At 44.1% G+C, this 230,686-nt stretch carries 198 protein-coding genes, 1 tRNA gene, 1 pseudogene and 1 riboswitch (2 of these 201 running past the window's edge); of the genes and pseudogenes, 101 read left to right on the top strand and 99 right to left on the bottom strand.

What is annotated here, in order from left to right:
* The 9 genes from ACVW2L_RS17705 to ACVW2L_RS17665 all read left to right on the top strand — a co-directional run.
* Positions 1 to 503, top strand: partial view of a hypothetical protein gene (locus ACVW2L_RS17705; protein ID WP_457129283.1) — the end only. It extends 709 nt beyond the left edge of the window; 503 of the gene's 1,212 nt are visible here — the last part of the coding sequence; the start codon falls outside the window, past its left edge; its stop codon occupies positions 501 to 503.
* 3 nt (positions 504 to 506) lie between these two features.
* Positions 507 to 1,019 carry a hypothetical protein gene (locus tag ACVW2L_RS17700; RefSeq protein ID WP_457129282.1) on the top strand — a complete coding sequence of 171 codons (513 nt, stop codon included), beginning with the start codon at positions 507 to 509 and terminating at the stop codon, positions 1,017 to 1,019.
* A gap of 260 nt (positions 1,020 to 1,279) precedes the next feature.
* Positions 1,280 to 2,038 carry a hypothetical protein gene (locus ACVW2L_RS17695; protein WP_457129281.1) on the top strand — a complete coding sequence of 253 codons (759 nt, stop codon included), beginning with the start codon at positions 1,280 to 1,282 and terminating at the stop codon, positions 2,036 to 2,038.
* Between the two features lie 13 nt (positions 2,039 to 2,051).
* Positions 2,052 to 3,050: a hypothetical protein gene (locus tag ACVW2L_RS17690; protein WP_457129280.1), complete on the top strand. Its 999-nt coding sequence runs from the start codon at positions 2,052 to 2,054 to the stop codon at positions 3,048 to 3,050.
* A 66-nt stretch (positions 3,051 to 3,116) separates the two neighbouring features.
* The gene (locus ACVW2L_RS17685) at positions 3,117 to 4,049 is read left to right on the top strand and encodes a hypothetical protein (protein WP_457129279.1); all 933 of its coding nucleotides are present in this window, start codon (positions 3,117 to 3,119) and stop codon (positions 4,047 to 4,049) included.
* Between the two features lie 13 nt (positions 4,050 to 4,062).
* Positions 4,063 to 7,818 (top strand): PKD domain-containing protein, encoded by a 3,756-nt coding sequence (locus ACVW2L_RS17680; RefSeq protein WP_457129278.1) that lies wholly within the window; start codon positions 4,063 to 4,065, stop codon positions 7,816 to 7,818.
* Positions 7,811 to 11,512, top strand: a complete 3,702-nt coding sequence (locus tag ACVW2L_RS17675) for a DUF6443 domain-containing protein (RefSeq protein WP_457129277.1) — start codon at positions 7,811 to 7,813, stop codon at positions 11,510 to 11,512. Before ACVW2L_RS17680 ends, ACVW2L_RS17675 begins: the two co-directional genes overlap by 8 nt.
* 21 nt (positions 11,513 to 11,533) lie before the next feature.
* Positions 11,534 to 11,842, top strand: coding sequence for a hypothetical protein (locus ACVW2L_RS17670; RefSeq protein ID WP_457129276.1), 309 nt, complete (start codon positions 11,534 to 11,536; stop codon positions 11,840 to 11,842).
* Between the two features lie 594 nt (positions 11,843 to 12,436).
* A complete protein-coding gene (locus ACVW2L_RS17665) occupies positions 12,437 to 12,775 on the top strand; it encodes a hypothetical protein (RefSeq protein WP_457129275.1) in 339 nt (112 codons plus the stop codon).
* A gap of 245 nt (positions 12,776 to 13,020) precedes the next feature.
* Here the strand turns inward: ACVW2L_RS17665 and ACVW2L_RS17660 are convergent, their stop codons facing one another.
* Positions 13,021 to 13,407, bottom strand: coding sequence for a helix-turn-helix domain-containing protein (locus ACVW2L_RS17660; RefSeq protein ID WP_457130212.1), 387 nt, complete (start codon positions 13,405 to 13,407; stop codon positions 13,021 to 13,023).
* Between the two features lie 56 nt (positions 13,408 to 13,463).
* Here ACVW2L_RS17660 and ACVW2L_RS17655 point away from each other — a divergent pair.
* The 3 genes and pseudogenes from ACVW2L_RS17655 to ACVW2L_RS17645 form a co-directional block, all read left to right on the top strand.
* Positions 13,464 to 13,952, top strand: a pseudogene (locus ACVW2L_RS17655) (magnesium chelatase subunit ChlI family protein); the annotation flags it as partial.
* Between the two features lie 248 nt (positions 13,953 to 14,200).
* Positions 14,201 to 15,115, top strand: a complete 915-nt coding sequence (locus ACVW2L_RS17650) for a glycosyltransferase family 2 protein (protein ID WP_457129274.1) — start codon at positions 14,201 to 14,203, stop codon at positions 15,113 to 15,115.
* A 193-nt stretch (positions 15,116 to 15,308) separates the two neighbouring features.
* Positions 15,309 to 15,644: a hypothetical protein gene (locus tag ACVW2L_RS17645; protein WP_457129273.1), complete on the top strand. Its 336-nt coding sequence runs from the start codon at positions 15,309 to 15,311 to the stop codon at positions 15,642 to 15,644.
* Positions 15,645 to 15,907: 263 nt separating this feature from the next.
* Here the strand turns inward: ACVW2L_RS17645 and ACVW2L_RS17640 are convergent, their stop codons facing one another.
* Together ACVW2L_RS17640 and ACVW2L_RS17635 are read right to left on the bottom strand one after the other, a co-directional pair.
* Positions 15,908 to 16,150, bottom strand: a complete 243-nt coding sequence (locus ACVW2L_RS17640; protein ID WP_457129272.1) for an acyl carrier protein — start codon at positions 16,148 to 16,150, stop codon at positions 15,908 to 15,910.
* A gap of 6 nt (positions 16,151 to 16,156) precedes the next feature.
* Positions 16,157 to 17,878 carry an HAD-IIIC family phosphatase gene (locus tag ACVW2L_RS17635; protein WP_457129271.1) on the bottom strand — a complete coding sequence of 574 codons (1,722 nt, stop codon included), beginning with the start codon at positions 17,876 to 17,878 and terminating at the stop codon, positions 16,157 to 16,159.
* A gap of 561 nt (positions 17,879 to 18,439) precedes the next feature.
* Between ACVW2L_RS17635 and ACVW2L_RS17630 the strand changes: the two genes are divergently transcribed.
* The 7 genes from ACVW2L_RS17630 (at position 18,440) to ACVW2L_RS17600 (ending at position 29,827) form a co-directional block, all read left to right on the top strand.
* Positions 18,440 to 19,549 (top strand): MBOAT family O-acyltransferase, encoded by a 1,110-nt coding sequence (locus ACVW2L_RS17630; protein WP_457129270.1) that lies wholly within the window; start codon positions 18,440 to 18,442, stop codon positions 19,547 to 19,549.
* A 5-nt stretch (positions 19,550 to 19,554) separates the two neighbouring features.
* Complete coding sequence (locus ACVW2L_RS17625; protein WP_457129269.1) at positions 19,555 to 20,484, top strand: hypothetical protein; 930 nt, start codon at positions 19,555 to 19,557, stop codon at positions 20,482 to 20,484.
* Between the two features lie 307 nt (positions 20,485 to 20,791).
* Positions 20,792 to 21,679 carry a bestrophin family protein gene (locus ACVW2L_RS17620; protein ID WP_457129268.1) on the top strand — a complete coding sequence of 296 codons (888 nt, stop codon included), beginning with the start codon at positions 20,792 to 20,794 and terminating at the stop codon, positions 21,677 to 21,679.
* 84 nt (positions 21,680 to 21,763) lie between these two features.
* Positions 21,764 to 22,780: a hypothetical protein gene (locus ACVW2L_RS17615; RefSeq protein WP_457129267.1), complete on the top strand. Its 1,017-nt coding sequence runs from the start codon at positions 21,764 to 21,766 to the stop codon at positions 22,778 to 22,780.
* A gap of 1,046 nt (positions 22,781 to 23,826) precedes the next feature.
* Positions 23,827 to 26,643 carry a carbamoyl-phosphate synthase large subunit gene (carB, locus tag ACVW2L_RS17610; RefSeq protein ID WP_457129266.1) on the top strand — a complete coding sequence of 939 codons (2,817 nt, stop codon included), beginning with the start codon at positions 23,827 to 23,829 and terminating at the stop codon, positions 26,641 to 26,643.
* Positions 26,644 to 26,734: 91 nt separating this feature from the next.
* Entirely contained in the window at positions 26,735 to 27,145 is a 411-nt protein-coding gene (locus tag ACVW2L_RS17605; RefSeq protein ID WP_457130211.1) for a BrxA/BrxB family bacilliredoxin, read from the top strand.
* 192 nt (positions 27,146 to 27,337) lie between these two features.
* Entirely contained in the window at positions 27,338 to 29,827 is a 2,490-nt protein-coding gene (locus ACVW2L_RS17600; RefSeq protein ID WP_457129265.1) for a M1 family aminopeptidase, read from the top strand.
* 433 nt (positions 29,828 to 30,260) lie between these two features.
* Here ACVW2L_RS17600 and ACVW2L_RS17595 read toward each other — a convergent pair whose 3' ends face one another.
* From ACVW2L_RS17595 to ACVW2L_RS17560, 8 genes are all read right to left on the bottom strand, one after another.
* The gene (locus tag ACVW2L_RS17595; RefSeq protein ID WP_457129264.1) at positions 30,261 to 31,355 is read right to left on the bottom strand and encodes a hypothetical protein; all 1,095 of its coding nucleotides are present in this window, start codon (positions 31,353 to 31,355) and stop codon (positions 30,261 to 30,263) included.
* 1 nt (position 31,356) lies between these two features.
* On the bottom strand, positions 31,357 to 32,271 hold the full coding sequence (locus ACVW2L_RS17590) for a hypothetical protein (RefSeq protein ID WP_457129263.1): 915 nt from the start codon (positions 32,269 to 32,271) through the stop codon (positions 31,357 to 31,359).
* 4 nt (positions 32,272 to 32,275) lie between these two features.
* Entirely contained in the window at positions 32,276 to 32,956 is a 681-nt protein-coding gene (locus tag ACVW2L_RS17585; RefSeq protein ID WP_457129262.1) for a hypothetical protein, read from the bottom strand.
* A gap of 120 nt (positions 32,957 to 33,076) precedes the next feature.
* On the bottom strand, positions 33,077 to 34,891 hold the full coding sequence (locus tag ACVW2L_RS17580; protein WP_457129261.1) for a restriction endonuclease subunit S: 1,815 nt from the start codon (positions 34,889 to 34,891) through the stop codon (positions 33,077 to 33,079).
* Positions 34,881 to 36,476: an N-6 DNA methylase gene (locus ACVW2L_RS17575; RefSeq protein ID WP_457129260.1), complete on the bottom strand. Its 1,596-nt coding sequence runs from the start codon at positions 36,474 to 36,476 to the stop codon at positions 34,881 to 34,883. The genes ACVW2L_RS17580 and ACVW2L_RS17575 overlap by 11 nt, the downstream gene beginning before the upstream one ends.
* Before the next feature lie 7 nt (positions 36,477 to 36,483).
* A complete protein-coding gene (hsdR, locus tag ACVW2L_RS17570; RefSeq protein WP_457129259.1) occupies positions 36,484 to 38,367 on the bottom strand; it encodes an EcoAI/FtnUII family type I restriction enzme subunit R in 1,884 nt (627 codons plus the stop codon).
* Positions 38,297 to 38,887 (bottom strand): type I restriction endonuclease, encoded by a 591-nt coding sequence (locus ACVW2L_RS17565; RefSeq protein ID WP_457129258.1) that lies wholly within the window; start codon positions 38,885 to 38,887, stop codon positions 38,297 to 38,299. Before ACVW2L_RS17565 ends, hsdR begins: the two co-directional genes overlap by 71 nt.
* 431 nt (positions 38,888 to 39,318) lie before the next feature.
* Entirely contained in the window at positions 39,319 to 40,788 is a 1,470-nt protein-coding gene (locus ACVW2L_RS17560) for a HEPN domain-containing protein (protein WP_457129257.1), read from the bottom strand.
* Positions 40,789 to 40,927: 139 nt separating this feature from the next.
* On the opposite strand from ACVW2L_RS17560, the gene ACVW2L_RS17555 reads away from it, so the two are divergent.
* A complete protein-coding gene (locus ACVW2L_RS17555; protein ID WP_457129256.1) occupies positions 40,928 to 41,323 on the top strand; it encodes a helix-turn-helix domain-containing protein in 396 nt (131 codons plus the stop codon).
* Between the two features lie 334 nt (positions 41,324 to 41,657).
* Here ACVW2L_RS17555 and ACVW2L_RS17550 read toward each other — a convergent pair whose 3' ends face one another.
* The 4 genes from ACVW2L_RS17550 to ACVW2L_RS17535 form a co-directional block, all read right to left on the bottom strand.
* Positions 41,658 to 43,334, bottom strand: coding sequence for an RNA-binding domain-containing protein (locus tag ACVW2L_RS17550; RefSeq protein ID WP_457129255.1), 1,677 nt, complete (start codon positions 43,332 to 43,334; stop codon positions 41,658 to 41,660).
* Between the two features lie 121 nt (positions 43,335 to 43,455).
* Positions 43,456 to 44,643 carry a relaxase/mobilization nuclease domain-containing protein gene (locus ACVW2L_RS17545; RefSeq protein ID WP_457129254.1) on the bottom strand — a complete coding sequence of 396 codons (1,188 nt, stop codon included), beginning with the start codon at positions 44,641 to 44,643 and terminating at the stop codon, positions 43,456 to 43,458.
* Complete coding sequence (locus ACVW2L_RS17540) at positions 44,640 to 44,975, bottom strand: plasmid mobilization protein (protein ID WP_457129253.1); 336 nt, start codon at positions 44,973 to 44,975, stop codon at positions 44,640 to 44,642. The genes ACVW2L_RS17545 and ACVW2L_RS17540 overlap by 4 nt, the downstream gene beginning before the upstream one ends.
* A gap of 104 nt (positions 44,976 to 45,079) precedes the next feature.
* A complete protein-coding gene (locus tag ACVW2L_RS17535) occupies positions 45,080 to 45,370 on the bottom strand; it encodes a helix-turn-helix domain-containing protein (RefSeq protein ID WP_457129252.1) in 291 nt (96 codons plus the stop codon).
* 623 nt (positions 45,371 to 45,993) lie between these two features.
* Between ACVW2L_RS17535 and ACVW2L_RS17530 the strand changes: the two genes are divergently transcribed.
* From ACVW2L_RS17530 to ACVW2L_RS17495, 8 genes are all read left to right on the top strand, one after another.
* Positions 45,994 to 47,721, top strand: a complete 1,728-nt coding sequence (locus tag ACVW2L_RS17530; protein WP_457129251.1) for a carbamoyltransferase family protein — start codon at positions 45,994 to 45,996, stop codon at positions 47,719 to 47,721.
* The gene (locus ACVW2L_RS17525; RefSeq protein ID WP_457129250.1) at positions 47,718 to 49,133 is read left to right on the top strand and encodes an amidohydrolase family protein; all 1,416 of its coding nucleotides are present in this window, start codon (positions 47,718 to 47,720) and stop codon (positions 49,131 to 49,133) included. Before ACVW2L_RS17530 ends, ACVW2L_RS17525 begins: the two co-directional genes overlap by 4 nt.
* 5 nt (positions 49,134 to 49,138) lie before the next feature.
* A complete protein-coding gene (locus tag ACVW2L_RS17520; RefSeq protein ID WP_457129249.1) occupies positions 49,139 to 50,671 on the top strand; it encodes an ABC transporter ATP-binding protein in 1,533 nt (510 codons plus the stop codon).
* A complete protein-coding gene (locus ACVW2L_RS17515) occupies positions 50,649 to 51,680 on the top strand; it encodes an ABC transporter permease (RefSeq protein ID WP_457129248.1) in 1,032 nt (343 codons plus the stop codon). Before ACVW2L_RS17520 ends, ACVW2L_RS17515 begins: the two co-directional genes overlap by 23 nt.
* A gap of 10 nt (positions 51,681 to 51,690) precedes the next feature.
* The gene (locus ACVW2L_RS17510) at positions 51,691 to 52,617 is read left to right on the top strand and encodes an ABC transporter permease (protein WP_457129247.1); all 927 of its coding nucleotides are present in this window, start codon (positions 51,691 to 51,693) and stop codon (positions 52,615 to 52,617) included.
* A gap of 64 nt (positions 52,618 to 52,681) precedes the next feature.
* Positions 52,682 to 53,788, top strand: a complete 1,107-nt coding sequence (locus tag ACVW2L_RS17505; RefSeq protein ID WP_457129246.1) for a BMP family ABC transporter substrate-binding protein — start codon at positions 52,682 to 52,684, stop codon at positions 53,786 to 53,788.
* Between the two features lie 2 nt (positions 53,789 to 53,790).
* On the top strand, positions 53,791 to 57,243 hold the full coding sequence (locus tag ACVW2L_RS17500) for a hypothetical protein (protein ID WP_457129245.1): 3,453 nt from the start codon (positions 53,791 to 53,793) through the stop codon (positions 57,241 to 57,243).
* Positions 57,244 to 57,255: 12 nt separating this feature from the next.
* A complete protein-coding gene (locus ACVW2L_RS17495) occupies positions 57,256 to 57,879 on the top strand; it encodes a hypothetical protein (RefSeq protein ID WP_457129244.1) in 624 nt (207 codons plus the stop codon).
* A gap of 77 nt (positions 57,880 to 57,956) precedes the next feature.
* Here the strand turns inward: ACVW2L_RS17495 and ACVW2L_RS17490 are convergent, their stop codons facing one another.
* Genes ACVW2L_RS17490 through ACVW2L_RS17465 form a run of 6 tightly spaced genes read right to left on the bottom strand, consistent with a single transcriptional unit; the run spans position 57,957 to position 64,316 of the window.
* Positions 57,957 to 58,760 (bottom strand): hypothetical protein, encoded by an 804-nt coding sequence (locus tag ACVW2L_RS17490; RefSeq protein ID WP_457129243.1) that lies wholly within the window; start codon positions 58,758 to 58,760, stop codon positions 57,957 to 57,959.
* A gap of 13 nt (positions 58,761 to 58,773) precedes the next feature.
* A complete protein-coding gene (locus ACVW2L_RS17485; protein ID WP_457129242.1) occupies positions 58,774 to 59,949 on the bottom strand; it encodes a hypothetical protein in 1,176 nt (391 codons plus the stop codon).
* A gap of 43 nt (positions 59,950 to 59,992) precedes the next feature.
* Positions 59,993 to 61,075: a hypothetical protein gene (locus ACVW2L_RS17480; RefSeq protein WP_457129241.1), complete on the bottom strand. Its 1,083-nt coding sequence runs from the start codon at positions 61,073 to 61,075 to the stop codon at positions 59,993 to 59,995.
* Positions 61,076 to 61,082: 7 nt separating this feature from the next.
* Complete coding sequence (locus tag ACVW2L_RS17475; protein WP_457129240.1) at positions 61,083 to 61,508, bottom strand: HD domain-containing protein; 426 nt, start codon at positions 61,506 to 61,508, stop codon at positions 61,083 to 61,085.
* Complete coding sequence (locus ACVW2L_RS17470; protein ID WP_457129239.1) at positions 61,508 to 63,895, bottom strand: hypothetical protein; 2,388 nt, start codon at positions 63,893 to 63,895, stop codon at positions 61,508 to 61,510. Before ACVW2L_RS17470 ends, ACVW2L_RS17475 begins: the two co-directional genes overlap by 1 nt.
* 7 nt (positions 63,896 to 63,902) lie before the next feature.
* A complete protein-coding gene (locus ACVW2L_RS17465) occupies positions 63,903 to 64,316 on the bottom strand; it encodes a hypothetical protein (protein WP_457129238.1) in 414 nt (137 codons plus the stop codon).
* A 610-nt stretch (positions 64,317 to 64,926) separates the two neighbouring features.
* Between ACVW2L_RS17465 and ACVW2L_RS17460 the strand changes: the two genes are divergently transcribed.
* Positions 64,927 to 65,163, top strand: a complete 237-nt coding sequence (locus tag ACVW2L_RS17460; protein ID WP_457129237.1) for a hypothetical protein — start codon at positions 64,927 to 64,929, stop codon at positions 65,161 to 65,163.
* A gap of 307 nt (positions 65,164 to 65,470) precedes the next feature.
* A complete protein-coding gene (locus ACVW2L_RS17455; protein WP_457129236.1) occupies positions 65,471 to 65,902 on the top strand; it encodes a hypothetical protein in 432 nt (143 codons plus the stop codon).
* On the opposite strand, the gene ACVW2L_RS17450 is transcribed toward ACVW2L_RS17455, so the two are convergent.
* Entirely contained in the window at positions 65,899 to 72,759 is a 6,861-nt protein-coding gene (locus ACVW2L_RS17450; protein ID WP_457129235.1) for an AAA domain-containing protein, read from the bottom strand. The two genes, ACVW2L_RS17455 and ACVW2L_RS17450, sit on opposite strands and share 4 nt — an antisense overlap.
* Before the next feature lie 137 nt (positions 72,760 to 72,896).
* On the opposite strand from ACVW2L_RS17450, the gene ACVW2L_RS17445 reads away from it, so the two are divergent.
* Both ACVW2L_RS17445 and ACVW2L_RS17440 read left to right on the top strand, forming a co-directional pair.
* Complete coding sequence (locus tag ACVW2L_RS17445; protein ID WP_457129234.1) at positions 72,897 to 76,667, top strand: ATP-dependent DNA helicase; 3,771 nt, start codon at positions 72,897 to 72,899, stop codon at positions 76,665 to 76,667.
* A gap of 18 nt (positions 76,668 to 76,685) precedes the next feature.
* Positions 76,686 to 77,711 carry a phospholipase D-like domain-containing protein gene (locus ACVW2L_RS17440; protein WP_457129233.1) on the top strand — a complete coding sequence of 342 codons (1,026 nt, stop codon included), beginning with the start codon at positions 76,686 to 76,688 and terminating at the stop codon, positions 77,709 to 77,711.
* 304 nt (positions 77,712 to 78,015) lie between these two features.
* Here ACVW2L_RS17440 and ACVW2L_RS17435 read toward each other — a convergent pair whose 3' ends face one another.
* The 3 genes from ACVW2L_RS17435 to ACVW2L_RS17425 all read right to left on the bottom strand — a co-directional run bounded on the left by ACVW2L_RS17435 (position 78,016) and on the right by ACVW2L_RS17425 (position 80,039).
* A complete protein-coding gene (locus tag ACVW2L_RS17435) occupies positions 78,016 to 79,266 on the bottom strand; it encodes a site-specific integrase (RefSeq protein ID WP_457129232.1) in 1,251 nt (416 codons plus the stop codon).
* 261 nt (positions 79,267 to 79,527) lie between these two features.
* Positions 79,528 to 79,601 (bottom strand) — tRNA-Asp (locus tag ACVW2L_RS17430).
* 195 nt (positions 79,602 to 79,796) lie between these two features.
* A complete protein-coding gene (locus ACVW2L_RS17425) occupies positions 79,797 to 80,039 on the bottom strand; it encodes a helix-turn-helix domain-containing protein (protein ID WP_457129231.1) in 243 nt (80 codons plus the stop codon).
* 360 nt (positions 80,040 to 80,399) lie between these two features.
* On the opposite strand from ACVW2L_RS17425, the gene ACVW2L_RS17420 reads away from it, so the two are divergent.
* Together ACVW2L_RS17420 and ACVW2L_RS17415 are read left to right on the top strand one after the other, a co-directional pair.
* Positions 80,400 to 81,539, top strand: a complete 1,140-nt coding sequence (locus ACVW2L_RS17420) for an acyl-CoA dehydrogenase (RefSeq protein WP_457129230.1) — start codon at positions 80,400 to 80,402, stop codon at positions 81,537 to 81,539.
* 41 nt (positions 81,540 to 81,580) lie between these two features.
* A complete protein-coding gene (locus tag ACVW2L_RS17415; protein ID WP_457129229.1) occupies positions 81,581 to 82,807 on the top strand; it encodes a TlpA disulfide reductase family protein in 1,227 nt (408 codons plus the stop codon).
* A gap of 62 nt (positions 82,808 to 82,869) precedes the next feature.
* On the opposite strand, the gene ACVW2L_RS17410 is transcribed toward ACVW2L_RS17415, so the two are convergent.
* Together ACVW2L_RS17410 and pepT are read right to left on the bottom strand one after the other, a co-directional pair.
* The gene (locus ACVW2L_RS17410; RefSeq protein ID WP_457129228.1) at positions 82,870 to 84,798 is read right to left on the bottom strand and encodes a YfbK domain-containing protein; all 1,929 of its coding nucleotides are present in this window, start codon (positions 84,796 to 84,798) and stop codon (positions 82,870 to 82,872) included.
* A gap of 90 nt (positions 84,799 to 84,888) precedes the next feature.
* Positions 84,889 to 86,142 (bottom strand): peptidase T, encoded by a 1,254-nt coding sequence (pepT, locus tag ACVW2L_RS17405; RefSeq protein ID WP_457129227.1) that lies wholly within the window; start codon positions 86,140 to 86,142, stop codon positions 84,889 to 84,891.
* A 58-nt stretch (positions 86,143 to 86,200) separates the two neighbouring features.
* Here pepT and ACVW2L_RS17400 point away from each other — a divergent pair, with 58 nt between their 5' ends.
* The 3 genes from ACVW2L_RS17400 to ACVW2L_RS17390 are packed head-to-tail and all read left to right on the top strand — an operon-like array spanning position 86,201 to position 87,912.
* Positions 86,201 to 86,893 carry a hypothetical protein gene (locus tag ACVW2L_RS17400; protein ID WP_457129226.1) on the top strand — a complete coding sequence of 231 codons (693 nt, stop codon included), beginning with the start codon at positions 86,201 to 86,203 and terminating at the stop codon, positions 86,891 to 86,893.
* Between the two features lie 16 nt (positions 86,894 to 86,909).
* Positions 86,910 to 87,263, top strand: a complete 354-nt coding sequence (locus ACVW2L_RS17395) for an MmcQ/YjbR family DNA-binding protein (protein WP_457129225.1) — start codon at positions 86,910 to 86,912, stop codon at positions 87,261 to 87,263.
* Between the two features lie 13 nt (positions 87,264 to 87,276).
* The gene (locus tag ACVW2L_RS17390) at positions 87,277 to 87,912 is read left to right on the top strand and encodes a rhomboid family intramembrane serine protease (protein WP_457129224.1); all 636 of its coding nucleotides are present in this window, start codon (positions 87,277 to 87,279) and stop codon (positions 87,910 to 87,912) included.
* Here the strand turns inward: ACVW2L_RS17390 and ACVW2L_RS17385 are convergent.
* The 3 genes from ACVW2L_RS17385 to ACVW2L_RS17375 are packed head-to-tail and all read right to left on the bottom strand — an operon-like array spanning position 87,878 to position 89,615.
* Positions 87,878 to 88,867: a hypothetical protein gene (locus tag ACVW2L_RS17385; protein ID WP_457129223.1), complete on the bottom strand. Its 990-nt coding sequence runs from the start codon at positions 88,865 to 88,867 to the stop codon at positions 87,878 to 87,880. The two genes, ACVW2L_RS17390 and ACVW2L_RS17385, sit on opposite strands and share 35 nt — an antisense overlap.
* A gap of 45 nt (positions 88,868 to 88,912) precedes the next feature.
* Positions 88,913 to 89,182 carry a DUF2752 domain-containing protein gene (locus ACVW2L_RS17380; protein ID WP_457129222.1) on the bottom strand — a complete coding sequence of 90 codons (270 nt, stop codon included), beginning with the start codon at positions 89,180 to 89,182 and terminating at the stop codon, positions 88,913 to 88,915.
* 25 nt (positions 89,183 to 89,207) lie between these two features.
* Positions 89,208 to 89,615 (bottom strand): DUF4199 domain-containing protein, encoded by a 408-nt coding sequence (locus ACVW2L_RS17375; RefSeq protein WP_457129221.1) that lies wholly within the window; start codon positions 89,613 to 89,615, stop codon positions 89,208 to 89,210.
* Positions 89,616 to 89,774: 159 nt separating this feature from the next.
* Between ACVW2L_RS17375 and mfd the strand changes: the two genes are divergently transcribed.
* Positions 89,775 to 93,128, top strand: coding sequence for a transcription-repair coupling factor (mfd, locus tag ACVW2L_RS17370; protein WP_457129220.1), 3,354 nt, complete (start codon positions 89,775 to 89,777; stop codon positions 93,126 to 93,128).
* 5 nt (positions 93,129 to 93,133) lie between these two features.
* Here the strand turns inward: mfd and ACVW2L_RS17365 are convergent, their stop codons facing one another.
* Positions 93,134 to 93,679: a pyridoxamine 5'-phosphate oxidase family protein gene (locus tag ACVW2L_RS17365; RefSeq protein WP_457129219.1), complete on the bottom strand. Its 546-nt coding sequence runs from the start codon at positions 93,677 to 93,679 to the stop codon at positions 93,134 to 93,136.
* 171 nt (positions 93,680 to 93,850) lie between these two features.
* On the opposite strand from ACVW2L_RS17365, the gene ACVW2L_RS17360 reads away from it, so the two are divergent.
* Complete coding sequence (locus tag ACVW2L_RS17360; protein ID WP_457129218.1) at positions 93,851 to 95,080, top strand: MFS transporter; 1,230 nt, start codon at positions 93,851 to 93,853, stop codon at positions 95,078 to 95,080.
* 18 nt (positions 95,081 to 95,098) lie between these two features.
* Here ACVW2L_RS17360 and ACVW2L_RS17355 read toward each other — a convergent pair whose 3' ends face one another.
* The 6 genes from ACVW2L_RS17355 to ACVW2L_RS17330 form a co-directional block, all read right to left on the bottom strand.
* Positions 95,099 to 95,443 (bottom strand): hypothetical protein, encoded by a 345-nt coding sequence (locus tag ACVW2L_RS17355; RefSeq protein WP_457129217.1) that lies wholly within the window; start codon positions 95,441 to 95,443, stop codon positions 95,099 to 95,101.
* Between the two features lie 128 nt (positions 95,444 to 95,571).
* Entirely contained in the window at positions 95,572 to 96,879 is a 1,308-nt protein-coding gene (locus tag ACVW2L_RS17350; protein ID WP_457129216.1) for an endo-1,4-beta-xylanase, read from the bottom strand.
* A 162-nt stretch (positions 96,880 to 97,041) separates the two neighbouring features.
* Positions 97,042 to 98,343: a voltage-gated chloride channel family protein gene (locus ACVW2L_RS17345; RefSeq protein ID WP_457129215.1), complete on the bottom strand. Its 1,302-nt coding sequence runs from the start codon at positions 98,341 to 98,343 to the stop codon at positions 97,042 to 97,044.
* Between the two features lie 52 nt (positions 98,344 to 98,395).
* A riboswitch (Fluoride riboswitch) is annotated at positions 98,396 to 98,461 on the bottom strand.
* Between the two features lie 10 nt (positions 98,462 to 98,471).
* The gene (locus tag ACVW2L_RS17340) at positions 98,472 to 99,290 is read right to left on the bottom strand and encodes an N-acetylmuramoyl-L-alanine amidase family protein (protein WP_457129214.1); all 819 of its coding nucleotides are present in this window, start codon (positions 99,288 to 99,290) and stop codon (positions 98,472 to 98,474) included.
* A 51-nt stretch (positions 99,291 to 99,341) separates the two neighbouring features.
* Positions 99,342 to 99,773: a Fur family transcriptional regulator gene (locus tag ACVW2L_RS17335; protein ID WP_457129213.1), complete on the bottom strand. Its 432-nt coding sequence runs from the start codon at positions 99,771 to 99,773 to the stop codon at positions 99,342 to 99,344.
* 65 nt (positions 99,774 to 99,838) lie between these two features.
* The gene (locus tag ACVW2L_RS17330) at positions 99,839 to 100,234 is read right to left on the bottom strand and encodes a MerC domain-containing protein (protein ID WP_457129212.1); all 396 of its coding nucleotides are present in this window, start codon (positions 100,232 to 100,234) and stop codon (positions 99,839 to 99,841) included.
* A gap of 224 nt (positions 100,235 to 100,458) precedes the next feature.
* On the opposite strand from ACVW2L_RS17330, the gene ACVW2L_RS17325 reads away from it, so the two are divergent.
* Positions 100,459 to 100,866: a response regulator gene (locus ACVW2L_RS17325; protein WP_457129211.1), complete on the top strand. Its 408-nt coding sequence runs from the start codon at positions 100,459 to 100,461 to the stop codon at positions 100,864 to 100,866.
* Between the two features lie 3 nt (positions 100,867 to 100,869).
* Here the strand turns inward: ACVW2L_RS17325 and rsmA are convergent, their stop codons facing one another.
* On the bottom strand, positions 100,870 to 101,649 hold the full coding sequence (gene rsmA, locus ACVW2L_RS17320) for a 16S rRNA (adenine(1518)-N(6)/adenine(1519)-N(6))-dimethyltransferase RsmA (protein WP_457129210.1): 780 nt from the start codon (positions 101,647 to 101,649) through the stop codon (positions 100,870 to 100,872).
* Between the two features lie 63 nt (positions 101,650 to 101,712).
* On the opposite strand from rsmA, the gene pdxA reads away from it, so the two are divergent.
* The 3 genes from pdxA (at position 101,713) to ACVW2L_RS17305 (ending at position 104,595) form a co-directional block, all read left to right on the top strand.
* Positions 101,713 to 102,768 carry a 4-hydroxythreonine-4-phosphate dehydrogenase PdxA gene (gene pdxA / locus ACVW2L_RS17315; RefSeq protein WP_457129209.1) on the top strand — a complete coding sequence of 352 codons (1,056 nt, stop codon included), beginning with the start codon at positions 101,713 to 101,715 and terminating at the stop codon, positions 102,766 to 102,768.
* A 112-nt stretch (positions 102,769 to 102,880) separates the two neighbouring features.
* The gene (locus ACVW2L_RS17310) at positions 102,881 to 103,309 is read left to right on the top strand and encodes a CBS domain-containing protein (protein ID WP_457129208.1); all 429 of its coding nucleotides are present in this window, start codon (positions 102,881 to 102,883) and stop codon (positions 103,307 to 103,309) included.
* 53 nt (positions 103,310 to 103,362) lie between these two features.
* Positions 103,363 to 104,595 carry a DEAD/DEAH box helicase gene (locus ACVW2L_RS17305; RefSeq protein WP_457129207.1) on the top strand — a complete coding sequence of 411 codons (1,233 nt, stop codon included), beginning with the start codon at positions 103,363 to 103,365 and terminating at the stop codon, positions 104,593 to 104,595.
* A 183-nt stretch (positions 104,596 to 104,778) separates the two neighbouring features.
* Here ACVW2L_RS17305 and ACVW2L_RS17300 read toward each other — a convergent pair whose 3' ends face one another.
* From ACVW2L_RS17300 to epsC, 3 genes are all read right to left on the bottom strand, one after another.
* Entirely contained in the window at positions 104,779 to 106,233 is a 1,455-nt protein-coding gene (locus ACVW2L_RS17300) for an IS1182 family transposase (RefSeq protein WP_457128019.1), read from the bottom strand.
* A gap of 512 nt (positions 106,234 to 106,745) precedes the next feature.
* The gene (cysM, locus tag ACVW2L_RS17295) at positions 106,746 to 107,618 is read right to left on the bottom strand and encodes a cysteine synthase CysM (RefSeq protein ID WP_457129206.1); all 873 of its coding nucleotides are present in this window, start codon (positions 107,616 to 107,618) and stop codon (positions 106,746 to 106,748) included.
* A gap of 1 nt (position 107,619) precedes the next feature.
* Complete coding sequence (gene epsC, locus ACVW2L_RS17290; RefSeq protein ID WP_457129205.1) at positions 107,620 to 108,435, bottom strand: serine O-acetyltransferase EpsC; 816 nt, start codon at positions 108,433 to 108,435, stop codon at positions 107,620 to 107,622.
* Between the two features lie 163 nt (positions 108,436 to 108,598).
* Here epsC and ACVW2L_RS17285 point away from each other — a divergent pair, with 163 nt between their 5' ends.
* From ACVW2L_RS17285 to ACVW2L_RS17265, 5 genes are all read left to right on the top strand, one after another.
* Entirely contained in the window at positions 108,599 to 109,231 is a 633-nt protein-coding gene (locus ACVW2L_RS17285; RefSeq protein ID WP_457129204.1) for a hypothetical protein, read from the top strand.
* Positions 109,228 to 109,536 (top strand): winged helix-turn-helix domain-containing protein, encoded by a 309-nt coding sequence (locus tag ACVW2L_RS17280; protein WP_457129203.1) that lies wholly within the window; start codon positions 109,228 to 109,230, stop codon positions 109,534 to 109,536. The genes ACVW2L_RS17285 and ACVW2L_RS17280 overlap by 4 nt, the downstream gene beginning before the upstream one ends.
* A gap of 192 nt (positions 109,537 to 109,728) precedes the next feature.
* Positions 109,729 to 110,010, top strand: a complete 282-nt coding sequence (locus ACVW2L_RS17275) for a hypothetical protein (protein WP_457129202.1) — start codon at positions 109,729 to 109,731, stop codon at positions 110,008 to 110,010.
* 13 nt (positions 110,011 to 110,023) lie between these two features.
* Positions 110,024 to 111,379, top strand: coding sequence for a cell envelope integrity protein CreD (gene creD / locus ACVW2L_RS17270; protein ID WP_457129201.1), 1,356 nt, complete (start codon positions 110,024 to 110,026; stop codon positions 111,377 to 111,379).
* 639 nt (positions 111,380 to 112,018) lie between these two features.
* Positions 112,019 to 113,329 (top strand): UDP-N-acetylmuramoyl-tripeptide--D-alanyl-D-alanine ligase, encoded by a 1,311-nt coding sequence (locus ACVW2L_RS17265; RefSeq protein WP_457129200.1) that lies wholly within the window; start codon positions 112,019 to 112,021, stop codon positions 113,327 to 113,329.
* On the opposite strand, the gene ACVW2L_RS17260 is transcribed toward ACVW2L_RS17265, so the two are convergent.
* On the bottom strand, positions 113,330 to 115,819 hold the full coding sequence (locus ACVW2L_RS17260; protein ID WP_457129199.1) for a DUF5686 and carboxypeptidase regulatory-like domain-containing protein: 2,490 nt from the start codon (positions 115,817 to 115,819) through the stop codon (positions 113,330 to 113,332).
* A gap of 123 nt (positions 115,820 to 115,942) precedes the next feature.
* Between ACVW2L_RS17260 and kbl the strand changes: the two genes are divergently transcribed.
* The 10 genes from kbl to ACVW2L_RS17210 all read left to right on the top strand — a co-directional run bounded on the left by kbl (position 115,943) and on the right by ACVW2L_RS17210 (position 126,215).
* Positions 115,943 to 117,133, top strand: coding sequence for a glycine C-acetyltransferase (gene kbl / locus ACVW2L_RS17255; RefSeq protein ID WP_457129198.1), 1,191 nt, complete (start codon positions 115,943 to 115,945; stop codon positions 117,131 to 117,133).
* Positions 117,134 to 117,176: 43 nt separating this feature from the next.
* Positions 117,177 to 117,437, top strand: coding sequence for a DUF6364 family protein (locus ACVW2L_RS17250; RefSeq protein ID WP_457129197.1), 261 nt, complete (start codon positions 117,177 to 117,179; stop codon positions 117,435 to 117,437).
* Positions 117,434 to 117,844 (top strand): type II toxin-antitoxin system VapC family toxin, encoded by a 411-nt coding sequence (locus ACVW2L_RS17245; RefSeq protein WP_457129196.1) that lies wholly within the window; start codon positions 117,434 to 117,436, stop codon positions 117,842 to 117,844. Before ACVW2L_RS17250 ends, ACVW2L_RS17245 begins: the two co-directional genes overlap by 4 nt.
* Complete coding sequence (gene pheS, locus ACVW2L_RS17240) at positions 117,844 to 118,878, top strand: phenylalanine--tRNA ligase subunit alpha (RefSeq protein WP_457129195.1); 1,035 nt, start codon at positions 117,844 to 117,846, stop codon at positions 118,876 to 118,878. The genes ACVW2L_RS17245 and pheS overlap by 1 nt, the downstream gene beginning before the upstream one ends.
* Complete coding sequence (locus ACVW2L_RS17235) at positions 118,879 to 119,295, top strand: hypothetical protein (protein WP_457129194.1); 417 nt, start codon at positions 118,879 to 118,881, stop codon at positions 119,293 to 119,295.
* Between the two features lie 6 nt (positions 119,296 to 119,301).
* Complete coding sequence (locus ACVW2L_RS17230) at positions 119,302 to 119,883, top strand: TetR/AcrR family transcriptional regulator (protein WP_457129193.1); 582 nt, start codon at positions 119,302 to 119,304, stop codon at positions 119,881 to 119,883.
* 279 nt (positions 119,884 to 120,162) lie between these two features.
* Entirely contained in the window at positions 120,163 to 120,549 is a 387-nt protein-coding gene (locus ACVW2L_RS17225; RefSeq protein ID WP_457129192.1) for a BlaI/MecI/CopY family transcriptional regulator, read from the top strand.
* Positions 120,550 to 120,568: 19 nt separating this feature from the next.
* On the top strand, positions 120,569 to 122,197 hold the full coding sequence (locus ACVW2L_RS17220) for a M56 family metallopeptidase (RefSeq protein ID WP_457129191.1): 1,629 nt from the start codon (positions 120,569 to 120,571) through the stop codon (positions 122,195 to 122,197).
* A 121-nt stretch (positions 122,198 to 122,318) separates the two neighbouring features.
* A complete protein-coding gene (locus ACVW2L_RS17215) occupies positions 122,319 to 123,308 on the top strand; it encodes a GLPGLI family protein (protein ID WP_457129190.1) in 990 nt (329 codons plus the stop codon).
* 264 nt (positions 123,309 to 123,572) lie between these two features.
* Positions 123,573 to 126,215 carry a carboxypeptidase-like regulatory domain-containing protein gene (locus ACVW2L_RS17210; protein WP_457129189.1) on the top strand — a complete coding sequence of 881 codons (2,643 nt, stop codon included), beginning with the start codon at positions 123,573 to 123,575 and terminating at the stop codon, positions 126,213 to 126,215.
* A 361-nt stretch (positions 126,216 to 126,576) separates the two neighbouring features.
* On the opposite strand, the gene polA is transcribed toward ACVW2L_RS17210, so the two are convergent.
* Positions 126,577 to 129,393, bottom strand: a complete 2,817-nt coding sequence (gene polA, locus ACVW2L_RS17205) for a DNA polymerase I (RefSeq protein WP_457129188.1) — start codon at positions 129,391 to 129,393, stop codon at positions 126,577 to 126,579.
* 119 nt (positions 129,394 to 129,512) lie between these two features.
* On the bottom strand, positions 129,513 to 130,070 hold the full coding sequence (locus tag ACVW2L_RS17200) for a DNA-3-methyladenine glycosylase I (RefSeq protein WP_457129187.1): 558 nt from the start codon (positions 130,068 to 130,070) through the stop codon (positions 129,513 to 129,515).
* Between the two features lie 158 nt (positions 130,071 to 130,228).
* Between ACVW2L_RS17200 and ACVW2L_RS17195 the strand changes: the two genes are divergently transcribed.
* Positions 130,229 to 131,167 carry a LysR substrate-binding domain-containing protein gene (locus ACVW2L_RS17195; RefSeq protein WP_457129186.1) on the top strand — a complete coding sequence of 313 codons (939 nt, stop codon included), beginning with the start codon at positions 130,229 to 130,231 and terminating at the stop codon, positions 131,165 to 131,167.
* Positions 131,168 to 131,265: 98 nt separating this feature from the next.
* On the opposite strand, the gene ACVW2L_RS17190 is transcribed toward ACVW2L_RS17195, so the two are convergent.
* Together ACVW2L_RS17190 and ACVW2L_RS17185 are read right to left on the bottom strand one after the other, a co-directional pair.
* A complete protein-coding gene (locus ACVW2L_RS17190) occupies positions 131,266 to 132,621 on the bottom strand; it encodes a hypothetical protein (protein ID WP_457129185.1) in 1,356 nt (451 codons plus the stop codon).
* A gap of 80 nt (positions 132,622 to 132,701) precedes the next feature.
* Positions 132,702 to 133,064, bottom strand: coding sequence for an HYC_CC_PP family protein (locus ACVW2L_RS17185; protein ID WP_457129184.1), 363 nt, complete (start codon positions 133,062 to 133,064; stop codon positions 132,702 to 132,704).
* Here ACVW2L_RS17185 and ACVW2L_RS17180 point away from each other — a divergent pair.
* Complete coding sequence (locus ACVW2L_RS17180; protein ID WP_457129183.1) at positions 133,063 to 133,185, top strand: hypothetical protein; 123 nt, start codon at positions 133,063 to 133,065, stop codon at positions 133,183 to 133,185. The two genes, ACVW2L_RS17185 and ACVW2L_RS17180, sit on opposite strands and share 2 nt — an antisense overlap.
* A 4-nt stretch (positions 133,186 to 133,189) precedes the next feature.
* Here the strand turns inward: ACVW2L_RS17180 and ACVW2L_RS17175 are convergent, their stop codons facing one another.
* The 5 genes from ACVW2L_RS17175 to ACVW2L_RS17155 form a co-directional block, all read right to left on the bottom strand.
* Entirely contained in the window at positions 133,190 to 133,867 is a 678-nt protein-coding gene (locus tag ACVW2L_RS17175; RefSeq protein ID WP_457129182.1) for an OmpA family protein, read from the bottom strand.
* A gap of 224 nt (positions 133,868 to 134,091) precedes the next feature.
* Positions 134,092 to 134,496, bottom strand: coding sequence for a response regulator (locus ACVW2L_RS17170; RefSeq protein ID WP_457129181.1), 405 nt, complete (start codon positions 134,494 to 134,496; stop codon positions 134,092 to 134,094).
* A 155-nt stretch (positions 134,497 to 134,651) separates the two neighbouring features.
* Positions 134,652 to 135,329, bottom strand: a complete 678-nt coding sequence (locus tag ACVW2L_RS17165; protein WP_457129180.1) for a metal-dependent hydrolase — start codon at positions 135,327 to 135,329, stop codon at positions 134,652 to 134,654.
* Between the two features lie 98 nt (positions 135,330 to 135,427).
* Positions 135,428 to 135,733: a YbaB/EbfC family nucleoid-associated protein gene (locus ACVW2L_RS17160; RefSeq protein WP_457129179.1), complete on the bottom strand. Its 306-nt coding sequence runs from the start codon at positions 135,731 to 135,733 to the stop codon at positions 135,428 to 135,430.
* Positions 135,734 to 135,892: 159 nt separating this feature from the next.
* A complete protein-coding gene (locus ACVW2L_RS17155; RefSeq protein ID WP_457129178.1) occupies positions 135,893 to 137,092 on the bottom strand; it encodes a serine hydrolase domain-containing protein in 1,200 nt (399 codons plus the stop codon).
* A 118-nt stretch (positions 137,093 to 137,210) separates the two neighbouring features.
* Here ACVW2L_RS17155 and ACVW2L_RS17150 point away from each other — a divergent pair, with 118 nt between their 5' ends.
* The 4 genes from ACVW2L_RS17150 (at position 137,211) to ACVW2L_RS17135 (ending at position 142,164) form a co-directional block, all read left to right on the top strand.
* The gene (locus ACVW2L_RS17150; protein WP_457129177.1) at positions 137,211 to 138,227 is read left to right on the top strand and encodes a tetratricopeptide repeat protein; all 1,017 of its coding nucleotides are present in this window, start codon (positions 137,211 to 137,213) and stop codon (positions 138,225 to 138,227) included.
* An 85-nt stretch (positions 138,228 to 138,312) separates the two neighbouring features.
* On the top strand, positions 138,313 to 138,897 hold the full coding sequence (locus ACVW2L_RS17145) for an IPT/TIG domain-containing protein (RefSeq protein WP_457129176.1): 585 nt from the start codon (positions 138,313 to 138,315) through the stop codon (positions 138,895 to 138,897).
* A complete protein-coding gene (locus ACVW2L_RS17140; RefSeq protein WP_457129175.1) occupies positions 138,875 to 141,271 on the top strand; it encodes an FG-GAP-like repeat-containing protein in 2,397 nt (798 codons plus the stop codon). The genes ACVW2L_RS17145 and ACVW2L_RS17140 overlap by 23 nt, the downstream gene beginning before the upstream one ends.
* Positions 141,272 to 141,381: 110 nt before the next feature.
* Positions 141,382 to 142,164, top strand: coding sequence for a cupin domain-containing protein (locus ACVW2L_RS17135; RefSeq protein WP_457129174.1), 783 nt, complete (start codon positions 141,382 to 141,384; stop codon positions 142,162 to 142,164).
* A 26-nt stretch (positions 142,165 to 142,190) separates the two neighbouring features.
* Here the strand turns inward: ACVW2L_RS17135 and ACVW2L_RS17130 are convergent, their stop codons facing one another.
* Positions 142,191 to 142,556, bottom strand: a complete 366-nt coding sequence (locus tag ACVW2L_RS17130; RefSeq protein WP_457129173.1) for a response regulator — start codon at positions 142,554 to 142,556, stop codon at positions 142,191 to 142,193.
* Between the two features lie 93 nt (positions 142,557 to 142,649).
* Here ACVW2L_RS17130 and ACVW2L_RS17125 point away from each other — a divergent pair, with 93 nt between their 5' ends.
* The 4 genes from ACVW2L_RS17125 (at position 142,650) to ACVW2L_RS17110 (ending at position 147,932) form a co-directional block, all read left to right on the top strand.
* The gene (locus ACVW2L_RS17125; RefSeq protein WP_457129172.1) at positions 142,650 to 143,261 is read left to right on the top strand and encodes a SprT-like domain-containing protein; all 612 of its coding nucleotides are present in this window, start codon (positions 142,650 to 142,652) and stop codon (positions 143,259 to 143,261) included.
* Positions 143,262 to 143,268: 7 nt separating this feature from the next.
* Positions 143,269 to 144,393: an alpha/beta hydrolase fold domain-containing protein gene (locus ACVW2L_RS17120; protein WP_457129171.1), complete on the top strand. Its 1,125-nt coding sequence runs from the start codon at positions 143,269 to 143,271 to the stop codon at positions 144,391 to 144,393.
* Positions 144,394 to 144,476: 83 nt separating this feature from the next.
* Positions 144,477 to 145,277 (top strand): M90 family metallopeptidase, encoded by an 801-nt coding sequence (locus ACVW2L_RS17115; protein ID WP_457129170.1) that lies wholly within the window; start codon positions 144,477 to 144,479, stop codon positions 145,275 to 145,277.
* 441 nt (positions 145,278 to 145,718) lie between these two features.
* Positions 145,719 to 147,932 carry a transglycosylase domain-containing protein gene (locus tag ACVW2L_RS17110; protein WP_457129169.1) on the top strand — a complete coding sequence of 738 codons (2,214 nt, stop codon included), beginning with the start codon at positions 145,719 to 145,721 and terminating at the stop codon, positions 147,930 to 147,932.
* A gap of 5 nt (positions 147,933 to 147,937) precedes the next feature.
* On the opposite strand, the gene feoB is transcribed toward ACVW2L_RS17110, so the two are convergent.
* The 13 genes from feoB to ACVW2L_RS17045 form a co-directional block, all read right to left on the bottom strand.
* Positions 147,938 to 150,052: a ferrous iron transport protein B gene (gene feoB, locus ACVW2L_RS17105; RefSeq protein ID WP_457129168.1), complete on the bottom strand. Its 2,115-nt coding sequence runs from the start codon at positions 150,050 to 150,052 to the stop codon at positions 147,938 to 147,940.
* Positions 150,053 to 150,274, bottom strand: a complete 222-nt coding sequence (locus ACVW2L_RS17100; protein WP_457129167.1) for a FeoA family protein — start codon at positions 150,272 to 150,274, stop codon at positions 150,053 to 150,055.
* Between the two features lie 459 nt (positions 150,275 to 150,733).
* Positions 150,734 to 151,465, bottom strand: coding sequence for a 6-phosphogluconolactonase (pgl, locus tag ACVW2L_RS17095; RefSeq protein WP_457129166.1), 732 nt, complete (start codon positions 151,463 to 151,465; stop codon positions 150,734 to 150,736).
* A 110-nt stretch (positions 151,466 to 151,575) separates the two neighbouring features.
* Positions 151,576 to 153,102: a glucose-6-phosphate dehydrogenase gene (zwf, locus tag ACVW2L_RS17090; protein WP_457129165.1), complete on the bottom strand. Its 1,527-nt coding sequence runs from the start codon at positions 153,100 to 153,102 to the stop codon at positions 151,576 to 151,578.
* Between the two features lie 32 nt (positions 153,103 to 153,134).
* A complete protein-coding gene (gndA, locus tag ACVW2L_RS17085; RefSeq protein WP_457129164.1) occupies positions 153,135 to 154,556 on the bottom strand; it encodes an NADP-dependent phosphogluconate dehydrogenase in 1,422 nt (473 codons plus the stop codon).
* 3 nt (positions 154,557 to 154,559) lie between these two features.
* The gene (locus ACVW2L_RS17080) at positions 154,560 to 155,183 is read right to left on the bottom strand and encodes an HAD family hydrolase (RefSeq protein WP_457129163.1); all 624 of its coding nucleotides are present in this window, start codon (positions 155,181 to 155,183) and stop codon (positions 154,560 to 154,562) included.
* A 12-nt stretch (positions 155,184 to 155,195) separates the two neighbouring features.
* Entirely contained in the window at positions 155,196 to 156,287 is a 1,092-nt protein-coding gene (gene tal, locus ACVW2L_RS17075; RefSeq protein WP_457129162.1) for a transaldolase, read from the bottom strand.
* 101 nt (positions 156,288 to 156,388) lie between these two features.
* A complete protein-coding gene (gene rpiA, locus ACVW2L_RS17070) occupies positions 156,389 to 157,087 on the bottom strand; it encodes a ribose 5-phosphate isomerase A (RefSeq protein WP_457129161.1) in 699 nt (232 codons plus the stop codon).
* Positions 157,088 to 157,162: 75 nt separating this feature from the next.
* Positions 157,163 to 159,160, bottom strand: a complete 1,998-nt coding sequence (gene tkt, locus ACVW2L_RS17065) for a transketolase (protein ID WP_457129160.1) — start codon at positions 159,158 to 159,160, stop codon at positions 157,163 to 157,165.
* A gap of 31 nt (positions 159,161 to 159,191) precedes the next feature.
* Positions 159,192 to 159,926 carry an ROK family protein gene (locus tag ACVW2L_RS17060; RefSeq protein WP_457129159.1) on the bottom strand — a complete coding sequence of 245 codons (735 nt, stop codon included), beginning with the start codon at positions 159,924 to 159,926 and terminating at the stop codon, positions 159,192 to 159,194.
* A 311-nt stretch (positions 159,927 to 160,237) separates the two neighbouring features.
* Positions 160,238 to 162,556 carry a PAS domain S-box protein gene (locus ACVW2L_RS17055; RefSeq protein ID WP_457129158.1) on the bottom strand — a complete coding sequence of 773 codons (2,319 nt, stop codon included), beginning with the start codon at positions 162,554 to 162,556 and terminating at the stop codon, positions 160,238 to 160,240.
* A 204-nt stretch (positions 162,557 to 162,760) separates the two neighbouring features.
* Entirely contained in the window at positions 162,761 to 163,432 is a 672-nt protein-coding gene (locus ACVW2L_RS17050; protein ID WP_457129157.1) for a response regulator, read from the bottom strand.
* Positions 163,433 to 163,612: 180 nt separating this feature from the next.
* Complete coding sequence (locus ACVW2L_RS17045) at positions 163,613 to 164,137, bottom strand: hypothetical protein (RefSeq protein WP_457129156.1); 525 nt, start codon at positions 164,135 to 164,137, stop codon at positions 163,613 to 163,615.
* Between the two features lie 242 nt (positions 164,138 to 164,379).
* Between ACVW2L_RS17045 and ACVW2L_RS17040 the strand changes: the two genes are divergently transcribed.
* Both ACVW2L_RS17040 and ACVW2L_RS17035 read left to right on the top strand, forming a co-directional pair.
* Positions 164,380 to 166,314: a tetratricopeptide repeat-containing sensor histidine kinase gene (locus ACVW2L_RS17040; RefSeq protein WP_457129155.1), complete on the top strand. Its 1,935-nt coding sequence runs from the start codon at positions 164,380 to 164,382 to the stop codon at positions 166,312 to 166,314.
* Between the two features lie 85 nt (positions 166,315 to 166,399).
* A complete protein-coding gene (locus ACVW2L_RS17035) occupies positions 166,400 to 168,382 on the top strand; it encodes a tetratricopeptide repeat-containing sensor histidine kinase (protein ID WP_457129154.1) in 1,983 nt (660 codons plus the stop codon).
* Between the two features lie 3 nt (positions 168,383 to 168,385).
* Here ACVW2L_RS17035 and ACVW2L_RS17030 read toward each other — a convergent pair whose 3' ends face one another.
* The 9 genes from ACVW2L_RS17030 to ACVW2L_RS16990 all read right to left on the bottom strand — a co-directional run bounded on the left by ACVW2L_RS17030 (position 168,386) and on the right by ACVW2L_RS16990 (position 176,358).
* Entirely contained in the window at positions 168,386 to 169,735 is a 1,350-nt protein-coding gene (locus tag ACVW2L_RS17030; protein ID WP_457129153.1) for an alkaline phosphatase family protein, read from the bottom strand.
* A 9-nt stretch (positions 169,736 to 169,744) separates the two neighbouring features.
* A complete protein-coding gene (eboE, locus tag ACVW2L_RS17025; protein ID WP_457129152.1) occupies positions 169,745 to 170,950 on the bottom strand; it encodes a metabolite traffic protein EboE in 1,206 nt (401 codons plus the stop codon).
* A 69-nt stretch (positions 170,951 to 171,019) separates the two neighbouring features.
* Entirely contained in the window at positions 171,020 to 172,186 is a 1,167-nt protein-coding gene (locus tag ACVW2L_RS17020; protein ID WP_457129151.1) for a 3-dehydroquinate synthase, read from the bottom strand.
* An 82-nt stretch (positions 172,187 to 172,268) separates the two neighbouring features.
* Positions 172,269 to 173,174, bottom strand: coding sequence for a UbiA-like protein EboC (gene eboC, locus ACVW2L_RS17015; protein ID WP_457129150.1), 906 nt, complete (start codon positions 173,172 to 173,174; stop codon positions 172,269 to 172,271).
* A gap of 3 nt (positions 173,175 to 173,177) precedes the next feature.
* Positions 173,178 to 174,167, bottom strand: a complete 990-nt coding sequence (locus ACVW2L_RS17010) for a TatD family hydrolase (RefSeq protein ID WP_457129149.1) — start codon at positions 174,165 to 174,167, stop codon at positions 173,178 to 173,180.
* 20 nt (positions 174,168 to 174,187) lie between these two features.
* Positions 174,188 to 175,045: an EboA domain-containing protein gene (locus ACVW2L_RS17005; RefSeq protein WP_457129148.1), complete on the bottom strand. Its 858-nt coding sequence runs from the start codon at positions 175,043 to 175,045 to the stop codon at positions 174,188 to 174,190.
* A 6-nt stretch (positions 175,046 to 175,051) separates the two neighbouring features.
* Positions 175,052 to 175,438, bottom strand: a complete 387-nt coding sequence (locus tag ACVW2L_RS17000) for a transmembrane 220 family protein (RefSeq protein ID WP_457129147.1) — start codon at positions 175,436 to 175,438, stop codon at positions 175,052 to 175,054.
* Positions 175,439 to 175,594: 156 nt separating this feature from the next.
* Entirely contained in the window at positions 175,595 to 176,131 is a 537-nt protein-coding gene (gene hpt, locus ACVW2L_RS16995; protein ID WP_457129146.1) for a hypoxanthine phosphoribosyltransferase, read from the bottom strand.
* Positions 176,132 to 176,151: 20 nt separating this feature from the next.
* Positions 176,152 to 176,358: a hypothetical protein gene (locus ACVW2L_RS16990; RefSeq protein WP_457129145.1), complete on the bottom strand. Its 207-nt coding sequence runs from the start codon at positions 176,356 to 176,358 to the stop codon at positions 176,152 to 176,154.
* A 56-nt stretch (positions 176,359 to 176,414) separates the two neighbouring features.
* Here ACVW2L_RS16990 and ACVW2L_RS16985 point away from each other — a divergent pair, with 56 nt between their 5' ends.
* Together ACVW2L_RS16985 and def are read left to right on the top strand one after the other, a co-directional pair.
* Positions 176,415 to 177,698 carry a M16 family metallopeptidase gene (locus ACVW2L_RS16985; protein WP_457129144.1) on the top strand — a complete coding sequence of 428 codons (1,284 nt, stop codon included), beginning with the start codon at positions 176,415 to 176,417 and terminating at the stop codon, positions 177,696 to 177,698.
* Positions 177,699 to 177,741: 43 nt separating this feature from the next.
* The gene (gene def, locus ACVW2L_RS16980) at positions 177,742 to 178,314 is read left to right on the top strand and encodes a peptide deformylase (protein ID WP_457129143.1); all 573 of its coding nucleotides are present in this window, start codon (positions 177,742 to 177,744) and stop codon (positions 178,312 to 178,314) included.
* Here def and ACVW2L_RS16975 read toward each other — a convergent pair whose 3' ends face one another.
* The 6 genes from ACVW2L_RS16975 to ACVW2L_RS16950 all read right to left on the bottom strand — a co-directional run bounded on the left by ACVW2L_RS16975 (position 178,315) and on the right by ACVW2L_RS16950 (position 182,754).
* Positions 178,315 to 178,941, bottom strand: coding sequence for a hypothetical protein (locus ACVW2L_RS16975; protein WP_457129142.1), 627 nt, complete (start codon positions 178,939 to 178,941; stop codon positions 178,315 to 178,317). It abuts the gene before it with no gap.
* Between the two features lie 97 nt (positions 178,942 to 179,038).
* Entirely contained in the window at positions 179,039 to 179,317 is a 279-nt protein-coding gene (locus ACVW2L_RS16970) for a NifU family protein (RefSeq protein ID WP_457129141.1), read from the bottom strand.
* Positions 179,318 to 179,341: 24 nt separating this feature from the next.
* Entirely contained in the window at positions 179,342 to 180,433 is a 1,092-nt protein-coding gene (locus ACVW2L_RS16965) for an Mrp/NBP35 family ATP-binding protein (protein WP_457129140.1), read from the bottom strand.
* A gap of 336 nt (positions 180,434 to 180,769) precedes the next feature.
* The gene (locus ACVW2L_RS16960) at positions 180,770 to 181,351 is read right to left on the bottom strand and encodes a fasciclin domain-containing protein (protein ID WP_457129139.1); all 582 of its coding nucleotides are present in this window, start codon (positions 181,349 to 181,351) and stop codon (positions 180,770 to 180,772) included.
* 433 nt (positions 181,352 to 181,784) lie between these two features.
* Entirely contained in the window at positions 181,785 to 182,279 is a 495-nt protein-coding gene (locus tag ACVW2L_RS16955) for a hypothetical protein (protein WP_457129138.1), read from the bottom strand.
* Positions 182,269 to 182,754: an RNA polymerase sigma factor gene (locus ACVW2L_RS16950; protein WP_457129137.1), complete on the bottom strand. Its 486-nt coding sequence runs from the start codon at positions 182,752 to 182,754 to the stop codon at positions 182,269 to 182,271. The genes ACVW2L_RS16955 and ACVW2L_RS16950 overlap by 11 nt, the downstream gene beginning before the upstream one ends.
* Positions 182,755 to 182,909: 155 nt before the next feature.
* Between ACVW2L_RS16950 and ACVW2L_RS16945 the strand changes: the two genes are divergently transcribed.
* The 3 genes from ACVW2L_RS16945 (at position 182,910) to ACVW2L_RS16935 (ending at position 186,388) form a co-directional block, all read left to right on the top strand.
* Positions 182,910 to 183,158, top strand: a complete 249-nt coding sequence (locus ACVW2L_RS16945) for a DUF4342 domain-containing protein (RefSeq protein WP_457129136.1) — start codon at positions 182,910 to 182,912, stop codon at positions 183,156 to 183,158.
* A gap of 94 nt (positions 183,159 to 183,252) precedes the next feature.
* On the top strand, positions 183,253 to 185,592 hold the full coding sequence (locus tag ACVW2L_RS16940; RefSeq protein WP_457129135.1) for a TonB-dependent receptor: 2,340 nt from the start codon (positions 183,253 to 183,255) through the stop codon (positions 185,590 to 185,592).
* Between the two features lies 1 nt (position 185,593).
* Positions 185,594 to 186,388: a DUF4249 domain-containing protein gene (locus ACVW2L_RS16935; protein WP_457129134.1), complete on the top strand. Its 795-nt coding sequence runs from the start codon at positions 185,594 to 185,596 to the stop codon at positions 186,386 to 186,388.
* 79 nt (positions 186,389 to 186,467) lie between these two features.
* On the opposite strand, the gene recA is transcribed toward ACVW2L_RS16935, so the two are convergent.
* Positions 186,468 to 187,478 carry a recombinase RecA gene (gene recA, locus ACVW2L_RS16930; RefSeq protein WP_457129133.1) on the bottom strand — a complete coding sequence of 337 codons (1,011 nt, stop codon included), beginning with the start codon at positions 187,476 to 187,478 and terminating at the stop codon, positions 186,468 to 186,470.
* A gap of 193 nt (positions 187,479 to 187,671) precedes the next feature.
* Here recA and ACVW2L_RS16925 point away from each other — a divergent pair, with 193 nt between their 5' ends.
* From ACVW2L_RS16925 to ACVW2L_RS16915, 3 genes are read left to right on the top strand one after another with little or no spacing between them, the layout of a single operon-like run.
* Complete coding sequence (locus ACVW2L_RS16925; protein WP_457129132.1) at positions 187,672 to 187,974, top strand: ArsR/SmtB family transcription factor; 303 nt, start codon at positions 187,672 to 187,674, stop codon at positions 187,972 to 187,974.
* Between the two features lie 18 nt (positions 187,975 to 187,992).
* Positions 187,993 to 188,199, top strand: a complete 207-nt coding sequence (locus tag ACVW2L_RS16920; protein ID WP_457129131.1) for an SRPBCC family protein — start codon at positions 187,993 to 187,995, stop codon at positions 188,197 to 188,199.
* Entirely contained in the window at positions 188,157 to 188,483 is a 327-nt protein-coding gene (locus ACVW2L_RS16915) for an SRPBCC family protein (protein ID WP_457129130.1), read from the top strand. Before ACVW2L_RS16920 ends, ACVW2L_RS16915 begins: the two co-directional genes overlap by 43 nt.
* Before the next feature lie 75 nt (positions 188,484 to 188,558).
* Here the strand turns inward: ACVW2L_RS16915 and ACVW2L_RS16910 are convergent, their stop codons facing one another.
* Positions 188,559 to 190,139, bottom strand: a complete 1,581-nt coding sequence (locus tag ACVW2L_RS16910) for a glycoside hydrolase family 43 protein (protein WP_457129129.1) — start codon at positions 190,137 to 190,139, stop codon at positions 188,559 to 188,561.
* A 101-nt stretch (positions 190,140 to 190,240) separates the two neighbouring features.
* Entirely contained in the window at positions 190,241 to 190,576 is a 336-nt protein-coding gene (locus tag ACVW2L_RS16905; RefSeq protein WP_457129128.1) for an L-rhamnose mutarotase, read from the bottom strand.
* 166 nt (positions 190,577 to 190,742) lie between these two features.
* On the opposite strand from ACVW2L_RS16905, the gene ACVW2L_RS16900 reads away from it, so the two are divergent.
* The 3 genes from ACVW2L_RS16900 to ACVW2L_RS16890 all read left to right on the top strand — a co-directional run bounded on the left by ACVW2L_RS16900 (position 190,743) and on the right by ACVW2L_RS16890 (position 196,544).
* Positions 190,743 to 192,896 carry an alpha-L-arabinofuranosidase C-terminal domain-containing protein gene (locus tag ACVW2L_RS16900; RefSeq protein ID WP_457129127.1) on the top strand — a complete coding sequence of 718 codons (2,154 nt, stop codon included), beginning with the start codon at positions 190,743 to 190,745 and terminating at the stop codon, positions 192,894 to 192,896.
* A gap of 164 nt (positions 192,897 to 193,060) precedes the next feature.
* Positions 193,061 to 195,433 (top strand): beta-L-arabinofuranosidase domain-containing protein, encoded by a 2,373-nt coding sequence (locus tag ACVW2L_RS16895; RefSeq protein WP_457129126.1) that lies wholly within the window; start codon positions 193,061 to 193,063, stop codon positions 195,431 to 195,433.
* 97 nt (positions 195,434 to 195,530) lie between these two features.
* Complete coding sequence (locus ACVW2L_RS16890) at positions 195,531 to 196,544, top strand: dipeptide epimerase (RefSeq protein WP_457129125.1); 1,014 nt, start codon at positions 195,531 to 195,533, stop codon at positions 196,542 to 196,544.
* On the opposite strand, the gene ACVW2L_RS16885 is transcribed toward ACVW2L_RS16890, so the two are convergent.
* From ACVW2L_RS16885 to ACVW2L_RS16870, 4 genes are all read right to left on the bottom strand, one after another.
* Positions 196,537 to 196,986: a 3-oxoacyl-ACP synthase gene (locus tag ACVW2L_RS16885; protein WP_457129124.1), complete on the bottom strand. Its 450-nt coding sequence runs from the start codon at positions 196,984 to 196,986 to the stop codon at positions 196,537 to 196,539. The two genes, ACVW2L_RS16890 and ACVW2L_RS16885, sit on opposite strands and share 8 nt — an antisense overlap.
* Positions 196,987 to 197,769, bottom strand: coding sequence for a molybdopterin-dependent oxidoreductase (locus tag ACVW2L_RS16880; protein WP_457129123.1), 783 nt, complete (start codon positions 197,767 to 197,769; stop codon positions 196,987 to 196,989). It lies immediately after the preceding gene.
* Positions 197,750 to 198,451: a cytochrome b/b6 domain-containing protein gene (locus tag ACVW2L_RS16875; protein ID WP_457129122.1), complete on the bottom strand. Its 702-nt coding sequence runs from the start codon at positions 198,449 to 198,451 to the stop codon at positions 197,750 to 197,752. Before ACVW2L_RS16875 ends, ACVW2L_RS16880 begins: the two co-directional genes overlap by 20 nt.
* A 69-nt stretch (positions 198,452 to 198,520) precedes the next feature.
* Positions 198,521 to 199,282 (bottom strand): DUF1223 domain-containing protein, encoded by a 762-nt coding sequence (locus ACVW2L_RS16870; RefSeq protein ID WP_457129121.1) that lies wholly within the window; start codon positions 199,280 to 199,282, stop codon positions 198,521 to 198,523.
* A 262-nt stretch (positions 199,283 to 199,544) separates the two neighbouring features.
* Between ACVW2L_RS16870 and ACVW2L_RS16865 the strand changes: the two genes are divergently transcribed.
* Positions 199,545 to 200,927, top strand: coding sequence for a hypothetical protein (locus ACVW2L_RS16865; protein ID WP_457129120.1), 1,383 nt, complete (start codon positions 199,545 to 199,547; stop codon positions 200,925 to 200,927).
* A gap of 39 nt (positions 200,928 to 200,966) precedes the next feature.
* Here ACVW2L_RS16865 and radA read toward each other — a convergent pair whose 3' ends face one another.
* Positions 200,967 to 202,433 carry a DNA repair protein RadA gene (gene radA / locus ACVW2L_RS16860; protein WP_457129119.1) on the bottom strand — a complete coding sequence of 489 codons (1,467 nt, stop codon included), beginning with the start codon at positions 202,431 to 202,433 and terminating at the stop codon, positions 200,967 to 200,969.
* 166 nt (positions 202,434 to 202,599) lie between these two features.
* Here radA and ACVW2L_RS16855 point away from each other — a divergent pair, with 166 nt between their 5' ends.
* The gene (locus tag ACVW2L_RS16855) at positions 202,600 to 204,540 is read left to right on the top strand and encodes an SMP-30/gluconolactonase/LRE family protein (protein WP_457129118.1); all 1,941 of its coding nucleotides are present in this window, start codon (positions 202,600 to 202,602) and stop codon (positions 204,538 to 204,540) included.
* Between the two features lie 376 nt (positions 204,541 to 204,916).
* On the opposite strand, the gene ACVW2L_RS16850 is transcribed toward ACVW2L_RS16855, so the two are convergent.
* The 4 genes from ACVW2L_RS16850 to ACVW2L_RS16835 all read right to left on the bottom strand — a co-directional run bounded on the left by ACVW2L_RS16850 (position 204,917) and on the right by ACVW2L_RS16835 (position 210,629).
* Complete coding sequence (locus ACVW2L_RS16850; RefSeq protein ID WP_457129117.1) at positions 204,917 to 206,323, bottom strand: sialate O-acetylesterase; 1,407 nt, start codon at positions 206,321 to 206,323, stop codon at positions 204,917 to 204,919.
* Between the two features lie 164 nt (positions 206,324 to 206,487).
* Positions 206,488 to 207,411 (bottom strand): RraA family protein, encoded by a 924-nt coding sequence (locus ACVW2L_RS16845; RefSeq protein WP_457129116.1) that lies wholly within the window; start codon positions 207,409 to 207,411, stop codon positions 206,488 to 206,490.
* A gap of 24 nt (positions 207,412 to 207,435) precedes the next feature.
* Positions 207,436 to 209,082 carry a hypothetical protein gene (locus ACVW2L_RS16840; protein WP_457129115.1) on the bottom strand — a complete coding sequence of 549 codons (1,647 nt, stop codon included), beginning with the start codon at positions 209,080 to 209,082 and terminating at the stop codon, positions 207,436 to 207,438.
* 152 nt (positions 209,083 to 209,234) lie between these two features.
* A complete protein-coding gene (locus ACVW2L_RS16835; RefSeq protein ID WP_457129114.1) occupies positions 209,235 to 210,629 on the bottom strand; it encodes a cupin domain-containing protein in 1,395 nt (464 codons plus the stop codon).
* Positions 210,630 to 210,991: 362 nt separating this feature from the next.
* Here ACVW2L_RS16835 and ACVW2L_RS16830 point away from each other — a divergent pair, with 362 nt between their 5' ends.
* Entirely contained in the window at positions 210,992 to 211,549 is a 558-nt protein-coding gene (locus tag ACVW2L_RS16830) for a helix-turn-helix domain-containing protein (RefSeq protein ID WP_457129113.1), read from the top strand.
* Here the strand turns inward: ACVW2L_RS16830 and ACVW2L_RS16825 are convergent.
* From ACVW2L_RS16825 to ACVW2L_RS16810, 4 genes are all read right to left on the bottom strand, one after another.
* Positions 211,524 to 212,837: an MFS transporter gene (locus tag ACVW2L_RS16825; protein WP_457129112.1), complete on the bottom strand. Its 1,314-nt coding sequence runs from the start codon at positions 212,835 to 212,837 to the stop codon at positions 211,524 to 211,526. The genes ACVW2L_RS16830 and ACVW2L_RS16825 overlap by 26 nt on opposite strands.
* Before the next feature lie 117 nt (positions 212,838 to 212,954).
* Positions 212,955 to 213,968, bottom strand: a complete 1,014-nt coding sequence (gene araD1 / locus ACVW2L_RS16820; RefSeq protein ID WP_457129111.1) for an AraD1 family protein — start codon at positions 213,966 to 213,968, stop codon at positions 212,955 to 212,957.
* A 9-nt stretch (positions 213,969 to 213,977) separates the two neighbouring features.
* On the bottom strand, positions 213,978 to 214,754 hold the full coding sequence (locus ACVW2L_RS16815) for an SDR family NAD(P)-dependent oxidoreductase (protein ID WP_457129110.1): 777 nt from the start codon (positions 214,752 to 214,754) through the stop codon (positions 213,978 to 213,980).
* Positions 214,755 to 215,924, bottom strand: coding sequence for an enolase C-terminal domain-like protein (locus ACVW2L_RS16810; RefSeq protein WP_457129109.1), 1,170 nt, complete (start codon positions 215,922 to 215,924; stop codon positions 214,755 to 214,757).
* A 321-nt stretch (positions 215,925 to 216,245) separates the two neighbouring features.
* Here ACVW2L_RS16810 and ACVW2L_RS16805 point away from each other — a divergent pair, with 321 nt between their 5' ends.
* The 6 genes from ACVW2L_RS16805 to ACVW2L_RS16780 all read left to right on the top strand — a co-directional run bounded on the left by ACVW2L_RS16805 (position 216,246) and on the right by ACVW2L_RS16780 (position 220,638).
* Positions 216,246 to 216,608 (top strand): TM2 domain-containing protein, encoded by a 363-nt coding sequence (locus ACVW2L_RS16805; protein WP_457129108.1) that lies wholly within the window; start codon positions 216,246 to 216,248, stop codon positions 216,606 to 216,608.
* A 301-nt stretch (positions 216,609 to 216,909) separates the two neighbouring features.
* Positions 216,910 to 218,007, top strand: a complete 1,098-nt coding sequence (locus ACVW2L_RS16800; protein ID WP_457129107.1) for a Nif3-like dinuclear metal center hexameric protein — start codon at positions 216,910 to 216,912, stop codon at positions 218,005 to 218,007.
* Positions 218,007 to 218,756, top strand: a complete 750-nt coding sequence (locus tag ACVW2L_RS16795) for a zinc ribbon domain-containing protein (protein WP_457129106.1) — start codon at positions 218,007 to 218,009, stop codon at positions 218,754 to 218,756. The genes ACVW2L_RS16800 and ACVW2L_RS16795 overlap by 1 nt, the downstream gene beginning before the upstream one ends.
* A 134-nt stretch (positions 218,757 to 218,890) precedes the next feature.
* Positions 218,891 to 219,370, top strand: coding sequence for a GNAT family N-acetyltransferase (locus ACVW2L_RS16790; protein WP_457129105.1), 480 nt, complete (start codon positions 218,891 to 218,893; stop codon positions 219,368 to 219,370).
* A 242-nt stretch (positions 219,371 to 219,612) separates the two neighbouring features.
* Positions 219,613 to 220,086, top strand: coding sequence for a ribonuclease H-like YkuK family protein (locus tag ACVW2L_RS16785; protein WP_457129104.1), 474 nt, complete (start codon positions 219,613 to 219,615; stop codon positions 220,084 to 220,086).
* Positions 220,087 to 220,158: 72 nt separating this feature from the next.
* Entirely contained in the window at positions 220,159 to 220,638 is a 480-nt protein-coding gene (locus tag ACVW2L_RS16780; protein ID WP_457129103.1) for an SRPBCC family protein, read from the top strand.
* A gap of 6 nt (positions 220,639 to 220,644) precedes the next feature.
* Here the strand turns inward: ACVW2L_RS16780 and ACVW2L_RS16775 are convergent, their stop codons facing one another.
* The 3 genes from ACVW2L_RS16775 to ACVW2L_RS16765 all read right to left on the bottom strand — a co-directional run bounded on the left by ACVW2L_RS16775 (position 220,645) and on the right by ACVW2L_RS16765 (position 222,540).
* Entirely contained in the window at positions 220,645 to 220,977 is a 333-nt protein-coding gene (locus ACVW2L_RS16775) for an MGMT family protein (protein ID WP_457129102.1), read from the bottom strand.
* 3 nt (positions 220,978 to 220,980) lie between these two features.
* The gene (trmB, locus tag ACVW2L_RS16770) at positions 220,981 to 221,631 is read right to left on the bottom strand and encodes a tRNA (guanosine(46)-N7)-methyltransferase TrmB (protein ID WP_457129101.1); all 651 of its coding nucleotides are present in this window, start codon (positions 221,629 to 221,631) and stop codon (positions 220,981 to 220,983) included.
* A 99-nt stretch (positions 221,632 to 221,730) separates the two neighbouring features.
* Positions 221,731 to 222,540, bottom strand: coding sequence for an SDR family oxidoreductase (locus ACVW2L_RS16765; RefSeq protein WP_457129100.1), 810 nt, complete (start codon positions 222,538 to 222,540; stop codon positions 221,731 to 221,733).
* A gap of 243 nt (positions 222,541 to 222,783) precedes the next feature.
* Between ACVW2L_RS16765 and ACVW2L_RS16760 the strand changes: the two genes are divergently transcribed.
* From ACVW2L_RS16760 to lepB, 11 genes are all read left to right on the top strand, one after another.
* Positions 222,784 to 223,584 carry a shikimate dehydrogenase family protein gene (locus tag ACVW2L_RS16760; RefSeq protein ID WP_457129099.1) on the top strand — a complete coding sequence of 267 codons (801 nt, stop codon included), beginning with the start codon at positions 222,784 to 222,786 and terminating at the stop codon, positions 223,582 to 223,584.
* Positions 223,557 to 224,177, top strand: a complete 621-nt coding sequence (gene gldD, locus ACVW2L_RS16755) for a gliding motility lipoprotein GldD (RefSeq protein ID WP_457129098.1) — start codon at positions 223,557 to 223,559, stop codon at positions 224,175 to 224,177. Before ACVW2L_RS16760 ends, gldD begins: the two co-directional genes overlap by 28 nt.
* A 179-nt stretch (positions 224,178 to 224,356) precedes the next feature.
* A complete protein-coding gene (locus ACVW2L_RS16750) occupies positions 224,357 to 224,995 on the top strand; it encodes an MBL fold metallo-hydrolase (RefSeq protein ID WP_457129097.1) in 639 nt (212 codons plus the stop codon).
* A 112-nt stretch (positions 224,996 to 225,107) separates the two neighbouring features.
* Positions 225,108 to 226,322 (top strand): FtsX-like permease family protein, encoded by a 1,215-nt coding sequence (locus ACVW2L_RS16745; RefSeq protein ID WP_457129096.1) that lies wholly within the window; start codon positions 225,108 to 225,110, stop codon positions 226,320 to 226,322.
* Between the two features lie 61 nt (positions 226,323 to 226,383).
* The gene (locus ACVW2L_RS16740; RefSeq protein ID WP_457129095.1) at positions 226,384 to 226,713 is read left to right on the top strand and encodes a hypothetical protein; all 330 of its coding nucleotides are present in this window, start codon (positions 226,384 to 226,386) and stop codon (positions 226,711 to 226,713) included.
* A 90-nt stretch (positions 226,714 to 226,803) separates the two neighbouring features.
* Positions 226,804 to 227,175, top strand: coding sequence for a 30S ribosome-binding factor RbfA (rbfA, locus tag ACVW2L_RS16735; protein WP_457129094.1), 372 nt, complete (start codon positions 226,804 to 226,806; stop codon positions 227,173 to 227,175).
* 3 nt (positions 227,176 to 227,178) lie between these two features.
* Positions 227,179 to 227,853: an SGNH/GDSL hydrolase family protein gene (locus ACVW2L_RS16730; RefSeq protein WP_457129093.1), complete on the top strand. Its 675-nt coding sequence runs from the start codon at positions 227,179 to 227,181 to the stop codon at positions 227,851 to 227,853.
* 81 nt (positions 227,854 to 227,934) lie between these two features.
* On the top strand, positions 227,935 to 228,279 hold the full coding sequence (locus tag ACVW2L_RS16725; protein ID WP_457129092.1) for a hypothetical protein: 345 nt from the start codon (positions 227,935 to 227,937) through the stop codon (positions 228,277 to 228,279).
* The gene (locus tag ACVW2L_RS16720; RefSeq protein ID WP_457129091.1) at positions 228,276 to 228,977 is read left to right on the top strand and encodes a peptidylprolyl isomerase; all 702 of its coding nucleotides are present in this window, start codon (positions 228,276 to 228,278) and stop codon (positions 228,975 to 228,977) included. The genes ACVW2L_RS16725 and ACVW2L_RS16720 overlap by 4 nt, the downstream gene beginning before the upstream one ends.
* 121 nt (positions 228,978 to 229,098) lie before the next feature.
* Positions 229,099 to 229,866 carry an exodeoxyribonuclease III gene (locus tag ACVW2L_RS16715; protein ID WP_457129090.1) on the top strand — a complete coding sequence of 256 codons (768 nt, stop codon included), beginning with the start codon at positions 229,099 to 229,101 and terminating at the stop codon, positions 229,864 to 229,866.
* 189 nt (positions 229,867 to 230,055) lie between these two features.
* A protein-coding gene (gene lepB / locus ACVW2L_RS16710; protein ID WP_457129089.1) for a signal peptidase I crosses the window boundary here: on the top strand, positions 230,056 to 230,686 show its 5' portion. The gene runs 476 nt beyond the window's last position; 631 of the gene's 1,107 nt are visible here — the first part of the coding sequence; it begins with the start codon at positions 230,056 to 230,058; its stop codon lies off the right edge, out of view.

The raw sequence follows: 230,686 nt of genomic DNA, 5'->3' as shown, positions 1-230,686 counted from the left end.
AAAAACTTAGGGTAAAGGGTTTTGTTTTTTTAGTGGTGTTTTTCCTGTTATTATTATTCAACTTCATCGCGTTTTCCTGGCTGACTGCCGCAAACAACCGACTCTCCGACCAGATAAGTGTATATGCAAGAAACGTTAACGACATAGAGGGAATCTCAGACCAGGTAAAGACAAAGGAAGCATTGTTGACGACGCTGGGATGGAACGGCGGGCCAGGCAAAGCTGCATACGTCGATCAGCTCGCTTCACTGCTGCCGGATGACATTCGATTACTTGAAATGAGTATCGATCCCGTGGATGAAGCCGCGGCACGAACCCAAAGAGCTCTGATATTCGCTGACGGAAAGATCAAACTCGCAGGTAGTTCCGAGAACATACTGCCGGTGAACGAATGGATAGCCCGCATCAAAACGCTGAAATGGGTAAAGTCCACACAAATGGAGAGCTATGTTTACAACGGCGAGTTGGGCTCGGGACAGTTTACGATAATCCTAACGTATTAAGGTATGCTGAAACGAATCCAGATTAGAAAAGAGCACTTGTTTGTTGCAGGCGTGGTTTTGTTACTGCTGATTGGCTATCAATTGGACTTTAAGAAAACCATCGAAGCGTGGCAAATCAATAGAAAAATGAAAGAGCAGCAGGCTTTAGGAGCTGACCTGAGCTACCAGCCAGGATATTTAAAAAGAAAAAACGCTAATTTAGACAACGAGATTTCCCGGTACCGGGCGGATACCGCTGCCTTTCGCAACAGCAGCATTGGCACGATCAGCATCATCGCGGAAAAGCAGGGCGTTAAGCTAAGCGGGGTGCCCGTTCAGGACGCTTCCTTTAACACGGAAAAAGTCATCGTTCAAAAACTGACCTTCGAGGGCGATTTTTTTGCGATCACCAAAACTTTGAATGACCTGCAAAAAACCAAAGACATCGGCGTTATACGTAGTGTCACCTACCATACAAGCCGAATGGCAGGGGAGAAGCTGATTGCAGACTTGTATTTGGAGATCTTGAGAGAGTAGTTTGATTTTTTTGTTCACGATGAAAAACATCGGTTGATGGAAAATTCCGATAAATGGCGACGTTAAGTATTTTCAAAAGGTTTTGCATTATAAAAAAAATGTTTTTACATTAGGTCATCTCTGTTATTAGAGCCTATACCGTATCACGATAGCGGAGACTGTGTCTTTGCTTCCAGTCCGTCATATTGATCGGACGGTTACCGGCCAGTCAGAGTTCGCTCGCAGCGACTTGCTTGCTAACTAACTTCTATCATATCACAATGAAAAAAACCTATCTAAGTCTATTCGCGCTTTTTGCAGCGCTGCAATTATCTTATGCACAGTGGACGACTGGAACCAACATCTACAATACTAATACCGGCAATGTTGGAATCGGAACAGCGAGTCCTGTCAATAAACTCGATGTCCAGGGAGGCAATGGGAGCGTTTACAATAATGGAACAGTAACCAATTTTTTAGTAGGGTCAGCTGCTTATGGAAAAACATCTATATTTCTAGTCACTTCAGCTGACGCCGGTGGATATGGCATCTTGCAGTCGATTGACAAAAGCGGAATAAATTGGGGAAACACGATTATCAACCCTCAAGGAGGCGACGTAGGCATAGGCACAGACAACCCTAAGGGTTACAAGCTCGCAGTAAATGGGAGTGCCATAGCGACCTCTATTAAAGTGATGCTCAATGCCAACTGGCCCGACTTCGTGTTTCTAAAAGACTACAAGCTTCCAACGCTGACAGAACTAAAAACCTACGTAGACAAGAACCAGCATTTGCCGGACATGCCTTCGGCAGATGAAGTGCATGCCAAAGGCCTCGACCTTGGCGAGATGAACAGGCTGCTGCTGAAGAAGGTGGAAGAGCTAACTTTATATTTAATTGAAAATGATGCCAGGTATAAGGAAAAAAATAAAACAGTAGAGTCACTTCAAGTTCAGTCAGAACAGCAAAGCAAAGAAATTCTTGAATTAAAAGAACAAATAAGCAAGTTATCAAAAAATATAGCTCTTACTACCCCTTAATCTTATCAAAAACATGAAAGCCTTCATCCTATCATTTTTAACTGTTATAGTAATTGTAAACACTGCCAGCGCCCAATGGATACAAAGCGGAACGTCGGGTAATTATTATCTCAATTCTGGAAGTGTAAGCATTGGAACAAACTATACCAACTCAGCCAACAAACTGGTAGTTGTTGGTTCTGGATTAGTGCAAAACATTACCAATGGAGTGGATCAAGACATAAATTTCACGCTAACAGCGCCGGGAGCCTCGGACCGATTTTCTCTAATAAGCTCATCCACATCGTCTAGTTTAGCATTGGGGACAGCAGGTTCAGAGAAGATGAGAATTACTAGTAGTGGTTACATCGGAATCGGCACATCCAATCCTCAATCTCCTTTAACCATAAAAAATAATAATTATGGGATAAGTTTAACACCTGGAGGCGGAACATATTACGGGGGGATTGCCTTAAATCGAGAGGTTCAAACGGGAACAATATTCAACAGTGCAGGCAGTGCCTTTCAGATCAACAACGGTGGACCCGACAATAACCTCCACTTTCAGGTTTATAGTGGATCCGGAGCCTGGATCACTGGAAACGCGCTTGTTATTTCCGGTACAGATGGCAGTGTTGGCATCAATACCGCATCGATACCTACAGGTTATAAGTTCGCCGTCGATGGGGCCGCTATTGCCACGTCAGTGACGGTAAAGCTTAGCGCCAACTGGCCCGACTTTGTGTTCCTGAAAAACTACAAGCTGCCGACACTGAACGAAGTAAAGACCTACATCGACAAGAACCAGCACCTGCCCGACATGCCATCCGCTGATGAGATACACAAAAACGGCCTCGATCTGGGTGAGATGAACAGCCTGCTGCTGAAGAAGGTGGAGGAACTGACGTTGTATTTGATCGACCAGAAAACCGAAATAGATCGATTAAGATCTGAACATGTAGATAGCGCAAAAATGCGAGAGCGAATAGCAGCCATAGAAGCAAAACTGACATTATTATCGAATAAACAATAATCCGTTAAACCCTAATACATCACAATGAAAAAACCTTTTCTGACGTTAATCGCGCTTTCTGCTGCATTGCAATTTTCTTATGCTCAATGGACAACTTCAGGGAGCAATATTTATAACTCTAATACCGGCAATGTAGGAATTGGAAACACAAATCCACAGGCTATCTTTTCTGTTAAAGGAAGCACACTTCCCGGCAATATTTGGTCTGGTTACGCGTCTTCTTTACAAGTGGGAGAGTTATTGATTCAAGACTATACTGCCGTACCCCAGGTTGGAATTAGTCAAAACAGTTACTTTGACGGAACCTCAACCAAGTATATTTTAAATGGATATTCTACTACGTTGGGTATGGGATCTAACGGAGGTATTGAGTTTGCAGTTTATAACAGCGGTACGAGCGGAACTTCGGTCTCTGGAACGGGTATAGCTATGAAAATAGCTAACAACGGGAATGTGGGCATAGGTACAACAAGCCCGACAGCAAAGCTGGATGTCAAAGGAAGTATCGTATTCGGTAATGTAAACTCTAATGGAAGATTAAGTGATGAAACAGGTTACGCATCTGTTGTTGGTGGAGTAGGTGCGGGAATTAAATTCTACACTAATGACGGTATATCTCAACCGCTAACTCTTAGTAGCACAGGAAATGTCGGGATCGGCGCAACCCCTATAAATGAATATAAACTTGCCGTCAATGGCGCAGCCATCGCCACTTCTATGAAAGTGAAATTACAAGCCAACTGGCCAGACTTTGTATTCCTGAAAGATTACAAGCTCCCAACGCTGACAGAAGTAAAAACCTATATAGACAAGAACCAGCACCTACCGGATATGCCTTCGGCAGACGAAGTACACGCAAGCGGTCTTGACCTGGGTGAGATGAATCGGCTGCTGCTGAAGAAGGTGGAGGAATTGACATTGTACCTGATCGAAAAAGACAAGCAACTGAAGGAACAAAACGAGCGGATAAACAAACTGGAAAAAAGTGGTCAGAATTAAAAGTATTTGTCAAATGAAAAGAAAACTGTTAATGCTGTGCGTGACCATAGGCTTCGCGCATGCCTCTGCTCAGCGCGTACCGGTATCAGTAGACCGGGCCACGGGTACCATCAACGTAGCGATACCCATATTGAATGCCGGGAGCGGAAGTATATCTGTCCCGATTGTCATGGGATACAGTTCCAGGGGTATACAGATTGAAAATAGGCCAAGCCGAACAAGCCAGGCCACCCCTACAGGTTGGGGATGGGCGCTTCAGGCGGGCGGGCAGATATCGCGCAACGTGCGCGGGTTGCCTGACGATGTCAAGAAGAATGCAGGCGGAGCGCCAATGCTGGGGTGGATCTATAGCGCCAACGGAGCCAAGATCAACAGTTTTACCATTGTCAATGACAACAACCCATCCGTATGCACCGACGAGCAGGCCGATCTTACCTATATCAACAGCAACTTCAATAACTATAACGACACTGAGCCTGATATTTTCAGCATCAACGTTCCCGGGTTGTCTTGCCAGTTCGTCTTCGACAAGGACAGCATAATGAGGACGCTTTCTTACCAGGACATCAGGATAATGAAAACCACCGACCCCGCGTCGGGGCTGATAACCAGCTTCATCGTAACCAATGACAAGGGCGTTAAGTACTATTTTTCTGAAACCACAACGGCAACCAAGCGCACAAAGTTCCTTTACCCCGCCGACAACGGGGCCGCTTTCCCGGTAGATAACCTGAAATATTTTAAGACCCAGTTTTATCAGTATGCGGGACTGATTACCTACAATGACGCATGGCTGCTGACCAACATAATTGACCCCAATGGCAACCAGGTGCAGCTTACCTACAACAGCATCGGCAGCTCGGGAGGCGAAAAGTGGCAGCAGTTGGACGAAAGTCCAGGTGACGATAGCGGGGTGACCGACCTGAGCGAATATACTCTGATGTACCTGATAGAAGAAAGCAAGCAAAGTAAGCACCTGGCAACGATTGTAGCCAACGGCGACACATATACTTTTAACTATTCGATACCTAATGCCTATGAAAACGACGCCCTGGTTAATATAAACGCAAAGGGAGTTAATTACAATTTCTATTATGGAGATTTTGCTCCTGACCCGATGAAGGCGGTAACCAGCGCTACTTTCCTGCGAAGTATAACCACGGACCAGCCTAACTCGCCATTAAACTATTACTTTTCGTATGTAGACCAGACGGGCACTGTCACGACACCGTTTATTACCAGTGCAACTGCGGCTGACCCCTGGGGTTACTATATGGGGAACAGTCACAGTACATTGGAGACCGGAGCTGTCAGTACAACGAACGTAATGGTCGGCATGCTGAAACAGATCCTATACTACGACAGCGGCACGACCGAAATGGAATATGAGTCAAACAGCTATTACAATGCGGGCAGCACCGTATACGGGGGCGGAGCAAGGGTTAAGAAAATAACAGACTATGACGGCATAAATTCGGCTAACAACATCGTACGCAACTACAGCTACCTGAATCCGTCAAGTCAGTCAAGCGGAGTTCCGCTGGCCCTTCCCAAGTTTTCCCATGATACGCCTGCCGGGGAGGTGTTTGCAGGCTACGACCTGGCGAGGGACGACTTTGATGAGACGATCATGTACACCCACGTGAAGGAAAGCCAGACAGGAAAGGGAAGCATTTTATATGAGTATAATGTACCTGGGGGTGCTTTTGACAGTTCTGTTCCATTGTCTGACTGGACGCCAACCGTTTCCTATTCGGCTACTCCAGGTTGTACCGTAAGCAGGGGATCAGTGAGCAACGGTGCCTTTAAGTATCCGTTTGCGCCCAATCCCAATTATAACTTTGAACGGGGACTGTTGAAAAAAGAGACGGTCTACAATGAAGGCGGCACCAAAGTGGCCGAGACCTCCTACACTTACCAACGGTCGTCGTCGCCCTTGGTGATACAGGCGCTTAGGCTGGATGACAACGATTATGTAAAGGTATATTCCAAGTATAATATTTATGCCGGCACCAGCAACCTCATTACTCAAATCGACAAAAAGGTCTTTGATCCCTCGTCCACGACAGTCGGTAAACTTGACGTGTCAAAGCTATACTACACCGGGAGTACGCATAAGAACGTCACGGTACGGGAGGATACCAACAGCGACGGTACGATAACCAAGACCTATACGACCTATACAAAGGACTATAACTCGTCTACGCAGAATACCGCGACGTATTCATTGGTAACCAAGAACATCAACATACCGGTAGAGACCTATACTCAGGTTCTCGCACCCGGCGGAGGTTCCTATAAGACGACCAGTGCGCAATTTATCGATTTCGGGTTATACAACACTGCCATTTCCCTGCAAACGCTTCATATGCCACGTTCCATTCTAAAACTCGTTGCTGCCGACGGCATCACGGGTTTCGTCCCCACGGTCACCACGAATGCCTCTTCGCCGGATTCACACTATATAACCACGACAAACACCATCGATTACGGCAAAAGCGGCAACATCAAGAGCTCAATCGGCATGGACAGAACGCCGCAGGCGCTTATAGCGGACCAGTTGACGCAGCTGCCGCTGGCGGCATTCGGCAATGCAGGCATAACCGAGGTAGCCTACAATAACATCGAAGATGACGCCAATAACCCGGAAGCGTTTACCAAAACCGGCAGTTACACAACCGTGACTGACCGCTCCGGCCGCAGCGCCCTGCAATTTACGAGCACGGGAACGTTTTCAAAGTCGTTGACCAAAAGATCACTGGTCAAAAACTACATATTTGCTGCCTGGATAAAAAATTCGTCTTCAGCAGGCTCATTTACCGTTAGCGCGGCCGGGTCGGCCACGCAAACTGTTGCGCTGAACTATGCAACGGGAGCTTCCTGGAAATATTACGAAGTAAAAATACCCGTGTCCGGCCTTACGGACAACTTTACGATCAGCTTTACAGCGGGAAGTGCCATAGCAATTGACGATATATTGGTTTATCCAGATATATCGGCGGCAAATAGCTATTGTTATGACGCAGTTACCCATCAAACCCTAAGCGAAACTAATACCAGCGGGATAAGCACCTATTACGATAAGGACAAATTTGGGCGCGTCAACCTGATTTACGACCAGGACAAGAACATCACGTATAAGAAAGCACGAAATTACGTATTTAACTACCCCGCATCCGCCATACCGCCTGCAATATTCAATCTAGGCGGTATAAGCGACAACTTTTCATTTTATCCTGGAATTGCCTATTCTTTTAATCCGGTTAATTCATACAGCATTTTTTCCGGCGTTTCCTACAGCTGGAATTTCGGAGACGGCGGCACTGCTACGACCTCAAACCCCGCGCATGCCTACAGTACAGCGGGTTCTTATAACGTAACGCTTACCGTAACCGTCGCCGGTCTGGGTTCGCAAACCTATACGACGCAAGTGGAGATCATAACACCTCCCCCTCCTCCTGTTACCATGGCCGCCTTGTATTTTATCAACAACACCTCCGCGAGCGGGCTGACTAAAATGGAATTCAGGCAGGGTTCGACACTTAAGTATACGGTTTTGTCTACCGCTGTCGGCTTCACGCAGATACTGCCCGGCGCTTATTCAGTTAAGGTGTTTTGCTACGGCGAGGATACCGACATATGCATTTCCACATTGACCGACAGCAGCGAGGCGGATGCCAAAAGCTGGATCCACAGCAACCAGTACACCTTTGCCGTAGACATTGCGGATAATTTTACGCTCACCTTAAACGCCGGAGCCTGTGAATAAGCTAAATAAGATTATCCCGTCCGCATCAAGGATGCATCCGGCATTAGTAACCGTCTTATCGCTGTTGTTCACGTCGCCCTTGTTCGGTCAGACGCGCAGTTACGAGCAGGAGGACCTCATTAAAATATCCGGCGTTACGACGTCCGTTCAGGCCGACGCGCTTAACCAGGCCGAGAAGCAATCGGCCAGGGTGTATTTCGACGGTCTGGGAAGGCCGGTACAGTCCGTGGGGCTACAAGCCAGTCCAAATGGGAAAGACATTATTAAGCCCGTCGCCTACGATGCCTCCGGCATGCAAACCATCAATTACCTGCCATACGCCGCGATGTCGGACAACGCGGCTTATCAAAGCAGCGCGATACCTGCCCAAGCCGCTTTTTATCAGGTGACTACGGACAAGGTGGCGGACAACACCGCGCCGTACAGCGAACGGGTGTTTGAGAACAGCCCCCTTTCGCGATTGCTGAAGGAGGGGATGACGGGCGCCGGGTTTCAGCCCAGCGGATCAGGAACCCAGCATTACAAGACCGTAAGCTACCGCAGCAGCGCAACGGCGGATTACGTGCTGGTCTGGAGCAGTACAGGAACGACCAGTCCCACGTATTACAGCGCCAATTCGCTGTCCGTAGTGGATGCCACCGACGAACAGGGCATTCGGACGATGGTTTTCACGGACATGCATGGCCGCACGGTGCTTAAGCGCCAGGTTAACACAAGTGCCTATCTGGATACGTACTACGTTTATAATGCGGCTGGGCTGGTAAGCTATGTAATACCGCCCAAGGCCACCAAACTGATGATCGACGGCAGTAATTACTCACTGAGTCAGTCAGGCGTGAACAAACTGATATTTAAGTATGGTTATGATGTGCAAGGTCGCATGGTTGAGAAAACCGTACCCTCTGCGGAAGTTGCCTATATAATTTATGATCCCCTGAGTCGCCCGGTGCTGCTACAGGATGCGAATATGCGCGTCGGCAACAAGTGGAACTATATAAAATACGATCAATGGGGTCGCGCGATCTCACAAGGTATTTACACCGATGCTACGCGTACAAACCGTACTGACATGCAGACCTATGTAAGCGGATTAAGCGGCTATAATTCTACCTGGGGCGAGGAACGGAACAGCACCTCGGGTACCGGGTATTATACGAACAGTGTTTTTCCTACAAGCGGCATCGAGCCGCTCGCCTACAGCTATTACGATGATTATGACCTCGACGGCAACGGTTCGGCCGACTACAGCTACCAGAGCCAGAGCCTTACCGGCGAAGGTACAGCTACGGATAAGACCCGCGGGCTGCCTACCATGTTGCGAAAGCGCACCGTAGGCGCCGGTTTTGCCGACATATGGCTAATTAACATAACCTTTTACGACGGCAAGTTGCGGCCCATCCAGACGCGGAGTAACAACCAGCTCAACAGTACGGTGGCAGACGTAAGCACCAAAGTATTGGACTTTACCGGCAAGGCCCTCATTACGAAGGTCGCAAAGGCCACGTCCGCCACGACCACTGTCAAGACGGCGTTCAGTTACGACAGCATGGACAGGCTGACGGCGCTGGATCAGACCTACAACGCGGGTACGGCAACCAGGATAGCGGGATACGAGTACAACGAGATAGGGCAACTGGTAAAGCGCAACCTGCACGACCTGAGCGGTGGAGCGGGGATAGCTACGGACATTACGCTGGGGACTGCCGAGTCGGTTGCCGCAAGCACTACGAAATCGGTAACTGCCACTAACAGTATCACCATAACGCCTGATTTCAGTACCGGACTGAACGCGGAGTTTTCCGCAACGGTAACAGGAACGCCCTGGCTACAGGCGGTCGACTACCGCTACAACATCCGGGGGCAGCTCCTGAGCATCAATAACAGCACGCTTACCAGCGACGGGGTAAAGAACGACGATACCAACGACGTTTTCGGCATGGAGCTGAGCTATGACGAGGCGGTAAGCGGTTTGGGCAATACGGCGAGCTTCAACGGGCAGCTGACGGCGGCACGGTGGATGAGCGTCAATGCTTCCGGCGCCAAGAGCGTTGAGCGCAGCAACAAGTACACGTACGACCAGCTTAACCGCATAGCGGCTTCTTCGTATCAGGACAAGGTCAGCGGCAGCTGGAACAGCAGCGGGGCGTATGACGAAAAGGATATATTGTATGATGTAAACGGGAATATAACCGCATTAAAAAGGAATGCCCTGATAGGCAGTACGGTTACCGCCGTGGACAATTTAACGTACACGTATGATTCCGCTAATCCTAACCGCTTAAAGAATATGGCCGACGGAAGCGGAAGCAATTATACGAGCTATGGCTTCAGGAACCTTACCGCAAGCACGGCGGATTATGTGTACGACGACAACGGCAATATTACTACCGACCCTTACAAGGGACTCACGGAAGAATACAACGTGCTTAACCGGGTGCAAAAGATAACCGTAACGACAGCCAGCGGCAGGTACATCAATTACACGTATGATGCTATGGGTGTGTTAATAAGAAAGCAGCAATATAACAGCAGCACACTGCAAAAGACCACGGATTATGTCGACGGCTTTGTATACGAGGACAACGGGCTTGCTTATTTTGCCATGCCGGAAGGCCGGGTGCGCAACGTGGGCGGCACGCTGAAGGCGGAGTACGTGATTACCGATAACCAGGGTAACGCCAGGGTAAGCTTTGAGAACAACAGCGGCACGGCGAAGGTGGTGCAGGAAAACAGCTACTATGCTTTTGGGCTTATCATGCCTAACAGCCCGGTGAGTACGCCTACCTCGCCTAACAGGAACCTGTACAATGGTGGCAGCGAGTGGCAGAATGATTATGCCGATCTGCCTGATTATTATCAAACTTTTTACCGAAATTACGATGCCGCTTTGGGAAGGTGGACGGGGGTGGATCCGATGGCCGAAATGGCGGAATCGTTAACCGGGTACAATTACTCTGATAATAATCCCGCTATGTTTAATGATCCCATGGGCGACATGACATTAGCGCAATTGCAAAGGAACCTAATATTTTTATTGGGTACTGATCACGGAGGGAGGTTTCGAGGGGATAATCCAAATCAGTTGTTTGCTTACGATAGTGAAGAAGCAGCCAAGAGGTTCAGCGACCCAGGGAATTGGTATAGGTACTGGTCACAAACAGTTAATTCTTATACAAACAGTGAAGGTATTCAAGAGTTTGAGGTAAAAGCGACGCCACACAAAGCCAATCAGGGCGGCGGCGGCGCAACTGTTTATGTCGAAACCGACGGAATGTTCGGTCATACATATATAGAGGTAAATAACGCAGTATTTTCTTTCGGCAGATATGCAGGTGGATCTTCACCACCATTAGGTATCATGGATCCAGTAGGTCCAGGTGTTTTACAAAAAGGCACTCACCAGTTAGCGGTAGATAAAATGAAAAAATCTCCAACGTTAATTTATCAATTTCCTCTGGCTGATGCAAATAAGATCTTTGGTTACTTAAACGGAATCTATAATAGTGGAACACCGAATACTGGAAAGAACGGCGGTATGGTTACTGGAATGACCTATACTTTGCTTGGCCCGAATTGTACAACATTAGTTATTGGAGCATTGCAAGTCGGTGGAGTGAATATTCCTAATCTTGTTTCGCCATCACAGTTTAGAGAATGGGAAGGAAATCAAAACTTATTTATGCCTGCTCATTAATATAAAAAAGGAACAAATGATATGAAGATTTTAACGGTTTTAAAAATTGGCATTATAGTAATACCAATCATATTAATTGTACTGTTTTTCGCTTTAGTAAATGGATCTTCAATCTATAAAGATCAAGTACAAACGTCGGAAGTGATAGTTAAGTTAAAAAAAGGAATAACAACCCAGGAAAGGTTACTTGAATTGAAACAAATTCACGAACTGGACTTAAAAATAAGTAATGAAATGCTTATTGTAAAATGGCTTATCGTCATTTTTATAATTGCTTTAGTTATTGATGCTTGGCTTTACGTAAGATGGAGTTCCTCTGTAAAATCTTAATAAAAAAGCAATACTTATAAACAAAACCAGCCCGGCCACACCAGCCGGGCTTTTTGCTTTAAGAGCTATCGGTATATACATCTATCTGCCAATCTATTAATGCGTTTGTTTTTTATGCTGCAAGTTGTGTTTTTGTAGCACAAAAACTTACTTGCCCACTAGCAACGTGTACGCAAGAACAGAGACATACTGACTAAAGGTCTTACCTGGCAAGATGTAAAGTTCACCCTGCTCCGCATACAAAGCTTATTCAATCGACAACCAAAAACAACGCACTAATAGACTTTAATAACAATACTAAAAACCGACTTAAAGGATGGCTTTGAGGTGTCAATTAATTACCGTCGAAGGTAATAGCAAGATGTACATTTGTGCCACAAATGATCTTGCTAACCTGTCGGTAGAAAACGCTTTTTGGCGTTTAGCAAGATAAACGATTTGGAGATCACTAGATCCGCAAGGTGAACCAACATGGGCTGGTACTGAAGGGGGTGTGGGAATTAAATCACCATTTGCGATAGGTGGTTCAGTCGGACAAAGTAATACCGTCACAGTACCACAATTTATTCAGATATTATCAAAACACTTAAATCCATGAGAGAATATCAAAAAGTGAATAAGAAATATGCAATTCTCGTTTTTATTGTCTTTGTTATCGTGTGTATCCTTATGTTGGTTGATACAATCATACGTGTTCGTGAAGGAGCTCGTAAATATCTAAACATGGATTTTGCTGGCACAGTTGACCGAGTTGAATATGACATTAAGCAATTTCCGACTATTACGTTAAAAGGAAAAATCTACTATATAGGTAGTGGTTATAATACGGATCATCAGATAGAGATAGGAGACTCATTAATTAAAAAGAAAGGGTCTATGGTTTACAAATTGATAAAACATAATACAGGGAGTGTTATACTATTTAAACGTTAATGCCAGGCGCGCATTTAAGAACTATTCTCTGCCCTTGTTGGCGTTCGCCCTCGGCCGTTGTTGTGTCTTGTGACCAACAACTTAAGCGCGGGGGCGTGAATCAATGTTTGACGGAATACGATATCGATATTGTGATAAACTCCAATATTGCTAAGACGTTTGCAAGGCTTTCAAGTCCTCCAAAAAGTTCGACATTTCGCGCCTTCCCTCTAAGGAAGGCGCTAAAGTAACGCTTAAAATGCCTTTCATTTCGAGAGGCATTGCTGTAATAACTTAGCAAGTATTTGCTTGTGGCAATTGGCGGATATTCTGTTTTTACCTTGCCAGCCTATCACCGTGGTCGCGTCGACGGGGAACTCCTTGGCCATCCGCCCATAATTCCATCCGTTTGCATTGCGGACAAATTCAATTTGCCCAGACACTGTTGTTAGATCTTTCTCAAACGGATAGTAACCAAGAAAGGCAATTATCGCTGGGTAAAGCCGTATCTGCGGAGCGCTCCGGCCGTTTTCCCATCCCGTTATACTGTCCTCGGTTACGCCAATCCTTTCGGCAACCTCGCTTTGAGACAAGCGAAGATGAAGCCGTCTTCGCAAAACATGCTCTCCCAGGGTTTGCGGATTTTCCGGCATTTTCTTTTTGTACGGCATTTTCGCTACCTTGGTGAATGCAAGCGTATTTCGCACCACCATGCCCTTGCGGATATTATAACCACCCCGAGAAGGATTGCATTTGCCCGCCGGGGATGGTGCAGAAATATTTGAGCAAGATCTCTGGTCCACTGCTGGACAGGATAGATTTACACGTTGAGGTTACCCCTGTAAACTTTAATGAGTTGGCGTCAGATCGGTTGGCAGAAAAGAGCGAGTTGATCCGCGAACGCGTAATAAAAGCGAGAGAGATACAAACGGAGCGATTTGGCAACCGGCCCGATCTACATGCGAACGCCCAGATGAGCCCCCAAATGGTGCGCGACCTCTGCAAAATTAACGAAGCCGGACAAAACCTGTTAAAACGCGCTATGGAAAAACTGGGCCTGAGCGCCCGGGCGTACGACCGTATACTAAAAGTGGCCCGCACCATTGCCGATTTGGCCGGTAGTGAAGAGATAAAATTAGAGCATTTAGCAGAGGCGATACATTTTAGAAGTTTAGATAGAGAGGGTTGGGCGGGGTAATCGAGACGGAGTCTCGAGACATAGTAGTCCGTAGTTGAAAACTACGGACAGCGAGTTGTCTATTATTTGGCACAATGGTTTGTTTTTAAAAAAATAGCTTTTTCAGTTGACTCCCGTTCGTTGCCTTCTTTATGAGTTTGAAATTGCGATTTTAAGTCCTATACATTTCTCCATCCAGCAAAAAGCCGTACATTTATATCTGCAATGTAACGTCTATAGCAAATTTCTAATAATAAAATCGTTAAGCTATGTCCTTAAAAATTTCTGTAATTATACCTACTTATCACAGGCCAGATTATTTACTGGAAACGCTACAGTCGGTTTTTTCACAAACGCTTTTACCTGATGAGATTTTAATAGGCGATGACTCGAAGAATAATTTAACGAAGCTACTTATTAACAGTTTGCTTAAGGACAGCCCGGTGCCGATAAGATACTTTCATCACAACCCTTCGTTGAAGGAAGTAGCCAATGTGGATTTTTTGTTTGCGCATGCTACTGGCGAACTGGCTTTGTTACTGCATGACGACGATCCCATTTATCCGCATTGCCTGGAGGTATTAAAAAAACCATTTGGCCTATACCCCGAAATAACCGCGAGTTTTGGCCTTCAAAGGATGATTGACGAAAAGGGAGCCCTAACGGCCAATCCGGAAGCCGTTAACGAAGATTATTTCAGAACAGCCCAAAGGGCCGGCTTGGTTGACGGTCTTTTTGCCGGTACTGTAAGCATGTTTCCTAACAACGCCTACCTGATAAAGAGAGATATTGCATTGTCTCTGGGATATTCAGACAGCGGACGAGCCGGAAAAGCGGTAGACTTTTATTTCGGTTTCCGCCTTGGCAAATTAGGAAATCCGTTTTATTTTGTTAATGAGTATACAGCCAAATGCAGGGTATTACCAGATTCGCAATCAAGGACCAATGACGCAGACAACGATTATAGAAGCGTGAGGATCTTGCTGGAAGATTGCGATGACATTGCGGCAATCCCCGAACTTGACAATATAATAAGGAGCAGGATTCCCAGGGCCATTACTACCGCCGCCAAGATCAAAGATAGGAAAAACGCCATTAAATGGCTTACATCGACCTACTACCGAAGCCGTCTATTAACTCCACGGGGAATTAAAAGAATATTGCAGGTTTTAAACCCTTTTTGATAAAGCGGTTTCAGTTTTATTCTTTTTGATGAATCTATCATCAAACTACGGTGATGGTGGCGACATCCCCAACGAGTAGAAATTGCTTACTTTAGCACATATACGGACCCAAGCGGAGAGGCCATATTTGGATTTCTAGTCCCCGTCATTGGGAAGTTTTTAACCGGTGTTGTAACTGGCGCGGTATTAGGAGGTGCTGGCTATACCGTTAGCGCTCAGCCCCGGAGGTTTTAAAAATTGGAACTCGGGTCAGTTTTGGAAAGCTGTAGGTATCGGAGCCATATCTGGAGCGGCCACGGGGGGTATTGGAAACGCCTTTGGACCTGTGCAGCAAGTTAAACGCATTTCACAGCTAACTCTCCTGACTTATAAGTTACTTTGCTTTGTTCCACTTAAAAAATTTACGCCCTTGTTGGTGTTCAGTTCGTTAGCCGTTGTTGGTATTTATGACCAACACCTTGTGCGTTGGAAAAAGTGGATTTGCTTTCACCAGCACCCGCTTCCGCCTTTGTTGTTGTTCGGCGTGTAGGCCGTTGTTGCGTCTTATGACCAACAACTTGTGCGCAGGGAAAGCGTATCGTAATACGTGAATTCTTTTTTAACACGTTTTCTACCCGTTTACCTGATATCAACTCAATATTGGTCCCATCTGCGAGGGTTAACAATACCAAAGAGGCATTTTGCTGCTCATCAAAAACGGTACGGCTGTTAGTAACAACTCGATGTGTTTTTGAGATATTTTTTTATTTCCTCTCTATTTCGCGGCCAGCAACACAACGAGGCGACGCCTTATTAGCTCAATTTAGCGGCAACGTCATCAACAATGCCTGCTACATTTTTCCAGGTTTGGATCTCTTGGGTATTAAAACGAATTTTAAATTTTTTCTCTATAGCAACCACCAGTTGAATGTGGTTTAAAGAATCCCATTCTTCTACGTCGCTTGCTGTAGTATCACTTGTTAAAACTACATCTTCATTATCTAATACGTCTTTAGCAATATCATTTATTATAGCGAGTATTTGAGATTTTTCCATAGCCAGTTATTTTTTTTTTATAAAAGAGGGTTTTTCCTTATATGACTTTACGTTTATAAACCAGTAATCGTTAATTTGCTCGAAGCCCAGTCCCTGGTAATGATCTCTAACCAGTTGGTTTTTAGCTGTCGGAATATACTCTCCTTTTATATAAGAATAGCCGGCCTGCCTGGCAAACGAGACGATGGTGTTCAAGGCAAAGTTTTCCATCCCCCGCTTTAGTACCCGACAACTCATTGCCCAATTTTCAATAAAAAGGATTTCCGGGCTTTCGTGCTTAAGCACAATAAAGCTGATCAAGCCATTATCTCCGAACCGGTCTTCCAGCGTAAAAGCGTATGAAAAAATGCCAGGCTGGTTGCTCAATGCTTCGATATCACTTTCAGTGTACCGTATTGTTCTTAAGTTAAACTGGTTAGAGCGCTGCGAAAGCTGCGCAACCCGCGGCGCGTAAAATTTATTGAACTCATGCATCTCCGCAAGCATGTTAAGACTTTTTAAATAGTCATTTTCGTTAGTATAAAAAGCCTGCGTACTATTGCGAAGCGCTTCTTTTTGATACTGTTCGGTGCGTTTGGTGTCCTCTTGCGAAACGGATACCGTTTCAAACAGATTTAACGTATATAAATATTCCAAATATTCTGCCGGATCTTCAGGGAGTTCAGGGACAGCAATAGCCGGAATATTTTCTTTTACCATGTTGCGCTCAAAGGGATTGTCATCCAGGAATACCATCGAATCGAACCCAATATTAAGAATACTTTGTATTTGACGTATGTTATCGACCTTGTTGTTCCAATTTATTTTAAAAACAGCAATATCGTCTAAATGGAGTACCATATCCGGATGCTTTTCAAAAACCTCTTTGGCAATGGTTTCGGTGTTTTTACTGCAAACGGCTAAAATCACACCCCTGTTCTTTAGTTTCTTTATCCAGTACTGAAACTCCGTAAACGCTTTTCCTAAGCCCAGGCCCCCTAACTGAATGTTTTCTATACCGTCGTCACCAATAATTCCGCCCCATAAAGTGTTGTCGAGATCCAGTATCAGGCATTTTTTAAAGTTGGAATTTAAGGTACTCAATATGGCTACCGTTCGAGCAGCGACAAGCGGGAGGGCGCCTACGCTGAACACCATTTCGGCGCTGACGTAAGCTGACGCATGAAACATCATAGCCTTACCCAACTGATTTTGGATACTTGAAATATCACATAAATAAAAGTCAGGGTTTGCTCCGGCATAAACCATCAGTCGGTAATTAAGCTTCCGTATTTGAAACAAAAAAGATTGCTCAGTTTTATTTGCGTAATTGCCAAACACGCTATCGTCTATTTCGAGATAGTTGTAAAATATAACTTTCGTTATTCCGGCAGCGGTTATGGCATTATACAGGCGATCAATCCCGTTCAATTGCTCATCAGCAATGCTGCTGTATGCAGCCGGCTCGAGCTTATTGTATTTTCCTAATAATTTGTGGGATGATTGGAAAATAATAACTATGTCTGGCTTAAAAGCATATAATTCAGATGTTGAATCAAAAACCTGGTGGTCAATTTGGCCGAAGTCTGACTCCCAAATTTGCAAATCAAGCCCTTCATCATACCCCGTACCCCGTAGCGCTACGTTTAACAATTGGGTAGCCGAATCTCCTAACAACGCTATTTTGATATGCTTTAGATGATCGAAGCTTTTTTTTAGATTTTTTTTTAGTTCGGTAAGGGATTTCATAAGCCTATTCAGCTTGTTAATTCGATTTTATATAATGTATAACACCAATCGTAGGGCCGTTTCGTCGACTTAATGAAAAGTATAAAGTGCTGCTCAAAAATAAACAAACCGATGCAATATTTACACGTATGGAATATTATAAGTTAATATAGATATTTATTCCATTTGATTATCTTAGCGGAAATGTAATCAATTACATAATATTTGAAATGCTGTTTAATTCTACTGATTTTGTACTTTTCTACATTGTAGTAACGTCTTTATATTTTATCCTCCCCCACAAAGTTCGATGGTTCTTACTGCTTATCGCCAGTTGCTATTTTTATATGGCTTTTGTGCCTATTTATATTTTGATACTAGGCTTTACTATAGTTGTAGATTATTTTGCAGGCATCTATATCGAAAGAGCTGAAGGGGTACAACGAAAATTATTACTTACGATAAGCCTCGTGGCCAATATAGGAATACTTGTGGTTTTTAAAATATTTCAATTTTTTAAATGAAAACATTAGCGAGCTGACGAATTACTTTAAATACCAGAACCCTATACCATTTCTTCACATGTTACTTCCCATCGGCCTGTCGTTTCATACGTTTCAGGCCATGAGCTACACTATTGAAGTTTATAGAGGAAATCAAAAAGCTGAAAAGCACTTTGGCATTTATAGCTTATATGTAATGTTTTATCCGCAGCTGGTTGCCGGTCCCATAGAGCGCCCCCAAAATATGCTGCATCAGTTTTATGAAAAGCATCAGTTTAACTACGAAGACATGACTGCCGGAATACGTCAAATGGCTTGGGGATTATTTAAGAAAGCGGTGATTGCAGATAGACTAAGTATCGTCGTAAATACCGTTTATGCCGACCCCGGTAGTCATAACTCGTTGGAATTATTATTGGCCGTGCTCTTTTTTGCGTTTCAAATTTACTGCGATTTTTCGGGCTACTCAGATATTGCGCTTGGCACCGCCCGGACAATGGGATTTAAGCTAATGACCAATTTTAACAACCCATTCGTCAGTACCAAGGTTACTGAGTTTTGGCGCAGGTGGCATATCTCTTTATCAACCTGGTTTAACGATTATCTTTTTTCGCCAATTGTAATTGCACGTCGCGACTGGGGAAAGGCTGGTGTGGCGTTTGCTGTATTTATCACATTTTTTATAAGCGGCTTATGGCATGGAGCCGGTTGGTCATTTATATTTTGGGGAGTTTTAAACGGAGCGGGTCTGATTTACGAGTTTTTGACAAGTAAGTTTCGCAAGAGTTTAGCCAAAAGAGTGCCGCGAAACTTTTATAGGAGCTTGAGCATGGGCCTGACCTTCTCTTTTATGTGTTTTACATGGATTTTTTTTCGCTCCCCTACTTTACATGTGTCCGGCTTGGTGATTAAAGGCATTGCAAGCGGCATTCTTGCTATTTTCCAAGGCACCGCTGCTCATCAATGGAAATTGGGATTTATCGGAATGAATCTTTCGACGCTAATGCTAAGCTTCTTGTTAATAATCGGGTTGATGGTTATAGAGCGGTTCCAGGAGCGTTTTAATCTTTTGCACAAATTCCTCAACGCCCGCGCCTATATTAGATGGCCGGTATATTTGGGATTTATTTACGTGATAATGGCGTTTGGTGTTTTTGAGAAGAGCCAATTTATATATTTTCAATTTTAGTGGCGATGCGGTTTTTTACAAGGCTTTTAATTGTATTAATTTGGATTGCGGGTTTATCCATCATAGCCATATGGATGCCATCTACCACGGCAGTAAAATATAGCCTGCTTGGAGAAAAGCCCTATAAAGATTCCTTGCTGAAAAACACGCCCTCCCCTCGCTTAGTTTTCATAGGAGGTTCTGTCCTAAGCTTTGGTCTTGACAGTAGGATGATTAAAAATGCTTTGCATGTTAACCCTGTTAATACAGGTCTCGAGGCTACGTTTGGCTTAAAATACTTACTCAGAAATGCCGCAAGGTATCTTAAAGCGGGAGACATAGTGGTGGTGTGTATAGAATATCACCAATACTATAACAGATTTATAGATGGGCAATACGAGTTGCTTCCTATAGTTTTCGATTTTTCGCCAGATACCCGTCAGCTACTGGATGCCCGTCAGTATCGTAGCCTGCTTACCTATATGCCGTCTTATCTGGCTTCAAAGCTCAATCCGTTATTTTATTTGGCCCGGGTGGATACAAATTATGTTGGGGTTTACAACAAGAAGGCATTTAATAGTTATGGTGATGTGTCCTTACATTGGACGTTGCCTTCTGAACAGTTTACTCCTTACGGTGAGATCGAGGGTGATATGGATGATGAAATTTTTGCCGAAGTTAAAAAATTTGAGGCGGCGGTTAAACAAAAAAAAGCTACGTTATTGATCACTTACCCTGCGTATCAAAAAACAGCCTTTGCTGCTTCTGCTGCTAAAATTAATGTTATTCCCTTTAAATTAAACGAACATGGATTTAATGTTATCGGGTCGCCCGAAAACTACTTGTTTCCCGATAGTATGATGTTTAACACATCTTATCATCTTAATAGAAAGGGTGTGACCAGATGGACTCATCAGATGATAAATAATCTAACAATAGCTTTAAAGCAAAAATAACCGCACGGGCGTTGCCGTAGGAATTATTAAATCGATTTGGCTTCTCACATTGGCACAAAATTCACCTTGGTCTACAAGAGGTTGTAAACAATATAATACGCAGGTCTTATAGCTGATTTTACTGACGAATAAGTTGTTCCGCTAAAAAACACAAGAAATTAATTATCAACCTGTTAATTAAACAGGCGTTCCGGTGTGTTCCGCTTGTTCCGCAACAACGCCTGCCGCGCCGTCTCTAATAGAATTCTAACCACACAAAAACCACAAGCCTTTGTTTAACGGCAGTATTTAACTACCTTGTTACTGTATGCTATTAAAGAAAAACATATCAATAAGCTACTTTATAAAGCTGATTAAATGGGACGTGCTGGCCATTTTGCTATACGCAAGTTTAGTAGGTGCACTAGACCATTTTTTGTTTTTTAAAGATATCACCATTCCGCTTGGCCTATCGGCGCTTATAGGTACGCTGTTATCGCTGTTGCTTGCGTTCCGTACCTCTCAATCATATGAGCGATGGTGGGAGGCCCGCATAGTTTGGGGGGCAATAGTGAATGATAGCCGTACGTTTATTCGCCAATTAGTGCACTTTTTGCCCAATGACGATAAAAAAGCCGAATACATAAAAGAGTTTGCCACGCGGCAATCCATTTGGTGTTATACCCTTGCAGATAGCTTAAGAAAAATGCCGCTATCAGGAAAAGTTACCGAGTACTTTACGCAACATGCTTACGAGAGCTACAACCGCCCCAATTTTTTGCTTACCAAACATGCTGAGCACCTGGCGGAGCTTGACCAACATTATCAGCTTAACGTAAATGTACAAGTGCAGTTAGATACCAGCATTGCCAAGCTTACCGACCACATGGGAAAATGTGAACGGATAAAGAATACCGTATTCCCAAGGTCGTATAGCGTGCTGATCCACTTTTTGATCTACGTGTTAATGACGGTGCTGCCATTTGGCTTAGATGATAACCACCCTGTTGTAGAGGCGGTGTTGGCTACAGTGGTGCCCGTTTTGTTCATCGCTATTGAGCGTACCGCTATATTGATGCAAGACCCTTTTGAAAACAGGCCAACAGATACCCCTATGACCACACTCTCTGCCACCATCGAAAGAAATTTGATGGAGATGGCTAATGCCGAGGCAACTCCGCAGCAGCCGGAAGTTGGGACTTATTACATCATGTAAACACTAGCTTCAGTTTCTGTAACCGAGGCTCCTCCTCAATAATTCCCCCCTTTTTCCTATCTTTGCCAAAAACAGCGACATACAATGACTGAGACAGATAATTTAATACCAACCATAGTAGCTAACGTGCGCGATGCACAAAACGAGACTTTTCTTTATAAAGAGCTTTTTGCTGATACAAGCGCAGCTGTAAAAAGCAATCAATTTTTGTTTTTTATAAAGCCTGAGATCACTGTTAAAAACGATAGCATAAAATTAGACGAGATATTGAAGCTGACCTTCGCTAAGATAGAAGAGTTTGGTTTTTCTATACATGATGTAAAGATCCTGACAGCCAAATATCTTGATCAATTTAACATCATCGCGCAACACTACGGTGTTATTAACCAGATAGCATCAAGCGCGGTTGCCAACATGAGCGAAGGCGCCAAAGAAAAGTTTCAGGAGATCTTTGGCAAAGCTGTAACCGAAGCCCAGGTTTTAGGCGGATTGGAGTTTTTGCAAAAATATCCTGATTTCAATGCCAACACGCTTGACTATTTATGCCAGAACATTGGCAGTAAAAAACTGGCGGGCGGAACATACGTTGTTGAAGTTAAGCTTGATGACGAAGTTGTTTATGTTATAAATGGCTTCCACGGGCGCCAGTTACAGCAATTTACAGATGCGGGCAAAAGCATAATTGTGATGTCTTTATCAAGCGATACAGATTGGAGCAATGCCAGAAGCAACTTTATTGGCGCTACTGATCCTACAAAGGCTAACGCGGGTAGTTTAAGAAGGACATTTTTGGATAATAAAGAGAGCTTAGGCTTACCCGATGTTTCGCAAGGCGCTAATGGTGTGCATTTATCGGCTGGTCCGGTGGAGGCACTTGTTGAGCTGCAGCGTTACAACTCCAACTTTTCAACCGGCGAAGCGAAAACTTTCACCGACTTTAGTTTTGGCAAACAGCTTGCAGACGCATTTAGCGCAGATGCTGTTCAAAACATTGTTAAAAATACCAATGTTGATGTAAACGGAAAATCAACTTCGGTATTTGATTTGACAGAAGAGAAAAACAGCAGCGAAGCGTTGGCTATGCTGAAAGAGGTGTTTTAACAACCAATTACTATATATAGAAAAGGCAATGCAACCGAAAGTTGCGTTGCCTTTTCTATTAATGTATTTTCTAAAACATTATCCCCATCTTTAAAGATAGAAACCAGCCCTATGTGTTAATCTATGAAGGCGAAACAGATACTAAAACAGGAGTTACAGGTCGCTTTTTCAAAACATGCACAACCTGTTTGGTTTAGAATAATAAAGTACGTTTTAATTTTAGGTGCGGTTGTCTTTTTTAGCAGAGACACTCTTTTTTGGCCGGTTTTTATACTGTTAGCCGTTTTGAGCGTGTTATTGCATTTTTGGTACCGATACAAAACTCATGGCTGGACAAAAAAGTATGGTATGTGGAAACCTGTTAAAAACGATACCTACACTAAAAACGAAGAAACATTTTAATCTTTAGTGCAATACTGATTGCCTAATTTGAAACTATAACCGACTTAGGCCTAAAGCAGAGTTTCCATTCACAAGCCATTTCATGTTATGAAGAAGAGTGATATTAAAAAAAGGCAATCGTAAAAGGCGGCAAGTTTTTTGGGTACGGGCATCGGATGGGTAATTTGATCCATGCTGCAAATCGTGTAACTCAAAAAAGGGAATTGGCATTGAAAAGATTTTTTAATAATAAACGTCCTGGAGAGATTGTCATCCTAATGTTATAAACAAAATTGAGGCTTATCTTGAAAATAATAAAACGCAGTTTTTAGAAGGTTGTTAGATGAGAGATTAATGCCGGCATTGAACAATTCGAGCAGATTCAAACCAAAATTTCCGAACTTATGAAATCAGGAGATGAGCCGGCCAAAATAATTCGCGACAAATTAAAAGCTAAGACTCAGTGAATCTCTATCCACTAACTCTTCTCCCGCTCCTTTCGCATTAATGTAAAAAATAAATCCTCGATACCTCATTTTTTCTATCTTTGCATCCCGACGCTGGAGTCGGGAATTTCCTGCCTCAGCGCATAGAATTAGTTAATAGTTGATGGTTAATAGTTCATAGCAGCTAATATTCATCAGCCGTAGCCACAAAAAAAGACTATGCCAAAAGACAACTCCATTAAATCAATCCTCATTATCGGTTCGGGTCCTATTATTATTGGCCAGGCCTGCGAGTTTGATTATGCCGGTTCGCAAGCAGCGTTATCGCTAAAAGACGAAGGTATCACGGTTTCCATCATCAACAGTAACCCGGCAACCATCATGACCGATAAGGTTATTGCAGATCATGTTTACCTGTTGCCGCTTGAGCCCGCAAGTATTGAAAAGATATTGCAGGAACAGCAAATTGATGCCGTATTGCCCACCATGGGTGGCCAAACCGCGCTTAACCTTTGCATTGCCTGTGCAGAGCAAGGCATTTGGGAGAAATATAACACCAAAATAGTTGGTGTTGACTTAGCCGCGATAGAAAAGACAGAGAACCGCGAAGCCTTCCGCCAGCTGATGGTTGATATTGGCGTAGGGGTAGCTACCTCAAAAATTGCCAACTCATTTTTAGAGGGTAAAGAAGCCGCGCAGGAAATTGGTTTCCCGCTGGTTATACGCCCAAGCTACACCTTAGGTGGTAAAGGCGCAGGCTTTGTACATAAAAAAGAAGATTTTGACGCCGCTTTAAGCAGAGGCTTACAGGCATCACCTACGCACGAGGTGTTAGTGGAGCAGGCTGTTTTGGGCTGGAAGGAGTATGAACTGGAACTGTTGCGCGACAGTAATGATAATGTTATCATCATCTGCTCGATTGAAAACTTTGACCCGATGGGTATCCACACCGGCGACTCGATAACCGTGGCCCCGGCCATGACATTGAGCGACCGCTGCTACCAGGAAATGCGTAACCAGGCCATCAAAATGATGCGCGCCATAGGCAATTTTGCAGGTGGTTGTAATGTGCAGTTCTCTGTTAACCCGGCTGATGAAGCTATTATTGCTATCGAGATCAACCCACGGGTATCCCGCTCATCAGCATTGGCATCAAAAGCAACCGGTTACCCAATTGCTAAAATTGCTGCCAAACTTGCCATAGGTTATAACCTTGACGAAATAGAAAATCAGATCACCAAAACAACTTCGGCCTACTTTGAGCCAACGCTTGATTACGTGATCGTAAAGATCCCACGCTGGAACTTTGACAAATTTAAAGGCGCTAACCGCGAGTTAGGTCTGCAAATGAAATCTGTTGGCGAGGTAATGGGTATTGGCCGCAGCTTTATTGAGGCTTTACAGAAAGCCTGTCAGAGTTTGGAGATTGGTCGCGCCGGTTTGGGTGCCGATGGTCGCCAGAGCCGCAACCTGGAAGAAATAATGCACAGCCTTGAGCACCCAAGCTGGGACAGGCTGTTTCATATATACGACGCGTTAAGTTTAGGCGTACCAATTGAATCGGTACGTAAAGCTACCAAGATAGACCGCTGGTTCCTGAACCAGATAATGGAAGTGGTGCAGATGGAGAACGAACTGCGCCGTTACTCATTAAATACGATCCCACACGACTTCCTGTACACGCTTAAGCAAAAAGGGTTTTCAGACCAGCAAATTGCTTACGTGTTGCACAACACTACCGAGGAAGATGTTTACCAGCGCCGCAAGGAGTTGGGTATACGCCGCGTGTACAAAATGGTTGATACCTGCGCTGCGGAGTTCCCGGCGAAAACACCGTACTACTACTCTACTTACGAGGGCGAGAATGAATCTATCGTATCTGATAAGAAAAAAATAATTGTATTAGGCTCTGGTCCTAACCGCATAGGGCAGGGTATTGAGTTTGATTACAGCTGCGTGCACGGGTTATTGGCGGCAAAAGAGTCGGGCTTTGAAGCCATCATGGTTAACTGTAACCCTGAGACGGTATCAACCGACTTTAACATGGCCGATAAGCTATACTTTGAGCCTGTTTTCTGGGAGCATGTGCGCGAGATAATTGATCTGGAAAGACCTTATGGTGTAATAGTTCAGTTAGGGGGCCAAACCGCCCTGAAAATGGCCGAAAAAATGCACGAGCATGGCATAAAGATCATCGGGACTTCATTCAACGATATGGATATAGCCGAGGACCGTGGCCGTTTCTCTGATCTGCTAAAAGAGCTGGAGATCCCATATCCTAAATATGGTGTTGCTGAAAGCGCTGAAGAAGCAATTGAGGTTGCACACCATGTAGGTTACCCGGTATTGGTGCGCCCAAGTTATGTATTAGGCGGCCAGGGCATGAGCATTGTTATTAATGATGAGGACCTGGAGAAAGCGGTGGTAAGCTTGTTGAAAAACCTGCCAGGCAACCGTGTACTGATAGATCACTTCCTTGATCGTGCATCAGAAGCTGAATCAGATTCTATATGCGACGGCGAAGATGTACACATCATCGGTTTAATGGAACATATTGAACCTGCGGGTATCCACTCCGGCGACTCGTATTCTGTACTTCCGCCTTTTGATCTTTCTGAAGATGTGATCAAAAAGATGGAGGAATATACCATCAAAATTGCAAAAGCGTTAAACGTGTGCGGCTTGCTTAACATACAATTTGCTATAAAGAATGACAGTGTGTACGTGATAGAGGCTAATCCCCGTGCATCGCGCACGGTACCGTTTATAGCCAAAGCTTATGACGTGCCTTACATTAACATTGCCGCTAAGGTTATGCTGGGTGTGGCTAAACTGAAAGACTTTACCATTGAGCGCAAACTTTGGGGTTATGCTATTAAAGAGCCAGTGTTCTCTTTTGATAAATTCCCTGAAGTGGAGAAACAATTAGGCCCGGAAATGAAGTCGACAGGCGAAGCGATCCGCTTTATACCCAACCTGCAGGACCCCTATTTCAGGCAGTTATATAAAGAAAAATCAAGATACCTGAGCAAGTAATGATTGTCAGCAGGGTGTTAATATTCACTTAGTTAAATCAAACCTGCCTACCATTTGTTTATTTTTGTAGAAATATTTTAAAAAGATTATGATGTATCCGGAATATTTGGTTGCCCCCATGCGGGAAGAGTTAACCAAAGTTGGTTTTGAAGAGTTAAAGGATGCTGCAGCTGTTACCAGCGCCGTTGAAAGCGAAGGTACCGTATTTGTAGTAGTTAATTCTGTATGTGGTTGCGCTGCTGCCAATGCCCGCCCTGCTGCGCGTATAGCATCGCAAAACGCTAAGCATCCTGATAAGTTGGTAACAGTTTTTGCTGGTATGGAGAAAGAAGCGGTTGACAAAGCGCGCGCTTATATGTTGCCTTACCCGCCATCATCGCCTGCTATGGCTTTGTTTAAAGATGGCAAACTGGTTCATATTATTGAACGCTACCAAATTGAGGGCCGCCCTGCGCAAATGATAGCAGACAACCTGATAAACGCGTTTGAGCAATATTGCTAAGTATAGCGTTTAACCTTAAAAGGTAAATAATATAAAACCGGTGTGATTTTCATTCCGGTTTTTTTATTAAAAAACACCATGCGGATAGTTTTGTGACTGTAATGTGTAACATTTCAACTAATTAACTGTCTTATTTATTAAAGTATTTAACAGAAAAAACGTTAATTCGCTCATTAACTGATCAATTGCTACATGAAAAAAACCATTTTTCCCGGTTTATTAACCGGTGTTGTTGTTGTTAGCGCCCTGTTGCAACCTGCAATAGCGCAACAAGCCAAACCAGAGGAGGCTGCGTCTACGGTTTATCGCGCAACCAATCCCCGCGTAAACGACCTTATCCACACCAAGCTTGATGTTCGCTTTGATTATAAAAAGCGTTATATGTATGGTAAAGAATGGGTTACCTTGAAGCCACATTTTTACCCAACCGATACCTTAAGGCTTGATGCTAAAGGAATGGATATTAAAACTTTGGCTGTTGTAAAAGACGGTAAGAACATCCCCCTAAAATACAAATATGACAGTCTTACACTGGCTATTAACTTAGATAAGGTTTACGGCAACAATGAAAAATATACCATTTATATTGATTACACCGCAAAACCCGAGGAGCTCAAAGTAAAAGGGAGCGCCGCCATAAGCGATGCCAAGGGCCTTTACTTTATTAACCCGGACGGTACCGAGAAAGATAAGCCTACACAAATATGGACCCAAGGCGAAACCGAAAGTTCATCGGCCTGGTTCCCGACAATTGAAAGCGGATCGCAAAAAACTACCGACGAGATCAATATGACCGTTCCGGCTAAGTATGTTACGCTATCAAACGGCAAACTTACAGCGCAAAAAGCAAATGCCGACGGCACCCGTACAGATACCTGGAAAATGGATCTGCCGCACGCCCCTTACTTGTTTATGATGGCTGTTGGCGATTTTAAAGTATACCACGACAAATGGCGCGATAAACCTGTAGATTATTATCTGGAGGCTAAATATGCGCCTTATGCAAAAGACATTTTTGGCTTAACGCCAGAAATGCTGGAGTTTTATTCAAAAACGCTGGGTGTTGATTATCCGTGGAACAAATACGCACAGATTGTTGTGCGCGACTATGTAAGCGGTGCCATGGAGAACACTACGGCTACATTGCATGGGTCATACGTTCAGGCAACTAAGCGCGAACTTCTGGACACTTACTATGGCCAGGGCCCAAGCACCATAGCGCATGAGTTGTTTCACCAGTGGTTTGGCGACTATGTAACTGCCGAAAGCTGGAGCAACCTTACTGTGAATGAATCTTTCGCTGATTTTAGCGAAACTTTATGGGCAGAGCATAAGTACGGCAAAGATGAGGGCGCTGCGCATATTTATCAGGATATGATGACTTACCTGCGTTCGCCGGGTGCTAACACCAAACACCTTGTGCGTTTTAATTATGACGACAAGGAAGATATGTTTGACCAGGTAACCTACCAAAAAGGTGGTCGTATTTTATACATGTTGCGTAATTACCTGGGCAACGACGCATTTTACAAAGGCCTTAACATCTATCTTAAAACCAATGCTTTTAAATCTGGCGAAGCACATCAGTTAAGATTAGCGTTGGAAGAAGCCAGTGGTTTAGATCTGAACTGGTTTTTTAACCAATGGTATTTCGGTGCCGGCCACCCGAAACTAAGTATCAGCTACAAATGGGATGATGCTAAAAAAACACAAACTGTTTACCTGGCGCAAACCCAAGTCGGCGATGCCTTTATCTTGCCTATGGCTGTTGATATCTACGCCGGTGGTAAAGTTACCCGTCAAAAAGTTTGGATGCGCAGCAAAGCTGATACTTTAACCTTTGCATCGGCAATCAAACCTGATCTGGTAAATGTTGATGGTGACAAAGTTTTGTTAGCCGAAAAAAAAGATGCGAAAACGTTAGACGAGTTTGCGTTCCAGTACGCAAATGCGCCATTATTTCTTGACCGCCTGGAAGCCATACAGGCCGCCGTACCGGCACAAGGCGAAAAAGTAGCACAAGGCATATTAATTGCCGCGCTAAAAGACAAATATTATGCCTTGCGTAGCGCAGCTATTACAGCGTTAAACATGACGAATGATAATGTACGTAACGCGGCACAACCAATATTGACCAATATTGCGCAAACAGATCCAAATACTTTGACTCGTGCCGCAGCCATTACCGTTTTAGGTAAACTTAAAGCATCGGGCATGATGAATATATTTAAGGATGCGTTAAAGAGCGAATCGTATGCTGTTCAGGGTGCGGCCTTAAATGCAATTGCACTGTTAGATGCCCCACAAGGGCTTGCATTAGCCAAAGACTTTGAAAAAGATAACAAAGGAGCCCTTACTACTGCTGTTTTGAGTGTGTATTCTGCCAATGGCAGCGACGCAGAGTGGCCATTTGTTTACGATCAGTACAAAGAAGTAGGCGCGCAAACTAAATACAACCTGGCGCGTGCCGTAGCTACAATGGCAGGTAAAGTAAACAATCCTGTTTATGCCCAACAAGCCATCAGCGAGCTTAAAGCCTTTGGTTTAAAATATAAATCGCAGGGCATAGCGCCAAATATTTTAACGGTATTGGAGAGCTTAAAAGCCGCCCGTGCGCAAAAAAATGATGCAGCATCAGTTGCCGCAGCCGATGAGGCAATTAAAGCGATTAATGCGGCCTAAATAAAGCCAACTAATAGAAGAAAGGGACACTGGCGACAAGCGAGTGTCCCTTTTCTTGTTATAAGCCCATTGCTGTGCGATTGTGTCTTACATGGTTTTGAGTCCATAGGGTAGAGGGAGTTCTTATCGGACCGGTTGAATGATTTTATATAATAGGAACCGCCGCTTTTGCATTTATTAAATGCAAAGGGACATAAAAAATAAAAGCCTCCAGAATTTCTGAAGGCTTTAGCGGAATGGACGGGACTCGAACCATTCAGTTATAATGTTAAATATCAATGTCTTATAACTTCAAAAATCAATTAGTCACCGAATAGGTCACCGAATACCTTGAGTAATTTTGAGTTGTTTTAAAGAACAGTTAGTTAAAACAAAGGTAAAAAATCAAGGCTATTAAGCAAATTTAGCTGGATAATATTATTCTATTTAACGCCTATTTTGCCTTAAGTTTTGGCATTTTATCGTAGATCAATTTTGCATTATTCCAAAAACTTGACCGGAGTAACCGATTAGCACTAGCACTTATAGGGGTTGGTTCGCGACGTGGTGGAACGCCGATATGCTCTTCATAAGAAACAATACCTACCTCAAATACTTTTGGTTTTCCTTTAAACTCAGCTTTCATTTGAATAAAGACGGGCTCGGTTTTATGTTGAAACTCATAGGTCATCGCGGTAAACTGATAACCATTATCTACTGACTGTTTAACAAAAGTATTTTCCCTTAGATTCTTTCCTTGTAATATCGCTTGCGTAATGCCGGTTAGTTCCGCGGCTTGCGTTACTTCTTGTACGTCGGCCTCCGTTTCATTATTATCTAGTCTTTCAGAGTCATCGTTTCCTCTTTTAAGTGTAAGATGTTTCGTATCAAGAAAAAGCCAGTTAGCGTCCATTCCGGTCTTTGCTAATGCATCAAAAAACAATATAGTTTGTTCAGTATTCAAAAGTGCATGTTCAATCAATTCGATTGTGCTGTCAGAAGATATTGTCTTAGCGATAAGATTTTTCAATTCTTTAACATCAGTGGAACGGCTAGCATCTACTTCTATTTGCCAGAGCCCATCACTCTTTTTATTCATGTAAAACTCAAACGCGCTAGTTTCATCCTGCAAAAATTGCATTCGACCCGCTTTCGGTTTCAGATACTCAATTTTACCTCGATATGAAAGCTCTTCGCCCTCCTTACTTACCTTGTGCAATTGGGTTGCTTGTTGACCCATTTCAAATCTCCCGCCTTCCCTAGCGATTTCATAGATTTCCTTTAAATTAAAATCTTTCTGTTTTGAACGCACTAAAAATCCGCTTAATGTATGACTGGCTTTATTGTGATAAGCTTCAAGTCTAATTTTCTCTAAATCTGCATCATCATAAAATAAATTCGCTAAGTCGCTTGCCAGCTGTTGTTGAGAGCCGTTGGTAATAAATACGCCCCGCCTCTGTGCAAAATCATTCAAAAAGCTTCGGTTTGTAATACTTCCAAGCACTTCCTGTATCTCATACGTCGAAGGATATTTGTAATCGTTTGCCATGTTAATCTAATCGTAAAAAAGCAGGTAAGTCATTAAATATTTCCATTTCAACCAGTTTAAATGTGATTCCTTCAAACTCTTGAATTACTGTAGATTTTATTTTCCGAAAATCAGTATCCCTTTCATATGTATAAATAGTGAGAGGTTTTGCTTTGTCGATATACCCAAAACTTTGCAAAGCATTCTTTAAGCGACGAAAAGCATTTATACTCAAACTACCAAAGTAAAAGACGATTTTATGTTCCGTACCATCAGACGTTCTAGATTCTGCTAAAATAAATTTGGAATATATATAATCAAGTGATAGAACGTCACTACGGTCCGCTGGGTTATTAAACCTGTCAGAAGATGGGTAGTAAAATTTAATCCTATGTTTATTACTTGGCTCAAATGACTCACAGGAATGCACTAGGGATGCTATCCGAAGAATATCATCATTGTTTAGTACATAAATTTTGTTAGAACCTTCGCCTCGTGTATGGCCTGATATTTTAATATTAGATAATGTATCATAAAAAGATTTTCGGAACGTCGGGTAATGCTCTAAATCATGGAACCACATCACAATTACACCTGTTCTTAAACTTGCTGATGCAAAAGATGGATAGGTTTCGTGGAATTTTTCACTATTTCTAGTTTTGTTTAATTTGCGATCTAATGTCTTGATCCAAAGTTCCAGGTTATCTTTTTTGAAGCTGGTGGTAGCATAACGCTTGGCCTCAACAAAAACTCCTTGAACATTACTAGCCCGCCTAACATCTTCAAATTGAAACATTCTGTCAATACCCTGACGTTTCCCGTCTTCATTTACCACGTCAATATTGGCATCGCCAACTTGTTTCCAATTAAGTTTAGTTAAGAGTACTGCGGCTTCATCATTCCACTGGTCCCCGTTTACTCCTTCATCTTCAGGCATATTATTATTTGAATAAGGTTTGTTTAAAAAAGTTGAAATGCGCTCCAAAATTATCCTCGGTACTATGAAATTTTACCGCGCCGTTATTAGCCACCTGGAGTTCAAAGTGATGATTTTCATCAATATGAATATTCAGTATAGCTTTGCAAACATCTGTTTTATAATTACTAACAAGCTTTTCAGCAACTAAATCGTCAATCACATGCCCTATGAGTTTTCCACTAATGCCATTTTCATAAACAAAGTTTTCGATTGATATGTATTGAAAGTTTACTGGTATTTTTTTTTCGATGAGTTTGGTATAAATATAAAAAGGAGACAAGTTGGCGTAGCCAAGCTCGTATAAAAACCCCAGGGAATTTCTTAAGGAAGAGCGAAGTTGGGTTAAGTGATTTGCGGGTCCAAACACGCTAAGAATTTGATAGTCAAAATCGACTTCAAAAGAAATTTCCGAAAAAAGCATAATTTGTTTCTTAATCATCGCTTTAGATACGAAATCAAATTCATAAATATATGTCGTATTTCTTTTGATAAGCACCGCAGAGATCAAATCATCGTAAACCTCAATGCTTTCGAATCCAAAGCCACTATCATCACTATAAGGTGCTTTTTCTAAGGCTAATTTAAGGTTAGCAATAGAATTTTCGCCTGGAATTTTAAAAGTGTTGAGAATGATACTTTTCATGTGACGCCGTTAGGTTAATAAAACTACTAATAATAAATCACCTAAGTATTATTTGCAGCTATATTTAACAAATTAAATAAGTCATAATAAATCGGAATTATAAACGGGATGATTAATTTATTAATTACATAAGCGGCCCATTAAATCATTAGAATTTATTAACTCTATCGCTTTTTTCACATCAATTAAATTGAATTTGTCAGCCTTTGTGCCATAAGTACCCTGTTTGATTTTCCAGTCTTTCAGTCCCCGATAAATTTTTTCGAGATCTGAAGTTTGTAAATCGTGGATCAATTTAGCGACAGTATTAAGTAATTCAATTTTATCGGTTTCTTTATTTATAAAGGGTGTTGTATAAATATCCAATAGCCGGTTTATGGAATCCACGAAGTTCTTATTATCCTTAGCCGTAATAGCATCCAATACTTGCTTTTTATAGGAAAGAGAGATAGTAAACACCTCACTACCTTTGACACGCTTCTTAACTAAAAAGGGATTATTTTTTAAAGTATCCCTGAGTTTGACAGAATATGTACCATAATGATAGTTAACAAAATCGTATTTATTATTTAAAGCGGGATAAAAAGCTTCTACATTGTAAACCGTTTTCTGTATTCCTACTTCGCCGTAACTGACACCTAACCTGCTTTCTATCAACGCTACAATCATAGCTAATTCTAAATCGCCACTTTCAGTATCTTCAATATGTAAAAGTGCTAAGTCATTTTCCCGTTCCAGTATATGTTGTTCCTTCCTTGTAGAATAATCATAATTTGCTAACAAATTTCCAGTAAATACTTGGTCTAACAAACTAGGAAGTAAATCTGTTAATTCTTGTTCAGCTTGTATGTAATAATTTATAATTGCATCGGTTTGGTTAATTAAATTTACAAATTCATTTTGCAAATTCATTGATGGCATGGGAATCTCTATCTGCATGAGTAATTTAGTATTCAATGTCCTTGTCCGAGCTACCGTACCTGGAGAAGCGGCACTCAATTTTTGAACACCTTCAAAAGTGCGGAAGTAATAATAGAGAAACTCGGGTACAACCATGTCCAAGTTAGGTCGGCAAGTTAAGTAACGATGTGATCCTACCCACCCATCATATTTTTTGGGGATTAACCCTACTGCACCCTCCCATCCATTTGTATTACTGAAAAGTATATCACCCTCATTCATCCTGAAAATTGTTTGCCAAGTAAGTTCAGACCCTTTAAAACTAGGATTTTCAAACAATCCTCTACCAAAGCTTCTAACACCAATTCTGGAGTACGTTTTTTCTGGATTAATTTCAATAGGCCTTCTGCAAATTGGAGCGGCCTCTTTCATTGTTACAAATCGCGAACCTTTTATTAAGTCTGTGTACTTACTGAAAAGCAAGTTATTAATGTCTTTGGTTTGTTCTTTCCTTAGATTTATTATTTCGTCGATTCGAGCCTTTATAGCCTCAAATTTTGAAACTATACGTTCTTGCTCGGCCAATGGCGGTAGAGGGATTTCCAAGTTTAGAAGATTTGATGGGTTTAATGTTCTTCGTCTACTGCCCATGCCTACTCCGACTTCAAAAAGTTTATTCCAAATCTTTTTTTGTTGGAGGAAATAACTTACAAATAATGTATTTGCAAGGTTTTCTTTTACAAGAAATGTCGGAAATTGTGATGAAACATATTTTCCTTCAAACTTCTTAGAACAAAGTGAAATAGCACCTTCCCAACCAAATAGTTGGCTTAATACTATATGGTTAGCTTTGAGTTTGTAAAAAGATTTATAGCTGGTATTCATTCCAAGCAAATCTTCTTTTATAAATAACCCTTTCCCATAACTGTAAACACCAATCATTGAATATACTTTATCAATTTGAACTGGTTCTAAACTTTCTTTATCATGAAAGGCAATGTCTCCAATTTTCTTTATTTGCCAATTACTTCTCATTCACAGATTGCTTGATGGTGTTTTCAATCTCTTGCATTAATGCCATTATTTTTTTTTCTTTAGCAACGATCGCACTTATTAACAAACTTGGTTCTGCATATTCCAATTCACCTTTTCTATGAGGATTTTTTATATCAAGGTTGACGTTAATTGATTTCGTTCTATCGTCAACTTTGACAATATCTTCGATTTTTACCTTCCAAGCGTTATCATTTTCATTTCGTTGACCCCACCATTTTTTTATTTCATCAAACTCCTCAAATTGTATCGGTTTAGTTTTACTGTACTTTTTTCTGTCAGTTGGCGGTAACAACTCGTAATACCAAATTTGATTAGTGGGAGCACCTTGTTGGAAAAACAAAATATTGCATGGAATATCTGTATAGGGAGCAAAAATCCCTTCGCCCAATCTTACTATTGTATGCAAATCAAAATCCTCAACTAATTGCTTTTTTACTCTCGCCGCTATTCCCTCCGCAAATAAAATTCCATGCGGCACGACGATTGCAGCGCGACCACCTTCCTGGGTAGGTTTTTTCCGTTTCAATTTCCGCATGATAAGCTGCAAAAAAAGCAATGCTGTCTCACTTGTTTTTTTATCATCCGGGAAATTATTCAATATTCCTTTTTCCTCTTCACCTCCAAATGGAGGATTTGCCAACACAATATCTACTCGTTCTTTATCACCGATATCTTTTAGCGGGAAGCGTAAACTGTTACCACTGTCGATTTTAGGATAATTGAGCCCATGAAGTAAAAGGTTCATTTGTGAAAGTAGATAGGGTAGCGGTTTTGCTTCGCCACCCATGATTGATTGATCTTGCAATACCTTCTTCAGTTCGACAGTCTTCGCCTGTCTCTTTAAATGTTCGAATGCCTCAACTAAGAATCCCCCTGTTCCACAAGCAGGGTCTAATACAACTTCCCCAATTATGGGATTAAGCATTTCTACCATAAAACGGACGACAGGACGCGGCGTATAAAATTCTCCCGCATCCCCACTTGCATCCCTCATTTCTTTTAGAATACTTTCATAAAGGTGTGAAAGGGAGTTAAGCTCTTCATTACTTGTAAAATGGATTTCGTCGATTTTATTTACAATGTCACGGAGTAAATAACCGTTTATCATACGATTGGTTACTCCTTTAAATACAGTAGCTATTACATCTTTACGTTCCGCCCCCGTTTCGCTTTGCAATCCGCGTAAATAATAAAACAACCCTATCCTTTGGCTTCCGTCCGGTAATTTTACTTTCTCATTGCTCACAAAGGTTAACAAATCGTCCCCGGTCAAATTCTTGTCTTTAGCCCAGTCTCTCCATCGGTAAGGGTGTTCAATAGCTGAGTGGTATTTTTTTCCTTCAAGTTGCGCGTTTATTTCTTGTAGATTTTCGTTGTCATCCAGAAATTTTAAAAACATAATCCAGGTTAACATAGGTAGCCGGTCACCATCGCCGTTCATCCCTTTGTCTTTCCGCATTATGTTTCTACAAGTTTTTATAATTCCGCTCAGTCGCTGCGCAGGAGTATCAATTACAATAGGTTTCGATTCTTTTTTTTGCTCTTTTTCTTTATTCTTTACCATTTATATGTCATGCCGCGTCGGCGTATAGTAGCGTTTGTAATGCCGTTATTGCTTTTTTGAATTCGTCAACTCCACCGAATTCATTTACTATTTCAATTGGATTTCCTTGCTGTGCAATAGGCTCAACAGAGATGATATCTGGTGTAATTTGATTCAAACCATAGTCTACGTACTTCTCTAAAATCAAATTCAATATTTCTTTTGCTTTCTCAGTGTAATGTTCGAAGAAATCCGCTTTGTTTTTCTTTAGAAGATCTGCTCTTTGCTTTCTTGTCAATGGCTTCAAATCAAATGCCACCATACAAAGTATGTCGAACGGATCTTTGTCCTGTTGTTTGGTTATTTCCATTAATTGATCAATAGAAATTCCATTATTTTCTAACTCGCTTAAAATTAGTTGTCGCTGTTCCAAATCGTTCCACTTGCTCCGAAAATCGTACATTGACGAAAACATTGTGGTGATGTGTTCTTTGGCATATTGCGTGAACTGTACTGTTCTTAATCTGCCGTTTGAGTCTAAGATTTGAACTGTTTCTGCAACAATTGAAACTGTGCCTTCACTTAAATAATATTTCCTTCTCCGTTCTCCAACCGTTCCCTCTGGCGGTAGCACATCTGTGTCGCCTTCATCTTCCCATTCTTCCGTTTCTTCTGTCGGAGGATCTGGTATCCATTCATCATGATCAATAACATTGCCATCTTCGTCAATTTCTTCTTCAGTAATTAATGGAGGTTCGCCATCAAAATCAGGATCAGCGAAATTTCGGGTAGCACTTCCAGTATAATCTAATATTGTAAAAAACAGCTTTTCTTTATCTTCTCTTACACGCGTGCCGCGCCCTACAATTTGTTTAAACTCGGTCATTGAATTAATTGTTCTGAAAATCACAATGTTTTTGCACGTTGGTACATCAACCCCGGTGCTCATCAGTCTCGAAGTTGTCACAACTACTGGAATCGATTCATCAATATCCATAAACCTACTTAAATGGCCTTTTCCTATATCTCCTTCCTCTGAAACAATACGCACGACATAATCAGGATATTGCCGCACTATGTCTGTATTTAAGTTATTTATTTCTCTACGAAAGTGATCAGCGTGTTCTTGATTCACACAAAAAACTATGGTTTTGTCAAACCGGCCATATTTCACCATAAAGTTTTGAAAGTGCTTAACTACAGCCTTTGTTCTTGGTAAAAAAGATAGCGTATTTTCAAAATCCGGTGTGGTATATATACCATCAGGAATCAATTCGCCATTATCATCTAATTGACCATCTTCAGGTCTAAATCCGGTGGCATCCGTTTCAGTAACTATTCGATGGACCAGGTAAGGGGCTAGAAATCCGTCTTCAATACCTTGCCTGAGGCTGTAGATATACAATGGATTTCCAAAATATGCATAGGTATCTATGTTATCATCCCTAAGAGGAGTAGCTGTCAAACCCACTTGGACGGATGTATTGAAATAATTTAAAATCATACGCCAGTTGCTCTCATCGGATGAACTACCTCTGTGGCACTCATCAATAACAATCAGGTCAAAAAAATCTCTTGGTAATTTTCGAAATGCCCCGGGCCGATTACTATCTTCAGCTAAAGATTGGTAAGTTGAAAAATATATTTCCCTACTGCTTGGTAATCCTTCTTCTGGAACTAAACATCTTGCGTTACCAAATACAGAGAAATCTTTAGCGTGAGGGTCGGTCACCAAAATACTGCGATCTGCCAGAAATAATACTTTCGGTCGTCGGTATTCTCCTTTTGTATTCCACCGATTATTCCAAAGCTTATAAATTATTTGAAATGCGACAGTTGTCTTACCAGTTCCAGTAGCCAAAGTTAATAATACTCTTTTTCTTCCTTTTAAAATTACTTTTACCGCTGGCATTAACCGCATTTCTTTGATAATATCTTAATTCCTTTCCAATCGTTGCATAAAATGGCTTTAAAAAAGTTTCCTTGATTTCTGCATCAATATTATCTTTTTCACTTAATCTTGCCCAAAGTTCTTCGGGTTGAGGAAACCGGTCGATTTTTTGTTCGATTCCGGTAAGAAAATCGAATTCCAAAATATCTGTGCCGTTAGTAGAATAGGCAAATTTCAATCCTAATATTTCAGCGTATTCTTTAGCCTGTTGCATACCATCAGATGCAGACTTATATTTCTTTTTAGCTTCAATTATTGCGATGGGGAAATTTTGGGAGTAACGCAGAAGATAGTCAAATCGTTTAGCTTTTTTTCTTCTAGCTTTTCGACCGATAACAATTATCTTACCATCTGTAAATGTTCTTTGCTCCAGAATCAACTCGTCTGTCCACAGACTTTCATACAATTTTGGCAATACTTCTTTTCTGCAAGTATCTGCCTCACTGTCATTAGCATTGAATTGGATGATAGGTTCGTTCATTTACGGGTTTGATCACTGTAAAAGTAACATATTAATCTATTATTGCTGCGCTGGCAAAATGACGCCATTGCTGTTTAGGTTAAGAAATGATTTAATTGATAAAAAAGGAAAAGAGGAGTTCGCCGTAAAACCTAAACACACCAACCCATTGCATCGCTTAAACAACCGGCAGCAGCAAGCAGGAAAACTGTCAAGGGCGCTGCTACCGTTAAAATATCATTAATTGCAGCGTTCATATACCCTTGACAGTTTTCCTGCGGTGCTAATTTTGTGATGGCGGTGCGGTGGTCTGGTGAAATAAGGAAAAAAGGCAATCTGTAGTGAGCGGGAGCGAGCATCAGTTTGCCTGTGCGGGCAGGGGGGCTGTCGGTGTAATGCAACCCGGAGCGATAGCGCGTGGTGAAATGCAACCGTCTGCCTCCCTGCAAGGGCTAAACTTTCAGTGTCTCCATTGCTTGTTTATAAATCTCTTCAGCTATAATGAACAGCTTACACACCTTATCCGATAGCGCCTTTACAACCTCCTTGTCCGCATTAAAATCATCTTTATATCTACCGGCGGAGTAACCGGTTTGTAAAAACTCAAAAAGCTGAATACCTTCAACCGAACCTAAATCGAATACAGTTTTAAAATCGTCTGTAAAGATCAATGTTATCCTTAATTGCCTGGCCAGATTATGGATAGCAAGCCTGTAACCTAAATTTACCCTGATGATGGCACTTAAAGTACTCTCTACTGCCTGGTGCATCAGAAATAACGCCAGATTATAGTTGCCGTCATCATAACAGTTTAAAGAAGTATCTAAGAAATCCTTTGCCTGTTTCCCCCAACGATTCCAGATCGTTTCAGCCTGTGTCTTGACCAACAGATTATCGATGTGTTTTAAATCAGGCAAAACAAGATTCTCCGATTGATAGGCTATTTTGTTCCTTGCCAGTGCATTCATAAAGAAGCGGTTTCCCTCATTAAGCGCGCGCATAAATGCATCCGACTTATGCACGATCGCACAAACGTTTATAAACGGTTTGCAGATCTGTTCTACCTTATCAACAATACTATGTTCAGGCGTTTTGTCTTTCTCCTCAGTAATGATCAGCAGGTAATAAGTAGCAGGAGAAGGATGCGTTCCTAAATGCACAATCATTAAAACGGATCTTACTTCTGAAAGTATGAGTTCCTTCAATTGGTTCAAGCCGTGTTTTTCCTCCGGCGTAATCATTTCATTAAATGCGCAGTTAACCCGGATTAATGAGAGGCTATTCGGAAACCTTTTTACCTCAGCAGTAATTTGTGGCTCGTCGTCATCCTTCTTTTTAATTACCGGCTCAATTTCACGCTGCCGGATAATCCATACCGCTTCATACAACTTTTGCATATTCTCATAGAAATAAATAACGTCGCTTACATCCAACGACTCATCAACGGCATCCTTCGACAAACCAGTTTCCAACCACTCGTAAAGAAAATCACGGTATTGATCTACAGAGTAAACCTTAAAGAAATTACCAATGGCGAGATAGGGATTAATACGCTCTACCGAGGATAGGTATACGGGATAATGAAGCCATTCCCTTTCTTCCTGCTGCAACTGCTCATCAAAGTTGATATGAATTGCATCTGCAATTTTCTTAGTTTTCTTGGTCTGACTTAACACATATACCGCTTCCACGAGACGGGCATTCAACTGATGCGTGTACAGCAGGCTCGCCGGATTATCCCGATCGCCTTTGTAATAACCCTCTTGTATTACACACTTCCGCCATTCCAGTAGAGCCTCCTGATGCCCCGGCAGCCAGTCCGAATGAAAGAAATCACGAATCACGGTTAAAGGATCATTGATCTCATCCTGATCAAGATATTTTGGATAGAAGTTCTGTGTATCTAATTGCTTTTGTTCCATCACTATCGCATTGTAACCGGCCTGCATTAACCGGCAACACAAAAGAATAGCGAGACAGCCCAGTACCGAACCACAGCGATTTGTACTTTACAATAATGCGGTTGTTTTGTACATTTACAATAATTGATACATTTACGCCATGGCAGAAACTTTACACATTGGAAGAAAGATTAGCAAGATACGTGAGCTTCGTGGTATGAAGCAGGAAGCTTTGGCAGCGGAACTTGGCATCAGTCAACAAGCTATTTCCAAGATAGAGCAAAGCGCAGATGTAGAAGAGGTTGCTTTAAGTAAAATTGCAACGGTGTTGGGTATTACTAGTGAGGCAATAAGGAGCTTTACGGAAGAATCCATTTTTAATTACTTTAACACATTTAATGATAATAGCGGTGCAGGTGCCTGGAGCACAAGCAGCACTTTTAATTTCAACCCAATTGATAAATTGGTGGAAGTATTTGAAGAGAATAAAAAGCTTTACGAGCAGTTATTAGCGAGCGAACGAGAAAAAATAGAGATTCTTAAGAATTCCAAATAGTTTAGGCTCTTCAGGGGCTTTTCTTTTATAATTTAGATCAGCATAGTTCAAGTATTAGAAATGCGTTTGCATTTCTAAGTTGCTAGATTTATAGAAATGTACATTTCTATAAATCTAGCAATCTATTTTTCTAGGTTGCTACATCTATTTCCAGATTGTTAAGTTATTACAGACAATAGAACATAAACTGATCCTTTAAATCCTCCTGCTCCTGTAAATAAGTCTAATAGTTATTATTCTAATAAGCCTCCCTATTAGAGCCGTTTTCTTCCTTCTAGTGCTTTAAAGGCTATTTCTTCTAATACTGTTTCTAATATCCCTCTAATTAATAATGTTAATTAACATCATTAATTAGAACCCATATCGGCCTGGAATCAGTTCCAGTATTCTTGATCAAACCTTTTTGACGCATACCAGCAATGATATTATTAATTCTAATCTTTTTCTGCTCATCGCTATATAGATCAGATAGTCTATTCCATAATATTTCGTTGATATCTGAGCGGCCTAAAGATCCATGATCCTCCAAGCCCTTAATTATCCAATCAAAGTATTGCTTAGTTTCAAATGCTTTATGTTTAGTGTAGATTGCTTTTTGCCCTGTAGTTTGAGCTATTTGAGCTGAGATATAATAGTGCGGCTTCTTACCTTCTATGAGGCCTTTATTTTTAAGTAGCTTTGCTTCAACCTCCGTAAGAGACCTGTGCTTCTGTACTTTATCTAACAAGACAATTTCGTCTAAGCTGAGTTTCGGATTTTTAGCTAAGACGCGTGCAAATTCAATATCTAAAACTTTTCCTATTAAAGTCGCTTTTACCTGCCATCTGGAAACGTCATAGTCGGGAAGTGGGAAGAAGCGCTCCTTTTGTAAACGAAACATTCTTTTGATCCCGCTTCCTACTGTGTCAATCATATTTAAATTAACCATGGCCTGGGCTAAGAAATTATTGCGGTAATACCCGGGAGGGACATCGCTTTCTATCACACTTTCTATGGAACCAGGTAAGAATTCTCCTAGATTTGTGAAGGTTAAGTGAGCATCCTCGGTTTCTATGACATTTATTCTGCCAGCCATTGAATAGTCCTGATGGGCAATACAATTATTCAAAGCTTCACGAATATTAAAAGGATCATATTGTTCTACTTCATCCGGGAATAGTGTCCCATCTTTAATATATCGATATTTTAAATTCCTGATTTTATGGTACACTTGATTGACAGTTAAAAGTAAGGGGCATGTGAAGTGTTCATAATCCCGCTCTACATTATCTTTATCCTTAAGAACCCACGTAATCCGACTGGTTGCCGGTGCGATGAAATGCTCGGATTCTGATCTTCCCAAAAGTAAAATCGTTGTCCTTGTTATCTTGCCTTTAATAGTCAGTTTAGCTTTGTTTAAAAAGGTAACATCGTCCCAACCATCAAGTTCTACAGCAAGCCTCGGATTTTTAACTCTAAACGTTTCTCGCGCCATTTTGATCGCCTGCTCGTCAAGGTCGTCTATTGTTGCAGCGTCACAAATACCAGCACTCCAATCAATATGCTGAATCTGTTTTCTAATCCGTTCAATCTCTTCCAAATTTAAAGGAGACAATTCCTCGCCATCGCGACCATAATAATGCCCCTCCCAAGCTATAGGTATGCCCTGGGGCGCTGCTGGTATCTGAAACATAACGATCCTTCCATCGGGCAGATCAAGTTCATGTATCTCTATGAAAGTAATGCGATTTGTAGTTTTGTTAGCGATCTCGCCTTTAAGACTATCCAAATGAGCACGGTTTTCATGGCGATATTTACTCGCTACAATATTCCTAGATTTGTTTTCAATCCCGAAAACTAGCCAGGCATAAGGTTTGCCTTGTAGGTTAGCTTCATTACTTAAAGCTGAAAAGTATTTACCGATCTTTTCAAATGGAAAGTCATTTTTCGCTTCTTTAAATTCAACAACTTCGGTTTCAGCAGGAAGACTTCTTAGTTTATCAAGAATATGTTTTAATTCTTTTTGGGTCATGGATTTCCGTTACTATAGCTTTAAAGCCAATCACTTTAAAGCAAATATAACTTAATAGCGGTTATTCTAGATGATGTTAAACACATCGGAGACATTAAGTATTGGTTAAAGAAAATTGCTTTTAACCCGGCCTTAACCCCCTTCTTTTCTTTCTCTTGCGCTTGAACTGGTTCAATGCAGCTTGATCCATATCACCAGCATCGTGATCAGTGCCGAGCAAATGCCCGATAAAATCGCGATCAGGTAAACCCTGATGATCCATCGGCTGCCGACCTGCTGATTGGCCCTGTAGATCTGATCCGCGCTGTCCACTATTCTTTGTATCTGAAAAGCCAGGTTGGTTGCGGCGCTGTCTATCATTTCCAGTCTTCTGCTGGTACTTTCGATTTGCGTTTCCGATCTGATCCTGTAGGTTTCCATCGCCCTGCTGTACATTCTTTCTATTTCCGGTAGCAACTTTTGTATCTGCGTCAGTTCCGGCTGATTGTCCGGCTCTAGCTGACTGCTGTTCTCTTGTCCTAGCATTTGCCTGGTGAATTGCTGTGCGATCTCTTTCTTGTTCATAACTGATAGCATTTTTAATGGCCTGCCATTTATAGGCATTACCTAAATGAGCACCCTTGAACTGCATGCCTTCGTATCCATAAGATATGCCGCTTACAAAGCCGGTGCTGGCCTGGTTAAACAATACGTTAATGCCCTGTGCTTCTAAAGCCTGAATAAACTGTACTGCATCCGGCTTTTGACTCAGCACATTTTTTATAATGATCTGTAACTTCATTTTAACGGATGGTTCATCCGTGCGCTTCATCATTTCCAGTTCATTCTTGGTCATAGCTCTTTCCTTTGCCTGCCTGCTGGAAATGACCTCGGTCAACCCATGCTGCTTTTCCAGCTTCCTTAGCACTTGCTCACTGCGGTGATAGTCCTTACTGTCAGAGACCACTTTGCCGTCGTAGCCGATCCGGTTGACCAGTATATGCAAATGTGGATGATCCGCATCAAAGTGCCGGAAGATCGCATACTGGTGCTGATCAAATCCCATATTGTTCAAATATTCATTTGCAAGCATGTTCATTTGTTCATCGCCGAGGTTTTCGTTTGGTGGAAAGTTCAGAGAGGTATGATAAAAGTATTTTTGCAGGTTTGGCCTTAACATTCTGACCAACGCCACTTCTTGCATGATAGAATGCTCGTTGCCCGATGTAAACGACATATCGAGAATCTTAGCCACACCCTGATTGATCTTTTGCAGGTTGTATCGCAATGCTCCCCTGAAACCTTTTCCTTTGACCTGGTCCGCTGTCATTTCAATAAACAGTTAAGAATATCCTTTTGCGTTTTCAGCAGTGCAAGTAGGATGGTCGTAAGTGCGGGTGAAATTTTTCCGGCATGTACCAGTTTCACTGCTTGGTTTAGATTAACACCGATCTTATGAAGCTCCTGGTATAGTTCCGCATTAACAGGTGATAGTTTAATAACAGGGAACCTGCCGCTAAAAGCTTTCTGCCTGATCCAGTTCGCCGGTGTTACCGCAACTGCCTTGGCATAATTGCAAACGATCTCGTTCTCTTCTTTTGTCAAACGAATATTGACCTGTATGATCCTTTTATCTTCTTCCTGCAGAGCCGGTCTTCCCATGGTCTTTGATTTTAAACGGAGTGCAAAATCATGTTGATCTCCGAAGGAGCAAGCCGTTTAAGCGTAGCGAAAACATGGCTTGCTCCTATCTGGCGAACACATACTTATTTACTGAAACTAATACGCTTGCTCTTAACTTCTCCCCTTAGAACTTTCATAATATCCTCGTAACTGTAATAAAGGATTCCGCCAATTTTTGTAAAAGGAATAGTACCATTGTCCCGTAAAGTTTGCAGTGTATTGTTGGAGATCTTGAGCAGGTTCTTGACCTGGTAGCTCTTTAAAAACTTCCTTGGCTCTTCTGCTGAACCGCCGCTTATTAATGCTTTCATCTGATTTAAAAGTTGTTCACCGAATTCCTTTAAATCTTCCTTGGTGATAATTTCTGCTGCCATAATTTTAAACTTTATTAGTTTCTTACTTTTATTGAAAATCCTAAATGATTAAATCATAGATCAAAAATGATGATCTCAATCGAATTGAAATCACCACTTCAACCAACGTGGGGTGATTTTATACAAAAATCGGTCAAGGGAACTGAAAACTACTCTGAGTTTATCCGAGTCGGACGGTATGTGTAAACCAAATTAGTTAGTGGTAGACGGTGCTTTTTAAAGAATGGGCGCTCTCGATACTTTTCTCAAAACGGATTATGACTACAGAGCAATTAATCGATAAAGCTGTATAAGCGCCTTTCAACAGTTAACCGAATCGCTTGAGAGTATATGGGGGATACAGCGTGATCTATTCCTGCAAACGACTGAACAGCTCCGCTTGCCGTCTGCGGTTTCAATAGGACTTTCCGGCAGAAACTGCTCTTTTGAATACTTGACATACCATGTATCCCCGAGCGCCATTCCTTCCGGCGTGATCGTCCCTTCGCGCTGTTTGTGAATGAATCCTGCGCTTTTTGACTTATATATTGATTTTTACGGGAAGGTATTTTATAAATTTTACTAACGCTTGCTAACTATCTTTTACCTTTAAGGAGTGGGTGAAAATATAACAGCGCATACGAATGAATAAAAATAAATACGTGTTAGGCCTGAACGCTGCTTATCATGAAAGCTCAGCTTGCCTGTTCAAGGACGGAGAAATGATCGCTTTTATTGAGGAGGAGCGCTTGAACCGAGTCAAACATGCCAAGGAATCTATGGTTGACAATTCTGACCAACTGCCGCAGCAAGCGATCGCTTACTGTCTGCAAAAAGCAGGGATCAGCTTAAATAAGGTAGACCATATTGCTTATTCCCTGAACCCGGAAAAAAGACTCCGGGAAAATATGGTGCATCACCATCCTTACGAAGTCAGCGCCGACGATTTTGGTTCTGCTGAAGGCGAGCGTTTATTTTACGAACATAACCTGCTGGTCGAGGAAAAACTGCGGTCCGATGGATTCAAAGGCGATTTTCATTATTTGAACCACCATGACTGCCATGCGGCAGGCGCATTTTTCCTCTCGGGTTTCGATACCGCTGCCATCCTGGTCATAGACGGGATTGCGGAGTTTGAATCCACCACCATTTATACCGCCGATAAGGGCCATCTGAAAGCTTTGAAAAGCATTTCCTACCCGAATTCCCTGGGGTTTTTATGGGAGAAGATCTCTAAATACCTGGGGTTCTCCGAATATGATGTGGCCAAGGTCATGGGCTTATCGGCCTACGGACAGGCGGCAGTTTACAAGAAACGTTTCCGCAAACTGGTCAATGTCAAAGAAGACGGCAGCTTTGGGATCGATGACAGCATCATTCAGTTCCGCAGTGAAAACTATACCGGGTTGGAGCAGCTGTTTGAAGCCCCAAAAAGGATGCAGGGGATCAGTGCGGTCGGACCAAAGCATCAGGATTATGCGGATATCGCTGCTTCGCTGCAGGAGGTCACAGAAGAGATCCTGCTCAAGCTTTGTAAAAATATCCGGGAAGTGACGCGGCAGAAAAACCTGTGCCTTAGCGGTGGGGTCGCCTTGAACTGCGTGGCCAACTCCAAGCTCATTTACGAGAATATTTTTAAAAATATTTTTGTGCAGCCGCAGGCACACGATGCCGGCACCGCGATCGGCGCGGCTTGTTACCTGCTTAATTATACGTTACTGGAGCGGAAAATCGTTTTCCCCTCGCGTGTCTTTTTCGGGCCGGTCTATACAGATGAACTGATCTACCAGGAGCTGGGGCGCTCGAACCTGAAATTCAAACGGGTAAAAGACATCGAACGAATGGTCGCAGAGCTGATCGCGGATGGTAACCTGGTCGCCCTGTTCCAGGGAGATATGGAATCCGGCCCCCGGGCGCTGGGGCGGCGCAGTATCCTGGGCGACCCCAGGAACAGCGAGCTGCATGATGTGATCAACCGTCAGGTCAAATACCGCGAGCAGTTCCGTCCGCTTTGCCCAAGCATCCTGGCAGAATATGCGCATGAATGGTTCGACATGAATGACGAAATACCCGATGCGACCCGGTATATGCTCGCCGCTATGACGATCCTGCCCGGAAAACGGGGCAGCATCCCTGCCGTGGTGCATGTGAACAACACCGCCCGGATACAAGTTGTCGAAAAAGAAAGCTCGCCGGAGTTTTGGAAAGTGCTCCAAGAATTCCGGAAACTGACGAACGTCCCTGTGCTGATCAATACATCCTTCAATATCCAGGAGCCGATCGTTTGTTCACCGGCCGATGCGATCGCTACTTTTTCCCGGTCAAAGCTCAATTTTTTGGCCATTGGTAATTTTATATGTGAAAGAAGATGAAAATACTGATCAAAGACGCGGATTTTTTAGTGACCGGCAATGCCGCCGGAGATATTTTTCAGCGATGCTCGCTGCTGATCGAGAATAACGAGATCCTGGAATGCCCGACTTCGGTCACAGAAGCAGACCTGATTATTGATGCCCGGGGTAAGCTGGTCTTTCCGGGTTTGATCAATACGCACCATCACTTTTTTCAGACTGCTTTTCGTTTCGTTCCTGAAATGCAATCTGCGCCGCTGGACAAATGGGTGGGCATCTTATGCCAATACGCACTGAATTTTAATGCCGAAGACTGGTATAACAGTGCCATGTGCTCGCTGGCGGAGCTGGCCCTGTCAGGCTGCACAACGACCTCCGATCACTGTTACTTGATACCAAATGACAACGATCGGTTTTTTGACGAAGAGATCAGGGCCGCGGCGGCGATCGGTATGCGCTTTCACCCGGTCAGGGGCAGCATGTCTTTGGAAGCATCCGCTGGTAATGTTTTTCCGGCCAGCGTCTGTCAGCCCTTAACTCACGTGCTGTCAGAGATCCAGCGTCTGAGCGACGCCTATCATGACCCTTCGTTCGGCTCCATGTGCCGGATCGCGGCCGGACCCTGCTTCCCGGTATTCCCGGTGTCTTCCAGTCAGGAAGAAATGCAGCAGGTCGCCGCCCTTTGCCGCAAGAACGGTTTGCGTTTCCATACCCACGCGGCGGAAGAGATCACCGAGTACGATTATACCCTGGCCAGGCACGGTTTAAGCCCGATCGCCTATTTAGATAGCATTGGCTGCCTGGGCGAAGACGTCTGGCTGGCGCACTGCAATTTCCTGACACCGGAGGATATGGCGATCCTGAAAAAGACCGGCACGTCGGTTTCTTCCTGCCCTTCGGCCAACTCGCGGGGTGCCGGCATTTCCCGGGTGACCGAATACCTGGATGCAGGCATACCCGTGAGCGTTGGCGTTGACGGCGCAGCCGGCAATGATACTTCGAATATCCTGTCAGAACTGCGGATGTTGCGCACTTTGCAAGGGGCCAGGGAAGGGGTATTAGCCTCCTACCTGATTAATCATCCCGAACTAAGGCCTTCCTTCGATTCGGATCTCAAAGATATTTCCTACCTGGAGATCGGCCGGCTCTTGGAGGTCGCGACCATGCATGGAGCCAGGGCGTTGGGACGGGCCGCCGAGATCGGCAGCATCGAACCCGGAAAATTAGCGGATATCGTCATTTTTGACGACGATGTCCTGAGCCATGCCGGCGCGGTCAACCGCACCGGGGCCGTTTTTTCCTGTACGCCCTTGCGCGCCTGGTATACTATCGTCAACGGAAAAGTGATCGTGGAAGAAGGACAACTGGTAACCGCCGACGAACGACAGCTAATCAGCGAACAGCGCAAGACCATCAAACGTGTGATACAATAACGACCATGATCGAGTTCGAGCACATATCCAAAACTTACGGCAGCCTCCGGGCTAACGATGATATTTCCTGCTCCGTCGGCCGCGGCAAGATCCATGCGTTCTTAGGGGAAAATGGTGCGGGAAAATCGACCCTGGTCAAGATACTGGCTGGCTACGAAATGCCTGACGGCGGCCGGTTAAAACTGGACGGGCAAACCGTTCATTTCCGTTCACCTGCCGATGCGAAGAAGCGGGGCATTGGTATGGTCCATCAACAATTCTCGCTGATCCCTAAATTAAAGATCTGGCAGAACCTGGTGATCGGCGACAGTAGGCTTTCCCTTTTCTTCTCTGAAAAAAAAATAAAACGGCAAGTGAATACATTGCTGAAAGAGATCGGCCTCGAGCTGGACCTGGACCGGCTGGCCGGCGACCTGAATCCGGCTGACCGCCAGATCGCCGAGATCGTTAAGCTGCTTTGGGGAGAACATGATATCCTGATCATGGATGAGCCATTATCCCAACTTTCCTTCCTGGAAGGCGAAAGGATACTCGAGCTGATCGCCGGGATCGTCCGGATCAAACAGAAAACCGTTATTCTCATCAGTCATAATATTTCCGAAATATTAGCCTACGCGGATCAGGTCACCGTGCTGAAAAAAGGAAAAGTGGTGGCCACTGTTGCCGCTCAAGGGTCTGATGAGCGCGAACTGGCCGGTTTAATGTTAGGGCGTGAGCAGCAGACGAAGGTGCCTGCGGAACAGCGGTCGGTCCTTAAAGAAGAGCCGCTCGTCTCACTCAGGGGCGTCACGACGATCCAGCGTGGCGGGTCAAGTGATATTGCGCTGCGGGGTATCGATCTGGATATCCTGCCTGGCGAGATACTCGGCATCGCCGGTGTCAACAACAACGGACAAGAGACCTTGCTCAAATTACTAAACGGGAATATCGGGTCTTTCAGCGGGCAGCTTGCCATCAATGGCGTAACACTGTCTAATGGTGATATCAGGGAAAAGCTAAGGGTCGGTTATATACCGGCGGAAGCCTTACGCGAGGGATGTGTCCCGGGAATGTCTGTTCGCGAAAACCTTTTTTTTAAACAGATCGGCGCAGGTGTTTTTGACCAGGGGCTGCGGCTGAACCATGCCTCCATACGAATAGCGGCTGATGATATGATCGGTCGTTTTGATATCCAGCCAGCTGATAACCTCCTTTTGGCCGGGCAACTTTCGGGCGGTAACCTGCAGAAATTGATCATTGCGCGGGAAACCGGCGCAAATTATCAATTACTCCTGGCCGCTAACCCATTGTCCGGGCTGGACCTGGGATTTTCCGGCAAGCTGCTGGCCATGTTCGTTACCCATCGCAATGAAGGCCGGACCATCCTGTTCCAATCCAATAATATTACGCAGCTTTTTGAAATTTGCGACCGGATAGCCGTCTTCAACCGGGGACTTTTATCCGGCGTATTGACCAAGTCGGATTACAACCTGGATAAAATGGCCTTATTGATGACCGGTTTAAATACAATACACCATGAAAACATTAATGATCGGTAAAAACCGCCTATTGTACCAGATCGCCGCGGCACTGCTGATCAGTCTGCTCCTTTCCGGGGTATTCCTTCTGACCGTGGCCAAGAACCCATTGCAGGTATTCGGCGGGATCTTTTCCGGTGCCTTTGGTTCGGCTTTCGGCTGGAACGAAACCCTCATCGTTGCCTGTCCGATCATGCTCTGTGCTTTGAGTGTTTCTGTCGCGCAGCGGATCGGCCTGCTATCCATTGGCGCCGAAGGACAGCTTTACTTCGGGGCGCTGGGGGCCACCCTGATGCTGCAGTTATTGGGGTTCAATGACTATTCGACCTGGCTGCTTTTACCATTAACCCTATTAGCGGCAGTCCTTTCCGGCGCTTTTTTATCCGGTATCCCCGGCTATCTCAAAGGATGGATCGGTGTCAACGAGACACTGACTACGCTGCTGTTAAATTTTATAGCGGTGCTCCTGGTACAATACTTTATCAACAACGGCCTTAAAGATGCCAGCACTTTCAACTGGCCCCAATCCCGCGCTTTACCCCTCCATGCGGAGATCCCGCATTTCGGCAACAGCCGACTGCATTTTGGCGTATTCGCCGCCCCGGTGATCGCTGTTCTGTTATGGTTCTTCTACGACCACACCAAATGGGGCCTGATGAGTAAGGTCATCGGCCAGAACGCGGATCTTGCCTCCAGCTACCATTTGCGGCGGTCTAAATATATCCTGATGCTCATGCTAGCCTCGGGGGCGATCGCCGGGCTCGCCGGTTTTATCCAGCTTTCGGCCATTGAAGGCCGCTTACGTTTCCCGATCTCCCTGGACTATGGCTATACCGGCTTTCTGGTTTCCTGGCTGGCAGATCATAGGCCGCTGCTGATCATTCCGGTGGCCATTCTTTTGGCCGGGCTGATCACCGGCAGCGACAATGTGCAGATCATGAATAACCTGCCATTTGCTTTCACTAAAATATTACAGGGGACTTTGTTCATTACTTTTTTAATTGTCCGTTTTTCAAAAGCCAACAACTAATGCCGCAACTATGGATATCCTGATCAGCATTCTCGCCGGCGCGGTCAGCGCAGCAACCCCGGTACTGTTCGTCGTACTGGGTGAGATCATCACCGAAAGATCGGGGATCATCAACCTGGGAATAGAAGGGACGATGCTTTCTGCTGCCCTGGTCAGCGTAGCCGTTTCCTATTATACCGGATCGCCGTTCCTGGCGATCATTTGCGCCATGCTGGCGGGCGGGGCATTTGGCGCCCTGCACGCTTTGGGCGCGGTACGTTTTAACGTGAACCAGATCGCACTTGGCCTGGCAGTTACGATCTTGGGGACTGGTCTGTCAGCCTATTTCGGGATCGGTTTTGTCGGTAAAAAAATAACCTCAATCGGCACGCTGCCGCTACCCTACCTCAGTAAGCTGCCTTTTATCGGCCCCGTGCTGTTCAGTCAGAATATCTTTGTTTATGCTTCGATGCTGCTGGTACCCCTGACCGGATTGTTTTTCAGCAAAACCCGCTGGGGACTGGAAGTGACCGCCAGCGGCGACGACCCTGCCGCGGCCCTGAAGAGCGGCGTTCCGGTCTCACGGATCAGGACCTGCTGCACGATCATCGGCGCAGCCATCGGTAGTCTTGGGGGCGCCTATATCGCGCTGGTCTATACGCAAGGCTGGATAGAAAACATGACCCAGGGTCGCGGCCTGATCGGCATCGGCCTGGTGATCTTTTCTTTTTGGTCCCCCTGGCGTGCTTACCCCGCCGTATTGCTCTATGGGATCGTGATCTCCCTCCAGTTGTATTTGCAGGCCGCAGGGATAGGGGTTTCTCCTTTTATCCTGGAAATGTGCCAGTACATCGTGATCATTCTGGCACTTTCGCTGGCGACCTACCGGTTGAGGGGCAGCCACGGCCGTATGCCGCAATATTTGGGCAAACCTTTCCTTGCGGCGCGAAAGCTGTAAAATTCCTAACACCTCCTAACTAAACAGATTCATTAAAGCAATAAAAACATTAAAACATAAAATCATGAAAACTTTTAAATTTTCCTACTGGGCAATGGCGCTGCTTGCGCTCGTGCTGGTATCCTGCGGCCCAAGCGGTCAGAAAAAGAATACAGCGGACGATAAAAAACTGAAAGTAGCGTTTATCACAGTCGGGCCCGCCAATGACTGGGGATACAATTACTCCCACAATGAAGGCCGCCTGTATATGGAGAAAACGGCGCCTGATCTGGTACAGACCACGATCGTAGAAAAGGTACCCGAGAGCGCCGAAGTAGAAAGGGTGATGGAACGTTTGATCGCCGATGGCAATAAACTGATCTTCCCCACCTCTTATGGCTATCTGGAACCGGCCCTGCGCGTTGCCGCCAAGCATCCGGATGTGGTCTTTATGCACTGCGGCGGATTCAAGAATTCAACCAACCTGGGCACTTATTTTGCCTATATACACGAACCGATGTACTTATCGGGTATCGCTGCCGGCAAAATGACCAAGACCAATATTCTTGGTTTTGTAGCCTCTTTCCCTATACCACAGGTACTCCGGAATATCAATGCTTTTACACTTGGCGCCAGATCGGTCAATCCGAAAGCGACCGTGCACGTGATCTGGACCAGCAGCTGGTCTGACCCGGCCATCGAAGCCGAATCGACCAAGAAACTGATCGCCGCCGGTGCGGATGTATTATCGATGCACGAAGACAGCCCGATCACCGTCGTGCAGACCGCAGAAAAAGCCGGTGTGATGTCGGTAGGGTACCATGCTGACGTGAGTAGTTTTGCACCTAATGGCTGGATCACCGGCGCCAGATGGAACTGGGGCAAACTTTACTTGGATATCGCCAAAGCCGTGGCTAACGGCACCTGGAAAACTTCACAGATCAGGACCGGGATCGCCAGCGGCTATGTGGATCTGTCGGCTTTCGGCAAAAATGTACCTAAGAATGTTCAGGATGAGGTGCTGGCCGCCAAACAACAAATGATCGCTGGCAAGCTGGCCGTTTTCCAGGCCCCGCTCAAGGACAGGGGAGGTAATATCCGTCTAAAACCGGGTCAGGAAGTAACCTTTGCGTGGATGGAAAGCATGAACTATTTCGTTGACGGTGTTGTAGGCTCTATCCCCAGCAAATAATCATGAAAGACGTCCGGAAGCATTTCGATCTGATGAATATGGTCCTGGAATACCGCCTGCTGCATAAAGCGCGGAACGGAATGAAAGCACTTAAAATCCTCAAACAAAATACGGAAGAGGCGTTTGAGATTTTCCAAAAGGAAGTGGGGCTTTTTCAGTTTTATATCTATTCTTCGGAATTAAGCCCGGACGGATCTTTTTATGTCGCTCCCTGGCTGGTGGGAGAAAACAACAATAAAAGTTTGGTACCATACGAGGACAATGATATTCTTAAACTCATTTGGTATAAGGATGCGGTCAACGGTGAATCTGACCCAAATGCCGAAAAACATATTGAACACTTCAAAAATATCCGGGACAAAACCGTAGAACCCGAATTTGCGCGCATTTTTGCCAAATTATTTGACAAGACTGTACAGTTGAAAGACATTCCCTTGTCAATCGAAGAAGCGAAAAACTGCTTCATGCTGGTCGCCGATGGAGAGCTGTCATTATTTTCCCTTTTATATTTGCTTTGTCCGGACCTGGATGGGCAAAGCAAATTTAAATGGAAGTCAGCCGATGAACTTTTCGGACTATTAGGGTTTAATCGTAAGCAGGGCCATTCTATCAAAGCTGAACCTTTCTGGACTTTTATACAGAACAGGCCAAAAAAGAACTTTCCTGAGTTTAGTGAACGGTATGACCGGATGCTCGCCTGGATCCGCGAAGAGAGCGATAAAAACCATCCGGCGCTCCGGCCTTTGATGCGCTGTCCGGGTGAGGAAGACAGATCACTAGGTGATTTGTTGTCTTTTGTAACCGCTTCTGACAAGTTTAGGGGAAAACAGCGTCCGGAAGGTATTATCCAGGTCTTAAGTGAAGAATTAAGCAAATGGAGTTTTAAGAATGAGAAAGATAACTGGGTCCCACTACTGAGCAACAGAAAAGCGCTTCAGAATATGGGATACATCCGATTTCATATAGAAGGAGAAATGCACCTCAGACAGGGTGAAAGCTTATGCCGGAGTTTCTTTGCCGCCCCACTGATGTATATTGAAAGTGAGGAAGATAAAACGCAGTATGCAACATTCGTCGTGGGGACAATCCAAGACCTTTACGACCTTCGCCAGCCCAAACATGTCGCTAGCGTCAAATCACTCAAACTGCTTATTAACGAGGTAGCCCGTTTGAAAATGGATGCTAATTTTGTGAGCGGTATTTCCCATAAAACAAGACAGGTAAAAAAAGCACTGGAGGAGCTTAAGGTCCATGCCAGCAAAAACTGTGAGACCAAGATCCTGTCCCGCAACTTCTCACATCATATCGGCAGCCATGTCATGGTTAACGTTTCCGTTGAACAGATCCGCCGGCGCTACCGCGAATTGTGCTTCAGCGAGATCAGTTTTGGTCAACTGGACATCCTAAAGAGCCGGCTGGATATTTATATCACCGAAAGGAATGAGTTCTTATGCGACCCGGACAGTGCGCTCCGGCCCATGCTGTTCTATACCCAAACGGTGATTCCCTTTATCGAAAATGTGCTGATCCAGGATAACCTGTGCCGAAGCGAGGGCTTGGGCTATACATCCGCCGGCGGCTGCGATATCCAGATCGACGTTTTGGTCAATGGGCAACCTGTCAGCGCCAGTTTCGGAGATTACGCCTATCCCGGACCGCTGCCCTATAACGGAACCTTCGCAGCTGGTGGCGATAAAGCCGCAGCAGCCACAGTTCACGGCCGGGATGCCTTGGTCGCCTTGCCCAACACCCATATTATTTTTTCGATCCTCGAAAACTTTATCCGCAATACCGCCAAACATCAAAAAGCGAAGTTCAAGCGTCGGGCCGATGCGGCGGATAAGGACAGCGGGTTCGTGGATCAGTTGCGGGTAGAACTGCGCCTGGACGACCTCGACCAGGACAGTTTCCAACTTAGTATTTCTGATAATGTATCGTTCGTTGATCCTTCTTTCCTTGATAAACAAAAATGTGAGATCATGGATGCCAACAATGAGATCGCACAAAAGGACCTGGGCATCATTGATTTTAAGATCTGCGCAGGGCTGCTCAATAAAAAGCCTTTCCGCGAGGTCGACCGCGAGTTGTTCGAGATCAAGCGAGGGCACGACGGCAAACTGTCTTATACGTTCCGCATCTTGAAACCTAAAGATATTTGCCTGATCGGTTATCCGCCGGACCCCACTGCGGGGTCATTTACCTATTATCCGGATGCAGGAACTTTTTACCGCAGTGTAAAGTCGGCGGTACCTTACCAGTTCTGTCTCATCAAAGAGCGCGAACTGCCGCTTTTGCTTCAATATGATCAATATACGGACTGGTTACCTTCCCGTATCCTGGTGGAGCGGAGCAGCCTTAATACGATAACCTATTGGAATGACCGGCTATACCCGCGTAAATTTTTAATGGCCGGCCCTATTAAACAAGCGATAGCTCCGGACGCGCTGCTGGTTTTTTGCTGGCAGGAATGGCTGGGCCGCTGGCAGGTCGGGCGGGACCAGCCGACCGAAGTGGTAGTTTACAGCGAGGAGAAGGTCCCGGCGCTGGCCGAAGCTCATTTTGAGTCGCCGGTAGTGAGTTTTCAATATGGCTACGGCTGTGATGACGAAGGAAATACGAAAGAGATCCGCTCCGTCACTGACGGGTATCCAAAAGTGTTTTATGACCACCATGGCGGCGGACTCTCGAATGCTGACCTGCCCCGTGACCGTTCGTTTATCGGCCCCAGCGCATACATCCCTTTCGGAAAAAATTCGCTTGACCTACCGTTGATCCGTCACACGCGTCCGAAACCATTTTGGACCCTACCTTACCAATTAGCGGAAGCCGGCCTGGCGCGTTTACTCATCATTGATGAACGCATTCTGGATATCGCAGCGGAAAAATTCGAACGAAGTAAGACCTACCCGCTAGCTGCGATCGGGAAATTCTGGTATGGCCGTTACACCGAAGGCTTGACAGAATTCGACGACGAACGGACTACTGTACACAATATTGACAGCTACTGGGCCTCTAACATCGCGGTGACCACACACCTAAATGGGTTGCCCATCAAAGAAGACCTGCTGACGGCTCCCGACGACCATTGGGTGAAGATCGATATCGGCGAAGACAGTTGCACAACGACGCTGAATTTTGACTTACTATTGGAAAAACCATGTACACTGGGTGATGTGACAGAGATCGGTTCGATGCCCTACGACGCGGTAGTGATTCACCGGACGTTCCTAAACCAGGAATCCCTCGATCAATACTGGCCTGGTCAAAGTTCAGAGGATGTATTACGCCGGCTGAACCGCGTTTTTCCTTTCGTCTTCATTACCTCCGGCGGAGGTGATGTGATCACCTATGAAGGAAACTTCAAATTCATCTCTTTTAACCATATTCTGCATTGCCTGACGAGCCCCGAAAATATAGGTAAACAGACCCTTATCAATAATTTATTCACGATTTGATCCTGATCCATTATGTCAAAAGTATTTTTCCTTCCCAAAGCCGAAGAGTTGAAAGGTCTGGAGATCACGAAACCTTCCAGTACCTATACTGATATATTTATTCTGGACCCGAGCCTGGTCGTGCAGCCACGCTGGGAATTAGATAAACCGGCCAGCGCAGCCAATATCACGCGGCAGATTCAAGGCCTGGCAGAGGGCGACGAAGCTTTGTTTTTGTTGTATCATGTCGGCAACAGCGCATCGCTGGATGTGCAGCTGCGCGCGTTAGCGCCAAGTTTGTTCAGTCGCCGTTATTCTGCTCACAGCAGTGGTAAGGCTAATTATACCAAAATCATTGCTACCATCAAAGACATCCATTTTGCAAGTTTACCCTTTACACCCGAAGCCTTGATCCGGGAGTTTTTTTTGGACCGTGATGTTGTAGCCAAACAGGCGTTATTGCAACAATGCCAACTACCGGCAGGCATTCCGGACACGCTACCGGATAGTTTGAGGACGGCCGAAGAGGCTGAGCGTTATCAAACCGCATTTGATAAATTTAAAGTAGCCTGGGGCGGGCGGTCGGAAGATTGTGTCTTTCAGCCGGAATTTATTGCCGCACAAAAAGAATTGCGGGTCGCTTTGTTAGGTGCCTGATAACTTCCTTTTCAGAAATAAAAAGAGCCGCCGGGTTTTGATCCGGCGGCTCTTTTTGTTGGCTTACAGCTTTTGCTTTAAGGTTTACTGACCGGCAGTGCCATCATTTCATCCAGCTTGGCAGGCGAAGCCGAACTATAATCATAAAGGTTGATCTGGTTCTTTTCAAAATACTTCGTCCAAAAAGTTCTGACCAGCTTAAAATGTTCCGGGTCGGCACCGTTCTGTTCACCGGTCAATACCAGCGCGGTGGTGCGATCCATCTTCAACGGGATGGTCTTTTCGAGGCAGGATGATAAGTTAGCCACATTGAAGGCTTTATCACCAGGTTCCATTTTCAGTTCCGGACCCCAGTTCATCATATCGCTGAAGAAAACGAGGTAATTATCATCGCCCTTTTTTAGCTTCCCTTTTAGTACATCTAGCGCGCCCAGGATATCGGTACCGTGCATCGTCCCGCGGCGGCTCGCAATGGCATCGGCCATGCTTTTATCTAGTTGCCGGCTAAGCGTATCCGCATACAGGCGTAAGTTCTTTTGCGTTACTTCATCCTCCTCGGTCGGGCTGACATCATCGGGCACAAAGCTTTTTTTGGACAGGTCAGCGCTCAGGATATCGGATGCGTTGGTGACCGAAGCCTTGTCGATCGGGATAATGATCAGTTTATCCGTTGGCTGCAAAGCCGGCAGGATGTGTTTTTGGATGGTTTGCCTGTAGAAATCCAGGCGCTCGGCTGCCGTACTGCCGTCCGAAAAATCGATCAGGCAGATCACGTTGCGCCCGGCCGGTGTGGTTCTCGCTGCACCCCATTTACAGGCGCCGAGGAAGCACGCAGCGCTCACTATGAGCGCCAGCATACTATAGGTTGTTGTTTTTTTCATATCTTTTTTATGTTTAATCAGTAAGGATTCCACCATCACTGCTGGTGGCATTTTTTTGTTCGAAAGCCTCGATGTCAGCAACCTTGGCTTGAAGGTCGTAGATCGTTTCCTGCAGGCCTTTGTCCATTTGTATACCATATTCAAATAACTCGTGGCGCGTAGCGGCTACCGCCAGGTATTTTTGATATGTGGGTTCGCTTAGCTGTTGCATATCAAGCTCCCCATTAGCGATCTTTGCTTCCAGTTCGGCATATAAAGCTTCCCTGTCCTGGTCAACCTCGGTCTCAAAAACCCTTTGCAGGTCTTTGATCAGGCCCCAGTAGCTTTCGATCAGCAGGTCCATCCGGTCCAGGCATTTTTTCAGCATGGTCTTGATCTGACTGTTGTATTTCTTCCGTTCTTTCTGCTGACGCTTCCAGTTGCTGAACACCTTAATCTTTTCCGATTTTTCACCGATCTCCTTCTCCAGCAGGGCCATCACGATGGCTACGCCAAAAGTGATCAGAATGGAAAATAACAGGAAGGCGATGTGTATCATGTTAACCGTTTCCCCGCCGTTTTTAGAGTGTGGTTCCAGGAACGTTGCGCGCAGGTAACCGGTAGCCAGGTTGGCGATAATAAAGATAACGATCATGATCAGTGCCAATTGGTAGTTACGGCGGAATGGTTTTAGCTTAAGCGGATCCACCTCTTCGGTTTCCGAAATTGTTTTGGCTTCAAAATACGCCCACAGGTACTTGAAGGCGAAATGCAGCATCGCCACAAAGATGGCGGCGAAGAAAAAGCCCACCGCAAACTCGATTCCAGGGTATTGTTGCAGCATATCTTTCGACAACAGGATCTTTTTGATCATCGAGTAGAGGAAAGTCTCGAACAGCAGCATCAGCACCAGCGCCCCGGCATAAGCCAGTTTGTTTTGTTTATATTTGACGATTTCGTTCTGGGTGAACGGCGGCTGCTTCATGGCTACCGGACGTCCGAAGATATCCAGGTATTGATCATGCATTTTTTGTTTAGCATCCTTTAGTTTGATCCTTACCCAGATACCGGGTAATTTCGCGGTGATGGTGCCAAAGCTGTTTTTAATTGCTTCTCTGCACTCTTCCTGAAAGCTTTCAGTCAGGTTCCGCATTTTGAATGGCAGCTTGCCATATCGACCTTTATAGATCCAAGATTTTACGAACCACATATATTTAAAAATTTTAAGTTTCTACTTATGTGGTTCCGGATAGTTAGGATCTGTTAGGAGTTTGTGGCCCGGTATAACGCAGGCAAAGGGTGTTGATCTGCTTTTCGATCTCTTCCAGTGTGACAGCGGCTGATTTGAAATCCCGGTTGAGTTGCTCCTGAATTTCTTCGGCCAACACACCCGTAGGGTGCTCCTTATAACCCAGTTTATGGTAGATCTTACTCCAGGAATGCGCGAAGATCGTTTTGACCTGAACCTCGAAGCTTAAGCCCATTAAGGGCTGGTATTCGGCTAGCCCGGCCCGTTTAGCCGGATTCAGCATCAAGTCCAAGTGCGCAGCCCGGTAGCCGGCTTCGGTATCCTTGTAATCAACAAATATCTCAGGGCGCCCATTCGCGTCGATAAAGTCGTCGGTTTGCCGGAGCAAGGCCACAGCTTTGTCCATATCTTCGGAATTGTAGGCCACGATCCGTAAGCCAGCCAAGTCATTAAAGCGCTGGTAGGCGTCAGTGATCGGGCCTTCTTCCGCTTCCTTTTTCAGAATCTTATTATAAAAGCTGTCGAATGTTTTTACCCGGCTTTCAAAAAGGGGGCTAAACATCAAATGTTTCTCCAGGTTGTTAGCCAGGATCAGCTCAGCGGTATAGATCACCTGCTTATAGGCCGCCGCTTTAGCCGTAAACGATTCTTTGAGGTTCCGGTAACGGCCGAGTTCTCGATTCTGAACGTACTGGTCAACAGCTGCTTTGAGGATATGGAACAAGGAAACCGTATCCAGCCGGTCTTTGATGATGTAACTGAATGCCCCCAGGCGTAAACCTTCGGCCGCCTTTGCCAGTTCTTCTTCGCTGGAACCGACCGTCAACAGGATCACGGGCAAATGGGGGTCCGCTGCTTTTATCTTTTTTAATGCATCCAGACCTTCGTACCCGCCCTTGGAGAAGCTCAAGCCCAATAATACAGCAACGACATTTTCCGGCTGCATCGCCAAATGCTTGAGACCCTCACTGACATCGGCAAAAGGAACGGGCGTAAAGCCCTGTTCGCGGCTGAATTGGCCGAATTCAAATACATAACGACCGTAATTTTTGTCCATTAGCAGGATCGTCTTTTTTTCAGCTTCCATCACTTGGTCAACTTTTTAAAAATTCGTAAGCATCCTTATATTTTTTTGTCCTCACTTCATCCCGCGGGCTAGGGCCCCCCGGCAGACGGGACAAATCCATATTGTCTTCCAGATCGGCCAGTTTCACTCGGGTGGCCAGCTGGTCTTGTTTGATCGCCGAGATATAATCCTGATAGCTTTGCCCTTGTGGCCGGGTTAGCCGTTCCACCGCGCGGCAAACCGCTGCAGGGAAACCGGCTGCCACCAGCCCGGCTAACGTTTGCTCACTATCCTCCAGCACGTCGTGCAGCAGGGCTACCATTTTCTCTTCTTCGGTTCGTACCTTATTCATCACTCGTAGCGGGTGTTGGATATAATCCCTGCCCGCCTTATCTAATTGGCCAGCGTGCGCCTTTTGCGCGATCTCCAGAGCCTTTGCCAGTAATTCGTCCATCAGTAATCCATCACTTTTTTCTTTTTAGGTTCGCCGCTGCTCAATACGATCATCGGATCCGAGCGTTCATGCCTTTGATGGAACAAAACCCGTTCAAAGAATAGTTTTTTATTATCCTCGTTCATCGCCAGCCTACGGTCCAGCAAATCGATATAAGCCATAAAGGCGCTGCTGTATAGCGGGCGCAGCGGCGGCGGCAAATCCCTTTCATGGATTTCTTTACCTGATGCGATGAGCTTAAATAAAGCTTCAAATTCCGGCTGGCTGTGCTTGGCTTCTTTGTTCTTGGCGGCCGTGTGCGGAGCGTTGACTGAATTAAAATACTGGCATAGCGCGTACAGGTAAGGCCCCGGGTTCTTCAAGAGGGCTTTCCGCAGTTCTTCGGTGACGCGAGTCACCGTCTTGGCCAGCAACTCTTTCACTTTTTTATCGCTTTTAACCAACTGCAGCAAAACCCAGTAGGTTTCCTTGAGCCCGCCCGGCGTTTTAATATCCGGCAAGCCATCGTGACTGAAAATGATCTCCTGACGGTTGTTATCATTGTTTTTCTTACCCTTGTAAATAAACCCCAGCTTAAAACCTTGGGCGGCGATCTGGTCAAACAGCAGAGGCGTGCTGATGATCAACTCTTTAAGCAGAGCTGCACATCTGGTGATCGCAGGCAGAATGGCCCGTACATCGCGGATGATCCCCAGCCCCATCTCATAATGCAGGAAATAGCGTTCTTCAATAGTAATATTGAAAGGGAAATCTTCGAGTTTTAGCCCCAGGTTCGTATTGGTGATCCCCCGGTAGAATTCTGATTCTGGCGTATATTTTTTTCCGGCCAATAGCTCAGCGATCTGACGGATGGTTTCGCCGCTGTCCCATCCTGGCCCGCGCGGGGTTTTGTTAACAGCGTACAGCCAGAGGGCTACCCGCCGGGCGACCATGTAATCCTGGAAACGGCGAAAATAGGCATCTTCATTTTTTTTAAATTTGATCAGCGGACTTCTGACATGGTTGATGGGCTCGATCTCGAGTTCTTGGCCAGCATCGATCTGTTCCTGCAAATAATCACAAATGTCTTTGGCGGTAAAGGCCGTTTGACGCTCCATTTCTTCATAGGCCTTGTGCTTCCGGTACAATTTGTAAGCATCGAACAAGATCGTTTGGGAGGGCGATGTGCCAGTCGGAAGCAGGGACGCGGCCTCGTAGTTCTCTTCGGCCAGTTCAATAATCTCATCGCAAAACAGTTCGATTTGGTCATCCGTTAGGTAATCCTTTTTGGATTTGATCACGGTGCGCACGTTGAAGTGAAGAAAACTGTTCATCAGGAATTTGCGCTTCATATTGGAGAAGGCCACCAGTCTGACCAAATGGTCCGTGGCTGCAATTTCTTTCAGGAACTGATAGCCCTGGATTTTCTGGTGCCTGGTGACTGTCCCAAAAGGCTCGCTCAGGCGATAATCTGCGATCACCACCATCGGCTTTTGGCTACTGGTCATACTTTCCAGAAAATCGCGCATGGCATCTTTCGCGTTGGCCGAACAAAGCACCCTGATACCGCGTCCGCTCAGTTGCTGGATGATCTTATGCCCTGCATCGATCTCATCATCCAAAAAGATCACTGTCCAGGGATAGTCGGTAGCAGCGCGACCTGACCTTGGGGAAGAACCTTCCTCGGTCCGGTTCTGATCCAGCAGCCCCTCCGCCGTTTCAGCAATACTGTCAATCAGTTCGCCCATGTTTTTAGTCATGATATCTTCTGATTTTAACTTCCATTCCATGAGTTTGCGGGAGGGGTCGGCTGAAAACATAGCGTGTATTTTCACGATGGCTTGCTCCAGTTCACTCTCGACCATTTTTTTATTCGCTTCCGTCAAAGTCACCACACGGTATTTGTCCAGAGCATGCAGCAAATGCTCCAGTGCCCCCTCCTTGTCGCAATAAAAGCTTTTGATATCACTGAGCTCCATCGGAGATAATTTTTTGAGGCGCCGGCCGTCCCGGAACGCGTCTACTACCGCGCTTTCTATGATAGCAGGCGCCGCCGGCAGCTGCAATAGGTCGTGTCCTACTGCCAATACGATCTCTCGGTCAGGACTGCTGACGATCCGCGCCACATCAAAATATGACAGGAACATCACTGGGAGATCCATTTCTTTTTCACTACGCAAGGCTTGAATCATTTTGATACCAGAGAAATCAAGGCTCGTGACCGTATCACCGCTCAGTGACCAATTCAGTTCGCAAAAGACCACGATATGGCTGTACTGATGAAAATTATCCTTGATCGCATTCAGCTGATCCGCGTCACAGATCAGTTCGGCATTGAGCGCTGTGGCGAGCTTTTCGCCGTAATCCGTGTTATCCCATAACAACAGACCTTTTATTTGATTTTCCATTTGGTCGTTATTTTTCGGCTGATGGGTCCTGCGAATTATTTGCTTTGGCACGCTGGACACTTACCTGTTTCCGATAGGCCTCCACGAAGCCTTTAGGGTTCTTGATATATAACAGCCTGTACGTATGATCACCTGTTCCCGTGACCACGATAGTCCCAAACCCAAGTGTCCGGCCAATTAAATATTGTTTCATCTCTACTTTTTTTACTTGTAGTAGATAGATCTCCAGATAGTGTTCCGGTATGGTACGCTGGGCGATGATTTTGTGAGTAGTCACTAAAAAACTGTCATGCAGCTGACGCCACACCGGAATAATAAATCCGGAAACCAGGCCTTTCGGACTGAAATAATGCGCCCAGTGATACCCGGTCTGGTAAACAATCGCTTCGTCTTCTTCCACCAATAGTATTTTTTTTGCCATAACTCAAAAATTATTAATAGGGGTGTACCATTATGCCGGGCTGTAGTTATAAAGCGTTAGGAAAACTGGTGTATTCTTCCTTCTTTCTAACTGGCAGCCGGTTGATCGTGTATTTATTATTGTTCCGGAAATGAGCTTTTATTTTTAATGCGGATTGGTCTCAGTGTTTAGCGGGGGCGAATCAGCAAAGACATTGGAAAATAGCTGGTTGACATTGTGATAAAAGAGCATTCAGGTTTGGTTGCAAATAACATAATAATATGCTAATTAGCAAATTATGTAAATATTATTTGATGATACGGCCTCATTATCTGGATAATAGCCAAATTTCCGATCGGTTAAATAATATTTATCTTCAAACGCATTACACGGTTAACCGTGCCGTCATCGTATAAAACGATATTTTCGATCACTTCCTTCAGCGCGATCATCCAGGCGCCGCCAATTTTCCACCGTCAATGCATGCACCGAAACTAATTATTTTCTACTGATTTGATCACCACCGCCTGGAAATCGTGCCAAATGCCTACCAATTGCGAATGACGCAGGCGATATGCCCAAATCGCAAGTTGTTTTGCAGGGACATATCCTGCGTAGTTATTTTGAATAAATGCAGCTAAGCCGGGAAGAATTATACAACGCAGTCTGGGGCAAACCCATTTCGCACCTGGCCGAAGCGTGGGGCGTCAAAGGCTGGGATATCAAACGCTGGTGCTGGGACCGGGGTATTCCCATGCCCGAACAAGGGCACTGGGCGAGGCCTAAACACGGTAAATCAGTAGAACAGCCGCCATTGCCCCCAAAGGAAGAATCAGAACAAACGGCTACTGAAGCAAACAGCCGGTAGGTATTCGAACCGGCACCCGTTTTTGCGGGAGAAACAGAACTTTCCTTTGGCGTGCCCGACCGGCTGATCCATCCGGACAAACTGATCACAGACGCAGGAAAGGGTCTGGCCAAAGAACGCTGGGACCAAATGCGGCGCTCGGATGACGACCAGTTCCCGATCAGGGTAATGGCTGCTAACGTCGGACGGGCTTTACGCATTGTGGATACGCTGTTCAAATGCTGGCGGCGCAGAGGGTACCGTGTCGAAATCCGGGACCGCTTTGCTTTTGTTTATTTACGGGAGGTCCGCCAGCGGGTACACCTCTATGAGATCTGCAAGACTTTGCCCAAAGCCAACGAAAAACGAAGTTCGTCAACTAAAGCCTACCGGACGCCTCGCTTTCCGGATGGACTGGTGGGGCGGCCGGGAGTGGAAAGACAGCAAGCGCCCGTTGGAAGAGCAGATACTGGATATCCTTAACCATATGGAACTGTCCGCCCGCCAACTGGAGCGGGAGCGCGCCAAACCCGACCGTGTAATACCGGCCATGATTAATGAAGAAGCTGAAACAGCCGCGGCTCCGCCCGATGGTGACTTTGAACAACTATTGGCCGACGCACAACGCTGGAAACAGTTAAAAGTATTGGATGAATACCTGGCCGCCCTGTTCGCCTCAGCTGAACACTCGCCCGAATTCTTGAGCTGGTTCCAAACAATACGCCAGCAGCGTCTGAATGCGGACCCGCTGCAGCCTTAGGCCCAGTGGATATCGATCGCTTGCTCGTTCCAGCGGATAGCATAGCGCGCGCCGGGTTTGCCGTACACATTGACTTGCTGGTGCTGATCGGTGATACTGCTGCCCTCAAAGAATTTGGCTTTGCCCATCAGCTGCGCCTCTACATCGGACGCCTTTAATATAGCGACCTGATCCTGTTCTTCCAGGCGGCTGACCAGGTCCATGACACTGTTCCTCGCCCGGGCGTCCAGTAAACTGGCGCCCTGCAGGTCTTCCGGCAACAGCAGGACCAGGTAGTCTTCGGCACGGCTGATGGCGACATTGATGATAAACTGTTTCTTGAAGAAACGGCTGTACGCGGCACCGTAGGTGCTGGGGTTGAAGACCGCGAAGACGAGCTCCGATTCATCGCCCTGGAAGCCGTGTACCGTATCGATAGTGACCAGGTCGTCGGCCGGGCCAACGCGATGATCTTCAGCCATCGCGTTGATCAGGTCTGCCTGTGCCCGGTAAGGCGTCACAACGCCGATTTTCCAGGGTTCGGCCTGGGTATCTTTCTTGAAACGCAGCAACAGCTCATTCACCAGCAGGGCGCTATACACATGAACCGGACTTTCGTTCAGCGTCCGGGGATAATAGATCGGGTGGTCTCCCGTTGTGGGGTAACGTATGATCGTCAGCGGCTTAAAACCAAGCTGCGCGAAGAAAGACGGAAGCGGGCGAGAGTGGGCGGTCTTATGCGGGTTGAGCCCCAGCGCCCGGCCATGCAATAACAGGTCCTTGTAGGAAAAACGGCTGAACAGTTTGCCAATGGCGGCAACGCTGCGGTATTGTGTTTTCAGGTTCTCTACCTGTCCTGCATATCTGGGCATTTGAATTTGCTGATCGGCTTCCAGGAAAGATCTCAGGCTGACCATGGAATAAATATTCTCTTCCTTGACATCGCGCTGCTCTTCCGGCAGGTTCTGGTCCGGGATATCGAAGATCGGCGGGATCTGCAGCGGGTCACCCCCAATGATGAATTCCGTGCTTTGTGCCGGATCGCTGGCCCTGTAGCGGCGGTGGAGCATGGGATAAACAATGGCTGGCAGCATGATCATCGAGGCCTCATCAAAAATAATGGTCTGCCAGTCGACATCCGCCAGGGCGATCGTTTCCTCATCATGCCGGCCGGGGTGCGATCGCACCTGGTCATAAAAAAAGCGGTGCACTGTCGTGACCAGCACCTGGCCACCCGCCCGGTCAAGATCGAAATTACCGGCGTCACGTGCCAGGTTATGATCGATGATCTCGGTATCCGGGGCGTTACCATAGCGTACCAGCCAGGAAAGCGTCAGGTCCGAAGGCAGACTTTGCTTGAGGATGCGTTTGACGATGACATTGGCCGCTTTATTGGTCGGGGTCAGCACCAAGATACGGGCATGGGGCGCCACGCGCATGCGCTCCAGTATCTTCTCCGCGATATTGGTGGTTTTACCCGTCCCCGGCGGCCCGAAAATGAAGCGGACATGATCCGTCATTTCCCTGGCCACGTTATACTCCGGCGGCAAGTCGAGGCGGTGAAAGCAGCGGTAGAGCTGCTGGCTTAAACCCGAAGGGCGTGAAAAGGAGATAACGGCCTGGAAAACATCGACCAACGGGATATCCGTCAAATCGGCCGGCTCGGCCGGCAGTACATAGACCCGCTGCCCTTCCTTCATGACTGCTTTTACGGGCAGTTCGCTTACCTGGGCGGCCCCTTGCGGATCAATATAGTGCAGCAACACCCGGTAGTCGCTGAAATACTCTAAACTGGGGGACAGGTTTTCTGTCGGGCTGATCAGGACCAGTATCCTATGGTCAGCCGGGTTCAATTCCGCTTTCCGAAAGCTGACTGAGCCCTGCGCGTTCTTATTGGCCGGGCTGGACAGTAGCATGATCTCGATCAGCTTCAGGAACCAGTCCAGGCTATAGCGCTCAGCCGCCAGGAATTCGTCCTTCATTTTTTTCCTTTCTGCTTCCTGTTCCAGTTTCCGTTTTAACAGTTCCCACTCTTGTTTGAATCCCGGATTGCTCTGGATACGCTGCAAATAATCCTGCAGTTGCTCATCGTACTTTTCAAAAAGCCGCAGCAGCGCCTCCATTGCCGCGTTCGGGAACAGGCCGAGTGACTGCAGCTGGGTAACGACCGTCCGGTCGGGCTGCGCCACATTGACCAGCGCGGTGTGCGCGTCCAGCACTTCGGCATCACCGAGGCCATAACGGTATACGATCTGCCCGTTCGCTTTGAGGGTTCTCGGGATCGGCTGTTCGTAGCCGATGACCGTCAGTTCGGGATAGCTCTTTTTCCAATCCTGATAAAAGGCGCGTTCCCATTCCTTCTGGGGCACCTGCTCATCAATGTTACCTGCCGATAGGCCGACCGTTTCGATTTCACCGGGATAACTCGTGCACCACGATGCATCAAAGCAGCTTTGCAGCGCGATCTCCCTGCTAAGGGCAACCGCCAGGTCCGAAGGATCAAACCCAATGGCAGCCAGGCCTTCCAGCTGCGCATCGCTGAGCCAATAGATCGGCTTGGCCAGGGTCAGCCGTAATTGTCCCGGCAGCCCGCTAAAAGCCAGCAGGGGCAACTCGGTTAACGCCGTTTCCCGGGAGGATAAGCCGGCGATCAGCTTGGTCAGTAGTTCGCGGCGCGGATCTGGCAAGCTGAAGGTTACCTCCCGCCGATGGAGGAACAGGACCGTTCGGAGCAGCAGGGCTACCGTTTGTTCTCCTGTGGCAGCCGCGGGCTGTTCCCCGGCGCCGGCTAAAAAGGAACGCAGGGCGACGATCGGCGAATCGCTGAAAGAAACACCCAGCGCGGAAAGGAATTTTTGTCCGGGGACACCCGCTGTTTCCAGCCATTGCCCGATGGCCGGGGCCAATGCCTCACCTGCATATGCCCAGTCAGGGTCCGCTACGGTCTCTGCAGGCTCAAAGCCGATCAGCGGCGCCCAACCTTGAACAGCGCTCAATTTGACCGGAGCTTCGGGGGCGGCCTGAAATAATGCATAACAAAAATCAAAAAAAACAGCCTGCCCTGCAGCCGGAATATGGTCGGCACCGGGCGCTGTCAGGCGCTCGCCCTTAAGGTAAGGGGAATGCAGTACCTGGATCTTCCCGTCTGGCGAGAAATGATCGCCCGGTTTCATTTTGAGTTGCTGTGCCAAACCGGCATAGCATGGGGCTAGCTGGAGTTCCGGGCTGAGCACCGGACAAGTGTTCTCCGGCAGGTAAAAAACGCCTCCCGCTATTTCGTGCGGACCGGCGCAGGTCTCCACGATAAAATCACCCGGCTCATAAACCGAAAGAAGCAAGAAGGCCAGCTGGTCAGGGCGCTCCAGCGGCCGATCTTGATAGTTTTCCGTCAAATGATCATAAATATATTCATGGTCGGTGGAAGCTTCCAGTCCCAGACATTCGGTCAGTACTGATCGTTCGGCGACCGCGGCCTCAGTAAGCCGCTCGACCAGCAGCCCGGCAACCCTGGTCGCCCGCGATTGGTCGTTGAGGATGATCTGTGAAAGGGAAAGCTGGTACTCGGTCTCACCGCGCAACAGGGTGACCGCGTCGTTTCCGGTGAACTGGGCATCCTTCCAATAGAGGGTTTCATTTTCCCACCGGGCGGCGATCTTTTCCCGAATCAGCGCGATACGTTCAGCTGAAACAGTAAACGTTTGCAAAACGAGCGTCAGGAAACGCAAAGGCGCCGAATCCGCCCGCAGCGGCTGGTCCAGATCGAACAATTGTAGCGGAACGCCCTCCAAAACTTTTTTCCTGGTCTCGCCGCCGGCCTGTGATACCAGCGCAAGCAAAGCCGAAAGCTGCTCATCATCCGTGAGCGTGCACCTTTCAGCCAGTTCCTCGATCAGTTCGTCCTTCTTGAGGTCTACCAGCTCACCGAAACTGTGCAAAACGACCGGCAGCAGACGGAAGGCTGCCTGGTGATGGACCTGTAGGTAGGCCTGGACGGCTTTGTCCTGGGTCAGCGCCTGTGAGACGCCTGTGGTTTCCGGGTAGATCATTAAGGCCCCGCCCGCTTCACCGATCGTAAGTTGATCGAACACCTCGCGGTTCTCCGACGCGCAAAGTTTGAGCAGGCCCGTGGCCGCCGCAATGGACACTTCGGTCAGCGGCTTTTCGACATTTAGTTCCAGTTCACCGGCGCTTAGCTTAAAGGGCGCCGCTTCATAAAAAGGCAATAGCCCGTAAAGTGGCAGACTGGCGATGCCCAGTTCCGGGGCAAGGCTGCTGAAAGCTGAATACTGCCCTTCGGTCAACTGGGCGAGTTCGGCGCAGTAGTAATAGGCTTCGCCAGCTGGCAGCAGGCCCTCCGGTGTATAAACGACCGTAATTTCGGCCAAACCAGGTGCCAACGGGGTCCTGGCATAGATCTGTTTTACGGCGGTGTAGATCGCCGGGATATCCGCAGGCCGCAAACCGGGCTGCGTGAGAATAGCCGTAAAAGCCGGCTGGATGATCTGCGCATAAACTTCAGTCTCCCGGCACAAATAGTCATCAAGTTCTTTAAAGTATTCCTGCCCGGCGATACACCAGCCTTTCAGCCAGGTATGTTCTGCAGCTTTGATCATGCTGCTCAAGGCCAGTATTTGACCGTTCGTATTGGAAAACAAGGTCAGGCGGCGGAAACGCGCGACGCGTTCTTCCGGTGAACGCGAACCGATCTTGAGCGTGGCCTCGAAAATGGCTCTTTTCTCCCCGGGTGCAAAACCGGCAGCCGCAAAACGGGGGTTCAGTAAAGTCACCAGTTCATCAAATGAATTGAAATACTGCACCAGGCGCGCGGTTGTTTGAATGTATTTAAACAGGTTCGGGTAATCACTCAAAGAAAAGTCCGTGGTATAAAAACCCGCCTTAAGCAGATAAGGTCCCAGGTCGTCGATCCGGTTAAAAAGGATAAGGTAGCGCTCATCTTCTTCCGCTGCTGCCAGACTCAGCGTCTGCCCATTGCTGAAAGGCCAGATCGCCAGTTTGGCGATATTGGCGCGGATATTTTTTTCCTCGCTGACCAAAGCTATAGCCGCCTCCAATTCTTCAAAAATAAGTTTGATCCCGGCGGGTTCGGCCAGCAGCCAGCGATTGATGTGTTCGGCGGAGCCAGCCTCGTCCAGGATATCCAGAATGGTCACTTGTTTCAGTAATAACTTTTGCCGCGCCATGAATGCGAGTGACTGTGCCTGTTCGTCATCCCAGTAAAACCAGTGGATATGACCGCCCAGCCAGTTCAGGGTATCGACCGGCAAAGCGGTGCCCTTCATCCGTACGTTTTTGTGATCGCCTGCAATGGTGAAGCCATGTTCGTCAAATGACCTGACGGGTACCTGGTTGCAGATCAGCTGGAACAATGGCTCCCACAGCGGTTCATTCACCCAAACCCGTTCAGGATTATCGCTTTTGTCCGATAACAACAGCGTAGCATAAACTTTGAGGAAGCGGGCGCGAAGCGCTTCGTCAGTACTTTCGGACCACAACTTCATCCGCTGGGTGAGCCGGGCGGCGAACCGGCTGAACAAACGTTCATTGATCCCGACGCCTTCAGTGCCGGCGTTTCCCTTTTGTAAGTAGGTGCGGGAACTCGATTTATAAAAAGCATTGGAATGCAGAATAAAGCAAAGCCGGTGCTTTTCTTCGCTCAAAGGAAAGAACAGGTAGAAATTAGGCGCGTTTTTGAAGGTTTCAACTGACGCTTCATGGTCGGTAAAACCCATGAGGATCTCGATATCGGCATCTTTTCTGATCTCCGAGGATTCCCCATCGTTGATCTCTTCTTTGCCGAAACGGATAAAATGGAAGTCCGCCGAACCCTTTTCAAAAATGAAAGGCTCGAAATCCAGGTCGATCGGCTTCAATAACGTTTGGTTCAGGTTAACTTCTTTCAACCCCGAATGGCCAAGTGTCAACTGGGCCGTACGGTTCAAAATGGTCATCGAAAACCGGACACCTTCTTCGAGGTTGACCTCTTCCAGCGAACCCTGCTTTCCTTGTCCCAGTTTGAGAAAAAACAAGGAGCCGTGTTCAAAATCCGTTTCAAAATAGCTGCGGTATTTTTGGATCCAGCGGCCCATAACAGCCAGTTCATCCCTGCTGAAGGAATTGCCGGTCTCCTGGTAACGGTAATCCCGGATCAGCTCCGGCACCGTATCATTTTCCGGCTGACAGGGAAAATTGGTGATCAGTATCTTGAACAGCCAGGGTTCGGTACCCAGCACCTTGGCCTTCTTTTTTTTATTTTCAATATAGACCTGGTATTGCTGGCTGGTCGGTTCCACTTCTGGCTGCACGGTGAACAGCAGCGGTTCGGCCTGCTGCCAGCTAAACAGGATGGGGCCGTAATTATTGTTCAGCAGTTCGTCCAGTCCGTTTTCCTTACCGACGAGGCGGTGGGCCAGCTTGAAACCGATGCCGAACTTCCCGATGGTATAATTGTCGGCAGCCTTGGTCGATACGCCGATATTCAGGATCGATTGCACCGCGTCGGCATCGAACATATTCCCATTATTGGCCACCAGCAAATATGAATTGCCGTCCAACTCATCCTTTCCCCAGAAAAGACCGAAGCGGGTGCTCAGGGCATCGACCGCATTTTGCATGAATTCGTAGACCGCCTGCCCGTCCTTAGCCATATCCAGGAAGCCCTGTAAAAAGCCCCGGACGCCATCATTATCCTGGTAACCATCTTTCAGGCCATGGTAAATATTAAAAAAACCATATTCGAATTCGCCCTCACGCACCTCGTGACTGACGCCGATAAAATGTTCGTTCCTGCTGGGAATATCCATTTCGGCGATGTCTTTTTTGATGAGCTGCCGAAACTGGCGCATGTCTTTTATCTTCATAAGGTGATAAGCGGGTTTTGTGCTACGAGTTTACAAAAAAATAACGGCCCTGCCGTCCGGGGATAAAGCTTTTCGTATTATTTTGTTTATCAAGTATTAAATAAATACATTAGCTACCGATCACTATACCTGACCACATGCACATTCCCACCCAACACCTTTCCGTAAGAGTAGCCTGGCATGATGCCGGTTGGAACGGAAAGGTCTGCTGCAGCCCGCGTGAGAACGGCTCCTGCATGTTCCTGCCCCGTATCCAGGCCGCTAAAGACCCTGCTCTGGAAGAATCGCTTGCCTCGAGGTGGATGCACGAACTGAGCGAACAGCAGCAGCCACCTTGTATCGCCGAAAAAGCGACCTTCATGTCGCCGCATGATGTCTACCGAAAGGTGAAGCACCCCTATGCCTCCAATCCCAAGAACCAAAAATATTACGGACATTACCGTGAAACCACCCTGCGGTATCCAGGGTACAGCTTTGCTGTCATCCCCTATGGGTGGATGCAGAAAGATGCCGACAGCAACCAGTCGGACCGGGCGGAAGAATACCAGCTCGGCTATGATGCCAGGAAAGAACCCGAATTAGGGTTCCGAAATACCTGGGTCCAACAGATCGATAACCAGCAGGCCCTGCTCGACGCCTTTATAGATCCCATCAGGCCCGAACATTCGCTGGTCTTCATATACGCCAAGAATATTCCATTGGTAGAATCTACAGAACGCATTTTGATCGGCGTTGGCCGGGTGACCAAGACTGGCGCACTCACTGAATATGACTACAACCCGGAACTGCCGGTCGCGTTCCGCAGCACACTTTGGGAACGGCCTGTTTACCATTCGATCAGGCAAGACTTCGCAGACGGCTTTCTGCTGCCTTATCATGATCTGCTCACATTAGCAGCTCAGGACGAATCGATCAACCTACAGGATTATATCGCCTTTGCGCCAGCCTTTCAGGAATTTTCGTATGGCTCGGAATGGGTTTCAAACGACACCGCCATCGAAGCCCTGCTGATCCTGCATGACCGGCTCAAGAAGCTTGGAGGATTGCTGGCCGGTAAAGATTATAGCGATCAGTTAGGCTGGATCGATCATCAAATATCGGTCTTATGGGAGATGCGTGGCCCTTTCCCCGGTATCGGGCCGGTATTAAGCGGACTGAAGATCCCGGCGGGCAACATGGTCGCGCGCGAACTCGACCGATTGATCCGGAACGACCAGGGCGAAGTCATCACCAATCCATGGGACTACGTGTACCGGCTATACGGCGGCGACCAGTCTTTTTTGCCAAACAATCTTAAATTCCCGATGAGCGGTACGCTGAAGGCGACCTGGGAAAATTATAGCGATGACGAAAAGGCCTTCCTCGAATTGCTGAGCCGCATGAGCCTGGATAACGAGCAGGTCAGGCAAGTCATTGATCTTTCCGAACAACAACAGTTGGAATACCTGGTCAATCCCTATGCTTTATACGAACAACATCGCCTAATTCGCCTGCAATTCCCGGCCAGCACGATCGACAAAGCACTGTTCCTGCACCCGGTGGTCAGCGAAAGGTTCCCATTGCCAGAAAAGACAGCGATCGGCGACCCGCTGGACGAGCGGCGGATCCGGGCTTTTTGCGTGCAGGTACTGGAACAGGCAGCTGCCGGCGGAAATACCTTGCTGACCGACAGCCAGCTGGTGACCGCATTGGATGGACTCCCGCTCGCCCCACTTTGCGATCCTGGAACGAGGAACTTGCTGGCTATCGAAGATTTTTTACAGGCAGAGCTCGGGCGGCAAGTGTTGGATGAGCAATCAGGGCTGAATTACTATAAACTCGTCCGCTATGCAAAGATGAAGGAGAAGATCAAAACATTTGTTCAAAAGCGCCTGCAACGCCCCATCTCCAGCATCCCGGAGACAAACTGGCGGGCGGTCATCGATGATAAATTCGGGGCTATCGACCCTGCTCTACCGGATTGGTTCCGGCAGCGGGATAGTCAGGCAAGGGATGAAAAGGCCGCCGCCCTGGCCTTGATGTCCACCAACCGGGTGGCGGTGCTGCTGGGCCCGGCCGGAACAGGGAAGACCACGCTGATCGATATCTTATGTGCCCAGCCGTTCATTGCCGGCGGTACGATACTCAAACTTGCGCCAACGGGCAAAGCCAGGGTAAAAATGGGCAAAGATGCCCAAACAGTAGCCCAGTACCTCATTAGGGCCAAGCGTTACCAACCGGAAACCGGTCAGTATATGCTTAATCCAGACGGCCCGGTCCGTAGCGCCAAGACGGTCATTATTGATGAGGCCTCCATGCTGACGGAGGACCAGCTGGCAGCAGTGATCGACAGCCTGACCGGTGTGGAACGCTTGATCCTGATCGGCGATTACCGGCAACTCCCGCCTATCGGCGCGGGAAGGCCCTTCGCGGACCTTATCAATTACCTGCAGCAGCAAAAAAAGGGGATCGCATCCTTGAAAGTACTCTTCCGTCAATCCGCAAAACAGGATATACCGGCGGAAGAACCAGACCGCCTGGATGTCAGGCTAAGCAAATGGTTCAGCGACGACCCGATCAAGAAAGAGGAGATCAATATTTTCGGAGAGATCGCCGCTGACGAAGGGAAGAACTGGGGGCATATTGAGTTCATGGAATGGTATAATGTGCGTCAGCTGGAGGAGATGCTGGTTTCAGCGACCAACAGAGAGATCAGCCAGTTGCTTCCCAGAATAGACTTGGCAGCGACCGGCGATCCGATGAAAGATTTTAACCTTTCCTTAGGTGCCCGCGCTTATTATGAGGGCAATTCCTGGTTAAGTTTCGACATCCCCTCGGCGCCGCTAATCGAAAGCTGGCAGATCCTCTCGCCGACCCGCACCTCGGGCTATGGCACCAAGGTGCTGAACCAGGGTATCCAGAAAACTTACCGGGCGACCGCGATCGCTAATTCCATCCAGCCGCCAAAATATAAAAAACGGAAGATGCCCCGCCCGGTCGGAAACGATAAATTAGTATACGGAGATAAGCTTATCAATATCCAGAATACACGCTGGGACAAACCCTGGAACTATACCTATAACCCCGAGCGCTTGTCCGACGAATCCCTGCTCAAGTACATGGCCAACGGGGAGATCGGCCTGCACGTTGGATTTTACGGCGAATGGAACCAGGAAAAGCCGCGCCCTATCCGGGTGGCCTTCGCTTCACAACCCGGCTACGCCTATCAGTTCAAAGAAGCCGACTTCCAGGAAGATGGCGACCTGCAGTTCGAGCTTGCCTATGCCATCACAGTCCACAAATCCCAGGGCAGCGGCTTCAATACGGTTATTTTTGTCATACCATCCGCCTGTCCCACGCTCAGCCGGGAACTTTTCTATACCGCCCTTACCCGTCAGGAAGACCGCATTTTGATTTTGCATCAGGGCAAATTCAGCGATTATGAAAAATATTCGCGTGGCGAATACTCTGAAACCGCACGCCGCCTGACCGATCTTTTCTCGGAACCGCAACTTAAGCTGGTCAATAAAAAATTCTATGACGCCAACTATGTCCAGGTGTGTGCCAAAGGAGAATTTATGATCTCCAAGTCAGAAGTGATCATTGCCGATCAGTTGCATTTCCAGCATATCCCTTACGCTTACGAAGCACCAATCAGCGATGACAAAGGTATCGTGATCCATCCTGATTTTACCATAGAAGATGCGGCCAGCGGTATCGTTTATTACTGGGAGCACCTGGGTTTGATGACCAAGGATGATTACCGGAGCAAATGGAAAAGAAAGCAGGAATGGTACACTCGCAACGGGATCATTGAAAACACTTTGGATCCGGATGCGGACAAACAGCTGATCATCACGCGGGATAAACCGGACGGTGGTATTGATGCGCAGGAGATACGGCTGCTGATCGAAAAGTTATTCATCTAAGCTAGACCATTTGAACCCATGAGCCGCCAACTGACAGCACATTTTGAAGGGATAGAGCCTATTTTGCTGGAACAGATCGATAACGCAGAACGATCCATCCATATCGTCATGGCCTGGCTAACCAGCCAGGCCGTCAAAAATGCGTTGCTTTTGGCAAAACGGGATGACCCCGCTATGCACATCGAGATCGTGGTGGATGACAATGAGATCAACGATCACTATTTTTTTAATTACCGCCAGGAATTCGAAAATGCCGGCATAGCGCTGCGTCAAAAATGTGACCAGCGTTTCCTACACCGCAAATTCATGGTCATTGACGGATCAATTACTGTGTTAGGCTCTTATAATTATACCCGGAAAGCCAAATATAATGCAGAGAACATTTCCGTCATTGAAGACCAGCATTTCAGTAGCGTACACCTGCGCATTTTCAGGGCGCTTACTGAGCCGTCCTACCGGGATGAAAATGTTAGCCTTTTATTTGAACACCCGGAATTTGCGCAAAGACTGCTGTCGGCATATTATCCTTTTTCCCGTAAGCAGTACCGGAAATACCGCTCAAAAATAATACTGGGAGATTGCTTCACGCATTTCAACGGCTATTATGATGAAGTCGCCTACCAGCCAGGCTTTATTTTCAACCCCAGCTGTCGTTTGGATAGAAAGCTCCGCCCATCGGAGTTTGACCTGCCGGTCACCAAACGCACCTTAAGAAACTGGACCCATGGCCGCAACGCTACACATATCATCGACAGCTATCGGGAATATCCAGACCAATGGCACGAGATCAATGATGCACTGAGCGAGGTTAAACCGAACCTGAAAAGACAATTCAAGACTGCGATTAGCAGTACGCGCACCTACGAACAATTGAAAGAACTTATTAAAGGGGATATCGACATTATTAAAGAAGACCGCTTGTGGTATGATAACTTCCAACCTTTTCTAAATGAGCAGGTAATTGAAGGACTTTTTGTCAAATTTCCTAGCGTTTCGACTAGTTACGATTGTGATGAATTGCCACGACTATTATTATCGAAGTAATTCTCATGCATATTCAAATTTGAAGATCTGTCTGTATTTGCTGACCATTTCTTCACTGACCGCTACTTTTCGGGCACGTAGGCGCAAGCCATTCCCGTCGAGGTAAAGGTCAATTTGCCGGTCAGGCGGATAAAGCCGTGGTCGGTGAACCGCCCCCAGAAGATGGTCGTTCGCTTTTCGTTGTTCGGTTTTCAACCATACGTTTGTCGATTTGTTAGTACATTCTAACTCTTTCGTCGTCAACCGGGCATAAGGTGCTGTTCTTCGCGTTATTATACTCGACTGAATATCAGTTATACTTTATTCATTTAAGTTCTCCTTCCTCCAATGCTTTTTGTTCTTTCAGTCTGTTTTTTAAGGCGGTCATGTCACGGTTTACCTTCCTGTCTTTAGTTCTGGCATAGATCTGAGTTGTGGTGAGCTTTGTATGCCCCAGCATTTTGCTGACAGATTCCAGCGGCACATCGTTATCCAGTGTTACAGTTGTCGCAAAAGTGTGTCTTGCAATGTGTGTCGTCAGATTTTTGTCGATGCCAGCGAGGTCTGCAATTTCTTTTAAATAGGCATTCATCTTTTGGTTGCTTTTAACTGGCAATAGTTTGTTCTCTACGTCACGGCACAGATGGCCGTCATACTTATTTAGGATCTCAATTGCTTGGGGCATAAGTGGGACATTGGCTTCAATCTCAGTTTTTGTGCGGGTGGTCTTTATCCATAGGACTTTATCTTTACCGCTTACAATATTTTGTGGTGTTAATTTTTCTACATCGACAAACGCATATCCTGTAAAGCAGCAGAAAAGAAAGGTGTCTCTGACCTCATCCAGCCGCTTTATTTTAAATTCATGCGAGGCTAATAATTCTATTTCCTCCCATTCAAGGACCTCCCGGTTAACTTTCCGGTAAGTGCATTTGAAAGCATTAAAAGGGTTGTGAATTAACCATTTGTTATTTACCGCCAGGTTGATGATCTTTTTTAAGTTTTTAATATAGCGCATGGCGGTATTATGCTCAATTGCGCACTCCGTTTTCAGATACATTTCAAAGCCCCAGACAAAGGCGAAGTCTATCTGGTCGAGATACACATCGTCTTTTTGGAACCTATGTTTTATAAAGCCGGAAACGCGACTCCTAACTGTATTGTACTTTGTCAGCGTTGCCTTTACAAAGTCTTTTCCTACAAGTTTTGCCAGGTCTGCATTGTGCTGATCGAAAACCTCCAGCAGCATTTTTCTGTCCGGCTCCTCACCTGAATACTGCAACTTGATTTTTTCAGCCGTAATAAACTCGTCATTTCGCTTTAAGAATTTAAAAGCTTTGTCGATTTCATCCAGTGTATCATTGATATCAGCATTGATCCGCCTGGCTTCAGGGCTTGTCCCTTTGAGAAAGCCGGTTTGGGCATCCCATTTTGCGGGATGCACCCTTCTTTTAAGCGAAATTTCCGCACGTTTTCCTAAATAAGTAATCCTTGCATACAGCGGTACCAAGCCTGCGGCATCTGTTTTCCGTTTGTCAGCCCAGATAAGAACTGAGAACCTTTGGGTTGTTTTCATAACACATTAATTTTTAAGTTACTTAATCGCATTAACTTTGAGTTCAAATGAGCTGTTTTAAGCTCAAAAACATCAATATAAGTACTTTAAAATCAACTCATTACAAGCTAATTCGGTGACTAAATTAGCGAATCAAAACAGGTCACCGAATAGGTCACCGAATGAGTCATAAATGGTGGTATGAAATGAGCGGGATTGACATAAAAAAACCGCTTAAATCATTGATTTAAGCGGTTATAAACGGTTTTGATACCTTTTTAGCGGAATGGACGGGACTCGAACCCGCGACCCCATGCGTGACAGGCATGTATTCTAACCAGCTGAACTACCACTCCGTTGGGGTTGCAAATATACCCTTCATTTTTTATTACACAAGGTATTTTTTAAAAAAAGTTAAATCAGCCATTATTACACCGATGGCGTACCATCAATAGCACTGATTTTAAAGATTTTATTAAGATGTGTTTGTTGTATAAAAAAGACAACACGTGTATAAAATAACAGACTTGTGTGCAGAATTTAAGACTGTGCTAATAAATGCCCCTGAAAAAACCAGCTAACGAAACGTCAAAATAATAGCATACTTTTCTGAGCGTTTCTATACGTATGTCAATTTTGCCAGACTCTAAACGCGCTATATTTATATTTGTGTCGGCATAAAACTTCTCTTGTGTAACCTGGTTTTGCCTCCTTAGTCGTTTTATTTGAAGCGAAACTTTGCGCTTAAAAGCCTCGTCAGAACTATTAATATACTCAAAATCAGTTAACAACATAGGTTTCGGTTTTTATCTGTGTACGAAAAATAAAATTAAAGGTTTAGTAGCTATGTGGAGTAAATTAGTTTTAAACACAGTGCTTTATTTTTTTCAAATATGACGTATAAGTCAGGGAGCCAAGCGTATTATGGCTCCACTTTTGTTGTTAGGAAAAACGGCCCTGCAATACATCTATGAAAAACAACAATGCATCTGCCAAAATTATTTTTGAATTCTCAGACGCCCAGGCTGAGGTTTTTTGTTCTTTGTTTTGGGTTTAATCAATAGTTTAAATTAATTAGGGGAAAGGGAGCTTCAAAAGAGCTCTCTTTTTTTTTGCATAAATTTAGGGTGTATCTTTATTAAAAGCATGGCGATATGAATTTTGAATTAACCGAAGAACAACTATTGATACAGCAAACCGCCCGAAGCTTTGCCCAAAAAGAGCTTAAACCTGGCGTAATTGAGCGCGACGAGCTACAAAAGTTTCCGGCAGAACAGATTGAGAAACTGGGCGAATTGGGGTTTTTAGGCATGATGGTTTCGCCCGAGTATGGCGGCGGCGGAATGGACACCTTATCGTATGTGCTGGCCATGGAGGAGTTTTCAAAGATAGACGCTTCCGCATCGGTGATTGTTTCGGTTAATAACTCATTAGTATGTTACGGGCTGGAGAAATATGGCAGCGAGGAACAGAAGCAAAAGTATTTGGTTTCCTTGGCCAGCGGCAAACAAATAGGCGCCTTTTGCCTTTCAGAGCCTGAAGCTGGCTCTGATGCCACTTCGCAACGAACTGTGGCTGTCGATATGGGTGATCACTACCTGCTGAACGGCGTTAAAAATTGGATCACCAACGGCAACTCGGCTACCACTTATATTGTTTTAGCCCAGACCTATGCAGAAAAAGGCCATCATGGCATAAACGCGCTGATAGTTGAAAAAGGAATGGAGGGCTTCACCGTTGGCGCAAAGGAAAACAAGATGGGCATTCGCGGGTCAGACACCCACTCGCTACATTTTACCGACGTAAAAGTGCCTAAGCAGAACCGCATAGGCGACGATGGCTTTGGCTTTACCTTAGCTATGAAATTGTTGGAGGGAGGGCGTATTGGCATTGCAGCACAGGCGCTGGGCATAGCGGCAGGTGCGCTTGAACTGGCATTAAATTACTCAAAAGAGCGCAAAGCCTTTGGCAAAACATTGGCCGATATGCAGGCTATACAGTTTAAGTTGGCCGATATGGAAACCGAGATTGAGGCGGCCCGAATGCTTTGCTATAAAGCAGCCTGGCTAAAGGATAACGGACAGCCCTATGGCCATGCCAGCGCCATGGCCAAGCTTTTCGCATCGAATATAGCCATGAAAACTACTATTGAAGCTGTGCAGATTCACGGCGGATACGGGTATGTAAAAGATTACCATGTTGAACGATTGATGCGTGATGCCAAGGTAACGCAGATATACGAGGGGACGTCAGAAATTCAACGCATTGTCATATCGCGCGATATACTTAAGTAGCACTGCGTTTTTAATTAACTTTGGTAAGATAATTTTTTAGAATGAGGATATTCAGATTTTTACCGGCTTTATTAGTAGCTGTTTTTATTTTGTCGGGCTGTTCAAAGCCGGACCTTAAGACCGGTGTTTGGCGGGGTGCTTTAAAAACCGCGAGTGGAAACGAAATACCTTTTAATTTTGAAATTACTGATACCGCAGGTAAAAAGTTAATGACCATTTTTAACGGCACCGAACGCTTTAAAGTGACGGATATAAGCGTTAGCGGTGATAGTGTTGCTATTAAAATGCCGTTGTTCGAATCAGAGTTTAAATTAAAGCTCACTGAAGGCGCACTTACCGGAAAATGGATTAAACACCTGGCCGATAGCGACGCTGTTGTAGACTTTAACGCCTTTTATGGCAGTAACTGGCGTTTTAAAACCGACCGTAAGCCTGCAGCCAATATCTCCGGACGCTGGGCGGTTGCCTTTGGCGACGGCGAGGAAAAAGATTTTGCCGTTGGCGAGTTTAAGCAGGACGATGCAAAGCTTACCGGTACATTTTTAACTACAACAGGTGATTATCGCTTTTTAGAGGGCGTAGTAAGCGGCGATAGTTTATACCTGTCTTGCTTTGATGGCGGACACGCTTATTTATTTAACGCTAAAATTAAGGGGGATAGCATAACCGCCGGTAAGTTTTATTCGGGCCGTACGGGTACTGATGTTTGGACGGCGGTAAAAGACGCTAACGCAAAATTACCCGATGCATACTCGCTTACAGCATTAAAACCAGGCTTTAAAAAACTGGCCTTTACATTTACCGATCTGAGCGGAAAGAAGGTTTCGCTGGCCGATGAGCGGTTTAAAAACAAAGTTGTTATTGTACAGATAATGGGATCATGGTGCCCTAACTGCATGGACGAAACCGCCTACCTGGTAAACTACTATAAAAAATATCAGCCCAAAGGCGTAGAAATAGTTGGCCTGGCCTACGAGCGAACCACTAATTTCGAGCGATCTAAAAAAGCCCTGCAACAGCTTGTAAATCGCTTTAATATCCCTTATCCTGTATTAATAACCGGTTACACGCCTGCGCGTGGCGAAGCCGCTAAAAGCCTGCCCATGCTTGATAAAGTGCTTGGTTTTCCTACAACCATCATTATTGATAAAAAAGGTGATGTGCGTAAAATACACACAGGCTTTAGCGGTCCTGGTACCGGCGACCATTATATTGAATTTATAACTGAGTTTGAAAAGCTTACAAACGATCTGTTAGCCGAAAAGTAAAACTCAAACCCCTCTCCATTGCAGAGAGGGGTTTGAGTTTTGCAGGTTTAGGTGGTTTAGTCTTATTTTTCGGCGGCAAGGGTATTGCTTTTGGCCATGTCGCGCGTGCTTTCGGCAAGGCGTATAAATTCTGCGCGATAGCCTTGTTCGTCTTTTCCTTTTGCGCCCCGGGCTAACGCTATCACTTGGTTAAAGTTGGAGCTTTGTTTAAATTGCGAGTTACACAGCAGTAGGCCATACTCCGCAACGGCGGCGGCAAACCGCATATCTTCTGATGAATTGTCCAGATCAGCGGTTTTGTTTTCAACCACAATTGATTCCATTTTGCTCACATCAGAATTTGGGTCCTTGTAGCGAAACTTAACCGTCATCAATTCTTCCGATGCGTTTTTATTAGCTTTTTTGGGCTCATTTTGATATTTCAACGGATCAACGCTGCCGGCAAACGCGTCATCTTTTATCCCAACAGGAATAATCTCGTACAAGGCCGTAACATTATGGCCCACGCCCATATCGCCGCCTAATTTGGCGTCATTATTAAAATCCTCTTTAGCTAATAGTCTGTCCTCGTATCCTAATAAACGGTAGGCTTGTACTTTGGTTGGGTTAAACTCCACTTGTAGCTTTACGTCTTTGGCTACAGTAAATAGTGTTCCGCCAAACTCGGTTACCATAGAGCGGGTAGCCTCGGTAATATTGTCAATATAGGCGTAGTTACCATGGCCCTTATCGGCTAACAGTTCCATTTTGCTGTCTTTATAGTTACCCATGCCGAAACCTAAAATAGATATGCTAACACCGCTTTGGCGCTCCTGTTCAATCAGTTCCTCCATATCACCATCGCTTGACAGGCCCACATTAAAATCGCCATCGGTAGCCATTACAATACGGTTATTACCTCCTTTTTTGAAGTTTTGCCTTGCAATTTTATAGGCTAACTTAATACCGGCACCTCCCGCAGTACTTCCACCGGCACCTAACTGGTCAATAGCGTCTTTAATCTTTTGTTTCTCATCACCAGGGGTTGATGGTAGCACCAGGCCGGCGGCACCCGCGTAAACTACCATTGCAACATGGTCAATCGGGCGTAATTGATCTACCAGCATTTTCAAAGATGTTTTTACCAGTGGCAACTTATTGGGCGAGTCCATCGACCCGGAAACATCTATCAGAAATACCAGGTTGCTGGGAGGTAATTTGGCATTATCAACCCTTTTAGCTTTCAGACCAATGCGCACCAATTGATGTTTTTCGTTCCATGGAGCAGTAGCAACTTCTGCTCGGATGGCTACAGGTTTACCGGCGCTTGGTGCGGGCAGATCATATTTAAAGTAATTTATCATCTCCTCAATACGCACCGCATTTTTTGGGGGCAACTGGCCGGAATTGATATATCTACGTACATTGGCGTAAGAGGCAACGTCAACATCGGTGGCTAAAGTTGAAAGCGCTTCTTTAAGCGGATTAATAAACTGATTTTCTAAAATAGGGCTGTAGGATTCGTTGTTAGTCATATCAGCAGCGGCGTATCCATAAACCGTTTTATCCTTAAGTATATTTCTTGCCTCCTTTTTGCTTAAATATTGGCTTGCTTTACCGGGGTTCATGGGGCGTAGCTCTATCGAACTTACTGAGCCCACCATTGTAGATCTTTTTTGAACGCCAAAACCCACAACCACTACTTCTTCCAGTGCGGAAGATCGTGGTTGTAAAATCACGTTGATAACGCTGTCTGACTTGATATCTACCACCTGCTGTATAAATCCAATAAAAAGAAATTCGAGCCTGGTTTTCCCCTGGGGTACATTAATGGAGTATTTACCCTTTGCGTCGGCGTTGGTGGCAATGTTTGTCCCCTGCACCCTGATGGTAGCTCCGATTAATGGCTGATTAGAGTTGTCAGAAACAGTGCCGGTTATGGTACGGTCGGCTCCGTAGGTAAATGCGGCAATGCCAGCCAGCATCAACAATAACAATAAGGTCTTTTTCATAATTTATGGTTTTATAGTAAGATGCAGCCAAAACCACATTTCCATAAAAGGGCCATAAATTTTTTTTTAAAAGATATCTAACCCGGGCAGTTAGTTCTTTTCTTCCCAAATCGCACACAAATGCAAAATAGTCTCAACCGCCTTTTGCATATCCTGTACCGATACCCATTCCTGCTTGCCATGAAAAGCGTGCTCGCCTGCAAAAATATTAGGACACGGCAATCCCATGAACGACAGGCGCGAACCATCCGTGCCACCACGGATGCTGCAAAGTTTAGCATCCATACCCGCCCTGCGTATAGCCTCCATGCCATAATCCACAATTTGCGGGTGCTGGTCCAATACATTTTTCATGTTTCGGTATTGTTCTTTTATATGTAGTTCGTAGGTACTCCCCGGATAATCTGTCAGCACGTCCTCTGTTATTTTTCTGATCACTCCGGCATGTTCTGCCAGTTTTACATCATCAAAATCGCGGATAATGAAATCAACCTCGGCCTGCTCAACATGCCCGCTTATATTTACCGGATGTACAAAGCCTTCCATTTCTTCCGTGCCCTCCGGCGATAGATCTTGTGGCAGGTTTGCAACTATACGCCCGGCTATTTTTATGGCGCTTTGCATTTTTCCTTTTGCAAAACCCGGGTGCGAGCTAATACCGTGAATAATAAGTTTTGCACCATCCGCAGAAAAAGTCTCATTTTCCATATTACCGGCGCTTTCGCCATCAATAGTATAGCCGGCATACGCGCCGAGCTTTTCCATGTCAACTTTGTCCACCCCGCGGCCAATTTCTTCATCAGGCGTAAACAATATACGGATATCACCATGTTTTATTTCGGGGTGTTGTATTAACTGGTAACAGGCATCCATAATTTCGGCAAGGCCGGCTTTGTTGTCCGCACCTAACAAAGTGGTGCCACTGGCGGTAATGATGTCATTTCCGATCTGATTATTAAGGTCTGCATGCTCATTTAACCGTAACACCTGCGACGGATCATCCGGTAATACCATGTCTTCTCCCTGGTAGTTTTTATGAATAATAGGTTTAATGCCCTCGCCACTACAATCAGGAGAGGTATCCATGTGCGAGCAGAAGCAGATAACCGGGACATCTATTTTTGAGGTATTTGAGAGTACGGTAGCATACACATAGCCATGCTCATCAATATGCGCGTCGGTAACGCCCATTGCCAAAAGTTCGGCTACCAACAATCGCCCTAAATTTTTTTGTTTTTCTGTTGATGGACAGGTTGGTGAATCAGGATCTGATTGTGTATCGATAACAATATAACGTAAAAAACGTTCGGCAACTGTTGAGCTTTCAGCTAACTTAAAGTTCATATATTTGTTTCGTTATTGGGTGTCCCCTATTTGTTGTAAAAATGACTATTTTTTTATTGTGAAGAAGCTGCTTTTGTTCTTTTTTGTGTCGATCCTGGCTATTGCCGCTAAATCACAGTCCTACAATTATGGCTCTTATGGTATTGGTGTAAACTATAATGCATTATTCCCATACACAGACTTAGCCACAGGCAAAAACACCCAGGGCCTTAGTGTAATAGGCTATTATAATCTGTCTTTATACATACCTATTGGCCTTGAGGTTCAAACAGGGGAATTAGCCGGTGGAGGTGTTCTTACAGACTTTCATGGCCGAGAATATAAAAACAAATTCACCGCTATAATTGCCCGTGGCGATGTTTTCCTCGGGCAGGTAACGGACTTCGGCTACAGCGGGCCTCTACGCTATTTAAAAGACTTTTACGCCGGCACGGGTATTGGGGTGATAAGCAATAATATGGCGTTTATTCAACGCGTACAGTCAGGCACAGGCTATGTCTTTCCAGGGAAGGACAAAAGCTTAAATTTAATTATGCCCATACGTGTTGGTTATGAATTAAAGATCAACAATTCGTATGGAGAACCCTTTATAGGTGTAAATTTAGGATATGTAATAAATATTACCTGGGGCGAGGGACTTGACGGCTACGGCGATTCGTCAAAGGATTTTAAAAACAACGTCCCCGATTTATACCGGCAGATAGTTTTGGGCCTTAAAGTGAATTTTGGGCCAACTAAGTCTAATTATTAATGTCTCGCATACAATTTTGAATATAGAGCAATTACGTGATTATTGCCTGGCAAAACCGGGAGCCACCGAAAGTTTTCCGTTTGGTGAAGATACCCTTGTTTTTAAGGTTGGTGGAAAAATGTTTCTTTTGATAGGTCTGAGCCAGGCCAACAGTTTCAATGTAAAATGCGACCCGGAACTGACTATTGAGCTGCGCGAAAGACACCCCGAAGTAAAACCGGGCTACCACATGAATAAAAAACTATGGAACACCGTTTATATGGACGGTGCTTTGAGCGATAAACAACTGACGGGGATGATGGACCATTCCTACGATCTGGTGTTGGCCGGGCTGCCAAAAAAAATACAGGCTGAAATTAATATACAATAAAACCTGACCCACAATGATGGAGTACCTAACCCTGGCGCCGGTCGCCTCATTTATTTTTGCTGTTACTATTGCTTGTTCAATACTTGCATTTTCAAATAACGAGCTGTATGGAAAGATGATACTTCATCCCTACAGTGTTGCACGCAACCAAAATGTATTTACAGTAATAACCAGCGGCCTTATCCATGCCGATTGGATGCACCTGGCTTTTAATATGTTCTCTTTTTATGCTTTCGCATTTCAAATGGAGGCCTTAATGGGTCACTGGCAGTTTGGCGTGTTATATGTGGCGAGTTTAGTATTAAGCGACTTGCCGACAATAGCCAAACACAAAAATGATTATAGTTATCATAGCCTGGGCGCATCAGGTGCTGTAAGCGCGGTAATATTTGGCTATATTTTGTATTCGCCATTTACCACGCTGATGATAATCCCTATACCGATACCAATCTATGCCGTTATATTTGGTGTGCTTTACCTGGTTTATTGCCATTTTGCGGCAAAACAGGCCAGAGACAATATTAACCACGACGCGCATTTTTACGGCGCTTTATGCGGGCTTTTTATAACGGCAATTTTACACCCCGAAGTATTGCCGCATTTTGTTGAGCAGATCAACGAGAAAATTCAATACTGGCGGCAGGGTTAAAATTTCCGGTGGCATCCAGTAAAAAAGTCATTGGGTTTTCAGGGTCTTTAATGATCTCGAGCAGCAAAAAGCCCCAGTTTTTCCAGAAGTTTTCAAGTACCTGGCCGTAGGTTTTATTCTGCCAAAAATCAAACAAGGGTTTGCCTGTCATGCCGCGTAAAGGCATCGCTTCAATATATATTTCATCATTAACCGGCAACACATTATACTCGGGCAGGCGATTAAACAAATAGGCCGAGTAAAACACCCGCGCGCTTATTTCTTCAAACTGAATAGGGTGTAATGTTTCGCCTTCAACTTTTGTTAATATGTCGCGGTGATAACTTTTGTTGGCCCCATTATCCTGGAAGCAGATGAGCAAGCCAAAATCATTAATGCGCAGGGCAAAGGTTAAGGTATTTATTTCATCGCGATAGCCAAACTCTTCCTCAGTATTATCAACCTTGAACAAAAGCATACTGTAAGGCGTAAAATCCTCAAATATTATGTTTTGATTGATGCTTTGCAGCATTAAATGCAGGTTGCCGAATTTATGGATAATAGACTGCGAAATATTGAAATCTTCGCCCTGTGAGCGCTGTAGTTTAATGCCCGATTGTATTTCGGTAAAAATAATGCCATACAATAGCTTACCCGCCCATTGAAACAGCTTTAAACTATCCAACTTTTTTACAGCAACGTAGCCAATGTTAAAGGCTTCGGCTATTTCATTTTCAAGGGGCTCTAAAAAGGTTTCGTTAACGGCTGCGCTGCAAGGCAGTTTAAGGTCTTTATAGGTGGCCATGCTTTCGTCCAGCATTTTAAAGGGGCGGTCTTCCAGCGCATACCTATTCATTAGCCATTGCGGAAAGATCTGTATGCTTTCTTCTTCGCTGATAAGAGGAACGCCTGTTAAAAAGCAATTGCGGTTGCTAAAATTAAAAGCATCAAAAGGCGAATAAATGGATGTGGCCATGGCGGCAAAGATAACAAAAGCTGTTAAGCCGTAGGTTGGGTATCGTCATTGAAAAGCCAGTTTGCGCGGTCTTAGAATATTGCGGCTTAATACAATTATTCGCCATACAATTATGCCTAATGCCGGTATACCAAACCAATGGGCGTTAAATGACCGGGCAATATCACCATGAAACAAAAAGGCTATAGCATGCCCAATACCGCAACCGGGGCACCATGTTATACCCAAAAGCTTGAATGGGCACAACGTGAAATGGGAAGGTTGCGCCGGATCGCAGATAGCCAGGGCTATTAATGCTGCGATCCAGAATATCAATTCAAAATATTTAAAAAATAACTTTTTAATCAAGCTTGTTTGATCTGTTGGCCAGCAACAAAGATACGCCTAAAGCACATAACAAACCAACAAGCAGTGCACCGAAGAGTCTGCCGGAAAAGGCGCTTAGATTATTGCCTTCGGTTACGTAATTAAAGTAAACTATGCCTGCAAATGCAGCTACTATCCCGCCAAATAACAGCACCTTAAAGCTTTGAATAAGACCCTCTAAAAAGCTCATATTGCCGCCTAAGTCGGCATCTTTGTAGTTTTTAATTGCCAATAGCAATACTACAATTGGTATCAGCACAGATAAATACTCGTAAGGCGATGCCTTGTCATCTTTGATATCATACCCCATCCAGTGCATGATAAATAGCCACAGTCCGCTAAGAACGCCCAGAACCAGGCCCCATGTTAATGCGTTTTTCATTTTATAAGGTTATTTGTTGTGAGTTTTTCTAAAATAATACGTGTTAAAACACCATTCGTTGTTTCAACTATCTTAAAAAGTGTTTTTAGGGCTATATTGTTTTAAGCTGTAGATTTTTTATCCTGTATCAACGCAGGTTTTCCATATATTTGCCATGGTTTGAACATCCGTGATATATTAGAAAGATATAAAGCTGATGACAGGGTAAAAGCGTTGGCTACGGCCATTAACACAGCTAAAAACCCCAGAATACAGCTACGAGGTTTGGTTGGATCAGGCGATGCAACCCTGGCGGTAGCTTTGTATTTTTTGCAGCACAAGCACATGGTATTTGTGCTGCCAGAACGCGAGGAAGCCGGGTATTTCCAGGCTGATCTGGAAAACCTTACAGGTAAAGAGGTTCTTCTTTTCCCTTCGTCCTACCGTAAACCCTTTGAATTTACCCAGCCCGACAGCAGCAATGTTTTGGCGCGTGCCGAGGTGTTAAATGAATTAAACCACTCCACAGAATTCGGCCAGCTGATAGTTACCTACCCCGAAGCTTTAGCCGAAAAGGTGATAGACCGTGCATCACTTGAAAAAAACACCCTCGAAATTTCGGTTAATAACAAACTCAGCATTGATTTTATCAATGAGTTTTTGGTAGAGTATGATTTTGACCGGGTTGATTTTGTTTACGAACCCGGGCAATTCTCTATCCGTGGGGGCATTGTAGATATCTTCTCTTTCTCGCACGAGCTACCCTACCGGGTTGAGTTTTTTGGGGATCTGATAGAATCCATCCGCACATTCGAGATCGAAAACCAGCTATCTGTTGAGCAGGTAAAAAGCATCACCATTGTGCCTAATGTGCAGTCGAAATTCCTGACAGAAAGCAATATATCGTTACTGGAATATATTGATGCCGATAGCCAGATCTGGATAAAGGATGTGCAGTTTACTTTTGATATTATACAAACCGGCTATAAAAAGGCGGTACAATTGTGGAACGCCTTATCCGCAGACGAAAAAAATAAAAATCCAGATTGGATTGACCCTAAGTTCAGCTTTACCGATGATAAGTTAATTGCAGACCAGTTGCATGATTTCGCTGTAGTAGAGTTTGGCAAACAGTTTTTCTATCAGCCCACGCAGAGTTTTAACTTTGATATGCGCCCGCAGCCATCTTTTAACAAAGACTTTAGCCTGCTGATACATAACCTGAAAAACAATGAGGCCGAGCATATTGAGAACTTTATACTTACCGATTCATCCCGGCAAATAGAGCGGCTTTATGCTATTTTGGATGACCTGGATAAAACGGCGAAGTTTACCCCGGTAAGTATTTCCATCCGCGAAGGGTTTATTGACAAAGAGCAAAAAATAGCCTGCTATACAGACCACCAGATATTTGACCGCTACTATAAATACAAGCTAAAAAAAGGCTACCAGCGCTCGCAAGCTATCACACTAAAAGAATTGCGCGAGCTCAAGCCCGGCGATTACGTTACACATATTGATCACGGCATTGGCAAATATGCCGGCCTTGAAAAGGTAGAGGTAGCGGGCAAGCAGCAGGAAATGATCAGACTGATCTATGCGGATAATGACCTGTTATACGTCAACATTAACTCGCTTAACCGTATCTCTAAATACAGCGGTAAAGAGGGATCCGTGCCTAAAATGAATAAATTAGGTACTGATGCATGGGAGAAGCTAAAGAAAACAACAAAAAAAAAAGTTAAAGACATAGCCCGCGATCTGATCAAGCTTTACGCTGTACGTAAGGCGCAACAGGGTAATGCTTTCTCGCCTGATAGTTATTTGCAAACAGAGCTGGAGGCTTCGTTTATTTACGAAGACACACCCGACCAGGAAAAAGCCACCGCAGATTTTAAGCGCGATATGGAATCGCCGCACCCTATGGACCGCCTTATTTGCGGCGATGTGGGTTTTGGCAAAACAGAAGTAGCCATACGCGCGGCGTTTAAGGCCGTGGCCGATAGTAAACAGGTGGCCATATTGGTACCCACCACCATTTTAGCCGCCCAGCACTTCAAAACATTCTCTGACAGGCTGAAAGGCTTTCCATGCAACATTGACTACGTTAACCGCTTTAAATCAAGCGCGCAAATCAAGCTGACACTGGAGCGGTTAAAAGAGGGTAAGGTGGATATCATTATAGGCACGCACAGGCTGGTGAGTAAAGACGTTAAGTTTAAGGACCTTGGCCTGATGATAATTGACGAGGAGCAGAAGTTTGGCGTAAGTACCAAAGAAAAACTGAAGCAAATGCGCGCCAATGTAGATACGCTTACTTTGACCGCCACGCCAATTCCACGTACGCTGCATTTCTCGCTGATGGGCGCGCGAGATCTTTCTATCATATCCACACCACCACCAAACCGCCAGCCGGTAGTAACGGAACTGCATGTTTTTAATGATAAACTGATAAAAGAAGCGGTTGAGCACGAGATAGATCGCGGGGGCCAGATCTTTTTTATCCATAACCGCGTGGCAGATCTGCCTCAACTGGGTGGCATGATCCATAAACTGGTGCCCAAAGCACGTATAGGTATTGCCCACGGACAGTTAGAGGGCGACGATTTGGAAGATGTGATGCTGAAATTTGTGAACCATGAATATGATGTGCTGGTAGCCACAACCATTATTGAGGCAGGTTTGGATATCCCCAATGCCAACACCATCATTATTAACCACGCCCACATGTTTGGCCTGAGCGATCTGCACCAGATGCGGGGGCGTGTAGGCCGGAGCAATAAAAAAGCATATTGTTATTTACTGAGCCCGCCTCTATCAACCCTGACTAACGAGGCCCGTAAACGATTGAGTGCCATAGAAGAGTTTAGCGACCTTGGTAGCGGCTTTAACGTTGCCATGCGCGACTTAGACATCCGCGGCAGCGGGAACCTGTTAGGTGCAGAGCAAAGCGGCTTTATCGCCGAGATTGGCTTTGAAATGTACCATAAGATATTAGATGAGGCCATACAGGAGTTGAAGGATGATGAGTTTAAAGGCCTGTTCCCGGATGATAAGCCTAAGCCATTTATCAGCTTTACACAAATTGATACCGACCTGGAGATCCTGATACCTAATGAATATGTAACCAGTCTTTCTGAGCGCTATAATCTATATTCTGAACTGTCTAAGCTTGAGAACGAAACCGAATTGCTGGCTTTTCAGCAACAACTGCACGACAGATTTGGCCCCATACCCCCGCAGGTAAACGACTTGCTGAATACCATGCGTTTACAATGGATGGGAAAAGCACTTGGCTTTGAAAAGATCTCGTTGAAGAAAGGCGTATTGCGGGGTTACTTTATTACTAACCAGCAATCGGCCTACTTTGAAACGCCCGTGTTCCGTAGCATACTTAACTTTGTGCAGGGCAACCCCCGCCGCACTAATTTAAAGGAAGTTAAGAATACACTTCGATTAAGCATTGAAGGGGTAAGGGATATTGATGAGGGGATTGAATTGTTGACAGGAATATTAGAGCCCGTCGGCATATAGTTCAATCAACCCATCGCCGTAGGCAATCCGTCCAAACTAACCCTATTCTTCTCTGCTTTATATTTCTCCAGACCGTCGGCACCTTTATTTTCGGCCCATTTATAAGCATGGTCTCGTTCGCCGGTATGTTTATAGTAGGGCACGCTAAACCCGCAGGATGTTTGCACCATAGTTATATCGGCTACAATAATTTGCCGGGTAAAGGTCAACAAGGTAAAATGCCTTGCAAGTTCCTCCCATTCCGCATCGCCCGGCAAAACCGTATAGCCCTTACCGTACAGGCGAAGTATCAGCGGCGGACCGTCAAAAGCGCAAAACATAAAGGTAACCCGGCCATTCTCTAATAAATGAGCCGATGTTTCGTTGCCGCTGCCAACAATATCCATATAAGCTACCCTATTGGCATCTAATACCCTGAAGCTGTCTAAGCCTTTGGGCGATAAATTAATATGGCCATCTGCCGAAAGCGGTGCCGAGCTTACGAAATACATCTTTTGTTTTTCTATAAAAGCCCTGTGCTGATCTGCTATGGTTGTAAAAAACTTTCCCATTTTGATGAATTATAACATTATAAAAGTGCTTATTTAAGGCGCTATTTTTATCAGCTACAGGTAAAAATCACCCGGCTATTGCTTACCGGCCCCCAACTTTTTAAGTTCTCACGCACAAGTTATAACTTAGCGGCCCATCGCATATTTTGATCAGACAAACTGATTTAGCTAATGAAAGTTACATTTAACAGTGATACGCAACAAACGGACGCCAAACAACTTGCACAGCAAACCGTATTTTCTATCCTATTTACGATAAGCGCCGCGCATTTTATTAATGATGTGCTGCAATCTTTAATACCATCCATATATCCGCTTATTAAGGCGAAGTATAACCTCACTTTTGCGCAGATAGGATTAATTACGCTAACCAACCAGTTAACCGCATCGTTACTGCAGCCTCTTGTTGGCGCATATACCGATAGAAGGCCGAGACCTTATTCTCTCGCCATTGGTATGTGTTTCACGCTAACAGGCTTGCTTTTGATAGCCTTAGTGCACAGCTTCGAGCACATTTTAATGTCTGTTGCATTAATAGGTATTGGCTCATCCATTTTTCATCCTGAAGCCTCGAGAGTGGCGCATATGGCATCCGGCGGAAAGAAGGGCCTGGCGCAATCTATTTTCCAATTAGGCGGAAATGCGGGTAGTGCAATTGGGCCGTTATTGGCGGCTGTAATTATAGTGCCGCACGGGCAGTTCAACGTAATTTGGTTTTGCCTGCTGGCTATGGTCGGTATATTTTTGCTATCGCGAATTGCAAGGTGGTACCAGGTAAACATGGCGAGGAAGGTTGCCAAAAAGTACGGTAATGCTGATGATGCGCGCCCGGTGCTATCTAAAAAAAGGGTAATATTCTCGCTGTTTATTCTGTTGGTGCTGGTCTTCTCCAAATATTTTTACATGGCCAGCATGACCAGCTATTATACCTTCTTCCTCATCCATAAGTTCCATGTAACGGTGCAGCAATCGCAGATCTATCTGTTTGTGTTTTTAGGCGCCGTAGCGGCGGGTACCTTGTTTGGCGGGCCACTGGGCGATCGTTTCGGCAGGAAATATATTATCTGGATCTCGATATTAGGTGTAGCGCCGTTTACTTTGATATTGCCTTACGCGTCTTTGTTTTGGACGGTTGTGCTTTCGGGAGTTATTGGTTTGATCTTAGCTTCTGCTTTCTCGGCTATTCTGGTGTACGCTACCGATCTGGTGCCGGGAAAGGTAGGCATGATTGCCGGCCTGTTTTTCGGCCTTGCATTTGGCATGGGTGGTTTAGGATCCGCGCTGTTGGGTAAACTGGCAGATAGAACCACTATTGAATATGTGTTTAAGGTATGCGCATTTTTACCGCTGATAGGTGTTTTTACAGGCTTGTTGCCGGATATAGAAGGGAAAAAGCGCTAATGTGGTGTATGTATGAGATTATGTCGATTCCATTTCCCACTTTAAAACATTATCAATCTCTGAACATATTCTAATGGAGCCCATGCCATAGTCGAAGTCCAGACTGAATTTGAGCTTCTTATCACGAATCAAATCTTTTAGATCGGACGATACAGAAAGCATGTTTTCAAACATGCGCTTTATTTCTTCCATTTCCTTTAAAGCACCCCCCTCGGTAATGTTTTTTAAATCGATAGATTGAGAATTACCGGTAATATTAAAATAACCATCACCGAATCCTAAATACAACTCTCCCACTTTGTAAGGGAAACCGTCTTTTAACAATTCGATTCCAGTTGTGATTCGCTTCAATATATCATCCATTGTATTAATGGTTTTTTTAACGCACGTAAAATAGAAAGTAATTTGTAGGAAGTCCGTCCAATTACCATTTAAAACAAAGAAAGCCACTTTACAATACTATAAAGTGGCTTTCTGTATATGGTATGGGCTTATTTCTTGAAATCAACAACTGCAAAATAAGCTGGTTTGCGCTCCAGGTTTACGCCGAATAAAAGCGGGTAAGCTTTAATTCGCGCGCCACCACCACGGCCACCGCCAAATCCGGCAGGAGGGCCACCGGCAGGACGATTGCCGGCAACAGGAGGGCCGCCAACAGGAGGAGCACCCGCAGGAGGGCCGCCAGCCGGTGGGGCTCCGGCAGGTGCTGCAGTTGCAGCAGCGCCACCGGCAAACATGTTGCGACCATCTAACCAGCTACCGCGATCAGAAACGTTCCAAAAGGTAACACTGTTAAGATATTTTTTATTTTCGCGGAATATTTCGAATACCTCTTTGTAACGTTTGGTTTGTCTTTCAGACATTTCTGGAGTGTAAGCCGCTACCGTATCTGGGGTTTCGCCGCGAGGGCGTTGCTGACGCGCAGTTATATCCAGTTCGGTTACTTGCAGTTTTACACCTAATGATGCGTATTTAGCAAATGCTGCTCTGATATCGTCTGTGCTTGGGCTCTCAATTTTCCAGTGACACTGGAGGCCAATCCCGGTGATAGGAATCTTTTTCTCTAATAGTGTTTGAACCAGTTTGTATATTTTATCTCTTTTGCTGGGGTTACTTTCGTTGTAGTCGTTGTAATATAGCTCAACATTTGGATCGGCAGCGTGTGCATAGGTAAACGCGGCCGGTATAAAGTCGTCGCCGGCTATCTGGTACCATAAAGAGTTACGCATAAAGGTATTCGGGTTATCATCAATCGCTTCGTTAACCACATCCCATGCATAAATTTTGCCTTTATAACGATTAACTACCGTTGTAATATGCGTTTTTAAGCGTTGCAAAAGCACTTCTTTACTAACGTTTTGGCCGGTTAGGCTATCCTTAAACATCCATGCGCCCACCTGTGTGTGCCACAACAAGTTGTGACCGCGGATCTTGATGCCGTTTTTAACAGCAAAGTCAACAATTTTGTCGGCATTTTCCCAGTTCCACACGTGTTCTGAAGGGTGTACCGAAACCATTTTCATGTCATTCTCTGGCGTTATGCTGTTAAACTCTTTTTTTATCAGCTCGGTCTCGTCGCCGCCGCCGGTGTTACGCACGTTAACGGCTACACCTATCTTAAAATAATCTTTGTAGTAGTCTTTCAATCCCTTTTCTGCTGCTGCGCGGGTTTTTGGAGTTTTTGGCTTAGGGTCCATCCATTGTACAGCGACAACGGCAGATCCCAGCGCTAATGCAATAACGACTGTTTTTGCATGCCTTTTTCGGGCGGTGCTAATTGAATGATACAGATTTGACATTTTGTTTTTTTTGGTTAATAAAGGGTTATGTTTTGAGAAGCCGCCAGCCATGGTGGCCGGCAATGTGTTTACATTTCTTTTATAAAGCTAATGAAAGGACTTTACTTGTCAAACAGGCTAATTGTCACAAATAGTTTACAGTAGGCAACGCTAATATTTTCATTAGGTATTGCTGTACACTTTAGGCACTGCCGTGCGCTGCGCCCCATAGATACTTGTTTTGCCGCTAAAAAAATAGGCCGTAAAGCAGGCTATCGCAAATAAAAGTACATACTCACCGCCAAAAAGCTCAACCCCCATTATTGTGCAGGCTAAAGGCGTATTGGTTGCCCCGGCAAAAACTGCTATGAAACCCAGGGCCGCAAAAAGGCTTACCGGGGCATCCATTAGTTGCGATAAGGTGTTGCCCAGCGTTGCCCCAATATAAAATAAGGGCGTAACCTCGCCACCTTTAAAGCCCGAACCGAGTGTAATGGCTGTATATATAGTCTTCCATAACCAGCTCCATGTATGTGCTCCATTCAGATGAAAGGCGGAGGGAATAGTAATTGCCCCCGGATATTCGGCATCAACTCCAAGGCTTAAATAATCGGGCTTGCCTATAATAAGCGTTAAGGCTATTATCAATACACCGCCAATTATGGGTACAAGCCATTCCGCAGAAATAAATTTATTCAAGGTATTTTTTACCGCATGAACAGCCTCCGCGAAGAGCCTGCTGGTAATACCAAATATTATTGCCGCTGTAACAACCTTTAACAGCAGCAACATATCCAAATGAAAATAAGAGGAAAACGCGCCCTGCGTTGCGGGTATAATATCAATATGATAAGCGGTATGATGAATCCCCCAGGCGCTCACCGTCAGGTCGCCAATAATGGCGGCTACAAGGCAGGCGAGTAAAGCATCATATTGAATGCGGCCTACAGCAAGCACTTCCAGTGCGAATATCGCTCCTGCTAATGGTGTGCCGAAAACTGCACCGAACCCGGCCGCAATACCCGCCGTAAGCATAATACGGGTATCTGCAGCGTTGAGATTAAACTGTTTACTGAAAAACTGTGCTATGCTGCCGCCAATCTGCACGGCGGTTCCTTCGCGCCCGGCAGATCCGCCGAAAAGGTGAGTTAAAACGGTTGCAACCAGTACCAATGGTGCCAGTCGTTTAGGCACGCCGCCGCCCGGGGTATGAATCTCTTCTATTATAAGGTTATTACCCTTATCAGATGTACTACCCCACTTTTTGTAAACGAACCATATAGCTACACCTGCTACCGGCAAAGCGTACAGTAACCATGGGTGGCTAAACCTAAAGTGTATGCTCCATTTAAGCAGCCACAAAAACAAAGCAACCATGCTGCCTATAGCAACAGCTACAGGGGCGATAATAGCTATCCAGCGGGCAATGTGTTTTAGTGTGTTAAAGGAAAATGAAGAGGATAGTTTTTTTAAAAGGGTGTTCATGACCTACAAAAAATATTGATCGCATGCTTCGGCAAAACGACATTGTTAATCAATTTTTGCAGGCGCCATCAGCTTTTTAGGGCGGTTCAAATCGGAAGACACCATTTCCGTTAAGTAAAGATATAATTTTATTGCGACGTAGTGCTGGTTTTATAGCTTTTAACAGCACGTACTATCCCTCGCACTATTTCGTCCTGACCGTCATCAGAAGTAAGGTACCTTTCTTCTTCAGGGTTATTGATAAAGCCTGTTTCAACCAGCACGGCAGGCATGGCACTATGTGCCAGCACCAGCACACCCTGTTCTTTAACGCCAATGCTTTGGCGGCCATCTCCCTTAAATTCTTTGTTTAGCAAGTCGCCAAACAGGATGCTGTACTTACGGTATTTTTGCAGGTATGCGTTTAATACAATGCGGTTAATAGGGTCGCTGGTATCGTATTTTTTATATTTTTCCTCATAATCCTTTTCCTGGTAGATAGATGCGTTTTCGCGGATGGCCTCCAATTGTTCGCTAACGCGATGGTAGCCGTAAACCAGCATCATTACGCCTTTGCGGCGGCCCGGCTTTTCGGGCGATGAGTTGCAGTGTATGGATATGAATAAGTTACCATTGGCTTTATTGCCGATATCTGAGCGGCGGTTCAATTCAATAAAGGTGTCATCGCTGCGCGTCATCACAATATTAACACCCGGCATTTGTGCCTTTAAAGCATCCCTAAGCTTCTTCGCAATAGCTAAAGCAACGGTTTTCTCATTTGCGCTAACACCATGCGCACCGGGATCTTTGCCGCCGTGCCCGGCATCAATTACTATAGTTTTAAACTTAAAGGTAGATGAGGTTTTTGTGGTATCTATTACTGTTGTAAAAGAGCTTAAAGACAGGTACGCTACTATTAGCGCTAAACTTATTAATCCTGAACTTAGGCGCGTATGTTTATTATGCATTAAATATTTTTTGCTTTAACTACAAATATGACCAAAAAAGGTTGCGATGGTTTAGCTGCATTTTGGGCATAAGCCTGTAGCACTAAAATTAAACCCTTCCAGTTTAAAGCCAGGAGGCAGGGTTATTTGGGGGAAATCGTGGTCATCAAGGCAGTACACATTGTTGCAGGCGGTGCAATTAAAATGCAGGTGTTCATCGCGGTGGTCGTGGTCGTCGCAGTCAGAAGAGCACAGCGCGTAGTTAGCCGTACCGTTCAGGTCAAAAACTTTATGAATAATGCCCTTTTCTTCAAAAGCGCTTAAAATTCTGTACAGCGTTACCCTATCCACATCGCCAATTACGCCTTCCAGATCTGGTTGCGAAGTGGCTACATTTTTAGATGAAAGCATAGAAAGCACCCTTAAGCGTGGTTCGGTACGTTTTAGTTTATGCCTTTTTAGCAAATGCTCAAAATGCTGTTCGCTGTTATGTGTATGTGCCATATTTGTAGGAATAAAACAGAGAAGCAAACTTACAAACAATAACGCCGGATTAAAAATTGTGCATTTTAATCGTGTACGTGTCCTGCCCGTCTGTTGTGTTTTAAATGAAAAAAATGCGGCTCGGTGCTGCACTTATCTACATATTTATAATTCAAAAAATGGGCCAGTGCAATAGTTAGGCCCCCTGCCGGTACCACAATGGCCTCGATCCAACCGCGCAGATATATATGGCCCAGTATTATCATGGCAAAGCCCGCTAAAAGCAGTAAAAGCGGCAAAGCCTGACGATGGGTTTTGAAATAGGCCATAAAAATAGAGGATACACCCAGCAGTAAAGCCAATGATATCATAGCCCACTCAAACAACGGATCTGTTAAAAACCCGAACCCGGCAAGTGGTAAAAAGGTGAGCATCAGCGGTACAATAGCGCAATGCAGCGCGCAAAGTGTAGACGCTGTCATACCTATATGATCCAATTTTGAATGACGCCTTTTAGATTTCACCCCGCAAATATAATACAAATGCAACTACATTGCGTTTTATTTTTTTATGATTATATTGTTATGACATACTAAGTATTGTTTTAAAACTATATTTGTTTAAGTTGGAAACCGCGAAAAAACTTTTTCCGTATACAACTAACAGGAATATAACCTTTTTCAAACCGATACGTATAACTATAAATATGAACGCCGATAGTAAACCTGTAAGCATCCTGTTAGTTGATGACGATGAGATCAATAACTTCATTTCTATCAAACTGATAAAAAAGGCTATAGAGAATACCGAGATATCGGCTTGCCTTAACGGAAGATTTGCTATTGACGAGCTACTTCAGATCCAGAAAAAAAACCCCAATGATCTGCCCGATTTTATTTTGCTGGATATTAATATGCCTATTATGAATGGGTGGGAGTTTTTAGATGAGTACAAGCGCCTTAATATTGACCCTTTAGGCAAAAGCAAAATATTTATTATCTCTTCCTCGGTTTTCAGCAACGATATTAACAAAGCCAAGTCTTATCCACTGGTAAAAAACTTTATTTCCAAACCGCTTAGTGTGGATAAGATTAAGGAAATGTTTGCTTTGTGATTTTTACCGCGCAGCCATTATTCGTTGGGTAAGCCCAACAAAATCATCAACACTTAATCTTTCTGCCCTCAGATCAAGGGTGGCATCTTCGCCCATTTTTTCTTTGTTGATCAATGATGACAGTGCATTCCTCAAAGTTTTTCTGCGCTGATTGAAGCCTGCTTTAACTATTTGCCAAAAAAGTTTTTCGTCGCAATCTAATGCCGCATTACCATTACGGGTTAGCCTTATAACCGCCGATAAAACCTTGGGCGGGGGATTAAACACCCCGGCCTTCACCGTAAAAAGATATTCTACCTTATAATAAGCCTGCAAAAAAACGCTTAAAATGCCGTACTCCTTGCTACCGGGCTTGGATGCGCAACGCTCCGCAACTTCTTTCTGAAACATACCAACCACCTCAACTACTTGTTGGCGGTTATCCAGTATTTTAAAAAGGATCTGCGACGATATATTATAGGGAAAATTACCGATAATGCCCAGCGGGCCTGTAAAGGCTGCTGCAAAATCCATCTCCAAAAAATCGGCATTGATCAGTCGTTCGCCTAATTCAGGGTATTTTTTCTGTAAAAACTCATACGACTCGGTATCTATATCTATCAGGTGCGTCTCATATCCCTCGCGCTGCAGTAAGATGTCAGACAGGATGCCCATTCCCGGGCCAACTTCTAATACCTGGGTATACTTTCCTTCCGGGTGCAGGCTATCAACAATTTTTGTGGCGATGTTTTTATCGGTAAGAAAATGCTGACCTAAATGTTTCTTCGCCCTTACTAATGACATGTGTTGTGTAATATTTGAACAAATTACGTCATATTTGTTCTTTTACAAGGAATAAATAATAACATGAGCGAAAAACCTAAGGTAGGCATAAGCATAGGTGATGTAAACGGCATTGGCCTTGAGATCATCATCAAAACACTTGCAGACAGTAAAATACTTAATTATTGTACGCCTATTGTTTATGGGCATATTAAGGTGGCATCGTTCTATAAAAAGGCAATTGAAGCAACCGAACTTAATTTTAACATTATTACACACGCTTCGCAAGCACAGCACAAACGGGCTAATTTGCTCACCTGCTGGGAAGAAGAAGTAAAGATAGAGCCGGGCATCCCTAATAAAGAGACGGGTAAATATGCTTTTGCATCACTTGAAAAAGCTACTGCCGACTTGTTGTCGGGCGAGATAGCGGCGCTTATTACCGCTCCAATTAATAAGGATACCATCCAGAGCGAAGACTTTAATTTCCCTGGTCATACAGAATACTTGCAGGAAAAAGGCGAAGCTGCCGATTCGCTGATGTTTTTGGTGAGCGATACTTTGCGCGTTGGTGTAGTTACAGGGCATATCCCTGTATCGCATATTGCACCTAACCTTTCTACTGAGAAGATCCTGGCAAAAATAAAGCTGATGAATGCCAGCTTAAAGCAGGATTTTTGGATCCGTAAGCCCAAAATAGCCGTATTGGGCCTTAACCCGCACGCCGGCGATAATGGTTTATTGGGCCACGAAGAGCAGGATATTATCATCCCTGCTATTGAAGAGGCCCGCGCTGCGGATATACTGGCATTTGGTCCGTACCCCGCAGATGGCTTTTTTGCCAATGGTACGTATATGCAATTTGATGCGGTGCTGGCCATGTATCATGATCAGGGTCTTATTCCTTTTAAACAGATAGCTTTTGAATCTGGTGTAAACTTTACGGCAGGCTTAAAGTTTGTACGTACATCGCCAGATCATGGTACGGCTTATGATATCGCCGGAAAAAACCAGGCTTCAGAAATTTCCTTCCGCGAAGCATTATTTACTGCTATACACATTGCTCAGCGACGTAAAGAAGGCCTTGAGCTGGCAGAAAACCCGTTGGCCATTACCAAGCTAAGCCGCGACAGGGATTAAGTGATTCGTATGCGGCTTATGTTGTTGTAAGCAATTAAAAATAAAATAGTTAAACCTTTTTTATTTCAATTGTTTATTGTAATATAGTATACCAATTAAACATATCCCGCTTATGAGAAAAGTTGCAGATATTCTTCGTCGCAAAGGGCAGAATGTGATCAGCATTGATGCCGAAACTTCCGTTTTAGATGCATTAAGACTAATGGCCGATAAAAATATCGGATCAGTAGTGATAACAGAAAACGGCAATTATATGGGCCTTGTAACCGAACGCGATTACGCACGTAAGGTTGTTTTGATGGGCCGATCATCAGACCATACTACCGTAGGCGATATAATGAGTATCGATCTGCCGCTGATAGCACCCAATGATTCTATTGATAAATGTATGCACCTGATGAGCGAGGGAAATGTAAGGTATCTGCCGGTTTTTGATAACGGCAGCCAGATAGGTATTATATCAATTAATGATGTGGTGACCGAAACTATCCTGTCGCACGAGCAGACCATTGAGCACCTGCAAAGCTACATCCATTCTTAACGATACTTGATTGCGCTTAATTTTAGTTAACTTGGCACTTTTACAGATAAAGAGTGACTTTTAAGGAATTTAATTTTAACGAGCAGTTAGCAGAAGGCATCAGCAGCATGGGGTTTACCCAGGCCACACCCATCCAGGCGATGGCCATCCCCGCGATATTAGAAGGTAAGGATCTGATTGCCTGCGCGCAAACAGGTACAGGCAAAACAGCTTCGTTTTTGCTGCCGGTAATGGAATTGCTGAGCCGTACTGATATGGATCAAACCAACGCCCTGGTGCTTACACCAACGCGCGAACTGGCCCAACAGATAGATCAGCAAGCCGAGGGATTGGCATATTTTACAGGCGTAACTTCTATAGCCGTATTTGGCGGCGGCGACGGCAGCGTGTATGAACAGCAGCGCCGTGGTATCCAGAATAATGTCAACATTATTATAGCTACACCCGGCCGGTTAATAGCACACCTTACATCGGGCGTGTTAAAGCTAAATCAAATTAAATATTTGATATTGGATGAGGCTGACCGTATGCTGGATATGGGCTTTAGCGATGACATAATGCGTATTATAAGCTATTTGCCCAAAGAGCGGCAAACACTGCTTTTTTCTGCAACTATGCCCGGGCGCATCCGCACGCTGGCTAAGAAGATCCTTAACGATCCGGAGCAAATAAACATCGCTATATCTCAACCCGCCGTAGGCATAGACCAGCAGATCTACCGCCCGCACGATGCCCAAAAAGTGCCTTTGTTGAGGCATATATTAAAAGAAGGTAATTACGTAAGCACGATAGTTTTTGCTTCACGGAAAGAAATCGTAAAATCGTTAAGTAAAGAACTTAAAGCAGCAGGTATAAAAGTCGAAGCTTTTCACTCCGACCTGGAGCAAAAAGAGCGCGAAGACATTTTATTGCAATTTAAAAACCGCCAACTCCCCGTTATTATAGGTACCGATGCACTTTCGCGAGGTATTGATGTAGAGGGGATTGACCTGGTAGTGAACTTTGACGTACCCGGCGATGCAGAAGATTATATCCACCGTATTGGCCGTACGGCCCGTGCAGAAACTACAGGTACTGCTATAACTTTTGTAAACCACCGCGATGAGCGCAGGTTGAAGAGCATTGAGGAGCTGATGGACCGAAAAATAACCCAGCACCCCGTACCCGAGCATCTGTTAAGCATTGCCGAAGTTAAAACCTCGCACGAGGCCAAACCCAATCGCGGCAATAATAATCGTAGAAAGCCTTTTAAAGGAAATAAGAAACCGGGCGGGAATAAAGCGTAAAAGTCATTTTTGTTGTCATTGCGAGGCTATTCGCAATCTTTAAACGATAGGTTGTGATAATTACTTATCGCTGGTTAGGCCTTTACGTACATACCTTGCCCCGCTCATTTGCCGCGGAGGCTGTTACTTTTGTCTTGAGTGGCTGTTGCGCAACCGCCATAAGGAGCTTTCAATTTTTTATATTTATGATAGTTGCACGTGATAGAAGTTGATTCTTTCCAGGTAGATGTAGGCTTTATAAACGTGTTCACGAAGGATAATTACACTTAACTTCACCGGTTTTGGTCGGTATTTCAACATTTTCTTAAGATTATAAGCGATAGCAGCCATAGTTAGGCATTTATTGGCCTGTATAAGTCCTTTACAGTTGACCCTTTTAATGCCGAGATAATTTACCAATGTGCCGATAACCGGCTCAACTGTACTTTGTCGAAGCTTCATTAGTCTTTTAGCTTTTCGGGTCCGCATTCTCAGGTGCATAGTATCGTAATAAGGTTTGTCTAAAGTTTCCTTTATCCTTAGTCTGTTACCTTTAAAGGCTGCGCATGTGGCTTGTTGCTCGCAATTGCTACAACCCTTCACCCCGGCTCCATACTGCTTCATCCAATAGCCTGCGGTAAAGTAAGTTCCCAGATAGTTTACGTTTACGCCCCGCTCGCATTGGTAGTGATCTTGTATTGCATCATAAGTAAAACCTTCTCTCTCATAGTTGAACTGGCCTCTGTTTGGAATATAACCGGTTATACCACTTGCTTGTAGCGCCTTTAAAGCATCGGGACTGCTATAACCTGTATCAGCTACGATCTCTTGCAGCGCAATATCATTTTCAAGTAAGGTAGCTTTGAGATGTCTTAACACAGCAGCTAAACATTCACTGTCTCTTTTATCCGCTGTAAAAGCCTGTACATGGGTGATCATGTGAGTTGCTGTATCAACTGCTACCTGCCCAAGATAGTTAAGTGCCGTTGGTTTACCGGGCTTTACTGACATCTTTGCATCAGGATCTGATGGACTATAATGGGTGTCGTTTGAGGGGTTCTTCTTTGGCTTCAATCCTTTATCATCAAGTTCATCCGCCTTTTTAAACGGTGATACCGATACTGATGGCTCTTCATTATCCTGTAGTTCACGGCTGTAAGCATCCGCATCATCCAAAATGTCTTTTTCAATCAGACTATCCAAGGAGGCATTAGCTTTAATAAAGAAACCATCTACAGCCTGCCTTTTGCCTGATACCATACCTTTATCAATACATTGTTTCAGCACTTGTTTAAACAGTTCTGTAAATACATGCTCCCCATATAGCTGCCTTGTGCGACTTAGGGTGCTATGCCATGGCAATTCGTCGTCCAGATCATGATCGATGAAATACAAGAGATCCAACCGCAAGCGGGAGGTGGCTATGATACGGCGGTCGCTGTTTAGGTTTTCAAGGTAACCAACAAGTATCAACTTCATAAACACTACAGGGTCAATACTCTTTTGACCTTCTGTACCATAATACTCAGCCGTCAGCGGATAAATAAATCGTAAATCAAGTTGTTCCTTTAAGCGCCTATAGAAATTGTCGGCGGGGATATGATCTGATAGTTGAAAGTTAACAAACAACTTTTCCTGATAGGTCTTTTTGCCTTGCATACCACAAGATAACACATACCACAGTCCGCTTTGTCTGTATCTTTTCAACAAACTGTTAGTTGCGCAACAGCCACTTGATACAAAAGTAACCAAAAAATCAAGTCAGGCTGATCGCTGCCACTACACAAGGCCATACTCCCGGTCGCGCACCCTGACAGGCCTTTGCGCTTCTTTTTATTATTGCACTATTACTTATTGGAAGAGAATTAGTCAGCCGCGCAGCTTCGGAAAAGAGCAGGTAAAACTTGGGCAGCGCGGTGGCAGGGGCATAGTAATTTTTTGCTGAAGCGGTGGCGTGTGTGAGCGACAGCAGGGCAAAAAGATTACAGCTCGTGGTTTTACCTGATTGCGGGCAAAAGCCTTGTGCGCAAAGAAGCATCGCGGATGACTTGATTTTTTGCTTCTTTTTTATCAAGAAAAAAGAAGAAGGGCCTCCGCGGCCATAGCGGGGCAAGCCATGCGCGTAAAGCCTCACGCAGAGATATGCGCGTTAGCTAAAGCAATCACAAACTCTACCCAAACAACTCACTACTCAAATACCTATCCCCCCTGTCGCAGCAAATGAAGACGATAACACCTTCTTCTAATTCTTCGGCAAGCTTAATGGCGGCTGATAAAGCGCCGCCGCTGCTCATGCCGGCAAAAACACCCTCCTCGCGGGCCATTTTACGGGTCATTTTAACAGCGTCGTCTTCTGCAATATCCATCACCCGGTCAACATGACTCGGATCAAATATTTTAGGCAGGTAGGCTTCGGGCCAGCGGCGTATACCGGGTATGGATGATCCCTCAGTAGGCTGGCAGCCGACAATCTGAATGGCCGGATTAACTTCTTTTAAAAATTTAGAGCAGCCCATTATGGTGCCCGTTGTGCCCATTGCACTTACAAAATGAGTAATGCTTTGATTGGTATCGCGCCATATTTCCGGTCCGGTGGTGCGGTAATGCGCCATGTAGTTATCAGCGTTAGCAAACTGGTTCAGTAAAAAATAATCGCCTGTTGCACCTTTTTCTTCGGCATAATCACGACAGGCTTCAATCCCTTCTAATAAAGTAACCGTTGCGCCAAATGCTTCCATGGTAAGCGTACGCTCGCGGGTGGAGTTTGATGGCAAAACCAATTCTATCTCAATACCGAACAGACCGGCAATCATAGCCAAAGCTATACCGGTATTGCCGCTGGTAGCTTCAATTAGTTTGGTTCCTTTTTTAATATCACCACGCTGTAAGGCGTTCTTTATCATGCTGTAAGCGGCACGGTCCTTAACGCTTCCGCCAGGGTTGTTACCTTCCAACTTTCCAAAAAGTTTTACTTTGGGATTAGGGTTAAGCCGGGTGATCTCTACCAGCGGCGTGTTGCCTATCAGATCAAGCATTCCTGCCATATTATTCTGTTTTTTCGATATTTTTTGAAACCTTTATCATAGGGGTATGATAAACAGTTGAGTGCGGCTCAACGCTGGCTGTTATCCAAACGTTGCCACCAATAACGCTATCATGACCTATAACAGTGTAACCGCCCAGGATGGTAGCGCCCGAGTAGATTACCACATTATCTTCCACCGTTGGGTGGCGTTTGGTATGGGCCATATCTTTGGCAACACTAAGCGCGCCTAAGGTTACACCCTGGTAAAGCTTTACATGCTTGCCTATCTGACTGGTTTCGCCAATTACAATGCCAGTGCCGTGGTCAATATGAAAGTACTCGTCAATTTCGGCGCCGGGGTGTATATCAATGCCTGTTTTTGAGTGGGCATGTTCGGTTAATATCCGAGGCAATAAAGGCACATCCAGTTTAACCAGGCAATGCGCCAACCTATAAAACGAGATGGCATAAAAACCAGGATAGGTGCGTACTACCTCAAATTCGCTGCGGGCAGCCGGGTCGCCATTAAAAATTGCTTGTATATCGGTATTTAAGATGCTATAAAGCGCAGGTAGGTCGTCAAAAAAAGCATTGGCTATTTTTTTATTATCACAGTCGCTGCACTCGCGTGTAGCGTCCATAATATGGCAAAGTTCGTTGTTAAGCCTGTTAAACTCTTCATGCAATTGCGGCAGGGTAAAAAATACCTTTTTTGACTGCTCGGGGTATAGCAAACGTATCACCTGCAGGGCCCAGGCAGTTATCTCTTTGTTAGAGGGTAAAGCTGCGGCTTGCTGCTGTTTATCTAAAATTTGCCGGTAAAAATCTTCGTTCATTTTGGTGTTATACCATTGCCGCACAAGTTTAAATAAAAAATTGTTGTTTGCAGGTAAAAAAAACGCCCGGGCAAGGCTAACAAAACAACTGCAAAAAATATTTGCCCTAATCCTTGACAATAAGAAATACAAATCGTTACTTTGAAAAACAAAGTGCTTTTCAATGAAGAACAACGAAATTCAGAACGATCTGGCCTCTATCCGCAACCTGATGGAGCGGTCGTCAAAATTTATTTCGCTTAGCGGGCTATCCGGCGTGCTGGCGGGCATATATGCGCTTATAGGCGCAGGCCTGGCTTACAGTATGTTATACAGGGGCCAATCGCGCATTTACGCTGTGCCAGACGAGTCGGGCTTTGCTTTATTAAACGATGCCATTATTGTTGAGTTACTGCTAATAGCTGCTGCGGTTTTAGTGCTATCAGTAAGCACGGGCATTTACCTGAGCTATAAAAAAGCAAAACGCAAGGGGCAACCTTTATTTGGAAAGGTAAGCCAGGACCTGTTATTTAATATGTCTATTCCCTTAATGGCAGGCGGGGGCCTTATGTTAATATTACTTTACCGCGGCTACTTTGGCATTGTGGCGCCGGCATCGCTTATTTTTTACGGACTGGCTTTAATTGGCGCCAGTAATTTTACCTTTACAGATGTTAAGTTTTTAGGCCTTTGCGAAGTAGCTTTGGGCCTTTTGGCGGCTTGTTTGCCCGGATACGGTTTGGTATTTTGGGCGATTGGTTTTGGGGTGCTGCATATTGTATATGGCAGCGTTATGTATTTTAAGTACGACAGGTGAAAGTACCATTTGATAAATTAGATAAGGCTTTTGAGAACCGTGTGCGCCTGCAGATAATGAGTGTGCTGGTGGCAAACCAGCGCTATGATTTTAACTCGCTTAAGGAGCTGCTGGATGTTACTGACGGTAACCTTGCATCGCACCTTAAAGCTTTAGAAAAGGAGGACTATATTTTGGTGAACAAATCTTTTTTGGGCCGCAAACCCAATACCAATTACGAAGCAACAGCTACCGGCAAGCAAGCATTTAAAAACCATTTAGACGCGTTAGAAAAGTTGATCTCTTTTCAGCAAAGCATAAAATAATTTTTTTTATCCATTTACTTTGAAATTAAAAGTACTTTTAAAAATATGGTTAACATAATAAAATATACTTTAAAAGTGTGGCTTACAACTTCGCTATTCGCGCCCGTTATGTTTCTGCTTATTTGGCTACTTATTTATACACAGAATTTTTCCGGAGGTGACTTTTTTGGCGGCATACAAATTTTTTTGATTATGGTGATTCTCGAGTTGTGTTTTTCGTTTATAACGGCTTTGCTTTTTTGTTTAGCGGTAACCATCATCGTTCAACAAAATTTAGATGCGCATAAACAAAAACAGGCACTATTTATATCGGCAATGGTTTTTGGCTTGCTGACATTTGCGCTTTTTCTCCTGTTGCTTGGCTTTTCTATTAACCAACTCACGGACCCGGTTATCGGCGGCATAGTGATAGTCAATATGGCCGCACTTGCTTTTAGCTCCATTATTTATACCATACCCAAAACTGAATATTAATTAACTCAACAACATGATACACGAAGAACCCAAACCGCAAGGTGTTTTAAGCTGGCTCCAGCAGTCAGTGACCATTAAATTATTTTTTATAGGCTTTTTAACGCTGGTGCTGCTCATTCCATCATCAATGGTAAGCAACCTTATTAACGAACGCGCAGGGCGACAGGAAGAGGTAGACAAAGAAGTTGCCGAAAGTTGGTCGGGCAGGCAATTGATCGAGGCTCCAATATTGGTAATACCTTACAAAAAGCAGGTAGAAGAAAAAACAGCGGATAGTAAAACGACAGTAACCGTTAAACAAGTTAACGATGTGGTTTACATATTACCAAACGTCTTACACATTAACGCCGAACTGTTGCCGGATACGCTGCACCGCGGTATGTTTGAAACGATAGTTTACACCGCCAAACTTAAAATAGCAGGCGATTTTAAACCCGACCTTAATGCATTGGGTATTCCGTTAACCAAGCTTAATCTTGCAGGGGCCAAGCTAACTTTCAAGGTGTCGGATCTGAAGGGGCTGAAAACCAACCCTGCCATAGTATCAAACGGGCGAACGCTGTCTGCACAGCCTGTTTTTGGCGAAAAGGAACTGCTGGATGGGGGCTTGCAGGCACCTATTGATCTAAGCGGGAACGCACTAACTAAAGTGCCTTTTAGTTATACGTTCGACATAAAGGGCAGCCAGAACATCAGTTTTCTGCATACGGGCAAGGCTACAACGGTTGAAGTAAAAAGCCCGTGGGAAACGCCAAGCTTTACCGGCCGGTCCTCGCCTGATGAGCGCGCCGTAAGCAAAAGCGGTTTTAGCGCCAAATGGCATATGCTGTATTATAACAGGCCGTTTGCACAGCAATGGGCCGGAGCTGACTCGCTGCTAAATACAATGGGCGAAAAAGAAAGCGCGGTATTCGGGGTGGATCTACGAACACCAGTTGATCAATACCAACAAACAACCCGCACAGTTAAGTACGCGCTACTGATAATACTGCTCACTTTTGTTGCGCTTTTTTTAACAGAGGTGATAAGAAAACAACGCGTACACCCCTTTAATTACGTATTAATAGGCGCAGCGTTGGTGGTATACTATACGCTTTTACTGTCCTTTTCCGAACAGGTAGGCTACTTTGCTGCATATCTTATCGCGTCGGTTGCTACCATAGCGTTGGTGTCAATCTTCATTGCTTCGCTGCTTAAAAATAAACTGATGGCGCTGCTGTTTTCCGCAATATTAGGTCTATTCTATTTGTTTATTTATGTGCTGATACAATTAGAAGACCTTGCACTTTTAATGGGTAGCGTGGCGCTCTTCGTCATCCTCTCATTGCTGATGTATTTTTCGAGAAAAATTAACTGGGATAAACACTAACCGCTATTTGTTAACCATGACATTGCCAATTCTTACATCAATGGCTTTCTTAATAATTCTGTTCGTTTTATCGACACCCATATTATTAATAGCAATATTGCTAAGGAAACGCAAGCCATTAGTGTATTACGCCATTGCTTTGGGTGCGGTATTAATGCTACTACTAATAGGGGCATTTATATATACTATTGACCACAAATGCCATGTAAGCTAAAATTATGCATAGTAAATAATCTTATCTATACACTTTATGGAAACAAACTCAAGGATACTAAACCTTATCACATAATTACCGCACCAACTAAGACCTTTCATAAAACTACAATTTGTCAAAGGCCTTAGTTGGTTGATACTGTTGCAAAAGTGTTGCTATCCTGTTGCTATTTTGTTGCAAAATTGTCTAAAAAAGTGTCAATTTACGCGTTTTTTAGCAGCCTGATATACAATGAGTTGAATCCATTCTACAGCTAACCTTACTTACTTAAAAGTTACTGCGGGCAAAAATCACAAGGTGTTAAAAGTCAACTATTTAAATTTTTTATGTAGGGGGAACACATATTTTTTGCAACACCTGTAAAACCAAAGCACTTTCTTTTTTCTTTACATTCCGGTAATTCAATAACTTTACCATTATTGCTTATGAATACGGAAGAACTCTACAAAATATACCTGCAACACCCGGTAATTACTACCGATACCCGCAAAATAACCGAGGGTAGCCTATTTTTCGCCCTAAAAGGCGAAAACTTTGATGCCAATACCTTTGCCGCTAAGGCCATTGCAGCGGGCGCGGCATATGCCGTTATTGACAATGCTGAGTATAAAGGCGGCAGTGAATATATTTTGGTTGATGACGTGCTGACGGCTTTGCAGGATCTGGCACGGCACCACCGCAGGCAGCTCGGCATCCCGGTAGTTGGCCTTACCGGCACCAACGGTAAAACCACCACCAAGGAGTTGATCAATGCCGTATTGTCTGAGCAGTTTAACACACTGGCCACACAGGGTAATCTGAATAATCACATCGGTGTGCCACTAACTATACTTAACATTAATGCAGCGCACCAGGCCGCAGTAATAGAAATGGGTGCCAACCATGTGAGCGAGATAGCGTTGCTAAGCAGCATCTCGCAACCTACGCATGGGCTTATCACCAATGTAGGCAAGGCGCATTTAGAGGGCTTCGGCAGTTTGGAGGGTGTTAAAATAGCTAAAGGTGAGCTGTATGATTTTTTAAGTGCTAATAACCGGCAGGCATTCATCAACAGCAATAACCCCATATTGATGGAAATGCAGGCGGCCCGCAAATTCAAAGCCCCGCCCGTTTTTTATGGTGACGCTATTGATGACCTTGTAAGCGGTGAAATAACCGGCAATGCGCCTTACCTATCGTTAAATTGGACCAATAACACATCCGGCCAAAGCTACGAGGTAAGCACACAGCTAACAGGTGCATATAATCTTGATAATATTCTGGCCGCTATTTGCATAGGCGTACAGTTCAAATTATCAGCCGAGCAGATAAACAGGGGGATAGCTAACTATCAGCCTAAAAACAACCGCTCGCAGGTGGTAAAAACGGCCAACAACACCCTTATCTGCGATTACTATAACGCCAACCCAACCAGCATGGCCGCAGCCATCGGCAACATGGGCGAACTTACTGCGGACCATAAAGCGCTGATATTAGGAGATATGTTTGAGCTGGGTACAGAAGCCGAAACAGAACATAAGGCCATATTGCAAAAAGCCTTAGCTACAACAGTGGACAGGCGCATAATAATTGGCAGAGAGTTTTTTAAGCTGAAAGCGGATGACCTGCCTGTTGAGTTTTACGAAACCCGCGATGATGCTGCTACAGGCCTGAAGGAGCAACCAATAATAAACAGTACAATACTGATCAAAGGATCAAGAGGGATGGCGCTGGAGAAGTTGGTGGAATTGTTCTGACTACCTTATACCATAAAACAGCCTGATCCCCTGAATATAGCGCTGGTTCCCGGTGAACGATACGCCGTAGTCTATCCTGAAGATGAGGCGTTGTATCCCCACGTAAAACTCTGAGTAGTTGGGGTTATTTCTCATGGTAAGATAATTCGCACCAACAATTTCTTCCAGTTTTAACTTCCGTATAAAAGGTATTCTACTAAGTAGTGAGCCCGAAAAGTTATGCTGATAATGCGCCTCTACAAAAGAGCTGTTGGCGCTGTAAATATAAAACGGCAAAAAGTGGAAGCTACCCACATCTGTTGGGTCAAAGGTGGTGCCCTGGTTACCTATAAAATGGTAATAGTCGGGGAAGTAGAGCGTCTTCTTATTTAAGAAGGTACCCGCGACAAACTTAAATGATGAGTAGCCCGACAAGCCAAGCCTGATCCGCTCCTGCGTTATAGTAGCCGAAGCAAAATCATAGTTAACATCAGAGCCGAATACGCCGTTAATACCCTTACGATAATTTATCGTTAAAACCGGGTATGCCGACTGCAGGAATATCCTGCCCGTAGGCCGGGTAATAAACGGCTGCGCAAAGGTAAACCGTACCGACGCATTGAGTGTTAGGGCTTGGTTCTTCGGAAAAAGTATTGACCGGTCATCAGCAGGTGCGGTTATAGGTGCAAGCGGATTGTTAGAGGTAAACTCCCGGTTCTTATTGTCAAATATGTGATTATAAGAGTTATTAAAAAGCTGCGTCCGGTCGGCATAGCTTAAATTTACATTCAGTCTGATGCCGTTCCTCACCTCTCTTTGAAAACCAACGTTGGCAAACACCGAACGATAATATTTTACAAAATTCTGCTCACTTAGCAAGGTACTCAGCGTGTTGAAATAAAGTGAACGGGTGCCTGCGTTGTTAAGATCCAGCACATCACTTCCGCCATCAAAAGTGAACATCCCGGCGTTAAACAAATCGTACGTATAAGACGATCTTACATTGGCGCTGAACAGTTTATTTGCGGTGCCATATCGTAAAGTTGGCGAAATACTGTAGGAGCGGTAATCATCAAATAATTTTGAATACCTCACCCTTGCATTAACCCCCCAACCCTCAACCGTATTATAAAATACGGTTTGAAAAAAAGGATAGAAATACAGGCTATCCTTAGCTTGTCGACTGACTATGGTATGCCCGGTTACAAGATAAGGTAAGGGCGAAAGCTGATTATTACTACGCTGCAGGGAATCCTGATAAGCGTTTGTGCTTTGAATAACTGCGAGGCTATCCCGTTTCTTCGCATCTAATGCTTCATCCCGGGTAAGTGGCACGGGCCGTTGATTGGTCCAATACGAAGGCGATTTAACATTTGCGGCCGTATCTATCCGCAGTATCTCGCCTGTAAAGTATCCATCCGGTATGGTAAGATCAAACTTATAGTTGTTGTAAAGGGCGATGTAGTATCCTTCAAATTTAAATCCAAAAACATTGCCGTTATAGTCATATTCAATAGCTGATGGCATCCATGTACTGTCGCGAATAGGTACATACTGCTGGCTTACCCGCATAGTATCAACCAAATTAAGACCATTGTCTTTATTCGTAAGCACAAGGTCAACGCTGTACAATCGCCAGTCGCCCTCAACAATGTATATGTGGCCCCGAAACACCGGGTCGTATGAATGTTTGGGTATCAGTTCAATTTTGTCTATGGTTTTACCATTACTTACCGTAGTACCCACCAGCTTATAGCGATAATACGAAAATGCGTTTGATGCAATAGGCGAAACAAAGCCCCGGCTACTTAGTCCCTGTATAGAAAAAATGTTGTCGTAAAAATTAGCAGATAGATCAGACGCTTTTGAATAGCTGAACGCAGGGGTTGTACCGGCCATTCGCTGTGCAATAGTTTCTTCTTTTATTTTATTGGGCCTGGCAGAGGTGAATGTAGAAAGCATTTCTGACTGGTACAAAACCCCTTTGCCATTGCTATCTAATGACAAAACGTTTGATACCCCGCCACGCATAAGAGAATTAGGCGCATCCAGCAACTTTTGCACCCCTTTAATATAAACCGAACAAGAGTAAGAGTTCACCTCGTTCAGGTAATACTGGCGCTTATCTATCACCTTTTGCATAATGTTAAAAGCAGAGGTATCATGCCCGTTGCGTGCCTGGCGGTCAATTGAGCGGGGCTGATAAACTTCTTGTTCCAGCTGAATGTTCAGGCGCTCGTCGTGGTTGGTTATGGTAATGGTTTGTGTCTGCTCTTTATAGCCCACAAAGCGGTACATTATTTTATAGGTGCCTGCCTCAAGCTTAAACTGATAATTTCCCTCATCATTACTTGTTGTGCCGTAGGTAGAGTTACGGATGTAGATGGAAACAAAAGAAATGGGCCTATTTTGCTCATTAACAATACGGCCGGATAAAACAAATTGCTGTGCTTCGGCTTTAAATATAAAAGCCGTTAAAAACAGAGAGAGTATAAGTAAACGTATCTTCATATAAATCATCCTATTAATGATTTTATGTGCGTAAATGTTTGCCCATATGCTTAATATATTTATAAGACAGCTTATTGCCCATTACGCTAATGCGTATTTTTGTAAAATAAAATTAACTGATCTATGTACAATACACTCAAACCTGTGCTACAACAGGAACTTGCCGAGATAGAAAAAGCCGGACTATATAAAAGAGAAAGAATCATTACTTCTGCCCAGGGAGCCGAAATAACAGTGCAAGGCGGAAAGGAAGTGATCAATTTCTGTGCTAATAATTACCTGGGCCTATCTGGCAATGCGCAGGTTGTTAAGGCGGCCCAGGCCGCAATGGATACGCATGGTTACGGGCTTTCATCCGTTCGTTTTATCTGCGGCACTCAAGACATCCATAAAGAACTGGAAAAAAAGATATCGGAATTTCTGGGCACTGAGGATACCATACTTTACGCCGCGGCCTTTGATGCCAATGGCGGTGTTTTTGAGCCCTTATTTAACGATCAGGACGCCATTATATCCGACGAGTTGAACCACGCATCCATAATTGATGGTGTGCGCCTGTGCAAAGCGCAACGCCAGCGTTACAAGCACGATGACATGGCTGATCTGGAAGAAAAACTGCAGGCTACGAAAGATTGCCGGCATCGTATTATTGTAACGGATGGCGCTTTTAGCATGGATGGCACCATTGCCCAACTGGATAAGATCTGCGCTTTAGCCGAGCTGTATAATGCTTTAGTATTGATAGATGAGAGCCATTGCAGCGGCTTTATGGGCAAAACAGGCAGAGGCACGCACGAGCACCATAATGTAATAGATAAGATCGATATCATTACAGGTACGTTGGGTAAGGCACTGGGTGGTGCATCGGGTGGTTTTACCTCCGGCCGTAAAGAAATTATTGATATGCTGCGCCAGCGTTCAAGACCCTACTTGTTCAGCAATACGCTTGCTCCGGCAATTACCGGTGCATCTATCGCTGTTTTGAACATGCTGAGCGAAACGACCGAACTGCGGGATAAGCTGGAGCAAAACACGCAATACTTCCGCAAGGCGATGACCGAAGCGGGGTTTGATATTAAGCCGGGCATTCACCCCATAGTTCCTGTAATGTTGTACGATGCCAAGCTGGCGCAGGAGTTTGCCGCAAAAATGCTGGACGAAGGCATTTATGTTATCGGCTTTTACTATCCCGTAGTGCCCCAAGGCAAGGCCCGTATAAGGGTGCAGCTATCTGCCGCGCACCAGCAGGAACATCTGGATAAAGCCATTGCTGCCTTTACTAAAGTGGGCAAGGAGTTGGGTGTGCTTAAATAATACGTATAAGTTTTTTATATTTGTACGTATAAATTCAATGGTTATGAAGCTCACTTTAAACATTCAGCCGGGATTGATTGAAAAAATGAAGCAGGTGGCTAAAAAGAGAAACACTAGTATCTCTAAATTGGCTGAGCAATTTTTTGAAAAAGAAATAGAAATCGAAAAAGAACCGTTCAGAATGAAAACTGAAGATGAAATATCCGATCTGATTAAAGGGTTGGTTGCTGTTACTGAGCCTGTAGCGGATTTTGACCACAAAATGGAGTACGGCAAACATTTAGAAGATAAATACGGGAAGTGAAGAAATTTTTTTTCGATAGCGACATCATGTTAGATGTAACGCTGCGTAGAGAGCCATTTTTTATTCCTGCTTTAAATCTATTTGAATTTTGCAACAAGCAGCGTTTTGAGATGGTCACGTCATCCGTTGCTTTTATTAATACAAATTATTTTTTAAGAAAAATTGCTCCTGAAACCCGATGGAAATCACTTCAAAGATTAAGAAGTATTTTATCAATAATTGATACAACTGAAGCAATGATAGATATGGCCTTACAAGATGAAAAAGCAGATTTTGAAGATGCAGTTCAGTACCATGCGGCGTTAAAAGCCAACGTAGATTTCATCATCACCCGAAACATTAAAGACTATAAACAAGCTACAATTCCGGTTTTAACAGCCGAGCAATTTTTAAGAACACTAAGTTAATGCAGGAAACTATTGATAAATATACCGCCGAGATAAAGGCGTTCGCCGCTACTAAAGCTGATGAACTGGAGGCCTTCCGGATTAAGTTTTTGGGCACCAAGGGCATCATTAAAGATCTGTTTGATCAGTTTAAAACTGTTGGGCCCGAAGAGAAACGCACCTTTGGTAAAGTACTGAACCAGTTTAAGCAGCTGGCCGAAGAAAGGTACAATGAGCTAAAGGAAAATTCAGCAACGACAACAGACACGGCAACATCCGAAATAGATAAGACCTTGCCCGGCGATGGTTTTGAATTAGGCTCGCGCCACCCCTTAACGCTGGTACGCAACGAGATAATAGATGTATTTAAACGTTTAGGTTTTGTGGTTGCCGAAGGACCGGAAATTGAGGACGATTGGCACAACTTCTCGGCGCTTAACTTTCCCGAGGAACACCCTGCACGTGATATGCAGGATACTTTCTTTATCAAGAAAAACAGCGGTACAGACGACATCGCTTTGCGTACCCACACCTCATCGGTACAGGTACGTATGATGGAGATCGGCAAACCACCGTTCCGCGCTATTATGCCGGGCCGTGTTTACCGTAACGAGGCGATTTCTGCGCGTGCGCACTGCTTCTTTCACCAGGTGGAGGGTTTGTATGTTGATGAAAATGTATCATTTGCCGACCTGAAGCAAACGCTTTACCATTTTGTGCAGGAGCTTTACGGCGAGGGTACAAAGGTGCGTTTTCGTCCGTCGTACTTTCCGTTTACAGAGCCATCTGCAGAGATGGATGTATCGTGCACCATTTGCAAGGGCAGTGGCTGCAACATGTGTAAATACAGCGGCTGGGTAGAGATATTAGGCTGTGGCATGGTTGACCCTAATGTATTAGAGAACTGCGGCATCGACAGTAAAAAATATACCGGCTTTGCCTTTGGTATGGGTATAGAACGCATAACCAACCTTAAATACGTTATTAAGGACCTGCGCCTGTTCTCTGAAAACGATGTACGGTTCTTGAAGCAATTTCAATCTGAAATTATATAAATGAAAAGGTTAGGCATAGCTTTGGTATTGTTGTTCGCTCTTGCTGCGTGCGGCAAGCAAGGCAATGTGGTGCCTAACGTTTCTGTCAACTTTCAGTTGCAGTTAAACGATCCCAAATACAGTCCGCTGCGCTCAATAGGTAGTGGTGTTATTGTTGACGGACGCGGCGTTGCAGGGGTGATAGTTGCCAACACCGTTAACGGCTATGTGGCGTACGACAGATGCAGCGCCTACGAGCCTGAAAAACGCTGTGCCGTTACCATTAGTGACAGCAATTTAACCGTTACCGACCCATGCAGCGGCTCTAAATGGCTGTTGCAGGACGGTACGCCCAATAAAGCGCCGGCAGTACGTTCACTTAAAGCGTATAATGTGTATATTGACGCGTCACGCAATTACTTAACCGTGTCTAACTGATCTTGGATGGAAGCCGAAAAAATAAAAGACAGCATTAAGCGGGCCGCGCAGGAGCTTTTTCGGAAATTTGGGTACCATAAAACCAGTGTTAACGAAATTGCCAAACGCGCGCGCATAGCCAAGGCTACCATCTATAAATATTTTGAAAGCAAAGAGGAGCTGCTGCATACCCTGCTGATGGATTACATCCGCCTTAGTGTTGATGACCTGATAAGCAAAAGCAACCCCGAGGAAGACGAAGAGAAGCACCTGAGCGGCCTCATCATGAAAACCTGCCGCCTTAGCTATACCGTTTGTAACGAGTTTATAGGCTGGGATTTTATTCGTGAATCAACCAACTCGCAGGAGTTTTTAAAGAACCTGAGCAACGAGCTGGAAGATATGCTGATGTCGTCCTTCGCCCGCATACCCCACATACGCAGGGATGGCAATTATATGCAGCGCCTGCGTTTCCTCATCACCTGCAGCAAAAGTATAGTCTTCAGCTTCGCGTTTACCTCGGTAAGCGATGGCGACGTGCGCAAAAATTTTGTATCCTTCCAAAAAGATGTGTTGCCTTATTTGGTTAAGGCGGCTATAACTATTTAGTTTGTAGCGTAGCAGGTGGGCTGCTACGCCCTGCTACAAACCTGCTACACCACCCACGGAAAAAATATTTTTTTAAATATTGAAATTGTTGCCATGCTTCATGTCTACGCACCAAAGAGCGTGAGATGGCAGTTCACCATGATACCCTTTTTTGGCATTTCATTTCCTAAGACAAACCGTTTAAGCCCCTCCTCCACGCTTTATTTTAACTTTGTTACAATCTTTCTATTGCAAACGTACGTTTTTAATACATATCTTTGGTTTGTATAATTTATAATAATGGCAAATACTGATATTGTACCTACCAAAACCGAAATGGATGTGCTGCAGATTTTATGGCAGGATGGCCCTTCAACTGTACGTTTTGTGCACGATAAACTTAATGAGCAAAAAGAAGCTGTTATTTATACTTCTACCCTTAAGCTGATGCAGGTAATGCGCGAAAAGGGAATGCTGGACAGGGACGACAGCCAAATGAAGCATGTTTACAGCGCGGCCCTGCCCGAGGATAAGGTGAAAGGCAATATGTTGGGCCGCTTTGTAGACTCCATGTTTAATGGCTCGGCGAGTAATTTAATGGTGGCCTTGTTGGGTAACGATAAAACATCCGACGAAGAACTACAAAAAATGAAGGAACTGTTGCAAAAACTGGAAAAGGGTAAATGATAATTAAACAAAGCAGGTTATGAACACATTCGCACAATCGGCAGAGACAATAATTCAGGCATTAAGCCGCATGCTTTTTCATTCGGTATGGCAGGGCGCGCTGTTGGCGCTTATTGCAGGGGTCATAATAATAACAACCAAGCGAACAAGTGCTGTCATAAGGTACAATCTGATGCTGTGCTTATTTGCCATGTTCCTTTTGATTACTGCAGGTACTTTTGTTTATGTTTTGGGGGATTCCCCAGAACCGGCAATTAGCCAAAATGCGATCTCATCTTATTGTTCTGCAAGCGCATCTGCTATTATCAATTTATCTAATACAGACAACTCTTTTTACGATTTTAAGACTTTTACCAATATAGCCAGTAGCTATTTTAATCAGCATTACATATTGATAGTATCTATATGGTTCTTTTTATTTTTGCTGAAATCGCTTTACGTGGCTGGTAATATGGTTTACTTGCAAAGGGTAAGGCATTTCAACGTTTTTACACCATCGCCTGTTTGGCAAGATAAACTAACATCGCTTTGCGAAAAACTCCAAATAAGAAAAACTGTGCTGCTGCTGGAGTCGGGCTACCTGAAAGTGCCTGTGGTAATTGGTTACTTTAAACCGGTTATTTTAATACCCGTAGGCATGTTAGCGGGCATACCTGCCGCACAGGTTGAAGCGGTATTGCTGCATGAACTTGCGCATATAAAACGAAGCGACTATGTGGTGAACCTGCTACAGTATTTTGCGGAGGCTGTGTTTTTCTTTAATCCGGGGCTGCTGTGGATCTCGCATTTGCTAAGAGAAGAACGCGAGAATTGTTGCGATGATATGGCAATTGCGCAAACCAACAGCAAGGAAGATTTTGTAAAGGCGTTGATCAGTTTTAAAGAACATTCCGTTAACTATCCTGTTGGAGCTCTTGCCTTTTCGGGACGCAAAAGCAGCTTACTTAACAGGGTTATCCGCATTGTTTACCAGGAGAATAAAACCTTCAGCGTTAAGGAGAGCAGCGTGTTTTTAGCTGCCGTGGCAATGATCTCGTTGATGGCTTTTACTTTTTACCCGGTAAGGAATATAAGTTCACAAAAAAAGACTCCGTCAAATGGCATTGCCTCAAATAATATAAAATTGGCAATTACAGCGAATAAGCCCCGTGAGCTATCGCTGGTCCAACCGCTTACAATTAAAGCTATTGATATTAAAAAGAAAGCGTTGTTAAATACGACTCCGGTTAAGAGCAGTCTCTTAGCAGATTCAGCAGCGACGAGAGAAAGTAACATTCCGGACAACACCAATTCTGCGGAAAACACACAGGCCCTTATTGCAAAAGCCGGGTTAAGTAATGATAAATTCTATTCGCGTGTAAGTTTGGGTAACGGCGAAGATGTAATGCAGGTTTTAACCGCCGGCTCAAAGATGATGGCAACCCTGCCCCACAATGCAAAAGTGGCTTTTATTGTTGACGGAGTGCTGCATGACGAAGCTGAGCTTTACACCTTTGATGCAGCCGCTGCTAACTATGCGGGTAAACGGAAAGGGATAAGTGGTAGCAAGTACAATGCAGAAAAACTTTTTCCTGATCTCGATCTCTCAAAATACGACGCGTTCATTGCTTTTGGAATGAAAGGCCCGCTGGGATCTGACTCCCCGTAAACACTAATGCGGTTATTGCAACCACATCATCTTAAATTTTCCTAACAACAAAAAATTTTAACGGCTATCTGGCTGTAACCCGGATAGTATTGCCCAAACTTTAACCTAAATTTTAAAAATTATGAAACCTTTTTTAACCATTTATTGCGCTTTGATGCTTACAATGTCGGCCTACGCGCAACAGTCCTATCCAACCCTTATTAAAGTTCAGTATAACTTTATCCACATTAAAGACACTACACAGCGGGACAAGCCGTACACGGAGGTGATGTTGCTGGTTGCAGGTAAAGATGCATCCTATTATACAAGCTTTAACAGATTAGAACAACAGGTAGACCTGAATTTTAAAATTATGGAAGACAGAAAAAATGGTGTTCGGAACAGCTCTTATTCCTATTCAAAGAGTTCGTCCTATGGGCATTATTACGTGTTTCCTAAACAACATAAATTTATCAGCTATGAGCAAATGCATGTCAATTACCTGGTTGAGGGAGACATTGAGCAGCTCAACTGGAAAATATTGAAAGATACTTTGAGCTTTTCGGGGATACATGCTCAAAAAGCGACAGCTACTTTCAAAGGCCGTAATTGGATAGCATGGTTTGCACCGGATTTGCCATTTACATACGGCCCTTGGCAACTAAGTGGTTTACCCGGCCTTATTGTAGAAGCTTATGACGATAAAAAAGAAGTTCAATTTAAGTTTGCCGGCATAGAAAAAGTTAAGCCGGGTGATTTGGCCATTGATAAAGCCCGAGACTTTTCTGCCAATGACATTAAAAACATAGTAGGCTTAAATGTTAGCGAGATAACAGTTTTGCCTGAAAGGCCCATAAATTATGGTGGACCGATAAAAATTACCAAAAGCGAGTATAATAAACTGAAAGCGGAACAAGAGAAGGACCCCATCGGCTTTATGACGGCTCAGTTTGCCGCTATAGGGATAAAAGATCCGGCGGCAATGGCTCAATCAGTAGCCAGTGGTGGTAGTAGCGGTGGCGGTGGTGCCAAGGGTAGTAATGCCACTATCCAGGTGCCAACAAATGAGAAGCGCCCAACACCCGTCAAAAATGCCGTAAATAACCCAATTGAGTTGAACCCCAAAAAGTAAAAGCAATGACAGAAGGGCTGGCTGTCATGGTGAGCCTGTCGAACCATGGGGCCAGGCCTTTACGCGCACCCTTCGACAGGCTCAGGATGACACCTCACGCACCTTTGTCGCAGGTATCCTGTCAAAGGGTGCGGGCGGGCATTTACTCAAGTCCGACAAACCACACATTACACCAAAGCAATTTCATCCTAAACCATCACACCTACAGCGCATAACCCATCAAACCGGTTATGCGCAACATGGATATACTTTAAACCAATCCACATGAAAAAAAGATTGCCGTTAATAATACTGCTCCTGTTTTTTGGTGCATCTGCAATCGCACAGAAACAATTAAAGGGCACGGTAAAAGACAATAAAGGCAAACCAGTTGAATTTGCAAATGTAACGCTTAAAGATACTGAGGGTACTATTATAAAGTACACCCAAAGCAACAAGGACGGGCGGTATGCGTTGCAAACCGACGAAAGCGGTGTGGGTTTAAGTGTTGAAGCTACTTGCCTAGGTTACAATAAAACGGTTATTAACATTACAGATTTAAGCAAGACCTATGATCTGGTGCTAACGGAAAGCGAAATTATGCTTAGGGAAGTTAAGATAAAGTATAAGCCGAGCATAAACGTAAATGGCGACACCCTAAATTATCGCACCTCTGATTTTGCAGGTAACCAGGATAGAAGCATAGGCGACGTACTCAAAAAAATGCCCGGCATTAATGTTGCCGACGATGGCAAAATAAGCTATAATGGCAGGGCCATATCCAGCTTTTATATTGATGGGGATAATTTGCTGGATGACAGGTATAACATAGCAAGCCGGAGCATTCCCCATGGCGCTGTTGACCAAGTGCAGGTTATACAAAAAGACCAGCCCATTAAAATGCTGCGGAAAAACAACACCAGCGAGGATGTTGCGCTAAACCTGGTTATAAAGGATGAGGCAAAATTGCGGGTAATAGGCGAAGCTTCCGTTGGCTTGGGTGTACCAGAGAGGTTTACCGCCAACAGCACAGCTATGCTGCTCAATAAGAAATTGAAGTTCATTAATAACATCACCGGTAACAACATTGGTATTGACCCCGGTATTGACCTGATAGCGCATAATGCACCGCCCAATGCAACGGGTAATTATTTTCTTTCGGCAGGGGCCGCGGGAATTTCTGTACTGCCGCAAAACAGGTATTTATTAAACAAAGCCGGCCTTATCAATCTTAACGATCTGGTGAATATTAATAAGAACCTGCAGTTGAAAGTAAACGTTTCCTATCTGATAGATGAACGGCATCAACAATATAAAAAAGTATCTGAAACATTTTTGCCAGGGCAGACTATAAAATATACCGAGGAGCAGGATAACTCCACTAATCTACAGAAAACGCGAACCGAGTTTAACCTGGTGCACAACAGCGAGACGGGATATTTTAATGACAGGTTAACGCTTGATCTATCACCCACTAAAACTGCATCAGTAGTAGTGGCTAATGGCATAGATGCAAAACAAACGCTTGATCAGAAAATTACGAGCATTACCAACGTGCTTGATTACCGGCGGATGCTCAAATCGGGACGGACGGTAAATTTATCTTCAACAATAAGCAATGTAAGCAAGCCGGAGATATTGACAATCAATCCCGGACCAAATGCGGCGCTGTTTAACAACAACCAGCCTTATAGCGGGCTAAGCCAATATGTTAAAGTGCCTACATGGTATACCAATAACTCGGCGTTTATCAATATAATTGGCGATAAACTTACCCAAACTTACAGATCAGGATTAGAACTACAGCATCAGGAACTTAACACGGAGCTTTATCGTGTTCAAAGTGATCAAACCACGAAGCTGGTTTCTCCTGCTATGGTTAACGGTCTGGATTGGTTGAAAACCAAAATTTACACCAGTGCCAATTACTCCTACAAAAACCCATGGCTAACAGTTGTACTTGATCTTCCGCTAAGCTTTAATACGGTTAAATATATAGATGATGCACATGCATTAAATAACACGGGCCGCAACCTGTTTTTTGATCCTGCTTTTCGTTTTACATACCTGATAAACGCTGAGCATACCGTTAATTTTAATTATAATTTTAATAACAATCTGGGTAGTATTAATGATGTTTACCGTGGTGCCATAGCAACCAATTACCGCTCGTTAATGGCCAATGGGTCCGATGTATCGCTTATCCGTACGCATAGTGTATCCGGGGTATATAACTTTACCAAAGCTGTGCAGATGTTGTTTGCCAACTTTACCGTTAACTATTCTGACGCGGGTTTAAATAACATTTCATCATTGATATTAACCAATAGCATACAGCAGCGGGTGGTAATATATATGCCCAATCATAACCGCACCCTATCATTTGACGCCAACTGCAGCAAGTACATTTTTACGCTAGCCACTACCGTTAATGGCGGCATAGGCATCAGGATGGGTTGGTCGCAGCAATTGCAGAATGGCAGGTTTTTTACCGCCAATAGCCAAACCATTACTTATAAAGCGGGCGTAATAGGCAGGCTGGCGCGCTTTGTAAATTGGGAGTACAATGCAAATTATGATGTTATGCGCAGTAAAGCTTCACTGCCCGATGCCCTTACCATTACCAATCTGCGTTTAACGCAGCGATCCACTTTGTCGTTTACAACCGTAAAGAATGTTTACGTAAATATATCAGGCGAGCATCTGTTTACCCGGCAGGTTGGTCGGCAGGACCTGAGCTATATTTTTGCCGATATGAATATCAACTTTAAACTGAAAAAGATTAATACGGATTTTGTTTTAAGCGGCACCAACCTGACCAATATTAAAACCTTTGATACGTTTGACATTTCGGCCAACTCATCAACAAGTGCATCGTTTATGATACCGGGCAGAGTAGTTATGTTGAAGGGGGTTTTTAACTTCTGATAAATGGGCAGCCGGTCAAATCCTTGGTTTTACAACGATTTGATAACAGTAAGCTGTAGTAATATCACCGCTAGATTTTCTGAATTTGCTGTTGCAAAAGTGTTGCTACGCTGTTGCTAAAGTGTTGCTAATGCGTTGCAAAAAAAGGCAAAAAAACCCCGATTGTTACATTTTTCAATAATGTGATTATCAACTTATTGAATGTTTTTTACAGCTAATTTTCCTGACATAAAAGTTGTTGAAAATAAAAAATATAACAAATTGAAAATCAGCTATTTAATACTTTTGTTTCTGTATGCCACATATTTTCTGCAACACCCCATTTATTAACAGGTTTTCGCTGCCAACTGCCAACTAAACCTTAATGCGCTTCCAGCCAGTTCTTACCTGTACCAATCTCAACCAAAATAGGCACTGTGGTTTTAATGGCGCTGCGCATTAGCTCAACAATAATGGGTTTCACAATTTCTACTTCGTGATTGGGTACATCAAACACCAACTCATCATGCACCTGCATGGTCATGCGGGCATCCAGCTTACGGGCTTTAAACTCGCGGTGAATGTTGATCATAGCTATTTTGATCATATCTGCTGCCGAGCCTTGTATTGGCGCGTTAATGGCATTTCGCTCAGCAAAACCGCGTACAGTTTGGTTAGCCGAGTTGATATCCCGCAGATAACGGCGCCTGCCCATCAGCGTGGTAACGTAACCGTTCTCGCGGGCAAAGTTCATGGTATCGGCCATGTACTGCTTAATGCCTGGAAACTGCGCGAAGTAATTCTCAATGATCTCGGCAGCTTCCTTACGCGGAATACCCAGATTTTGCGATAAACCAAATGCCGACTGCCCATAAATAATACCAAAGTTAACCGCCTTGGCATTGCGGCGTTGGGTGCTGTCCACATCCTCCACGGCTATACCATAAACGTTGGCTGCTGTTGCCGTGTGAATGTCTATGCCCTGTACAAAGGCTTCCATCATGTTGGCATCCTTGCTTATTTCGGCAATAATGCGCAGCTCAATCTGCGAGTAATCCGCAGAAACAATGGTATGGTTCTCATCCCGCGGAATGAAGGCTTTACGCACCTCGCGACCACGTTCTGTACGGATAGGAATATTTTGCAGGTTAGGATTGGTAGAGCTTAACCTGCCCGTTGCAGCCACTGCTTGATTATAGCTGGTATGTACCCGCCCTGTTTTTTGGTTTACCATAGTGGGCAGTGCATCCACATAGGTTGATTTTAGTTTTTGCAGCTGGCGGTAATCTAAAATATCGCGTACTATATCGCTCTTGGCAGCTAAAGATAGCAGCACGTCCTCGCCGGTTTGGTATTGGCCCGTTTTGGTTTTTTTGGCCTTAGGGTCGAGCATCAGTTTTTCAAACAGCACCTCGCCTAATTGCTTTGGCGATGCTATGTTAAACCTAACGCCCGCTTTTTCATATACTGTTTTCTCCAGCTTGGCAATGTCGGTTTCCAGTTCTTTAGAGAACTCTTTCAGTGTATCGTGGTCAATGCGCACACCTTCGTGCTCAATATCCGCCAAAACATAGATCAGTGGGTTTTCAATTTTATGAAGCAATTCGACAGCTCCGGCGGCTTTTATCTTAGGCTCAAAAACATCCTTTAATTGCAGGGTGATATCCGCATCCTCTGCGGCGTATTCTTTGATTTTTTCTATTTCCACATCGCGCATGCTGCCCTGGTTCTTTCCTTTCGGTCCGATGAGCTCAGTGATAGAAACCGGCTTGTAACCCAGGTAATTTTCGCTCAATACATCCATATTGTGGCGGGTATCAGGGTCTATAATGTAGTGCGCCATCATGGTATCAAACAGGTCGCCCTGTATCTCAACGCCGTACCATTTCATCATCAGGATATCAAACTTGATGTTTTGCCCTATTTTGCCAATGGCAGGGTCTTCCATCAATTCTTTAAACTCATGTACTATAGCGGTTATCTCCTGCTCAATAACAGGCACCGGAACATACCAGCCCTGGCCGGCCTTAACAGAGAATGACAGACCCACCAGCTCGCAATTATTGGCATCAGTTCCGGTGGTTTCGGTATCAAAACAAAAACTTTTTTGTTGTTTTAGCAGTGCGATGAGCTCGGCGCGTTTTTCTTTTGTATCTGCCAGATGATACTCATGCGGCGTATTGTTAATGTTCTTTCCGGCAGGTTCAAACTGGGGTTCTTTAATATCCTGCACATCAACCGTTAAGGTGGTGCGGCCCTCCGCTACAGGAGCGCCAAACATATCAATCTGCGTACCAGATGAGACGGCTTTTAACTCGGTAATGCTAAAGTCATCCCCAAAAACACGGCGACCCAGTGTTCTAAATTCCAGTTCGGCAAATAAAGGCTCAAGCAACTCTTTGCTTGGGGCGCAGATCTCTAAGCCCTCCTCGTCCAGCTCAACCGGAACATTCAATAATATGGTGGCCAGTTTTTTTGATAACAGACCCTGTTCTTTAAAAGCCTCAACGTTCTCTTTCAGCTTGCCTTTCAGTTCGTGGCTATTAGCAAAAATGTTTTCCATGGAGCCATACTGCTTAATAAGTGTTTTAGCCGTTTTTTCGCCAACGCCGGGGATGCCGGGTATTCCGTCAACAGCGTCGCCCCAAAGCCCAAGGATATCTATAACCTGATCAACACGTTCTATCTCCCATTTGGCCAATATTTCCTTTACACCCAAAATCTCCATCTCGTTGCCCTGGCGGCCGGGTTTGTAGATAAAAATATTGTCTGATACCAGTTGCCCAAAATCCTTATCGGGTGTCATGCAATATACCTGATAACCTTTTTGTTCAGCTTTTTTAGCAAGGGTACCTATAATGTCATCGGCTTCATAGCCATCGGATGTAATAACCGGGATATTAAAGCCCAGTATCAGTTTAAAGATATACGGTAAAGCTTTTGAAAGATCCTCGGGCATAGCCTCGCGGTGTGCTTTGTAGGCGGCAAAATCGGTGTGGCGCTCGGTGGGTGCTTCGGTATCAAAAACCACGGCCATGTGCGTAGGGTTTTCTTTTTTCAGCACGTCTAATAGGGTATTGGTAAACCCAAGCACTGCCGACGTATTAAACCCGCCCGAAGTGAAACGCGGCGCTTTACTCAAAGCAAAATGCGCCCTGTATATCAGCGCCATACCGTCTAAAAGGAATAGTTTTTTCATTGTATTATGATTGCACCGATATATTACGATTCACAAATTCCAGTTGTGGTTTCTCTGATTAAGACCGATGTGATTCAAAAATACAATTTATGTTGACGCAACAATAAAAATCGGTGTAATCATTTAAAAGAACACGCGGGTACATGGTCGTTCACCATCCCAGTAGCCTGCATAAACGCATAACATATTACGCTGCCAAAAAAGGTAAATCCACGCTTTTTCATATCCTTGCTTATAACGTCGGATATGGGTGTGGTAACTGGCGTGGCGCCAGAGGTATTGTTGATGGGTTTGCCCTCGGGCATAAAGTTGTACAAATACTTGGCGAACGAGCCAAATTCTTTTTGCACCTGTAAAAACAAATTGGCGCTTTTAATGGCAGCTTTAATCTTTAAGCGATTACGAATAATGCCTGCATCCTGCATCAGCCGCTCCACATCGTCATCCGTAAATGCAGCAACTTTGTGTGCATCAAATGCGGCAAACGCATTACGATAACCCTCGCGGCGTTTTAAAATGGTTATCCAGCTCAGTCCGGCCTGCGCGGCTTCAAGTATCAAAAACTCAAAAAGCACTTTATCATCATAAGTTGTCTTGCCCCACTCTTCATCATGGTATTTCATGTACAAAGGGTCGGCGCCGCACCAGGCGCATCTTTTTAAGGTAGTTGTTTCCATATCAGCAAATAAAAACTAAATATAGCAAATTGATTTAGATTGCCAATATTTTTAGTAAAACGCTTAAATTGCCCTATCTGTTCTGTTAAAAAGGCAAAGAAAATACAATATATAGATTGAATCAATTTATTATTACATTTACAATAGATTTTGTTTATATGACGATAGTTCAATTAGAATACATTGTGGCGGTTGATACTTACCGTAGTTTTGTGGTGGCTGCAGAGAAATGTTTTGTAACGCAACCCACCTTAAGTATGCAAGTGCAAAAGTTGGAAGACACGCTGGGTGTTAAACTTTTCGACCGCAGCAAACAGCCTGTAACCCCTACAGAAATAGGCATTGATATTATTCAGCAAGCCAGGATATTATTAAGCGAAAGCGAAAAAATAAAGGAGATCATATCCGACAGGCAACGCGAACTTGCGGGTGAGTTGAAGGTGGGGATCATTCCAACCATATCGCCTTATATATTGCCTAAAGTAATAAAAGGCTTTATTGAACGATATCCGCAGGTTAAATTAGTGGTGTGGGAGCAAACTACAGAGCAGATCATTCAGCAACTAAAGTTGGGTACCTTAGATTGTGGCATACTTTCTACCCCGCTACGGGAAAGTGCTTTAAGGGAGATCCCGGTCTTCTATGAAAATTTTGTGGCTTACGCTTCAAAAAACAGTACACTTTCAAAGAAGAAGAACATTACGCCTGATGATATTGATATGGAAGAGATCTGGGTATTGAACGAGGGGCACTGCATGCGCGAGCAGGTGCTGAATATTTGCCAGCGCCGAAAATCAACACAAGGCTTTAGGCATTTTGAGTATAATACAGGCAGTGTTGAAACCTTGAAGCGCATGGTAGAACAAAACAACGGCGCCACCATATTGCCCGAGCTAGCATTGGCGGATATGAGCGAGAAACAGATGGAACGGGTGCACTACTTCAAATCGCCGGAGCCGGCTAGGGAAGTAAGTATTGTTATCCAAAAAAACTTTTTAAAACGTCGGATGATAGAGGCACTAAAGAGCGAAATACTGGAGCTGGTACCTAAGCGCATGCGAAGCAAGAAAAAAAAGGAAGTGATGGAAATAAACTAAAATGTCATGCTGAACTTGTTTCAGCAGCTCATCAATCCACTTCCTGTTTGTATAATCAGGCGGATGAGATGCCGAAACAAGTTCGGCATGACCAATTGCTACATTTCCATATCCATCATCATCTTTCTCGGCCTGCCCATTTTTAACATGGATGGGTTAACGCGCAGATAAACCTGCAGCGCTACCGGCGCAGAGCCATAAATATATTTTACAGGACCGGGGGAGACATTTAAAGTGCCTTGTACGCCGGCAGTTAGATTGGTTTGCTTAAAAGTTCCTAAAATATAATTGGTACCTAAAGTTATCGCGTTGATATTTAATTTGGGGTTGCCAGGCAAAGCATCGTCAAGATCGAGCGCTTCAGCATCTTTTTGCACAAATTCGTATCTTCCGTACAGCGCTGCTTTGGTCCATTGCATTGTACTTTCCAACAATATAGATGGCTGTGTTTCACCATGCCCGGCATGTTTATTTTGGCCATACACCAATGTTGTTGCTACATAACTGCTTGAGCTAAGCATTTTAGTGTGTATGGCTGATGCCGTAAAGCGGTTAACATTGGCGTGGTGAGCTTCCTCGGGACTATGGAGCCAACCATTTGATACCTGGAAAGCCCATTGCGATGTAGGGTTGTATGATAAGCGCACCGAATAGGAATCAAATCGGGGCTTATCAAAACCATACCGAAATTCATCCGGTTCGCGGCCGGTGAAAACGGAGCCTTCTAATTTGAAATTCTTATGCCTGAGCCCCAATGTAGCTACGCCAAATGCAATATGTGTAGCATCCTGATAATGGTGACTTAAGGGCGCATCGGGCGTGTTCCAGCCAGACAGACGATGCATAAATACAGGTGGCCCTAATGCAGGCTCGCTGGGGTAGCCCACAGATAACGATAGATCTGTATTGGTTGCAACCCTATGGGTATAGGCCAAACTTAGTTGCGCAAACAGATCATGCGGGTGCTGGCGATCAACCAAAATATTGCCTTTGTAGCTTTCGCCGGTTTGATACAGCAGCGGATAACCACCATTGCCAACCAAAAACGGATCTAAAGAAAACATAGCATTAACAGCGAACAGCCCGTTGCGGCCAACCCGTCTTTGGCTCATTGCCATTACCATGTTAGGCGCGTCAAACCTGCTGCCGCCACGCGTACCCGCGTTAAATACATCCTGTTTGTTGTAGCGAAGAAAAAAGTCGCCGTGTATCATGGTCATCCATTTCCTGCCGTGTATCATATAGGCATATATGGGGGTTTCGTCAGGTACCCATGATGTGCCTGATCCATCTCGGCTCATGGGCAGATCCAATGAGAATTTACTTGTCATTGGCGGGCCTTCATCAGTGTGTTGGTTGGTTTTAGTAATATCGGTAGTGTGGTTCTGATGCTGCGCAAAAAGCGGATTAGCGCACACCAATACCAGCGCGGCAATGATTATTATTTGTTTCATCTGAATAAATTGATCGTAATAAAAAATTATGCAAAGCGGATAGCTATGCAAAGTTTAATAGAGTAAACGGTAAGGAATTATCAGATACGCAGATTGCGGTTCTTTAAAAAGGGCTCAACCTTGGGGGTTGCAGGTGGGCCGGGAGGTGGGGTTTTGTCAAAGAGCTTTTCAAGCAAAGCCTGATGGGCCGCGGGAAAAAAGTCACTCAATGAAAAGCCGGGAAGTTCAAAACTGAATATGGCCGGCGCTTTAGATGATGCTTCGGCCTGATGGGCGTCTTTAACCTTTACATCAACTTTTTTATCAGTGCAGCCCTTCATCTTTTCGCCGTCCGGGCCACAGGTGGGGGCATTACTGTTTATTTTGACAGATGCTACAGTTCCGCTGCAAAAGTGCACATTCATGGCAAAGCCGGTACCGGTTGCACCGTACAGCAAGATCATGAATATAATAGCAAACTTTTTCATCACCACAAATGTAGGCGATAAAGTATTTATTATCAATAGTATAAAAAATAAAAAAACCGGACAGATGCCCGGTTCTTTAAAAAACTATATGGTGTAGTAAATTAGTTGCCTGATTTTGCTTCTTGCTTCATTTTCTCGTTAGCTAAGATAACTATCTCAACCCTACGATTTTGAGCGCGGCCATCAACAGTAGTGTTAGCAGCTATTGGCTCAGATTCGCCTTTGCCGGTAGTGCTTAAACGAGACCCGCTTACACTATTCATAGCCAGGTATGATTTAACAGATTCAGCTCTTTTTACAGAAAGATCCATGTTGTGGCTATCAGAACCGGTATCATCTGTATGACCGATGATCATGATGTTTGTTTCAGGATTGTTTTTAAGTGATGTAGCCAAATTTAGCAAGTTGGTTTGCGCAGCAGATTTAACATCAGCTTTATCTGTGTCAAACAAAATACCTGAGTCGAACTTAACTAAAATACCTTCACCATCTCTTATTACAGTAGCGCCCGGAACAGTTTGTTTTATCTCCGCAGCCTGCTTATCCATCCGGCGACCTATCAATGCGCCGGCTGTACCACCTACCGCGCCACCTATTATAGCACCTAAAGCAGTGTTACCTGCGCTTTTTCCTATTATAGCGCCAATTGCGCCGCCTGCACCCACACCTATGGCTGCACCTTTTTGTGTTTTGTTCATTGAGCTGCAACCTGCGCCCATAATGGCAACTGCCGTCATTGCTAAACCAATTGTAGCTACTTTTAATCTATATGTTTTCATAATATTTATTGATATATAAACCAACACAGTCAAAGCAAGTGCCAAAAAGATATTATAATATCACCGGCAGCTAATGTTACTAAAACAATAAAAATTTAATAATTGGGAAATAATACCAACTAAATGGCTGTGTCTAATAAACCACAACCAGCCAAGTTGTCTGTTTTTTAGTACAAATATGGTTGATAAAAACTGAAATATGGGAAAAACGCAGGCTGAATTAATTAAGCAGCTATATCCTCTACCATTTTGCGGAACATGGCTGAACTTACAGGCTTCACTATAAAATCAGATATCTGCTCATAACCTTTCGCCTTATTAAAATCCGCACGATCTATTGAAGAGCTTACAATGTATACCACTATGCGTTTATTAATAAGCGGGCTAAGTTTAATAAACTCATCCATAAATTGCCAGCCATCAAGTACCGGCATATTAATGTCAAGCATGATAAGATCAGGTAGATCGGCAGTTTGATGAAGGTATTCGTTAAAAAAATCAAGGGCAAGTTTGCCGTTAGGAAAGAACAAGGTTTTTTTTGCCAGTTGTGAATTGTCGATGATCTTTTTTACCGTGAAAGTGTATATATCGTCGTCATCAATTACGCAGGCAATATCTATTTTTTTCATTTACTGTGAAGGGGCTATCTATAATGCCCCAATATAGCATTTAGCAAGGAAGATTTAAATGCCTGGCCGTACGCATTTAGCTAAATGATAATAAATGCCTGTTTATGAGAAGTATAATTATTGGCAAATAATGCGAGGAACGAGCACATTTAAAACTATAAAGCTATTTCCTCGCCAATAGCCGGCAACTTGATGTTTACACCGGCTTTTATAAACTTTTCTATAGCTTCATCTTTGTCAATACTGATAACCGGGAAGGTATCGTAATGAACGCCGATAACGTTTTTGCAATTGATAAACCGCGTAGCTTTAATAGCGTCATCTACTCCCATGGTGTAGTTGTCGCCGATGGGTAGAAATGCCCAGTCGAGATTTTCATCTTCCAGCAATTTCATATCATAAGTAAGTGCGGTATCGCCAGCAAAGTATACCTTTTTGCCTTCAGAATATAAAACAAACCCGGCAGGATTGCCTCCTGATGAACCATCGGGCAGGGTGCTGGAGTGTACGGCGTTTACCATCTTAACCCGGCCAAACTCAAAATTAAAGCCGCCCCCTATGTTCATGCCGTGCACGTTTTCAATGCCCTGGTTGTTAAGCCAGTTGGCAATTTCGGCTATACAGATAACTTTGGCTCCGCTACTTTTTTGTATGGCTACCAAATCGGCAACATGGTCGCCATGGCCGTGAGAAACCAAAATATAATCGGGCTTTAAAGCATTAGTATCAATATGCTTTGCCGCCGGATTAGGCGTAATAAAAGGATCAAACAATAGTCTTTTTCCTTCGGCCTCTATCATTATAGCCGACTGCCCGTAGTAAGTGGTTTTCATTTCGTCTGAACTAAAATTTTATGATTAAACGATTTTATGATCAATGATTTTAATTAAACACCACTCATGGTCATCTAAAAAATCCTTAAATCAAGGTCTTACTTTCCAAATAAGCCGCCAAGTCCGCCAAACATATCCTTAGTGGCTGCAGCCATTTCACTTTGGCTAACATTGTCGGCTTGCTGCAGGGCTTTGTTAATGGCCACTACCAAAAGCTCTTCCAACTCTTCTCGGTCGCTGTCCTTCAAAAAATCCTCGGCAATGGCTACGCTCTGAACAACTTTGTTAGCGTTTGCGGTCACCGTTATTTTACCGCCCTCGGCAGTGCCGATAACTGTAATGCCATCTAATCTCTTTTTTATCTCGCCAGCTTTTTGCTGTGCCTCCATTATTTTGTCGAACATATCTGTAAATGTGCGGATATGCAAAATTGCTAATTTGCAGATGCATTACCCTAATTACTAAATTACTTAATCCAATTATATCTGCACATCTGCATATCCACACATCTGCACATCATTCTTATCTGCACATCCGCATATCCACGCATCTGCACATCAAAACTAATCTTCACTCGCGTCGCCGCTACCGTTGTAAGCACCTTTTCTAACAACGGGCATACCGGTGATTTTAAACAAATCGTCCAGATCTAACAAACTACCGTTGGCAAGGTTTGATAATAATACTATAGTGATATCATTTTTAAGATCGCGCAGATAAATATGCCTGAACCCGTGCCACCAACCGGTATGATAAACCACTTTTTGTCCCGGCGATTCAAATATGCGCCATCCGTATCCATAGTTAAAGTGACCGCGAAGCCACTTGTTATGCGGGGCATAGGCCGAGTCGAGCGTTTCTTTTTTTAGCAACAAACCTGCCCGAATGGCGCGGTCAAACAGATAAAGGTCTTTAACAGTGCTGTATATACCCTTGTCGCCAACAGGGCCATCTAAAAAATTCTGCACTACAGAGTAGCGCCAGCTGCCGCGATCGTGCCCCACAACATCAACAGGGATCTTATCATAATTAGCCTTTGAGTAAACATGGGTATGCATCATTTTAGCAGGCTTAAACACATTCTCTTTCAAAAACTGCGCGTAAGGCATGCCGCTCACTTTTTCAATTATAGCACCCAGCACCATAAAGTTGGAATTGTTGTAATGAAATGAAATATCGGGTTTATTATACCGCGCCGGTTTATATTTGGCTATCATATCCATAGCCTCCATATTGGTCAATCCCTTTTTTTGATCGCGCTTCTCTTTGCGGTAAATATCATCAACAAAATAAACATAGTTCATCATACCCGATCGGTGGGTTAACAGCAAACGTATGGTAACACCCTCATACGGAAAATTTGGAAAAAACTGGCGAACATCCTGATCAAGCTTAAGCTTACCGCGCTCCATTAATATCAAAACCGCAGTACCCGTCATGGTTTTAGATATAGAGGCCAGTTCAAACTCTGAGCTTATTTTCAGGCTGTCGCGATGCAGATAATCAGCCCAGCCAATGGCGTTCTCGTAAATTATTTTACCTTTTTTCGCAACCAGCACGTTCCCGTTAAAACCGCGGGTTTTATGCAGTTTTTGCATATATTCATCAATACGTTTATCTGCGTTTTTGGCGTTGTAACTTAACAGCGCTGTAGTGTCAAGTTTGTCGATGTTTGAAGCCGCGCTTTTTGTATTGTTAGAGCCGGAAGAGCAGGAGGCAATTAAAGCCAGTAGGGGTATAAAAACAGATGCGCGTAAATTCACTTAGTATGTAGGTATATGATGAAAACAATAAGCCCGCAATTTCAAAATTAAATAATAACCATAAAACTAAAGTTTTAAACAATTAATAGCTTTAGTTAACCAGTCTTTAACTTTAAGTATGCAAACCTTTTTTAAACCATTACTAACAGCCCTTTTTGTTTTTTGTTCGATAATAATTTTCGCACAAGGTAAGGCACCTGCTTTGTTAAGCGAGGGCATAGAACTTCAAAAAGCAGGCAAGCATGCAGAAGCAAGTTCCAAATTTAAAGAGGCCCTTAAAACCGAACCGGATAACGCCGCTGCAAATTATCAGCTGGCGTTTAGCATGGTAGCATTAAAGAATGGTAATGAGGCTATACCGTACGCCGAGAAAGCAACCAAATTAAGCTCTAACTATACTGCCGCAGCTTATAGTCTTTTAGGAGCAATTTATGATGCATCGGCACAGGCGGTTAAGGCCATTGCTGTTTATAATGAGGGTTTAAAAACCTACCCTAATGATCAAAACATGTGGTTCAATCTCGGGCTGGCATATTTTAGGGATAAACAATACGCCGAAGCGGAAAAAGCCTCGATAGAGGCTATCAAATTGGATGTAAAGCACGCCAACAGTCAGCGCTTATATGCACTGGTGGCGTTTCATCAAAATAAAAGAATGAATGCTTTATTAGGGCTTTGCAGCTTTTTACTAACGGACCCCAACTCACCACGGGCCGAAGAAGCATATAGCAATATGCAAAGCATTTTAAAAGGCGGCGTTTTAAAAGGGGCCGATACGAAAGAGCTGACAACCGCCGAAGCAAAAGAAGCGGATGCACTAAACGCCGGCATAAAAACAATTATTAATTCGCCTGCCGCACAAAAACTGTCGGGCGTGTCATTACTGGAGTATCAGCTTAAAAACATTTTCAGTTTTGCCGGGCAGGCGACAACTAAGAAGGTTACCAAAACCTTCTTTGATAGCTTTTTTGTTATTTTTTTAAATAATCTGGCACAAAGCGGCCATGTTGAAGCTTTGGCACAATTGATTAGCAAGGGCGCTGACGAAGCGGCGTATGAAAAATGGAAACAGGCCAATCCGGCTAAAGTTGCCGCGCTGGAAGGGTGGGTGAATAATATAAGCAGAGGTTTTTGAGAAGATGTTTTCTAACTATATTAGTCAAAAATCAAATCATCGTCACTTGCGCTGTATCTTATTAATTGCATTATTCGTTTTACTTGTGATAAACGCGGTGTATGCTCAGGTTCCGAGCATAAGCGCTATCAGTCCGTTAAGCGGACCTATTGGAACAGTGGTTACTATCACAGGCAGTAACTTTGACACTAATGCGGCCAATAACGTGGTTTTTTTCGGCGCCGCCAGGGCAAATGTAATTACCGCAAGCCAAGGCCTGCTAACTGTTAATGCACCGGCGGGCAGCAATCAACAAGGTATTACTGTAACTACCAACGGCCTTACGGCGTATTACTATAAACCCTTTACGGTAACTTTTAACAGTCCATCCTTCACTTCAAATTCACTTAAAAGCAAAGTTAGTTTTCCAGCCTCGAATGTGCGGGCTTTTACGCTAAAGGATATGGATGATGACGGGAAAACCGATATTGTGGCTGTAACTGCAGATGATATAAAAATTTTAAAAAACAACAGCCAATTAAATGTGCCCAACTTTCAAATAGCTTATCAAGCCCCGTTAGATATAGGTAATAACCTGGTTATTGAGGATTTAAATGGCGACGGTAAACCGGATATTATAGTGTCAAGCGATTGGGGACGATCTTCATGTGTTTATAAATTCAACAGTTAATGGTCAGATCAGTTTCATAGCAACTGTCTATCCAGAAACTTTTCTTTATGATCTTGTTGACGTTGCTACAGCAGATTTTAATGGCGACGGAAAGCCGGATATCGTAGTAGGCGGCAACGGTTTTACTCAGACAATCGCTGTTTACACTAATTCTACAATGCCAGGATCACCGGTATCTTTTTTGACACACAAAGTCTTTCCAGTACAGGCAGATATAACCGGGGTTTTAATCTCAGATATAGATGTAGATGGGAAACCCGATGTCATAACGCTAAGGTCAAACGGCAATGCGCATGTATTTAGAAACATATCAACCTTAAACAGCATCAATTTTGAAAGCCCTGTTGCCATTAGCCTTACCCCGTCGGGCGGTTTAGCCGAAAACTTTTTGATCGCGGATTTTAATGGCGACGACAAGCCGGACATAGGAGTGGCTAATTATGACGCTAACGGTATTTCATTTTTCAAAAACAATAGCTCTTCTGGTAGTATTGCATTTTTACCACGCCAATATATAACTACTGGCGATTGGAATTTAAGTATTGCTGCTGGAGATATCGACGGAGATAGCAAGCCGGATATTGCAATTACCAATAAAGATAACAAGTCTGTATCCGTATTAATAAACATCAGCTCAAACACTAATATTAGCTTTAATAATAAGATAGATTTTCCTATAAATGTGTCTCCTACAAGCATAAGTATTGCTGATATTGATGGAAACGGTAAGCCTGACGTAATCACGGGAAATAATATAGATCAAACCATATCAATTTTACTTTCAGACCCTCAAAAAGTACCATCAATTATAACTTTTCCACCACCTGTTCAGACTGATATTGGGCCGGATAATATTCTGAATACCGGGGCAACAAGTAATAATACCGAAACCCCCATAGTTTATACCAGTAGCGATACATCTGTAGCAATAATAAGACCCGACGGGCAAATACAAGTGATAGGCCCCGGAACAACAACAATTACTGCCAGCCAGCCGGCAAGCGCGAATTTTCTGGCAGCAACCCCTGTTTTCAGGCCATTTGAAATCAAACAATATCAGTCTATAGCTTTCCCGGCTATAGGACCCAAATTAATTTGCGATGCAGATTTTTCTGCCAACGCTTCCTCCGGCACACCAATGCCCATATTTTACAGCAGCAGCAATCCGGCTGTGGCCACAATATCCGGCACAGGCGTCATTCATATTGTCGGTACAGGGTCCACAACTATAACCGTTACGCAGCCCGGCAACAATCTATATAATGCTGCCGCGCCCCAGTCGCAGGTTTTAACCGTTAGCTTTCCGCCCACGCCAACCGCAACCATCAATGCTAGCACTGGTTTTCCTTGCGCCGGATCATCGGTAACTTTTACTGCTAATGTATTTGATGCCGGTTCAACGCCATCATACGAATGGCTACGTAACGGCTCAGTAATAGGAGGTAACAGCGCTATTTTAATAGTAGATGATATATCGGCAAGCGATTTAATTCAATGTAAAATAACCCCCAGCATCAGCTGCGGAGCAAGCCCGATTATATTTAATAAGCTGAATGTTAATGTGCAATCTTTAGTAACGCCTACGGTAAGCATACATGTAACAGGCGGCCAAACCTGCCAGGGATCAGCCGTATCATTTTACGCTACACCTACAAACCCAGGCGCCAATCCGTCGTACAGCTGGTATGTTAACAATAAATTGGCTGATATCACTTCAGTACCTGCATACACCTATACCGCGTTGGTAAATGGCGATAAGATTACTTGTATGCTAATCAACAATTCTGCACAATGCTTAACTAACACTACTGCCTTATCTAATGAGGTAGCAGTTACAATTATTACACCTATTGCTCCGCAAGTTTCTATAGCCGCCTCAGCTAACAACGTATATGCCGGCACACCAATTACCTTTACAGCTTCAACTCAGGCTTCAATAGCTAATTATCAGTGGAGAATAAATGGCGTAAACACCGGTATTAATGCAGCCAGTTTTAGAACAACATCATTAAAGAATGGAGATGAAGTGACCTGTGCGGTTACTCCGGATGGGTTTTGCGTTATTACGGGCGTAAGCTCGTCAATAGTGATGGATATCTTGAAGCCAATAGGTATCACAATACCTAACGCGTTTTCGCCTAACGGGGACGGAATAAATGACGTGTGGGAAATTGGGGGTCTTGCTGATTATACAGATTACGTTTTAAAAGTATTTAACAGGAACGGAATGCTATTATTTCAGTCTAAGGGTTACACCCAAGCGTGGGATGGGCTTTTTAACGGTAAAAAATTGCCAACAGGCACCTACTATTATTTAATAGATACGCCATTGTCAAAAGACAGACGAAGCGGTAATGTTACTATACTAAGATAACAGGCCTTTTTTAAGCAACAGCAGCGCGCTATACACTAACTGATAAAAAAGCGACAATCAATCTACCTGTCACTACACTTTTAAAACCTTTGGGTCCCAATTATAAATTTATGAAAGCACTTTTTTTGGCCACTTGCCTTTTTATATCTACCGGCGCGATGGCCGCTATCGACTCGTTGCATGCTGCGGTTTACAAACTAAGTAATGCCAAAGTGCAAAAGGTGGGCGTGCTGGAGAAGCGCCTCGTAGCATCGGGCTCAACGTTGGACGTTAAACAGTTCGACGTGTATGTAAATACCTTGCCCGCGGGGAAAACATATACCTCGACCACTACGGATAGCAAGTTTGAGCAATTGATAGTGGTAAAAAGCGGAACCATTAAATTAACTGTTGGCGATAGCAGCAAAACTGTTGGTCCGGGCAGTTTGGCGTTGGTGCTGGCCGGCGATAGAATGACTTTTGAGAATAGCACCACCGAACCTGTTAGCTGGTACGCTATGAATTATAAAACAAAACTGGAGGATATAAAGCGTGGGCACGATGCGGGACCATCTTTCATAAAAGACTGGAACGCCCTTCGCGTAGGTAAATCTGCCAAAGGCGAAACCCGCAACGTATACGATAGACCAACAACCATGTTTGAGCGCTTTGATGTACATGCCACTGTATTAAACAACGGCTTTAACAGCCATGATCCGCACACGCACCGCGCCGAGGAGCTGATACTGATGATAGACGGAGAATGCCAGTTCCAGATAGGTGAGGAAAAATTTATGGCGCAGAACGGTGATGCTGTTTTAATGGGATCAAAAGTGTTGCATGCCGCTCAAAACATCGGTAGCAAACCATGCGGTTACTATGCCATACAATGGCATTTGCTAAAAAAGGATTAATGGTTGAAATATTGAAGACTAACTTATTAAGCAGCTAACTGGTATTCAACTTTTTGCACCAGTGAAACCAGGTCAAAGGGCTTGTGCAATACGTCGTTTGGCGCGCCGGGAAGCATAAGGGCCTCGTCAAGATCCTCAGCGCCCGAACACAAAATAACAGGTAGGTTTTTTGTAGAAGTATTTAATTTAAGCAGCTTGCATATATCGGGTCCATCCAGATCAGGCAGGGCCAGATCTAATATTACTAAATCGGGATGGTCTATTTTAATAGTATTAAATACTTCATTGCCGGTGTTTAACGCTATTACTTCATATCCCTTACTGTTTAATATATAGGTCATTACCTCTACCATGAATTTGTTGTCATCCACTATTAATATCCTCTTCATCATGGTATCTCATTTTGTAATATAATAAGTCAAACGCTGTGCCACTGTTTTTTTAAATATCCCCACAAAGGTTTATCTTTACTGCTTGAGGTACAATTGGATAAAGTAAAAATTTTAGAACGCTATCTGCCGCCCGATGCTGCACCGCTTATTGGCCGCTGGATAGATTACTTTAAGTGTGAGTTTAAAATATCGCGAAACCGCAACAGCAAATTTGGCGATTACCGGCCCCCGCATGATGGCAAGGGCCATCGTATATCGGTAAATTACGACCTTAACCCCTACGCGTTTTTGGTGACTACTGTGCATGAATTTGCACACCTGCATACATGGAATGAGCATAAACACAAAGCAAAGCCGCATGGTATAGAGTGGAAAAGCAATTTTAAACGTATGATGCAGCCTTTTTTTGAAGAAGAAGTTTTCCCGCCCGATGTTAGGCACGCTATTGTGAGCTATCTCAACAATCCGGCCGCTTCAAGCTGCTCAGATCTGAGTCTTTATCGGTCGCTGCGAAAATATGATGCCCCTAAAGAAGATATTCATACCGTAGAGAAAATACCCGTACACGCGCTTTTTAAATTAAAAGACGGCCGAATTTTCCGTAAGGAAGAAAAGTTGCGCAAAAGGTACAAGTGTACAGAAGTGAGTACAAAGCGCTTGTATCTGTTTAGCCCCGTAGCAGAAGTTGAACTGTTGAAAGATTAGTTTTGCTATGATACGCCTGGTTCTCATCATCATCTTTTTCCTGATCTCGCTTTTGGCGGTGTTCAAAGCTCCTGCATACTACTTGTGGTTATTAGCAATTGCTGTTACTGAGTATCCGCTGGTTTTTGCGGCCATAGTAAGTGCATTGCTGATGGCGGGTTTTTGGGTGCAAAAACACCAACTTGCAGGCACTGTAATTGGGGCGGCTTCCATGCTGTTATTTTTGTCGCCAATAATGCGGGCCTATTTTGTAGCTGGCAGCCTGCAAAAGGAGATGGACGCAAGCGTGGGCGTAACAACTTCGGGTAAAATTGATAAGCCCTTTAGGTTTGGAGGAATGTTACCTTCTTTATCCAAAGTGGCTTACAGAGAGTTTAAGTATATCAATTATCCGGACATTAAATTAGATCTTGACTTTTACCCAGCGCAGGCCGGAGGTAAACGCCCTTGTGTTTTGGTTATTCACGGAGGATCGTGGAGCAGCGGCGATAGTAAACAATTGCCCGAGCTTAATAGTCATCTCGCAGCAATGGGCTATAATGTAGCGGCTATAAATTACCGCAAGGCACCCCAATATCAAAGCCCTTTACAGGTAGAAGATGTTAAAAACGCGTTGGTTTATTTGCGGGCTCGTGCCGGTAGTCTGAATATTGATACCAACAAGTTTGTTTTGCTCGGCCGCTCGGCGGGGGCACAAATAGCATTGTTAGCTGCCTACACCTTTAAAGATGCCGGTATTAAAGGGGTAATTGATTTTTACGGGCCTTCTGATATGGTGTGGGGTTACTCGGTTCCGGCCAGCCCACTGGTTATGGATTCGCGGGGTGTAATGGAACAATATCTGGGCGGTACTTATGATGAAGTGCAGAAAAACTATTTCACCAGTTCGCCTATTGAGTTTGTAGATAGCAGTTCGCCACCAACGCTTATCATTCATGGGGAAAACGATGTTTTGGTAGCGTATGAGCATAGCCGCCGCTTAGATTTAAAACTGGAACAAAATAGTATTAAGCATTACTGGTTAAAAATACCCTGGGCCACCCATGGATTTGATTTTAATCTGACTGGACCTGGTGGGCAGTTCTCAACGTACGCGGTTAGCAGGTTTTTGGAAAGTGTTACGTCTAAATAAGTAGTTGATGAGGATAAAACATTGCGTCGTAAAAAATAGTTAGCATAGTACAATTAGAGATATTGCCTTAATTCTCATCGATTATGATCTATTACTTTGCAATTATTATTCCCCTATTGGCCATTTTAGCTTGGTTCATCTTCCGGGGTAAAAGCAAGAACCGCAGAGCTCCCCTGCAACCGCTTGATAAAAGCCTGATCCCGTTGCTTCAAGCCAACGTAGATTATTACCATGCTCTTGATGCAAAAGGTAAAAAGCGTTTTGAAAGCCATGTAGCCCGTTTTCTGCAATATGTAAATGTTGAAGGCGTAGGTCTGGACATTACAGATCTAGATCGTGTGCTGGTGGCAGCAAGTGCTGTAATACCTGTTTTTACCCTTGGCGATTGGGAATATCCTAATTTGACCAACGTTATTCTTTACCCTGATACCTTTGATGCAGAATACCAGTTTGAAGGCGGTAATCGTAGTATAATGGGCATGGTTGGCACAGGTTATATGAACGGCCAAATGCTGTTATCGCGCAGTGCGTTGCTTAAGGGGTTTTCATCCGCTTCAGGAGCTCAAAACACCGCCATACATGAGTTTGTGCACTTGGTTGACAAAACAGATGGCGCTACCGATGGCGTACCGGAGCATTTAATGCCGCACGGCTATGCCGAACCCTGGCTTAAACTAATACACCAGGAAATGCACAGGATAAAAGAAGGTAAGTCTGACATTGACCCTTATGCGCTAACTAACGAGGCAGAATTTTTTGCAGTTGCTTCTGAGTATTTTTTTGAGAAACCCGGGCGTTTTGAACAACGCCACCCTGAGTTGTATTTACAATTGAGCCAGATATTCAGACAAACTCCGGCAAAGAAAAGCTGGTTTAGTAAATAGCGCCTAAAGTAAATCTTTAGATTGGGGCGTATGTGCAGCATATACCGATGTTATCAGCTTATTCATTTCATCATAACTCAGTAAAATCCTTCGTTTGCACATGCGCGCTCAGGCTTGATTCATCTTTCAGGTCAAAACCATAATGCGCCCTTCACATCGGCAGTATGGTAAGTTTCACAATAATTTTTTAGGAACTCTTGGGCGGTAGCTTGGTCCATTTGTTATAATAAGGTCAGTAGATGGGCCAAATATATAAAAACAGTATCCTGATAAAAAAAATTGCGCAGGTTATGACGTATAAGTCAGCGCCAGGCCCGTTAATAGAAATTTAATTGTAGAAAACGTTGGGTGTGTTATTAGGCCCTTGCCAAGGGAAACATTTTGATTAGGCTTACGTTTGTAACGGAAGAGATTTAGTTTAGTTTTGAAGAAATTTATTGGATGCATCGCCTCAATCCCAAATATGTCCGTATTGCCGCTATAGCTGCTGCTTCGTTACTGGTTATTTTATTAATTGCAGGAATTGTTGTTTTTAGCAAACGCGAGGCAATGCTACAAAGCGCATTAATTAAGGCCAAGGCGAAGTTGAAGCGAGACCACCAGCTTGATCTTACTGTTACCAATGCCCGTTTTACCGGATTAGCCACAGTAAGTTGCGATGTAATTACAATAGTCCCTGAACAGCGCGACAGCCTGCTGCGCATGGATAATTTTGAGGTAAGCGTAAAAATATTTCCGCTTATTTTTGGTAAAATAAAACTTACCGGCGTTAATCTGCAAGATGGGTATGTGCATCTTGTCGATAAAAACGGAGTAAAAAACTTCGATTTTCTTTTTAAAAAGAAACGGGACAATACTACAAACAAGCGTAAATCAGACCTGTCCTTACTGGCCGATAATTTGGTAAATGAAGTGCTTTATAAAATTCCGGACAACCTGGATATGAAGAACTTCATGGTGTCATATACGAAAGATAGTACCAGCCTTAAGTTGCTTACACAGGAAGCACGTATTGATGACGGCGATCTTACCTCGACCATAAAAGTGAACGACGGAAAAGCTATATGGCATTTTTCGGGAACCATGCATCCATCGGATAAGGAAATAGACGTAAAACTATATGCCGATAAGGGAAAAGTAGAAATTCCTTTTATTGAGCAGAGATACAAGGCCCGCATTAGCTTTGAAAGCGTAAATTTTAAGTTGAACGATGTGGACCACAGTGAAGGCGAAACCCGGATACTAAGTTACTGGGGGGTAAATAATCTGCTTATACATCACGCAGGTTTGTCATCGAGAGATATTTTGGTGCAGAACGGCGCACTGGACGCCGATATTTTTGTTGGCACCAACTTTATATCGCTGGATAGTTCGTCGGTTATTCACATCAAAAAATTAACCGCCCACCCTTATCTTAAATACACCCTTTCGCCCAAAAAACTTTACGATCTGAAATTGAATACCGGCTGGCAGAACGCTCAAGACATTTTTGATTCTTTCCCCGTAGGTACTTTTGAATCTTTTGAAGGGATAAAGGTGGCCGGAAAGCTTAACTACAGCCTTACTTTTAGCTTAGATAAAGAAAAACCGGATGCCGTAGTGTTTGAATCGAGATTAGACAAAGATGCCGATTTTAAGATCCTGCGCTATGGCAGAACAGACCTGGGCAAGTTAAACAGGCCATTTTTATACACACCTTACGTAAAAGGGAAAGCGGTGCGCACGATGATGGTAGGCCCCGAGAACCCCGAGTACACGCCCTTGGCAGAGATATCGCCTTACCTACGCAACGCAGTGATGACAGCCGAGGACCCCACTTTTTATAAGCATCACGGTTTTGTAGAAGAGGCTATCCGCAAATCAATAGCTACCGATATTAAAGAGAAAGCATTTAAAAGAGGTGGCAGTACGATGTCAATGCAATTGGTTAAAAACTCCTTTTTAAGCATGGAAAAAACACTTGCCCGCAAAATGGAGGAGATATTAATTGTTTGGATGATAGAGAACAATAATATCATGAGCAAGAACCGCATGCTGGAGATCTATTTCAACATAATTGAGTGGGGGAATAATATTTATGGTATAAGGGAAGCCGCGCGGTATTATTTTGGCAAAGCGCCCTCCGAGCTAAATCTGGGTGAAAGTATTTACCTGGCCAGCATTGTACCCAGCCCACGCAAGGGTTTATATTCGTTTCTGCCTGATGGTTCATTGCGGCCAAGCAGAATATTCTATTTCAATTCGTTAGGTAAGCTAATGTCATACCAAGGCTTTGTAGCCAGGGATACTACTGGCGCCTATGGCTTTTACGATGTAAGGCTGCGCGAAGGCCTGCGAAGTGAAGTAGCGCCGGTTGACTCTGCCGAGGCTGAACAAATACTGAATGCATCGCCTGAAGATGATAACCCGATAATAGATTTACCTGCTCCTGAGCCAGAAAAGAAGCCCAATATACTACAGCGAATATTTGGCGGAGGGAAAAAGGATACAATTGCAGAAAACCTTAAGGACCGGCTAAAGCGGGAGGAAGAGTTTCGCCTTAATCATATTGACAGTACCGGTAAAACCAACAAGCAGATCCGGCAAGAGAAACGCGAAATAAAACGACAGGAAAAAGAGCGCCGACAAGCTTTGGAGAAACAGGGCCTGCTTTAAAAAAACTATTTAAGCAAATGGTAGGTGATAAAGCTCACTGCATAAGCCAGCACAGTCATATAAGCGAATTGAATGGCTGGCCAACGCCAACTTTTGGTTTCGCGATACACTATTGCTACTGTACTTGCGCACTGCATGGCAAAGGCGTAAAACATCATTAAAGAGAAAGCAACAGCCAAAGTAAACACGGGCTTGTGTGTTTTAGGGTTTTTGGCATCGCGCATTTTTTGCAGCACCGACGCGGTGTTTCCATCACCATCACTAACACTGTATATGGTGGCCATTGTGCCCACAAAAACCTCGCGCGCGGCAAACGAAGTGATCAGTGCTATGCCTATTTTCCAATCATATCCCAGTGGACGAATAGCGGGTTCAATAAAATGACCAAGCGCACCTGCGTATGAATTTTCTAATTTTTCCGTAGCTACCATTGTGTTCAGCTCTTCAGGGCTAAAATTAAATTGGTACTCTGTACGGGCGTATTTTTGCTCTATCTTTTCAAAGCGGTCGCCTGGACCGTAGGAGGCCAATACCCACAGAATTATTGAAACGGCTATTATTACTTTGCCAGCCTCAAATACGAAAGATTTTGACCTGTCGTACATCGAAAAAGCCACATTGTTCCAACGCGGCATGCGGTATACCGGCAGCTCCATAATAAAGTAACCACGCTCGCGCGATTTGAGTATAAATTTAAACACCCATGCCACTATTATTGCTGACAGGAGACTAAATACATACATAGCGGTTAACGCTAGCCCCTGCAGGCTAAAAACGCCCCAAATCTTCTCATCGGGCACAACAAGCGCTATCAACAAAGTGTATACGGGCAAACGGGCCGAACAGGCTACCAGCGGAGTAACCATAATAGTTATCATCCGGTCCTTCCAGTTCTCAATGGTCCTGGTGCTCATAATAGATGGCACAGCACAGGCAAAACCACCAATCAATGGTACTACAGATTTTCCATTTAATCCCACCTTGCGCATCAGTTTATCCATCATAAAGGTGACGCGAGACATGTAGCCTGTGTCTTCAAGGATTGATATAAAAGCAAAGAGGATGGCAATTTGAGGGATGAATACTAATACGCCGCTTAAGCCGGCTACAACGCCATCAACAAGCAGGCTGGTAAGCGGTCCGGCGGGTAGTGTATTGTTCAAGCTGTCCTGGGCCCACATAAAAAAGCTTTCAATCAGGTCCATCGGGTACGATGCCCATGAGAAGATAGCTTGAAACATGAACAGCAGTATGGCGAAAAATATAATGAAACCAAAGATCTTATGGGTAAGTACCCTGTCTATCTTGTTGCTAAAGGTTTCATCATGAGCGGTGGCTGGTGTTTTAACGGTATCATACAACAGCTCATTAATATAAGCATAACGGGCCAGGGTTTCTGCTCCCTGTGCTTTTTGTGAGTGAAAGCCATGCTCAAGCTCCAGTTGCTCTATCCTGTTTGACTGCTCCGGTGATAGAAATTTAAGATGCTCATGCTGATGCGCCAGTTGCAAGGCAAAATAAGGGTTATCAATGTTCAGCTCGCTGCTTATACTGTCAACTATAGCGGGGGCAATGTTTCTAACATCAATACTGTTTTGCTGTAGAGCTACCTTATTGGCAAATGATATTGCCTGCTTTAACAGATCGACCCCTTCTAACTTACGCGCTGAAATAGGGATAACAGGTACACCCAATTGAGCGGCTAACGCGTTAATATCAATAGTGATGCCGGCCTTATTGGCCATATCCATCATGTTGAGAGCAATGATAACGGGAATCTTTAGGTCTGCCACCTGGGTGTACAACAGCAGGTTTCTTTTAAGATTGGTAGCATCCAATATAACCACAACCAGATCAGGCACCAGTGTGCTTGAACGATCAGCTAAAACAGAAAATACAATCGATTCGTCCTGGCTTTTGGGGTAGAGGCTGTAGGTGCCCGGAAGGTCTACAATTTCGGCTGTACGGCCGTCAGGCAATTGAGTATAACCAACCTTTTTATCGACAGTGACGCCGGGAAAGTTACCGATCTTTTGATTAAGGCCGGTTAATACGTTAAAAAGGGTGGATTTACCTGTGTTTGGATTTCCAACAAGTGCAACGCGTATATCGGCTTTCAATTAGTTCTTATGTAATATAATTGTTGATGCTTCAAACTTGCGTAAGCTAAGCTGGTACCCGGATACCCGGATAGCGATAGGATCGCCAAGCGGAGCAATACGATCAACCCTTATCTCTTCGCCAGGCAGGCAGCCCATCTCCATTAACTTTACAGACATTTCCATATCAGTAAACTCTTTTACTATACCTGTTTGTCCTACTTCAAGTTGCGATAGCTTCATAATTCGAATTAATAGTCCTCAAAAGTAAATCTTATTTAAAACAAATCCAAATAAGAATAACGTTGATGTTAAAATATGACAACAAGCCGCATAATGTCATATAATTATCAAGATGAATAAAAAAATGTAATAGCACACAACCAAAACGTAAGAACTTACGTTTATGCTTATGTGGGTCCAAAACCCACATTGTGATAAGGTTTAGGTTGAAGTCCCCAAGCAGCGAGTGTAAGGGGACTTTATTTTTGGCTTAAACCCGGATGTTTGTCCCACGAGTGTGCGGGACAAGTTGAGACAAAGGGGACACTTTTTTCAATAAACAGCTGTATGTTAGTAGTTTGCAGTTTCTCGGTGGGACAACGTGAGACTACTTATTCGTCAGGAAATTTAGCTGTAAAAGGGGTTTAATTTCTTGATTTTCAGATTTATGTAAACTTATCTCCGTGCGGGACAAATTTATTAATATTCTTCCTCCAAATCCGCCGCCGCCGCTTCATCTAAAAACCATTCCACCTCACCAATTATCGAATCAATCAGTTGCGCAGGGTAGTTTTCAATGTCTTCTTCCGCTTCCAGCGCGTTATGTACCGCCGGGGCTTTGCTTTCGCCGTATACTAAGAAGGCAATGTTTTTAGCTTCGTTGATCAGTGGAGCGTTAAAGGTGATGCGGTAAATATCCTTTTGCGGCAAATAGTTGGCCTTAACAGACGGCGTAACATCGGCCAAAACCGCTGTGTGCGGAAAGAGCGAAGCTGTGTGCGTATCATCGCCAAGACCCAGCAGTACCAGATCAAAGCTCATCTCATCGTCAGCAAAAAACTCTGCTATTTGCTCGGCATATTTTTGTGCTGCTTCGTTGGGCGTGAGGGATGTATCAACCGCGAAAATATTGTCAGCTTCAATAAAAAGCGGGGCAAACAGCGCTTTTTTTGCCATTAGGTAATTGCTTTCTGCATCATCCCGCGGAACGTTGCGCTCATCGCCGAAAAAGAAGTAGGTTTTGGTCCAGTCTACCCTATCAGCAAAGCTGGTTGAAGCTAAAAGCTCATAAAGCTTTTTTGGTGAGCTGCCGCCTGATAAAGCCACAGAAAAACGGCCAGCCGCCGCAATAGATTCGTTGGCTACCTGTACAAAATATTCAGCCAATGCGTAAAGCACTTCATCAGCTGTTTTGAAGATGTTGAGTTTCATGTTGTGTAAAATAAAATTGTCATTCTGAGCGATAGCGAAGAATCCTATACGCCAAACTTATCGCGCTTACAAGATTCTTCGCTATCGCTCAGAATGACAATCAATTAGTATTAATGCTTCGCCTTACTACCACCATTTAAAGGCAGCGTAAACCAATGGAAACCATCGCGGGCAATTAATGCCTCTGCAATCTCAGGTCCCCATGAGTCTGACGAGTAGTTAGGGAAATTAAGGCTCTTTTTAGCCTCCCAGGTCTTCAATATTGGCATTATCAACTCCCAGGCTGCTTCTACCTGGTCGCCGCGCATAAACAGCGTCTGGTCGCCCGCCATGGTGTCTAACAGCAACGTTTCGTATGCTTCGGGTGCATCGCTTGTATAAGTGCCTTTATAATCAAACACCATATCTACAGTGTTTAGTATCATATCAATACCCGGGCGCTTAGCCTGCACCTGCAGGCGGATGCTCATTTCCGGCTGTATGCTTATGATCAGCCTGTTTTGCTGCCAGCTTTCAGTAGCCTCTGTAGGGAATACCAAATGCGGCACATCTTTAAACTGAATAGTGATAGTTGATGCTGATTGATGCATACGCTTGCCGGTACGCACATAAAACGGTACACCGTGCCAGCGCCAGTTATCAACAAAGAACTTTATAGCTGCAAAGGTTTCTGTATTAGAGTTGGGGTCAACCTTGTTTTCCTGGCGATAGCCGGGAACTTCTTCGCCCTGGATCCAGCCAGGACCATACTGGCCTCTAACAGCGGACATACGCACATCATCCGGAGAGAACGGCCGCATAGCTTTTAACACATCAACCTTGCGGTTACGCAATTCTTCTGCATTAAAGCTATTAGGTGCTTCCATCGCTATGAAACAAAGCAACTGTAACAAGTGGTTTTGTATCATATCGCGCAGTGCGCCGGATCCTTCGTAGTATGGGCCGCGATCCTGAACACCTAATTGCTCGGTAACCGAGATCTGAACGTGCTCAATAAAATTACGGTTCCAGATGGGCTCTAATATAGAATTGGCAAAACGGAACGCCATTATGTTCTGCACGGTCTCCTTGCCCAGATAGTGGTCTATCAGGTAGATCTGACAATCATCATAAAGGCTTGAGATCAATTTGTTCAATTCCTGTGCCGACTCCAGATCATGACCGAAAGGCTTTTCAATTACTATACGTACACGTTTTTTATCCTCGGCCAGTTTAGCCTTCGCGATATTGGTGGTAATAATGGGGAAAAACTCTGGTGCTACAGCCAGGTAGTAAATTACATTGGCTTTGGTTTTCCACTCGGCGTTATGGGCATCAATGCGTTTGCCAAACTCTTTATAAGTCTCAGCATCCTTCGCGTCTGATACCTGGTAATAAACATTACCTATAAACTCGTCCCATTTTTCTTTTACGGCTTTACCGCTGCGCGAAAACTGGTTAATATCTTCTAATAATTTAGCCCTGAAATCTTCATCGCTCATTTTGGTACGACCCGTACCGATGATGGAGAACTTTTTAGGCATCCAGCCATCTAAAAATAAATTGTAAAGTGCCGGAGCCAGTTTACGGGCGTTCAAGTCGCCCGTACCGCCGAAAATGATAAATATGGTAGGATCTGATGTTGTTTTTGATGACATGATGTTGTGCGTTAAGTCTATTCGGTATCAGATTAATTTTTTGGCACCCATTGGGTGTGGAATTTTCCTTCTTTACCTATCAACTCATAAGTATGCGCGCCAAAATAGTCGCGTTGCGCCTGTATCAGGTTTGATGGCATACGGCCACTGCGGAAGGCATCAAAATAACTTAATGATGCAGCATAACACGGAGCGGCAATGCCGGCAGCAGTAACGGCCGATACAACAGTACGCGCCCCACCAACAGCGCCCATAACCTCTTTGGCAACCCCGTTGTCTAATAACAAGTGCTCTAACCCGGGGTTAGCAGTAAATGCCTCGTAAATATTTTGCAGGAACAGTGAGCGGATTATACACCCACCTCTCCAGATTTTTGCAATCTCGGCCAGGTTTAAACCATAATTAAACTCGGCAGATGCGCGGGTTAACATGTGTATGCCTTGCGCATAGCTAATGATCATGTTAAAGTAGAACGCGTTCTCTAAGGCAGCTAAAAAGGCCTCTTTATCAACGTTAAGCGGAGCTTGAACACCACCATAAATACCTTCTGCCTCTACACGTAGTTCTTTATATTTTGAAAGATCGCGCATGGCTACTGATGAGTCAACAGTAGGGATAGGCGCCTGTAGGTCCATAGCCACTTGCGATGTCCATTTACCGGTGCCTTTGGCGCGGGCCTCGTCTTTTATATCATCTAATAATAAATGATCGGCACCGGGCTCTTTATATCTGAATACATCGCGGGTAACCTCTACCAGGAACGATTTTAGCCTGCCTTCGTTCCACTCGTTAAAGATCTTACCTATGGCTTCATTATCAAGGCCCAAACCTTTTTTCAGTATTTCATAAGTTTCTGCCAACTGCTGCATAACACCGTATTCGATACCATTATGCACCATTTTAACAAAATGGCCGGCAGAGCCCGTTCCGCAATAAGTAACGCAAGGCTCGCCATCAACTTTGGCTGCTATTGATTCCAATATTGGTTTCATTACAGCATAAGCATCTTTGTCGCCACCGGGCATCATACTGGGGCCACGGCGCGCGCCCTCTTCGCCACCAGATACACCCATACCGAAGAAATGGATGCCTTTACTTTCCAGATACTCAACACGGCGGTTGGTATCGGTATAATAGGTGTTGCCGCCATCAATAATAAGGTCGCCCTTTTCAACCAGTGGCAATAGTTCTTCTATAACATCATCAACAATTTTTCCGGCAGGTACCAGCATCATAATGGCGCGCGGACTGTTAAGGCTGGCTACAAATTGCTTTATGTCGCTAAAACCTTTAAGGTTACCGTTGGTGCTCTCCTGCTCTAATAATTCGCCTTTGGATGCGTCTTTATCAAAGCCGGCTCCCTTTACGCCATGATCTCCCATGTTCAGCAGCAGGTTGCGACCCATTACCCCTAAACCGATCATACCGAAATCAAATTTTTCTGGTGTGCTCATCTTTTACTTGTTGTGGTTTTCGTCTTTTAATTGTTGCAGTATAGCTTTTGTCGATTCCAGATCTGTATGCTGAAAAGAGCGAATGCCCAACCGCGATGCGGCTTCAACAAACATTATCCGGTCGTCAAAATATACACACTGATCTGGTGACGCCTGTGCAATGCCCAGGGCCAGCTGCCATATACCCGGATCGGGTTTACGCATTTTAACTTCGCACGAAGATACAAATGCGTCAAAAAACTCGTGTAGTTTAAATTTCTTTACGCGATAGTCATTCAGCTCCTTGCCCTCGTTATTAACCGAGATAACACGGAAACCGCAATCGCGCTTCCATTCTTTGAGCCATGCCAGGGTTGGCAACTCAACAGACTGTTCATAAATAAAAGCCTTAAAATCCTCTTTCGTAAAATCGCGGGGTTGGGTAAATATTACCCTGTCCAGGTATTCATCAAGCGTTATACTGCCAATTTCATATACGTTAAATATAAAATTATGTAGTTCGTTTATCTCGGTGTAATCCAACCCGAATTTTTCTGAAGCCAGCTTACGCGAGTTATGCCCCCAGCCATTGCTGAGCAGTATGCCCCCGATATCAAAAAGGAGGATCTTAAGGTTATTTTTTGTCATTAGCGGCGCTAATTAAACTTTGCTTTTTTGAGCCTCTATTGCTTTTAACAATTTATCAAACGGAGCATTGAATTTCTCTACACCTTCGTCTTCTAATTGCTGGGTTAACGCATGGATATCAATACCGGCAGCTGCTAACTTGTCTAATATTTCGGTTGCTTTATCTAAACCTTCTTCTAATGTATCAGCAGCTACACCGTGATCACGGAAAGCTTCGATGGTTTCCAAAGGAACGGTATCAACGGTATCCGGACCGATCAGGGCCTCAACATATTTAGTGTCTTTAAATGCAGGGTTTTTGCTGCTGGTACTTGCCCAAAGCAAACGTTGCGGCTGCGCGCCTTTGGCTGCTAATTTTTCCCAACGCTCGCCGCTGAATACGCGTTTGTAAATCTCGTATGCTTTTTTTGCTGATGCGATAGCAACTTCGCCTTTGTATTCGCCTAAGCCTTTTTCGTCTAATAATGGGTCAACCAATACGTCAATACGGCTCAGGAAGAAACTTGCTACTGATGCAATGTGCGCAATTTCATGACCGGCAGCCAAATGATCTTCTAAACCTGCAATGTAAGCCAAAGCAACTTCTTCGTAACGTGGCAAGCCAAATAATAAAGTAACGTTGATGTTGATACCTTGCGCGATTGATTTGCGGATAGCATCTAAACCTGGTTGTGTACCAGGGATCTTGATCATCACGTTTTCGCGGTCAACTTGTTTCCAAAGCAGTTTAGCCTGTTCAAAAGTCTCTTGGCCTTTTAATGCTAAAAACGGAGATACCTCTAAAGACACATAACCATCAACTTTATTGCTTTCTACGTATAGCTCTTTAAACAGATCACAGGCAGTTTGAATATCTTTTATAGCTAAACCAAAGAAGATTTCTTCAGTAGTTTTAGTTCCATCAGATAATTCTGCAATATCACCATCATACATATCGCTGCTGCTGATGGCTTTTTCAAAAATGGCAGGGTTTGAGGTTACGCCTCTAACGCCGTCATCATCAATAAGTGCTTTTAGCCTTCCGTCGCCAATAAAGCCACGGTCAATAAAGTCCAGCCAGATGCTCTGACCGAAGCTGTGTATTTTTTTTACGTTATTTTCCATTATTTACTATGTGTTTATTTAATCAATTGGTTCTAAAATCCTCAATAAGCGTACCGTTAACAGCCTCTTTTAAATCCATTTTAAAAGATGACTTTAAATTGTTATGCCACTAATATCTCAGCGGGCTGGTTCTGAAAAAGTCCGCTTTCAATAACACCGGCAATACATTTAATTTTAAACTCCATGTCAACGTCAATATGCTCAAACTTTACGTCGAGAATCAAATTGCCGTTCTCTGATATAATTGGCCCGTCTTTACCTGTAGCCGGGCGCAATACAATTTCGGTAGCGCCTAACCTTTTAAGTCCGGCCTCAGCCACCATTAATGCCGATGGAAAAACCTCCACCGGAACAGGAAATTTTGAACCCAGTTTATCAACCAGTTTACTGTCGTCAACAATGATATAGTTGCGTGCGCTGGCGGTCATTATCAGCTTTTCTTTAAACATGGCACCGCCGCGCCCTTTAATCAGGTGCTTGTTAGGGTCAACCTCGTCTGCACCATCAAAATACCAATCAGGCTTATGTTCATATAAACTGGTGGTAGGTATACCCAGATTGCTGCAGGTTAAAGCAATTTCAACCGAAGTTGGGATTGCCAGAACATTCAGCTTTTCGGCTTTTATCTTCTCGCCAATGGCCAACAAAGCAAGGTAAGAGGTTGAGCCTGAGCCCACACCAATAATATCCCCATCTTTTACCTTGGCGGCAATCTGGTCGGCTACCCTCTGCTTGCTTTCGCGATTGCTGATGGTGGCGTTCCAGGATAGAGTCTTTAGTATGTCGCTATTCCAATTCATTTTTTTTAAGATTTGAGATGTTAGATATGAGATATGAGACAAAAAATCTCACGTCTCATATCTCAATACTCATATCTACAAAAGAGCTTTTGCTTTTTTAACCGCGTTATCAACAGTAAAGCCGAAGTATTTGTAAAGCTCATCTGCCGGAGCTGATTCACCAAATGTTTCCATGGCTAATATGTCACCTTCGTCGGTAACATATTTGTGCCAGCCCATTGGCGAAGCCATTTCAATAGCTAAACGTTTTTTCAATGTTTTAGGGAATACGCTTTCTTTGTAAGCAGCATCTTGTTTTTCAAACAACTCCCATGATGGCATACTAACCACGCGTGAAGCGATACCTTCTTCTGCCAGCTTAGCTTGTGTATCCATTGCCAAAGCAACTTCAGAGCCTGTAGCGATCAATATTAACTGAGCGTTTTCAGCATCAGAAAGCACATATGCACCTTTCTCCAGATTATCAGCCTTAGCATATTTATCCTGATCTAAAACAGGTAATGCCTGGCGGGTGAAGATCAATACAGTTGGACCACCTTTTTTCTCAACAGCAACGCGCCATGCGTGTGCAGTTTCGTTAGCGTCAGCCGGGCGAATGATAGTTACGTTAGGGATTGAGCGCAAAGAAGCTAATTGCTCAATTGGCTGGTGGGTTGTACCGTCTTCGCCTAAACCTATACTATCGTGTGTATAAACAAATATCGGGCTTATCTTCATAATGGCTGCCAAACGGATAGGCGGGCGCATGTACTCAGAGAACATCAGGAAGGTAGCGCCAAAAGGCTTGATGCCTTTTGTCAATGCCAAACCATTCAATGCAGAACCCATAGCATGCTCGCGGATCCCGAAGTGGAAGTTGCGGCCCGCACGGTTTTCTGATGTAAACGAATCAGATTCTTTTAAAGTAGTTTCTGTTGATGGAGCTAAATCCGCTGCACCACCTATCAGGTTAGGAAAGCTGCCCGCAATAGCGTTCAACACTTTACCTGATGCCTGGCGGGTAGCTAATTTAGTACCGGCAGCAAATACCGGTAATTTATCTAACCAGCCTGCGGGTAATTCGTCTTTAGCTGCTGCTGTGTACTCGGCGGCCAATTCAGGGAATTTAGCTGCGTAATCAGCAAATAACTTGTTCCAGTTGTCTTCAGTTTTAATACCTCTTGCGCCTATTGCACTATAGTATTCAGTAACTTCAGCAGGTACGTTGAAAGATTTTTCAGTATCAAAACCAAAAAATTCCTTAACCAATTTAATCTCGTCAGCACCCAGCGGAGATCCGTGAGAACCTGCAGTGCCTGATTTATTAGGGCTACCATAAGCGATCAACGAACGAACGCGGATCAACGATGGTTTTTGTGTTTCTGCTTTAGCGTTGGTTAAAGCCAGTTGTAAGGCGTGGATATCATTCGCATCTTCAATAGACTGTACGTGCCAGCCGTATGAACGGAAACGCGCGTCAACATCTTCGTTAAAAGTAATGTCTGTGCTGCCTTCTATTGAGATCTTGTTATCATCATAAACATAAATAATGTTACCCAACTCCAGGTGACCAGCTAATGAAGCAGCCTCTGCAGTAACACCTTCCATTAAATCACCGTCTGAGCAGATAGCATAAACGTGGTAATCAAAAAGGTTAAAACCTGGTTTGTTGTAACGGGCAGCTAAGTGTTTTTGGCCGATAGCAAAACCAACACCATTAGCAAAACCCTGGCCCAATGGCCCGGTAGTAACGTCAACACCCGGAGCCAAACCATATTCTGGGTGGCCCGCAGTTTTGCTATGCAGCTGACGGAAGTTTTTTATATCATCTAAAGAAAGATCATAACCTAACAAATGCAAAAAGCTGTACTGTAAAATACAAGCGTGACCTGCTGAAAGGATGAACCTGTCGCGATTGGCCCAATCAGGGTTTTTAGGGTTAAAGTTGATAAACTCTTTCCATAATACGTGGCCTACGGGGGCAAGCGCCATAGCAGTACCAGGGTGGCCCGAATTGGCTTTCTGAACAGCATCAGCCGATAATATCCTAACGGTATCTATGGCTAATTTTTCAATGTTTTGATTTGAACTCATTTCTTTTTTGTTATTGTTATTGTCAGGTGATTTACTTTTTTGATGGTTTAGGTTTAGTATCAGCGGTCCAAAGGCGCGCACCGCCTTTTATGCCGTCTTTGTTAGATACAATGGTCATGTTATCATCCAGCTTTATAGTAAGCAAACGCGAATTACCGCCGCCTATGTATAAATGATCATAATTGAACACTGTCTTTAAGGTCCGGAACACGCGCTCCATACGTAGGTTCCATTTTTTCTTGCCTATTTTCTCCAGCTCCTTATCGCCCATGTAGGCATCGTAATCTTTTGTTTTTGTTATGGGATGATGCGCTATTTCCAGATGTGGCAAAAGTAGGCCATCAAGCACCAATGCGGTGCCAAAACCTGTACCTAATGTTACAACCAGTTCAAGCCCCTTGCCGGATGCTACGCCAAGGCCCTGCATATCGGCATCGTTAACTACCTGGGCTGGTTTGCCAAGCTCTTTTTCCAGCCGTTCACCAAGGTTGTACCCGCGCCAGGCTTTGTCGTCAAGATTTGGCGCTGTGCCAACTATGTTGTTACGCACATAGCCCGGAAAGCCAACTGATATTTTGTCAAAGGATAGATCCTTCGTCAACTCTTTAATGGCGTTAATAATATTGTCAGGATTAGCCGGTAACGGTGTGTCGCTTTTTATGTAATCACTCAGCATATCGCCGTTTTTGTCCAAAACGGTGGCTTTAACATGGGAGCCTCCTATGTCAATGGCCAATATTTTAAGCTGAGATGAGGTGGTTTTCATAACTGTATGGAAGGCAAAAGTAACATGTATTTTGTTAATATGTGACAAACTTAATGTCAATAAATCATCAGTTGCGATATTTAATTTTACTAAAACGTTTTTTTGACGCTGTAAGGGCACTTTTCCGCTAAAGAAACATCGAAATATTTTTTAAAAAAGGCCAAAAATAATTATGTGTTTGGTCTAAAAAGTGCCTTTGCAATCGATAACATGGGGATAAAAACATATTTTAGATCATAAAAACGGTAAGCGTACATTGTACACCCAACAACTTTATTTTTTGCATTGATAACACGAGGCTAGTTGCCCGGTTAAATTTGCTTTTGCAAGTGGATTGTAAAGACAGTTCCGATATTGATCTCGCTCTCTGCTTCGATGCTTCCTCCCATGGCTTCTACCTGATTTTTTGTAATGAATAGTCCTATGCCTCTGGCGTCGCGATTGCCATGAAAAGTTTTATACATGCCAAACAGTTTGTTGCCGTGTAATTTCAGGTCTATGCCACTGCCATTGTCCTTAACAATAATGCTTATGTACCGGCCATCTGTTTGGGCGCTGATATTAATTACCGGTTTTCTGAACGGTGATTTGTACTTAAGCGCATTAGTTAACAGGTTAAGAAATATGCTTTCTAAATACGCAGGTATAGCCTGTACAAACAGATCTTTACCAATCTCGTTTTGTATTGTGGCTTCGTTTTCTGATACGATAGCTTGTATAGCCATCCCGGCCTTTTCTACATACTCAAAAAGATTTAATGGCACCATATTTTTATTAACGCCGGTAGTCATCAGCACAATCTCATTCAGGTGCAAAATGGTGTCAGTTAGGTTGGCTGATGCTTTTTGAAGCAGGGGGTAAAATTCATTTTGGGTACTGGCAGGCATTTCCTCTTTCATGAGTTCAAGCACCATGCCAATATTGCCCGAGTGCGAGCGAAGGTTATGTGATACGATGTGCGCAAAGTTGAGCAAGCGATTGTTTTGTTCGTGGGTTACATGCAATAACGACTTGATCTCACGCTCAGCATCTTTCAGCAAGGTAATATCGAAAAAGATGAACAGATAGCCCATAACCACACCGTCGCTGTTTTTAACTGGAGTTATAGTGCATTGAACGTTAAATTCCGACTCGTTTTTGCGTAAAAAGGTCCACTCCTGCGTTTCAAAAGTGTTGGTTTGCAAATTAACGGTAATGGTTTCAAAGCCTACAATTGGCCGGCCATACAATTGCGCTAAATGGCCTTCCCGCTCGGCAAGCTCCGTTTTTGAATAGATTAGCAGCGGCGTTTCTGTATTCAGCACCTCTGTTGCTTTATAGCCTAACAAGTTTTCGGCCCCGACATTAAATACACGGATAAGGCCATTCACATCAGTCTCTATAATGCCAACACGTGTTGAAGCATCCCGGATGCTTTTCATTTTATCCAGCGATTCTTTAAGCGCAAACTCCAGTGTTTTTATTGGGGTGATATCATTAACCTGAGATATAAAATACATCGGCTCATTGTCAAGATTCCTTACCAGCGAAACAGCAAGCAGGGCATAAACAACGCTGCCATTCTTATGCAAATACCTTTTCTCAATAGTATATCCTGCCCGTTCCCCTTTCAATACCAACTTCACTAAAGCCAGGTCGGCTTCTAAATCATCAGGGTGGGTAATGTGCTGAAAGTCTGTGGTTAAAAGTTCCTGTTCAGAATAACCAAGAAAATGGCAAAAGCTCCTGTTTATACGCAACCATTTACCGTCCGGGTTTACTAAAGCTATGCCGTTGGGCGCAAAATCAAATGTCTGCCTGAATTGCTCTTCCTGTAGCGCCAGTTTTTTTAAAGCGATGTTTTTCTCGTTAATGTCTTGCAGCAGGCCGTAAATACGAATACAAATGCCTTTTTTAAATACCGGGGTAGCTATGGCCCTAACCCATTTAAGATCATTTTTAGGGGTTTGCACAAGTAACTCCTCATCAAACGCTGCCCCATTTTTTATAAGCGCGTTCATTTTGCTTTGTATTCTTTGCCGGCCTTCGCCTTCTGCATAAAAGTTTATGGCGTCATTATAAGCAGGAATATAGTTCTGGCTAACTCCATAAATGTTTTTGGTAATGGCGCTCCACTCCAGTTTTTCAGCCAGCAGGTCCATTTCCCATGTGCCAATCTGCGCAACCTCCTTTGTGCTTTGTAGCAGATCTTTATACTGCGTTAAAAGCAGTTCGCTATTTTTCCGTTCAGTTATATCCTGAATCACGCCCATTACCCATTCGGGTTTTCCATCAGCGGTAAAAGTTGAAATACTGCCTTTGTCTAAAACCCACACCCAACTACCATTTTTATGTTTCAATCTTACCTCTATCTCATAAAAATCTACTTTGCCCTCTAAATGATCGTACATTTTTTTAACAGCTCTGGGCAGGTCTTCAGGGTGGATCAATGATCGCCACGTGTCCACAGTAATAGGTTGAAGATCCGCAATGCTGTAGCCTACTATATTGACCCAATGCTCATTGTATATTAACTCGCGTGTTTGCAGGTTATGCTCCCACGTACCCATACCGGCACTTTCTATGATCTTTTTAAATCTTTGCAGCTGATTTTCAGAAGTATCGGACGTAGTAAGAGGTGTTGAATTCATAGATAACGGGGCACAACAGGCAAAGCCGTATTGTATGTGTTTTTATAGGTATCAGTTAATATGAGCCCTAAATATACGCCAATTATCTCGTTATTAGCTACATATATCGGTACGAGTAAAAAAAGCCTCCCCGTGGGAGAGGGAGGTTTTGCAGTGCTGTTAATACTATAGGTAGCAACCGGTATCTGGAATAAGATCAGTTAGTCAGGCAAACCATTTTTTATGTATCGCCAGTTTAATTGCCGATGCTTTGTTAGAAACGTGCAGCTTTTCGTAAATATTTGCTGTATGCTTACGCACGGTATGTGGACTTATAAATAAGCGTTCGCCTATTTGCTGATAGTTTAAGCCATCAACAATTCTTTGCAATATTTCAATTTCGCGGGCAGACAGCAAACTATCGGCTTGCTCGTTTTTGCTCTCTTCTATAGGTTTATTGGTGTTTCTCAACAACAAAAGGGCTTTTTGTGCTATTCGTGGCGACATAGGTACGCCACCTTCAAATACAACTTCGGTAATGGCCCGTAAAATATTAACAGGTTTTTCATCTTTAAGCAAATAGCCGCAGGCCCCTGCTTTTATAGCCTCGAAAAGCTTATCATCGTTATCAAAAACCGTTAACATAAGGCATAGTACATCCGGATAGATTTCTTTGGTGATTGCTACTGCTTCAATGCCGTCAAGCACAGGCATTTCAATATCCATTAATACCACCTGGGGCCGTTGTGCGGGCCGCAGCTCTTTCATTTTTGTTAAATAGTCATCCCCGTCGGCAGCAAGTAGTCCTATTTCAAGTTCTTCGTAGTATGATAACTGTTCAAACAGTGTTGTGCGCATCAGGCGCTTATCATCAACTATCGCTATGCGAATACCCATTCCAGTAATTGTTTTGCGTTGATAAATTACATAAACTTAAGCTATTTTTTTAATCTGCAAAAGGCTGCACCAAAGTGCAGCCCCAACACCGTACACAACCCCTATAGCATGGTACAGTGCTTAACCGGGCCTGAGTAGCCCCGCTATTGCAACCGGGAAATTCCGGATGTGGCGCCAGATTTAAAAATTAAATCCGATACGCAAGCCTATGAAGCCAGAGCCACTGTATCCTTCGTAACGTAAGCTTGGATCAAAGCCGCCTAAGTGTGCGCCAATACCAACTGAATAAGTAAATTCTGAGCTGCTGACAGAACTTAAACTGCCAGAGCCTGTGCTAGGAATGTAGGTACGGGCAATGGTTACACCAGCCTCGCCCAAACCATATAGCGTTTCGCCAAGCATGTGTTTATAACCCGCTTTAATAGGGATGTTCAGCTGTGCTTTGGTGTTAACACCTGTCAGGCTTTTTGGGATAAAAGCTATAACGCCTGTTGTTGCGGTAAAGGCGCTTGATTCATTAAGCGCTACTGCTACACGGAAAGTTGCACCTGCACCTACGTTATAAGCATTGCTAGTTGCCCCTACGGGTAAGGCACCTTCAAGCCCCAGGCCGATGCGTAGTTTTTTGTAATCGCTTTGTGCAAACATCTTTGTTGTACACAGTGCAACCAGCATCAGCAGCATAATTGTAAATTTTGTTTTCATTGTAATTGGTTTTTGAGTGAGTGAATAGTTTAAATTAATTAGTGATTGATGATGCTAAGTTGAGGGTAATGCGGGCGGGTATCAATAACACATTTGTGTTATTTTAACACCCGGTCGAAATATCCAACGGGTTAAAAAAAAATCGACAAACAAAATTTGTTTAATAATATATCAAATTGGGTATTGATAATGCGTGTTTAATACTGTTAATTAGAGGATTAATCCCCCTAATTAAATATTGAATGAAGTGGTTACTTTCGTTTATATTATTTATGCACGTATGCGCTTTTGCACAAAACCGGCGTATAGACAGTCTTAGGAGCGTGCTTTCCCAGACCAGGCCAGACACCGCCAAATGCAAGGTTTATTACCAATTGGCAATAGAATTGCTTAATATGTCGCCGTCAGAGGCGGACAAAGTAACGGCCATCTCAAAAAGGATAGCTGAAAAGGAAATGTACAACCCCGGCATTGCCTACGTTTTTTGTTTTAACGCTATACAGTGTAATTATAAGGGCGACTATTCCGGATGTAAACATAACGCCGAAAAAGCTTTAGCTATTTCGGTGAAATTCAATTTGCCGCTTACAGAGGCAATAGCAAAAAACACGCTCGGTATATGTTATTGGCAAACCGGTAATTACGCCCAGGCAATTAGAATGCACCTTGCGGCACTAAAAGTGCGTGAGCGACTCAACGATAGTATTGGCATATCAAAATCATTAGGAAACCTGGGGCAGGTTTATCTTGACAATGAAAAATTTGAAGAAGCAGAGCATTACGCCTTGCAGGGTTTGACCCTGAGTAAGAAACTACACGAAAACTACGTCACAATAAATTGCTTGCATATATTGGCCAACATAAGCAGCGGACAAAAAAAATATCAGCAGGCTTTGTTATTTGATCGCGAAGCCCTTCCTCTTTGTTTCCACGATAATAATAAAAGGGCGTTGTCTCAAATTTATTCTAACATGGCCAACTGTTACGAGGCTATGGAACAGTTAGAAAAAGCCCGCCAGTATCAAATGAAAGTATTAGAGAACGATGAATATTTTAACGATAAAAAATGGATCAGCGACACTTATTTGAATATTGGACGAATATTTGGCAGAGAGGCCAAATATGACGAAGCGATTGGATGGATAAAGAGGTCGTTGATGCTAAGCGAAAGCACTGAATATAAAAAGGGTCAAAAAGATGCTTGGAAACTATTAGAAACTATTTTCGAAAAAAGTGGAAAATACAAAGGTGCACTTGTTGCTTATCAAAAATATCAGGCTATTAACGAAGATATGATTAACGAGGGCAATGACAGGGAGATAGCGGTTATGCAAACTGATTACGAAACGCAAAAAAAGGAACAAAAAATTACATTGTTGAACAAGGAGAATACCATACAGAGGCTCTCCATCGCCAAACAAAAAACCACTTTGGGTATAGTGGCAGGTTCATCAATCGTATTACTGGGTTTTGGCGGCTTAATTTATAACCGCAACAAAAACAAACAAAAAATATTAATGCAGGAACAGCAGTTAACACAACGGGCTGAACTTACGAGGGCCGTGATAGTGGCTGAAGAGAAGGAACGCACCCGAATCGCCGGCGATCTGCACGATGGCGTGGGACAGCTCTTCTCTGCTGTTAAAATGAATTTGAATGGCTTGATTGAAAGGGTTGATATGCCACGCGATGAAGACCGGTTTTTGGCCGAAAAAACCCTGGCCCTGGTTGAAGAGAGCTGTAAAGAGGTGCGACACATATCGCATCAGATGATGCCGACCATGTTGCTAAAATCGGGTATAGCATCAGACGTGCGAAGCTTTATAGAGAAAATAGATTCTGAGAAGCTAAAGGTTAGAGTTGAGGCAAATGGCTTTAAAGATAAGCTGGAAAGCAATGTAGAAACGGTACTTTACAGGGTGATACAGGAGGCTGTCAATAATGTGATCAAGCATGCCAACGCTACGCTGCTGGATATCAAATTAAATCGCGATGGAGTGGGCATAAGTGCTACTATAACTGATAACGGCGTTGGTTTTAATATAGCCGCTGTTGAAAGCCTGGGCGGTATAGGGCTAAAGAACATTGCCGCGCGCGTTGAGTATTTAAAGGGCACTTTAGACTATCGCTCTGCCCCCCGCGCAGGTACCAGCATTAAAGTATGGGTGCCCGTTTAAATAAAATACCACATATGTAGTATTGATAGCCTTTTGCAATTAGCGTTTATTAGCGATGTTATATACGCTAATTAATTAATTGCAAATGAACAGGTTACTCCTGCTGTCGTTATTTATATTCTCGCCGTTATTGTTTAACCCTTATATGTGCTTTGCACAGCAGGGCAATTCTGTTGATAGCCTGAAAGCCCTTTTACCGCAAGCAAAAACTGATACAGCAAGAATTAATCTCTTAAATCAAATTGGAGATATATTAAAAAGGGATAAAGCTAACGACGGATTTAAATATGTAGAAGAAGCTATTGCGTTAAGTACTAAAACAAACTTTAAAAAAGGCCTGGCAAGAGCGTACTACAATCGCGGCGTTATGCTATTCAGCACTAACAAATTAGATTCCGCCGGTATTGATTTTAAAAAAGCTATTAAAGTATATGGCGAGGTAAAGAATTCACGCGGGCAGGCTTTAGTTTATAACGAAACCGGCACTTTACTTAGGATACAAGGCAAGCAAAGCGAAGCTATAGCTTATTTTCAGCAGGCGGCTGATATTTATGAAAAAAGTAACGACCTTTCTGGAACGGCTGATTGCCTAACGCTAATTGCAAATAACTTTAACCAATTGCATGATTTTGATAAAGCACTGGCAACTTATAAAAAAGCCTATTCTTTACGGGTAAAAATAAACAGGCTTGACCTTGCTGCGCAAACTCTTGCCGGCATTGGAATGACTTATCGTAATAAACAAACCATAAGTGATGGGGATAAGTTTTTTAAACTAGCCATAAGTTATATGATGCGTGCGCGCGCGCATTTTATTAAGAACAAACATAACCTCAATATCGCGCTGATTGATAAAGAAATAGGCGTTACATATGACTACCAGGAACAATATGGCAATGCGCTTCGCTATTTAACAGAGGCCAAAGAAAAGTTTCGTGCTATTGATTATAAACGCGAGTTAGGGTCACTTTATAAAGCTATTGGGCGCTGTTACCTTCAAAACAACCAGTTTACACAGGCAAAAAAATATATAGATATGGCGTTGGCTGCGGCAATTGCAGAAAAGTATCAGCAACATATAATGGAGTCGTATCAGGAATTGTACAATTATTACAAAATAACAGGCGATAACACAAATGCCCTTGCCTACCATGAAAAGTTTATGGAGGCAAAAGATTCACTTACCGAGCGCACAAACTTTGATAAGGTTTTAGAAATAACCAACAAATACGAAACCGAGAAAAAAGAGCAGCAGATAGATATCCTTAATAAAGAAAACACTATTCAAAAACTTTCTATCGCTAAACAGAAAACGACCATGGGAATAGCTGGCGGTTTAGCAGTGACATTGATAGCTTTTGGCGGTTTGCTGCATAGCCGCAATAAAAACAAGCAAAAAATACTTCTTCAGGAACATAAATTAGCGCAGCGTGCAGAATTGACCAAAGCTGTAATTGAGGCTGAAGAAAAAGAGAGGGTTAGGATAGCAAGTGATCTTCACGATGGGGTAGGCCAGTTGTTCTCGGCAGTAAAAATGAATTTAAACGGATTAATGGAACGGGTAGATATGCCGCGAGAGGAGGATCGTTTTTTGGCGGAGAAAACATTGGCTCTGGTTGAAGAAAGCTGTAAGGAGGTACGGTACATATCGCACCAGATGATGCCGAATATGCTGCTGAGATCGGGCATAGCGTCTGATGTTAAAAGCTTTATTGAGAAAATCGACTCAGAGAAGCTTAAGGTTAAAGTAGAGGCAAATGGCTTTAAAGATAAATTGGAAAGTAATGTAGAGACGGTGCTTTACAGGGTTATACAGGAAGCGGTAAACAATGTAATAAAACATGCACGGGCCACCTTTCTGGACATTAAACTGGATCGAGAGGCATCGGGCATAAGCGCTACAATTACCGATAACGGCGTCGGCTTTGACACTGCAGCGGTTGACAGCTTCCACGGCATTGGTTTAAAGAATATTACCGCACGTGTTGAATACCTTAAAGGCACTGTAAAGTACCGTTCTGCCCCGGGCGCAGGTACCAGTTTAAGTGTTTGGGTCCCGGTTGATTAGTTATTATTTATTCAGATGGTTCCACATTATATCAAAAATATCAGTAGGCTGAACGGGTTTGTTTTGTGCTTCACCGGTAATTAAAACAGCTTTATAGTCATCGGCAATGTTTGTACGGCCATGCGACCCTTTTATCAATGTGGCATCAAGCGGTATCACATCCATTACATACCTAAAGCCAGCCAGTTTTCTAAGTAGTTTATATCCTGCCCGGGCCTTTGATGTCATAAACATTTCAACCGGGTCGTATCCCGGTTTTTTATGGATATCCACGCAGCGGGCATAATCAGGTGCAAGGGCGTCGTTCACCCAGAAATAATAGGTAAACCAACTGTTTTCACTGGCTACAACCACCAGATCGCCGGCACGTTCATGGTCTATATGATAACTTTTTTGTGCTTCGCGATCCAATATCAATTCTATACCGTTAACGGATTTTAGTAACGCTTTTACTTTTTCAGTAACAGTGGGATCATTAATATAAATATGCGCTATCTGATGATCGGCAACTGCAAAGGCCTTTGACGCGGCTGCATCAAGCAGTTCAAGGCCACGCTCTACACGGATCTGTATCAATCCTTCGTTGCGCAGCAGGCGGTTAAGGTGTATGGGGTTGTTTACCGAGGCAATGCCATACTCAGAAAGGATTATTATCTCCGCATTTTTTTTTTGATAAAAGGTAACCAATTGCTCAACTACCTTATCTATCTCGCCCAATTCAGTGCTGATCTTTGAAAGATCAGGGCCAAATTTTTGAAGGCAATAATCCAGGTGTGGCAGGTAAATAACAGTGAACGTGGGGTCGTTCATGTCGTCGTTCAGCATGGACGCATCGGCTATCCATTGTGTTGATTTGATATTTGCGCCAGGCCCCCAAAACTGAAACAACGGGAACTGGCCCAATTTTTCCTGTAATACATCGCGTAATTCTGCCGGCTGCGAGTAGCAGTCTGGCATTTTACGCCCATCGGCCAAATATTGGGGGCGCGGCGTTACAGAGAAATCAGCTGTGGAATACATGTTGTACCACCAGAACATGTTGGCGCTGGTAAAATTGGGATCTTCTTTTTTTGCCTTATCCCAGATCTTTTCTCCGTTAACAAGCTTGTTGGATTGTTTCCAGAATTTTACTTCAGAATCGGTACGGTCAAACCAACCATTGCCAACAATTCCTGTTTCGGTTGGCCACTGGCCGGTTAGATATGTAGATTGTACAGACGTAGTAACCGCCGGCAGCACGGGTTCAATAGTATTAATGTTTCTTTCGGCTATATATTTTTGTAAGAATGGCGTATACTCACCAATTACTGATTTGGATAAACCAACAACGTCTATAACAACTGTTTTTTTCATAGGTATTAACTATAGTATCCCCTTAACCCAATTTAACTCCCTTGCAATAGAGTCATTTATCGGCAGCTTTTTCTCATCCGGTATTACACCCCAGGTGTAGGTTTCTACTTCAAGATGCGTGCTGAAAGGTTTGTTTTTATTGATCTGTAATACTTCCGCAATATCACTTTGTGTGGATTGCAGCAATCCAAACTCTTCAGTAAATATCGGTACATGAAAATGCGCACGCCATTCCTTAACGTCAGCGTTGGCGGCATCATTTAACGCCTCGGGCAAGTCGCGATAGCGTAGCAGTGTACCGTTGTTGGTTTTAGCAATAACCTGGTGCAGGTAGGTAGGCTCGTTAAATTTTTCAAACGTATCCAGTACAGGCTTGCGCAATTTGCTTTCAGATGACAAATCAGCTTTTAAAGCCGCGCTTATTTGGATCTTGCCAACTTTTAATCCCTTTTCTTCCAGTTCATCAATGATTTGCTGATGCGGTTCATAACCAATAGCGAAATGGCAAACATCATAGCAAAGGCAGATATGTCTTTTTATAAGGCGCTCGGCTTCCCCTTGCGTTACGCCAAAAGTTTCGGCAATAAGCGGCTTGCCTTGTGTTAGCAAAACCTGCGTATACCAGGTTATATATTCTGGGCCAGTCTCTAAAATGCCATCCGGCTCCGGCTCTATATCTAAATGCATATATATGCCACTTTGATGGTCGATGCTGATCAGCTCTTTCGCCACTTTTAAAACATTGGCTGTGGCCACGGCCGTAGCTTTTGACAATAGCTGTGGCGTGTTATGCCAGTACCTATAGCTTAACGGAGAAGTGGATATCCCGCCCTCCATCCCCTGCGGAAGCAGTTGTTTTAAAATGTCAAACATGCGTATGGTGTAATCCACCCGCTCCTGCGTAGTCCAGTCAGGGGCATGTACCTGATCCTTAACGGCAGTATTATGAAACTCCCCATAAGGGAACCCGTTCATGGTGAAAACATATGCGTTATTGGCAGTAAGCCATTGCTTAAGCAGGTTCAGGTTACTAAACTGCTGTAGTTCTTCGCTGGCTTCGTGCGAAAGGCGTAAACCTAAGCCCATTAAACCGTCGGGAGCCACCTGCGCTTTAATAGAAGGAAAGTTTTGTTGTAAAGCAGCAAAGTGCCCGGCCCAGTTTTCGCCGGGGTGAATATTTGTGCAATAGGTTAAATGGCCCTGGTGTGTTTGCATATTAGCCGCCCCCCAAATCTCGCGCGATAGGTGAGACTTTTAGATGCATTGTAAATGGTTGTTTAAAATTTATGCCGGGTTTAAAGCGGCATATTTGATCTTTAACGCCTCGCCTGCTTTTTTTAGTATAGCTGTATCAATATCGTGTACCTCAAAGCCCTCTCCAATTTTCTTAAGCAGCATAATGGTCAATTGCCCGCCCAGGTGCTCCCTGAATTCGTTTAACCCTACTAATATCGGGCTGTCGTCTGAAGAAACTTCCAATAAAGGGTGCGTAATATTAAAACCTATTTTTTTGATCAACGATATCGTTCTGTTTGTTTCCTCTGTTGAAAGATAACCGGCAAGGTTAGCATACACAGTATCTAATGCTATCCCCATAGCCACAGCTTCGCCGTGCAGCACCGCAAAATTGGTTAGCTGCTCCAGTTTGTGCGCACTCCAGTGGCCAAAATCTAAAGGACGGGATGATCCCTTTTCAAAAGGGTCGCCGCTTGCTATGTGGTTAAGGTGCAATTGGGCGCAGCGTTTTATCAGGTATTTCATAGCTTCCATATCGCGGGCGGTTAATGCCTCAGCATTTTCTTCCAGCCATTCAAAAAACGCGGAATCTTTTATCAGCGACACCTTTATCGCCTCTGCAATTCCTGATCGCCAGTCCCTGTCGCCTAAGGTCAGTAAAAACCTGTCGTCGTTAAACACAGCTACCGGCGGAGCAAACGTGCCCAAAAAGTTTTTTTTGCCAAAAAAATTAATGCCGTTTTTAACACCAACACCCGAGTCGTTTTGGGCGAGTACGGTCGTGGGGATACGTATGTGTTTTATACCTCTGTGTGCAATAGCCGCAGCATAGCCCGCCATATCCAGTACAGAGCCGCCGCCAATGGCCGCCACGTAAGAATGCCTGTCTATGCCATACTTGTTAATGGTATCCAGTAGGTTATGAAAATTGTCTTCGTTGTTTTTAACACCTTCGCCGCCCGGCACTAATATCAGCTCGGGAATTAGCTGGGCGGCTTTGTGGATAGAGAAATAGCGCCTCATCTTATCCGCCAGTTCAGGCGTAGCCTTCATTACATCCTGATCAATTACAAAAAGTATTTTTTTAACCGACTCGGACGTTGCATTGTCCAGCAGGAAATCATCCAAACATGTATTGGCAAGATCAAAAAGCCCGGAAGTAAAAAAGACCTTGTACTCAAACTTCACACTAAAGGTCTGCTGCAAATATTCCATATAAAAAGCTAATATCTAAAAGATATTAATAAACGCATCAGCATATCAAAAATTTGACGGAAATATTGAGGTTGAGCACTGTTTAGGTTACAGCAAACCACTTTGAAAAGCCAATTGAGACCGGAAGCAAGCAGGCAATAAACACGGCTGGATAAATTGCACCAAATGCAGCTGCCCAGGCGGCGTCCATCAGTATTAAAGAGATAACCCCGGCCTTAACTGCTTTACCAATATTTTTTCCTGCCGGATCTTTTATTGCTACTGATAGTGGTTTAAATATCATCCATGCAAAAGGAATTAAAAAAGCCAGTGTAAACAGCATGTTTTGCGGTTGCACGCCTTGATGAGACGATATAAAGTGTATAGCAAAGATCACTATCAAATAAAGCGAAGCGCCGGTGTATAAGTTTTTTTTGTTGCCGCCGTGTACTTCTCCACGACTTATCATGGTGATAGAGAAAATGTAAAGCACAGGCACAATGGCCAGATAATACCAATGCACTAACGCTCCGGCAATTATGCTGATGCCCAACAATAAGTTTAAGCCGCGGCAAAGCCCCATATTTAGTGGCCCAAAAAAGCGATGGTGTTTGCTGACGCGGTTATAAAGCAATGCGAAAAACGCTATAAAAACAGCGATTAACCCGGACTGCGGGCTATGCGCGTACCCAAAACCGATTCCCCATAATAAAAGAAAAGCACCAAGGGCCGTTGCCTCGCCTTTACTCACTAAGCCGCTGGGGATAGCTCTTTCAGGACGCTCTACTTTGTCCAGTTCGGCATCAAAAATATCATTAAACACAATTCCCCCGCCGTAGAGGCCCATTGTTGCAAGGCACAGCAAAACTACCGGGTAAAAACTATTGGTAACAATTGGAAGATTGGTGAAATATCCTGCAATAGCTATCCCCGCCAAAACATCAGCAACGGAAGTTACAATGTTGGCCGGCCTCATCAGCCGCAAATAGGTGATAGCTTTTGATGCCATTTTTTAACTGATAATGATTGAGTTTTTATCAATACGCGGCTGTTGGCCACCACGTAACACGGTATTGCCTTCAAAACGCTGGCTTTGGTCTATTGTGCTTCCGTCGCCGGTAAAATCAACTTCGTTTATTTGTCCGCTTTGCGCAAATGCGGTTATGGCATTTTGATAAGTTATCAAACGAATATCCTCGTCACTTATACCACGCATCTTCATTAACGCCGCAGTTTTAGGCACAGCAAGCGGATCGCTGATACCCCAATCGGCAGCAGAGTTCACCATAATGCGCTCCGGCCCATACTGTTTAGCTATTTCTACCATGCGCTCATTGCCCATTTTGGTAAAAGGATAGATGGTAAACGCCGCCCAGAAACCACGAGCAAGCACTTCTTTTACAGTTTCCTCATTGTTATGGTCAACAATTACCATATGCGGATCAAGGCCATGCTCTAAAGCAATGTCCATGCTGCGAGTGGTGCCACCTTTCTTATCGCGATGGGGCGTATGGATCTGTACAGGTAAGCCTGCCTCTTTTGCCAGCTCTAATTGCGCGCGATAATATTTTTCTTCGGCGGCGGTCTGGTCGTCAAAACCTATCTCGCCAATGCCTACAACGCCTTCTTTATAAATAAAAAGCGGCAGCATTTCCATTACCTGCTCGGCAAGGGCCTCATTATTGGCCTCGCGCGAGTTTAGGCCGATAGTACAGTAATGTTTAATGCCAAATTGTGATGAACGGAAACGCTCCCAACCTATTAAACTGCTATAATAATCGCGGAAGCTATCCAAACCAGTACGCGGTTGCCCTAACCAGAAGGCTGGTTCTATCAACGCCACTACGCCCGCATCAGCCATGGCCTGGTAATCATCAGTAGTGCGCGATGTCATGTGTACATGCGGGTCAAAAAACTTCATTCCCTTTATACCGCTCAGGTCAACGGGGGTGGTGTCTTTGTCTTCTGATATCCTGTCTTCAAATGAATGGGTACAACACATAATCTTATCTTTTAGAGGTGTTAATGCTGATATTCGGCCGTTAACGTATCCCAGGTTAATTCTTTTTGTTCAATTGCCGTTTTTAGTTGCGGCGCAGTGTTTAATAGTTGTGTAGCTGTTGGATAGTTTGATTGGGACAGGGCTAAAGCAGCAGCTTTTTGATTAAGATACACGCCGCTTGCAAAGGCCCATTTAACATCCTCTAACAACTTCTCGTCAATAAAGGGGCCAACTAAGCGCCACAAAGAGGGGTTTATATCCCGGCCAGCCGCCTGGCGTTCGTGTACATAGTCGCTTATTACATAAGCCAGTTCTTTATTTGCGCGACTATCGATCCCTTGTATTTTCCCAACATCTTTACCCGTGAAAAAAGCTTTAAGTACCAGCTGATTCCAGGCGCTTTGGTCTAAATTATTCTTCGGATAAGGGTTTTGATACATGATGGCCTCTAAAACGTTGCCAATGTTGCTGCGGATACCTTCGGCACAACGTTTAACCCACATATCGGGATGGGCCAACAACGGTAATGATGAATAGAGCGAAACAAGCTCATTAACCTCGGCAGCTAAAAATAAGTTTTCTATTTTACGGAAATACGCCTCTGTATCGGTCTCGTCAAGTTCAAGCAGTAAATACGCACGGCCCAGCATGTCAGCCGTCCATCCGGCTATCTTAAAGCCAGGGATTATGGCATCCAGTTGCTGTGCTTCTTGTTCACTGATTTGCAAAGCTGCCTTGCCGGTTTTGCGCGGCACTAACACAAACTGTGTATTAAAATTCCCTTTTTGTTGTAGCCAACTTAAAACATCAGCAGCTACATTGGCAGTAAGGATATTTTTAAATAAAGCCCTCAGGGCGCCTACATCATAGTTATACATAACCCGCTAAACAAGTCCTACATTCACCACAACTACATAATCAATAATAAGCGCGGCGGATATGATAAGTAACCCAAAAAACTCGCGGGTGTTTTCAATAAAGGGTTTCTCGGCTTTCATAGATTCAACCAGGCTGGGGGTGCGGTATTTTACTATCCAATCCCTGACGCCATCTTTATCAAAATATAATTTCACAGCGTAAATCAAATAGAACGCCGTTAAGCCAAGGTAAGTGTTGGGATAATACATGCCATAAGCCGCCAGCCCGCAGCAAGCCGCCACAGCTACGTAAATGGGTACCCATAGGTACCAATCCGGGTCGTTAAAATTAAGGTAAGCAAATACCAGGAACGACAAACAAAAAATAATGTTAATAACAACAAACGCCAACATGACAATATATTTTAAGCAAACAGGTTTATTTCGCCCTCAGCCACAACCATTAAACGTGGTGTACTAAGGTCAACGCGCAAATTTACTATGAAGGTTAGATAATCAAAGTAAATAACGTAAAAATGAGGATGAGATTACTGTGATTGTAATGACTTATTATACCAACTGATAAATGCCGTTCAGGTTTCTGCCCTGCTCTTTATAATCAAGCCCGTAACCCACAACAAATTTATCCTCTATCTCAAAGCCAACATATTTTAGTTCTGCTATGTGGTATTGCTGCGCGGCCGGTTTAACCAACAAAGCGCACACAATTATAGATGCCGGTTTTCTTTGTTTTAGGTCTTCTATCAAAAAACTCAGGGTGTTACCGGTATCGCTTATGTCTTCCAATAATATAATGTCTCTCCCTTCTACATCAACGGCAAGGTCAAGGTCATTGCGTAGCTGCCAGGTGGTTTTCATACCACCGTGATACGATGCCACCTTTGTAAATGCTACCTCGCAAGGCATGCTCATTTGGCGCACCAGGTCGGCCATGAACATAAAGCAGCCATTAAGCACGCCCACAAACAAGGGTTTTTTGCCTGCATATTCCGTATTTAGTGCCCCTGCTATGGCATCAACACGGGCTTTTATGTCATCCGCGTCAATAAGTAATGTAAAGTCCAGTTCGGCTACGTTGATTTTCATTTAATTCAGGTTATCTGCTATTAAGCAGCTTTGCGATAATTATAGGCCCACTTTATAAACAAACGAATATAATAGATTACGAACACCACTATGGCAATTTCAAATATACCGGTGAACATCGGATCAAAGGTGGCAGATCTTTCGGGAAAGAAACGGGTTAGTATAAACTTAGCCCCAAACAGCAGTAGCAACACAATTGATGCCACCGGGATTTTGCCAACTCTCATTTTTGTTTGTTTATGGCTGTAAATGTACTTATTTTGACCGAATTGCCTTAAAGTTTATGCAACTCAAAAACACTTCAATATCCCTATCTTTGCCACCCATGACGGAATACCAGGTGCATACGCTTGCCAACGGCATAAAAATAGTACACAAACACAGTACATCGGCTATTACGCATTGCTGTTTTATGGTAAATGCGGGATCACGCGATGAGCCGGAAAACAAGGAAGGACTTGCTCATTTTATTGAGCATTTGTTGTTTAAAGAAACCGAGCGCCGCAGTACTAATCAAATATTAAACCGCCTTGAATTGGTGGGAGCAGATCTGAACGCTTATACTACCAAAGAGTATACTTGCGTACATGCTTCATTACTAAACCCGCATTTAGAGCGCGCCGTTGATCTGTTTGAGGATATAATTTTCCATTCGACTTTCCCAGAAGAAGAGATGGAAAAAGAACGCGGTGTGATATTGGATGAAATAGCATCTTACCTTGACCAGCCCGAAGAAGCTATTCAGGATGATTTTGAAGCTATGTTGTTTAAGGGCCATGCCATGGGCAATAATATTCTGGGTACGCCGCAAACTGTATCAGCTTTTAGCAAAAATGATATCCATCAGTTTATTAAGGATAATTATAATACATCCGAAATGATCTTCGCGGTTTTTGGCGATTATACTTTTGAAAAGGTGATAAAATTGGCCGAAAAGTACTGGGGGCAAGTTCCAGCTAATCATCCAACAAAAAATCGTATCCAGCCGCAAAGCTATGGCTTTGCTAAAAGCATTGTGCGTAAACCCATATCGCAAACTCACTGCATTATTGGCAACCAGGCCTATCCGGCCCGGCACGCTAACAAAACGGGGTTGTTGTTGTTAAATAACCTTTTAGGCGGAATGGGCATGAGCAGCCGTTTGAACCTGGAGATTCGCGAAAAACACGGAATTGCGTACACGGTGGAGTCTAACTATACCTCATTTACAGACACCGGCATATTTTCGGTTTACTTTGGTACAGACACCGAAAAAGCCGAAAAGGCCATAAAACTGGTACACAAAGAACTTAAAAAGCTACGCGACCAACCGCTTGGCGTTTTGCAGCTGCATCAGGCAAAGCAAAAGTTAATAGGGCAAATTGCTTTGGCTGAAGAGAATCGAATGAGTTTGATATTATCTATTGCCAAAAGCGTGCTTGATTTTAATTGTGCCGATACTTTGCAGCAATTATTTGATAAAATAAATAAAGTAACGGCCCTACAGCTGTTAGAAATAAGCAACGAAGTTTTTGATACGAACAGGCTAACCACCCTTTTATTCGAACCCGAACAGCAACAGCCGTAGCGTGTGTTATCAAACTATTAAAATAAACCTGTAATTTTGTGGTATGAAATATCCTATTATAGCCTATGGAAGCCCGGTTTTACGCAAAAAAGCAACTGCGATAGAGCCAGCTGAATATCCGCATATAAAAGAACTGGTTGCCGACATGTTCGAAACCATGTATGGCGCCCGTGGAGTTGGACTGGCAGCGCCGCAAATTGGCCTTAGCATGCGTTTATTTGTTGTTGACGCCACGCCATTTGATGATGATGAGCCCGAACTAAAGGATTTCAAAAAAGTATTCATTAATGCCTGCATATTAGACGAAACCGGCGAAGAGTGGTCGTTTAACGAGGGTTGCTTAAGTATTCCTGACATTCGGGAAGATGTAATGCGTAAGCCCGTTATCAAAATATCTTACTATGATGAGAGCTGGAAACACCATGAGGAAACTTTTTCAGGCATGGCGGCCCGCATTATTCAGCACGAGTACGACCATATAGAAGGTAAATTGTTTACCGATAAACTGAGCCCCCTGCGCAAGCGCATGCTGGAGAAAAGATTGGGCGATATATCGCGTGGAATGGTTGAGGTAGAGTATAAAATGAAGTTCCCTGCGGTTAAAAAGGGGCGGTAATTAATTATCCTCTTTACGGGCTTTATCGCCAGCAGCAATATCGCGTATTAAACTACCCCACGCAAACGGGTTAAGCAATGGATTTGTAAACGAGTGCGAGTTGGCTACAGCATTGTGCTTATCCTGTGCGTTAAAGCTTTCATAACCACTTAGCGGCAACGTTTTCATCATGGTATTAATGGAGGTTGCACTTAAGTTTTTACGTGCTATTTCCAGGTCATCGTCAGCTACTTTCATGGCCAGAAAATCATGTCTGAACTCATCAGTAGTTGCCCATGGGAAGATACGCACCATTGGTAAATTAACAACCTGCGCGCGCATGCGTATCTCAACAATTATGCTCTTTTTGCCAATATCTTTAGGTACAGCGATAGTAGTTGGGAAATAACCAACGCTTGTAAATTTAAGGCTGTCCTGCTCTTGGGCTACAAACGAGAAATATCCTTCGTAGTTGGCAGACCCTACCTGCTTACCTGTTGAAAGGTTGGTAACGGTTGCGTAAGGCACAACAGAATTGTTATCGGCATTGTATATTACACCACTGAATTGCACCAACGGCCTGTCCGCATTTTGAGCAAATGAGGAAAGGCTGCAAGCCAGTAGCAATATGCCAATAAGGTATTTCATTATTTTTTCAGTCTCTTATGCCTGTTAAAACGGATAAAAATACTTTTTAGTTTTAAAGGTAAAGCAAGGTTACCGCCAATTAACAAAACATTAACAATTATCTTAAGTTTTCCGGAAGCACGGCGCTGGGATCATCAATGTCTGTCAGGTTGATGGCCTCCACACCAGTTATCTGCGGCACCGCCTTTTTAATGGCACCTTCAATACCGGCTTTAAGCGTCATTATACTCATTGGGCATGAGCCGCACGAGCCCAGTAATTTAAGCCGAACCACATTATCTGCAGTTATCTCCTCAACCGCCACGTTGCCGCCATCCGTTTCCAGATAAGGACGGATACTATCCAACGCTGCTTCCACCTGCTCTAATAAAGTCATTTTTACTATTTTAAAGTAAAGTTATTAATTATTTACAATATTAACGCTATTTGCCAACGCGTTAGCTACCGATACCTGCTGCGCCACACGATTAGCCATTTCTGTAAAGGCGCTCACAATTAACTCATGTTCATCAGCTAGAACAATAGGTTTGCCGGCATCGCCGCTGTCGCTTATACTTTTTATCAGCGGAATCTCCCCTAAAAACGGAACTTCCAGCTTTTCTGCCAACTTTTTACCGCCGCCCTGGCCAAATATATAGTATTTATTATCGGGCAGTTCGGCAGGGGTAAAGTACGACATGTTCTCTACTATCCCCAACAGCGGCACGTTAATGGCATCCATTAAAAACATACCGATTCCTTTCTTTGCATCAGCCAGTGCTACGTTTTGCGGTGTGGTAACAATAACCGCCCCGGTTATTGGGAAGGTTTGCGTTATAGTGATATGTATATCGCCGGTGCCTGGTGGAAGGTCAACTACAAGGTAGTCCAGCTCGCCCCAGTCGGCATCGTTAAATAGCTGCTTTACCGCAGTTGATACCATTGGTCCGCGCCATGGAACGGGCTGGTTGGGATCCGTAAAAAAACCTATCGAAAGCAACTTAATGCCATATTTCTCAATCGGTTCAATACGAGTTTTTCCGTTTACGTTGCTGGCTTGTGGCTTGGCGCCCTCAAGTCCGAACATGATAGGCACAGATGGACCATAAATATCAGCATCTATCAAACCCACGCTGGCACCGCTTTTTGCCAGCCCTAAAGCCAGGTTGGCCGCCACGGTTGATTTGCCCACACCGCCTTTGCCTGATGCAACAGCAATTATATTTTTAACACCCGGTACACCGGTGTTTTTTTGAGTGGTAACCCGCGACGTCATGTTAATAGTAACTTCAACATCCTTGCTTATAAAATGACTGATGGCATTACGGCAAGCATGCTCAATAAGCGCCTTTAGCGGGCAGGCGGGCGTAGTCAGTATTACCGAAAAGCTAAGGCGGTTGCGATCGATCACAATATCCTGTATCATGTTCAAGGTAACCAGGTCCTTCTTCAGGTCGGGTTCTTCTACGTTGCCAAGTGCCTGTAAAACTGTTTCGCGGGTGAGATTTATCATTGTGCACAAAATTAGCAAAATATTGCGCGCGGGTTTGTCATGGTAATGATAAATCTGGTGAGTGGTGAATAGAGCGTAGTGAGCGGTTATAGTTTTTGAGCTGGGTGGCTCAGAGCCGGGGTGAACCACCCTGAGCCCTGTGAGCCTGCGTGAGCCATTTGCTATTTTAGAAATTCGCAGATTTTGTAGCGTAGCAGGTAAGGTGATACACCCTGCTACAAAGGTGCTACACTTTCAAAAAGGCGGGGGAGCAGACGCTTCCCTGAAAAATCATACCATAAAAAACGCCCCGATTGAGAGATCGGGGCGCAACAAGATTTAAACAAAATTAATAATTTACTTAGGCATCAACACAGCGTTTATCCCATTTACAACCCCATTGGTGCCAATAAGGTCATAAAGCGAAACTTCGGCAGATACGCCTGCGGCATTAGTTAGCTGCAGTGTTTTATTAGGACTTACGGATAAAGCAAGCGACTGATCATCAATAGTGGTTAGTGTTGCTTTGCCTTTACCCTCCGTTAAAGCCTTTATAATATCGGCCTTGCTGTATCTGCCTTTTACTACGTGTCCCTTTAAAAAGGCGCTAAGCTTAGCGGGGTCTTTGGTTAAACTATCCAGTTTTCCGGCAGGTAATTTAGTAAAGGCTGCGTTGTTGGGGGCAAATATGGTATAGGGGCCGCCTGTTTTAAGCACACTGTCAAGTCCTGCGGTTTTCACTGCCGCAGCTGCTGTGGAGTAATCGGTGTTACTTAATAATACCCTTGCTACATCATCAGTAGGCGTAGGCGATTCGGATTGTGCTGCCGGTGCCGGCGCTGTTTTTTTTGTTGTATCTGTTACCTGAGCCGATGCTTTGCCCGGGGCAAAGTATAATGCCGATGTGGCTACGGCTGCTATTAAAAGGAACTTTCTCATGTTATCTTCTTTTTAGTGAATAAAATAGTTGAGTAAAGTGCGTTATATGTTCCCTTTCTTTTTGTTAAAAACCAGTATTAATGACGAACTAAGGCGCCAATTGTTGTGCCAACAGTGCTTTTTTTGCGTAAATTATTGGTTTTCAGTATTAAAAATTTGCATCATTAATCCTGTTTTTAGAGTTTTTTGACAGGTATTTTCCTAAAAAAGGAATAGAAGAATTAGCTATAAGGCTTGCCATTTTAACAAAAAAAAGAAGCCTCCCGACACTCGCTGTCAGAAGGCTCCAACCTAAACCTTATCACATTAGTAAGAAAGGATTCTTACCAAACCACAAATATAATGATTATTTTACTATACACAATTATTTTTGTTTCGGCAAACCTAAGTAGTTATTTCACTGAATACTCATTAATAAATTAGCCAACAGGCATCAACGAGGTTTAATATCCCTGATCTCTGTTTTAAGCTCCTGTACCTGTTGCTTAGCCTGCCTGCTTTCCAGGTAAAAATAAATGGCGCAGCCTAAAAATATCTTTCCTAATAAAAAAACCGCCGCAAAAACCCATTTCCAGGTTTTATGTATGCGCATGTAGTTGGTCTCGGCCTCAACTTCAATATAGCGGCTTTTGCCTTCTTCTTGATTGTTTTGGCGCCACTCCCTGTCAATAGGGCGCATTATTTCGGTATCTGGTGTTATTACCAGGTCATTAATGCTGTTTTCTATCCGCATAAACATATCAGGCGGAGGAGGCACTGCCATATACTGTGCTACGCGCTCCATATCAGCTTCAAGTTCGGCCAACGTTTTGCCCACTTCCGGGTATTGGCTTTTAAGCTGCATAAGCTCCCGCTGTTCCGCCTCACTCGTCGCACCTAATACAAACGCTTCAAGCACTCCGCTTTCTATGTATTCTTTAATTTTCATCCTTCACTTGCCTTATTAACATAAAAGCTTCCTTCAACCTAAGCCGCAACTCCTGTTCAGGTAAATTTAACTCATGCGCCAACGCCGCCGTGGTTTTACGGTGGTAATACACCCCGCAAAAAACAAGACGTTGAGTTTCATTCATTCTATTTAAATATTTATGAGACTGTATATACGTAGTATTATCAACAACGGATTTACATTCATTTGCAGCTTTGCCCAGGCGCTCAACCTCGGTATTTGCAAGCGCCATAAACCAGGCCCATATATTGGCGGAGCCGTTTGCGGGCAGTACTTTTTTTGAAGTGGAAATATTGGTAAATATTTTAACAACGCAGTCTTCGGCCAGTTCGCGGTTGTTTACAATTGGCAAAATGTATCCGAGCAGTTTATCTGCATATTGGGCATACACATTCTTTAAGTCGGTAGGGTGATCTTGTGTCAGGAGATCATTATTGTTATAACCGTGGTCCATGCGTTATAAATTTGTTCATTCACACTTCTCTTTTTCTTTACAGATCCCCTAATCTTTGCAGACTTTAAATATAATAATTTATGAACTACTAAATTGGTTTAAAATCAAAATGTAACAATTAAAGGTAGGCCATTGTCATACAACAAAAAAACACCATGGCAAATAAAGAAAGTTTTACATTGAGCGGCGAAAACCTTTTAAAAAAAGTAAAGGAGCTAATTGCCGACGGAAATATAAGCAGGGTAACTATTACCGATAAAGAGGGGAAAGAGTTGATGGCCTTCCCGGTTACAATAGGTGTGGTTGCTGCTATGCTGGCACCCGTTTTAGCAGCGGTTGGGGCTTTAGCAGCGCTTATTGGCGAGTGTACCATTACCGTTGAACGCGAAGAGGCAACAACTTAATGGCACCCTGTAACATACTATTGTAACATAAACGCCGTTTTTATAAAGCTTAATAGAATATATTTGGGCCAATTTAAACCACGACCCGCCACTAATGTATAAGTTTCCGGTTTTTTATTTATTACTCTCCATACTGTTTTGTTTTTTCTGTACCGGGGCTTTCGCACAAAAAAATTATACCGTTAGCGGCACTGTTAAAGATGCAGCCACCGGCGAAACGCTAATTGGCGCCACAGTGCGCATACTTGAAATAAAACAAAACGCTGCGGCCACTAATGCTTACGGCTTTTACTCGTTAAGTGCGCCGCAGGGCAATTACACATTGGTAGTAAGCTTTGTAGGCTATGGCACATTTACCCAAGCGCTTGCTTTAACAACCAACACTCAGATTAATGTAGGGCTTACTGTAAATAATACCCTTAGCGAGGTATCTGTTAACGCCGATTCAGGGCACGAGGCCGATAACATTGAAAGCGCGCAGATGGGTGTTATGCGGTTGGATGTAAAACAGCTGGATAATATCCCGGTTATTTTTGGCGAGAAAGATGTTTTAAAAACCATTCAGCTTTTGCCGGGCATTAAAACTACCGGCGATGGAAATACCGGTTTTTATGTCCGCGGTGGCGGATCAGACCAAAATTTGATCTTGCTGGATGAGGCAGTAGTTTACAATGCATCGCACCTATTTGGCTTTTTCTCTACTTTTAATACGGATGCTATAAAGGATGTAAGCATGTATAAAGGTGGCATGCCCGCGCAGTATGGCGGGCGTATGTCATCTGTGCTGGATATAAAGATGCTGGATGGTAATGATAAGAACTTTACAGTACAAGGCGGTATAGGGCTTATCGCATCGCGCCTAAAGGTTGAGGGGCCAATTGTTAAGAATAAAGGCTCGTTTATGGTTAGCGCCCGGCGCACTTATGCGGATATGTTTTTAAAGTTATCGCCTGATTCTACCACGCGTAATGCCAGCCTTTATTTTTATGATATTAACGCCAAGGCCAATTATCATCTAAATGATAAAAACACGTTCTTTATCTCAGGATATTTCGGCAAGGATGTGCTTGGGCTTAAAGATAACTTTGAAACCAACTGGGGTAATCAGACAGGTACATTGCGGTTCAACCATGTTTTTAACAGCAAGCTGTTTTTAAACACGTCGCTTATTTATAGCAACTACAGCTACATTATAGAAAGCTATAACGCTAACCGCGATTTCAAGGTGACATCAAGAATACGGGATTTTAATCTTAAAGAGGATCTGCAGTACTTTATATCCGATAAACACACGCTATATTTTGGTGTTAACGCTATCCGCCATACCATCGCTCCCGGCGAAATAAGCTCTTCAGGATCTTCGTCTATCAACGCGCGCACCATTCAAGACCGTTACGGCCTTGAAACATCAGCCTATGTCTCTGATGATTGGCGGCCAATTGAAAGGCTTAATATTATTTTTGGAACAAGGCTAAGTTTGTTCTCGCTTATCGGCCCCGGTAAAATAAACACATACAATGCCAACGGAGACGTTACGGCCACAAATAGCTATTCATCTGGACAGGTTATTAAAACCTATTTCAACCCCGAGCCAAGGGTATCAATGAATTATAAGCTTACCGAGCTTAGCTCAGTAAAAGCATCGTATAACCGCAACACACAGAATATTCATTTGCTGGCTAACTCAACGGCGAGCACGCCTACAGATCTGTATGTAATGAGCAGCAACAACATAAAGCCTGGTATATCTGATCAGTTTTCTGTGGGATATTTCAGAAACCAGGCCAATAACACCTACGAGTTTTCTGCGGAAGCCTATTATAAGCACATGAACAATATGATAGATTATCGTGATGGATCTCAGCTTGTAGGTAATGAGGATGTGGAATCAGAGTTGGTTTACGGCCAGGGGCGGGCATACGGTGTTGAGCTGTTTGTAAAGAAAAAGGTGGGTAAGCTTACAGGCTGGATAGGGTACACGCTTTCAAAAACCGAAAAGAGGTTTGATGCGATCAACAAAGGCCAGTATTTTGCCGCAACTTATGATAGAACCCATGATGTATCATTAGTGGGTATTTATAAAGCAGGCAAACGCGTAACGGTATCTGCAACCTTTGTATACGGCACCGGGAACGCAGTCACTTATCCGCAGGGAAAATATAAGGTGGCGGGCATCACAACATTTTATTATCCACAGCGTAATGCAAACAGAATGCCCGACTATCACCGCCTGGATCTGGGCGTTACGCTTGACGGGCGCGATCATAAGCGTTTCCACTCCAGCTGGACATTTGGTTTGTATAACGCCTATAACCGGAAGAATCCGTATACCATTACATTCAGAGATAATGCAACGGATCCTTCGCGCACCGAGGCGGTTAAGACAAGTTTGTTTGGTATAATTCCGTCGGTTACTTATAACTTTAAGTTTTAATATGAAAGCATTTTATAGGTTAACGGCCTTTTTTATTGTAGTAATTGCTTTTAGTTCATGCGAAAAAGTAATAGACCTTAATTTGACGGCGGCCACGCCTCAACTGGTTATTGAGGGCAGTATCATTAATGCAACACAAACTCCGTTGATAAGGTTATCCCGAACGGTAGGCTTTGATGAGCCGAGCAAGTTTCCCGGGGTTAGCGGCGCAACGGTAAAAATTACCAGTGGTACTACGGCTATTTTGTTAACAGAAAGCTCGCCGGGGGTTTATCAGGGACCTGCTATTACGGGCCGCCCGGGCAGGACATATTCGCTTCAGGTTGATGTTGACGGACAAACTTATAAAGCCTCATCAACCATGCCTAATCAAATTGCCATAGATTCAATTGGAATAGAAGAGGTAGGCTTTAGAAGTAAGGTAGAAAAGAATGTTATAGTCTATTACTCAGATCCTCCGAATGTGAAAAATCAGTACCGTTTTATTCTAAGTGTAAATGGCAAGCTGATTACCCAGGTTTTCGCCCGTAACGATGAATTTAATGATGGGCGGGCTGTACGCGTGCCATTGTATCAGGATGACGTTGATATAAAAGTTGGCGATAAGATTGATATTGAAATGCAGTGTATTGATGAACGTATTTATACCTATTGGTTTACATTTAGTAAACAAAGTGGACAGGCTATGGGTAATGCGTCGGTAGCGCCGACTAACCCCCCCAACAATTTTGATAAGCCGGTGTTGGGTTATTTCAGTGCACATGCAATAAACAGGCGTACAGTTACGGTAAATTAGTAGTCGCTAAGAGCGTTTTTACGAAATAAAAAAGCCGCTCAATTCTGAGCGGCCATATAACTAATCACTAATCAACTAACTAAGCTTCCTCTACCAATTTATCGCCGGTAACTTCTGCTTTAATGCGAGCTTCCAGCTCATCCATCAGTTCCGGATTGTCTAGTATCAATTGTTTAACAGCATCGCGGCCCTGGCCAAGGCGGGTATCGCCATAGCTAAACCAAGAACCTGCTTTTTTAATGATGTTGTGCTCAACGCCCAGGTCAATTATCTCGCCTGCTTTTGAAATGCCTTCGCCAAACATTATGTCAAACTCGGCAATACGAAACGGTGGCGCAACCTTGTTTTTAACAATCTTTACTTTAACTCTGTTGCCCGACACCTCGTCAGTATCTTTTATCTGTGATATACGGCGAACGTCTAAACGTACCGAAGCGTAAAATTTAAGCGCGTTACCACCGGTAGTAGTTTCGGGGTTACCAAACATTACACCTATTTTATCGCGCAGCTGGTTAATAAATATACAGCAGCATCCTGTTTTGCTGATGGTACCTGTTAGCTTACGCAAAGCCTGCGACATTAAGCGAGCGTGCAAACCCATTTTTGAGTCGCCCATTTCGCCTTCTATCTCTGCCTTTGGCACTAACGCGGCAACCGAGTCGATAACCAAAATATCAATGGCACCTGAACGGATCAGGTTATCGGCAATTTCAAGCGCCTGCTCGCCGTTGTCCGGCTGAGAAATTAACAGGTTCTCTACATCAACACCCAGCTTTTTGGCATAAAAACGGTCAAAAGCATGCTCGGCATCAATAAATGCAGCTATGCCGCCATTTTTTTGCGATTCGGCAATGGCGTGGATAGCCAATGTTGTTTTACCTGATGATTCAGGCCCGTATATTTCTATCACACGCCCCTTTGGCAGGCCGCCAACGCCTAAAGCGATGTCTAACCCCAATGATCCGGTTGAGATAACCTCTGTTGGTTCTATAACAGAATCGCCCAACTTCATTATGGTGCCTTTTCCGTATGATTTTTCCAGCTTATCCAGCGTAAGCTGTAGTGCTTTTAACTTATCTGTGTTGCTCATCTTAAATTATATCTTCAGCAAAAATAATAATTAATTTAATAAATGCTAATTTTTTTAGTAAAAAGTTAAAGTTTATTTTGCGGTTTTATCAAAGCTAATTATTGTTAAACACAATTGATCAAAATAAATTTCCACAAAAAATTTGCGCAACTGAATGGTTGCGACTATATTTGCAATCAAACGGTTGCGAATTATGATAAGAAGAGATGTTTTCCAGGCAATAGCCGATCCTACCCGCCGTGCCATACTAACCTTGCTGGCTCTGCAGGCCATGACGTCCAACGCGCTGGCTGAGCATTTTAACAGCAGCAGGCAGGCGGTATCAAAACATATTAAAATATTAACGGAGTGTGGGGTTGTTAAACAGGAACAAACGGGGCGCGAGATTTATTATCACTTTAATGCTAAAAAAATGAAAGAGATAGACGTATGGGTAGAACAGTTTAAGAAACAATGGGAAGACCGCTTTGATCAGTTAGATAATTTATTAGGATAAACAACAAAACAATTGACTATGGCAAATTATGAGACCGTGGTAGAGAAAGATCTGCCCAACAAAACATTACATGTAGTGAGAGAATTTAAAGGGACGGTAGAACGCGTTTGGGCCGCCTGGACACAAGCCGAGCTGCTTGACCAATGGTGGGCACCCCGCCCCTGGAAGCCGTTAGCCAAAGCATGGACTTCAAACCCGGTGGCTTATGGCTGTATTATATGCTAGGCCCTGAAGGCGAACGCCACTATTGCCGGGTTGATTTTGCCGAAATTGATCCGGGTATGAGCTTTAGAGCTGCCAGCAACTTTTGCGATGAAGAGGGCAAAATTACGGATGGTATGCCAACGATATATTGGCATAATGTTTTTTCTAGCACTGATACAGGCTCAAAGGTTGACGTTAAGCTGAGCTTTGATGATCAGGCCAGTTTAGAGCAAATTTTACAAATGGGCTTTGAAGGTGGCTTTAAAATGGGACTTAGCAATCTGGACGAGTTGCTTGCTCAATAATTTAAAAATCAGATAAATAAAAAGAGGTGTAACACATGCGGTTACACCTCTTCTTATTTATATTAAAGACTTACGTTATTTTTTTGCGGTTATCTTATCACTAATTCTAAAATAGTCGAAATCAACAGAACCGCCTGTTGTTTTGGTAGCGTAGTTGAACAAACCAAAGCGGTAACCCATAAAATGCGGCAACGTGTACGACATCTTCAACATGTTACCTATAGGCGTCCACGCTTTGCCATCAAGGCTATAATATAAAAAAGCTTGATCAATGCGGTTGGTAAAATCACAATCAGCTTTAAAGTAAACCACTTTTTGGGTGATAGAAATATTAGCTGCTTCAATTTCTTTAGCGCCCTGTCCGTCGCCCACTACTATTGCTTTGCCTGTTGCGGTTGCTTTTACGCCAACCCATTCGTACTTCTTTTGCAGTAACAACAAGCCAGCATAATCACCATCTTTCATGTTTGACACATCAATTGACGTTACGCCCGATGATGTAGGCCCAAATGTGCGTTGCGTTAATGTATTGCGCGCTTGTAAAACATTGCTATCTATGCGGCTGGTGGTCAATCTTAAATAACCCTTGCGGTCTGTAACAGACCATTTATCATTCACCGGGTTATGGTTCCATTGCCAAACCAGTGGCAACGCCGGATCGCTTTTTTTACGGGTAAATTCATCGCTGTTAACCAGGCCCGGTATTAAACTTTTGCCTTCCGGTAGTTTAAGGTCTGCCGGAAACTTGCCATTATCGCCAATTATTGGCCAGCCATTCTCCCATTTTACAGGCAGGATGTAAGGTGCACGACCAACTGATCCGTAATCGCGGAAGAGGTAGGCAAACCATTCTCCTTTTGCGTTATCTATCAAACTTCCCTGTGCAACGCCCAGGTCCTGAAAACCTAATTTGCCCTCCCACGGACCGGTGATCTTATCTGCACGATGGATCACCTCTGAGCGCATACCGCCACGTGGCCAGGTGATATTGAACAGGTAATATTTACCATCGTGTTTTAAAAGTTGTGAGCCCTCGGCTTGCAGATTGATATTGGTGCCTGCTGGAAGACTTGCATTTGGTATGATTATTTGTTGGGTGTTTGGTTTTACGCCTGAAAGGTCATCGTTTAATTCAACAAGGGTTATGCGGCCGGCATTATAAGCCATATATATTTTGCCGTCGTCATCAAAAAACAGCGAATGATCATGCAGCGATGGTTTAAAAGAGTGCTCTACCCAAGGGCCTTTTTCAATGTCTTTTGATGTGAAAATGTAAGTTTTACCCGTAGTGCTTGAAAAAGTGGTTACGTAGTAGGTGCCATTATGGTAGCGCAAACTGCTTGCCCATGATCCTTTACCGTATGCGTTCTTTTTACCTACCAGGTTAAGGTCATCATTTTCACCCAGCGTTTGATATACATAACCAACCAATTGCCAGTTTACCAGGTCTTTTGATTTCATTATGGGCAAACCGGGGTTCATGTGCATGGTAGTGCTGCTCATGTAGTAAGTATCGCCAACGCGTATCATAGCCAAATCGGGTACGTCAGCAAATACTACGGGTAAAGGTTCAGGGGCCTTTTGGGCAACTGATGTTTGGATGCCTGCAGCAGCCATTCCCACACATAAGGTGAGGCACTTAAAAAAGGTATTCATATTGGTTTATTTTATCTTGTATGGTTTCAGGCGAAACAAAAATGGCTAAGCCCGATTTATAATTAGTAAGGTTTATTATCTATTGATTCAGTGTTATTAACCTATAGCTGGAAGATCCGCTGCGTTGGCAGCCACTTTTCGCCGGGTTTAGCCCACGGCAAAGCCTGCTGAAACTTCCACATCAGTTGTTCCCATTCCTGCACCTTTGGGTTTGCCTCATCCATCATCGCTTTTTGCTCTGCAGAATATCCTTCCGTAACCTCCATTATCATAAATAAACGATTGCCTGTGCGGTATATTTCCATCGCCGTTATGTGCGCGTCTAAAATGCTTTTTCTTATCTCGGGCCAGGCATTTTCGGCCTTATGCCAGCGTTCGTATTCGGCTATAATTTCCTCGTCGTCTACCAGATCAAGGGCAAAACAAAATCGTTCCATAATTTCTGTTTAACAGGTATAAGCTTAAACGGAAGGCTAAATAACCAACAACATTTGCATTTAAAGCCACGTCACTAAATTAATACTTCCTTAGGTTTTGAAGTGTCGAATATCCTATATAATTTCGAAAAAATTAAATGTAAAAAGTACATTTAAAAACCTGATTATGAAATTTCACTTTTTTTCTGCCACATTAGCGCTCGCCTGTTTTTGCAGCACGGCTAATGCCCAAAACACAAAGTTAACGCTTGATCTGACAAAGCCCGGTGCAACGGTAAGCCCGATGCTTTATGGTTTAATGACGGAAGAGATAAATTATGCCTATGATGGCGGTTTATATGCTGAGCTGATACGCAACCGCATATTTAAAAACAACCCAACAAAACCTGATGCGTGGAGCCTTGTAAGCGAAGGTGATGCGAAAGCCGCCATTCAACTGGTTGGCGCTAACCCGCAAAATGTACCTAACGCAGAACGCGGGCATGCTATAAACGATGCGCTAACCACCTGTTTGAAGCTGACGGTTGAAAAGCCAGGCACCCGCGCCGGTATTGCTAATTCCGGTTTCTGGGGAATACCTGTTAACCCGGCCACTACTTATAGCACATCGTTTTACATAAAAGGAGCCGGACAAGCGCCACCCCCGGCGCGTGGCGGCAATCGCCCACCACAGGCAAATGCGGTACCGGTACAGGTTATTGAAAACAATACCGCAGGGTTAATAACGGTAAGCCTTGAAAGTAACGACGGAAAAACCGTTTATGCATCCGGAACTATCAATATGGAGAAAACGCCATTTTGGAAAAAATACGCACTTAAACTAACCACCAAAGCAGGAATAACACCAACTAAGGATGCCCACTTTGTAATATCAACAGACAGAACCGGTTTATACTATTTTAACCTGGTATCACTATTTCCGCCTACTTATGGCAACAGACCTAACGGTAGCCGAGCCGATTTGATGCAGAAGCTGGTTGATATGAAACCTTCATTCTTGCGGTTCCCAGGGGGCAACTATTTAGAGGGACCATATCTTGCCGACCGCTTCCCATGGAAAACCACATTGGGACCATTGGAGCAACGGCCTGGTCACCCGGGCAGCTGGGGCTATCGCGCTACTGATGGCTTAGGCTTATATGAGTTTTTAGGCTGGTGCGAAGATGCGCACATGGAGCCTTTATTAGGTGTTTACGCGGGTTATTCGCTAAACGGCGACCACGTTGACGCCGGCCCCTTACTGGTGCCGTATATTGACGAGGCTTTAGAGGAAATTGAATACATTATAGGCGATGCTAAGACCACAAAATGGGGCGCACAGCGTGCAAAGGATGGCCACCCGGCACCGTTTAAGCTGCACTATGTGGAAGTGGGCAACGAAGATTGGTTTGACAAATCAGGCTCATACGATGGTAGGTTTAACCAGTTCAGAGTGGCCATTAACAAAAAATATCCGCAGCTAAAGGTTATATCAACCATAGCGAGCAAAGTATATCCAACGCAAAAAGTAACAAGCGGCGCGCCAATTGATATGGAGGATGAGCATTACTATCAAAACTCGTGGCAGATGCAGGAAGATGCTTTTAAGTATGATAACTATGATCGCACAAAAGGGCCTAAGATATTTGTAGGCGAATGGGCCACGCGCGAAGGAACCCCAACCACTAACCTGATTTCAGCTTTGGGCGATGCCGCGTTTATGACCGGCATGGAGCGCAACAGCGATGTGGTACTGATGTCGTGCTTTGCACCTTTATTTGTTAATGTTAATCCACGTAACGAAGCAACCGGCGAACCGGCAGGCATGCAATGGGCATCTGACCTTATTGGTTACGATGCGCTAAGCAGCTATGGTTCACCATCATACTATGTTCAAAGTATGTTCAACAATAATATCGGTAACAAGGTTGTGCCTGTAAGTGTTGCCAATCTGCCTATGCTGCGTATTGATACAGCAGCCATTAATAAAAACCTGCCACCCCAACAGCGTCGCGGGCGTCAGCAAAAACCGGAGCGTCCGTCGTTATATTATGTAGCTACTAAAGACAGCAAAACCGGAACCATCTATTTGAAAGTAGTAAACGTGGCTGACCATGCCGAGAATGTTACCCTGGATCTGAAAGGAGCCGGAGCAATTGCATCTACAGGTACGCTAATAGAATTGAAAGGTGATAAGCCTGAATCGACCAACAGCATTACCGACCCTAAACACATAGTGCCGGTAACTACTAACTTAACGGGTTTGGGTAAATCATTCTCGCATTCATTCAGTCCGTACTCTGTGAGTATTATTAAAATACAAACAACTGCCGGTAAATAGCTTACCAGCCTAAAAAGTTTAACGCCCCGGTACTATGACAAGTGCCGGGGCGTTTTTATGAAGACGAAATATTTGAAAATCAAAAATAATTGTTCTTTATACAGTTATAATTGTATTATTGATTTTAAATTTACAGACCGATTTCCTTTTTTAAAATAGATATTATGAGAGTGTTTTTTTCTATGCTTTTGTTAGGCGGAAGCCTTGCGGTTAACGCCCAGATACCACCCAAGCCGCAGGCGCCGGGACTTAAGTTGTTCCGCATTCAGGATGTTCATTTATTGCCAAGCCCATTCAAATCTGCAGAAAGTGTAGATCTTAAATATATGCTGGCGATGAACCCTGACAGGCTGCTTGCTCCCTTTTTGCGCGAGGCGGGACTAAAGCCCAAAGCACAGAGCTATACCAACTGGGAAAACACGGGGCTTGACGGCCATGTGGGCGGGCACTATTTAACAGCTTTGGCGCTGATGCACGCATCAAACGGAAGCCCGGAGGCATTAAAGCGTTTAAATTATATGCTGGATGAGCTAAAGAAATGCCAGGATGCTAACGGCGATGGTTATGTTGGCGGCGTGCCCGGCAGCAAGGAACTTTGGGCCGAAGTTTTTAAAGGCAACACAGGCGCTTTGGGAAAAAAATGGGTACCATTTTATAATATCCACAAAACATTTGCAGGCTTAAGGGATGCTTACGTATTAACAGGCAGCGAGACGGCCAAAGTTATGTTCATAAAATTTGGCGATTGGTTTGTAAAATTGACCAACACGCTATCGCCGGAGCAAATACAAAAAATGTTAGGCACAGAGCACGGCGGCCCTAATGAGGAGTTGGCAGATTTGTATGCTTTAACCGGCGAAAAAAAATATTTAACGGCAGCTTACAGTTTCTCGCATCAGGCAATATTGCTGCCACTTGAAAAAGGTGAAGATAAGCTGGACAATTTGCATGCCAACACCCAAATCCCAAAGATCATCGGCTTTAAGCGCATTGCAGATGTTAGCGGCGACACATCATACAACGCCGCTGCAGAGTTTTTCTGGAAAACCGTGGTTAACAAGCGAACGGTTGCTATTGGCGGTAACAGCAGGCGGGAACTTTTCAATCCGTCAAATGATTTTTCGCAAATGATTACGGAAGTGCAGGGCCCAGAAACCTGTAATACTTATAACATGCTAAAGCTTACCGAGGCGTTGTTTTTAACGGATGCTACCTCGGGTTACATGGATTTTTATGAGCGGGCGCTGTATAATCATATTCTTTCATCGCAGCACCCAACAACAGGGGGCTTTGTTTACTTTACGCCGATGCGCCCCGGCCATTACCGTATTTATTCGCAGCCCGAAACCAGCATGTGGTGCTGTGTAGGCTCAGGTATGGAGAACCACGCCAAATATGCTGAAATGATCTATGCGCACGATGCGAATAACCTTTTTGTAAACCTGTTTATCCCATCAACCCTAAACTGGAAAGAAAAAGGCCTGGCATTAACACAAAACAATACTTTTCCAGAGACAGAGAAGACCTCGTTCACGGTTACAAGTGTCAAAAACAGTGCTTTCACCATCCAGTTAAGATACCCATCATGGATAAAAGATAATGGGCTAAAAGTTACTATAAATGGCAAGGCCTTCCCTGTAAAAAAACAGGCTAACGGCTACGTAGCTATTAAACGCGCCTGGAAAAAAGGCGATAAAGTAGCAGTTGAATTGCCAATGCAAACCAAAACGGAACGCATGCCTGATGGATCTAACTACGAAGCGGTAGTTCACGGGCCTATTGTTATGGCTGCAGAAATTGGTAATAAAGATATCCCGCTACTATTTGCTGATGATAGCCGTATGGGCCATGTTGCCGCCGGTAAGGTTTTGCCATTGCAAAATATGCCAATGTTTGTAAGCAACGCCACTGCTAACGATGCCAGCTTTATAAAGCCGGTAGCCAATGAGGCACTTACCTACAGTATGAAAGGCCTGGTGTATCCTGAAAAATTCCAGTCTTTAAAATTAATACCGTTTTATAAGGTGCATGATAACCGTTATGTTATCTACTTTGAAAAAGAAACACCGCAAAGCTTTGAGGTTATTAAACAAAAACTGGCCATTGAAGAAGAAGCCGCTGCTAAACTGGCAGCCGCAACAGTTGACGTAATAAACAGCGGAGAGCAGCAGCCGGAGTCTGACCATTTTATTGATAGCGAGAATTCTGCTACCGGCGTAAACCGAGGCCGCCACTGGCGCAATGCTAAGGGTTGGTTCAGTTACAAGCTGGTTGATAAAAACAAAGAAGGAGCAACCATCCGCTTAACTTACCTTGGTAATGAACGTAACAAACAATTTAACGTATTAGTTAACGACCAGCTGATAGGTAAGGTTAGTTTAGACGGCAGCAACGGCAACGACTTTTTTAGTGTGGATTACCCAATTCCGGCCGAGGTTTTAAGCAAGGCAGGGAATGGTGGTTTGACAGTGAAATTTGCTGCAGCAGAAGGCTCAACTACGGCTAATATTTATGAAGTACGTTTAATGCGTAAATAAAATATGTTTGAATGGCCGAACGCATACCTTATTGTGAGGGGGTGCGCTCGGCTGAGTCAACATATCAAAAAGAAATATTTAGCTTTGAGGCTATACTATGAAGCTAAGCTATCAGCCTTTTGATTTACTGCTGAAACATACGTTTACCATTTCAGGCCATTCTAGGGCTTCAACACCGTTAATGCTGGTTCAGTTAGAACACGAGGGCCTTATAGGTTATGGCGAGGCTTCTATGGTGCCCTACCTGGGCGAAAGCATTCAAACCGCCACCAATTTTCTCGGAAAAATAAAAACCACACAGTTTAAGGTGCCTTTTGATTTTGTTGCTATCCATGCTTATCTGGATAATATCGCCCCCGGCAATACCGCAATTAAGGCAGCTGTTGATATTGCCTTGCATGATCTGCATGGTAAATTAACCGGCAAGCCCTGCTGGCGGTTAATGCAAAGCAACCCGGCGCTTATGCCGCCCACCAGTTTTACAATTGGAATTGATACACCTGATGTAATGCGCGAAAAGGCGCTTGAAGCAAACGAGTTTAAAATTATTAAGATCAAGTTGGGTGGTGAGGGTGATAAAGAACGGATAGCCGCCATCCGGTCTGTTACCAATGTGCCTTTATATGTTGACATAAATCAGGGCTGGACCGATAGAAACCTGGCTTTAGAAATGATATGGTGGCTGTTTGAGCAAGGCGTTATATTATTGGAGCAGCCCATGCCTAAACAGGATGTTGAAGGTAATGCATGGATAACATCGCAAAGCCCGATACCGATTATTGGCGATGAAGCCGTTCAGCGCCTTGCAGACGTGGAGAAAGCCGTTGATGTTTATCACGGAATAAACGTTAAGCTGATGAAATCCGGCGGGATGTTTGAAGCCAAACAGATGATAGATAGGGCCAGGCAATGTGGACTAAAAGTACTGATTGGCTGCATGAGCGAAAGTAGCTGCGCCACCCTGGCCGCTGCAGCCCTTGCGCCACAATGCGACTGGGCGGATATTGACGGCCCTTTCCTTACGACTAATAATCCGTACGAAGTGCCTGCATTTGGCGATGGTAAATATCTGCTTAGTGACTTTGCCGGCCTTGGCTTAAAACTTAAATGATCTGCTTAACTGTATAGGTTTTACCGTTGAGGTCGAAAGCATCTCCGGATTTAAGGCCCTTCATTTTTTGGCCGATTGGCGATACCAAAGAAATAGCAAAATAATTTATCCCCTCCACCTGCATAGTACCGGCACCTATGGCAATATAAAAATTGCCTGAATCTGTAATCACCACGCAGCCGTTATCAACAATATTTGATGCAGTAATGGGCACCATGTTGAGCTGCACTTTTAGTTTATTGGCCTGATGCAACTGCGCCATATTGCGGTTGCTTTCCTGCTGTGCCATTTCGCGTCCTGTTTCGTACTTATCGCCTGCGCTGCTTTTGGTATCATCTTTAGCTGCCTGCTGCGCCTCGTTAATGCCCTGTTGCGCCGCGTCAATACTGCGTTGCACGTAATTAAGACATTCCTGATATAGTTTTTGCTTTAAATCGTTCATTTATAGTCCCGCGTAATAATCGTACCCGCGTTCGGCCCAGTAATCACGCGGGCGATCGTTACTAAAGGCAATAGTACCAATTCGCTTTAAATTTTTAATGCCGTATTTAACAGGGATGATTAAACGCAACGGCGCGCCATGCTTAATCGGGAGTGGCTTACCATTTACTTCGTAAGCCAGTAGCGTTTGCGGATGAGTAGCGCTTGGCATATCCAAACCCACGTAATAGCTTTTGTCCGGCGTTTCCATGCCCACATAGGCTAATTGCGTTTCGTTATGCAGTTTGAAATGATCTATCACATCGGTAAACTTAACACCCCCCCAATGCGATATCTGATCCCAGCCTTCCACACATTTAAATGCGAATACGATCTCTGTTTTAGGCAGCGCCTTTAATTCATCCAACGTTATATTTAATACCTCGCCGGATGTTTTCTGTATTTGCAATCGCCATGCAGCAATATCAAAAGGGGCTTTCAAGTTCATACCAACTGAGCTGTTGTACCTCACCTGCTTTGCCGCCATTGATTTTGGATACGTTTTCACCAGGTTTTTATGGCTGAACGTTTTCCTGAATACCTGCTCGTTTTTATTAAGTACAGCACGAAGCGGCGCATGCGCACCTTTGGTTATTCCTGCGGTCTCTTTAGGCGAGTTATACAACCATCGCCACGAAAAAAACGCACCGGCAGATAAAGCGGTAAAAGCGCCAAACGAAATAAAGGTTCGCCGGCTGATCTTTTGATCAACAGTTAGCGGCTTTTTATATTTTTTTGCTGCCATCGTCGTTTTTTATCTTTTTTGAAATCACTTTGGTTTCCAACACCTCAAAACCTGTAATTACCGACCGGAAATTGTTCCATCCGGCTAAAAACACTTGTACTATATGTATCACAAAGAAAAACACATAGCCCACCGTTAAAGCAAAATGCAATATGCGCGCAAAATGATATCCCCCACATAACCAGGTAATGTAATTAAACTGTACAGGCTTATAAATAGCCAATCCCGTTATTACCGAGCCTAGGCCCATTATAATAATTGCGGTATAAGCAATGCGTTGCGCGGCGTTGTATTTATCCTGCGGAGGCGCTGTTTTTCTGATATGCAGATCATGCAGTAAAACCAGCCAAGCCTCTTTAAATGATCTCCGGTTTGGAACAAGTTGCCGCCACTCGCCCGAAATTGCGGTATAGATCACATAAAAAATTCCATTTAGTGTAAAAAACCACATAAACAGGAAATGGAAGGCCATCCCTTCTGACAGGCGGTGCGGTATACTTAAGGCATCATAAAACCATTTTGGGAAAAACCGCACATAGGTATGTCCAAATAGCGTAATAGCGTAAACATCATTGGCCCAATAAATAAGCAATCCACTCCATATCATAATGGTTAGCAGCGGAAAGTTTACCCAATGAGCCCAGCGCATGGCTAAAGAATGCTTCTCTTTAATTTTCTTCACGCTATTTATTTATTTATTAGATATATAAAGATAACTGTAAAATGCGGCTCCGTACTCAATTTTATAATTTTAAAGAAGCGCGGCTTTTGCGGCTCCGGTAATTTCGCCAGTCACCGTATTTTGCAGCAAACCAATTATCTCTATATTTTTAGCTTTTATGCTCGTCGGCAGGTTAAAGCGTTCTGTTCCGCTTTTGTCAGCCATCGCGTTAACTTTGTGCAGTGCCCTCACAATTTGCACATGTGAAAGTTTTCTGCCATTGTTCTCGCCCGCCTTAACGTCGGTTTGCGCATATTTTTCAACTAATGCCAAAAGCAGGTCTATGCCGGGTTTTACCTCGGTTTTATAATTTACAGTTAAACTATTCCCCTTAACATTAACTAATGATAAAGCCAAATTGGGCTGCGCAATGGTTTTCAATCCACTTTCAATAGCTTTATACAGATTACCCGCTTCTGAGCCCACAAACTCTGTCTTGCCATTCACCACTATCTGTGGTGTGTAAACAGATTGAAGCTTTAAATGCTGTGCATAACTACGTTGCCTTTGCGAATACTCATTGCTGCTAAAAACATCTTTCCAACCTAATCTATTCCAGTAATCAACATGGTAAGCCAGTATATAAACCGGTTTACCGGCGTACTGCTGCTGCACTTTTGCTACCAGGGCATCTGCCGGGGGGCAGCTGGAACAACCCTCAGAAGTAAATAATTCTACTACGGCAAAGCCCTCTGAAACAGTCGTCACGCGGCTGGCAGTTGTAAGCAAGGCGACTGTTGTAACAAAAGCTACAATTAAGGCTCCAGTAATATATTTTTTTATTTTTAACATATTGGCTAATACTATTTGAGTGTGAGGAGTTATACCATAATTACGTATAATAACCATCAACAGTTTATAAATATGAACTTCAAAAAATGTTAATATATGTTAAATAAAAAGCCGGTGCCATTAATAGTTATTGATTTAAAATACATTTAACAAATTTTATTGTAGCAGGCAGGCGGGCAAAACCGTTTAAACAATTACTTTTGTACCCGGACTAAAGGGTTTTATAATTCCATCGCCTGTCCTTGAAGTATATAACGTGAATATGAAGAGATTTTTCTTAGTTAGCTCAACTTGTTTTTTAATATTGGCAGCCATGTTAACAGGCTGTTCAAAACCCCCTGAGACACTTATAGACGCTATTGTTACTACTGCGCCCGTAGTAACGGATGTAACGCCAACCTCCGCTAAAGTTGGTGGCGAAATAGTATTACAAGGTAATCCAATTACATCTAACGGCGTGTGCTGGAGCACAAGTAATGCCAACCCCACAGTAGGCGACTCAAAAGCAGTGTTAGATTCTTTGGTGGGAGCATTTAAAGGAAAACTTACCGGGTTAACCCCGTCTACAAAATATTATGCAAGGCCTTACGTAATTAACCAGGCCGGCACGTTTTACGGGGATGTAATATCCTTTACTACGCCATCAACTACTTTTAAAATTAATACCACGGTAAGCACATTAGCCGGCAGCGGCGATTTTGGTTATGCCGACGGTACCGGCATCAGCGCGGTGTTTAATGGCCCCGATGCCCTCGCGTTTAATAAAACAACAGGCTTACTGCAGGTTAGCGATGTTATTAATAACACAATACGCACGATATCGACTGTTGGTAACGTGCGCACCCTTACCAGTACAGACAGGGGTTATACCAATGGCGCTTTACTTAACGCCAGGTTTTATGGCACTCGTGGAATGGCTATTGATGCCGCCGGCAACATGTACGTTGCGGATGCGGGCAACAATGTTATAAGAAAAATTACTGCTGCGGGCGCAGTAACTACTTATGCCGGCTCGCCAACAGGCGATTATGGCTTTGTTAATGCTACAGACCCATCTAAGGCAACCTTCAAAAGCCCACGCGGTGTTGCGTCAGATGCCGCAGGCAATCTGTACGTTGCTGATTATGGCAATAATGCGATACGTAAAATTACCGCTGCAGGCGTAGTAACCACATTGGCCGGCGATGGTGTTGCACGTTATATTAATAGTAGCACCGCTAATAACGCAGCATCATTTAACGGACCGATTGCCTTAACTGTTGACGCGTTGGGTAACCTGTATGTGGCTGATCAAAATAATAAAGCTATACGTAAAGTAGATGTAAGCACTGGTACAACAAGTACTGTAGCCGGAGGATTGATTTATCCTGATCAGATAGGTTTTCCGATTGCTATAACAACAGATGCGCAATCTAACATCTACATAGCCGATAGAGGGGGCCGTATTATGGAATTAGTGGTTGCCGGTCGAGCATTGTATACCCTTGCAGGAAAGCTCAATACTGCCGGCTATGTAAACGGCGTGGGTGCCGATGCTCGTTTTAACGGGCCAACCGGCTTGGCATTTGATGCTGCAGGTAGTGCTTACGTTGCCGACTATAACAATAATGTCATACGCAAACTGGCAATTACTGTTACCCCATAAAAGATTTTGGATGATCGGCGGTTCAATATTTTCCGGCGATCATCCAAACAATAAACCAAATACTTCTTCAATATTGGCTACGGGTTTTATCTGGATGGTATAACGGGAAAGATCAATACTCATTTGTTTGCTTTTACCGCCTTGCGGTAAATTGTATTTTGATATAAAGATCTGCTCAAAGCCGAGTTTCTGCGCTTCGGCAATGCGCTGCTCCACTCGGTTAACTGCCCTAATTTCGCCCGATAATCCTATCTCACCGGCAAAACAGGTTTTAAACGGAATAGGTATGTCTTCGTGCGATGAGATGATGGCAGCTGCTAAGCCTAAGTCTATCGCCGGGTCTTCAACCCTGATCCCTCCTGTAATATTTAAAAATACATCCTTGGCACCGAGCTTAAATCCGCATCGTTTTTCTAAAACAGCCAATAACATGTTCATGCGTTTGGTATCAAAACCATTGGCATTACGTTGTGGTGTCCCGTAGGGCGATGTGCTTACCAGCGCCTGGGTTTCAATCAGCATGGGTCGCATGCCCTCCAGCGTTGCCGAAATGGTAATGCCGCTTAACGGCTCATCGCGTTGCGAAAGCAATATTTCTGAAGGATTAGATACCTCGCGCAGCCCTTCCCCCAGCATTTCATAAATCCCTAATTCGGATGAAGAGCCAAAGCGGTTCTTCACCGTACGTAAAATACGGTAAACATGGTGCCTGTCGCCTTCAAACTGTAAAACAGTATCAACCATGTGCTCAAGTATTTTGGGACCGGCTATCATGCCATCCTTTGTTATATGGCCGATCAAAAAAACAGGTGTAGCGCTCTCCTTGGCAAACCGCAACAATTCGGCAGTACATTCTCTAACTTGCGACACACTGCCAGGCGTTGACTCAATATGCGCAGAATGCAGTGTTTGGATAGAATCAACCACTACCAAATCTGGCTGTAATTCTTCTATTTGCTTAAATATGTTTTGGGTAGATGTTTCGGTGAGGATGTAGCAGTTGCTTTTAATTTCGAATTTCGAATGTTCAATTTCGGATTTTTGACTGCCAACTACTAACCGCCCACTGCCCACTGCTGCCAATCTCTCCGCCCTCATCTTTATCTGTTTCTCGCTTTCCTCGCCTGATATATACAGCACCTTTTGGCCCGGCATATTCAGCGCCAATTGCAGCATAAGGGTTGATTTGCCAATGCCCGGCTCGCCGCCGATCAGCACCAGCGACCCGGCCACAATACCGCCACCTAAAACACGGTTAAATTCGGCATCAGGGGTTAACAGACGATGTTCTTCAGTAAAGGTAATATCAGCAACGGCTACCGGCTTATTGGCGCGCTGCTGTGTGGTAGACGCGCTGGTTTTCCATGTCGGTACAGATGTGTTGGGCTTCTCCAATACTTCCTCAACAAACGTGTTCCACTGCTGGCATGACGGGCACTTGCCCAGCCATTTGGCGCTCTCAAAGCCGCAGCTTTGGCAAAAATATGCTATACGGGTTTTAGCCATTTTATTAATGTGCAGATATGCTGATGTGCAAATGTGCAGATAAATATCAATTAATAAAGAATATTGCTAATATAGTTAGCACAAGCGTCCGTTTGTGACAAAAAAGAAATTTGGCACTTGAAAACGAAATAGTTAATTTTCGCTTCAATTATCACCAAACCAAACTATGAGAAGATCATCAATACACAGTGGTATTTTTAAATGCTTACTGGCCATGTTTGCGGTTGCACTGGTACAGTGTAAACCAGCCTCGACATCTGAGTGGGAAAAAAAGAATGAAGAACTTATTGAACAATATAAGTTAACCAAACGCGAACTTTCTGGCCTGCCGGAAAATGGCATAGCATCTAACCTTGCTGAAGGTAAAGTTATGGCTACAAGTACCTTAGATAGCGCCGAATTATATCCGGGCGTAAAAGCAAAAATGTTTTGGGGAACTGGCTTAATGAGCGTTTTGATAACCCTTGATGCCAACGCTAGGATCCCGGAAGAAACCCTGCCTGCTGACAGACTTTTATTTGTTATGGAAGGATCAATTGACCAAACCATTAATGGTGCTGCTGTTACAATGACTGCGGTAAAACGCGTTGCACCGGATGGCGAACATGCCGGCACACCGCGCACCGACTTTGTTTATCTGCAAAAAGGCAGTAAAAATGCTGTTACAGCCGGAGCAACAGGCGCTAAAATATTAGAGGTATACAGCCCGTTTCGTTTAGATTATTTGACCAAAGCAGGGGTTAAGAATTTACCGGCAGAGGTTAAAGACGTTGACGCTGCTATGGAGCCAAACATTGCTCCAAACAAAGTGTATGATCTGTATGATATTCAACTTACGCCAATTGCTAAAGGCGCACACACCCGCTTAATATCTACCAAAAACGTTCAGCTGAGCTTTATTTCTATGGATCCGGGTTCTACGTTTGAGCGCCACATCCATCCTGAAGAGCAAATGATGTTTGTTTTACGCGGAGGCTGCGACGAGATATTACTTGACGGCCAGCAAGCTATGAAACCAGGCGACGTGGTACGCATCCCTTACAACATGGTGCATGGCGCCAACATCGGCGACTTGGGTTGTGATGCTATTGATATGTTTTGGCCAGCACGTGCAGATTACTTAGAAAAAGAGAAAACAGCAGCTGCTGCCTACAATGCCATTATACCTGCCGGCGCTAAACCGGAGTTGTTTATAGATGGCGGCAAAACCAAACCAGGCCTGATCTTTAGCGAAGGCCCTAAATGGATGAATGGCAAGATCTACATGTCGAGCATGTTTTTTGATAAAGACTTTAACGCTAACCCTAAAAAGAGCTCAACTGTAGAGATAGATCCTAACGGTACTTACAAGGCTATCTCTGCAGGTAAAATGCAAACCAATGGTTTGTATCCTTACAAAAACGGTAACCTTGTTGTTTGCGACATGATGGGCCACCAGGTAGTTGAAATGACAACCAAGGGTGAGGTAGTTAAAGTTATAGCCAACAAATATGATGGCAAATCTATAGACGGTCCAAACGATGTTATAACCGATGCTAAAGGCGGCGTTTACTTCACTGACCCGCAGTTTACCATGGAGCCCACTAAGTTCCAGCCGGGCCGTGCGGTTTATTACGTATCGCCAACTGATGGCAAAGTAACGCGTTTAACCAAGCCTAACGAGTTTGCAATGCCTAATGGCATTTTGTTGTCGCCTGATGGCAAAACGCTTTACATTAACAACTGCTATGATGACGAATCATGGTACCCTGTTAAGAGCGAGAAAGACAACTACATCTGGGCTTATGATGTTAACCCTGACGGCACCATCAGCAATGGCCGCCAGTTTGCCAAACTGTTCCTTGTTGACCTTGTGTTAGACAGAAAAGGCCGCTCATCAAGTGCTGACGGTATGGCTATCGACAAAAATGGCAACATATATGTATGTACTTATTATGGTGTGCAGATATTTAACAATAAAGGCGCTTTTGTTGGCATGATCAACCTGCCACAGTTCCCGGTAAGCCTTTGCTTTGGCGATAAAGACATGAAAACCCTTTACATTGTAAGCTTAAACAAGGTTTTCAAGATCCGCACTAACGCGACAGGTTATATAAACTATCTGTAAGCATTAAAGCATTTATTAAAACGGCTCTCATCTGAAAAGGTGAGAGCCGTTTTTTGTAATGCGACGCCGCTTTTCCACCTTGCGCGTTTCACAGATATATATGATATACGCGAAACAAATGAAACAACATTTCTCATAATGGTCTGAATATTAATTGCATACAATTTTGCCGTGAAACAAAATGAAACTACTTATTCGTCAGGAAAGTTAGCTGTAACATGGCATCAAGTTTTTGATTGCCAGCACGTTGTGAAAAGGAAAATTTAAGACTTTTTTAGCGTGATGATGAAACGCCCATGTAATAGTCATACCATTATAAAACAACAAGGGCCTGCAATTGCAGGCCCTTGTTGTTTATTCAAATCTTAAAATATCACTACTTCCAGTCATCCGTTCTGAACGGATTAACTGGCAAGCCCTCTTTGTTAAACAGGTTTGACATGGCTATATTAGTGAAAGAGAAGCGCACGGCTACCGGGTTAGGCACTGCCTTGCTGGAAACTACTATTTTGTCTTTTTCCAACTTCACCGCATCTGCCGGAACAAAGTTGTGATCTTCGCCTGCTATCATAAACTCCGTTGCTTGCTTAGCATCACCTTTCAGCATAAAGCCATTGGGTGCGTAATCAAAGTATAAAGAGGCTTTTCCTTTGTTTATCTCCATATGATTAAACAAGGGATTACGATATTCTGCAACCGGGATAGGTTTTTTGTAAGTATCTGCCAGTGCCAGGTTAGCCAGCCTGTTGCCTACAGTCAGCTTGTCTATCGGGTGCTGACTTTTAATATCATCAACCAGATCGGTTATTACAACCATACCCGTTTTTGGATACTTAAGCGCACGGGTCTGCTGTTCATACAGCAAGGGCGCTTCTATAGGCGTTTCATAGCCTGAGAACGGCGCTATCTGAACAATATAGAACGGAAACTCGTTCCCGTTTAACTTGCGCCAGTTGGCTATCATGCCGGTCAGCATTTTTTCGTAAGCATAAGCGCGTGGGGCGTTGCCCTCACCCTGGTACCATAAGGTGCCCGCAATGGTATAGTTAATAATAGGCGCTATCATGGAGTTATAGATCAACCCCGGTTTATCAGGACGGTAAGTTACGGTCTTGATAGTTTTTGATGCTTTTATCATGTCAGCATCGCTGTCAATAATAGATTGCGGTTCCCAAAGCTCAATAGGGGTTCCGCTCCAAGCAGATTGGATCAAACCGATAGGAACGTTCAATTCTTTATTGATCTTCTTGCCGAAAAAGTAAGCTACAGCGCTAAATCTTTTTAACGATTCTTCGTTACAAGCCACCCATTTTCCATCAGCAAATTCCTGTGGATATTCTGATGATGCATGCGCTACCTGAAAAAAGCGGATCTTATCGTTAGCTGCAGTTGGCAATTCGTCTTTTATCTGCTTGTTGTTGCTCACTTCCATGTTAGACTGGCCGGAGCAAAGCCACACCTCGCCTATTAAAATATTCTCTAACACAATGGTGTTAGACCTTCCTTTAAGCGTAATGGTATAAGGGCCGCCCGCAGGTGGCGTAGCTATCTGGATCTTCCATTTACCAGCCGGCGATGTGGTAACTTCGTCGGCAGTAGTTTTCCATGACGAGATAATAGTGAACCGCTCACTGGCATCCCCCCAACCCCATAAAGTGGCTTTGCCATTTTGCTGTAGCACCATATTGCTACCTATAATAGGCGGCACCCTTACAAGGGCGAAGGAATTGGTTGCGCAAAGTAGCACGGCCAACAAAGGCAATAAAAAGGAGAGCTTTTTCATTTTATGGATGATTATAATACTATCAAATTTAACTCCCCTCTTCAGAGGGGGGCGCTGTTGACGGTGCGGCTGCGGGGGTGTGTTTAAACGCGCGGCTATAACACACCCCTCCACCCCTCTCAAGAGGGGAATCACACTGCCCTCCGCTTATTATCTGCAAGGTACTACCAGGTCCGCTTACTCATCATTTTATCCACCTCGGCACGGGTCATTTTACCCAGTTCAGGGTGGCCGGCCAGCCAGGTAACAAAATCTGCTTTTATAACGTCTGTCCACTGGCTGTCAATTTCGCCGGTGCTGTATTTGCCGGTACGTACCATTTCAAAACCAAACTGGTCCTTCCGTACCACAAATTCGCCAGTGCTCACTACCTCTTCGGCCATGTGTGCGGGGATGAATAATACACCCTCTTTTTGCACCAACACCAAATCGCCGGGTAATACCATCACATCGCCAATACGGATAGGGGTGTTCAATCCCATTAACACCATATCTTCGGTAAACGATGGGTGGAAATCGCGCACCAATGCGCTAAAGCCCTGCATGTGGCTTATCTCCTGCAAATCGCGGGCGGCACCGTCAAACACAACGCCATTGCCAGATTTTGCGAAGATGGAATTGGCCAGGGTTGAACCCATAATACCACCGCCACTAATTTTGCCAAAAGCATCGGCAACGTACAGGTCTCCTTTAACCAAAACATCAATGGGCCACGAGTTGGTGTTGCCCTTACGGCCCTGTTTTGCGCCACGCTCCTTTATGTTCTTTTCTATATCCGGGCGACTTGGCATGTACATGGCAGTTACTGCGCGGCCAGTCATGGTGATATCGCTGCTGCGTTTAAAGTTACCTTCGTACTGATGTAAATAGCCCGCGTTTTTTAAAACCGTCCAGGCATCGTCAATCATAATGGTTTTGGCGCGTTCCAGCAACGCATCAGGTAATTTCGGCCTTCCATCCGGAAAACGTTCGCCTTTCCACTCGGAGGTAAGGAAAAGCATTTCCTCTTTTGAAATAGTTTGCGCCAGCGTAGTTTTAACTGTAGCAATACAAACCAGCAGTAGTAGTATTATCCCTCTTCTTTTCATCTTTTCAATAGTGTATTTGTGTTATTAAAATTTAAAATTGTCTGAGTTATTCATCATTATATTAGACACAGCCTCTATACCTAAACGTTCTTTTAGTTGAGTTAGGTACAAGCTTTTTGGCGCAACGTGTTTGTCTAATGATTCTATATAACCTCTTGGTTTTGTAAGATCCTGCAAGGGCGCGTTATAGATAACCGATGCCGTACCGATATGACCGAAAGAGTAGTTTTTTGCCGTTGGCGGACTTTGGATCAGGAAATCGCCCTCGCAGTTCCACATCACAATGTTGGCACCTGCCCAACCTATGATGTAATCCCAGAAACGGGCGGTTAAAGGCGCTTTTACGTTATCATAAAGCACACCGTTAGCCCAGTGATTGTGTGGTTCGCTGGTTGAGTAAGGGTTTACGGCCTTGCAATCTAAAAACACATTGCCGCTTGCTTCCTGCGCTTGCAATACAAACGAGTGTCTGCCTTTTTGGGAGAAGCAGCGCTGTACTAAAGCCAATTGGCCTTGCAAGTGGTAAATAAACCTACGGGCACCCTGGCGCACAGATACCGGCTCCCATGATTCTATGTCCTGAATAGTTACCCATTTGGTGCCTGCATTGGTTTGCACAACACTATTAACAAAGTGATAAGCCGCCATGCTGCGTACCCATACGTTTTTGGCGTTAGATATGGTCACCAGGTTTCTGTAATGATTCTCATCAGAAAAATACTCTTCACCTTTATAAGCCGCGGTAGGTTTGTTATCGGGTCTGTCCATGTTGTAATATTGAGCAGTACGTACAGTAGGATTATATTCTGATATGCCGCGCAGGTTCTCAACAGCCACGTTCTCAATGCGGCCATCATCGTATTTAACTACATCGCCGCCACCCCATTGGGTTTCAATAGCAGTAAAGATGGGTGCATCAACACTGATGATATTTCCAGTTACAGCAGTTATAACACGATCATAAGTAATTGTAAACGGCCTCCACTTTTTGCCGTTGCCGACTGCTGCACTGTCTACACCAAGTTCTTTTATCCATTCCTGGTTGCCGTAACGCCTAACCAAAACCTTATCGCCTACCTTAAAACCTTTGGCAGATGCTACGTTTAGTGAACGTGCGCCAACCGGTACGTATTTATCGGTAACCAATTGTTTGGTGGCTTCCTGTACAGTTATACCTTTTTCGCCGGCAAGGTTGATCAATGATGAACCTGCATTCCCGGCAGGGCGTGGGGTAACCGTTCTGCCAAACAGGATAGTGCCTATCTCTGTTGAGCCCTCGCCGCGCAATACAACGCCTGATGCTTTTATAGTCAGCGGTTTATCCAACGGATAAGTACCTTGTTTTAAAAGCACCGCGCCGCGGAAGCCCTGTGCATCCAAAGGCATGGCTGATACTTTATCAATAGCTGCCTGTATAACAACAGAGCAATCGCCTACTACGGGCCAAACAGTTACTTTATTAGGCACATAAGGTAGGCCAACTCCACCGCCTTTGTAACCAGCGTTTGAAAAATCGGGGATCTTGTTACCTAAACTATCGGCAGCATAAACTAATTTGCCGTCCATGCCCGGATAAACCATTGATGTATATGGCGGAATGTCTTGCGCTTGGCCCAGCATAATGCCGGCACACAGCGCAAATAAAGTAGCAGCGTAAAATTTAATTTTCATAACAGGTTATTATTCTTATTGGTTTAGCCGGTTATTGGTAGCCGGTTATTGGTTTTATATCAACTGTTTTAGCCAACAAGTGTGCTATACACCTTTGGGCTAAAACAACATGAACCGGCCTTGCAGCCGGTTCATGTTGTTACTAAGTATTGTTATTTTATCTTAACGTTATCGTCGCCTATAACGTCATAACCGCGCCATTTGTATGTTTTGGCAAGTGCTACAGCTGCAGGCCAGGCAGTGCCCACGTGCTCTTTACTGGCTACCCATTTCATACGGTTAGCTTCTGTATCAAATGATAACTGCAACTGGTAACTGTAATCGGTTGTCTCGCCCCCAATTTTTTTCTCAGTAGCTTCAGCGTATATTCTAATCAACTTTGATTCTAAATATCCTACCTGCTTCCTCATAGCCGGTACGTAAATATTGGTATACATTTTTTCAAAGGCTGCGGCATTCTTTTGCTCAACTACAAAGTCCATTTGCAGCAACATAGCTTGAGGGCCCGCCGCAATTGTGGGTGCCACTACAGGTGCAGTTACACCGGCACCCGGAGTGCCCATTCCTACAAGAGCACCAGCAGCGCCACCTTCAAGTGAACCCGTAGGGCGACCAGGGCCTCCCTGACCACCCGGTGCACCAGGACCGCCACCGCCAAATGCTCTTGCCTGAGGAACCAAGGTAGCTTTATCTACAGCTATACTTACAACTAATAGTTCCAGATCCGTGGTTCCGTTATTGGCAATGGTTACTTTTTCGTTAAGCAAACCACAAAACGCGTCGTCTTGTCCAATTGGCAAAGTTTTGCCGCTTAGATCAACAGAGCCTGAGCCATTTACTACGTAATAAATGTCTTCAAAGCCTTGCATGGTGCGTGCGCCCATTGTAGTACCTGCCGGAATAAGAACGTGGTCAACATTGTTCCAATTAGTTTGGAAAACATCTGGGCTGAATATGCGGCGTGATGTTACACCCGTACCTGTATAGCTCGGGTTATTACCGCGCAGTTTGTCGCGATCTAACCTGCCGGAAACAAACTGAGGAATTGCATCAAGCGGTGTAGTGCCCGGTAAGCGTGGATCGCCCAGGTTAAATACGCCGCCGTTGTTGCCTCTGGTTTTACCAACACCAAAGTTTAACCATTTAACGGTTTTGCCTGATGTATTGTACATGCCGTGAGCATCGCCCAGTTTACATGGAACCAGCGCAGGGGCTTTTATTAAAGATGTACGGCCATTAATGGTAAATTCTGCTTCGCCCTCCAGCAATACATACATTTCTTCCATGCTATGGTGAAAATGCTCGCCTATACTTGAGTTGGCATTCATTACACCTGCATGCAGGTACATAAGATTGGTGCTTACATCGCGGCCGCCAAATAATTGGGTAAAGGCCATAGTGCCTGCGCCATCGTGTATTTTGGGTTGTGATCTTAACTTGGATGGATCGTTTTTAACAACACGGGATGCAGACACCGGCGGGCCACCCGGTTGGGCATTAACGGCAATAGTTGTAAACGCGAAAAACAGAAATAATAATCTTTTCATGGTTTTATATAATTGGTTGACTAATATACTTGGTTATTTTAAAAAAATGCCTTTCACGATGGCAAGAGATAAAAAAACAATAAGAGTTTATAATAAATTTGGTTTAAAAGATCGCTTTAGTGCAAACGTTTTCCGTCGTTTTTATACTAAATGCCTAAGTACAAATATAAATCTATACTCCACTTATGAAAGAGCAAAACTGTAACATATTTGTCACCTGCTAACTAAGGCATTAGCTATGGCTTGTGTGGGGATGGTTACTATCGCCTTATCTTAAATTATCAGGCCAAAATAGGTAGTAATTATTATAAAATAAGTTAACTATTTTTGCGGCTACAACCAGCCAGCATAACAATTTATTAATGGAAGAATATACGGCAGATAAGAGTTTCAATATAGGTGACAGGATCCGCATATTGCGAGTAACGCAAAAACGAACTTTACAAGAGCTTGCCGATAATTGCGGGATGTCTAAAAGCATGATCTCAAAAATTGAGAATAACAAAACAATGCCCTCTGTTGCTACATTGGTAAAAATTGCCCAGAGCCTTGGTACCACCATATCTAATTTAATGGAGAAGGATGGCTGGGCAAAAGCCATTGTCACCACACGTGCCGAAGCAGAAAGCAAATTAATGTTTACTGAAAAAGGTTATTCTATTTTTCCATACGCGTCTGAGTATCATGAGAAAAAGATGCAGCCTTTTTTGTTTGTTGCCAAAAAAGGCGAGGTTAAATCGCACCAGTTATCGCACGATGGTGAGGAGTTCATTTTTGTTATTGATGGCGAGATGAAAATGAAGGTGGGCGATGCCGAATACACGCTAAGAAAAGGCGACAGCCTTTATTTCAACACCATACAAAAGCATGGCATAGTACCCATTTCTGATGTTGTTACCTACCTGGATATTTTTGTTTAAGGTTTTTCTCTTCGTTAATTGTGGCGGCGTAGGCCTCCAGTTCCTTATTCCTGGTGATTGGCCCCATTAACAGCCATATTACCAGTAAGCCAATAACAGCTATGCCGCCGTACATAAAAAGCAGGTAATTATAGCCTTGGGTTACATTCCCTTTTCCAAAAACATCCAGCGTAATACCAGATAGCGACTGGAACAACGCCCCGCCCAAGCCCGTGCCTACACAACCAATGCCCCACACCGTTGCAGATGAGGTTGCCGGTACAACATCAGGCGGGCAAGCCAATGTATTTGCAGTATAAGAGGTATAGCCAAAACCTGCCAACCCAAATATGATGAGGGCCGACATAGGCGAGGTAATAACAAATGGCGCGCTAAGCAGCGAAACGCCCATTATACCTGCCGACAAACAAACCGACAGCTTGCGGGCCTTGTGGATAGGCATGCCTTGTTTAATAATAAATTGCGTAAAGTAGCCGCCCGCAACGTTGCCTATATCGGCAATAATAAACGGAATGGTAGCGTACCAGCCAATTTGCTTTAAGCTCCAGTGATGCACATCAACCATGTACCGGCCCAGCCAAAAGGTAACAAAGTACCAAACCGGATCAAGAAAAAACTTGGCGATGATAAACGTGATAACAAACCGGGATTTTAGCAGCTTGCCCGCGGGAATGGTTTTTAGTTTGGGTTGATTAACCTCTTGTTTTGGCGTATAATAAATAAACCAGAATACAACTAACCATAAATAACCAAATGCTGCCAGGATGATAAAGGTGGTTTGCCAGCTATATAATATGCTTAAATAAGCAACAAGCGGCGGCACAATAATGGCCCCTAAAGCAGCGCCGCTGTTAAATATTCCCGATGCTGTGGAGCGCTCCGCTGGCGGGAACCATTCGCTGGTTAGCTTTACCCCGGCGGGCCAGTTTCCGGCTTCGCCTATCCCCAAAAAAAACCGTACAATGCCAAACTGTAATGGCGTTCTCACAAAAGCGTGGCACAGGCCCGCGGTTGTCCAAAACGCCATGCATAACGAGTAGCCCAAACGTGTGCCCAGCCTGTCAATAACAAAGCCCGAGAAAGCGTTTGAGATCATATAAGCAATGAAGAAAGCAGTACCTAAATAACCAAATGCGTTGTCGGGGATCAGTTCGCGCAGTGGGCCATCTGCGCTTAAATAGGTAAATGATAGGCGATGAACATAATTTAAAACGGTCGCCAAAAACGCCATACCGATCATGATCCAGCGCATTTTTAACGGCTTTGGGTACAGCAGTGAGGTTTCCATTTTGGTTTATTTAGGCAATAACGACCTTCTTCGCTCCAAGCAGGGCGACAAAAGATTGATTTATAATTGGTATAAACCCGCATCCCTCTTCTCACGGCGGGATGCGGGTAGCAAACTTTAAAGTGAACGAACGGGAACTAATTCCTCTTTTTCATCCACAGTTTTAATGTAATTTTTTAAAGCGCGGCCCATGCCATCCCACTGCACCAGCATTTCATCGTCCTGCTGCAGCAACACGCCTTTGCCAAAACTGAACTGACCTGTACCAAAGTAATGTACATGCGCCTGCAACGGCACACGGTGACCTTCGTATTTAAACTGATGATATTCGAGATTAGCCAGGTTATGCGCCATGGCTGCTTCGCCGGTTTTAATGTTTTTTGCCTCCCACAAGATCTTTCCGTTACGGCTTACGATAACGTTGCCTGTCAGGTCAGAAAAATCATCGGTTATAACCAGCTCCGGGCCAATTGCACTTTGCCGCAATTTTGATGGTGCCAGGTACAGGTAGTTCTTCTTTTCCATAACGTGGTCTGAGAACTCGTTGCCGGTGCAAAAGCCTATTCTGTAAGGATTACCCTTGCGATCAATTATATAGGCGCCGGCAACTTCGGGCTCTTCACCGCCATCATTGCCATATGCGGGCACTTCAAGCGAATCGCCGTGCGCTTTTAAAGCAGAACCATTGCCTTTATAAAACCATTCTGGCTGAATGCCTGGCTTGTCTCCGTTGGCAATGCCGCCATCAACACCCCACCAGTACATCACCATGCTATCTGTAGGTTTTTGATCTGCCGACTCGTGCATGGCCTGGCGGTTTGCCGCGCTGTTTTTATGCGTTAGGCCTGTGCCCGATATCATACACTCCAAAACATTGGTAGGATGGTCAAAAGCAGGCAGCAGTTTCCACTCGCCTTTGCCTTCGTAAATCTCGTCGTAATTAAGCCTCTTATCAGTAAGGTTATCGGCAATTAACCGGGTAATGGTTTTGCCGGTATCTATAGCCGCCAATGCCAGGTTGTAAACCGAGTCAAATTTATCAATGATTTGCAGGTTGGGTTCCTGAACCAACGCAATACATCTTACCGAGGTATTTTTGAGCTGTACTAAGCGTGTTGTGTTTTTTTCCATGCCGCTAATTTACTGAGCTATCCAGCCACCATCAATAGAAAACATGCTTCCGGTAACAAAACTTGATGCGGGGCTTGAAAGATATAGGGCTAATCCACCAATTTCATAGGGTTCTGCCCAGCGGCCAATAGGTATTTTAGCCATAAAAGCCTGGTACTTTTCAGGATCATTTAGCAATGGCAAATTCAATTCGGTAGCAAAAGGGCCCGGCAGCAACGCGTTTACGTTAATGCCATCCTTTGCCAGTTCCATGGCCAGGGCGCGGGTAAGTTGTATCACAGCCCCTTTGGCAGTTGCATAAGGCGTTCTTTCGGCCATAGCGGTTACGGATAGCATAGAACCCAGGTTGATAATACGACCATAGCCGTTTTTACGCATAGACGGTATAACCTCTTTAGATGCCAGCCATGCTCCGGTAACATTTACCTGCTGCACATGGATAAAATCATCCAAAGAAATATCTTCAATTTTACCACGGATGTTAATCCCTGCCGAATTGATAAGTATATCAATTTTACCAAAGTGCTGTAAAACCGCGCTAACCGTCTGTTTTACACTCGCCTCGCTGGTAACATCGCAAACCTGCGTTATGCAATCTACATTAAAATCTGCTTTTATAATGGCTAAAGCCGCGTTGTTAACCGCTTCATCGCGCGCGGCAATAGCAATGCTGGCACCGGCCTCGGCCAATGCTTGTGCCATGGCCAAACCCAGGCCGCGGTTACCGCCAATTATTAAAGCTGTTTTGCCTGTAAGGTCAAATTGTTCTAGTATGCTGTGTTCCACTTATTCTATAATGTTAAAATTTTCAAGTCCCTCGGTTTTCAGGGTGAGGCCCATACCTGGTTTGTTATCATCCAGCTGCAATTTGCCATTTTCGGCAACGGCCTCACCGTCAAAAATATACCAAAACATTTCGTTGCCCACCTCAATTTCGGTTTGCGGGAAATACTCTGCCATAGGCGATGCAAACGAGCTCATTACCACATGCAGGTTATGCATTTGTCCGCCATGCGGGATAACCTCAACCCCGTTCATATAAGCTAATGTGCATATTTTATGCGCTTCGGTAAAGCCACCCACGCGATTGGTATCAAACTGGAAAATATCTAAAGCGTCTGCCTTGATCAGATCATAAAAACCGAAACGGGTGTACTCATGCTCTCCCCCTGATAAGGGGATATCAGTATAGTTTTTCAGCTTTGCAAAATTGTGGATCTCATCCGGCAGTAGCATTTCTTCAATCCAGCGCAGGTTAAACGGCTCCAGCTCTTTAAGCAATTGCCTTGAGTAGTTAAAGTTGAAGCCCATATAGCACTCCAGCATGATCTCTACATCATCGCCAACAGTTTCGCGCACCTTTCTAACCATTTCTACATTTTTCTTTAACCCGGCATTGCCGTCAGTTAAAGGATAGCCACAACGTAGTTTCATACCGGTAAAACCTTCGGCTTTATAATTCGCAGCCTCCTGTTGTAGCTGGTCCAGATTTCGGGTGTATAAACGGCTGTAATAAGTTGGGATGTATTCTTTAGTACGGCCGCCTAAAAGCATAAAAACAGGCTGTTTAGCAGCCTGCCCTTTAATATCCCATAACGCAATGTCAATAGCGCTTATGGCGGCTATTACGGAGCCTTTGCGACCGTAAGCAACAGATGAACGGTACATTTTTTCGTACAAGTACTCGTTGTTAAGCGGGTTCTCGCCAATTAACAGCGATTTGAACTTACTGTCTATGATGAGCTTGGTAACATCCGGACTTAAGCCCGCATTGCCATAGCCTATTAAACCATTATCGGTTTCTACTTCAACAACCAGCCAGCTAAAAAAGCGGTAAGCTGCCTGCGCATCTACCTGAAAAGGCAATAAACTAACCGGCGTTGCAAAAACAGTATCCGTTGTCTTTACAGGGCCTTTCCATTGGTAAAGCTTGGTACGTATTGATGTAATCTTCATTTAAAAAAATGTAAAACGATCTTAATCAGCGAGAATAAACCACATTGCAAATTGGTAAACAATGTTGAACAAACATAAAAGAAAATCTTTTCTGCAAAGAAATTATTATACGTTTTTACTGAAATTTTATTTGGAGAGTAATTGAAGCGGATTTACGCGCATTTTTCACCGATGAGCCAGCTTCACATAACAATTTCACCGCTGCAATTTGGCTGTTTACCGAGATGTTTAATAAGCTAACCTATTTTGTTTACACTGTTTTTAAATTGTATCTTACTTTTGATTCAACAAATAAAAACAACAAAACTAAAACATACTAACATGGACTTTTACAGCAACCCTTACATGTCAATGCCTGGCGTAACAAGCGAAGAGCTTACCTTTTTGCAACAAGCAACTGCCGAGCTAAATGAAAATCAGAAAAAGCATTTTTACCTGATATATACAGGCAAACGCAAAAGTGCACAGGATATATTAATATTTACCCTGATCGGCTTTTTCGGTGTAGCCGGTATACAGCGCTTTTTAGTAGGGCAAATAGGCATGGGCATACTTTACTTCTTTACAGGCGGCCTTTGTTTTATAGGTACCATTGTAGACCTGGTAAACCACAAACAATTAGCAACAGATTTTAACCGCAAAATGGCTTACGAGAGTTTCCAGATAGCCAAAATGAGTGTATAATACTTAACCTGAAAACCACCATGAAAACACAATACAAACAATCAACTCAAACTTTGTTATCAAATTTTGACAAACAACTTAAGAGCATTTTATTGAATGATCTTAACACGATAAAAGGCAAATCAGCCAGAATAAAATAAGGATAGCATAGATATCTATCCCCAAAAGGATCAAAGCAAGGTAAGCAGTGGTAAACGTAAGGTTAGGGCCACAGAAAATATTACCGCTGTTTTGATCCTTTGTTGTTTTGCCGGCGTGAGTATTTTAAAACATCGCGCCACATTGCTACCTTAGAGCAATTATGAAACTATCGCAACTTACTGCATACCTGGAAAGCCTGGCCCCGCTGGCTTACCAGGAAGATTACGATAATGCAGGCCTTATAGTGGGCCATCCCGATCAGGAAATACACCAGGCGCTTATATCGCTTGATTGTATCGAAGCCGTTGTTGATGAGGCTATCGCCACGGGCTGTCAGCTCATCATATCGCACCACCCAATTGTTTTTAAAGGGCTAAAGAAATTTAATGGCAAAACCTATGTGGAGCGCGTTGTAGAAAAAGCTATTCGCAATAACATAGCCCTGTACGCCATACACACCAATCTGGATAATATACATACCGGCGTTAACGCGCGTATTTGTCAAACATTAGGATTGCAAAACTGCCATATACTGGCACCTAAACACGGTCTGCTTAAAAAATTGGTTACTTACGTGCCCGATGAGCATGCCGAGCGCGTGCGCAATGCCTTGTTTCATGCCGGAGCAGGAAATATTGGAGATTACAGCGAATGCAGCTTTAGCAGCGCCGGAAGCGGCACCTTCAAAGGCGGCGATGATACCAACCCCTACGTTGGCGAGCCCGGCGAGCGACATACAGAAAGCGAAGTGAAAGTAGAAACCGTTTACCCCGCCAATTTAGAAAGCAAGATACTAATGGCCCTGGTTTTAGCGCATCCTTACGAAGAGGTGGCTTATGATCTGTATATGCTAACCAACCAGCATCAGCAGGTAGGATCAGGTATGGTAGGCGAGTTGGAGATGCCAATGGATGAAGAAAAGTTTTTGTTTTTAGTGAAAGACAAACTGGGGGCACAAATTATAAGGCATACGGCACTGCGCCATAAAACGGTAAAAAAAGTGGCGATTTGCGGCGGTGCCGGGGGCTTTCTACTTAAGCAGGCTATAGCAACAGGAGCGGATTTTTTTATCACCGCCGATTATAAATATCATGAGTTTTTTGACGCAGATGGAAGGATCGTTATCGCGGATGTGGGACACTTTGAAAGTGAGCAATTTACACAGCAACTATTGTTGGAAATAATTCAGAAAAAATTTAGTAACTTTGCCGTCCGTTTAACAGAAACAAATACAAACCCTGTCAAATATTATATTTAATGGAACAAACCGTAGAACAAAAGCTTAAAGCTTTATACGAACTTCAAACCATCCACACAAAAATTGATAAGATGCGCCAGGTAAGGGGCGAGCTTCCTATGGAGGTTGCCGACCTTGAGGATGACGTTGCCGGTTTGGAAACACGCATTCAAAAAATAAAAAGTGAGCTGGATGATCTTGAGGATGATATAGTTACCCGCAAAAACGTTATTCGCGATGCGCAAGCCAACATCAAAAAATATGAGGTTCAGCTAAACGAGGTTAAAAATAACCGCGAGTATGACGCTATCTCAAAAGAAATTGAGATACAAGGCCTTGACATACAGGTAAGCGAAAAGAAGATCAGAGAATTTGGATTTGAGATTGCATCAAAAACCCAGGTTTATGAGAAAGCTTTAGCAGACCTTGATGCCCGCAAAGCAGATCTGGATGCAAAAAAAGCAGAATTAGATACTATTACATCTGAAACTGAAAAAGAAGAAACAGAGCTTATTGCGTTAGCAGATAAAGCTATCCCCAATATTGAAGACCGTTTATTATTTGCTTATAACCGTTTGCGTAAAAACGCTAAAAATGGTTTAGCTGTAGTAACTATTCAGCGCGATTCGTGCTCAGGTTGTTTTAACCAGATCCCGCCACAACGCCAGTCTGATATCCGCCAGCGTAAAAAGATCATTGTGTGCGAGCATTGCGGTCGTATATTGATTGACGAGCAGATAGCGCTTGAAGCAGAAGAAGCAACAGTATAAGCTGTTAATAATTTTTACAAAAAAGGCGATGGGTGAAAACTTATCGCCTTTTTTGTTTACTGTTGATAAACCTTTTAGCTTTAAACACGCTTTATTTATATTTTTCATCATCAATTAAAGCACTAACAACAGCGATGAACCTAACACGCGTTAAACGAACCACCAGTGATGATCCGGATTTTAAGGCTTTAGTAAAAGAGCTGGATAAAGACCTACGTATTATTAACGGCGAAGTTATGGATGTTTATGATCAGCATAACATAATTGAAGCTATAGAGACTGTTATAATAATTTATTTAGATAATGAGCCTGTAGCTTGCGGCTGCTTCAAACAATATGCCGGCGATACCATCGAAATAAAGAGAATGTATGTAAAGCCGCACGCCCGGGGCATGGGCTTAAGTAAAACAACGTTATTACAGCTGGAAGAATGGGCCAAAGAATTAGGCTTTACTTGCAGCCTGCTTGAAACAGGCGCCAGGCAAACTGAAGCGTTGGGTCTTTATAACAAGGTGGGTTATGTGCAAATACCTAAATATGAGCCATACGTTGATCTGCCCGATAGCATTTGTTTTAGAAAGTACTTACAAGCAATAGCTACACCACAATACTAATGTCTTAAACGCTAAACGCCGCGACCAGCGGGCAACATAACAACGCGCCTTTTACTCTCCTGGCGATTTTCCAATACTGTAGCCGCTGCGTATCTTACTATTTACTTACTGCCATAAACTGTTGATATTTAGCAGTATGTTAACAAATAAATGATAGTTTGTTGATGTTAATGTGGATTGTAATGCCTTATTTTTATAAACCTCAATCCAAGGTTTCACAAAGTCTAATAAAATTATCTTTTATGACCTGGAGAAAATTTAGCGGCGAGATCATCCAATTGCCCATTATTGAAGAAGTAGAAGCCGCTATTGAGCGCGAAACCCAATTAGGCAACAAGCTAAAAGTCTGTATCGGCACCGATTCGCAAGTGAAAGGCACCGTAACCGATTTTGCCACTGTTATTGTTTTTTTACGCGAGGCCAGGGGCGGTTTTATGTTTATACACCAGGAACGCACCAGCCAAAAAATGAGCATAAAGGAGCGTATGCTATCTGAGGTGCAAAAATCAATTGACACCGCCTACAGCCTTTGCGACCTGCTCGACCTTTACGATGTTGACCTGGAAGTGCACGCCGATATTAACACCAACCCGATGTTTAAATCAAACCAGGCCCTGCACGAAGCTATGGGCTACATTTTAAGCATGGGCTTTGTGTTTAAGGCCAAACCCGAAGCATTTGCCAGTTCGTACTGCGCTAATAAAATGGTGCAGTAGTCTTATTTAAACTTATTCCATTTAAATTGCCAACTAAGGCATTAGTGGCTGAGTTTTTGTGCACTTTGCAGCGTGAAAACATACCACCTAAAATTTGAGCAGAAACTTCCGATTCCATTAGCCGAGACCTGGGATTTTTTTACATCGCCTATTAATCTCGCTAAGATCACCCCACCGCAGATGGGCTTTACCGTCACATCAGTTTATGCAGCCGATGACCGGATTTATCCCGGTATGATAATTACCTATAAGGTGTCGCCGCTGTTAGGCATCAAACTTAACTGGATGACAGAGATAACCCAGGTAAAAGAGCATCAATACTTTGTAGATGAGCAACGCGTTGGCCCCTACGCTTTATGGCACCACGAACACCATTTTAAAGAAATTAAAGGCGGTGTGAACATGACGGATATCTTAAATTATGCAGTTCCGTATGGGTTTATAGGCACTTTGGCCAACAAAATACTGGTGAGAAAAGAGATAGACAAAATTTTCAATTATCGCGAGAAAGCGATCAACGAGTTGTTTGGGGTATATAAGGAGCGCGAATAAGTTTGCTTATAAAGCAAGCTCAATAGCTGGGTCCCAAAAGACAGTTTTAAAATCCTGCACCTGGTCGTCTTTTACCTTTACGCCCTCGGCTTCTAAAAGCTGTTGCATGGTATCGCCGCCGAAATGAAATTTTGCTGTTAATAAACCCTGCCTGTTTACCACACGATGAGCGGGCACAGATGGACTTGCCGTTCCGGCGGCCTGCATGGCATAACCAACTATGCGCGATGAGCCTTTGGTACCCAGATAGCTGGCAATTGCCCCATACGACGTGACACGACCAGCCGGTATCTGACGGGCTACATCATATACGTTATCAAAAAAACCGTAATCAGGCATCAGTTACTGAAAGGAAAATTTAAGGTAGTTAATATTTTTGTTATGCGCTAAATATTTTTTTTCGTAGTAGGTTTTTATAGACAAAACCTCGTCGGCAAACTCAGAAGTATAGAGATCATTTGTGTTAATATGCAGTTTCAACATCAACTCCGCTATCTTCTCGGCGGTATAGGCGTAAAAGCCGTCGTTATCCGTTTTAAGGTTGATCGCGCCGCCGGGTTTGAGTACTTCACGGTATTGATCTAAAAACCTCGGCGATGTAAGCCGTTTCTTCTCGCGGCTTAACTGTGGCTGCGGATCAGGGAAGGTGATCCAGATCTCGTCTATCTCGCCTGTTGCAAAGTAATCTATCAGGTTTTCTATCTGTATACGCAAAAATGCAACGTTGTTAACACCTTCTTCCAATGCCGTTTTGGCGCCCCGCCAAATGCGATTGCCTTTGTAATCAACCCCAATGAAATTTTTGTCAGGAAAAAGTTGTGCAAGGTTAACAGTGTACTCTCCCTTTCCGCAGGCCAGCTCCAGTACAACAGGATTGTTGTTCTTAAAAAATGCTTTAGCCCAAATGCCTTTTAATGGCTTGCCCTTATCCAGCTGAAAAACGTTGCTGAAATCTTCTATCTCAGCAAATCGCCTGAGTTTGTCTTTTCCCATGCTCCTCTAAATCTCCCCGGTAGGAGAGACTTTGATTAATAATTTATTATTTACTCTTTGCCTATCAAGCCCTCCCTTCCGGGGAGGGTTGGGTGGGGCCTACTTTATCCCGTAATGATCAGCCATTAACTTTTCAAACAAGCCACCTGGTAGTGCTTTTTTAAGCGTTACGGCAATGGTTTGTCCAATGGCACCCACCAAATACTGATGCGATGGGCTCGACTTGGCCACAATTTTAACCAGCTGCTTACCTATAGCTTCCGGATCAGAGCCTGCGGCTTCATCCTTTTCCATGCTGGCAACGGCAACGTCATACTGGCTTTTTAAAGAGGCATTGTTTACCGTAAAGGCAATTTTCTCGCGGTTACTGCTAAAGTCTGATTTAAAGTCGCCGGGGTTAATGGTTACAATTTTAATCCCGGTTTTAACCAGCTCCATGCGCATACTTTCAGAATATCCCTCAATAGCATATTTTGATGCACTGTACATACTTTGGTAGGGCAAGCCAAATAAACCGCCTAACGAACTGATGTTTACCACAGTGCCTGCATTTTTTTTCAGCATTTCTGGTATCACTTTGCTGCACATGCGTACCACGCCAAAAAAGTTAACTTCAAATTGTTGCTTAGCCTTATCAACGGGCATAGCGTAAGCCGGGCCGGCAATGCCGTTGCCGGCGTTGTTTACTAATACATCAATCTTACCTTCAGCTTTAATTATTGAAGCTACTGCTGCTTCAGCAGATTCGTCGCTGGTAACATCCAGTTCAATTAACTTAAAAGGGACGGTTTTAGCTTTCGCTATATTACGTGTGGTACCATAAACAATATGGCCCGCATTGTACAGGGCAGTAGCGCTGGCCAGGCCAATACCTGATGATGCGCCCGTAACCAAAATAACTTTACTCATTGGGATGTTGATGTTTAGTGGCCAAATATATTCATTTTTAGTTTGCAGTGGGCAGTAAGCAGCAGGCAGCGACAATAATTTTGCAGCAGGCGTATGCTGCAGGCAGTAGCAGGAATAACAAGCTTGCGGTAGCCAGAACTTTGTTTGAATATTAATTGAACATGGCTGAAGCCAATTAACTTTATACTGCAAACGGCATGCTGCCAACTGGATACTCCAAACTAAAATCCGTAATATTACGGCATGAAATATTACGGATTGATAGGCTATCCGCTATCTCACTCATTCTCAAAAAAATATTTTGCTGAAAAATTCAAACAGGAAAATATTACCGATGCTGTTTATGATAACTATCCTTTAGAGGACATTAAAGATCTGCAGGACCTGCTTGACGATAACCCCGAGCTTCGCGGCTTAAACGTTACTGTTCCGCATAAAAAGAATGTACTGCGTTATCTGGACTGGATAGAGCACGATGCCCGGAAAGCCGGCGCAGTAAACTGCCTGCGCATTAAAAAGGAAAGCCCCGTTTTAGCTGCTTTCTCTGGCGAGGTGGGCGTAAAAGATCACGATTTCAGGCTGGAGGGGTATAATACCGATCTTTACGGGTTTGAAATGTCATTAAAGCCGCTGCTTAAACGGCATCATGATACCGCACTGATATTAGGCGACGGTGGCGCGGCCCAGGCTGTTAAATGTATATTAGAAAATTTGGAGATTCCCTTTAGGGTGGTTACCCGCAAAGCGCAGGGCAGCAATATATTGTTTAAAGACCTAAAGCCGCAGCATATTAAAAACCATAAGCTGATCATCAACACCACCCCATTAGGAACGTATCCCAATGTTGATGAGTTTCCGCCTATACCTTATGAAGCAATTACAGAGGATCACTTATTGTACGACTTGATCTATAACCCGGAAGAAACGGTTTTTTTAAAAAATGGGCGAGAGCAAGGCGCTGCAACGAAAAACGGCTATGAAATGCTGCTTTTGCAAGCCGAAAAATCATGGGAGATATGGAACTCGGAGGAGAAGCATCCGTGAGGTGGCCTTTTTTGATATTAGTTATTATGCTTTTTATTGCTGCCTGCAGCGGGGAGGTCGACTATACGCCTAAGCCACGTGGCTACTACAGGATAAATTTCCCCGAACGGAGCTATCAGCAATACGTTTCCAACAATCCCTTTACTTATGATTACCCTAAGTACGCCACAATGGAACGGGATTCGTTATCGCGATCCACAGGAAAGTTAATAAACATGCAAACCTTGTTGAATATGCAGTTCCCGCAGTTTAACGCAACTTTGCACCTTAGTTACGAGACCATCCCCAACAAAAAAATATTTGATGAACTGGTAGAAGATGCGCATAAATTCGCCTTTAAACATACCGTTAAGGCAACCAGCATTGATGAAGCGGTTATTCGCTACCCCGAGCGCAAGGTTTATGGTATTTACTACACAATTGATGGCAATGCGGCATCGTCTGTACAATTCTATTTGACAGACAGCGTTAAAAACTATTTAAGAGGCGCATTGTATTTTAATAGTGAGCCACGGCTTGATTCTATACAGCCTGTGCTCAATTTTGTTAAGCAGGATGTGGACAGGATGATAAAGAGTTTTAAATGGAAATGATGCAAGGATTTCGAATTTCGAATGTTCGATTTCGGATTTATTTATTTCCGGCAAGCTGCGATTGGCAAACTAAATAAAATCAAACCCCAAATAAAGATGCGATGATTCGACAAATTCGAAATTGAACATCCGAAATCCGAAATTAAAGTAAATCTAAAATCTTAATTCGTAAATCCCCTATGGCTGCTATAGAGATATTCCCCAACAACCCCTTCGAAGAAAATACATACGTATTATACGATGAGACCAATGAGTGCGTGATAATTGACCCCGGCATGTATACGGCATCTGAGCAAAACGCAGTGGTTAACTTTATTAAGGACAATGCCCTAACGCCCGTTGCGCTGCTTAATACCCATTGCCACATTGACCATGTATTGGGTAACAAACTGGTGTTTGATCTGTACGGGTTAAAGCCCCAGTTTCACCACGGCGAATTGGAAGTGCTTGAAGCGGTTGTTGCCTACGCCCCACAGTTTGGTTTGCGTTATGAAGCATCGCCAGTGCCGAATGAGTTTTTGACCGAAGAAGGTTGGGTGATTTTTGGGAATGCTTCTTTACAGCTTATTTTTTGTCCCGGCCATTCGCCTGCACACCTTTGTTTTTACGATGAAAAAGCTAACCAACTTATTGGTGGCGATGTTTTATTCAGGGGCAGCATAGGCCGCACAGACCTGCCCGGCGGCAATCATGAGCAATTACTCACCAACATCCGCCAGAAACTATTTATCCTGCCCGAAGATTGCGTTGTTTATCCCGGCCACGGCCCCGAAACCACTATTGGTTTTGAAAAACAATACAACCCGTTTTTTTCTTAGCCGATAGGGTTGTATGTTGTGCGTTATAAGTTGTAGGTTTAACCTTGGTTAACTAAACGTTTTTACAGCATTACATACAACTTACAACCTGTAACATACAACACACACTAAATTGAACACCTCTATTTACATAGCTAAGCGGTATCTTTTTTCAAAAAAGAAGATGCACGCCATTAATATCATTTCGGGTGTTTCAATGGTAGGGGTTTTTATAGGTAGTGCTACGCTTTTCGTCATCCTTTCTGCATTTAATGGCTTGGAGGACGTTATTTTGAAACTCTACAGCAATTTTACACCCGAACTAAAAATAGAAGCGAGTTTGGGTAAAACCTTTAATCCGGAAACCCCTTATTTTAACGCGTTAAAAAAAGACAAGCGGATCTTCTCCTACACCGAAGCACTGGAAGAGAAGGGTATGGTGCGCTATCGCGATAAAGCCTTTATTGCCAATATAAAGGGCATGAGCGATGACTTTTTGAAGAACTCAAACCTTGACAGCGCTATACAAGATGGGGGCTTTGTTTTAAAGGCAGGAGATAAGCAATTTGCCGTAATTGGTACTGCGGTACAAGCCAGTTTATCTGTTAACGTGCATGATGAAATGACACCGATGGTCATCTATTCGCCAACAGGTTCAGTAAACCCAATGGAGGCGTTTAAGCAAGCCTATATTTATCCTTCGGGCGTATTTTCTATACAGCAGGAGTTTGATAATATTGTTGTGGTTTCACTTGATTTTGCACGCGACTTGTTAGGCGAGCCTAACCAGGTCTCATCGCTGGAGCTCACTTTTAAACAAGGCGCTGATATTGATAAGATACAAGAAGAAATACAGGAGAAACTGGGGAATGCTTTTACTGTGAAGAATCGTAAACAGCAAAATGTTGAGCTTTATAAAACACTGAATTTTGAGCGATGGTCTATATTTATGATCTTAACCTTTGTGCTGATAGTGGCTATTTTTAATATAATTGGCACGTTAACTATGCTGGTTATGGATAAAAGGCAGGATATAGCCATTTTAACCAGTATTGGCGCAGATAAAAGTTTGATACAGCGGATTTTCTTTTTTGAAGGAATGATGATATCCATGACAGGCTGCATAGCGGGGCTTGCTGTAGGGCTTATATTTTGTTTGCTGCAACAACATTATGGTTTTATAAGAATGAGCGAAAACGTGGCGCTTATAGATGGCTACCCTATTAAGATATCTGCAGTAGATTTTATACTAGTATTATTTACCGTAAGCGTTATTTCGATAATAGCATCGGCAATTAGTGCCCGTTTAAGTGTTAAAGGATTAGACGATATCAAACACGATTTGTAAATTTACCGATATGCGCGGTCTAAGTAATTTTGGGGGTTTAATTTTTTTATTAATTATTGCTTTGGCTTCCTGCCAGCATGAGGATAAGAAAGAAGTTGCCAAAAAAAAGCCTGTTATTATAAAAGGCCTTTATAGTTTTGGCCCAGAGGCGGCGCTTTTTGTTGATTGTGCTAAAGGTAAAGAGTACTGGACAGCCGACAGCTCGGCAAACCTGGAACTGCGTTATTCGCAGTTAGGGATAGGGAAACCGTACGAGTCTGTTTACATAGAAGTAGAGGGCGAGATAAAGCCTTCAGCAAAGGAAGGCCCCGAATCTGCGTATGACAGTACCCTAACCGTTACAAAAGTCATCAGCATAAAAAAGGATATCCCAAAAGATCTTTGTAAATAACATTGGGGGATAGAAAGGTTTTTAAAATTGGATTTATTTGCTTTACTTGTGTTAAAACTCATTTGCCTGTTTGGCGTTAAATAAATTACTATGGAATCAAAACGTCAACAAAAATTTGCCGGGGTAATCCAGGAAGATCTTGCGGCTATATTTCAGCGCGAAGGCATGAACTATTTGCCTAATACCCTGGTAACAATAACCAAGGTGCGCGTTACGCCTGATCTGGCAATTGCCCGCATTTTTTTAAGCTTTTTTAACAACGGTAACATTACACAGGCCTTGCATGTTATCAAATCGCACGCGTCAGAGATCCGCTATAAGCTAGGTGCTCGTATTAAGGACCAGGTAAGGATAGTGCCTCAACTGGAGTTTTTTGTTGATGATACCAGCGAATACGTTGAGCGTATGGATAAGATTTTCGACAAACTCAGCAAAGAAGAACGCCAGCCAGACAGCGAATAAATAATGAAACGCATATTACTTGCAACTTTGGTACTTGTGATAGCCTTTGCTGGCTGCCACAAGCAACCTGCACCTCCCGTCCCACCGGCCTATCGCATACTTGTTTTAGGCAATAGTATCACCTATTCGCCCGCCAACCCTTCTATAGGATGGAATGGCAATTGGGGTATGGCTGCAAGCGCCGCCGATAACGATTTTGTGCATTTACTTTCCACCTATTTAAAAAACGTTAACCCGGATAATGTGGTTTTGTCAAAAAACATTGCAGAGTTCGAAGTTAACTTTGACACTTACAACTTTGATGCTAACCTTAAAACCTTACGCGATGCAAAGCCGACGCTTATTGTATTGCGCATTGGCGAAAACGTTACCCGCAACAGTGAAGCCGCCCTTTTTGAACAAAAATACCAGGAGCTGCTAAATTATTTTAAAACCAATAACCCGTCGGTAAAGATTTTGGCAGTCGGCTCAGTGTGGCCCGATAGGGAAATGCCAACCGATGTAATGAAAAAATATTCTGATTTTGTTCCTTTGGTTTTTATGCAACAGGATGTATCCAACTTTGCTTTCGGAAAATTTACTGACAATGGTGTTGCAAGTCACCCGTCTGATAAGGGTATGACAACTATTGCCAATACAATTTACAAAACTATGCAGCAAATGCTGTATGGTAATTAAGCAATAGCAATTTACTCTGGCTTGAGCCAACCCAATAACCCGCTCTGCGAATGTGGGTAAAACATCGGTATATTTGCTGCCATGACACCTGCTGAGATCAATAAAAAATGGAAAGAGTTACAGGTGCGTATTTCGCAGGATTTTGACAGCGATACGCCCGATGTTAAAGTAATGCTGTTTTTAATAGGCGTACAGGAACTGGGGAAAGGGCCACAAAAATTTAGCAAGCGCCAAAAGGAAGAGCTGATGCATATTGCTACTTGCAGACTAATGAGCATGATTGGTTTTTATGAATTAGAGGGCCTTGACCAGGATGGCTGGCCACACTGGAAATTAATAAAAACCATCCCCAGCTACACATTAATGGAGCAGGAGCTGATGATGAAATCATTAATAGTAACATATTTTGAAGAATTAGATGGATGAAGAAAGCGCTTACCCTTTGTTTATTACTAATAACGTTTAGCAGCTTTGCAAAACGGCCTAATTACTACGTCCGCATCAAAACAGCTTATGGTGATTGTATTATTCGCTTATATAATGAAACACCGCTGCACCGCGACAACTTTATAAAGCTTACCAAGAAAGGCCACTATAACGGCACGCTGTTTCATAGGGTAATACAAAACTTTATGATACAGGGCGGTGATCCGGACTCGAGGGATACTGCCAAAAATAAAGCCGGCATGGAACTGGGAAATGGTGATGTTGGCTATACCGTTCCGGCCGAATTTAGGGATAGCCTTTTCCATAAACGGGGGGTGCTGGCTGCAGCGCGCGATAATATACCAAGTAAGGCATCAAGCGGGTGCCAGTTTTATATTGTAGAAGGGAAGCGATTTACAGATGAGGACCTGGATAAGCTTATCCAAACCCGCTTAAAGGGCAGGCAGATTCCTGCATCGCAGCGGGCCATATATAAATCTGTTGGCGGGTCACCGCATTTAGATCAAAACTATACCGTGTACGGCGAAGTTGTTAGCGGCATTGATATGGTTGACCTTATTGCCGCCGTAAAAAAAGACAAGAACGACCGCCCCTTAAACGATGTAGCAATGATGGTATCCATGCTCAAAAAACGGGAATGCCGAATGTTGGATAAATTATTAGGGCTTGCACGCTAAAGCTGTTTATTTAAGATTTCGGATGTTCGATTTTCGAATTGATTTTTACTATTAATTCAAAAAATATTTCATCAAAATAAACAATATTTAAATCCGAAATCGAACATCCGAAATTCGAAATATGAAAATCATTACCTATAATGTTAACGGCATCCGTTCTGCCATCAGCAAAAACTGGCTGGCCTGGTTGCAGGCTACCGATGCAGATGTAGTTTGTTTACAAGAAATTAAGGCTACGCCTGAAGTATTGACAGACCTGCACCTGGTTGAGGCTTTGGGCTACCAGCATTATTGGTTTCCGGCAGAAAAGAAAGGTTACAGCGGCGTGGCTATCCTCACCAAACGTACACCTAACCATGTAGAATATGGCTGTGGCATTCCTGATTTTGACCGCGAGGGCCGAAGCATTCGGGTAGATTTTGATGAAGTATCGGTAATGAGCGCATATTTCCCTTCGGGATCAAGCGGCGAGGACAGGCAGATCTTCAAGTTCCGTTTTTTAGATGAGTTTGGTAAATATTTAACGCTGCTTAAAGTGGAGCACCCCCGCCTTATCATCTGCGGCGACTATAACATTTGCCACCGCCCAATTGATATCCACAACCCCAAATCAAACGCCAACTCATCCGGCTTTTTGCCCGAGGAACGCGAGTGGATGGAGAATTTTATCGAATCAGGCTTTGTTGATACCTTCAGGCATTTCAACAAAGAGCCTCATAACTATACCTGGTGGAGTTTCCGCGCTAACTCACGCGCTAAAAACCTGGGCTGGCGCATTGATTACGCCATGGCAAGCAAGGAATTGGAAGACAACATAAAGCGTGTGGCAATTTTGCCCGAGGCAAGGCATTCAGATCATTGCCCGGTTTTGTTGGAGATGGAGTTTTAGCCCCCTAACCCACCGAAGGTGGAACAATTGTGGGTTGTATTTTGTCATTCTGAGCGAGAGCGAAGAATCCTATAAAAGCGGTAAACAGTGCGTACAAGATTCTTCGCACTTACTCAGAATGACAGGCATTTTTTTCACCTGTAACAAATCCCTCCTGCCGCCGTCCAACACATAACCAAACCCTTGCTTATGAATTGGAAGATCAATTTTTTCAGGAAAAACAACAATCAACCCAAAGTTAAAAAAAGCAAAACGCGCGAGTGGATTGATGCTTTGGTATTTGCGCTGGTGGTTTCAACGGCTGTACGCGGTTTACTGTTCTCGGCATATGCCATCCCTTCCGGATCTATGGAAGGAACAGAGCTGCCTGGCGATTATTTATTTGTAAGCAAGATTAGTTACGGGCCGCGCATTGCCATCACCCCGATAGCATTCCCTTTTACCGAGCCTGTTGTGAGTGGAGTAAAAACCTATTGGACCGGCATACAATTGCCTTACATGCGTCTGCCGGGCTTCTCATCACCCAAAAAAGGAGAGATAGTGGTTTTTAACAAACCCGATGAAGCCGGACCGGAGTATAATATCCCAATTGACGAACGTACTACCCTAATTAAGCGCTGCCAGGCAACACCGGGTGATGTGCTAACCATTGTTAACTCGCAGGTTTATATCAATGGTAAGGCCATGCCTAACGCGCCCAAGGCGCAAACATCCTACGCAGTAGTGACTGACGGGGCCGAGCTTAATCCAAAAATGTTAGAAGATATGCACATTACCGTGCGCCGGCAATACAGCACCAACGAGTTTGAAATGATCATCC

Source organism: Mucilaginibacter sp. HD30, assembly GCF_054061755.1.
This window is presented reverse-complemented; position numbering and strand designations above follow the sequence as displayed.

Bases quoted from the DNA above. Each gene is read 5' to 3' on its own strand.
- ACVW2L_RS17700 (WP_457129282.1), top strand. From the start codon at position 507: ATGCTGAAACGAATCCAGATTAGAAAAGAGCACTTGTTTGTTGCAGGC.
- ACVW2L_RS17695 (WP_457129281.1), top strand. From the start codon at position 1,280: ATGAAAAAAACCTATCTAAGTCTATTCGCGCTTTTTGCAGCGCTGCAA.
- ACVW2L_RS17690 (WP_457129280.1), top strand. From the start codon at position 2,052: ATGAAAGCCTTCATCCTATCATTTTTAACTGTTATAGTAATTGTAAAC.
- ACVW2L_RS17680 (WP_457129278.1), top strand. From the start codon at position 4,063: ATGAAAAGAAAACTGTTAATGCTGTGCGTGACCATAGGCTTCGCGCAT.
- ACVW2L_RS17670 (WP_457129276.1), top strand. From the start codon at position 11,534: ATGAAGATTTTAACGGTTTTAAAAATTGGCATTATAGTAATACCAATC.
- ACVW2L_RS17665 (WP_457129275.1), top strand. From the start codon at position 12,437: ATGAGAGAATATCAAAAAGTGAATAAGAAATATGCAATTCTCGTTTTT.
- ACVW2L_RS17660 (WP_457130212.1), bottom strand. From the start codon at position 13,407: ATGCCGGAAAATCCGCAAACCCTGGGAGAGCATGTTTTGCGAAGACGG.
- ACVW2L_RS17650 (WP_457129274.1), top strand. From the start codon at position 14,201: ATGTCCTTAAAAATTTCTGTAATTATACCTACTTATCACAGGCCAGAT.
- ACVW2L_RS17640 (WP_457129272.1), bottom strand. From the start codon at position 16,150: ATGGAAAAATCTCAAATACTCGCTATAATAAATGATATTGCTAAAGAC.
- ACVW2L_RS17635 (WP_457129271.1), bottom strand. From the start codon at position 17,878: ATGAAATCCCTTACCGAACTAAAAAAAAATCTAAAAAAAAGCTTCGAT.
- ACVW2L_RS17630 (WP_457129270.1), top strand. From the start codon at position 18,440: ATGTTACTTCCCATCGGCCTGTCGTTTCATACGTTTCAGGCCATGAGC.
- ACVW2L_RS17625 (WP_457129269.1), top strand. From the start codon at position 19,555: ATGCGGTTTTTTACAAGGCTTTTAATTGTATTAATTTGGATTGCGGGT.
- ACVW2L_RS17620 (WP_457129268.1), top strand. From the start codon at position 20,792: ATGCTATTAAAGAAAAACATATCAATAAGCTACTTTATAAAGCTGATT.
- ACVW2L_RS17615 (WP_457129267.1), top strand. From the start codon at position 21,764: ATGACTGAGACAGATAATTTAATACCAACCATAGTAGCTAACGTGCGC.
- carB (WP_457129266.1), top strand. From the start codon at position 23,827: ATGCCAAAAGACAACTCCATTAAATCAATCCTCATTATCGGTTCGGGT.
- ACVW2L_RS17605 (WP_457130211.1), top strand. From the start codon at position 26,735: ATGTATCCGGAATATTTGGTTGCCCCCATGCGGGAAGAGTTAACCAAA.
- ACVW2L_RS17600 (WP_457129265.1), top strand. From the start codon at position 27,338: ATGAAAAAAACCATTTTTCCCGGTTTATTAACCGGTGTTGTTGTTGTT.
- ACVW2L_RS17595 (WP_457129264.1), bottom strand. From the start codon at position 31,355: ATGGCAAACGATTACAAATATCCTTCGACGTATGAGATACAGGAAGTG.
- ACVW2L_RS17590 (WP_457129263.1), bottom strand. From the start codon at position 32,271: ATGCCTGAAGATGAAGGAGTAAACGGGGACCAGTGGAATGATGAAGCC.
- ACVW2L_RS17585 (WP_457129262.1), bottom strand. From the start codon at position 32,956: ATGAAAAGTATCATTCTCAACACTTTTAAAATTCCAGGCGAAAATTCT.
- ACVW2L_RS17580 (WP_457129261.1), bottom strand. From the start codon at position 34,891: ATGAGAAGTAATTGGCAAATAAAGAAAATTGGAGACATTGCCTTTCAT.
- ACVW2L_RS17575 (WP_457129260.1), bottom strand. From the start codon at position 36,476: ATGGTAAAGAATAAAGAAAAAGAGCAAAAAAAAGAATCGAAACCTATT.
- hsdR (WP_457129259.1), bottom strand. From the start codon at position 38,367: ATGCCAGCGGTAAAAGTAATTTTAAAAGGAAGAAAAAGAGTATTATTA.
- ACVW2L_RS17565 (WP_457129258.1), bottom strand. From the start codon at position 38,887: ATGAACGAACCTATCATCCAATTCAATGCTAATGACAGTGAGGCAGAT.
- ACVW2L_RS17560 (WP_457129257.1), bottom strand. From the start codon at position 40,788: ATGGAACAAAAGCAATTAGATACACAGAACTTCTATCCAAAATATCTT.
- ACVW2L_RS17555 (WP_457129256.1), top strand. From the start codon at position 40,928: ATGGCAGAAACTTTACACATTGGAAGAAAGATTAGCAAGATACGTGAG.
- ACVW2L_RS17550 (WP_457129255.1), bottom strand. From the start codon at position 43,334: ATGACCCAAAAAGAATTAAAACATATTCTTGATAAACTAAGAAGTCTT.
- ACVW2L_RS17545 (WP_457129254.1), bottom strand. From the start codon at position 44,643: ATGACAGCGGACCAGGTCAAAGGAAAAGGTTTCAGGGGAGCATTGCGA.
- ACVW2L_RS17540 (WP_457129253.1), bottom strand. From the start codon at position 44,975: ATGGGAAGACCGGCTCTGCAGGAAGAAGATAAAAGGATCATACAGGTC.
- ACVW2L_RS17535 (WP_457129252.1), bottom strand. From the start codon at position 45,370: ATGGCAGCAGAAATTATCACCAAGGAAGATTTAAAGGAATTCGGTGAA.
- ACVW2L_RS17530 (WP_457129251.1), top strand. From the start codon at position 45,994: ATGAATAAAAATAAATACGTGTTAGGCCTGAACGCTGCTTATCATGAA.
- ACVW2L_RS17525 (WP_457129250.1), top strand. From the start codon at position 47,718: ATGAAAATACTGATCAAAGACGCGGATTTTTTAGTGACCGGCAATGCC.
- ACVW2L_RS17520 (WP_457129249.1), top strand. From the start codon at position 49,139: ATGATCGAGTTCGAGCACATATCCAAAACTTACGGCAGCCTCCGGGCT.
- ACVW2L_RS17515 (WP_457129248.1), top strand. From the start codon at position 50,649: ATGAAAACATTAATGATCGGTAAAAACCGCCTATTGTACCAGATCGCC.
- ACVW2L_RS17510 (WP_457129247.1), top strand. From the start codon at position 51,691: ATGGATATCCTGATCAGCATTCTCGCCGGCGCGGTCAGCGCAGCAACC.
- ACVW2L_RS17505 (WP_457129246.1), top strand. From the start codon at position 52,682: ATGAAAACTTTTAAATTTTCCTACTGGGCAATGGCGCTGCTTGCGCTC.
- ACVW2L_RS17500 (WP_457129245.1), top strand. From the start codon at position 53,791: ATGAAAGACGTCCGGAAGCATTTCGATCTGATGAATATGGTCCTGGAA.
- ACVW2L_RS17495 (WP_457129244.1), top strand. From the start codon at position 57,256: ATGTCAAAAGTATTTTTCCTTCCCAAAGCCGAAGAGTTGAAAGGTCTG.
- ACVW2L_RS17490 (WP_457129243.1), bottom strand. From the start codon at position 58,760: ATGAAAAAAACAACAACCTATAGTATGCTGGCGCTCATAGTGAGCGCT.
- ACVW2L_RS17485 (WP_457129242.1), bottom strand. From the start codon at position 59,949: ATGTGGTTCGTAAAATCTTGGATCTATAAAGGTCGATATGGCAAGCTG.
- ACVW2L_RS17480 (WP_457129241.1), bottom strand. From the start codon at position 61,075: ATGGAAGCTGAAAAAAAGACGATCCTGCTAATGGACAAAAATTACGGT.
- ACVW2L_RS17475 (WP_457129240.1), bottom strand. From the start codon at position 61,508: ATGGACGAATTACTGGCAAAGGCTCTGGAGATCGCGCAAAAGGCGCAC.
- ACVW2L_RS17470 (WP_457129239.1), bottom strand. From the start codon at position 63,895: ATGGAAAATCAAATAAAAGGTCTGTTGTTATGGGATAACACGGATTAC.
- ACVW2L_RS17465 (WP_457129238.1), bottom strand. From the start codon at position 64,316: ATGGCAAAAAAAATACTATTGGTGGAAGAAGACGAAGCGATTGTTTAC.
- ACVW2L_RS17460 (WP_457129237.1), top strand. From the start codon at position 64,927: ATGCAGCTAAGCCGGGAAGAATTATACAACGCAGTCTGGGGCAAACCC.
- ACVW2L_RS17455 (WP_457129236.1), top strand. From the start codon at position 65,471: ATGAGATCTGCAAGACTTTGCCCAAAGCCAACGAAAAACGAAGTTCGT.
- ACVW2L_RS17450 (WP_457129235.1), bottom strand. From the start codon at position 72,759: ATGAAGATAAAAGACATGCGCCAGTTTCGGCAGCTCATCAAAAAAGAC.
- ACVW2L_RS17445 (WP_457129234.1), top strand. From the start codon at position 72,897: ATGCACATTCCCACCCAACACCTTTCCGTAAGAGTAGCCTGGCATGAT.
- ACVW2L_RS17440 (WP_457129233.1), top strand. From the start codon at position 76,686: ATGAGCCGCCAACTGACAGCACATTTTGAAGGGATAGAGCCTATTTTG.
- ACVW2L_RS17435 (WP_457129232.1), bottom strand. From the start codon at position 79,266: ATGAAAACAACCCAAAGGTTCTCAGTTCTTATCTGGGCTGACAAACGG.
- ACVW2L_RS17425 (WP_457129231.1), bottom strand. From the start codon at position 80,039: ATGTTGTTAACTGATTTTGAGTATATTAATAGTTCTGACGAGGCTTTT.
- ACVW2L_RS17420 (WP_457129230.1), top strand. From the start codon at position 80,400: ATGAATTTTGAATTAACCGAAGAACAACTATTGATACAGCAAACCGCC.
- ACVW2L_RS17415 (WP_457129229.1), top strand. From the start codon at position 81,581: ATGAGGATATTCAGATTTTTACCGGCTTTATTAGTAGCTGTTTTTATT.
- ACVW2L_RS17410 (WP_457129228.1), bottom strand. From the start codon at position 84,798: ATGAAAAAGACCTTATTGTTATTGTTGATGCTGGCTGGCATTGCCGCA.
- pepT (WP_457129227.1), bottom strand. From the start codon at position 86,142: ATGAACTTTAAGTTAGCTGAAAGCTCAACAGTTGCCGAACGTTTTTTA.
- ACVW2L_RS17390 (WP_457129224.1), top strand. From the start codon at position 87,277: ATGATGGAGTACCTAACCCTGGCGCCGGTCGCCTCATTTATTTTTGCT.
- ACVW2L_RS17385 (WP_457129223.1), bottom strand. From the start codon at position 88,867: ATGGCCACATCCATTTATTCGCCTTTTGATGCTTTTAATTTTAGCAAC.
- ACVW2L_RS17375 (WP_457129221.1), bottom strand. From the start codon at position 89,615: ATGAAAAACGCATTAACATGGGGCCTGGTTCTGGGCGTTCTTAGCGGA.
- ACVW2L_RS17365 (WP_457129219.1), bottom strand. From the start codon at position 93,679: ATGGGAAAGTTTTTTACAACCATAGCAGATCAGCACAGGGCTTTTATA.
- ACVW2L_RS17360 (WP_457129218.1), top strand. From the start codon at position 93,851: ATGAAAGTTACATTTAACAGTGATACGCAACAAACGGACGCCAAACAA.
- ACVW2L_RS17355 (WP_457129217.1), bottom strand. From the start codon at position 95,443: ATGGATGATATATTGAAGCGAATCACAACTGGAATCGAATTGTTAAAA.
- ACVW2L_RS17350 (WP_457129216.1), bottom strand. From the start codon at position 96,879: ATGTCAAATCTGTATCATTCAATTAGCACCGCCCGAAAAAGGCATGCA.
- ACVW2L_RS17345 (WP_457129215.1), bottom strand. From the start codon at position 98,343: ATGAACACCCTTTTAAAAAAACTATCCTCTTCATTTTCCTTTAACACA.
- ACVW2L_RS17340 (WP_457129214.1), bottom strand. From the start codon at position 99,290: ATGCATAATAAACATACGCGCCTAAGTTCAGGATTAATAAGTTTAGCG.
- ACVW2L_RS17335 (WP_457129213.1), bottom strand. From the start codon at position 99,773: ATGGCACATACACATAACAGCGAACAGCATTTTGAGCATTTGCTAAAA.
- ACVW2L_RS17330 (WP_457129212.1), bottom strand. From the start codon at position 100,234: ATGACAGCGTCTACACTTTGCGCGCTGCATTGCGCTATTGTACCGCTG.
- ACVW2L_RS17325 (WP_457129211.1), top strand. From the start codon at position 100,459: ATGAACGCCGATAGTAAACCTGTAAGCATCCTGTTAGTTGATGACGAT.
- rsmA (WP_457129210.1), bottom strand. From the start codon at position 101,649: ATGTCATTAGTAAGGGCGAAGAAACATTTAGGTCAGCATTTTCTTACC.
- pdxA (WP_457129209.1), top strand. From the start codon at position 101,713: ATGAGCGAAAAACCTAAGGTAGGCATAAGCATAGGTGATGTAAACGGC.
- ACVW2L_RS17310 (WP_457129208.1), top strand. From the start codon at position 102,881: ATGAGAAAAGTTGCAGATATTCTTCGTCGCAAAGGGCAGAATGTGATC.
- ACVW2L_RS17300 (WP_457128019.1), bottom strand. From the start codon at position 106,233: ATGCAAGGCAAAAAGACCTATCAGGAAAAGTTGTTTGTTAACTTTCAA.
- cysM (WP_457129206.1), bottom strand. From the start codon at position 107,618: ATGGCAGGAATGCTTGATCTGATAGGCAACACGCCGCTGGTAGAGATC.
- epsC (WP_457129205.1), bottom strand. From the start codon at position 108,435: ATGAACGAAGATTTTTACCGGCAAATTTTAGATAAACAGCAGCAAGCC.
- ACVW2L_RS17285 (WP_457129204.1), top strand. From the start codon at position 108,599: ATGAAGAACAACGAAATTCAGAACGATCTGGCCTCTATCCGCAACCTG.
- ACVW2L_RS17275 (WP_457129202.1), top strand. From the start codon at position 109,729: ATGGTGATTCTCGAGTTGTGTTTTTCGTTTATAACGGCTTTGCTTTTT.
- creD (WP_457129201.1), top strand. From the start codon at position 110,024: ATGATACACGAAGAACCCAAACCGCAAGGTGTTTTAAGCTGGCTCCAG.
- ACVW2L_RS17265 (WP_457129200.1), top strand. From the start codon at position 112,019: ATGAATACGGAAGAACTCTACAAAATATACCTGCAACACCCGGTAATT.
- ACVW2L_RS17260 (WP_457129199.1), bottom strand. From the start codon at position 115,819: ATGAAGATACGTTTACTTATACTCTCTCTGTTTTTAACGGCTTTTATA.
- kbl (WP_457129198.1), top strand. From the start codon at position 115,943: ATGTACAATACACTCAAACCTGTGCTACAACAGGAACTTGCCGAGATA.
- ACVW2L_RS17250 (WP_457129197.1), top strand. From the start codon at position 117,177: ATGAAGCTCACTTTAAACATTCAGCCGGGATTGATTGAAAAAATGAAG.
- pheS (WP_457129195.1), top strand. From the start codon at position 117,844: ATGCAGGAAACTATTGATAAATATACCGCCGAGATAAAGGCGTTCGCC.
- ACVW2L_RS17235 (WP_457129194.1), top strand. From the start codon at position 118,879: ATGAAAAGGTTAGGCATAGCTTTGGTATTGTTGTTCGCTCTTGCTGCG.
- ACVW2L_RS17230 (WP_457129193.1), top strand. From the start codon at position 119,302: ATGGAAGCCGAAAAAATAAAAGACAGCATTAAGCGGGCCGCGCAGGAG.
- ACVW2L_RS17225 (WP_457129192.1), top strand. From the start codon at position 120,163: ATGGCAAATACTGATATTGTACCTACCAAAACCGAAATGGATGTGCTG.
- ACVW2L_RS17220 (WP_457129191.1), top strand. From the start codon at position 120,569: ATGAACACATTCGCACAATCGGCAGAGACAATAATTCAGGCATTAAGC.
- ACVW2L_RS17215 (WP_457129190.1), top strand. From the start codon at position 122,319: ATGAAACCTTTTTTAACCATTTATTGCGCTTTGATGCTTACAATGTCG.
- ACVW2L_RS17210 (WP_457129189.1), top strand. From the start codon at position 123,573: ATGAAAAAAAGATTGCCGTTAATAATACTGCTCCTGTTTTTTGGTGCA.
- polA (WP_457129188.1), bottom strand. From the start codon at position 129,393: ATGAAAAAACTATTCCTTTTAGACGGTATGGCGCTGATATACAGGGCG.
- ACVW2L_RS17200 (WP_457129187.1), bottom strand. From the start codon at position 130,070: ATGGAAACAACTACCTTAAAAAGATGCGCCTGGTGCGGCGCCGACCCT.
- ACVW2L_RS17195 (WP_457129186.1), top strand. From the start codon at position 130,229: ATGACGATAGTTCAATTAGAATACATTGTGGCGGTTGATACTTACCGT.
- ACVW2L_RS17190 (WP_457129185.1), bottom strand. From the start codon at position 132,621: ATGAAACAAATAATAATCATTGCCGCGCTGGTATTGGTGTGCGCTAAT.
- ACVW2L_RS17180 (WP_457129183.1), top strand. From the start codon at position 133,063: ATGAATATAATAGCAAACTTTTTCATCACCACAAATGTAGGCGATAAA.
- ACVW2L_RS17185 (WP_457129184.1), bottom strand. From the start codon at position 133,064: ATGATCTTGCTGTACGGTGCAACCGGTACCGGCTTTGCCATGAATGTG.
- ACVW2L_RS17175 (WP_457129182.1), bottom strand. From the start codon at position 133,867: ATGAAAACATATAGATTAAAAGTAGCTACAATTGGTTTAGCAATGACG.
- ACVW2L_RS17170 (WP_457129181.1), bottom strand. From the start codon at position 134,496: ATGAAAAAAATAGATATTGCCTGCGTAATTGATGACGACGATATATAC.
- ACVW2L_RS17165 (WP_457129180.1), bottom strand. From the start codon at position 135,329: ATGAAAACCACTTACTACGGGCAGTCGGCTATAATGATAGAGGCCGAA.
- ACVW2L_RS17160 (WP_457129179.1), bottom strand. From the start codon at position 135,733: ATGTTCGACAAAATAATGGAGGCACAGCAAAAAGCTGGCGAGATAAAA.
- ACVW2L_RS17150 (WP_457129177.1), top strand. From the start codon at position 137,211: ATGCAAACCTTTTTTAAACCATTACTAACAGCCCTTTTTGTTTTTTGT.
- ACVW2L_RS17135 (WP_457129174.1), top strand. From the start codon at position 141,382: ATGAAAGCACTTTTTTTGGCCACTTGCCTTTTTATATCTACCGGCGCG.
- ACVW2L_RS17130 (WP_457129173.1), bottom strand. From the start codon at position 142,556: ATGATGAAGAGGATATTAATAGTGGATGACAACAAATTCATGGTAGAG.
- ACVW2L_RS17120 (WP_457129171.1), top strand. From the start codon at position 143,269: ATGATACGCCTGGTTCTCATCATCATCTTTTTCCTGATCTCGCTTTTG.
- ACVW2L_RS17115 (WP_457129170.1), top strand. From the start codon at position 144,477: ATGATCTATTACTTTGCAATTATTATTCCCCTATTGGCCATTTTAGCT.
- ACVW2L_RS17110 (WP_457129169.1), top strand. From the start codon at position 145,719: ATGCATCGCCTCAATCCCAAATATGTCCGTATTGCCGCTATAGCTGCT.
- ACVW2L_RS17100 (WP_457129167.1), bottom strand. From the start codon at position 150,274: ATGAAGCTATCGCAACTTGAAGTAGGACAAACAGGTATAGTAAAAGAG.
- pgl (WP_457129166.1), bottom strand. From the start codon at position 151,465: ATGAAACTCAACATCTTCAAAACAGCTGATGAAGTGCTTTACGCATTG.
- zwf (WP_457129165.1), bottom strand. From the start codon at position 153,102: ATGTCATCAAAAACAACATCAGATCCTACCATATTTATCATTTTCGGC.
- gndA (WP_457129164.1), bottom strand. From the start codon at position 154,556: ATGAGCACACCAGAAAAATTTGATTTCGGTATGATCGGTTTAGGGGTA.
- ACVW2L_RS17080 (WP_457129163.1), bottom strand. From the start codon at position 155,183: ATGACAAAAAATAACCTTAAGATCCTCCTTTTTGATATCGGGGGCATA.
- tal (WP_457129162.1), bottom strand. From the start codon at position 156,287: ATGGAAAATAACGTAAAAAAAATACACAGCTTCGGTCAGAGCATCTGG.
- rpiA (WP_457129161.1), bottom strand. From the start codon at position 157,087: ATGAATTGGAATAGCGACATACTAAAGACTCTATCCTGGAACGCCACC.
- tkt (WP_457129160.1), bottom strand. From the start codon at position 159,160: ATGAGTTCAAATCAAAACATTGAAAAATTAGCCATAGATACCGTTAGG.
- ACVW2L_RS17060 (WP_457129159.1), bottom strand. From the start codon at position 159,926: ATGAAAACCACCTCATCTCAGCTTAAAATATTGGCCATTGACATAGGA.
- ACVW2L_RS17055 (WP_457129158.1), bottom strand. From the start codon at position 162,556: ATGAATTCAACACCTCTTACTACGTCCGATACTTCTGAAAATCAGCTG.
- ACVW2L_RS17050 (WP_457129157.1), bottom strand. From the start codon at position 163,432: ATGGGTATTCGCATAGCGATAGTTGATGATAAGCGCCTGATGCGCACA.
- ACVW2L_RS17045 (WP_457129156.1), bottom strand. From the start codon at position 164,137: ATGAAAACAAAATTTACAATTATGCTGCTGATGCTGGTTGCACTGTGT.
- ACVW2L_RS17040 (WP_457129155.1), top strand. From the start codon at position 164,380: ATGAAGTGGTTACTTTCGTTTATATTATTTATGCACGTATGCGCTTTT.
- ACVW2L_RS17035 (WP_457129154.1), top strand. From the start codon at position 166,400: ATGAACAGGTTACTCCTGCTGTCGTTATTTATATTCTCGCCGTTATTG.
- ACVW2L_RS17030 (WP_457129153.1), bottom strand. From the start codon at position 169,735: ATGAAAAAAACAGTTGTTATAGACGTTGTTGGTTTATCCAAATCAGTA.
- eboE (WP_457129152.1), bottom strand. From the start codon at position 170,950: ATGCAAACACACCAGGGCCATTTAACCTATTGCACAAATATTCACCCC.
- ACVW2L_RS17020 (WP_457129151.1), bottom strand. From the start codon at position 172,186: ATGGAATATTTGCAGCAGACCTTTAGTGTGAAGTTTGAGTACAAGGTC.
- eboC (WP_457129150.1), bottom strand. From the start codon at position 173,174: ATGGCATCAAAAGCTATCACCTATTTGCGGCTGATGAGGCCGGCCAAC.
- ACVW2L_RS17010 (WP_457129149.1), bottom strand. From the start codon at position 174,167: ATGTGTTGTACCCATTCATTTGAAGACAGGATATCAGAAGACAAAGAC.
- ACVW2L_RS17005 (WP_457129148.1), bottom strand. From the start codon at position 175,045: ATGTATAACTATGATGTAGGCGCCCTGAGGGCTTTATTTAAAAATATC.
- ACVW2L_RS17000 (WP_457129147.1), bottom strand. From the start codon at position 175,438: ATGTTGGCGTTTGTTGTTATTAACATTATTTTTTGTTTGTCGTTCCTG.
- hpt (WP_457129146.1), bottom strand. From the start codon at position 176,131: ATGAAAATCAACGTAGCCGAACTGGACTTTACATTACTTATTGACGCG.
- ACVW2L_RS16990 (WP_457129145.1), bottom strand. From the start codon at position 176,358: ATGAGAGTTGGCAAAATCCCGGTGGCATCAATTGTGTTGCTACTGCTG.
- ACVW2L_RS16985 (WP_457129144.1), top strand. From the start codon at position 176,415: ATGCAACTCAAAAACACTTCAATATCCCTATCTTTGCCACCCATGACG.
- def (WP_457129143.1), top strand. From the start codon at position 177,742: ATGAAATATCCTATTATAGCCTATGGAAGCCCGGTTTTACGCAAAAAA.
- ACVW2L_RS16975 (WP_457129142.1), bottom strand. From the start codon at position 178,941: ATGAAATACCTTATTGGCATATTGCTACTGGCTTGCAGCCTTTCCTCA.
- ACVW2L_RS16970 (WP_457129141.1), bottom strand. From the start codon at position 179,317: ATGACTTTATTAGAGCAGGTGGAAGCAGCGTTGGATAGTATCCGTCCT.
- ACVW2L_RS16965 (WP_457129140.1), bottom strand. From the start codon at position 180,433: ATGATAAATCTCACCCGCGAAACAGTTTTACAGGCACTTGGCAACGTA.
- ACVW2L_RS16960 (WP_457129139.1), bottom strand. From the start codon at position 181,351: ATGAGAAAGTTCCTTTTAATAGCAGCCGTAGCCACATCGGCATTATAC.
- ACVW2L_RS16955 (WP_457129138.1), bottom strand. From the start codon at position 182,279: ATGAAAATTAAAGAATACATAGAAAGCGGAGTGCTTGAAGCGTTTGTA.
- ACVW2L_RS16950 (WP_457129137.1), bottom strand. From the start codon at position 182,754: ATGGACCACGGTTATAACAATAATGATCTCCTGACACAAGATCACCCT.
- ACVW2L_RS16945 (WP_457129136.1), top strand. From the start codon at position 182,910: ATGGCAAATAAAGAAAGTTTTACATTGAGCGGCGAAAACCTTTTAAAA.
- ACVW2L_RS16940 (WP_457129135.1), top strand. From the start codon at position 183,253: ATGTATAAGTTTCCGGTTTTTTATTTATTACTCTCCATACTGTTTTGT.
- ACVW2L_RS16935 (WP_457129134.1), top strand. From the start codon at position 185,594: ATGAAAGCATTTTATAGGTTAACGGCCTTTTTTATTGTAGTAATTGCT.
- recA (WP_457129133.1), bottom strand. From the start codon at position 187,478: ATGAGCAACACAGATAAGTTAAAAGCACTACAGCTTACGCTGGATAAG.
- ACVW2L_RS16925 (WP_457129132.1), top strand. From the start codon at position 187,672: ATGATAAGAAGAGATGTTTTCCAGGCAATAGCCGATCCTACCCGCCGT.
- ACVW2L_RS16920 (WP_457129131.1), top strand. From the start codon at position 187,993: ATGGCAAATTATGAGACCGTGGTAGAGAAAGATCTGCCCAACAAAACA.
- ACVW2L_RS16915 (WP_457129130.1), top strand. From the start codon at position 188,157: ATGGACTTCAAACCCGGTGGCTTATGGCTGTATTATATGCTAGGCCCT.
- ACVW2L_RS16910 (WP_457129129.1), bottom strand. From the start codon at position 190,139: ATGAATACCTTTTTTAAGTGCCTCACCTTATGTGTGGGAATGGCTGCT.
- ACVW2L_RS16905 (WP_457129128.1), bottom strand. From the start codon at position 190,576: ATGGAACGATTTTGTTTTGCCCTTGATCTGGTAGACGACGAGGAAATT.
- ACVW2L_RS16900 (WP_457129127.1), top strand. From the start codon at position 190,743: ATGAAATTTCACTTTTTTTCTGCCACATTAGCGCTCGCCTGTTTTTGC.
- ACVW2L_RS16895 (WP_457129126.1), top strand. From the start codon at position 193,061: ATGAGAGTGTTTTTTTCTATGCTTTTGTTAGGCGGAAGCCTTGCGGTT.
- ACVW2L_RS16890 (WP_457129125.1), top strand. From the start codon at position 195,531: ATGAAGCTAAGCTATCAGCCTTTTGATTTACTGCTGAAACATACGTTT.
- ACVW2L_RS16885 (WP_457129124.1), bottom strand. From the start codon at position 196,986: ATGAACGATTTAAAGCAAAAACTATATCAGGAATGTCTTAATTACGTG.
- ACVW2L_RS16880 (WP_457129123.1), bottom strand. From the start codon at position 197,769: ATGGCAGCAAAAAAATATAAAAAGCCGCTAACTGTTGATCAAAAGATC.
- ACVW2L_RS16870 (WP_457129121.1), bottom strand. From the start codon at position 199,282: ATGTTAAAAATAAAAAAATATATTACTGGAGCCTTAATTGTAGCTTTT.
- ACVW2L_RS16865 (WP_457129120.1), top strand. From the start codon at position 199,545: ATGAAGAGATTTTTCTTAGTTAGCTCAACTTGTTTTTTAATATTGGCA.
- radA (WP_457129119.1), bottom strand. From the start codon at position 202,433: ATGGCTAAAACCCGTATAGCATATTTTTGCCAAAGCTGCGGCTTTGAG.
- ACVW2L_RS16855 (WP_457129118.1), top strand. From the start codon at position 202,600: ATGAGAAGATCATCAATACACAGTGGTATTTTTAAATGCTTACTGGCC.
- ACVW2L_RS16850 (WP_457129117.1), bottom strand. From the start codon at position 206,323: ATGAAAAAGCTCTCCTTTTTATTGCCTTTGTTGGCCGTGCTACTTTGC.
- ACVW2L_RS16845 (WP_457129116.1), bottom strand. From the start codon at position 207,411: ATGAAAAGAAGAGGGATAATACTACTACTGCTGGTTTGTATTGCTACA.
- ACVW2L_RS16840 (WP_457129115.1), bottom strand. From the start codon at position 209,082: ATGAAAATTAAATTTTACGCTGCTACTTTATTTGCGCTGTGTGCCGGC.
- ACVW2L_RS16835 (WP_457129114.1), bottom strand. From the start codon at position 210,629: ATGAAAAGATTATTATTTCTGTTTTTCGCGTTTACAACTATTGCCGTT.
- ACVW2L_RS16830 (WP_457129113.1), top strand. From the start codon at position 210,992: ATGGAAGAATATACGGCAGATAAGAGTTTCAATATAGGTGACAGGATC.
- ACVW2L_RS16825 (WP_457129112.1), bottom strand. From the start codon at position 212,837: ATGGAAACCTCACTGCTGTACCCAAAGCCGTTAAAAATGCGCTGGATC.
- araD1 (WP_457129111.1), bottom strand. From the start codon at position 213,968: ATGGAAAAAAACACAACACGCTTAGTACAGCTCAAAAATACCTCGGTA.
- ACVW2L_RS16810 (WP_457129109.1), bottom strand. From the start codon at position 215,924: ATGAAGATTACATCAATACGTACCAAGCTTTACCAATGGAAAGGCCCT.
- ACVW2L_RS16805 (WP_457129108.1), top strand. From the start codon at position 216,246: ATGGACTTTTACAGCAACCCTTACATGTCAATGCCTGGCGTAACAAGC.
- ACVW2L_RS16800 (WP_457129107.1), top strand. From the start codon at position 216,910: ATGAAACTATCGCAACTTACTGCATACCTGGAAAGCCTGGCCCCGCTG.
- ACVW2L_RS16795 (WP_457129106.1), top strand. From the start codon at position 218,007: ATGGAACAAACCGTAGAACAAAAGCTTAAAGCTTTATACGAACTTCAA.
- ACVW2L_RS16790 (WP_457129105.1), top strand. From the start codon at position 218,891: ATGAACCTAACACGCGTTAAACGAACCACCAGTGATGATCCGGATTTT.
- ACVW2L_RS16785 (WP_457129104.1), top strand. From the start codon at position 219,613: ATGACCTGGAGAAAATTTAGCGGCGAGATCATCCAATTGCCCATTATT.
- ACVW2L_RS16775 (WP_457129102.1), bottom strand. From the start codon at position 220,977: ATGCCTGATTACGGTTTTTTTGATAACGTATATGATGTAGCCCGTCAG.
- trmB (WP_457129101.1), bottom strand. From the start codon at position 221,631: ATGGGAAAAGACAAACTCAGGCGATTTGCTGAGATAGAAGATTTCAGC.
- ACVW2L_RS16765 (WP_457129100.1), bottom strand. From the start codon at position 222,540: ATGAGTAAAGTTATTTTGGTTACGGGCGCATCATCAGGTATTGGCCTG.
- ACVW2L_RS16760 (WP_457129099.1), top strand. From the start codon at position 222,784: ATGAAATATTACGGATTGATAGGCTATCCGCTATCTCACTCATTCTCA.
- gldD (WP_457129098.1), top strand. From the start codon at position 223,557: ATGGAACTCGGAGGAGAAGCATCCGTGAGGTGGCCTTTTTTGATATTA.
- ACVW2L_RS16750 (WP_457129097.1), top strand. From the start codon at position 224,357: ATGGCTGCTATAGAGATATTCCCCAACAACCCCTTCGAAGAAAATACA.
- rbfA (WP_457129094.1), top strand. From the start codon at position 226,804: ATGGAATCAAAACGTCAACAAAAATTTGCCGGGGTAATCCAGGAAGAT.
- ACVW2L_RS16730 (WP_457129093.1), top strand. From the start codon at position 227,179: ATGAAACGCATATTACTTGCAACTTTGGTACTTGTGATAGCCTTTGCT.
- ACVW2L_RS16725 (WP_457129092.1), top strand. From the start codon at position 227,935: ATGACACCTGCTGAGATCAATAAAAAATGGAAAGAGTTACAGGTGCGT.
- ACVW2L_RS16720 (WP_457129091.1), top strand. From the start codon at position 228,276: ATGAAGAAAGCGCTTACCCTTTGTTTATTACTAATAACGTTTAGCAGC.
- ACVW2L_RS16715 (WP_457129090.1), top strand. From the start codon at position 229,099: ATGAAAATCATTACCTATAATGTTAACGGCATCCGTTCTGCCATCAGC.